Annotated in this window: 206 protein-coding genes, 2 tRNA genes and 1 pseudogene (1 of these 209 cut by a window edge); 114 read left to right on the plus strand and 95 right to left on the minus strand. The window is 60.3% G+C overall.

Annotated features, from left to right (window positions below; genetic code table 11):
* Nucleotides 1-1,326 (plus strand): chromosomal replication initiator protein DnaA, encoded by a 1,326-nt coding sequence (gene dnaA / locus GKIL_RS00010; protein WP_023171232.1) that lies wholly within the window; start codon nt 1-3, stop codon nt 1,324-1,326.
* On the opposite strand, the gene ygfZ is transcribed toward dnaA, so the two are convergent.
* Nucleotides 1,323-2,189 (minus strand): CAF17-like 4Fe-4S cluster assembly/insertion protein YgfZ, encoded by an 867-nt coding sequence (gene ygfZ, locus GKIL_RS00015; RefSeq protein WP_023171233.1) that lies wholly within the window; start codon nt 2,187-2,189, stop codon nt 1,323-1,325. The two genes, dnaA and ygfZ, sit on opposite strands and share 4 nt — an antisense overlap.
* 76 nt (nt 2,190-2,265) lie before the next feature.
* On the opposite strand from ygfZ, the gene murJ reads away from it, so the two are divergent.
* The 9 genes from murJ (at nt 2,266) to GKIL_RS00060 (ending at nt 11,558) form a co-directional block, all read left to right on the plus strand.
* Nucleotides 2,266-3,822, plus strand: a complete 1,557-nt coding sequence (murJ, locus tag GKIL_RS00020) for a murein biosynthesis integral membrane protein MurJ (RefSeq protein WP_023171234.1) — start codon at nt 2,266-2,268, stop codon at nt 3,820-3,822.
* Between the two features lie 78 nt (nt 3,823-3,900).
* Entirely contained in the window at nt 3,901-5,169 is a 1,269-nt protein-coding gene (locus GKIL_RS00025) for an AAA family ATPase (RefSeq protein WP_245595885.1), read from the plus strand.
* Complete coding sequence (locus tag GKIL_RS00030) at nt 5,162-5,779, plus strand: DUF4276 family protein (protein ID WP_023171236.1); 618 nt, start codon at nt 5,162-5,164, stop codon at nt 5,777-5,779. The genes GKIL_RS00025 and GKIL_RS00030 overlap by 8 nt, the downstream gene beginning before the upstream one ends.
* The gene (locus GKIL_RS00035; protein WP_023171237.1) at nt 5,779-7,704 is read left to right on the plus strand and encodes a S9 family peptidase; all 1,926 of its coding nucleotides are present in this window, start codon (nt 5,779-5,781) and stop codon (nt 7,702-7,704) included. Before GKIL_RS00030 ends, GKIL_RS00035 begins: the two co-directional genes overlap by 1 nt.
* Before the next feature lie 145 nt (nt 7,705-7,849).
* Complete coding sequence (locus GKIL_RS00040) at nt 7,850-8,137, plus strand: hypothetical protein (RefSeq protein WP_023171238.1); 288 nt, start codon at nt 7,850-7,852, stop codon at nt 8,135-8,137.
* Between the two features lie 125 nt (nt 8,138-8,262).
* Nucleotides 8,263-9,900: an ABC1 kinase family protein gene (locus tag GKIL_RS00045; protein ID WP_023171239.1), complete on the plus strand. Its 1,638-nt coding sequence runs from the start codon at nt 8,263-8,265 to the stop codon at nt 9,898-9,900.
* A 52-nt stretch (nt 9,901-9,952) separates the two neighbouring features.
* Complete coding sequence (gene grxC, locus GKIL_RS00050) at nt 9,953-10,216, plus strand: glutaredoxin 3 (protein ID WP_023171240.1); 264 nt, start codon at nt 9,953-9,955, stop codon at nt 10,214-10,216.
* The gene (gene gshB, locus GKIL_RS00055; RefSeq protein WP_023171241.1) at nt 10,213-11,187 is read left to right on the plus strand and encodes a glutathione synthase; all 975 of its coding nucleotides are present in this window, start codon (nt 10,213-10,215) and stop codon (nt 11,185-11,187) included. Before grxC ends, gshB begins: the two co-directional genes overlap by 4 nt.
* Before the next feature lie 59 nt (nt 11,188-11,246).
* Nucleotides 11,247-11,558, plus strand: a complete 312-nt coding sequence (locus GKIL_RS00060; RefSeq protein ID WP_023171242.1) for a DUF6679 family protein — start codon at nt 11,247-11,249, stop codon at nt 11,556-11,558.
* 9 nt (nt 11,559-11,567) lie between these two features.
* Here GKIL_RS00060 and GKIL_RS00065 read toward each other — a convergent pair whose 3' ends face one another.
* Complete coding sequence (locus GKIL_RS00065) at nt 11,568-12,686, minus strand: glutamate--cysteine ligase (protein WP_041243614.1); 1,119 nt, start codon at nt 12,684-12,686, stop codon at nt 11,568-11,570.
* Nucleotide 12,687: 1 nt separating this feature from the next.
* Complete coding sequence (locus GKIL_RS00070) at nt 12,688-13,578, minus strand: FAD-binding oxidoreductase (RefSeq protein ID WP_023171244.1); 891 nt, start codon at nt 13,576-13,578, stop codon at nt 12,688-12,690.
* A 354-nt stretch (nt 13,579-13,932) separates the two neighbouring features.
* Between GKIL_RS00070 and GKIL_RS00075 the strand changes: the two genes are divergently transcribed.
* The 8 genes from GKIL_RS00075 (at nt 13,933) to GKIL_RS00110 (ending at nt 21,004) form a co-directional block, all read left to right on the plus strand.
* Nucleotides 13,933-14,925 (plus strand): phosphoribulokinase, encoded by a 993-nt coding sequence (locus tag GKIL_RS00075; RefSeq protein ID WP_023171245.1) that lies wholly within the window; start codon nt 13,933-13,935, stop codon nt 14,923-14,925.
* A 73-nt stretch (nt 14,926-14,998) separates the two neighbouring features.
* The gene (tkt, locus tag GKIL_RS00080; RefSeq protein WP_023171246.1) at nt 14,999-17,011 is read left to right on the plus strand and encodes a transketolase; all 2,013 of its coding nucleotides are present in this window, start codon (nt 14,999-15,001) and stop codon (nt 17,009-17,011) included.
* Between the two features lie 131 nt (nt 17,012-17,142).
* Nucleotides 17,143-17,508, plus strand: coding sequence for a single-stranded DNA-binding protein (locus GKIL_RS00085; protein ID WP_023171247.1), 366 nt, complete (start codon nt 17,143-17,145; stop codon nt 17,506-17,508).
* Between the two features lie 4 nt (nt 17,509-17,512).
* A complete protein-coding gene (locus GKIL_RS00090; RefSeq protein WP_023171248.1) occupies nt 17,513-18,325 on the plus strand; it encodes a carbon-nitrogen hydrolase family protein in 813 nt (270 codons plus the stop codon).
* Nucleotides 18,326-18,488: 163 nt separating this feature from the next.
* Entirely contained in the window at nt 18,489-18,827 is a 339-nt protein-coding gene (locus GKIL_RS00095; RefSeq protein ID WP_144080274.1) for a hypothetical protein, read from the plus strand.
* 53 nt (nt 18,828-18,880) lie between these two features.
* Entirely contained in the window at nt 18,881-19,843 is a 963-nt protein-coding gene (locus GKIL_RS00100; protein ID WP_023171250.1) for a succinate dehydrogenase/fumarate reductase iron-sulfur subunit, read from the plus strand.
* Nucleotides 19,827-20,726, plus strand: coding sequence for a CoB--CoM heterodisulfide reductase iron-sulfur subunit B family protein (locus GKIL_RS00105; RefSeq protein ID WP_023171251.1), 900 nt, complete (start codon nt 19,827-19,829; stop codon nt 20,724-20,726). The genes GKIL_RS00100 and GKIL_RS00105 overlap by 17 nt, the downstream gene beginning before the upstream one ends.
* A 50-nt stretch (nt 20,727-20,776) precedes the next feature.
* The gene (locus GKIL_RS00110; protein ID WP_023171252.1) at nt 20,777-21,004 is read left to right on the plus strand and encodes a DUF3134 family protein; all 228 of its coding nucleotides are present in this window, start codon (nt 20,777-20,779) and stop codon (nt 21,002-21,004) included.
* 107 nt (nt 21,005-21,111) lie between these two features.
* Here GKIL_RS00110 and GKIL_RS00115 read toward each other — a convergent pair whose 3' ends face one another.
* From GKIL_RS00115 to GKIL_RS24345, 3 genes are all read right to left on the minus strand, one after another.
* Nucleotides 21,112-21,963 carry an alpha/beta fold hydrolase gene (locus GKIL_RS00115; RefSeq protein WP_023171253.1) on the minus strand — a complete coding sequence of 284 codons (852 nt, stop codon included), beginning with the start codon at nt 21,961-21,963 and terminating at the stop codon, nt 21,112-21,114.
* A 3-nt stretch (nt 21,964-21,966) separates the two neighbouring features.
* A complete protein-coding gene (locus GKIL_RS00120; protein WP_023171254.1) occupies nt 21,967-23,253 on the minus strand; it encodes a glucose-1-phosphate adenylyltransferase in 1,287 nt (428 codons plus the stop codon).
* Nucleotides 23,254-23,317: 64 nt separating this feature from the next.
* Nucleotides 23,318-23,497, minus strand: a complete 180-nt coding sequence (locus GKIL_RS24345) for a hypothetical protein (RefSeq protein WP_023171255.1) — start codon at nt 23,495-23,497, stop codon at nt 23,318-23,320.
* A 27-nt stretch (nt 23,498-23,524) separates the two neighbouring features.
* On the opposite strand from GKIL_RS24345, the gene GKIL_RS00125 reads away from it, so the two are divergent.
* A complete protein-coding gene (locus GKIL_RS00125; protein WP_023171257.1) occupies nt 23,525-24,256 on the plus strand; it encodes a tetratricopeptide repeat protein in 732 nt (243 codons plus the stop codon).
* 28 nt (nt 24,257-24,284) lie between these two features.
* The gene (locus GKIL_RS24350) at nt 24,285-24,737 is read left to right on the plus strand and encodes a hypothetical protein (protein ID WP_144080275.1); all 453 of its coding nucleotides are present in this window, start codon (nt 24,285-24,287) and stop codon (nt 24,735-24,737) included.
* Nucleotides 24,738-24,739: 2 nt separating this feature from the next.
* On the opposite strand, the gene aqpZ is transcribed toward GKIL_RS24350, so the two are convergent.
* A complete protein-coding gene (gene aqpZ, locus GKIL_RS00135; protein WP_023171258.1) occupies nt 24,740-25,486 on the minus strand; it encodes an aquaporin Z in 747 nt (248 codons plus the stop codon).
* Nucleotides 25,487-25,737: 251 nt separating this feature from the next.
* Nucleotides 25,738-27,996 carry an FdhF/YdeP family oxidoreductase gene (locus tag GKIL_RS00140; protein WP_023171259.1) on the minus strand — a complete coding sequence of 753 codons (2,259 nt, stop codon included), beginning with the start codon at nt 27,994-27,996 and terminating at the stop codon, nt 25,738-25,740.
* Nucleotides 27,997-28,122: 126 nt separating this feature from the next.
* On the opposite strand from GKIL_RS00140, the gene GKIL_RS00145 reads away from it, so the two are divergent.
* From GKIL_RS00145 to GKIL_RS00170, 6 genes are all read left to right on the plus strand, one after another.
* Nucleotides 28,123-28,422 (plus strand): DUF7734 family protein, encoded by a 300-nt coding sequence (locus GKIL_RS00145; RefSeq protein ID WP_023171260.1) that lies wholly within the window; start codon nt 28,123-28,125, stop codon nt 28,420-28,422.
* Nucleotides 28,419-29,396 (plus strand): 7,8-didemethyl-8-hydroxy-5-deazariboflavin synthase subunit CofG, encoded by a 978-nt coding sequence (cofG, locus tag GKIL_RS00150; RefSeq protein WP_023171261.1) that lies wholly within the window; start codon nt 28,419-28,421, stop codon nt 29,394-29,396. Before GKIL_RS00145 ends, cofG begins: the two co-directional genes overlap by 4 nt.
* Nucleotides 29,397-29,474: 78 nt before the next feature.
* On the plus strand, nt 29,475-29,849 hold the full coding sequence (locus GKIL_RS00155) for a hypothetical protein (protein WP_023171262.1): 375 nt from the start codon (nt 29,475-29,477) through the stop codon (nt 29,847-29,849).
* A gap of 53 nt (nt 29,850-29,902) precedes the next feature.
* On the plus strand, nt 29,903-31,903 hold the full coding sequence (locus tag GKIL_RS00160; protein ID WP_023171263.1) for a hydantoinase/oxoprolinase family protein: 2,001 nt from the start codon (nt 29,903-29,905) through the stop codon (nt 31,901-31,903).
* A complete protein-coding gene (locus tag GKIL_RS00165) occupies nt 31,869-33,080 on the plus strand; it encodes a S1C family serine protease (RefSeq protein ID WP_071824848.1) in 1,212 nt (403 codons plus the stop codon). The genes GKIL_RS00160 and GKIL_RS00165 overlap by 35 nt, the downstream gene beginning before the upstream one ends.
* On the plus strand, nt 33,081-34,946 hold the full coding sequence (locus tag GKIL_RS00170) for a DUF885 domain-containing protein (protein ID WP_023171265.1): 1,866 nt from the start codon (nt 33,081-33,083) through the stop codon (nt 34,944-34,946).
* Nucleotides 34,947-35,103: 157 nt separating this feature from the next.
* On the opposite strand, the gene GKIL_RS00175 is transcribed toward GKIL_RS00170, so the two are convergent.
* The gene (locus GKIL_RS00175) at nt 35,104-36,015 is read right to left on the minus strand and encodes a LysR family transcriptional regulator (protein ID WP_023171266.1); all 912 of its coding nucleotides are present in this window, start codon (nt 36,013-36,015) and stop codon (nt 35,104-35,106) included.
* A 165-nt stretch (nt 36,016-36,180) separates the two neighbouring features.
* On the opposite strand from GKIL_RS00175, the gene GKIL_RS00180 reads away from it, so the two are divergent.
* From GKIL_RS00180 to GKIL_RS25085, 3 genes are read left to right on the plus strand one after another with little or no spacing between them, the layout of a single operon-like run.
* Nucleotides 36,181-36,825 carry an NADPH-dependent F420 reductase gene (locus tag GKIL_RS00180; protein WP_023171267.1) on the plus strand — a complete coding sequence of 215 codons (645 nt, stop codon included), beginning with the start codon at nt 36,181-36,183 and terminating at the stop codon, nt 36,823-36,825.
* A gap of 25 nt (nt 36,826-36,850) precedes the next feature.
* Complete coding sequence (locus tag GKIL_RS00185) at nt 36,851-38,371, plus strand: aldehyde dehydrogenase family protein (RefSeq protein WP_023171268.1); 1,521 nt, start codon at nt 36,851-36,853, stop codon at nt 38,369-38,371.
* Between the two features lie 29 nt (nt 38,372-38,400).
* Complete coding sequence (locus GKIL_RS25085) at nt 38,401-38,553, plus strand: hypothetical protein (protein WP_023171269.1); 153 nt, start codon at nt 38,401-38,403, stop codon at nt 38,551-38,553.
* Between the two features lie 49 nt (nt 38,554-38,602).
* On the opposite strand, the gene GKIL_RS23160 is transcribed toward GKIL_RS25085, so the two are convergent.
* The 5 genes from GKIL_RS23160 to GKIL_RS00205 all read right to left on the minus strand — a co-directional run bounded on the left by GKIL_RS23160 (nt 38,603) and on the right by GKIL_RS00205 (nt 44,212).
* Nucleotides 38,603-39,862 (minus strand): aspartyl protease family protein, encoded by a 1,260-nt coding sequence (locus tag GKIL_RS23160; RefSeq protein WP_023171270.1) that lies wholly within the window; start codon nt 39,860-39,862, stop codon nt 38,603-38,605.
* Nucleotides 39,863-40,212: 350 nt separating this feature from the next.
* On the minus strand, nt 40,213-41,265 hold the full coding sequence (locus tag GKIL_RS00190) for an iron ABC transporter permease (RefSeq protein ID WP_023171273.1): 1,053 nt from the start codon (nt 41,263-41,265) through the stop codon (nt 40,213-40,215).
* A complete protein-coding gene (locus GKIL_RS00195) occupies nt 41,265-42,527 on the minus strand; it encodes an ABC transporter substrate-binding protein (RefSeq protein WP_187293863.1) in 1,263 nt (420 codons plus the stop codon). The genes GKIL_RS00190 and GKIL_RS00195 overlap by 1 nt, the downstream gene beginning before the upstream one ends.
* A gap of 60 nt (nt 42,528-42,587) precedes the next feature.
* On the minus strand, nt 42,588-42,905 hold the full coding sequence (locus GKIL_RS00200) for a hypothetical protein (RefSeq protein WP_144080277.1): 318 nt from the start codon (nt 42,903-42,905) through the stop codon (nt 42,588-42,590).
* Nucleotides 42,906-43,177: 272 nt separating this feature from the next.
* Nucleotides 43,178-44,212 (minus strand): zinc-dependent alcohol dehydrogenase, encoded by a 1,035-nt coding sequence (locus GKIL_RS00205; protein WP_023171276.1) that lies wholly within the window; start codon nt 44,210-44,212, stop codon nt 43,178-43,180.
* Nucleotides 44,213-44,618: 406 nt separating this feature from the next.
* On the opposite strand from GKIL_RS00205, the gene GKIL_RS00210 reads away from it, so the two are divergent.
* Nucleotides 44,619-45,653: a sulfate/molybdate ABC transporter ATP-binding protein gene (locus tag GKIL_RS00210; protein ID WP_023171277.1), complete on the plus strand. Its 1,035-nt coding sequence runs from the start codon at nt 44,619-44,621 to the stop codon at nt 45,651-45,653.
* 10 nt (nt 45,654-45,663) lie between these two features.
* On the opposite strand, the gene GKIL_RS00215 is transcribed toward GKIL_RS00210, so the two are convergent.
* Nucleotides 45,664-46,245 (minus strand): YflT domain-containing protein, encoded by a 582-nt coding sequence (locus GKIL_RS00215; protein ID WP_023171278.1) that lies wholly within the window; start codon nt 46,243-46,245, stop codon nt 45,664-45,666.
* A 265-nt stretch (nt 46,246-46,510) separates the two neighbouring features.
* Here GKIL_RS00215 and gcvP point away from each other — a divergent pair, with 265 nt between their 5' ends.
* A complete protein-coding gene (gene gcvP / locus GKIL_RS00220) occupies nt 46,511-49,477 on the plus strand; it encodes an aminomethyl-transferring glycine dehydrogenase (RefSeq protein WP_023171279.1) in 2,967 nt (988 codons plus the stop codon).
* A 214-nt stretch (nt 49,478-49,691) separates the two neighbouring features.
* Here gcvP and GKIL_RS00225 read toward each other — a convergent pair whose 3' ends face one another.
* From GKIL_RS00225 to GKIL_RS00250, 6 genes are all read right to left on the minus strand, one after another.
* A complete protein-coding gene (locus GKIL_RS00225; RefSeq protein ID WP_023171280.1) occupies nt 49,692-50,720 on the minus strand; it encodes an IS110 family RNA-guided transposase in 1,029 nt (342 codons plus the stop codon).
* Nucleotides 50,721-51,260: 540 nt separating this feature from the next.
* Nucleotides 51,261-52,814, minus strand: coding sequence for a hypothetical protein (locus GKIL_RS00230; RefSeq protein ID WP_023171281.1), 1,554 nt, complete (start codon nt 52,812-52,814; stop codon nt 51,261-51,263).
* Entirely contained in the window at nt 52,802-53,557 is a 756-nt protein-coding gene (locus tag GKIL_RS00235) for an ABC transporter ATP-binding protein (protein WP_023171282.1), read from the minus strand. Before GKIL_RS00235 ends, GKIL_RS00230 begins: the two co-directional genes overlap by 13 nt.
* Before the next feature lie 24 nt (nt 53,558-53,581).
* Entirely contained in the window at nt 53,582-54,931 is a 1,350-nt protein-coding gene (locus tag GKIL_RS00240; protein ID WP_023171283.1) for a phospholipase D-like domain-containing protein, read from the minus strand.
* A gap of 113 nt (nt 54,932-55,044) precedes the next feature.
* The gene (locus GKIL_RS00245; protein WP_023171284.1) at nt 55,045-55,686 is read right to left on the minus strand and encodes an urea amidolyase associated protein UAAP2; all 642 of its coding nucleotides are present in this window, start codon (nt 55,684-55,686) and stop codon (nt 55,045-55,047) included.
* Between the two features lie 14 nt (nt 55,687-55,700).
* Nucleotides 55,701-56,408: an urea amidolyase associated protein UAAP1 gene (locus GKIL_RS00250; RefSeq protein ID WP_023171285.1), complete on the minus strand. Its 708-nt coding sequence runs from the start codon at nt 56,406-56,408 to the stop codon at nt 55,701-55,703.
* 97 nt (nt 56,409-56,505) lie between these two features.
* Between GKIL_RS00250 and atzF the strand changes: the two genes are divergently transcribed.
* The 3 genes from atzF (at nt 56,506) to GKIL_RS00265 (ending at nt 59,673) form a co-directional block, all read left to right on the plus strand.
* Entirely contained in the window at nt 56,506-58,347 is a 1,842-nt protein-coding gene (gene atzF / locus GKIL_RS00255) for an allophanate hydrolase (RefSeq protein WP_023171286.1), read from the plus strand.
* A 51-nt stretch (nt 58,348-58,398) separates the two neighbouring features.
* The gene (locus GKIL_RS00260) at nt 58,399-58,959 is read left to right on the plus strand and encodes a Uma2 family endonuclease (protein WP_023171287.1); all 561 of its coding nucleotides are present in this window, start codon (nt 58,399-58,401) and stop codon (nt 58,957-58,959) included.
* 132 nt (nt 58,960-59,091) lie between these two features.
* The gene (locus GKIL_RS00265) at nt 59,092-59,673 is read left to right on the plus strand and encodes a DUF2087 domain-containing protein (protein WP_023171288.1); all 582 of its coding nucleotides are present in this window, start codon (nt 59,092-59,094) and stop codon (nt 59,671-59,673) included.
* Nucleotides 59,674-59,697: 24 nt separating this feature from the next.
* Here the strand turns inward: GKIL_RS00265 and GKIL_RS00270 are convergent, their stop codons facing one another.
* The 4 genes from GKIL_RS00270 to recO form a co-directional block, all read right to left on the minus strand.
* Nucleotides 59,698-61,914 carry an ATP-binding protein gene (locus GKIL_RS00270; protein ID WP_023171289.1) on the minus strand — a complete coding sequence of 739 codons (2,217 nt, stop codon included), beginning with the start codon at nt 61,912-61,914 and terminating at the stop codon, nt 59,698-59,700.
* A 90-nt stretch (nt 61,915-62,004) separates the two neighbouring features.
* Nucleotides 62,005-63,144, minus strand: a complete 1,140-nt coding sequence (locus tag GKIL_RS00275) for a glycosyltransferase family 4 protein (protein ID WP_023171290.1) — start codon at nt 63,142-63,144, stop codon at nt 62,005-62,007.
* A gap of 4 nt (nt 63,145-63,148) precedes the next feature.
* A complete protein-coding gene (locus tag GKIL_RS00280) occupies nt 63,149-64,399 on the minus strand; it encodes an MFS transporter (protein ID WP_023171291.1) in 1,251 nt (416 codons plus the stop codon).
* Between the two features lie 10 nt (nt 64,400-64,409).
* The gene (gene recO / locus GKIL_RS00285; protein ID WP_051382909.1) at nt 64,410-65,198 is read right to left on the minus strand and encodes a DNA repair protein RecO; all 789 of its coding nucleotides are present in this window, start codon (nt 65,196-65,198) and stop codon (nt 64,410-64,412) included.
* A gap of 166 nt (nt 65,199-65,364) precedes the next feature.
* On the opposite strand from recO, the gene rplC reads away from it, so the two are divergent.
* Genes rplC through GKIL_RS00300 form a run of 3 tightly spaced genes read left to right on the plus strand, consistent with a single transcriptional unit; the run spans nt 65,365 to nt 66,977 of the window.
* Nucleotides 65,365-66,003 (plus strand): 50S ribosomal protein L3, encoded by a 639-nt coding sequence (gene rplC / locus GKIL_RS00290; protein ID WP_023171293.1) that lies wholly within the window; start codon nt 65,365-65,367, stop codon nt 66,001-66,003.
* Nucleotides 66,004-66,033: 30 nt separating this feature from the next.
* Nucleotides 66,034-66,678, plus strand: coding sequence for a 50S ribosomal protein L4 (rplD, locus tag GKIL_RS00295; RefSeq protein ID WP_023171294.1), 645 nt, complete (start codon nt 66,034-66,036; stop codon nt 66,676-66,678).
* The gene (locus GKIL_RS00300; RefSeq protein WP_023171295.1) at nt 66,675-66,977 is read left to right on the plus strand and encodes a 50S ribosomal protein L23; all 303 of its coding nucleotides are present in this window, start codon (nt 66,675-66,677) and stop codon (nt 66,975-66,977) included. The genes rplD and GKIL_RS00300 overlap by 4 nt, the downstream gene beginning before the upstream one ends.
* Here the strand turns inward: GKIL_RS00300 and GKIL_RS00305 are convergent.
* The 7 genes from GKIL_RS00305 to GKIL_RS25800 form a co-directional block, all read right to left on the minus strand.
* The gene (locus GKIL_RS00305; RefSeq protein ID WP_023171296.1) at nt 66,974-67,693 is read right to left on the minus strand and encodes an ABC transporter ATP-binding protein; all 720 of its coding nucleotides are present in this window, start codon (nt 67,691-67,693) and stop codon (nt 66,974-66,976) included. The two genes, GKIL_RS00300 and GKIL_RS00305, sit on opposite strands and share 4 nt — an antisense overlap.
* 95 nt (nt 67,694-67,788) lie before the next feature.
* Nucleotides 67,789-69,444: a chaperonin GroEL gene (gene groL / locus GKIL_RS00310; RefSeq protein ID WP_023171298.1), complete on the minus strand. Its 1,656-nt coding sequence runs from the start codon at nt 69,442-69,444 to the stop codon at nt 67,789-67,791.
* Nucleotides 69,445-69,477: 33 nt separating this feature from the next.
* Nucleotides 69,478-69,789, minus strand: a complete 312-nt coding sequence (gene groES, locus GKIL_RS00315) for a co-chaperone GroES (RefSeq protein ID WP_023171299.1) — start codon at nt 69,787-69,789, stop codon at nt 69,478-69,480.
* 142 nt (nt 69,790-69,931) lie between these two features.
* Complete coding sequence (locus GKIL_RS24355; protein ID WP_023171300.1) at nt 69,932-70,099, minus strand: DUF2949 domain-containing protein; 168 nt, start codon at nt 70,097-70,099, stop codon at nt 69,932-69,934.
* Nucleotides 70,100-70,192: 93 nt separating this feature from the next.
* The gene (locus GKIL_RS00320; RefSeq protein ID WP_023171301.1) at nt 70,193-71,209 is read right to left on the minus strand and encodes a helix-turn-helix transcriptional regulator; all 1,017 of its coding nucleotides are present in this window, start codon (nt 71,207-71,209) and stop codon (nt 70,193-70,195) included.
* A gap of 105 nt (nt 71,210-71,314) precedes the next feature.
* Nucleotides 71,315-72,157, minus strand: a complete 843-nt coding sequence (locus GKIL_RS00325) for a transglutaminase domain-containing protein (protein ID WP_023171302.1) — start codon at nt 72,155-72,157, stop codon at nt 71,315-71,317.
* Between the two features lie 232 nt (nt 72,158-72,389).
* Nucleotides 72,390-72,464, minus strand: a complete 75-nt coding sequence (locus tag GKIL_RS25800) for a hypothetical protein (RefSeq protein ID WP_420841406.1) — start codon at nt 72,462-72,464, stop codon at nt 72,390-72,392.
* Nucleotides 72,465-73,155: 691 nt separating this feature from the next.
* On the opposite strand from GKIL_RS25800, the gene GKIL_RS24365 reads away from it, so the two are divergent.
* Genes GKIL_RS24365 through GKIL_RS24375 form a run of 3 tightly spaced genes read left to right on the plus strand, consistent with a single transcriptional unit; the run spans nt 73,156 to nt 76,876 of the window.
* Nucleotides 73,156-73,602: a hypothetical protein gene (locus GKIL_RS24365; RefSeq protein WP_144080279.1), complete on the plus strand. Its 447-nt coding sequence runs from the start codon at nt 73,156-73,158 to the stop codon at nt 73,600-73,602.
* Between the two features lie 12 nt (nt 73,603-73,614).
* Complete coding sequence (locus tag GKIL_RS24370) at nt 73,615-75,726, plus strand: PIN domain-containing protein (RefSeq protein WP_023171304.1); 2,112 nt, start codon at nt 73,615-73,617, stop codon at nt 75,724-75,726.
* A complete protein-coding gene (locus GKIL_RS24375) occupies nt 75,716-76,876 on the plus strand; it encodes a P-loop NTPase fold protein (protein WP_023171305.1) in 1,161 nt (386 codons plus the stop codon). The genes GKIL_RS24370 and GKIL_RS24375 overlap by 11 nt, the downstream gene beginning before the upstream one ends.
* A 19-nt stretch (nt 76,877-76,895) precedes the next feature.
* Here GKIL_RS24375 and ruvA read toward each other — a convergent pair whose 3' ends face one another.
* Nucleotides 76,896-77,516, minus strand: a complete 621-nt coding sequence (ruvA, locus tag GKIL_RS00330; protein ID WP_023171306.1) for a Holliday junction branch migration protein RuvA — start codon at nt 77,514-77,516, stop codon at nt 76,896-76,898.
* A gap of 18 nt (nt 77,517-77,534) precedes the next feature.
* The gene (locus tag GKIL_RS00335; RefSeq protein ID WP_023171307.1) at nt 77,535-78,071 is read right to left on the minus strand and encodes a CPBP family intramembrane glutamic endopeptidase; all 537 of its coding nucleotides are present in this window, start codon (nt 78,069-78,071) and stop codon (nt 77,535-77,537) included.
* 203 nt (nt 78,072-78,274) lie between these two features.
* Between GKIL_RS00335 and GKIL_RS00340 the strand changes: the two genes are divergently transcribed.
* The 6 genes from GKIL_RS00340 (at nt 78,275) to GKIL_RS24380 (ending at nt 80,330) form a co-directional block, all read left to right on the plus strand.
* Nucleotides 78,275-78,475, plus strand: coding sequence for a DUF2997 domain-containing protein (locus tag GKIL_RS00340; RefSeq protein ID WP_023171308.1), 201 nt, complete (start codon nt 78,275-78,277; stop codon nt 78,473-78,475).
* Nucleotides 78,476-78,502: 27 nt separating this feature from the next.
* The gene (locus GKIL_RS00345) at nt 78,503-78,889 is read left to right on the plus strand and encodes a DUF1257 domain-containing protein (RefSeq protein ID WP_023171309.1); all 387 of its coding nucleotides are present in this window, start codon (nt 78,503-78,505) and stop codon (nt 78,887-78,889) included.
* Nucleotides 78,889-79,335 carry a ferredoxin gene (locus GKIL_RS00350; RefSeq protein ID WP_023171310.1) on the plus strand — a complete coding sequence of 149 codons (447 nt, stop codon included), beginning with the start codon at nt 78,889-78,891 and terminating at the stop codon, nt 79,333-79,335. The genes GKIL_RS00345 and GKIL_RS00350 overlap by 1 nt, the downstream gene beginning before the upstream one ends.
* 92 nt (nt 79,336-79,427) lie before the next feature.
* Nucleotides 79,428-79,601: a hypothetical protein gene (locus GKIL_RS25095; RefSeq protein ID WP_023171311.1), complete on the plus strand. Its 174-nt coding sequence runs from the start codon at nt 79,428-79,430 to the stop codon at nt 79,599-79,601.
* Entirely contained in the window at nt 79,598-79,822 is a 225-nt protein-coding gene (locus tag GKIL_RS00355; RefSeq protein ID WP_041243617.1) for a hypothetical protein, read from the plus strand. The genes GKIL_RS25095 and GKIL_RS00355 overlap by 4 nt, the downstream gene beginning before the upstream one ends.
* Nucleotides 79,823-79,928: 106 nt before the next feature.
* Entirely contained in the window at nt 79,929-80,330 is a 402-nt protein-coding gene (locus tag GKIL_RS24380) for a hypothetical protein (RefSeq protein ID WP_144080280.1), read from the plus strand.
* 297 nt (nt 80,331-80,627) lie between these two features.
* Here GKIL_RS24380 and brnA read toward each other — a convergent pair whose 3' ends face one another.
* Both brnA and GKIL_RS00365 read right to left on the minus strand, forming a co-directional pair.
* On the minus strand, nt 80,628-80,867 hold the full coding sequence (gene brnA, locus GKIL_RS00360) for a type II toxin-antitoxin system BrnA family antitoxin (protein WP_023171313.1): 240 nt from the start codon (nt 80,865-80,867) through the stop codon (nt 80,628-80,630).
* Complete coding sequence (locus GKIL_RS00365; protein WP_023171314.1) at nt 80,854-81,117, minus strand: BrnT family toxin; 264 nt, start codon at nt 81,115-81,117, stop codon at nt 80,854-80,856. Before GKIL_RS00365 ends, brnA begins: the two co-directional genes overlap by 14 nt.
* A gap of 142 nt (nt 81,118-81,259) precedes the next feature.
* On the opposite strand from GKIL_RS00365, the gene GKIL_RS00370 reads away from it, so the two are divergent.
* Nucleotides 81,260-81,733, plus strand: coding sequence for a VOC family protein (locus GKIL_RS00370; protein WP_023171315.1), 474 nt, complete (start codon nt 81,260-81,262; stop codon nt 81,731-81,733).
* Between the two features lie 72 nt (nt 81,734-81,805).
* On the opposite strand, the gene GKIL_RS00375 is transcribed toward GKIL_RS00370, so the two are convergent.
* Nucleotides 81,806-82,498: a tetratricopeptide repeat protein gene (locus GKIL_RS00375; protein ID WP_023171317.1), complete on the minus strand. Its 693-nt coding sequence runs from the start codon at nt 82,496-82,498 to the stop codon at nt 81,806-81,808.
* A complete protein-coding gene (locus tag GKIL_RS00380) occupies nt 82,483-83,514 on the minus strand; it encodes an NAD(P)/FAD-dependent oxidoreductase (RefSeq protein WP_023171318.1) in 1,032 nt (343 codons plus the stop codon). Before GKIL_RS00380 ends, GKIL_RS00375 begins: the two co-directional genes overlap by 16 nt.
* Before the next feature lie 70 nt (nt 83,515-83,584).
* Between GKIL_RS00380 and GKIL_RS00385 the strand changes: the two genes are divergently transcribed.
* The gene (locus tag GKIL_RS00385) at nt 83,585-83,842 is read left to right on the plus strand and encodes a NifU family protein (protein WP_023171319.1); all 258 of its coding nucleotides are present in this window, start codon (nt 83,585-83,587) and stop codon (nt 83,840-83,842) included.
* 64 nt (nt 83,843-83,906) lie between these two features.
* Here the strand turns inward: GKIL_RS00385 and GKIL_RS00390 are convergent, their stop codons facing one another.
* Nucleotides 83,907-84,218, minus strand: coding sequence for a hypothetical protein (locus tag GKIL_RS00390; RefSeq protein ID WP_023171320.1), 312 nt, complete (start codon nt 84,216-84,218; stop codon nt 83,907-83,909).
* Between the two features lie 157 nt (nt 84,219-84,375).
* On the opposite strand from GKIL_RS00390, the gene GKIL_RS00395 reads away from it, so the two are divergent.
* The 3 genes from GKIL_RS00395 (at nt 84,376) to GKIL_RS00405 (ending at nt 87,618) form a co-directional block, all read left to right on the plus strand.
* Nucleotides 84,376-85,335: an aspartate carbamoyltransferase catalytic subunit gene (locus tag GKIL_RS00395; protein WP_041243618.1), complete on the plus strand. Its 960-nt coding sequence runs from the start codon at nt 84,376-84,378 to the stop codon at nt 85,333-85,335.
* A gap of 50 nt (nt 85,336-85,385) precedes the next feature.
* Nucleotides 85,386-86,909 carry a C-3',4' desaturase CrtD gene (gene crtD / locus GKIL_RS00400; protein ID WP_023171322.1) on the plus strand — a complete coding sequence of 508 codons (1,524 nt, stop codon included), beginning with the start codon at nt 85,386-85,388 and terminating at the stop codon, nt 86,907-86,909.
* Between the two features lie 316 nt (nt 86,910-87,225).
* On the plus strand, nt 87,226-87,618 hold the full coding sequence (locus GKIL_RS00405) for a photosystem II complex extrinsic protein U (protein ID WP_023171323.1): 393 nt from the start codon (nt 87,226-87,228) through the stop codon (nt 87,616-87,618).
* Nucleotides 87,619-87,715: 97 nt separating this feature from the next.
* Here the strand turns inward: GKIL_RS00405 and GKIL_RS00410 are convergent, their stop codons facing one another.
* Nucleotides 87,716-88,153 carry a hypothetical protein gene (locus GKIL_RS00410; RefSeq protein ID WP_023171325.1) on the minus strand — a complete coding sequence of 146 codons (438 nt, stop codon included), beginning with the start codon at nt 88,151-88,153 and terminating at the stop codon, nt 87,716-87,718.
* Between the two features lie 145 nt (nt 88,154-88,298).
* Here GKIL_RS00410 and GKIL_RS00415 point away from each other — a divergent pair, with 145 nt between their 5' ends.
* The 3 genes from GKIL_RS00415 to GKIL_RS22025 all read left to right on the plus strand — a co-directional run bounded on the left by GKIL_RS00415 (nt 88,299) and on the right by GKIL_RS22025 (nt 93,082).
* On the plus strand, nt 88,299-89,078 hold the full coding sequence (locus GKIL_RS00415) for an ABC transporter permease (protein WP_144080281.1): 780 nt from the start codon (nt 88,299-88,301) through the stop codon (nt 89,076-89,078).
* Nucleotides 89,079-89,621: 543 nt separating this feature from the next.
* Nucleotides 89,622-90,854 (plus strand): hypothetical protein, encoded by a 1,233-nt coding sequence (locus GKIL_RS00420; RefSeq protein WP_023171327.1) that lies wholly within the window; start codon nt 89,622-89,624, stop codon nt 90,852-90,854.
* A gap of 176 nt (nt 90,855-91,030) precedes the next feature.
* Complete coding sequence (locus GKIL_RS22025) at nt 91,031-93,082, plus strand: FG-GAP repeat domain-containing protein (protein WP_023171328.1); 2,052 nt, start codon at nt 91,031-91,033, stop codon at nt 93,080-93,082.
* Between the two features lie 12 nt (nt 93,083-93,094).
* Here GKIL_RS22025 and GKIL_RS00430 read toward each other — a convergent pair whose 3' ends face one another.
* Nucleotides 93,095-94,258: a hypothetical protein gene (locus GKIL_RS00430; RefSeq protein ID WP_023171330.1), complete on the minus strand. Its 1,164-nt coding sequence runs from the start codon at nt 94,256-94,258 to the stop codon at nt 93,095-93,097.
* Between the two features lie 189 nt (nt 94,259-94,447).
* On the opposite strand from GKIL_RS00430, the gene GKIL_RS00435 reads away from it, so the two are divergent.
* The 3 genes from GKIL_RS00435 to hslO are packed head-to-tail and all read left to right on the plus strand — an operon-like array spanning nt 94,448 to nt 97,708.
* A complete protein-coding gene (locus GKIL_RS00435; protein WP_023171331.1) occupies nt 94,448-96,214 on the plus strand; it encodes an ABC transporter ATP-binding protein in 1,767 nt (588 codons plus the stop codon).
* A gap of 58 nt (nt 96,215-96,272) precedes the next feature.
* On the plus strand, nt 96,273-96,743 hold the full coding sequence (locus tag GKIL_RS22030; protein ID WP_023171332.1) for a tetratricopeptide repeat protein: 471 nt from the start codon (nt 96,273-96,275) through the stop codon (nt 96,741-96,743).
* A gap of 44 nt (nt 96,744-96,787) precedes the next feature.
* Nucleotides 96,788-97,708 (plus strand): Hsp33 family molecular chaperone HslO, encoded by a 921-nt coding sequence (hslO, locus tag GKIL_RS00445; protein ID WP_023171333.1) that lies wholly within the window; start codon nt 96,788-96,790, stop codon nt 97,706-97,708.
* A gap of 192 nt (nt 97,709-97,900) precedes the next feature.
* On the opposite strand, the gene GKIL_RS24385 is transcribed toward hslO, so the two are convergent.
* From GKIL_RS24385 to GKIL_RS25100, 4 genes are all read right to left on the minus strand, one after another.
* On the minus strand, nt 97,901-98,125 hold the full coding sequence (locus GKIL_RS24385; RefSeq protein ID WP_144080282.1) for a hypothetical protein: 225 nt from the start codon (nt 98,123-98,125) through the stop codon (nt 97,901-97,903).
* A gap of 379 nt (nt 98,126-98,504) precedes the next feature.
* Nucleotides 98,505-99,341: an immunity 49 family protein gene (locus tag GKIL_RS00450; protein WP_023171335.1), complete on the minus strand. Its 837-nt coding sequence runs from the start codon at nt 99,339-99,341 to the stop codon at nt 98,505-98,507.
* 21 nt (nt 99,342-99,362) lie between these two features.
* Nucleotides 99,363-100,214, minus strand: coding sequence for an immunity 49 family protein (locus GKIL_RS23170; RefSeq protein ID WP_023171336.1), 852 nt, complete (start codon nt 100,212-100,214; stop codon nt 99,363-99,365).
* Between the two features lie 34 nt (nt 100,215-100,248).
* Nucleotides 100,249-101,052, minus strand: a complete 804-nt coding sequence (locus GKIL_RS25100) for a hypothetical protein (RefSeq protein ID WP_041243622.1) — start codon at nt 101,050-101,052, stop codon at nt 100,249-100,251.
* 305 nt (nt 101,053-101,357) lie between these two features.
* Between GKIL_RS25100 and GKIL_RS00465 the strand changes: the two genes are divergently transcribed.
* Genes GKIL_RS00465 through GKIL_RS00475 form a run of 3 tightly spaced genes read left to right on the plus strand, consistent with a single transcriptional unit; the run spans nt 101,358 to nt 104,560 of the window.
* Nucleotides 101,358-101,933: a recombinase family protein gene (locus GKIL_RS00465; RefSeq protein ID WP_023171338.1), complete on the plus strand. Its 576-nt coding sequence runs from the start codon at nt 101,358-101,360 to the stop codon at nt 101,931-101,933.
* Between the two features lie 13 nt (nt 101,934-101,946).
* The gene (locus GKIL_RS00470) at nt 101,947-103,599 is read left to right on the plus strand and encodes an IS481 family transposase (RefSeq protein ID WP_081705345.1); all 1,653 of its coding nucleotides are present in this window, start codon (nt 101,947-101,949) and stop codon (nt 103,597-103,599) included.
* The gene (locus GKIL_RS00475) at nt 103,589-104,560 is read left to right on the plus strand and encodes an ExeA family protein (protein WP_023171340.1); all 972 of its coding nucleotides are present in this window, start codon (nt 103,589-103,591) and stop codon (nt 104,558-104,560) included. The genes GKIL_RS00470 and GKIL_RS00475 overlap by 11 nt, the downstream gene beginning before the upstream one ends.
* Nucleotides 104,561-105,436: 876 nt before the next feature.
* Here GKIL_RS00475 and GKIL_RS24400 read toward each other — a convergent pair.
* The 6 genes from GKIL_RS24400 to GKIL_RS00505 form a co-directional block, all read right to left on the minus strand.
* The gene (locus tag GKIL_RS24400) at nt 105,437-105,922 is read right to left on the minus strand and encodes a hypothetical protein (protein WP_023171343.1); all 486 of its coding nucleotides are present in this window, start codon (nt 105,920-105,922) and stop codon (nt 105,437-105,439) included.
* Nucleotides 105,923-106,016: 94 nt separating this feature from the next.
* On the minus strand, nt 106,017-106,352 hold the full coding sequence (locus GKIL_RS24405) for a hypothetical protein (protein WP_144080283.1): 336 nt from the start codon (nt 106,350-106,352) through the stop codon (nt 106,017-106,019).
* 24 nt (nt 106,353-106,376) lie between these two features.
* Nucleotides 106,377-106,895, minus strand: coding sequence for a hypothetical protein (locus GKIL_RS00490; RefSeq protein ID WP_023171344.1), 519 nt, complete (start codon nt 106,893-106,895; stop codon nt 106,377-106,379).
* Nucleotides 106,896-106,945: 50 nt separating this feature from the next.
* Nucleotides 106,946-110,161, minus strand: a complete 3,216-nt coding sequence (locus GKIL_RS00495) for a hypothetical protein (RefSeq protein ID WP_023171345.1) — start codon at nt 110,159-110,161, stop codon at nt 106,946-106,948.
* Between the two features lie 188 nt (nt 110,162-110,349).
* Nucleotides 110,350-111,402 carry a hemerythrin domain-containing protein gene (locus tag GKIL_RS00500; protein ID WP_023171346.1) on the minus strand — a complete coding sequence of 351 codons (1,053 nt, stop codon included), beginning with the start codon at nt 111,400-111,402 and terminating at the stop codon, nt 110,350-110,352.
* A gap of 161 nt (nt 111,403-111,563) precedes the next feature.
* On the minus strand, nt 111,564-114,776 hold the full coding sequence (locus GKIL_RS00505; RefSeq protein WP_023171348.1) for an alkaline phosphatase family protein: 3,213 nt from the start codon (nt 114,774-114,776) through the stop codon (nt 111,564-111,566).
* 216 nt (nt 114,777-114,992) lie between these two features.
* On the opposite strand from GKIL_RS00505, the gene rpoB reads away from it, so the two are divergent.
* The gene (gene rpoB / locus GKIL_RS00510) at nt 114,993-118,289 is read left to right on the plus strand and encodes a DNA-directed RNA polymerase subunit beta (RefSeq protein WP_041243626.1); all 3,297 of its coding nucleotides are present in this window, start codon (nt 114,993-114,995) and stop codon (nt 118,287-118,289) included.
* A 127-nt stretch (nt 118,290-118,416) separates the two neighbouring features.
* Here rpoB and GKIL_RS00515 read toward each other — a convergent pair whose 3' ends face one another.
* Nucleotides 118,417-119,337 (minus strand): LysR family transcriptional regulator, encoded by a 921-nt coding sequence (locus tag GKIL_RS00515; RefSeq protein ID WP_023171350.1) that lies wholly within the window; start codon nt 119,335-119,337, stop codon nt 118,417-118,419.
* A 171-nt stretch (nt 119,338-119,508) separates the two neighbouring features.
* Here GKIL_RS00515 and GKIL_RS00520 point away from each other — a divergent pair, with 171 nt between their 5' ends.
* A complete protein-coding gene (locus tag GKIL_RS00520) occupies nt 119,509-120,216 on the plus strand; it encodes an SDR family NAD(P)-dependent oxidoreductase (RefSeq protein ID WP_223173796.1) in 708 nt (235 codons plus the stop codon).
* 199 nt (nt 120,217-120,415) lie between these two features.
* A complete protein-coding gene (locus GKIL_RS00525) occupies nt 120,416-121,630 on the plus strand; it encodes a cation:proton antiporter (protein ID WP_023171352.1) in 1,215 nt (404 codons plus the stop codon).
* Here GKIL_RS00525 and fabI read toward each other — a convergent pair.
* Genes fabI through rimM form a run of 3 tightly spaced genes read right to left on the minus strand, consistent with a single transcriptional unit; the run spans nt 121,627 to nt 123,246 of the window.
* Complete coding sequence (fabI, locus tag GKIL_RS00530; RefSeq protein WP_023171353.1) at nt 121,627-122,403, minus strand: enoyl-ACP reductase FabI; 777 nt, start codon at nt 122,401-122,403, stop codon at nt 121,627-121,629. The two genes, GKIL_RS00525 and fabI, sit on opposite strands and share 4 nt — an antisense overlap.
* On the minus strand, nt 122,400-122,651 hold the full coding sequence (locus GKIL_RS00535; protein WP_023171354.1) for a hypothetical protein: 252 nt from the start codon (nt 122,649-122,651) through the stop codon (nt 122,400-122,402). Before GKIL_RS00535 ends, fabI begins: the two co-directional genes overlap by 4 nt.
* Before the next feature lies 1 nt (nt 122,652).
* Nucleotides 122,653-123,246 carry a ribosome maturation factor RimM gene (gene rimM, locus GKIL_RS00540; protein ID WP_023171355.1) on the minus strand — a complete coding sequence of 198 codons (594 nt, stop codon included), beginning with the start codon at nt 123,244-123,246 and terminating at the stop codon, nt 122,653-122,655.
* Between the two features lie 340 nt (nt 123,247-123,586).
* Here rimM and GKIL_RS00545 point away from each other — a divergent pair, with 340 nt between their 5' ends.
* The 5 genes from GKIL_RS00545 (at nt 123,587) to GKIL_RS00565 (ending at nt 136,153) form a co-directional block, all read left to right on the plus strand.
* Nucleotides 123,587-125,551, plus strand: coding sequence for an Rne/Rng family ribonuclease (locus GKIL_RS00545; protein ID WP_023171356.1), 1,965 nt, complete (start codon nt 123,587-123,589; stop codon nt 125,549-125,551).
* Nucleotides 125,551-126,222, plus strand: coding sequence for a ribonuclease HII (locus tag GKIL_RS00550; protein WP_023171357.1), 672 nt, complete (start codon nt 125,551-125,553; stop codon nt 126,220-126,222). The genes GKIL_RS00545 and GKIL_RS00550 overlap by 1 nt, the downstream gene beginning before the upstream one ends.
* Before the next feature lie 143 nt (nt 126,223-126,365).
* On the plus strand, nt 126,366-130,970 hold the full coding sequence (gene gltB / locus GKIL_RS00555; RefSeq protein ID WP_023171358.1) for a glutamate synthase large subunit: 4,605 nt from the start codon (nt 126,366-126,368) through the stop codon (nt 130,968-130,970).
* Between the two features lie 73 nt (nt 130,971-131,043).
* Nucleotides 131,044-131,538: a hypothetical protein gene (locus GKIL_RS22035; protein ID WP_023171359.1), complete on the plus strand. Its 495-nt coding sequence runs from the start codon at nt 131,044-131,046 to the stop codon at nt 131,536-131,538.
* Between the two features lie 253 nt (nt 131,539-131,791).
* Complete coding sequence (locus GKIL_RS00565) at nt 131,792-136,153, plus strand: hypothetical protein (RefSeq protein ID WP_144080284.1); 4,362 nt, start codon at nt 131,792-131,794, stop codon at nt 136,151-136,153.
* A gap of 55 nt (nt 136,154-136,208) precedes the next feature.
* On the opposite strand, the gene GKIL_RS00570 is transcribed toward GKIL_RS00565, so the two are convergent.
* Both GKIL_RS00570 and GKIL_RS00575 read right to left on the minus strand, forming a co-directional pair.
* On the minus strand, nt 136,209-137,336 hold the full coding sequence (locus GKIL_RS00570; RefSeq protein ID WP_023171361.1) for a CO2 hydration protein: 1,128 nt from the start codon (nt 137,334-137,336) through the stop codon (nt 136,209-136,211).
* Between the two features lie 176 nt (nt 137,337-137,512).
* Complete coding sequence (locus tag GKIL_RS00575) at nt 137,513-138,172, minus strand: DedA family protein (RefSeq protein WP_023171363.1); 660 nt, start codon at nt 138,170-138,172, stop codon at nt 137,513-137,515.
* Nucleotides 138,173-138,386: 214 nt separating this feature from the next.
* Between GKIL_RS00575 and GKIL_RS00580 the strand changes: the two genes are divergently transcribed.
* The 3 genes from GKIL_RS00580 to GKIL_RS00590 all read left to right on the plus strand — a co-directional run bounded on the left by GKIL_RS00580 (nt 138,387) and on the right by GKIL_RS00590 (nt 139,981).
* On the plus strand, nt 138,387-138,824 hold the full coding sequence (locus GKIL_RS00580; RefSeq protein ID WP_023171364.1) for a MerR family transcriptional regulator: 438 nt from the start codon (nt 138,387-138,389) through the stop codon (nt 138,822-138,824).
* Nucleotides 138,821-139,621, plus strand: coding sequence for a bifunctional hydroxymethylpyrimidine kinase/phosphomethylpyrimidine kinase (thiD, locus tag GKIL_RS00585; protein WP_023171365.1), 801 nt, complete (start codon nt 138,821-138,823; stop codon nt 139,619-139,621). The genes GKIL_RS00580 and thiD overlap by 4 nt, the downstream gene beginning before the upstream one ends.
* Before the next feature lie 96 nt (nt 139,622-139,717).
* Nucleotides 139,718-139,981: a hypothetical protein gene (locus GKIL_RS00590; protein WP_245595887.1), complete on the plus strand. Its 264-nt coding sequence runs from the start codon at nt 139,718-139,720 to the stop codon at nt 139,979-139,981.
* Between the two features lie 74 nt (nt 139,982-140,055).
* Here the strand turns inward: GKIL_RS00590 and GKIL_RS00595 are convergent, their stop codons facing one another.
* The 4 genes from GKIL_RS00595 to GKIL_RS00610 form a co-directional block, all read right to left on the minus strand.
* Nucleotides 140,056-140,913: a hypothetical protein gene (locus GKIL_RS00595; RefSeq protein WP_023171368.1), complete on the minus strand. Its 858-nt coding sequence runs from the start codon at nt 140,911-140,913 to the stop codon at nt 140,056-140,058.
* A 52-nt stretch (nt 140,914-140,965) separates the two neighbouring features.
* Entirely contained in the window at nt 140,966-141,571 is a 606-nt protein-coding gene (locus tag GKIL_RS00600; RefSeq protein ID WP_041243630.1) for a DUF1517 domain-containing protein, read from the minus strand.
* A gap of 589 nt (nt 141,572-142,160) precedes the next feature.
* Nucleotides 142,161-142,583: a hypothetical protein gene (locus GKIL_RS22040; RefSeq protein ID WP_023171375.1), complete on the minus strand. Its 423-nt coding sequence runs from the start codon at nt 142,581-142,583 to the stop codon at nt 142,161-142,163.
* Between the two features lie 38 nt (nt 142,584-142,621).
* Nucleotides 142,622-142,975, minus strand: a complete 354-nt coding sequence (locus tag GKIL_RS00610; protein WP_023171377.1) for a GFA family protein — start codon at nt 142,973-142,975, stop codon at nt 142,622-142,624.
* Between the two features lie 162 nt (nt 142,976-143,137).
* On the opposite strand from GKIL_RS00610, the gene GKIL_RS00615 reads away from it, so the two are divergent.
* Genes GKIL_RS00615 through GKIL_RS00630 form a run of 4 tightly spaced genes read left to right on the plus strand, consistent with a single transcriptional unit; the run spans nt 143,138 to nt 149,336 of the window.
* Nucleotides 143,138-144,445 carry an FAD-binding oxidoreductase gene (locus GKIL_RS00615; protein WP_023171378.1) on the plus strand — a complete coding sequence of 436 codons (1,308 nt, stop codon included), beginning with the start codon at nt 143,138-143,140 and terminating at the stop codon, nt 144,443-144,445.
* Nucleotides 144,445-145,803 (plus strand): (Fe-S)-binding protein, encoded by a 1,359-nt coding sequence (locus tag GKIL_RS00620; RefSeq protein WP_023171379.1) that lies wholly within the window; start codon nt 144,445-144,447, stop codon nt 145,801-145,803. Before GKIL_RS00615 ends, GKIL_RS00620 begins: the two co-directional genes overlap by 1 nt.
* Nucleotides 145,803-148,019 (plus strand): phosphoketolase family protein, encoded by a 2,217-nt coding sequence (locus GKIL_RS00625; protein WP_023171380.1) that lies wholly within the window; start codon nt 145,803-145,805, stop codon nt 148,017-148,019. Before GKIL_RS00620 ends, GKIL_RS00625 begins: the two co-directional genes overlap by 1 nt.
* A gap of 3 nt (nt 148,020-148,022) precedes the next feature.
* Nucleotides 148,023-149,336 carry a four-carbon acid sugar kinase family protein gene (locus tag GKIL_RS00630; RefSeq protein WP_023171381.1) on the plus strand — a complete coding sequence of 438 codons (1,314 nt, stop codon included), beginning with the start codon at nt 148,023-148,025 and terminating at the stop codon, nt 149,334-149,336.
* Nucleotides 149,337-149,343: 7 nt separating this feature from the next.
* Here the strand turns inward: GKIL_RS00630 and GKIL_RS00635 are convergent, their stop codons facing one another.
* Complete coding sequence (locus GKIL_RS00635) at nt 149,344-149,979, minus strand: Uma2 family endonuclease (protein ID WP_023171382.1); 636 nt, start codon at nt 149,977-149,979, stop codon at nt 149,344-149,346.
* Nucleotides 149,980-150,310: 331 nt separating this feature from the next.
* Between GKIL_RS00635 and GKIL_RS22045 the strand changes: the two genes are divergently transcribed.
* Complete coding sequence (locus GKIL_RS22045; protein ID WP_023171384.1) at nt 150,311-152,515, plus strand: sensor histidine kinase; 2,205 nt, start codon at nt 150,311-150,313, stop codon at nt 152,513-152,515.
* Here GKIL_RS22045 and ilvC read toward each other — a convergent pair.
* Both ilvC and GKIL_RS25105 read right to left on the minus strand, forming a co-directional pair.
* Nucleotides 152,512-153,510: a ketol-acid reductoisomerase gene (ilvC, locus tag GKIL_RS00645; protein ID WP_023171385.1), complete on the minus strand. Its 999-nt coding sequence runs from the start codon at nt 153,508-153,510 to the stop codon at nt 152,512-152,514. The two genes, GKIL_RS22045 and ilvC, sit on opposite strands and share 4 nt — an antisense overlap.
* A 54-nt stretch (nt 153,511-153,564) precedes the next feature.
* Complete coding sequence (locus GKIL_RS25105; RefSeq protein WP_187293864.1) at nt 153,565-153,729, minus strand: hypothetical protein; 165 nt, start codon at nt 153,727-153,729, stop codon at nt 153,565-153,567.
* Between the two features lie 411 nt (nt 153,730-154,140).
* On the opposite strand from GKIL_RS25105, the gene GKIL_RS00650 reads away from it, so the two are divergent.
* The 6 genes from GKIL_RS00650 to GKIL_RS00675 all read left to right on the plus strand — a co-directional run bounded on the left by GKIL_RS00650 (nt 154,141) and on the right by GKIL_RS00675 (nt 158,214).
* The gene (locus GKIL_RS00650; protein WP_023171386.1) at nt 154,141-154,929 is read left to right on the plus strand and encodes a hypothetical protein; all 789 of its coding nucleotides are present in this window, start codon (nt 154,141-154,143) and stop codon (nt 154,927-154,929) included.
* 134 nt (nt 154,930-155,063) lie between these two features.
* The gene (locus GKIL_RS00655) at nt 155,064-155,723 is read left to right on the plus strand and encodes a CAP domain-containing protein (protein WP_023171387.1); all 660 of its coding nucleotides are present in this window, start codon (nt 155,064-155,066) and stop codon (nt 155,721-155,723) included.
* Nucleotides 155,724-155,725: 2 nt separating this feature from the next.
* Entirely contained in the window at nt 155,726-156,421 is a 696-nt protein-coding gene (locus tag GKIL_RS00660; protein WP_023171388.1) for a response regulator, read from the plus strand.
* A gap of 32 nt (nt 156,422-156,453) precedes the next feature.
* A complete protein-coding gene (locus tag GKIL_RS00665; RefSeq protein ID WP_023171389.1) occupies nt 156,454-156,756 on the plus strand; it encodes a hypothetical protein in 303 nt (100 codons plus the stop codon).
* 44 nt (nt 156,757-156,800) lie between these two features.
* Nucleotides 156,801-157,373: a hypothetical protein gene (locus GKIL_RS00670; RefSeq protein WP_023171390.1), complete on the plus strand. Its 573-nt coding sequence runs from the start codon at nt 156,801-156,803 to the stop codon at nt 157,371-157,373.
* A gap of 328 nt (nt 157,374-157,701) precedes the next feature.
* Nucleotides 157,702-158,214, plus strand: a complete 513-nt coding sequence (locus tag GKIL_RS00675; protein WP_023171391.1) for a helix-turn-helix domain-containing protein — start codon at nt 157,702-157,704, stop codon at nt 158,212-158,214.
* A 24-nt stretch (nt 158,215-158,238) separates the two neighbouring features.
* Here GKIL_RS00675 and GKIL_RS00680 read toward each other — a convergent pair whose 3' ends face one another.
* Nucleotides 158,239-158,778, minus strand: a complete 540-nt coding sequence (locus tag GKIL_RS00680) for a hypothetical protein (protein WP_144080285.1) — start codon at nt 158,776-158,778, stop codon at nt 158,239-158,241.
* A gap of 287 nt (nt 158,779-159,065) precedes the next feature.
* Between GKIL_RS00680 and GKIL_RS00685 the strand changes: the two genes are divergently transcribed.
* Nucleotides 159,066-159,137: transfer RNA gene (locus GKIL_RS00685), tRNA-Cys, on the plus strand.
* Between the two features lie 120 nt (nt 159,138-159,257).
* Entirely contained in the window at nt 159,258-159,791 is a 534-nt protein-coding gene (locus GKIL_RS00690) for a Uma2 family endonuclease (RefSeq protein WP_023171393.1), read from the plus strand.
* 50 nt (nt 159,792-159,841) lie between these two features.
* Here the strand turns inward: GKIL_RS00690 and GKIL_RS00695 are convergent, their stop codons facing one another.
* Complete coding sequence (locus GKIL_RS00695; protein WP_023171394.1) at nt 159,842-161,449, minus strand: FAD-dependent oxidoreductase; 1,608 nt, start codon at nt 161,447-161,449, stop codon at nt 159,842-159,844.
* A gap of 4 nt (nt 161,450-161,453) precedes the next feature.
* On the minus strand, nt 161,454-162,005 hold the full coding sequence (locus tag GKIL_RS00700; protein ID WP_051382562.1) for a CAP domain-containing protein: 552 nt from the start codon (nt 162,003-162,005) through the stop codon (nt 161,454-161,456).
* A 311-nt stretch (nt 162,006-162,316) separates the two neighbouring features.
* Between GKIL_RS00700 and GKIL_RS00705 the strand changes: the two genes are divergently transcribed.
* The 3 genes from GKIL_RS00705 (at nt 162,317) to GKIL_RS00715 (ending at nt 166,456) form a co-directional block, all read left to right on the plus strand.
* Complete coding sequence (locus GKIL_RS00705) at nt 162,317-163,708, plus strand: mercuric reductase (protein WP_023171396.1); 1,392 nt, start codon at nt 162,317-162,319, stop codon at nt 163,706-163,708.
* Nucleotides 163,709-163,970: 262 nt separating this feature from the next.
* Nucleotides 163,971-164,927: a XamI family restriction endonuclease gene (locus GKIL_RS00710; protein ID WP_023171397.1), complete on the plus strand. Its 957-nt coding sequence runs from the start codon at nt 163,971-163,973 to the stop codon at nt 164,925-164,927.
* Between the two features lie 2 nt (nt 164,928-164,929).
* Nucleotides 164,930-166,456 carry an Eco57I restriction-modification methylase domain-containing protein gene (locus GKIL_RS00715; protein ID WP_023171398.1) on the plus strand — a complete coding sequence of 509 codons (1,527 nt, stop codon included), beginning with the start codon at nt 164,930-164,932 and terminating at the stop codon, nt 166,454-166,456.
* A gap of 109 nt (nt 166,457-166,565) precedes the next feature.
* Here GKIL_RS00715 and GKIL_RS00720 read toward each other — a convergent pair whose 3' ends face one another.
* The 3 genes from GKIL_RS00720 to GKIL_RS00730 form a co-directional block, all read right to left on the minus strand.
* Entirely contained in the window at nt 166,566-167,012 is a 447-nt protein-coding gene (locus GKIL_RS00720) for a hypothetical protein (protein WP_023171399.1), read from the minus strand.
* A 48-nt stretch (nt 167,013-167,060) separates the two neighbouring features.
* Nucleotides 167,061-171,758, minus strand: coding sequence for a translocation/assembly module TamB domain-containing protein (locus GKIL_RS00725; protein WP_023171400.1), 4,698 nt, complete (start codon nt 171,756-171,758; stop codon nt 167,061-167,063).
* A 227-nt stretch (nt 171,759-171,985) separates the two neighbouring features.
* On the minus strand, nt 171,986-172,294 hold the full coding sequence (locus tag GKIL_RS00730) for a hypothetical protein (RefSeq protein ID WP_023171401.1): 309 nt from the start codon (nt 172,292-172,294) through the stop codon (nt 171,986-171,988).
* Between the two features lie 196 nt (nt 172,295-172,490).
* Here GKIL_RS00730 and GKIL_RS00735 point away from each other — a divergent pair, with 196 nt between their 5' ends.
* The 3 genes from GKIL_RS00735 (at nt 172,491) to polA (ending at nt 177,340) form a co-directional block, all read left to right on the plus strand.
* Nucleotides 172,491-173,813, plus strand: coding sequence for a sensor histidine kinase (locus GKIL_RS00735; protein WP_051382566.1), 1,323 nt, complete (start codon nt 172,491-172,493; stop codon nt 173,811-173,813).
* On the plus strand, nt 173,813-174,469 hold the full coding sequence (locus tag GKIL_RS00740) for a response regulator transcription factor (RefSeq protein WP_023171403.1): 657 nt from the start codon (nt 173,813-173,815) through the stop codon (nt 174,467-174,469). The genes GKIL_RS00735 and GKIL_RS00740 overlap by 1 nt, the downstream gene beginning before the upstream one ends.
* A 63-nt stretch (nt 174,470-174,532) precedes the next feature.
* Nucleotides 174,533-177,340 (plus strand): DNA polymerase I, encoded by a 2,808-nt coding sequence (gene polA, locus GKIL_RS00745; RefSeq protein WP_023171404.1) that lies wholly within the window; start codon nt 174,533-174,535, stop codon nt 177,338-177,340.
* A gap of 25 nt (nt 177,341-177,365) precedes the next feature.
* Here the strand turns inward: polA and GKIL_RS25805 are convergent.
* The 3 genes and pseudogenes from GKIL_RS25805 to GKIL_RS00760 form a co-directional block, all read right to left on the minus strand.
* Nucleotides 177,366-177,886, minus strand: a pseudogene (locus tag GKIL_RS25805) (PIN domain-containing protein).
* A gap of 69 nt (nt 177,887-177,955) precedes the next feature.
* Nucleotides 177,956-178,417: a helix-turn-helix domain-containing protein gene (locus GKIL_RS00755; protein ID WP_023171406.1), complete on the minus strand. Its 462-nt coding sequence runs from the start codon at nt 178,415-178,417 to the stop codon at nt 177,956-177,958.
* A 69-nt stretch (nt 178,418-178,486) separates the two neighbouring features.
* A complete protein-coding gene (locus GKIL_RS00760) occupies nt 178,487-178,804 on the minus strand; it encodes an SMR family transporter (RefSeq protein ID WP_023171407.1) in 318 nt (105 codons plus the stop codon).
* 130 nt (nt 178,805-178,934) lie between these two features.
* On the opposite strand from GKIL_RS00760, the gene GKIL_RS00765 reads away from it, so the two are divergent.
* Nucleotides 178,935-180,221: an NAD(P)/FAD-dependent oxidoreductase gene (locus GKIL_RS00765; protein WP_023171409.1), complete on the plus strand. Its 1,287-nt coding sequence runs from the start codon at nt 178,935-178,937 to the stop codon at nt 180,219-180,221.
* Nucleotide 180,222: 1 nt separating this feature from the next.
* Here the strand turns inward: GKIL_RS00765 and GKIL_RS00770 are convergent, their stop codons facing one another.
* Nucleotides 180,223-181,803, minus strand: coding sequence for a glucose-6-phosphate isomerase (locus GKIL_RS00770; RefSeq protein ID WP_023171410.1), 1,581 nt, complete (start codon nt 181,801-181,803; stop codon nt 180,223-180,225).
* 151 nt (nt 181,804-181,954) lie between these two features.
* Between GKIL_RS00770 and GKIL_RS00775 the strand changes: the two genes are divergently transcribed.
* Both GKIL_RS00775 and GKIL_RS00780 read left to right on the plus strand, forming a co-directional pair.
* On the plus strand, nt 181,955-183,010 hold the full coding sequence (locus tag GKIL_RS00775; protein WP_023171411.1) for a phosphotransacetylase family protein: 1,056 nt from the start codon (nt 181,955-181,957) through the stop codon (nt 183,008-183,010).
* 95 nt (nt 183,011-183,105) lie between these two features.
* Entirely contained in the window at nt 183,106-183,879 is a 774-nt protein-coding gene (locus GKIL_RS00780) for a Uma2 family endonuclease (protein WP_023171412.1), read from the plus strand.
* A 24-nt stretch (nt 183,880-183,903) separates the two neighbouring features.
* Here the strand turns inward: GKIL_RS00780 and GKIL_RS22050 are convergent, their stop codons facing one another.
* Complete coding sequence (locus GKIL_RS22050; RefSeq protein ID WP_051382567.1) at nt 183,904-186,339, minus strand: tetratricopeptide repeat protein; 2,436 nt, start codon at nt 186,337-186,339, stop codon at nt 183,904-183,906.
* Between the two features lie 245 nt (nt 186,340-186,584).
* Between GKIL_RS22050 and GKIL_RS00790 the strand changes: the two genes are divergently transcribed.
* The gene (locus tag GKIL_RS00790; RefSeq protein WP_023171417.1) at nt 186,585-187,052 is read left to right on the plus strand and encodes a Dps family protein; all 468 of its coding nucleotides are present in this window, start codon (nt 186,585-186,587) and stop codon (nt 187,050-187,052) included.
* 80 nt (nt 187,053-187,132) lie between these two features.
* Here GKIL_RS00790 and GKIL_RS00795 read toward each other — a convergent pair whose 3' ends face one another.
* The 13 genes from GKIL_RS00795 to GKIL_RS00855 form a co-directional block, all read right to left on the minus strand.
* On the minus strand, nt 187,133-187,690 hold the full coding sequence (locus tag GKIL_RS00795) for a hypothetical protein (protein ID WP_023171418.1): 558 nt from the start codon (nt 187,688-187,690) through the stop codon (nt 187,133-187,135).
* A gap of 37 nt (nt 187,691-187,727) precedes the next feature.
* The gene (locus tag GKIL_RS00800; RefSeq protein WP_023171419.1) at nt 187,728-188,375 is read right to left on the minus strand and encodes a hypothetical protein; all 648 of its coding nucleotides are present in this window, start codon (nt 188,373-188,375) and stop codon (nt 187,728-187,730) included.
* 151 nt (nt 188,376-188,526) lie between these two features.
* Nucleotides 188,527-189,249, minus strand: coding sequence for an ATP-binding cassette domain-containing protein (locus GKIL_RS00805; RefSeq protein WP_023171421.1), 723 nt, complete (start codon nt 189,247-189,249; stop codon nt 188,527-188,529).
* A gap of 10 nt (nt 189,250-189,259) precedes the next feature.
* The gene (devC, locus tag GKIL_RS00810; RefSeq protein WP_023171422.1) at nt 189,260-190,441 is read right to left on the minus strand and encodes an ABC transporter permease DevC; all 1,182 of its coding nucleotides are present in this window, start codon (nt 190,439-190,441) and stop codon (nt 189,260-189,262) included.
* Nucleotides 190,438-191,529 (minus strand): HlyD family efflux transporter periplasmic adaptor subunit, encoded by a 1,092-nt coding sequence (locus GKIL_RS00815; protein ID WP_187293865.1) that lies wholly within the window; start codon nt 191,527-191,529, stop codon nt 190,438-190,440. Before GKIL_RS00815 ends, devC begins: the two co-directional genes overlap by 4 nt.
* Before the next feature lie 13 nt (nt 191,530-191,542).
* Nucleotides 191,543-192,190, minus strand: a complete 648-nt coding sequence (locus tag GKIL_RS00820; RefSeq protein ID WP_023171425.1) for a TetR/AcrR family transcriptional regulator — start codon at nt 192,188-192,190, stop codon at nt 191,543-191,545.
* Between the two features lie 199 nt (nt 192,191-192,389).
* The gene (locus tag GKIL_RS00825; protein ID WP_023171426.1) at nt 192,390-192,821 is read right to left on the minus strand and encodes a helix-turn-helix domain-containing protein; all 432 of its coding nucleotides are present in this window, start codon (nt 192,819-192,821) and stop codon (nt 192,390-192,392) included.
* The gene (locus tag GKIL_RS00830) at nt 192,818-193,261 is read right to left on the minus strand and encodes a DUF6932 family protein (protein WP_041243634.1); all 444 of its coding nucleotides are present in this window, start codon (nt 193,259-193,261) and stop codon (nt 192,818-192,820) included. The genes GKIL_RS00825 and GKIL_RS00830 overlap by 4 nt, the downstream gene beginning before the upstream one ends.
* Nucleotides 193,262-193,366: 105 nt before the next feature.
* Nucleotides 193,367-195,814, minus strand: a complete 2,448-nt coding sequence (locus GKIL_RS00835) for a PDZ domain-containing protein (RefSeq protein WP_023171428.1) — start codon at nt 195,812-195,814, stop codon at nt 193,367-193,369.
* Nucleotides 195,815-196,053: 239 nt separating this feature from the next.
* Nucleotides 196,054-197,376 carry a class I SAM-dependent methyltransferase gene (locus GKIL_RS00840; RefSeq protein ID WP_023171429.1) on the minus strand — a complete coding sequence of 441 codons (1,323 nt, stop codon included), beginning with the start codon at nt 197,374-197,376 and terminating at the stop codon, nt 196,054-196,056.
* A complete protein-coding gene (locus GKIL_RS00845) occupies nt 197,373-198,668 on the minus strand; it encodes a class I SAM-dependent methyltransferase (protein ID WP_023171430.1) in 1,296 nt (431 codons plus the stop codon). The genes GKIL_RS00840 and GKIL_RS00845 overlap by 4 nt, the downstream gene beginning before the upstream one ends.
* Nucleotides 198,669-198,670: 2 nt before the next feature.
* Entirely contained in the window at nt 198,671-200,002 is a 1,332-nt protein-coding gene (locus GKIL_RS00850; protein WP_023171431.1) for a class I SAM-dependent methyltransferase, read from the minus strand.
* A 34-nt stretch (nt 200,003-200,036) separates the two neighbouring features.
* Nucleotides 200,037-201,410, minus strand: coding sequence for a class I SAM-dependent methyltransferase (locus GKIL_RS00855; protein ID WP_023171432.1), 1,374 nt, complete (start codon nt 201,408-201,410; stop codon nt 200,037-200,039).
* A 61-nt stretch (nt 201,411-201,471) separates the two neighbouring features.
* On the opposite strand from GKIL_RS00855, the gene GKIL_RS00860 reads away from it, so the two are divergent.
* Nucleotides 201,472-201,744 carry a hypothetical protein gene (locus GKIL_RS00860; RefSeq protein ID WP_023171433.1) on the plus strand — a complete coding sequence of 91 codons (273 nt, stop codon included), beginning with the start codon at nt 201,472-201,474 and terminating at the stop codon, nt 201,742-201,744.
* Nucleotides 201,745-201,865: 121 nt separating this feature from the next.
* On the opposite strand, the gene GKIL_RS00865 is transcribed toward GKIL_RS00860, so the two are convergent.
* Both GKIL_RS00865 and GKIL_RS00870 read right to left on the minus strand, forming a co-directional pair.
* Entirely contained in the window at nt 201,866-202,843 is a 978-nt protein-coding gene (locus GKIL_RS00865) for a 2-dehydropantoate 2-reductase (RefSeq protein WP_023171434.1), read from the minus strand.
* On the minus strand, nt 202,840-204,378 hold the full coding sequence (locus GKIL_RS00870) for an acyl--CoA ligase (protein WP_023171435.1): 1,539 nt from the start codon (nt 204,376-204,378) through the stop codon (nt 202,840-202,842). Before GKIL_RS00870 ends, GKIL_RS00865 begins: the two co-directional genes overlap by 4 nt.
* A gap of 175 nt (nt 204,379-204,553) precedes the next feature.
* On the opposite strand from GKIL_RS00870, the gene GKIL_RS00875 reads away from it, so the two are divergent.
* From GKIL_RS00875 to GKIL_RS00890, 4 genes are all read left to right on the plus strand, one after another.
* The gene (locus GKIL_RS00875) at nt 204,554-205,759 is read left to right on the plus strand and encodes a glycosyltransferase (RefSeq protein WP_023171436.1); all 1,206 of its coding nucleotides are present in this window, start codon (nt 204,554-204,556) and stop codon (nt 205,757-205,759) included.
* 10 nt (nt 205,760-205,769) lie between these two features.
* Nucleotides 205,770-207,767, plus strand: a complete 1,998-nt coding sequence (locus GKIL_RS00880) for an FkbM family methyltransferase (RefSeq protein ID WP_023171437.1) — start codon at nt 205,770-205,772, stop codon at nt 207,765-207,767.
* Between the two features lie 27 nt (nt 207,768-207,794).
* Nucleotides 207,795-208,106 (plus strand): hypothetical protein, encoded by a 312-nt coding sequence (locus GKIL_RS00885; RefSeq protein ID WP_023171438.1) that lies wholly within the window; start codon nt 207,795-207,797, stop codon nt 208,104-208,106.
* A gap of 70 nt (nt 208,107-208,176) precedes the next feature.
* Entirely contained in the window at nt 208,177-210,687 is a 2,511-nt protein-coding gene (locus GKIL_RS00890) for a M1 family metallopeptidase (RefSeq protein WP_023171439.1), read from the plus strand.
* A 1-nt stretch (nt 210,688) separates the two neighbouring features.
* Here GKIL_RS00890 and GKIL_RS00895 read toward each other — a convergent pair whose 3' ends face one another.
* Complete coding sequence (locus tag GKIL_RS00895; RefSeq protein ID WP_187293866.1) at nt 210,689-212,488, minus strand: ATP-binding protein; 1,800 nt, start codon at nt 212,486-212,488, stop codon at nt 210,689-210,691.
* On the opposite strand from GKIL_RS00895, the gene GKIL_RS25110 reads away from it, so the two are divergent.
* Complete coding sequence (locus tag GKIL_RS25110; RefSeq protein ID WP_187293867.1) at nt 212,459-212,806, plus strand: hypothetical protein; 348 nt, start codon at nt 212,459-212,461, stop codon at nt 212,804-212,806. The genes GKIL_RS00895 and GKIL_RS25110 overlap by 30 nt on opposite strands.
* Before the next feature lie 621 nt (nt 212,807-213,427).
* Here GKIL_RS25110 and GKIL_RS00900 read toward each other — a convergent pair.
* Both GKIL_RS00900 and GKIL_RS00905 read right to left on the minus strand, forming a co-directional pair.
* Nucleotides 213,428-213,607 (minus strand): hypothetical protein, encoded by a 180-nt coding sequence (locus tag GKIL_RS00900; RefSeq protein ID WP_023171441.1) that lies wholly within the window; start codon nt 213,605-213,607, stop codon nt 213,428-213,430.
* Nucleotides 213,608-214,086: 479 nt separating this feature from the next.
* Nucleotides 214,087-215,859 carry an Rqc2 family fibronectin-binding protein gene (locus tag GKIL_RS00905; protein WP_023171442.1) on the minus strand — a complete coding sequence of 591 codons (1,773 nt, stop codon included), beginning with the start codon at nt 215,857-215,859 and terminating at the stop codon, nt 214,087-214,089.
* A gap of 104 nt (nt 215,860-215,963) precedes the next feature.
* Between GKIL_RS00905 and gmk the strand changes: the two genes are divergently transcribed.
* From gmk to GKIL_RS00935, 6 genes are all read left to right on the plus strand, one after another.
* Nucleotides 215,964-216,578, plus strand: a complete 615-nt coding sequence (gene gmk / locus GKIL_RS00910; protein ID WP_051382910.1) for a guanylate kinase — start codon at nt 215,964-215,966, stop codon at nt 216,576-216,578.
* Nucleotides 216,559-216,780, plus strand: coding sequence for a DNA-directed RNA polymerase subunit omega (locus GKIL_RS00915; RefSeq protein WP_023171444.1), 222 nt, complete (start codon nt 216,559-216,561; stop codon nt 216,778-216,780). The genes gmk and GKIL_RS00915 overlap by 20 nt, the downstream gene beginning before the upstream one ends.
* The gene (locus GKIL_RS00920; RefSeq protein ID WP_023171446.1) at nt 216,781-217,692 is read left to right on the plus strand and encodes a histone deacetylase family protein; all 912 of its coding nucleotides are present in this window, start codon (nt 216,781-216,783) and stop codon (nt 217,690-217,692) included.
* A gap of 171 nt (nt 217,693-217,863) precedes the next feature.
* Nucleotides 217,864-218,199 carry a hypothetical protein gene (locus GKIL_RS00925; protein WP_144080287.1) on the plus strand — a complete coding sequence of 112 codons (336 nt, stop codon included), beginning with the start codon at nt 217,864-217,866 and terminating at the stop codon, nt 218,197-218,199.
* An 89-nt stretch (nt 218,200-218,288) separates the two neighbouring features.
* Entirely contained in the window at nt 218,289-220,271 is a 1,983-nt protein-coding gene (locus tag GKIL_RS00930) for a ribonuclease catalytic domain-containing protein (RefSeq protein ID WP_023171448.1), read from the plus strand.
* Between the two features lie 77 nt (nt 220,272-220,348).
* Nucleotides 220,349-221,221: a mechanosensitive ion channel family protein gene (locus GKIL_RS00935; RefSeq protein WP_023171449.1), complete on the plus strand. Its 873-nt coding sequence runs from the start codon at nt 220,349-220,351 to the stop codon at nt 221,219-221,221.
* Here GKIL_RS00935 and GKIL_RS00940 read toward each other — a convergent pair.
* On the minus strand, nt 221,218-221,817 hold the full coding sequence (locus GKIL_RS00940) for a phycobiliprotein lyase (RefSeq protein WP_023171450.1): 600 nt from the start codon (nt 221,815-221,817) through the stop codon (nt 221,218-221,220). The genes GKIL_RS00935 and GKIL_RS00940 overlap by 4 nt on opposite strands.
* A gap of 94 nt (nt 221,818-221,911) precedes the next feature.
* Here GKIL_RS00940 and GKIL_RS00945 point away from each other — a divergent pair, with 94 nt between their 5' ends.
* The 3 genes from GKIL_RS00945 to GKIL_RS00955 are packed head-to-tail and all read left to right on the plus strand — an operon-like array spanning nt 221,912 to nt 223,480.
* Complete coding sequence (locus GKIL_RS00945; protein WP_023171451.1) at nt 221,912-222,238, plus strand: hypothetical protein; 327 nt, start codon at nt 221,912-221,914, stop codon at nt 222,236-222,238.
* On the plus strand, nt 222,228-222,713 hold the full coding sequence (locus GKIL_RS00950; protein ID WP_023171452.1) for a PAAR domain-containing protein: 486 nt from the start codon (nt 222,228-222,230) through the stop codon (nt 222,711-222,713). Before GKIL_RS00945 ends, GKIL_RS00950 begins: the two co-directional genes overlap by 11 nt.
* 53 nt (nt 222,714-222,766) lie before the next feature.
* Nucleotides 222,767-223,480 (plus strand): Uma2 family endonuclease, encoded by a 714-nt coding sequence (locus tag GKIL_RS00955; protein WP_041243637.1) that lies wholly within the window; start codon nt 222,767-222,769, stop codon nt 223,478-223,480.
* 19 nt (nt 223,481-223,499) lie between these two features.
* Here the strand turns inward: GKIL_RS00955 and truB are convergent, their stop codons facing one another.
* A complete protein-coding gene (gene truB / locus GKIL_RS00960; protein WP_023171454.1) occupies nt 223,500-224,405 on the minus strand; it encodes a tRNA pseudouridine(55) synthase TruB in 906 nt (301 codons plus the stop codon).
* A gap of 185 nt (nt 224,406-224,590) precedes the next feature.
* On the opposite strand from truB, the gene psbO reads away from it, so the two are divergent.
* The 5 genes from psbO to GKIL_RS00985 all read left to right on the plus strand — a co-directional run.
* Nucleotides 224,591-225,364, plus strand: a complete 774-nt coding sequence (gene psbO, locus GKIL_RS00965; RefSeq protein WP_023171455.1) for a photosystem II manganese-stabilizing polypeptide — start codon at nt 224,591-224,593, stop codon at nt 225,362-225,364.
* Nucleotides 225,365-225,479: 115 nt separating this feature from the next.
* Nucleotides 225,480-226,469: a beta-ketoacyl-ACP synthase III gene (locus tag GKIL_RS00970; protein WP_023171456.1), complete on the plus strand. Its 990-nt coding sequence runs from the start codon at nt 225,480-225,482 to the stop codon at nt 226,467-226,469.
* Nucleotides 226,470-226,546: 77 nt separating this feature from the next.
* Complete coding sequence (locus GKIL_RS00975; protein WP_023171457.1) at nt 226,547-228,886, plus strand: HD family phosphohydrolase; 2,340 nt, start codon at nt 226,547-226,549, stop codon at nt 228,884-228,886.
* Between the two features lie 34 nt (nt 228,887-228,920).
* Nucleotides 228,921-228,994, plus strand: a tRNA-Pro gene (locus tag GKIL_RS00980).
* 289 nt (nt 228,995-229,283) lie between these two features.
* On the plus strand, nt 229,284-230,686 hold the 5' portion of the coding sequence (locus GKIL_RS00985; RefSeq protein ID WP_071824768.1) for an NHLP bacteriocin system secretion protein. Its footprint extends 115 nt past the window's final position; 1,403 of the gene's 1,518 nt are visible here — the first part of the coding sequence; the start codon lies at nt 229,284-229,286; the stop codon falls past the right edge of the window.

A 230,686-nucleotide genomic window follows, 5' to 3' on the forward strand; every position in this document is an offset into this window, starting at 1 on the left:
GTGGAAGCACTCTGGGATGGTATTCTAGGTCACCTTAAGGAACGGCTGACCCGACCGACCTTTGAAACATGGATCAAGCCTGCATCGGCGCAGCGCTTCGAGGAGGACCGGCTGGTCATTCGCACACCTAACCCCTTTGCCCGTAGCTGGTTGCAACAGCATTATGCCGGTGCGATTGCCCAGGCAGGTGAACAGGTGGTTGGCCGTCCGATCCATGTCGATTTTGTCGTCTCCGATCACGTCGAGGAGACGCCAAAACGAGTCCCAGAGCGCGAAAGCGCCCCGCCTGCTCCATCAAATAATGGTGCTTCACTCAACTCAAAGTACACGTTTTCTCGATTCGTCGTCGGTGCCAACAATCGCATGGCCCACGCGACGGCCCTGGCGGTGGCAGAGATGCCGGGATGCAACTATAACCCGCTCTTTTTGTGCGGTGGAGTCGGATTGGGTAAGACCCACCTGATGCAGGCAATTGGCCACTATAGATTAGAGAGCGATCCAAAGACGCGCATCGCCTACATCAGTACCGAAAGATTCACCAACGAATTGATCGAAGCGATCCGCCGAGATTCGATGCAAAATTTTCGTGAGCACTACCGGCGCGTCGATCTTTTGATGATCGATGACATTCAATTTATCGAGGGCAAAGAATACACCCAAGAAGAATTTTTCCATACCTTCAACGCCCTCTACGAGGCGGGAAAGCAAATTGTGATCGCCTCCGATCGGCCTCCCCAACTGATTCCCCACCTGCAGGAGCGTCTGTCGTCGCGCTTTTCGATGGGCCTGATTACCGACATCCAGCAGCCGGATCTCGAAACGCGCATGGCCATCCTCCAGAAGAAGGCCGAGTACGAAAACATGTTCGTTCCCCAGGAGGTGATTCATCACATTGCCTCCGCTTACACCTCCAACATTCGCGAACTCGAAGGGGCACTGATCCGGGCGGTCGCTTACGTCTCGATCTCAGGCTTGCCGATGACGGTCGAGACGATTAGCCCGATTCTTTCGCCGCCGCGCACCCGTGGCGAAATCACCGACGAGGCCATCCTCGATCTCGTCTGCAACGAGATGAAGGTGACGCTCGAAGATCTGCGCAGCGAGTCGCGCCGCCGCGACATCTCCCAGGCTCGCCAGATGTGCATGTATTTACTCAGAAAGTACACCGACTTGAGTCTGCCCAAGATAGGCCAGGCGCTGGGCGGCAAGGATCACACCACCGTGCTCTACGCCATAGACAAGATCGACCAGTCCCGCAGCCGCGACCCGGAGGTGCAGCGCCTGCTCAATGGGCTGTGCAATCGCCTCGAAGCGGACGCCCGCTAGCAAAAAGGCAACTCGACGACCTGCACCGCCCCCCCGTCTGTCTGGAGTGTCGTGCCGGGCGGAGCTTTCTGGCGGCGCACTCGGGCGATGGCAAGGGTTGCCTGGCGCGCCTCGCTGAAGGCGGCGCTGGTGACCACGCCCACGTAGTCGCCTTCTTGAGTGAGTTCGCTTCCGGGCACAATCGAATGCTCCGCCACCAGTCCGACCAGTTCAAGCGGTGCCTGGGTGACGAAGGTGGCCCGCGAGATCACTTCCTGGCCGGTGTAGCAGCCCTTGTCGTGGGCAAAGGCCCGGTCGATGCCCAGGTGCAGGGGGATGAGGTTGTCGTTGAGCTCTTTTCCCCAGGCGGGAATGCCCCGCTCGATGCGCCATAGTTCGTACTGCTCGTCCGTGAGGGGCGGCACCGGTAGCGCGATGGCACTGTCAGGCGGCAAGTGCAGGCGGTAGTCGCCGGGTGAGACGGTGCTGAGGCGAATCGGCACGCTCCCAAGTTCCAGTTCACGGTAGCGATCGGGCTGAGGCAGCGGTTCAAAGGCCGCAGCCCCTCCCACCAGTACCAGCACCTGGGTTTCGATCAGGTGGGTGCTCACATCCTCGCTGAAGACGTAGCGCTCAAGCCGCATCTGCAGCGTCTCAGCACAGTCACCTGGAGTTTCAAGCGTATAGCTGCCATCCGCCTCGGTGTAGATCCGAAACGGGGCGACGATCTTGCCCTGGCCGGTGAGCAGTGCGCCGGGGATCACCCCGTCCGGTGCAAGGGTCTTGAGGTTGCAGGTGAGCACGCGCTGCAGGTAGTCGGCGGCATCTTTGCCCCGGACTTTGAGCAGGCGACTGCCGTCCGCGTAGTAGCCCTGGAGTGGCATGGTCGGTGGTCCGTCACTTTCTCCAGGCTAACAGCAGCCCGGAAGCCTAAAATTATCTGGTTGTCCTGGGAAAATCGTGGCCGCCAATCGACGTTCACTGTTGGGGGTAGCCGGGCTGGTCGGCGCGGCAACGGTGCTCAGCAAATTCATCGCCCTCTTTCGCGAGCAGATCATCGCCGCCAGTTTTGGGGTCTCCGCCGGAGTGGACGCCTACGGTTATGCCTACAAGCTGCCGGGCTTTTTGCTCACGCTTTTAGGCGGGGTGAATGGCCCTTTTTACAGCGCCGTGGTGAGCGTCGTCTCCCGCCAGGAACGCTCCAAGATTGGACCGCTCATCGAGACGATCCAGACGGTTGTCGCCCTGGTGCTCGGGGTGGCGACCGCCGTCCTCTGGCTCGGGGCACCGCTTTTTATCGGTCTGGTCGCCAACGGTGCCCCGGCCCCTACCCAGCAGATGGCCGTCGAGCAGTTGCGGATCATGGCTCCGATGGCGCTTTTGGCCGGACTGATTGGCCTCGGTTTTGGCGTACTGACGGCGGCGGACCGCTACGCCCTCCCTTCTTTGAGCCCGATCCTCTCCAGCGGAGCGGTGATCGTCGCTATCGTCTTCTGGCACGATCAAGGACCGATCGTGCTCGCCTGGGGGGTGCTGGCCGGGGCGCTCCTGCAGTGGCTGGCGCAGATTCCCTTTCAGTGGAAGCTGGGCCTGGGCAGTCTCCGGCCCCGCTGGCAGTGGCAGAGCCCCGAGGTCAAGGAGGTGCTTGGCATCATGGGACCGGCCTCGGGCAGCTCGATTCTTTCTAATCTGAACGTCTACACCGACTTGTTCTTTGCCTCCCAACTGGTGACAGGCGTCGTCGCCGCCCTCAACTACGCCAATTTGCTGGTGCAGACGCCTCTGGGGATTCTCTCCAACATTCTGCTCATCCCGGCGCTGCCGCTCTTTAGTCGCCTGAGTGGCGAGTCGGATCGGCCCGAGTTGCGGCTGCGGGTGCGCCAGGCGGTTCTCTCGGTGCTCATCGTCGTTTTGCCCCTGAGCGCGCTGGCCGCAGTGCTCGCCCTGCCTCTGGTGACGGTGATCTACCAGCGCGGCCAGTTCGACCGCCACGGTTCAGAACTGGTGGCCCAGGTCTTCGCCGCCGCCGCTCTTGGGATGGCCTTTTATCTGGCCCGCGACCTGCTCATCCGCGTCTTCTACGCCCTGGGCGAAGCCCAGATTCCCCTGCGCATTAGCGTCGTCGGCATCGGGGCGAACCTGCTCCTTGACTGGCTGCTTATCCAGTTTTTTGGCCCGGCGGGGATCACCCTCGCCACTACGCTCGTGAGTGCCCTTGCCTGTGTGCTCCTCACCCTCGCCCTGCGTCAGCAGATGGGCGGGCTGGGTTGGAAGGGATTGGGCACCACCAGCTTGAACCTCACCCTCGGGGCACTGCTCACCGGGCTGGTGGCCTGGGGGGCTTATCACCTGCTTATCGGTGCCTGGAGCCCGCCGGGAACCATCAACGAACTTATTCGCCTCACCGCCGCCGGTGCTGCCGGAACACTGTTTCAAGCGCTCTGGCTGGGGCTGTGGCGCATTCCCGAAGTGATGGCTCTGCTCGGTCCCCTCACCCGCCGCCTGCGTCGCAGATAATCGAAGGACAGGTTTAATAAGACATGGGAACCGATGCTGAAAAGAGTAAAAATTGAGGGTTACAAATCACTCAGGAGCGTGGAGGTCAATCTCGAACCGCTCACGGTGCTTTTTGGACCGAACGCCGCTGGCAAGAGCAACTTTCTCGACGCGTTACAGCTTCTTTCGAGAATGGCAAATTACAAGACTCTCAAGCAGGCGTTTGATCCACCATATCGAGGCGCGCCGCTGGAATCTTTCACCTTTGGTCCTGCAGGCGTTCAGGGACTTCTCGAACAAGAATCCGCGACTTTCTCAATCGAAGTGGATGTAGAGCTTTCACCTGCAGTCGTTCAGAGTGTCAACGCTCAAATTCAAGAAATGAAGAAGAAGACATTAAACGGTTCTTCTTCCACTCCAAGCAAGGTGTCAGCTTCTATTCGCGAGAGAAATCTCCGCTATAGAATCCAGGTGGAAATCCTGCCTAAGTCAGGCATTCTGAGAGTGACGGATGAATACTTAGCTGCCTTAAATAGCAGAGGAGAACCAACGGGGAAAAGAAGCGCATTCTTGGAATATAGAGATAAGCGTCTTCACCTGCGCATGGAAGGGCAGTCGCATCCAACTTATTACGATCAACACTTAAACCACAGCCTGCTCTCTTTGCCGCTCTATCCACCACATTATCCTCATCTCATAGCCATGCAAAAAGAGCTTGTGAGCTGGCTCTTTTTCTACTTTGAGCCTAGAGAGCACATGCGAATGTCAAGTCAAGTCGAAGAGATGTTGCATATCGGTTTTATGGGTGAGAAACTAGCTCCGTATCTCCATACCTTAGAAGTATTTGACAAAGCAAGATTTAGAGTTATAGAAAAAGCTTTGCATGCGATCATTCCTTCAATTACTGCAATTAAAACTAGTTTAAATAACGTAGCAGAAGTTGAGCTAACGTTCGTAGAGGATGGGATACCAATTCCATCAAGACTCATGTCTGGAGGTACTCTGCGAATTCTCGGTCTCTTATGTGCAGGTAGTATAAAGGACACTCCTGCTTTACTCGGATTTGAGGAACCGGAAAACGGAATCCATCCCCGACGGATTCAACTGATTGCTCGATTGTTGGAAACGAGAGCGGCGACTGGAGATACACAACTGATTGTAACGACCCATTCACCGATATTGCCAGATCTTATTCCTGAGACGTCTCTCTTTGTCTGTACCAAGAAAGATGGACAAACTAGGATTACGCCTTTTCAGCGATTTTCTTTCGGCGCGATATGGAATAGTGAAGATAAGAAAAGAGCTTTGAATGATGAAGAAGCTTTAACAACTTCTGAACGAATCATGCGGGGCGACTTTGATGCCTAAAGTCAACCTCTTTACAGAGGACTTTGGTCACGAAGAATTTTTAAAAGCATTGTTGAAGCGCTTCATGTACGAGTTTTCAATCGAGGTTGAAATCGAATCCTACAGCGTTCGAGGCGGGCATGGAAAAGCTCTGACTGAGCTTGAGCAGTACATGCGAGATTTGCGGAAAGGGGTTGTTCCTTCGGCTGACCTTCTTGCTGTAGCCATTGATTCAAACTGTAGAGGGTATGCAGAACGAAAGCGCGAAGTCGAACGCATTTCAAGAGAATACAGCGATCGAGTCATTTGTGCCATTCCAGATCCACACATTGAAAGGTGGTTTTTATTAGATTCCGCTGCTTTCAAGCTGGCCCTGGGGCGAGGGTGCCAGGCACCCGATCACAAGTGCGACCGTGGACGGTACAAAAAATTACTCATCGAAGCGGTCAGGGAGGCAGGGGTAACACCGTTGCTGGGTGGTATTGAGCACGCCGATGACATTGTTGCTTTTATGGATCTGGAGCGCATGGAAGCCTCCGATGATTCCCTGGGAAAGCTTATAAGCGAGCTACGATCGATCTTTAGAAGTTTGCAGGAAGAGCATGGCGAACAACAGCAGGGTGGTTCTTGATGAGTTCTAAGCAAAGCCTGCCATTTGGCTCCTGGTCTTCGCCGATTACAGCTGAGCTTATCGCCTCGGCCACCGTTGGCCTGGGCAGCGTCCGCGCCGATGGCACTGACGTCTACTGGCTTGAGGCCCGGCCCACCGAGGGCGGGCGCAGCGTCCTGGTCCGGCTGGGAGCGGACGGGGCGATTACAGACATGACGCCGCCGCCTTTTAACGTCCGGACCCGCGTCCACGAGTACGGCGGTGGTGCTTACACCGTCCACGATCGCGTCGTTTACTTCGTCCACTTCGCCGATCAAAGAATTTACCGACTGGAACCTGGAGGTGAGCCGGTGGCGGTGAGTGCCGAAGGGCTGCGCTACGCCGATCTGCTCGTCGATGCGCACCGCCCGGTGCTGATCGCCGTACAGGAGGAGCACCGGGAGGCAGAAGTGATCAACTCCCTGGTCCAACTCGATCCGGCGGATGGAAAGGTGAAAGTTCTGGCTGCCGGTCAGGACTTCTACGCCTCGCCCACATTGAGCCCGGACGGCAGCAGGCTGGCCTGGTTGAGCTGGAACCACCCGGACATGCCCTGGGACAACACCGAGTTGTGGGTGGCGGATTTAGAAGCGGACGGAACACCAGGAAAACCGGTGCGGGTGGCGGGGGGGCAGGATGAGTCTATCTTTCAGCCGGAATGGTCCCCCGCCGGTGTGCTGCACTTTGTCTCGGATCGCAGCAACTGGTGGAATCTCTACGCCTGGCAGGAAGGCGAGATCCGGGCTCTCTATCCGCGCGCGGCGGAATTTGGCCTGCCCCAATGGGTATTTGGCCTCACGACCTACGCTTTTGTCTCCGCCACCCGCCTCCTTTGCACGTACCGGGAAGAGGGTCTAACTCATCTGGCGCTGCTCGATACCGAAAGTGGCAGCATGGGGCCCATCGAGCTGCCCTATTCAGAAATAAGCGGCCCGGTTATCGTCCCCGGCGGCGCAATCTTGACGGTGGCTTCTGCAAGGGAAGCGACGCGCATCCTGCGGCTGGATCTCGACAGTAGCGACCAGCAGGTGCTGCGCAGAGCCAGTGAGCTAGAAATCGACTCCGGCTATCTATCTGTTCCTGAATCGGTGAGCTTTCGGACAACGGGCGGTGCGGTCGCCCACGCTTTTTTCTACCCGCCTGCCAACCGTGACTTCGAGGGGCTGCCCGGTGAGCGGCCTCCCCTGCTGATCAAAAGCCACGGCGGCCCGACCGCTGCGACGACCAGCGCCCTCAACCTCAAGATCCAGTACTGGACCAGTCGCGGCTTCGCTGTGCTCGATGTCAACTACCGGGGCAGCACCGGCTATGGCCGCGCCTACCGGCAGGCGCTCAACGGCCTCTGGGGCATCGTCGATGTCGATGATTGCGCCCAGGGAGCCCTGGGGCTGGTCGAGCAGGGCCGAGCCGATCCCGAACGCCTCGCCATCGATGGCGGCAGCGCCGGTGGCTACACGACTCTGTGCGCCCTGACTTTTCGTACCGTTTTTCGGGCGGGAGCAAGCTACTACGGCGTCAGCGACCTGGCAAGTCTGGCGGCGGATACCCATAAATTTGAATCGCGCTACCTCGACAGGCTGGTGGGCCCCTACCCGGAGCGGGCCGATCTTTATCGGGAACGATCACCTCTCTATCACACCGAACTGCTCGCCTGTCCGGCCATTTTTTTGCAGGGGCTGGAGGACAAAGTCGTTCCTCCCGATCAGGCCGAGCGGATGGTCGAGGCGCTGCGCCGCCGGGAGCTTCCAGTCGCTTATCTTGCCTTTGACGGTGAACAGCACGGTTTTCGCCGGGCCGAAAATATTCGCCGCGCCCTTGAAGCGGAGTTTTACTTCTTTGCCCGCATCTTCGGATTTCAGCCAGCGGATGCGATCGAGCCTGTAACGATCGACAATTTACCGCCTTGAACTGTCCTGCTCTGCTTTCTGGCAGACTCTGGGGGATAACTATTTGTGGACCGGCATTTCCGTCGCTGGGTCGAGGTACAGCTTTTCTCGCAGTTCTACCATCAAGATAGCAAAGATGATTTGCTGTCGGATTCAGGATAAAGTCATGGTCAAATCGGAACGTTTTGGTCCCCTCGGTCAGTCGCGGCCCGACGACAACAGCGATCCGAACGAAAGCTACGCCAACTACAACTTTGAAGATCGCACGCTCTTAGAACAGACCGGCAACGTCGATCAAAAAGTTGTCTACAAGGAAGTCCACCCCAAGTACTTCCACTGGACACTGCCCAATGGCCGCAAGATTGCCCTGCACCACGTCCACGACAAGATGGCAATCAGCAATTTGATCCGGGCCGCCCGCTGCGACGAGAACGGCAACCGCATCTGGTGGTAGGAAGGCGACCACAGCCAGCAGAGGAAGTCTGTCCCTTCCTCTGCTGAGCTGCGATCTGCTCTAAGGCGGAGCAAAAGCGGGCTTTTTGCGCAGACAATAGACGTGTATGCCTGTGTGCGCCTGTTATGCTCGTCAACCTTACACCCGATTGGACCCGTCAGCGCGAAATTATCGGCATCCTCTCGCGCTACGGCTGGGGATACATGACGAATGCGCTCCAGCAAAGGCGCGATGAGAACGGCGAACAGCCGGGTCTGCCGCTGCCGGTGGTTCTCAAAGATATCTTGATCGAGTTGGGGCCGACTTTTATCAAAATGGGCCAGCTCCTCAGCACCCGCCCCGACCTGTTGCCACCGGAGTACATCGCTGAACTTTCTGCTCTCCAGGCCGATGTTCCGGCAGTGCCCTGGGAGCGCATCCAGCGGGTTCTGGCAGACGAGCTTCCAGTCCCTCTGCAGACGATTTTTCAAGAATTCAACCCGGTGCCGGTGGCGGCGGGCTCACTCGCTCAGACCTACCGGGCGCGGCTTGCGACGGGCGAGGTGGTGGCTGTCAAAGTCCAGCGGCCCGATATCGAGAGCACGGTCGAGAGCGATATCCGCATCCTCAAGGGTCTGGCGGACTGGATTGCAAAGCAGGCAAGCTGGGGCAAGTACTACGACGCCCAGGCTCTCGCTGAAGAGTTTGCCACCAGCCTGCGCGCCGAACTGGACTTTACCCGCGAGGGCAAAAACACCGACATCCTGCGCGCGAGCCTCAGGGGCAGTCCCTGGTTCGATCCTGAGCGGGTGGTGATTCCAGCAGTCTACTGGCAGTACACGACGCGCCGGGTGCTGGTACTGGGGTGGATCGAAGGCCAGCCGATTCTCAGCCAGCCGCTGCCGGCAGCCTCGCCGGAACTGGCGGATCTAGCGGTGCGGGCCTTCTTTCAGCAAATTTATGTCGATGGCTTCTTTCACGCCGACCCCCATCCGGGCAACCTGTTTCGCCTCGAAGATCCGCGCACCCAGAAGCTGGATGTCGCCCTGCTCGACTGCGGCATGACCGGCTCCCTCGACCCCCGCACCCAGCAGTTGCTCACCGAACAGTTGCTCGCCATCGTCCAGGAAGATCCCCAGCGCTTTGCCCAGCTCACCCTCGATCTGGGGCAGGTGGTCGATAACGTCAACTTCGCCCGTCTGCAGGGCGAGTTCGACCGCCTGCTGCGCCAGTACTACAACCGCTCGCTGGCAGAGATCAACTTTGGCGCGCTGCTCTACGACATGTTGCGGGTGCTGCGCGAGAACGGCATTCGCCTGCCGGGCAATATCGGCCTCTACGTCAAGGCGCTCGCCAACCTCGAAGGGGTGGCCCGCTCCCTCGACCCTGAATTTAACTTGATCGAGACCGTCAAGCCCCTGATCACCGAGCTTTTTCGCCGTCGCCTGCTGGGTACGGCTCCCCTGCAGGAGACCCTGCGCGCCGCCCTCGACCTGCGCGAGCTGTTGCTCAATTTTCCGCGCCGCGTCGATCTGTTGCTGCAGCGGATCACCGCCGAAACTTTTCAGTTGCGCGTACAGGTGAGCGGCTGGGAGCCGGTGCAGTTAAGCTTGCTGGAGGCGAGCCGCCGGATCACCAGTGGCCTGATTACCGCAGCCCTTATCCTGGCAGGGACGCTCGCCTTTGCCTTCGACAGCACGGGCCATCTTTTCTGGCTGGGCACCGTTCTTTTTGCCCTGGCCGCTTTTATTGGCTTTGGCCTGCTTTTTCGCCGCCGGGTCTGAAGCCCACTTCACGTTAGAATAGTCGTGGGGAAGTCGCCCAGTGGAGTTTTTGATGAAGCCAACGGTTGAAATTTATACCTGGAGATTCTGCCCGTATTGTGTGCGCGCCAAGGCGCTTCTCAAACAAAAGAATGTTGCCTTCACCGAATACAGCATCGACGGCGACGAGGAAGCCCGCGACCGGATGGCCGAGCGCGCCGCCGGACGGCGCAGTGTGCCGCAGATCTTCATCGAAGGCAGGCATATCGGCGGCTGCGACGACCTTTATGCCCTCGACCGGGCCGGGCAACTCGACCCGCTGCTGGTCGCTTCATGAACATTCTGTTCATCGTCGATCCGCTGAGCAGTCTGATTGCCGGTCACGACACCTCCGTCGCCCTGATGCAGGCCGCTGCCCGGCTTGGACACACCGTCTGGGCGGCTGAGCTGGCGGATCTGCAATTGCACCACCAGCGCGCCGCCGCCCGCGTACAGAGCCTGGTTCTGCACGCTGACCGCATCCCCTTCTACACCGTCGAAGATGTGCAGTTTCGCTTTCTAAGCGAGGCAGATGTGATCTGGATGCGCAAGGACCCGCCGGTGACGGCAAACTATCTCTGGGCCACCCAGATCCTCGATCTGGTCGATGCCGGGCGCAGCGATGGCCGCTCCACCTTTGTCCTCAATCGACCCAGCGGCCTGCGCGATCACAACGAAAAGCTCTACGCCCTGCATTTTCCCGATCTGGTCCCCGAAAGCCGTGTTCTGACCCAGCGCCAGGACATCCTCGATTTCGTCGATGTTCACACCCAGGCGGTGATCAAGCCCTTAGACGGCAAGGGCGGCGAGGGCATCTTTCTGCTCACCCGCGCCGATCGCAACCTCAACGCGATTATCGAGACGAGTACAGCTCGCGGTACGCGCCCGGCGATCGTCCAGCGCTACTTGAGCGAGTCGCGCCAGGGCGACAAGCGCATTCTGCTGCTGGCAGGCGAACCGATCGGTGCGATTTTGCGGGTGCCGCGCGAGGACGATCTCAGGGGCAATATGGCCGCCGGTGGCCGGGTGGTCAAAAGCACCCTCACCGAACGCGATCGCGAGATCTGCCAAATCGTCGGACCGCGCCTGGTGGCCGATGGCCACTACTTTGTCGGCATCGACGTGATCGGTCCTTATCTGACTGAGATCAACGTCACCAGCCCGACGGGGATTTGCGAAGTCGATCAGCTGGATGGTGTAGTGTTGGAAGATAAAGTGATCAACTGGCTGGTCGAATTCATAAGCCCCACCCTCGCGAGAAACCTTTAGTGTTCGGCATTCGCTGTGCATAAGCTCTTTTACAATTGTCGGCCTTAGGGAGGTCAGTTATGTTGCATCGCAAGATTTATCAGCTCTCCCGCGAGGGAACCGAAGTCTGGATGTATCTGCGCGATCAGGGCCGCTGGCTAGAAAGGGCGCGGATCATCGATATCGAAGGCGATCTGGTGACGGTCCGCTACGAGACCGAGGACGACGACGAGATCTGCTCCTGGGAAGAGATGGTCCGCCTTGAGAGCATCGGCTCGGTTACCCGCCGTCTCTCCTCGGTGCCCCGAGGCCGGATGAACGCGAGCGACCTGCTTATCTCCGACGACTGCCCCGAAGCGGAGCGCATCCAGGACCGCCACATTCCCGATTGAGACTGCCCTCTAGGTGGCAAGACCGGCTTCGAGGTCGGCCACCACTGCCGCCAGGGAGCCTGTCTGCTCAAAGACGCGGCGCTGGCGGGTCGCTCCGTTGCCTTCTTCGAGGATGGCGTTGATGCCCAAAAGATAGTTGGCGCAGTCGAGTTCGACAGCGATCGGTTGCAAGAAGGCGACGGTCTGCTCGATCAATTCGCGGGTGGGCACAGGCTTGAGGCTCAGCGGATCGATGAGTTCGCCGTCGATGCCCCAACGGCAGGCCCGCCACTTGTTCTCGCGGATGATGCCAGGGTGGAGCAGGCGGATCTCTTCGCCAGCGGCGAGCAGGCGCTGGAAGTAGACAGCCAGGCACTGCACCAGGGCGGTGAGGGCGAGTACTTCAGCCAGGGTGCGGGTGGCGTCGCAGATGCGCACCTCGAGGGTGCCAAAGTCGGAGTGGGGCCGAATATCCCACCAGATCTCGCGCTGGGTCTGGATCGAACCGCTCTCCAGCAGAACCTGCACCAGATTTTCGTAACCGGCCCAATCTTCAAAGCGAAACGGTAGACCGGCGGCGGAGAGGTTCTCGAAGACCTTGGTGCGGCAGCTGTCGAGGCCGGTGTCGTCGCCTTCCCAGTAGGGCGAGTTGCCGGAGAGGGCGAGCAGCAGGGGAGCGTACTGGGTAAGCTGGTTGATCACCTGGATCGCCGTGTCGCCGTCGGGCATCCCGACATGGACGTGCAGGCCGTAGATCTGCATCCGCCTCGCCGTCCAGACGTGCTTTTCGATCAAGGCCCGGTAACGATCGCTCTGGGTGTAGCGGCGGTTGCGCCAGAGGGCAAACGGGTGGGTACCGGCGGATAAAAAACTGATGCCGTGCTGCTGGGCGACGGTGCGCAGCAACAATAGCTGGGTGGTGAGATCCCGCTCGACCTGGGCGACATCCTTGCAGATGCCGGTGTTGATTTCGACGGTCGCCTGCACCAGTTCCGGTTTGACCACCAGGCCCACCTCGGGGTGAGCCTCGCAGAAGGCGACCAGATCCGGGCCGCGCGGGGCGAGATCGCCCGTCTCGGGGTCGATGAGTTGCAGTTCCATCTCGACTCCGAGGGTCGGATCTGGCGAGGGCTGAAAGGCGATCGTCACATCAGTAGGTTTCCACGTGCCAGAAGCCGTCGAGCTTGAGCTGCTTCTGGTATTCGGGCCAGCTCAGGTTATTGGCGGCGGCAATCGGGGTGAAGGCCGCATCGATGCCGTCTTCCATGCCGCGCAGACCGCAGATGTAGGTGTAGGTGTTGCCGTTTGTGATGAGCTTCCACAGTTCGTCTGAGTGTTCGGCGATGCGGTGCTGGACGTACATGCGACCGCCTTCCTTGTTTTTTTGCTCGCGGCTGATGGCGGTCGTGATCTGAAAGTCACCTTTGGCCGCAAAAGCGTTTAGCTCCTCCTGGTAGAGGTAGCTGTGAGAATTTTGCATGCCAAAAAATAGCCACACCTTGCCCTGCCAGGGAGTGTCCATCTCGTCGTAGATGTGGCGCAAAAAGGCACGGAAAGGCGCGATGCCGGTGCCGGTGGCAATCAAGATCAAGTTGGCGGTCGGATCTTCGGGCAACAAGAAGGTCTTGCCCGCCGGGCCGGTAATCTGCACATCGTCGCCGGGATTGAGGTCGCAGATAAAGTTGGAGGCGACGCCCCGGACGATTTCGCCGGTCTCAGGATGCTTGTAGACGACGCGCTTGACGCACAGCGAAACGGTCTGGCTGTCTTTGTTGTCGCCGATGCGGCTGGAGGCGATCGAGTAGAGCCTGAGCTTGTGGGGCTTGCCCTTTGCGTCGGTGCCCGGCGGTACGATGCCGATGCTCTGGCCTTCGACGTAGGTGAGGTTGCCTCCGGATAGATCGAGGACGACGTGGCGCACATCGTTGTCCGGGTCGTTCGGAGTCAGTTTCACGTTTTCCAGCGCCTTGCCCAAGTACGGGTTGTTGGGCCGGTAGATATTGACGGGAATTTCGACGGAACGTGTGGCGGCGTGGGCCATGATCTTCTTTCTCCTAGGTCGCGACAACAGCCTGCGGCAGACAATTATGCCCAGTGTAAAGCCTGATGGCCAAACCGTAGCACCCCGGTAGCTGCCCAGGGACGGAACATTCCCCCGGCTGCAGCGGGCGGCGATTTTTGGGCACGATTGAGTTTTACTAATAGGTATTTTTACCTTACTATGGATGACTAAGAAAGTAGTTATCGCCACACTCAAGAATGGCAACTCGCTTGCCCTGATTGCGGGGCTTTGTTACCATTGGGGGGCATTTTTTGCCCGCCCGATGGGCGTTTCAGCCCAGCTAGCAGGTGTGGCAGATAGCCTCTTTCAGGAAGGCAGTCCTAGGAGAACGGCATGGTCAGTAAGGCGGACAGGGTGGTCCTGATCGGCGTCGGTGGAGATTCGGGTTGCGGTAAATCGACTTTCCTCAGACGGCTCAAAGATTTATTCAGCAAAGAGCTTGTCACGGTCATCTGCCTCGATGACTACCACTCGCTCGATCGCAAGCAGCGCAAGGAGACGGGCATCACTGCCCTCGATCCGCGAGCCAACAACTTTGATCTGATGGCCGAGCAGGCGGCAGCCCTCAAGTCGGGCCAGTCGATCCAGAAGCCCATCTACAACCATGAGACGGGCAAGATCGATCCGCCAGAACGCATCGACCCGACGCCGATCGTCATCCTCGAAGGGCTGCATCCTTTTTATGACAAGCGGGTACGCGATCTGCTCGATTTTAAGGTCTACTTCGATCTGTCCGATCCGATCAAAATCCAGTGGAAGATCCAGCGCGACATGGCCGAGCGCGGCCACTCCTACGACGATGTGATCCGGGCGATTGAGTCGCGGCGGCCAGATTTTTCGGCTTACATCGACCCCCAAAAACAGCACGCCGACGTGGTGCTGCAGATTCTGCCCAGCGAGTTGCCCGAAAAAAAAGACGGCACCAAGAAGATCAAAGCGGCGATGGTGCAGGTAGAGGGCATTCCCAACTACGACCCGCCCTATCTGTTTGACCGGGCCATCTCCGATGTCTGCTGGAAGCCCAACTTCCCAAATTCCGATCCAGAGCTGACCTTCTGCTACGGGACGACCGACTATTTTGGCCGCCCAGCCTCGTATCTATCGATCGACGGTGAATTTGCCCCGGACGATTCACCGGAACTCGAGCAAAAACTGCGCAACACCAGCGAGACGCGCTTTGGTGAACTGGCCTCGCTCATCCTCAAGCACACCGACTATCCCGGCTCGCGCGACGGCACCGGTTTTTTCCAGGTGCTCATTGGTCTAAAGTTCCGCTCGATCTACGAAGCTCTCATCGCCCAGTCCCTGGCCGCTGCCAAGGTCTGATCTGAGCCATAACGCTCGAGCGCAAAAAATGGCACGATGCCTTTGAGTCCATACCTTAGCGACAGGAAACATCATGACGGGCACTCTGCTTGACAAGACCACCACGCAGCTGGACGAGTTGAGCGTCAACACCATTCGCTTCCTGGCTGTTGATGCGGTTCAAAAGGCCAACTCCGGCCACCCTGGCCTGCCGATGGGTGCCGCTCCGATGGCCTACATCATCTGGACAAAGTTTTTGCGCCACAACCCCCACAATCCCAAGTGGTTCAACCGCGATCGCTTCGTGCTCTCCGCCGGTCACGGTTCGATGCTGCTGTACGCGCTTTTGCACCTGACCGGCTACGATCTGGGCCTCGAGGATCTCAAGCACTTTCGCCAGCTCCACTCCAGGACGCCCGGCCACCCCGAGAACTTTCAGACCCCCGGCGTCGAGGTGACCACCGGTCCCCTGGGCCAGGGCCTCGGTAACGGCATCGGTCTTGCGATCGCCGAGGAGCATCTGGCCGCCCGCTACAACAAGCCCGGCCACCAGATCATCGACCACTACACCTACGCCATCGTCTCCGACGGCGACCTGATGGAGGGGGTCGCCTCGGAGGCGGCGTCGCTGGGCGGCCACCTGGGCCTGGGCAAGGTGATCTACCTCTACGACGACAACCACATCTCGATCGACGGTGAAACAGAATTATCCTTCACCGAGGACCGGATGAAGCGCTTCGAAGCCTACGGCTGGCACACCCAGCACGTCACCGACGGCAACGATCTTGTCGCCATCGAGGAGGCGGTCCACGCCGCCCGCGCCGTCACCGACCGGCCCTCGATCATCGCCGTGCGCACGATTATCGGCTACGGTTCGCCCAACAAGGCCAACAGCCACGACGTCCACGGTTCGCCCCTCGGTCCCGACGAGGTCAAAGCGACCAAGCTCAACCTCAAGTGGCCCCTCGAACCGGACTTTTATATCCCCGACGACGTGCTCGCCCACTTCCGCCAGGCGGTCGATAACGGGGCCAAAGCCGAAGCCGAGTGGCACGAGCGCTTCGCCGCCTACAAAGCGGAGTTTCCGGCGGAGGCCGCTGAGCTAGAAGGACTGATCTCTGGCACGCTTCCCGAGGGCTGGGAGCAGGCGTTGCCCACCTTCAGCCCCACAGACAAGCCCATCGCCACCCGCGCCGCCTCCGGCAAGGTACTGGGGGCGGTCACCGCCGTTCTGCCGGGGCTTATCGGCGGTTCGGCGGATCTGGCTCCTTCTAACAACACCTACGTCAAAGCCTTCAAAGACTTCCAGAAAGACACGCCCTATGGCCGCAACTTCCACTTCGGCGTGCGCGAGCACGGCATGGGGGCGGTGATGAACGGCATGGCCCTGCACGGCGGCCTCAAAGTCTACGGTGGTACTTTTTTAATTTTCATGGACTACATGAAGGGGGCCGTGCGCGTCGCTGCCCTCTCCCACTCGCCGGTGGTCTACGTCTATACCCACGACTCGATCGGCCTGGGCGAGGACGGCCCGACCCACCAGCCGGTCGAGCAGTTGATTACCCTGCGCGCCACCCCCAACCTCACGGTGATCCGTCCTGCCGACGGCACCGAGACAGCCGGTGCCTGGAAGATCGCGATCGAGAGCAAGAGCACGCCGGTGGCCCTCATCCTCACCCGCCAGAATCTGCCCATCCAGCCCACCAGCAGCATCGAAGGGGTGGCGAAGGGTGGCTATACGCTGGTGGAGGCCGAAAATCCTGATCTGATCTTGATCGGCACCGGCTCCGAGGTGTTCCTGGTCGTCGATGCCCAAAAGAAACTCGCCGAGCAGGGCGTCGCGGCCAAAGTCGTCTCGCTTCCCAGTTGGGAACTGTTCGAGCAGCAGCCCCAGGCATACAAGGACAGCGTCCTCAACCCAGGCGTCAAGCGCCTCGCGGTCGAAGCTGGATCCACCTTCGGCTGGCACAAGTACACGGGTCTCGACGGCGATGTGATCGGCATCGACACCTACGGTGCCTCTGCCCCGATCAAAGACGTGATGCCCGCCTTCGGCTTTACGGTCGAAAACGTCACCGCCCGCGCCCTCAAGCTCTTGGGCAAGTAGGACGCTTGCCCGCCGTTCTGACCGGGGGTGCGGCTGTGCCCCCGGTTTTTTGCTGGCCGGTGCCGCACAGTGTTGGCCGCTCGCAGAGCCGGTCTTGTTATGCTTTACTGGCAAGACAAAGGAGCGATGCGATGAGTTTGAACATGGTGACGCTGGTGGGCCGGGCGGGCCGGGATCCGGAGATTCGCTACTTTGAGTCGGGTACGGTAAAGTGCTCGCTCACCCTGGCAGTGAACCGCCTGCGCCGCAAGGGAGAAGAGGACAAGCCCGACTGGTTCGACCTTGAGATCTGGGGCAAGACCGCCGAGATCGCGGGCGAATACGTCAAAAAAGGTTCGCTCATCGGCGTCTCCGGTTCCCTGGCCTTCAGCCGCTGGACCGACAAGGTGACCAAAGAAGCCAAGGAGCGACCGGTGATCAAAGTCGATCGCCTCGAACTTCTCGGATCGCGCCGCGACGGCGGGGCCGACAGCTCACCCGACGAGGAGGACTTCTAGCACGATGGAAAGTTATTTTGCCGCCGCTGTGCAGATGACCAGCACCGCCGATCTCGAAGCCAACCTCGAGGTCGCCTACGAGTTTGTCGGGATTGCCGCCCGGCGCGGTGCCCGGCTGGTCACCCTGCCCGAGAACTTTGCCTTTTTGGGGCTCGAGGCGGAGAAGCTCGAACAGGCGGCGCGCATCGCCGAGCGGAGCGAAAAATTTTTGCACACCGCCGCCCGCGACTGGCAGGTGACGCTGCTGGGAGGCGGTTACCCGACGCCCGCCGAAGGCACCGCCAAGTGCTACAACACGGCCCTGCTCGTCGGACCGGACGGCAGCGAACTTGGGCGCTACCGCAAGTTACATCTTTTTGATGTCAATCTGCCCGATGGCAACACCTACCGCGAATCCGACTCGGTGGTGCCCGGTCACGAACTGGTGGTGGTGCGCACCCCCGCCCTGGGCAATATCGGCCTGTCGGTCTGCTACGATCTGCGCTTTCCCGAACTCTACCGGGCGCTCTCCGCCCAGGGCGCACAGGTATTGACAGTACCTTCTGCCTTTACCGCCTTTACCGGCAAGGACCACTGGCGCGTGCTCCTAAGAGCGCGGGCGATCGAAAACACCTGCTACGTGATTGCCGCCGCCCAGACCGGCGAGCACTACGCCCGCCGCCAGACCTACGGCCACGCCCTCATCATCGATCCGTGGGGCAACATGCTGGCCGATGCCGGCGACACCCCCGGCATGGCCATCGCTGAGATCGATCCGGGGCGGCTGGCCCAGGTCCGCCGCCAACTGCCCGTTCTGCAGCACCGGCAGCTCCCGTAGCCGTTGAGAATCTATCCGGTTGGATAACCACCTAACTGTGGTGGAGCGACCCAATCGAACGTATATAGTGGTGTATTAGCTTCCCCCCTATCCGGCAGTGCCTCACGAACTTCTGGCTTCTACCCATCGCGCACTGCCAGCCGGGATTCTCAGCTGCTGCTTTTTGATCACAGCCTGTGCCGGGCAGTCCCTCGCCCGCTTCGAGCAGGCGGTCTACCACTACGAGGTCTGCGCTCAGCAGGCCCGCAGCCTCATGCTCGCCGAGCACCTGCCAGAATCAAAGGCATTTTCGGAGTCGCGCTTTCTTGAAAGCCACTGCCGTCCTCAGATCCAGGTGATGCGCCAGACGCGCATCGAGGCGGAGCAGGCCGGTCATAGTCTGCAGTCCCTCGCAGAAGCTGTCCGCCGCGCCCGCTCTAAAGTCGCTCGCCTGCCATCTGGAGCACCCGTTTCTGCCTCCGAAACGTTACAAAGTGTTCGCTCTGAACCAAAGTCCCGATAGGGAGTATCCGGGGCAGTTATGGTAGTGTTGGAGGCTGTGTCTACCTCACCGCGATGGAAATCACTGTTCGCATTCGCCGCCAGTCGCAATCGGAGCCGCCGAGTTACAGCAGCTATCAGCTCGACGTCGATCCGGGCACGACGGTACTTGACGCCCTCAACCAGATCAAGTGGGAGCAGGACGGCAGCCTCGCTTTTCGCAAAAATTGCCGCAACGCCATCTGCGGCAGCTGTGCGATGCGCATCAATGGCCGGGCCGCCCTCGCCTGCGCCAGCCGCATTCGCGACACGGTCGATAAGCGCGGTGAGATTCTGGTGCAGCCGATGGGCAACATGCCGGTCATCAAAGACCTGGTGGTCGATATGGCGAGCTTCTGGCAGCACCTCGACCGGGTCGATCCCTACGTGAGCACCGCCGCCCGCCAGCTCTCCCAAAAAGAATTTCTCCAGACGCCCGAACAGCGCGCCATCGTCGAGCAGCCCAGCAACTGCATCCTCTGCGGTGCCTGCTACTCCGAGTGCAACTCCCGCGAGGTCAACGCCGATTTTGTCGGTCCCCACGCCCTGGCGAGGGCGTACCGGGTGCTGGCCGACAACCGCGACGACAAAGCCGGTGAAAGGCGAGCGCAGTACAACCAGCCAGACTTTGCCTGGGGCTGCACCCGCTGTTTTTATTGCAACGAGGTCTGCCCGATGGGTGTGCAGCCGCTGGAGCAGATTCAAAAAATTCGCCACGAACTCTTGATAGACAAAGCGACTGCCGAAAATACCGCGATGCGCCACCGGCGGGTCATGGTCCGCCAGATCAAGCAATCCGGCTGGCTCGATGAGACCCGCTTTGCCCTGCAGGTGATAGGCCGCGACCTCAAAGGGCTGGTGAGCCTGCTGCCCCTCGGTGCGCGCATGGTCTTCAAGGGCAAAATTCCCCTCAGGCACAAACCGATCGAAGCGTGCAGCGAGGTCGGTGCCCTCATAGGTGAAATCCAAACGATGCAAAGCGATGGTCGCAACTTCTAAACCCCTCAAGTACGCCTACTACCCCGGCTGTGTCGCCCGTGGCGCTTGCGGCGAACTCTACAGTTCCACCGCCTTGATTAGCGCCGCCCTCGGCATCGAGCTGGTCGAACTCAAAAATGCCTCCTGCTGCGGCGCAGGCACCCTCAAAGAAGATTCGCAGCTGTTGCAGGACGCGGTGAATGCCCGCAACATTGCGCTAGCAGAAGAAAAAGAACTGACGCTCCTCACCCAGTGCAGCACCTGCCAGGGCGTACTGGGGGCGGTCAACGAAAAGCTGCGCGCCGCCAAAAGCGGCTATCGCGACCAAATCAACGACCTGCTCGCCCAGGCCGGCCACCACTACGGCGGTTCGGTGGACGTGCGCCATCTGTTGTGGATCTTGATCGAAGATTTTGGCCTCGATCGGCTACGCGAACGGGTCAAGCGGTCCCTTGCGGGCCTGCGCTGCGCCAGCTTCTACGGCTGTTATCTGTTGCGCGCCCAGCTGAGCCAGCGCGTCGATGATCCCCACCATCCGCGCTCGCTCGAAGACCTCTTCGAGGCGGTCGGGGCGACGGCGGTCGATTATGGCGGGCGCACCAAGTGCTGCGGTTTTCCGCTCTCCAGCTACGACACGCGCACGTCCTTTGCGATGGCTGCCGCCCGCATCCAGGAGGCGATCGATGCGGGGGCCGATTGTCTGGTCACCCCCTGCCCGCTCTGCCACCTCAACCTCGACTCCCGCCAACCCGAAGTCGAACAGGCGGCAGGCCGCAAGTTCGGGATGCCGGTGCTGCACCTCTCGCAACTGGTCGGCCTCGCCCTCGGCCTTGCCCCGGACCAGCTCGGGATGCAGCATCACATCGTCTCTACCCGCAGCGTGATCGCCCGCTTGGGACTTTAGTCCGACTGCGTCTAGAATCGATGGAGCCTATTTGTGTCAGGGAAGTTTTCATGCGCCATCCCCAACTTCGCGAAGAACCCCGTCATCAAAAAGCGTCCGTGCTTCCCTCCACCCAGCGCGAGGGCATCCTCGACTGGCTGCAGCGCACCGGCAAGCTGCAATCCCGCACGCCGGTAGACGAGGAAGGTCTGGGCGAAGACGAAGATTTTGACGACCTGGTAGACGACGAGGAGACGGTCTACGAAGAAGAAGAGGCCACCCTCGACGACGAAGAATAAGCCTTAACAAAACGTTGAGCATTTGCCCCAGCCCTGCTTTTGAGCGTAATCTGAAAGCGCCCTCCCGGAGCAGTTACTCTTTCCTCAGAGCGCCTCGGGGGGGTTGCTCATCCGGTCGGCACCAAAAAATCGATCAATAGCGCATTGACCTGGCCCGGATCTTCCTGCTGGACCCAGTGGCTGCAGTCCCTCAGCAGCACTCGCTTTGGGCCGCTGACAAAAAAACGCTCAAGCTTCTCGCTGAGGCGGGTTTCAAGGGCAAAGTCGCGGCTGCCCCAGATTACGAGCGCTGGAGCAGCGAGTAACTGCTCGTAGGATGTTCCAGCCGGTTGCAACAGCTCGCGGTAATAGCGAAGCGCCGCGCTCAGGGCACCGGGCACGGCGAGTGCCTGCCGATAAACTTGAATATCTGCGTCGCTGAAGCTGCCGGGCCGCACCTCGGGATGACGAAAAAGCTGCTCCAACACTTCGTAGTCGTTGTGGGCGATGAGTTGCTCCGGCAACCAGGGCAGCTGAAAGAAAAAGATATAGAGACTTTTGAATAGTTGCAGGGGGTTGGAGCGCAGTTCCTCGACAAAGCGTACCGGGTGCGGCGCGTTGAGGACGACGAGCCGATCGAGGGCGTCCGGATAGCGGTAGGCAAATTCCCAGGCGATGAGCCCGCCCCAGTCATGGCCGACGACGTGGGCTTTGCTGTAACCAAAAGCGGCGATCAGCGCGCGGATGTCCGCTGAGAGGGTGGCAAGGTCGTAGCCCCCGGCGGGCTTGTCGCTCAGGTTGTAGCCGCGCAGATCGGGGGCGACGACCCAAAAGTGCTCCGCCAGCACCGGTATCTGGTAGCGCCAGGCGTACCAGAACTCCGGAAAACCGTGCAGCAGCAACACCAGCGGCGCACCGGGCAGTCCCTGCTGGACGCAGTGAAAGCGGATGCCGTTCGCCTCGACGTGCGTTTGCTCCATGGGCTAGATCACAGCGCCGTCTGGAATCTGCGAGTCCTTGGGCACGATCACGATGCCGTTGCGGATGTAATAGCCGCGCTCGGGGTAGTCCGCTTCCTGGGGCCGCTCCTTGTTGAGGATCTGCACATCGGTGCCGATGCGGGCGTTCTTGTCGATGATCGCCTTTTGAATGACGCTGCGCTCGCCGATGCCCACCGGCGGCAGACCACGGGTGAGGGCTTCGGAGCGCTGAGCATCCGATTCGTAATAGTCGGCCCCCATCACCAGCGAATCTTCGATGCGCACGCCCGCGTCGATGTAGGAGCGCAGGCCAAGAACAGAATGAAAGATCCGCGCCTGCCGGATAATGCAGCCCTCGGCGATGATCGACTGGGCCACCTCGCAGTCGGTGAGGTGGCTGGGGGGCAGATAGCGCGGTCGGGTGTAGACCGGGGCGGTGGGCGAATAAAAATCAAAGGAAGGAGCGTCGGAGGTAAGAGCGAGATTGGCGTCGTAGAAGGCTCCGATCGTTCCGATGTCCTCCCAGTAGTCGTCGAACAGGTACGCCTGAACGTTGTAATCCTGCAGGGCAGCGGGCAGAATTTCTTTGCCGAAATCGGTGTGGTGGGGCGCTTCGCGCAGCAATTTGAGCATGACATCGTGGCGGAAGACGTAGATGCCCATCGAGGCGATGTAGGGGCGACGCCGCGCCTCGACCTCAGACAGGCCGAGGGCCGTCGTATCGACGCGCATCCGCTCCAGTTCTGCGCCCTTTGGTTTTTCGGTAAATTGAATCACCCGGCCTGCCGGGTCGATCTTGACCAGGCCAAAGTCGCTGGCGCGCTCGTGATCGCAGGGCAACACGGCGATGGTGACGTCGGCGCTGGTCTCGCGGTGGCGCTGGACGAACAGGCTGTAATCCATCCGGTAGAGGTGATCGCCTGAAAGAATCAGATACTCGCTGGCTCTGGAAGACTCCAGCAACCAGAGGTACTGGCGCACCGCGTCGGCGGTGCCCTGAAACCAGTCGGGACTCTCGTCGGTCTGCTGGGCCGCCAGGATCTCACAAAAACCGTCGCTGAAACTCGAAAACTGGTAGGTACGGGCGATATGGCGGTTGAGGGAGGCGGAGTTGAACTGGGTAAGAATATAGATCTTCTGGATATTCGAGTTGATGCAGTTGCTGACTGGAATATCGATGAGTCGGTACTTGCCGCCGATGGGCACCGCCGGTTTGGCCCGTCTTTTGGTGAGTGGATAGAGCCGTGTGCCCCGGCCCCCTCCCAAGATCACCGCGATCACCTGATTCATAACCACCTCCCTGCCGCATCACCTCCTACAGTAAACCGCAGGAAGGGTCTTCTTCCTAACAAACTTATCCGCGTCCCCCGCCAAGGACGAGCCAGAGGGCCAGAGCCGCCGCCGGAGCGAGAATGACTGCTGCCAGCGGCAGCGGCAGCGGTTGCCGGATCGCAAGGGGCAGGACATACTTGACCAGAATGGAGAGGAAGGCCGCAAGCACGAACATTCCCCCGACCAGACGCCACTCCTGCACCCGTACCTCCCGTTTTCTAGCAAGATTATGGCAAGCAAAAATCGCAAATTTCTTTTATTTGGTATAGCCTTCTTTGGCGCGGTCGGCTTTGTCGGCCCTCTGCTCTTTACCCTGTTCTCGATCTTTACGGGTGTGGAGAAGGCACCGGCACCGCGCACCCCGACCGCCGAGAACCAGGCGGACCCGGCCCGCACCCGCCAGGAAATCGCAGGCTACGAAAAAATTCTGCAGCGCGAACCCAATAACGTGACCGCCCTCAGCAGCCTCGCCACACTCTACCTGCAGCAATTTCAATTTGACAGGGCGATCCCCCTCGTCGCACGGCTGGCGGACCAGCAGCCGGACAATCCGCGCATCCGCCTGCAACTGGCTGAACTGTATCAAGTAAGCGGCAAACCCGCCCAGGCCCAGGCCCAGTACCTCAAGGCGATCCCGGTCTACGAAAAACTCGCCTCCCAGCAGCCGGACAACCTCTCCGAGCGGCTGCAGCTGGCCCAGATCTACCAACTGGCGGGGCAACCCGACAAAGCCGAAAAAGCTTACGACCAGGTGCTCGCCAAAGACAAAAAGCGCTTCGAGGCGCTGATCGGCAAGGGTGATCTGCGCCTCAAGGCCGGCAACAAGACCGCTGCCCAGGCACTTTACAGTCAGGCCGAACAGGCAGCCCCCGCCGAAGAAAAGCCCCGCGTCCAGGAATACGTCAAAAGTCGGCTCAACCCGCCCAAACCGCCGGTTGCGCCAAAACCGCAGCCAAAATAAGGCTTCTGACCTATTTGTGGAGAAACTCGTGACGATGAAGCGGCGATTTTCTCGACGGGAGTGTTGGGGGATTACTCCAAAAATTTACTTTGCAGGCTTTCTTTATGTGGGCAGACGGGCAGAGGGTAAGCCGGTGTCAGTACCTCAAGACGCAAGAGTACCTGTAGCAGGTTCACTGCTGCCGGGAGAAAAATCCGCATCAGGTTCGGTGCAGAGGGAATCAAAACGGCTGACATTCCTGGCGTCTCAGAAGCACCTTTTTATCGAGTTACAGAATCGAGGTGGGGTTCAGTACTACCGTTGCGTCCTGCCCGCAAGCCGGGAATTGTCCGCTTTTTTATCGAAGCGCCGACAAAAAAGCAATCTGCAAGACTACCAGAACTACCAACACGAATTGTTCCCCATCTTGGCGAGAATTGTCGAGCGTAGCCCGGTCGCCAGAAGACGCGAAATCGCGGAGATGTTGCGGGCTGTGCAGTGAGATCAAGGTTCGGTGCGGAGCTGGGCGGAAGCAGGCGTGCCCTCCGTTTCTAAATCAGGCTCAACAAAAAAGGCGTGGTGGAAAAATCCTGCCAGGGCCGCTCCAACGATCGGAGCAAGCCAGAACAGCCACAATTCAGCCAGCGCCCAACCGCCTACAAACAGAGCCGGGCCAGTACTGCGGGCCGGATTGACCGAAGTGTTGGTGACAGGAATGCTGATCAGGTGAATCAACGTCAGGCTCAAACCGATGGCGATCGGAGCAAATCCCTTGGGCGCACGACGGTCAGTCGAACCCAGGATGATCAGCAAAAACATGAAGGTCATCACCACTTCACAGACAAGGCAGGCGAGCAGCGAATAACCGCCCGGCGAATGGACGCCGTAGCCGTTGGAGGCGAAACCACCACTCAGGCTGAAACCGGGCTTGCCGCTCGCGATCAAGTAGAGGACACTGGCTCCGGCAATCCCACCTGCTACCTGGGCAGCGATGTATGGCAGCAATTCGTTGGCTGGAAAGCGCCTGGCCGCCCAAAGACCGATCGAAACCGCTGGATTGATATGACAGCCGGAGATGTGGCCAATCGCAAAAGCCATCGTCAAAAGCGTCAGGCCAAAGGCCAGCGCCACCCCGACAAAGCCTATCCCCAGATTTGGAAAGGCAGCAGCCAGAACGGCAGCACCACAACCTCCAAGGACCAACCAGAAAGTGCCGACAAACTCAGCTACAGAACGTTTTACAAGCGACATATGACATCCCGCTATGAATAGTTCGGCAGTAGCATCCTAGTCCTGGATAGAAAAACCGATCGATTGTGTACAACAAATTTTTACGTAACAGGATGGTGATCACAAGCTTTAACCTGCCGGAAGTTGGCTGGGCAAATGCAAGCCAGGCCAACTTTATATGCGACTGCACAAATCGCAACGGGTTGCTGTCAAGAGGCAATTTCCCCGCAGAGCTGTCATTTTCTGGCTTCTAGCGGCCTGTCGAACGGTCCTCAGCCACTGGCGACGACGAGGATCGGGTTGCGCTTGAAGGCCGGGATGCCGCAGCGCTCGTCGATCGGTGGCTGGATGATGGCGTTGATTTCGGGATAGAACATCAGGGCGACGCCGCGCTTGGGGGAGCCAAAAATCACTTCTACCTGTTCCTTGCAGCCGATCTTACCGATCACCGTCACCCGCTCGTGCTCGGCAAAACCGGCGGCTTGCGCATCGTCGGGATTGAGCAGAATGCAGTTGCGGTGCGGCATTCCCCGGTAGCTGTCGCCCTCTTTGTAGACGACGGTGTTGTGCTGCGAATAGGAGCGCACACTCACCAGCACCAGGGGGATCGCACGGTGGGACGGCTCGATGCCAAAATCGCCGATCTGGGGTGGGCGCAGTTCGGGCAGGGGCGGGACGAACATTTTGGCCCGCCCGGTCGGTGTGGCAAAGACCGGCTCGTGAAAGATGCGCCCGGCGATCGTAAATTCTTCGCGGGTCTGGTCGATCGTCGCCATCTTCTCAAAGCCGGGGATCGTCTGGGCGATCAGTTGGCGGACATAGGCCGTATCCTGCAAGCGCCGCCAATCCACCGGCACTTCGCCCAGCAGGTGATGGGCGACCTGGGTGAGAAATTCGACCTCCGAGATCAAGTCTGCCCCAGGAAGATGGGTGCGGCCTGTCTCGTTGAGGCGTACAAAGTTGTTGCCCGACTCGACCGTGGTGCGGTGGGGATTCTCGTCGCGGGTAAAGACCGGAATAATAATCGTCTGCTTGCTTGCCAGGCCGTGGAAGTGGCCCTGGTTGGGCTTGGTGGAGATATAAAAGATCGTCTCGATCTGGCCCAGGGCGCGGCTGGCCTGGCCCTGGTCGGGGTTGGCCCCCCAGAGGTTGCCTCCCAGGCAGAGCAGGGCGTCGATCTGGCCTGCAGCCGCCGCCTCGATGAGCCGCCGGGTGTCGTGGCCGGGAACGCGGCTGAGGGGGCGTCCCAGGAGCTTTTCGAGGGCGAGGCGGATCTCTTCTTTGAGGCGGACGCTCACGCCCATCGAGCCAAAGCCCTGGACGTTGGAATGGCCACGGATCGGCATCGTACCGGCTCCTGGTTTACCGGCGTTGCCGGTGAGCAGGGCAAGGTTGGCGATCGCAAAAATGTTATCGACGCCGTTGGCCTGCTGAGTGGCCCCCATCGCCCAGGCAAAGACGACGCGCTCGGATCGGGCGATCATCTGGGCGGCCTGCTCGATGAGAACGCGCTCGATGCCGCAGGTGGACTCAATCTGCTGCCAGCTCGTGGCCTGGGCGTGTTCGATCACCGCCTGGGAGTTCTCAGTATGCGCCCCCAAAAAGCGACGATCGATCTTGTTCTGCTCGATAAGCGATTTGGCCATACCGACGAAGAGGGCGACATCGCTGCCGGGGTCCGGCTGCAGGTAGAGCGAGGAGATTTCAGAACCGAACAGCAAAGACGGCACGAAGGCGGGGGAGGCAAAATTCATCAGCCCCACCTCGATGACCGGGTTGACGACGATCACCCGGCCCCCCCGCTCGCGCAACTTGATAAGCTCGTTCATCAACCGGGGATGGTTGGCCGGGGCGTTGGAGCCGATGAGCACGACGCAGTCGGACTGTTTGAGGTCTTCGAGGCTGACCATCGAGGTGCCGGAGCCGAAGACCTGCTTGAGGCCGTAGGTGCTGGGCGAGTGGCACAGATCCGAGCAGTCGGCCAGGTTGTTCGAGCCCAGGGCACGCATCATCAGTTGCAAGATGTAGGCGGCTTCGTTGGAGGAGCGGCCCGACGAATAGGAGGCGACCCGCTCGGGCGGACGGGCAAAGGCTTTTTGGGCAATCGCATAAATTTCTGGCCAGCCGATGCGCTCGTAGTGCGAACTGCCGGCCCGCAGGATCACCGGATAACTCAGGCGGCCCAACCGCTCCGCCTCCCGAGAACTGAGAGCCTGCAACTGGGCAAGGGACTGGCGGGCAAAAAAATCAGCCGCCACCGGCCCCTGCAGATCCCCCACGATCGATTCGACACCCTTTGCGCAGCGCTGCAGGGGTTCGTTCAGTTCGTTGCGAAAGCCGCCTTTCTGGCCGCCGGTACCCCAGGCGCAGGACTTGCAGGCGCTTTTGTGGTTGAGCTTCTGCCAGAGGAGTGTGCGGTAGGCGAGGGTCTTTTCGGCCCAGTAGAGCACCACCGGCAGACCGCCGCCGCGCGAAACTTTGAAGACGGGCGAACCGGCCTTCGCGGAATAGGGCTTGAGGATTCTGGCCATTGCGCGTTCTTTTTGGGTGGGTCACTCCAACGATAGATCCGCCTGTCCGGTGTAGCAGTCACTATTTCGGCAGAGCTGGCCCATCGTCCTAGACTGGACAGAAGATTCGCTGCCGATAGAGGGAACATGGGTCTGGCAGAAGCGCTCGAAACCTATACGCGCAGGCGACCGGAGGAGGTGCTGCTGGTGCGGGTGCGCATCGACGGCTCCGAGGAGGAGGCACTGGTCTTTCGCGGCGAAACCAGCTATCTTACCCGGCCCACCCCCGCTGACCCGGCGCTGCCGGTAATTCCTGCCGACGCGGAGCTGCTGAGCGTCGATCGCCAGCGCGCTCCCTATTCGCCCGTCAATCCCCAGATCATTGCCTCTGGGCTGGGACGCGCAGAACTGACGCAGTTGCTGGCGGAGGCAGGCATTTCTCTGTGAGCAGCGAAGCGCGCACGATCACCTATAGCCCTTCGTTTACGGTCGTGCCGACCCACGAGTGCTTCAACCGCTGCGGCTACTGCAATTTTCGGGCCGAAGCGGGCTCGGACTGGCTCACACCAGAAGCCGCCAGGCAACTGCTCGAACCGCTACGGCGGACGGGGGTGTGCGAAATTCTGGTCCTGAGCGGCGAAGTCCATCCCCGCGACAGGCGGCGGGGGGACTGGTTTTCGATGATCGAGAGCCTCTGTGCTGTGGCCCTGGAACTGGGGTTCTTGCCCCATACCAACTGCGGCATCTTGAGCTTTGCTGAGATGCGTGCCCTCCAGCAGGTGAACTGCTCGATGGGCCTGATGCTCGAAATCGAAAGCGACCGGCTTTTAGAGAGCGTCCACCGCCATGCCCCGAGCAAAATCCCGGCGCTGCGGGTCGAACAGCTTGCCTGGGCGGGTGAACTGGGCATTCCCTTCACCACCGGGCTGCTGCTGGGCATCGGTGAAACCTGGGCAGAGCGCGAGGCCACACTCCAGACGATCGCCAGGCTGCAGGAGCGCTACGGCCACATTCAAGAAGTGATCCTCCAGCCCCACCGCCCCGGCGGTGCTCAGCACTGGTCCGGCGAGGCGCTAGGTGAGGCAGAATTGCTTGAAACCGTCCGACTGGCCCGCAGCATTCTCCCGGCAGAGATTACTCTTCAGATCCCACCGAATCTGGTCGTGGACCTGCTCCCGTTTCTCGAAGCGGGCGTGCGGGATCTTGGTGGGATTGGCCCGGTCGATGTCGTCAACCCCGACTACGCCCATCCTCTCGTCGCCAGGTTGCGCGGAAACCTGCAAGAAGCAGGCTGGAAGCTGAAGGAACGCCTGCCCGTCTATCCCCACCTTTACGGGCGTGTACCGACGGCGCTACGCCAAACTCTACGGACACATCTACAAAGTTTTCTAGATTCACCGATTTTAAGAAAAAAGAAGTAAATGATCGCTTTTTTACGAGAACTTTACAAAAGAGCGGTATGTTCCTGGTAACTTGTTAAGCAAGGGTTGAGAGTAGACATGCCACTATTCGTCCAGATCAAAAACACAATCCAGCGCGGCTGTGCCGGCTTGCTGGTTCTCTGTCTCGGCATCACTGCCCAGTCTGCGGCAATGTCGGACACGCGAGCTGAAAAATTGCTTTCTCTAGCTGAGCACCACACTTCCGTAGCGCAATATACTAGCGGGCTCGATCGCGTCGCAGCGCGTTGCCAGGAGCCGCGCCTTGAGGTGGCCCGGCTGACGCTGCAGGCTGTGCAGAGGGCGAGGACTGCCGGTGTTCTGGTAGATGCGCGCCAGATGTTGGGACAGCTCGCTGGCGAGCTGACGAATTACAACAATCCCCAGAGCTGTGCAGCCGGTTACGAGCTGGTGCTCTATTCCCTCGAGGGCTGATCGGAGTATTCGAGCGGCCCATGCCATGATGGCTCTTGAGCACAGGAGCGCGCGTGGGTTCGATTCGCCTGGGTGTGGACGTGGGTGGCACCTTCACCGACCTGGTGCTGATCGCGGGTGGGCGCGTGATCACCGCCAAGGTGCCGACGAGCGCCGAGCAGTCCGAAGGAGTGATCGAGGCGTTCGAGCGCACGGGGATCGATCCTGCTGAGGTCCAGGTTTTTGCCCACGGGATGACGGTGGCGACCAACGCCCTCTTAGAAGGCAAGGGAGCGCCGACAGCTTTTATTACCACCGAAGGTTTTCGAGATGTGCTCACGATCGCTCGTCAGAATCGGCCCCATCTCTACGACCTCACCCGGCAGCGGCCCCGGCCCCTGGTGGCGCGCGAGCACTGCCTGACGGTGCGCGAGCGGATGGGACCGGCGGGGGTGATCGAACCGCTCGATCCTGTAAGCCTCCAGCAGGTGATTGCCACTCTAGATCCGCTTGTGGCAGCAGGCCAGATCCGGGCAATCGCTGTCGGGCTGCTATTTGCCTTTCGCTACCCGGCGCACGAGCAGGCGGTGGCCAGAGCGCTGCGGAAGGCTTTTCCAGAGATTCACCTGTCGCTTTCAACTGAGGTGGCACCTGAATTTCGCGAGTACGAGCGCTTCAGCACGGCGGTGGTCGATGCGTATTTAAGCCCGGCCCTGCACTTTTATCTGAGGCGGCTGGCGACGCGCTGCCAGGAGCGGCGGTTGCCCGTTCCCCAGATCATGCAATCGAGCGGCGGGGTGACGACGATTGGCGAGGTGCGCGCAGCGGCGGCTCTGCTTTCAGGACCGGCGGGCGGGGTGCGCGGAGCGGCTTTCGTGGCTGCCCAGTCGGGCTACCCGGACGTACTTGCCTTCGACATGGGCGGCACGAGCACCGATGTCTCGCTTATCTTAGACAGCACTCCCCAGACCAGTGCGGCGGCGGTGGTGGCGGGTTACCCGGTGCGCCTGCCCCAGATCGATATTCATACGGTGAGTGCCGGGGGCGGCTCGATCGCCTGGGCCGACAGCGGCGGTGCCCTCCAGGTCGGCCCCCACTCCGCCGGTTCGATTCCTGGCCCGGCAGCTTACGGGCGAGGGGGGAACGAGCCGACGGTGAGCGACGCGAACGTGCTTTTGGGCTATCTGGCCGACGGGGCGCTTTTAGGCGGGGCACTCACGATCGACCGGCAGAGAGCACTGGTTGTCATCAAAGATCTGGCCACCCGGTTGGGCCTCAGCGACGAGCGCGCCGCCGTGGGCATCCGGGAAGTTGCCAATGCCCACATGGTTACCGCTTTGCGGGTGATGTCGATCGAACGCGGCATCGATCCGCGTCGGCTCGCTCTGCTCGCCTTCGGCGGCGCTGGTCCGATGCACGGCTGCGATCTGGCCCAGGCTCTGGGGATTACGCGGGTGCTGGTGCCGGAGGCAGGGGGCGTGCTCTCCGCCCTGGGGCTTGCCGTCTCGCCCCTCCGGCGCGATTTTTCTCTGGCGGTGCTGCAGTCGCTCGGCGGGTTGGGCGATAGCTGGCGCTCTTTTTTTGAGACGCTTGAAAAGCAGGCACCGCCTGCCCTTGCCGAGCGGCAATACTTCGCGGATCTGCGCTATCGGGGGCAGTCCTTCGAGTTGACAGTGCCGCTCTCGCTTCAAGAAGAACTGGCAGCCCTGGTAGAACGCTTTCACGCCGTCCACGCCCGGCGCTACGGCTGGGCCGACCCGCAGCAGCCGATCGAGTGGGTGCAGGCCAGGCTGATAGCCACCGAAGCACTGGCCCTGCCCGAACTTCGCGCTCCAGAAGCCGACAGTGGGGCGCAGCGAGGCTTGCGCACAGCCTGGTTCGGCGGTGCCTGGCAGAGCGTCCCCGTCTTCGATCGCACCCGGATGGGAGCCGGGAGCACGATCGCAGGACCGGCTCTCATCGAGATGCCCGAGGCGACCGTCGTCGTCCAGCCAGGGTGGGCAGGGGCAATCGACCGATGCGGTACCCTGGTACTAGAGTTTGTCAACAAAAGTGAAGACCTTCAAGCCGACTGAAGTTCTCGTCATCGCGCTTCTTGCCGCAGTGGGTGGAGCTGCCGGCAGTTACTTTGCCGTCAACCGGGTCGCTGCTCCTCCCGCACCTGCCACTGCACCCGTCCCTTCTTCTACTCCAGCCCCGGCTCCGGAGGCACCTGCCCCAGCGCCGCTACCGGCGAGCCTCGGCTCCGAAGAAAAGGACAACATCGCCGTCTACGAGCGCGTCAGTCCGGCAGTGGTCAACATCACGACCACGGTGATCAACTACGACTACTTCAGCCGCCCGATTCCCGAACAGGGCACCGGTTCCGGCAGCATCCTCGATCCTCAGGGCCACGTCCTCACCAACTACCACGTCGTTCGTTCCGCCAAAAGCCAACTCGAAGTTACCCTGGCGAGCGGCAAGCACTACAAGGCCCGGCTGGTGGGCGCGGATCCGGACAACGATCTGGCGGTGATCCAGATTCAAAACCCGCCCGCCAACCTGACGACGATCGCCCTGGGCGAATCGAGCAGCCTCAAGGTGGGCCGCAAGGTGCTCGCCATCGGCAATCCCTTTGGCCTCGACCGCACCCTCACCACCGGTGTGATCAGCGCTCTGGGCCGCGATCTGCAGTCCGAGCGGGCCGGGCGCACCCTCCGGGGACTCATCCAGACCGACGCCGCCATCAACCCCGGCAACTCCGGTGGGCCTCTACTTGACGGCACCGGTCGGCTCATCGGCGTCAACACAGCGATCTTCAGCACCAGCGGCTCAAGCGCCGGTATCGGCTTTGCCGTTCCGGTCGATACAGTCCGCCAGGTCTTGCCGGAACTGCTCATCCGTGGCGGTGTGCGGCGCGCTTCCCTGGGTGTGCAGCTGTTCTCGCTCACCCCGCCGGTGGCCGAAGCGCTCAACCTGCCGGTCAATCAAGGGGCTCTGGTGGCCGGTGTCGCTCCCGGTGGGCCGGCGGCCCGCGCCGGACTGCAGGCCGGCAATCAAGAAGCGGTGATCGGCAACTACCGCTTACCGATCGGCGGGGACATCATCGTTGCGGTGGGCGACACCCGCATCAGCGACGCTCAAGAACTGATCGCGCTTATCCAGAAACATAAGCCCGGCGAACGGCTCAACCTGTCGGTCATCCGTGGCGGACGCCAGATCCAGGTGCCCGTCACCCTGGGTGAGGCGAGCGAACAACTCGAAGAGGAATAGATGCTGGATTTTTCCTCGATTCGGCTGCGGCGGCGCACCCTGCTCGCTACTGCTGGTCTTGTTCTCGGCGCTGCTGACCGGCTATGGGCTGCCCAAACCAACCAGCGCGCCAGCGAGGCTCAAGCACTGACCGACCGTATCCTCACCGAAAGCCTCGCCGCCGACCCGGTGACAGCCACCGGTGTTGGCGAGCACCGCTACGACGGGCAGTGGCCCGATCTGAGCGCTGCTGGCCTCCAGCGCGAGCAGCGACGGGTCGCCCGCGCCATCGAACAACTGCGGGTGTTCGATCGCACCGGCCTCGATGCTGGTAGCCGGGTAGACCTCGATACCCTCTCAAATCAGCTCGAACTGGAGCGCTTCGTAACCGAAGCCGAAGCGCCAGAGCGACGCAGCCCGCTTTTTTATACTGGCCTGATCGGTTCGGGCATAGACGACCTGCTCAGCCGCCCCTTCGCTGCCACCAAGGTGCGCGCTACCAGCGTCGCCGAGCGCCTCGAAGCGCTCCCGGCCTTTATCGATCAGGCGCGGGTCAACCTGCGCCAGGGTCCGATCCTCCATCCCCACGCCCAGGTGGCTCTGCAGCAGGCCGACGGTTTGCTGACCCTGGTGCAGAGCGACATTCTGGGCCGCCTGCCGGACGCACCACCGGCCCTTGCCCGGCGGATTGCCGCCGCTACGCCCGCCGCCCTTGCCGCCATCGAAAAATTTCGCTCACTTCTTAAAGACGAATGGCTACCGAAAGCGAACGGCGACTGGCGCTTGGGCCGCGCCAACTTCGATCGCAAATTGCAACTCACCCTGGAGAGCGAGCTGACAGCCAGTGAAGTCTACGACCTGGCGACCCGCGAGCACGAGCGGGTGCGCTCGCGCATGGCCGAGTTGGCGCGGGAACTCTACGCGCCCCTTTTTGGGACAGCAAAAGTACCCGCCTCCGACGATCAGGTAGTCCGGCAGGTACTCGCGGAACTCGCCAGCGACTGCGTTGCCGCCGACGAATTGCGCAGTGCCTGCGAGAGCAAGCTTGCCCAGATTGCCACTTTCGTAGAGGCGCGCCGCCTGGTTCCTCAAGATCAAAGCGCGGTCCTGCAAGTGATCTGGACCCCGCCCCAAAAGCGCGGTGTGGCGCTGGCGGGCCTCGATTCTCCGCCGCCCCTCGACAGCGACAAGCCGGGGCTACCCAGCTTTTATCTTGTGCAGCCGGTCCCCGACAACTGGCCTGCCGAGCGCCGCGCCTCACTGTTGCGCGAGTACAACAACTTCATGCTCGAGATCCTCTCGATCCACGAAGCGATCCCCGGCCACTTCGTCCAGGGCTACTACGCCAGGCGAGTGCCTTCAAAAGTGCGCAAAGTCTACGCCAACGGTCCTTTCGTCGAGGGCTGGGCCGTCTACAGCGAGCACCTGATGACCGAAGCGGGCTACAGCGGGGCCGAGCCAGGCAAAAGCAAACCAGCGGGTCTTTCCGATGCCCTCTGGCAGCTCAAGCAAGACCCGCAGTTGCGCGCCAAGGCGATTGCCCTGCAGGGCCAGAAATTTTACCTGCGCTCCGTCACCAACGCCATCCTCGACCATGCCATCCATGCCGGTGAGATGGACGAAGCGGCAGCCGTGGCACTGATGGTGGGCCGCTCCTACCAGCAGGAAGGGGAGGCGCGGGCCAAGTGGGTGCGCGCCCAGATCAGCTCCACCCAACTCAGCACCTACTTCGTCGGTTACCAGTCCTGGCTCAGGCTCAGGCAACAGGCGGAAGCAAGAGCAAAAAAGCAGGGCCAACCCTTCGATCTGGCCACTTTCCACGCCGCTGCTCTGAGCCACGGCGCACCGCCGGTCGGACGATTGCCTGAACTGTTGGGCTGGACCTAGATCCTCAGAATCATTAGACCTCTTGCATGAATGTCCGGGACGGGTCACAAGTAGTGGGGCCGCTACTTCTTTTTTGTCCTGCTGAAGCACCGATCCTCCGTGCGAACCTGATCTGCCGCTCCTTTCCAGGCCAGAATCAAACATGGAGCCGATAACGCTAGTGGCAGTCGGCGGCATGAGCTCTCCAGAGGGCCAGCAGTTGCGTGAAGGCCAGTGTGGGCGGTTCGCCCGAGCGCCGGAGGAAACCGGATTCGACCTGCGGAGTGGCCCGGCTCAGTTCGCGGTAGGTGACGCCCTGGACCTGCCGCTCGCGGGCGCAGGCGGGAACGAGAGTGACACCGGTTCCGGAGGCGACCAGATTCAAGCAGAAATTCAAGTCACTCGTCTCGTGCTGCACCTTTGGACGGAAGCCTGCCTGGTGGCACAGCTCGTAGATGATGTCGAAGCAAGCGGGCGCGAGGGAACGGGGAAAGAGGATAAAAGCATCATCTGTCAGGGCTTCGAGGGCAATTCTGCGGCGGCGGGCGAGGGGGTGGCTGGTGGGCAGGGCGCAAAGAAAAGTCTCCTCCAGCACCTTCTCGTAGACGAGGCCCGGAGCGTCCACCGGCGGATGCAAAAAACCGGCCTCGATCCGCCCCCGGCGTACCGCCTCGTGCTGTTCTGGTGCGGTGAGCTGGTGGCTGATGAGCTTGATCTGCGGATAGTCCTGGGCAAATTGTTTCGCGACTGCCAGCAGGCCGTGGAAGGTGGCACAGGGCTCGAAGCCGATCGTGAGCACGTCGATCTGTTGTTGAGCGGCGTTGCGGGTTATCTCGATAGTGCGCTCGTGCTGTTCGAGGGTCAGCCGCGCCTGCTCGAGAAATATTTGCCCGACGGGCGTGAGTTGCACCTGCCGCTGGGAACGACGAAATAACGTTGCTCCTAACTGCTGCTCCAGTAGCTGAATCTGGCGGCTGAGGGATGGCTGGGCTATCTGCAACCGGACTGCAGCCTGACCAAAGTGCAATTCCTCAGCCAGAGTCACGAAGTAGCGCAACTGGCGAAACTCGATCTCAGGCCGGTTTTCCATCGGTGCAGCGGGACGATTTTTTCCAAGTTACGACGAACCGGCACAGCGGAGCGATACGTTTTGAGGCAGGATTGATAGCTAAAAACTATCAACCCCGCTGCCCCGCTATTGGACAGGTGCAGGCTACTGCTGGTAATTTTGGCTTCGCAAGCAGGAGTGAGCGGCATGAAGATTGGCATCGTCGGTGCCGGTAGCGTCGGCAGTGGGCTGGGCAAACTCTGGGCGGCGGGCGGCCACCAGATTCTCTACAGCTACTCGCGCGATCCGCACAAGCTCGAAAGTTTGGCGCAGCAGAGCGGCCCGAACGCCAGGGCAGGCACGCCCAGGGAGGCGGTCGGCTTTGGTGATCTAGTCGTGCTCACCGTTCCCTGGACGGCGGTGAGCGACGCCCTGCAGCAGATGGGCAGCGTCGAAGGCAAGTTGCTCCTGAGCACCGTCAACGCCCTCAAGCCGGACTTCAGCGGCCTCGACATCGGTACGACCACCTCCGCCGGGGAGTGGATCGCCCAGCGTACACCGGGAGCGATCTTCGTCGAGGCGCTGCCGCTCAACGCCGAAATTCTGCACGCCCCCTCGCGGCAATTTGGCGATATCACGCCGTCCGTCTTCTACTGCGGCGACGATGCTCAGGCCAAGGCGGTCGTGGCCGGGTTGCTTTCTGAAGCCGGGATGGAGGCGGTGGATGCCGGAGCGCTCAGCCGCGCCCGCTTGATCGAGCCTGCCGGTTTGCTGGTCGCCCAGGTGGGTTACGGCCTCGGCCTCGGGCCGAACGTCGCCATCAAGTTGCTGCGGCGCGAAGCCCCGTCCTGATTTTTCGTTCGTCTGAGGAAAACCGATGAAAATCTGTGAAAACACGCCCGCCGGGAGCCTCCCGGTTGGGGAAGCTGCTGTGCGCCCGGACTTTGCCATCGACCGGACTGATCTCTACATCGCTGGCGAATGGCGGCCCTCCCACAGCGGCAAGACCTTTGCGGTCATCGATCCGAGCAGCGAGGCGGAGATCGCCGAAATTGCCGAGGGTACGACAGAAGATGTCGAAGCGGCAGTGCAGGCAGCTTTCCAAGCCTTCGAGTCCGGTCCCTGGAGTGAGCTGAGCGGCCACGAGCGCGGCGAGATCCTCTGGCGGGTGGGCGATCTGTTTCACAGGTACGGCGAGGAGTTGGCGTTCTTGCAGGCAAAGGAGATGGGACGACTCTTTCGCGACTCGATGAGCGTCGATATTCCCCACCTGGCCAACATGTTCCACTACTACGCCGGTTGGGCGAGCAAGATCGAGGGGGCAGTCAAACAAACGACGAAGGGTCTCCATACCTACACCCGGCGCGAACCGCTGGGTGTCGTGGCGGCGATCACCCCCTTCAACTTTCCTTTGATCTTGAGCATCAGCAAATTTGCTCCGGCCCTGGCGGCAGGAAACGTGATCGTCCACAAGCCCGCCTCGGCCACGCCCCTCTCCGCCCTCAAAGTCGCCCAGCTGATGGAAGAGGCGGGTGTACCGGCAGGAGTGTTCAACGTCGTGCCCGGCCCCGGTGGCACCGTCGGTCATGCCCTCTCTACCCATCCCCTTGTTGAAAAAGTCGCAATCACCGGCTCCACCGCGAGTGGCATCCGGGTGATTCAAGACTCCGCTTCGACCCTGAAGCACCTGACGATGGAACTGGGGGGCAAGTCGGCGAACATCATCTTTGCCGACGCCGACCTCGAGCGGGCCGTGCAGACCGCCTACGACGGCATGTTCTACAACAAGGGCGAAATTTGCTACGCCGGTAGCCGGATGCTGGTGGAGCGCAGCGTCTACGAGGAAGTGGTGGAGCGGGTCCGCCAGCGTGCCCTCGCAACCCGTCCGGGCGATCCTCTCGATCCGGCGAGCGACATGGGGCCGATCGCCAACCGCGACGAGTACACAAAAGTCCTGCGCTATCTGGAGACGGGTAAGAGCGAAGGGGCCCGATTGGTAGCTGGAGGTGGTGCCTGCGACATCGGCACCGGCAGGGGCTTCTTCGTCGAGCCCACGGTTTTTGCCGATACGACCAGTGAGATGACGATCGTGTGCGAGGAGACCTTCGGGCCAATTCTCTCGATGATGCCCTTCGAGAATTTCGACGAAGCGATCGCCCTGGCAAACGGCAACCAGTACGGCCTCGCCTCCGGTGTCCACACCCGCGACATCAAAAAAGCGCACCGGGCCGCCGCGAAACTCAAAGCCGGTACCGTCTGGGTCAATACCTACGGCCACTTTGACCCGTCGGGCCCCTTCGGCGGCTACAAGATGTCGGGCTATGGCCGCGAGCAGGGCTGGGAGGCGCTGGAATTCTACTTGCAGACCAAGACGGTCTGGGTGGACCTCGAAGAGTAACGTTCCACTCACCGGACTGCAAAACAGCTATGAACATCGTCCATCTCAGGAGCCTGCGCGAATACATCGACGCCCTCGCGGGCATCGGCAAACTGCCCAAACACAGTTCGTTCACCGGCAGCTACCCCCTCGAACTGCAGCAGCGAGTATTGGCTAACTGGCCGAATTACAGATTCTGCTAGCTGTTCACTTACCTTTTGCAAGATTCAAAGTGGCTCTAACAGCTCAAGGCTATAGTGCATCTTCAAACTTAAACAAGATGTTGAGATATTTATCTTTTCTTCGTACAGTAAGACGCACCTTATTGTCTGGAAGTTGTTGAAGCTTGCTAACAACCTCAACACTATTGAGTTTTTTGAATGGCTTGCCATCGATCGCAACTATTCGATCACCTGTTCTCAAGCCAGAACGCTCAGCCAGGCCATTTCTGGTAACAGAACTTACTTTGCCATCTGTTAGATCGACATACATACCAAGAACGACGTAGTGAGATACTTGATCAAAACGGGCACTCTTTTGCAAAGCTACTTGCTGACGCTTGAAATCAAAGGTCACATTAAATCGAGAAAGAATGTCATTTCCGATCACGCCAGATGCGCTGTTTGCATCAGTTGACTTCTCATTTTCAGAGACTAATTCTATCAAAGGCTTTTTAATCTCGAATTGGCCAATCTTGAGCACCTGCGCTCGCGCTCGTTCAGTGTACAACACTCCTCCAAGACTTGATTTGGAAGAGGGTATCTTGCGCGAATAAAGTTTATATAGGCCATTTTTTTCGACAAATGGTCTATATAAAATTAGTGAGCTTGAAGAGCCAGTATCAACGTCGAGTTGAGCAGGAATACCATCAATCTCACCCTCAACAATAGGCATCCCTGTTGGGCCTTGAGTAAACGGAATGACAGCCACATCGCACCCGGAGAGCGACCTATCAAAATCGCTAAAAGTGGCACTTAGGTTTACATAATCTAGTTGAACAAGAAAATCTTGAAAAAAACTTACTCCAAGGATGCCGTCAATTTTTGACAAAAATGAAGAGCGCGACATAGCGGATGCTGGAAGAATGCGCAAAACAACATTCCTCAGCTTTAGATTGCCGATCTCAAGCTCATTCGCGATTGATTCTCCGGAGATCTGAGTAGGTAGACTACCATCAGTTTCGACTGAAAAAGGATTGGCTAGTATGCGAAGCGGTAGGTGAAGCTTCTGCACGACATTCTCGGAAACAGAGTTGAATGTAGCGCCCGTATCAAGGACAAAGTTGAACGGCTCCTGTCCATTTATTTTTGTACTAAATGCAGCCAAGCCAGCAGGAGAAGAATGAAAGGGAACAGTTATAGTACGCTCATTCTTAACTTGCTCAGCGTTAGAAACTCTGCATTCCGCAACTGAAGCACGCTCTGCTGCAAATACGAAAGTTGCTAAAAACGATAAGACGAGAACCGTTGCAAGAATTTTAGGTATGAAGACAAGATCGAGTCTATTTCTCACAATTATTCTGTCCAGTCAGAGCGCTGCCTCAAGAGTTATCAACCTCTGCAGCATCGGGCTGCTATATGCCATCATCGCCAGTTGAATATTCCTACTCATTGTTGAAATCGGCAGCAGCATACGGCTCATCGTCACCGCCGTCACCAGGGAAATATTCCTGCCCGTCTTCGGAGAGATACTCTTCATCCATGACACACCTGCTGAAAGGGTTGCTATCTGAGCAATGTAGACCGGCAAGCCAGAAGGGTCAAGAACTATTCGGGGGAAATCTATAAAAACTGCACCTGTTTCAGGTGCGGTTGGCGTGGGGTGCGAAAGGTTCTCCAGGCGCGACTTATCGCTGAGAATCGTCAATCCAGGGGCGAGCGGTTTCGGGTGCGCAGGATAACGGCGACGACGACCGGTGCGCCGATGAGGGCAGTGACGGTGTTGAGCGGGAGCACCCCCTGCCCCCCTCCGGCGAGCTGGCAGACTAGATCGGCGATTAGGGCGAGCAGTGCGCCCATGAGGATCGAGGCGGGCAAGAGCAGGCGGTGATCGGCGGTGCGCAGAATACCCCGACACAGGTGGGGCACGGCGATGTCGAGAAAGGCGACCGGCCCGCAGAAGGCGGTGACGCCACCGGCCAGCAGGGCAGTGGCGGCGATGATCCCAAGGCGCAGCCTTGCTGCTCTGAGGCCAAGGGCCTGGGCCTGCGCTTCGCCTAAGAGCAACAGGTTCAAAGGCCGGGCGAGGGGCACCAGGGCAACAAGCCCGAGGCCAACCACCGGGACGAGCACCGACAGTTGGGCCGGGCTCACGCCACCGAAACTCCCGGCGCTCCAGACGAGGTACGTCTGCACCTGCTCGGGAGCGGCCCGGTAGACAAGCAGGTTGACCAGGGCACCGGTGACGTAGCCGCTCATCAATCCCAGGAGCAAGAGTGTGGCGACCCCGCGCAGCCGCCGCGCCACCACCAGCAGTACAACCAGTACGGCAGCACCGCCCAGGCTCGCCGCTGCTACCGACCCGAGTTCCGCGAGGCGCGTGAGTCCGGCGAACCAGCCGCCCGTGCCGCTTCCGAGGACGACCAAGGCAACGCCCAGGCTGGCACCGCTGCTGATGCCCAGAGCAAAAGGACCGGCGAGGGGATTGGCAAAAAGCGCCTGCAGCGCCAGGCCACTCGCCGCCAGAGCCGCCCCCGCCAGCGTCGCGGCCATTGCCCGTGGCAGTCGAAATTCGAGCACGATCGTCGCCCAGGTCGCTTTTTGGGGCACGCCGCCTGTAAGGATCATGAGCACGTCCTGCAGAGGGATAGCCACCGTTCCCAAAGCAAGATCAAGAAGGATAGCGATAAGCACCAGGAGGCCGAGGGCAGGAAAAGCCCAGAGGGCAATTGCAGGAAGCCTCCACGGTTTTTTCATCACTTCAGGGGCCGGTAATAGACCAGCTCGTAGCCCGGCAGCCGCTCCGGATGAAAGATGCGGATGAGGTCAGAGAGAATCAAATCGGGATTGACGATCCCGCCCTGCCAGTAGTCGTTGCCGCCAGCTGGATTGAGGCGCAGGTTGTCGTTGTAGACGCGCCGCTGCCGCACAGCCCGCAACCGGTTATAGCGGGAATCTTCGGCAATCACATCCTGGATGCTCCGCCAGTTGAGGCTGCCACCCAGCCAGAATTCGGCGTCGGCAGCCCGCTCGTAGACCGCTTCAAAACTCAGGGGAACGCCGCCGGTCTCGGGATTGGTGGCCCAGAGATAATCTGCCCCGGCATCGGCAAGAAAGCGAGCCAGATAGCTTTTGCCGCCGGGAACGTACCAGCTGTCCTTCATCGCAAAACCAGCGAAGACGGTCGGGCGGTGGGTGATTCCGCGCACGAGGCGGGCGCGCTCGCTGTAGCGCTGCACGATACCGTCGAAGAGGCGGTTGGCGAGGGCTTCCTTGTTAAAAAAAAGAGCCAGAAACTTGAGCCATTCGCTGCGGCCCAGGGGCGTATTCTCGCGGTACTCGGCGTTGAGGACGACTTTGAGGCCCGAGGCCGTCAGCCGGGGAAAGTCGTCGGTATCGGGGGAGATGGCAAAGGCAGTGACCAGTTGGGGCTGCAATTCTAGAAGCCGCTCGACATCGATCGCCGCTTCTTTGCCGACGGTGGCAATGCGTCCGCTGCGGAGGCGCTGCTGAATCGCCTCGCTGTGGATAAGTTCGGGATCGGCGACGGCTACCAGAGTGTCGAGCAATCCGAGCTTTTCGAGAAGTGGCAGGTGGGTGGTGGAGAGAACGGCGACGGAGGAAACCGGCACCTGGATTACCCGAGCCCTCGGGAAGCCGGCAGGTACCGGTGTACCGCACTGCACCAGAACGTAGCGCAGCGGCTCTACAGCGCCCCGCCAGGGATCGCGGACGGTGACGATCTTGTAGTGCCTGTGGTACTCGACGCTGAAGGCGCGGGCAAAGCGGGGGGCACTCTTGTCAGAAAAATAATCCACCCGCCCGTCGAAGCGGCTGACACAACCCGCAGCAGATCCCGGCACCGTCGCGCGCAACCAGAAGGCGATGACCAGAACCAGAACAGAAGCAACCCAACTTGCGACAGCAGTAGATTTCAAGCGGACAACCGGCGTCTGGACCGCTACCAACTTAGCTGCTCGCCCATCGACCAGGCAGAACGCCCTGCGACCGCTGGGCAATTGCAGGTACTTTTTAGAATGGCAGCCCGTCAGCCCACAACAGCGATCGCAGGCGCGGTACTACTGCGGGCACTCCCCCGGCTTCGATCTGTCACCGTTGTACACTTCTTTGTAGCTGACACTGAAATTGAACGCCCGGTTCTGGTCGTCCGGGTTGGTATTGGTATTGAGCCAGGGCCGCTGCTGGCTGGTGAGATCGGACGAATAGGTGCGCACCTCGGTACTGGTGGTTGTCGAGCCACCGGCGTAGGAACGGCAAACCGCATCCTTCGCCTCTGCCTGGGGAAGAACAGCACTTTTGCGCCATTTCTGCCACGGCAGCGATTCCCAGGGTTGCTGTGTCTGAGCAGAAGGGTTGCCGGACGGGGTGGCACGCAAAGGAGCGGGCAGCAGGCAAAATAGACAACCAGCCGCAAGCAGGACAGCCTCACAGCGTTTGCGGCGACTATATTGAAGTATATATCTTAACTCGACCCGAATAAGGCTGCCGACTGGGCGCTCCTGCCCACGGACGTTGCCGAGGAATTCTTTGTCCATAATGCACCTGCAGAAAGGGTTACTCCTGTACTGCGCAGGCTAGACCCGCGCCTCCGGGAGCGTCAAGAACTATTTAGGGGAAATCTGCGGCTGGGTTGAGTCCGGTGTGCTCCTCAGTCGCCGGGCAGGATCGCCACTTTGACAGCGGTGCGGTCGCGCATCCGCTCCAGAGCCGTGTTTAATTTTGCCAGCGGCAGCCGGTCGCTGATGAGCAGCTCGAAGGGCAACTGCCGCGAAGCAAGCAATGCCAGCGCCTCGCGCAGGTGGCGCGGTGTGTTGTGAAAGACGCCCTTGAGCGTCAGCTCGTTGTAGTGCAGGTTCTCGGTGTCCACCGCGATCGAGGTACCGCGTGGACAACCGCCAAAAAGTAAGACCGTCGCCCCAGGGCGGGCGGCGGCGATCGCCATCTGCCAGGCAGCAGGCGAGCCGGTTGCCTCGATGACCACGTCCGCTCCCCGACCATCGTTGGCCAGTTTGCGTAAAGAGACAACCGGATCGGGGCTTTCGCGATAATTGAGAACCGCGCCTGCCCCCAACTGCCTGCCCAGAGCCAGACGGCTCGTCTGGCCCCCCGAGAGGATGACCGTTGCCCCGCGCAGGGCACAGACGGCCACCAGCATCAGACCGATCGCCCCGTCGCCCATCACGACCACCTGATCGCCAGGGACCACCCCGGCCTCCTCGACGCCGTGCAGCACGCAGGCGAGCGGCTCGCTCATCGCCGCCAGCTCCAGCGGCAATCCATCGGGCACAGCGAGTAGATTGTGGCGGACGATCGCTGCCGGCAAACAGACGATCTCAGCGAAGGTGCCGTTGTGAAAGAGCAGATTTTCACACAGGCTGTAGCGCTCGCGCCGACAATAAAAGCACTCGAAGCAGGGGGCAGAGTTGTTGGCTACCACCCGCTCGCCTGGCTGCCAGCTGCTCACCCCTTCGCCCACCGCCAGGATCGTCCCAGCAAATTCGTGGCCAAAAGGGGTGGGCGGCGTCAGCATCCGGGCATGGCCGCCCCGCAACCAGACTTTGAGATCGGTGCCGCAGGTTGGGGCGACCGCCACCTGCACCAGTACCTCCCCCGCCGCCGCTATCGGCGTCGATACTTCCTCCAGACGCACGTCCTGTTGACCGTAGAGCAGCGCTGCTCGCATCACCAAAGAACCCTTTTTGTGAACTGGACTACGCAAGTTGACTATATGTCAAATTTGGCCGTTATTAGATTTAAGTGCGTTATCTTGCACGAATTTTTGCTTTCTGACAGCTCAATTCCATCGTCAACCTTTCGTGATTATTCTAACGGAATCGTTCTATACTCAGGGAAAGCTACGCCTGCCTAGCTATCTTGAAGCATTCTCGTATCTAACGCTGCATTTTTAATCAAATATTCGGGCTATTCAATCAGCAGATCACAGATATGATGTAGGGCATGTCAGTTTCTAAGCGGTGCTGATGGCGCGCTGGATCTGATTATGCCTGCTCTTTTGCATCCACCGAGAGTTTAAGTAGGGTCTGTAGGGCTGAATACATCCACTCTCCCCCCGTATATAGGAGTTAGATATGGGAATCAGTGTTCGTGGGGTCACCAAGCAGTTTGGTTCGTTCGTTGCGCTCGACAATGTTTCGCTCGATGTAAATTCCGGCTCCCTCGTCGCTCTGCTCGGTCCTTCCGGCTCGGGCAAGACCACTCTGCTCAGGGTGATCGCCGGACTCGAAGAGCCCGACACCGGCACAGTCTACTTCGATGAGACCGACACGACGCGCGTGCCGATCCGTCAGCGCAACGTAGGCTTTGTCTTCCAGCACTACGCGCTTTTTAAGCACATGACGATCCGCGAAAATATCGGCTTTGGTCTTTCGATCCGCAAGCGGCCCAAAGCTGAGATAAACGAGCGCGTCAACGAACTGCTCAAGCTCATCCAGCTTGAAGGATTGGCTGGCCGCTATCCGGCGCAACTGTCGGGCGGTCAACGCCAGCGCGTAGCCCTCGCCCGTGCTCTGGCAGCCGAGCCACAGGTGCTGTTGCTGGACGAGCCCTTTGGAGCCCTCGACGCCAAAGTCCGCAAGGAACTGCGCGACTGGCTGCGGCGGTTGCACGACCAGATGCATGTCACCTCGATCTTCGTCACCCACGACCAGGAGGAGGCGATGGAGGTGGCCGATCAGATCGTCGTCGTCAACAAGGGCCGCATCGAGCAAGTGGGTTCTGCCCAGGAGATCTACAACACCCCGGCCACCCCTTTTGTGATGAGCTTCGTCGGTCCGGTCAACGTCCTCAAGCCCAACAACCCGCTGGTCAAACACCTGCCGCCTCAGCACACCAGCGAAAAGGGCGAAGTTTTCATTCGCCCCCACGACGTGGTTATCTTGCCGCACCAGGAGTCAGACTCGCTGCCTGCCGAAGTCAACCGGATCACCCATCTGGGATGGGATATCGTAATCGACCTCAGCCTCGATTCTGAGAATGCTGTGGCCGTGCATCTGACGCGCGAGGACTTCCGGCAACTCGAAGGCCAGCTCGGTGAACTGGAAGTGGGCCAGCAGGTCAACATCCGCCCCCGCGAGGCGCGCGCCTTTGCCCAGAGCGTAATCTAGGCCACGGGTATCAGAGGTTCTGCACCTCGTCCGGATTCAGTCCTACCGGCCCCCGCGAAGGCGGCGTCGAACCGGAAGTTGAGACGGTGGTATCGCGGTCGCGAACGACGGTGTTCGTCGAGGTAAGTGGACCCAGGTCAGCGCCGTTGCGCTGCAGGATTTCGCCGGCGCGATCGGCGTTCAAGGCCGCATCGACGACCAGCAGGATCCGGTTTGCCTCGTAGCCCTGCTCGTAGTAGCGGGCCTGTTCTTCTGTAAAGCCCAACCGCACCAGCGTCGAGTAGACGATGTTGGCGACTCCCCGACCGCGCGGCAGCAGCCGGGCCACCCCCTCGACGAAACTGCCCTCGAACTTGCCCATTGCGGTCTGCTTGTTGAGCGGTTCTGCTTCTGTCTCTTTGACCAGGTCGTCCTGCTCGTGGCGATCGAGCACCGCCACCATGATCTGCTCGTCGCTGAAACCTGCTCTTGTGAGTTCTTCGATCGCCCGGCGGGTCGAATCTTCGTCGGCAAAAAGCCCGGCGATCGTGCTGCCCACCGCGAGGCCCTGGTTATCCGAAATCGGGTAAGGACCATTACCAGTCACGTTCATAAGCATCCTCTCAAATGATCTCGCCCCGCCAGATCGTTCCACTCGCCGGTCAGGGCTACAGTGCCAGTCTCGCAACCTCGAGCGCTCCAGTCACCATTCGCAGGTAGAACTGTCTTCTCTCTCTGCGGTCGGATTTGTAGACGACAGTTCCTGCTAAGTAGGGTCCGGGGGAGCGTCTACCGGCTACAGGGCAAATGCGGTTAAGCTTGAAGGATGACCGATAGGGCTGTCACCGCCTGCAGCCTTCGTTTAGCGAGTGCCTTCTATGCCAGAACCTACCATCGACCGTGAGTTGGACCTGCTGACCGCCTGGAACAGTGCTACCGACTCACCGGTCGCCGCACGCGCCGATAGTAAAAGTATCTTTGATTATACAGACAGCTTTGCAGCTCGCCACATCGGACCGGACCAGGGGGACGTGGAGGCCATGCTGGCTGCGCTGGGTTGCCGGTCGCTCGATGAACTGATCGACCGGGCGGTGCCCGCCGACATTCGCCTCTCATCGCCGTTGCGGCTACCGGCGGGCAAAAGCGAGTACGAGGTGTTGGAGTGGTTGCGGGCGATTGCCGCTCAAAATCAGATCTATCGCTCGTTCATCGGCATGGGCTACGCCGATTGCATCACCCCGGCGGTGATCCAGCGCAACGTCCTCGAAAATCCCGGCTGGTACACCCAGTACACGCCCTACCAGGCGGAGATCGCCCAGGGGCGGCTTGAGGCGCTGCTCAATTTTCAGACGATGGTGATCGATCTCACCGCTCTTGAGATTGCCAACGCCTCGCTGCTCGATGAGGCCACCGCCGCCGCCGAGGCGATGACGATGAGTTTTGGCCTCAAGGCAAAGGGCGGCAGCAGGTGCTTTTTTGTCTCCCGCGAGTGCCATCCCCAGACGATCGCCGTCGTCCGCACCCGCGCCCTGCCGCTGGAGATCGAGGTCGTCGTGGGCGATCATCGCGAGTTTGACTTTGCAGCCCAGCCCTGCTTCGGAGCCCTGTTGCAGTACCCGGCAAGCGACGGAGCGCTCTACGACTACCGCCCCTTCGTCGAGGCGGCCCACCGGGCGGGAGCCCTGGTCACTGTCGCCGCCGACCTGCTCAGCCTCACCCTGCTCACCCCGCCCGGCGAGTGGGGAGCCGACATCGCCGTGGGCAATACCCAGCGCTTTGGGGTGCCCTTAGGCTACGGCGGTCCCCACGCCGCTTACTTTGCCACCCGCGACCGCTTCAAGCGCCAGCTCCCAGGCCGGATTGTCGGGGTCTCGACAGATAGCCACGGCCAGCCCGCCCTGCGCCTGGCCCTTCAGACCCGCGAGCAGCACATCCGCCGCGACAAGGCGACCAGCAACATCTGCACCGCCCAGGTACTGCTGGCGGTGATCGCCGGTTTCTACGCCGTCTACCACGGTCCGGAGGGCTTGCGCCGGATCGCAGGCCGCATTCATCGCCTGACGGGCATTCTGGCCCGTGGCCTGGAGCGCCTGGGCTACCGGCTGGGTTCGCAGGCGTACTTCGACACCCTGCGCGTCGAACTCGACGATGCAGCGAGCCTGCGGCAGCTCATCGAGCGGGCGGAGGCGCGCAAAATTAACCTGCGCCCGATTGAATCTACGGCTCTGGGCATCTCCCTCGATGAAACCACGGCTCTTGCCGATCTCGAAGCGCTCTTCGAGATCTTTGCCCTCGACCGGCCACTGCCTTTTGGACTCGAAGATCTAAGTGCCCACCAGGCCATCCTGCCCGCCGCATTCGTGCGCCAGAGTGACTTTCTTACGCACCCGGTCTTCCAGCGCTACCACTCCGAGACCGAGCTGTTGCGCTACATGCACCGGCTGGAGAGCCGGGATCTCGCCCTCAACACGTCGATGATCCCCCTCGGCTCCTGCACGATGAAGCTCAACGCCACCGCCGAGATGCTACCTGTGACCTGGCCGGAATTTGGCAAACTCCATCCCTTTGCGCCCCTCTCCCAGGCGCGGGGCTACCAGATTCTCTTCGAGCAACTGGAGGCTGCTCTGGCTGAAATCACCGGTTTTGCTGCAATCTCGCTGCAGCCCAACGCCGGTTCCCAGGGCGAATACACCGGCTTGCTCGTCATTTGCGCCTATCACCGGAGCCGGGGAGAAGCCCACCGCGACATCTGTCTGATTCCTCAGTCGGCCCACGGCACCAATCCCGCCTCGGCGGTGATGGCGGGCCTCAAGGTGGTGCCGGTTGCCTGCGACGAAGAAGGCAACATCGATCTAGCCGACCTGCGCGCCAAAGTCCAGGCCCACGGCGAGCGGCTGGCGGCGTTGATGGTCACCTATCCTTCGACCCACGGTGTCTTCGAGTCGTCCATCGTCTCGATCTGTGAGATCGTCCACGGGAGCGGCGGCCAAGTCTACATGGACGGTGCCAACCTCAACGCTCAGGTGGGCCTGTGCCGTCCCGGCGACTACGGCGCGGATGTCTGTCACCTCAACTTGCACAAGACCTTCTGCATTCCCCACGGCGGCGGCGGCCCCGGCATGGGACCGATCGGCGTCGCCTCTCACCTGGTGCCGTTCTTGCCTGGCCATCCGGTGATCGAGCAGGTGGGTGGTCCCTCCGGCATCGGTGCTGTCGCCGCTGCGCCCTGGGGCAGCGCCAGCATTCTTACGATTTCCTGGGTCTACATCGCCCTGATGGGGGGCAGCGGACTTACCGAAGCGACGCGAGTCGCGATCCTCAACGCCAACTACATCGCCCACCGCCTCGCTCCCTACTACCCGGTGCTCTACCGGGGCGAAAGCGGTCTGGTGGCCCACGAGTGCATCCTCGATCTGCGCAAGCTCAAGACGAGCGCCACCATCGAAGTCGAAGATGTTGCCAAGCGCCTCATGGACTATGGCTTCCACGCACCGACCGTCTCCTGGCCGGTGGCAGGCACGATCATGATCGAGCCTACCGAGAGCGAATCGAAAGCCGAACTCGACCGCTTCTGCGACGCTCTGATTGCGATCCGCCACGAGATCGCTGCCATCGAAGACCGTCAAGCCGATCGAGCCGACAACCTGCTCAAGAACGCTCCCCACACTGCCCTCTGCCTGCTCGCCGCCGAATGGCCCCACAGCTACAGCCGCATCGAGGCCGCCTATCCTGCTCCCTGGACCCGCGAGCACAAGTTCTGGCCAGTGGTGGGCCGCATCGACAACGCCGCCGGGGACCGCAACCTGGTCTGCTCCTGCCTGCCGATGGATGCCTACGGCGAGTGAGTCACTGTCTAAACAACAAACTGAGTAGACAAAGCTCAGCAAGCATGAGGTTTTGGGCTGGTTGTTCTTTTGCTTTTTTGAGTACTTCTAAAACGGTCCCCACCCCTCCACACCCCCCCTGCCCCCCCCTCTCCTCCCCTGCCCCGCCGGGCAGAGGAGAAGAGATACGGTATTGAGAGTCAAGCAGCCTCCTCCTTTCTTCTCTTCCTCCGCCCTACTGCAAGCAAACCAACCTGCCGTGCTCTGCATCGAAAGGCGTGTCTGTTTTCACAACCGCCCAGGCAATGTGTAAGAGTTTGCGAGCCGCAGCGCAAAGCGCTACCTTTGCCGGTTTACCGGCTGCTCGTAGCCGCTGGTAAAAGCTTTTAATCTGCTGATTGCAGCGGATCGCACTCAAGCTCGCCATATACAGCGCCGTGCGTAAGCGGGCATTGCCTGCATGGCCGATGCGCTCTGGTCTATGAAGGCTGGTGCCGCTACGGTGGGAGCGGGGAGCGAGACCCGCGTAGGCCACCGCCGCTTCCACCGTTGCACAGCAGCCGAAGTTGAGGGTACTCACCAACACCCACCCAGCGGTGACAGACCCAATGCCTTTGATAGTGCGCAGCTTGGTTGCAGCTTGATGCCAAAGCGAGTCTTGGGCGAGCAGCGCTTCTAGCTGAGCTTCCATCTGCGCAATCTGCTCATCGAAGGTGTGGCTCAACTGCTCCAGACTCGCTTGTACCGCCGCCACCACCAACGGAAATTGCCGCAGAGCGTGCAACTGGTTGTGCAGTTGTTGGCGTTGCTGCAGCAAGGCATCGCGATGCTGCAGGCGCTGTTGGAGTTGGTAATAAATCTCAGGCGGCGGCTGCCAAAGACCAGGTTGCAGGGCGGCAGCGAGTTGGGCAAGCGTCTGGGCATCAAGCGCATCGCTTTTGGAACGCTTGAGCAGTGCCCTGGCAAAGTAATGAGACTGAGCGGGGTTGACCACACTGACGGCAAAACCTTTGAGCGCCAGAAATGTGGCCAGTCGCATCCAGTAGGAGCCTGTGGCTTCGATGACCACTAACACCTCAGCGGCGGTGGGACAGACGGCGAGTAAGCGTTCGGCCAATTGGCAGTGTCCTTCGGGGGTTTGGGGCAGTGTGATGGCAGCGGTAGGCTTTGCGTGGGTGAGCAGCCAGGCGGCAGTGACAGTGAGTGCCGCCACATCAATACCGACAAATAGCTGATAGTCGTTTTGTGAACCGTCTCGCTGCATGAGTGTCTCCAGTTGAAGCTTCAGAGGAGGTAGGCAAGTTCCGCAGGACGGCAAAAGTCTAGCCTCGTGATACGTGGTCAGTGCCACTCGATACGGTTCAGCTTTGCCGGTCCTTGATAGCGGGGGACAATCTCTTCCACGCGGTCAAAGCCGCAAGGGGGGGCACAGTCCTCACCGCTACCTTGGAACCAATAGCAATATACGAGGGGGGGTTCACTGTAACTGGGCTGCAGGTGGGATGGGTGAGGTCCTACCAAATCGTGATAGTGATGCGCGGTTCGCACATTCGAGGGTGCAGGCGAGGCAGGAGTTTGGTCGAGAATCGAAACCGCGCAAGTATTGGCCAACTTGGTATGACTTCTCGTGCATAGCGAAGGCGTCAAAGTCGGGGGGGAGGGTGAGGGGGACACGGGTGCCCCCCTCACGCGGGGCGGGGGGTTTGGGGGGAGGGCGCGAAGGGCCCCTCCCCCCGATGGTTTTGTTTCCTCAAAGCAGCTCAACCCAGAGAACCCCTCCCCCGACGGCTTTTGTCTTTTATTTCTAAAAACCCAGAGAACTCCCCAACTGCCGACTGCGCCAGTAGCCCACCGCAATGACGAACCCGAGTCCAACCAGAGCAGCGAGGCTTTCGAGGCCAAAACCGAGGGCGGCTCGAAAACCAAGAAAGCCCCAGCCCAGCCAGCAGAACCCTTCCAGCAAACTCAAGACGATATCGCCGCGCCGCTGCCGCTGTTGAAAAAGCTCCGCCAGCGGAACGGGCCGCGAGTTCCAGAGTCTGAGGACAGCAGCACTCACGGTGGCCGCCCCAAAGATGGCGAGGGCAAAAAACCACGGCTCCCCCCGAACAACCAGCAGCAAAAAGAGCGGCAAAAAGAGCAGCCAGACGGGGATCAAGGCCGCCAGCAGTTTAAGGCGGCGCAGGGAAGCGGACGAATTGGGGGAGGATTTGAGCAAGTCAGGAGCCTGCTCGCCCGCCACACAGATACTGGTGAGGGTGGCCGCCAGTGCGCCCCCTGCTACTGCGCCAATCGTCGCCACCAGGCCCGTGTAGCCAAAAAGCAACCGACGGTTGTCCTGCAACAGCAGCACGACCGCCGGGATCACAAACAGCACCTGCAAAAAGGTGCGGGAGAGCAGATAGGGATTGCGCCGGATAATCCGCCATTCTTTGAGCAAAACCACCCAGCTAAGGCCGGAGCGAAAGCGCAGCACCGAGGGCCGTTTGCGCGGCTTCTGGCTCACCAGGGCCGTCTGCTGGGTACCGCTTACGAAGGTGCGGTGCAGCGCCCCGACGGTGAACCAGGCCAGGCTCGCGCTCACTACCAGCGTCAACAGCACCGAGAGCGGATCGAAGAAGATCGCCCTGGCTGGAAACCACAGCCAGCTGTCACTGCCCAGGGGTGCCCCGCGCGCAAAAAGAAACTGAAAGCGAATCAGGACGGCAGCCAGACTGGCGTCGGTGCCCCTGAGCAAATTGGGCAACTGCGAGAGTAAAAAGAGTGTGCCCGAGAGAATGGCCGTCAACACCTGGACCAGGCTGCGGGCCCGCGCCGCTCCCAACAGGCGCACCAGCCAGAGGGTCAACAGCATCGCCAGACTCGCCGTCCCAAGCGACAGCCCGACTGCCGCCGGAAAAAGCCCCAGCAGGCGGGGAACGCCAATAATCACAGCGAGTCCACCGAGGGGCACGACCACCAGGCAGCAGCCCAAAAACCCCTCAAAAGCCACACTTAAAAGCCGGGAGGCAAAGATCACCTTGCTGTCGATGGGGGAGCTGATGAGCAGATCGAGATCGCCCCGGTCAAAAAGAGCGACGATGCTCTGCTCCACCGCCTGATAAAAGGTGTAAAAAAAACCGACAAACCAGATGGCGACGGCAATCCAGATCGCTGCTTCAGGAAGGGTACTCGCTTCGAGGGTCTGGCGGATGCTTGCAAGAATATTCCACAAAAAAACCACCAGTGCCAGCGCTGCCACGACCAGCACCACCAGCCAGATTCGGGTGGAGCGCTCAGCGCTCAGTTCGCGCCACCAGAGGCGCAGTTCATGGCGCAACAGCCAGGGCAGCGTGCCGACCTGCATTACGGTTCCCATTCGCCCGCGTCCTGATTCTGGGTAAGATCCAGAAAAATCGATTCGAGCGTGCCGCCCGCTTCTCCTGCCTGGACCCGCAGCTCGTCGAGAGTGCCCTCGGCCACCAATTTTCCGCGATCGATGATCCCGATGCGCTGGGCCAGGCGCTCGGCAATTTCCATGATGTGGGTGGTGAGGATCACAGTATTGCCCTGCCGGACGTACTGCACCAGCATGTCCTTGACCAGCCGGGCCGCCGCCGCATCCAGACCGGTGAGCGGTTCATCGAGGATGATGAGCCGGGGCTGGTGGATGAACGCTCCGGCCAGAGCCAGCTTCTGCTTCATCCCCCGCGAAAAAGTTTCGCTCAGCTGGGCGCGCACTTCCCATAGTTGCAACTGCTTGAGCAATTCTGTTGCCCTGCCCTCGGCCTCACCGGCAGACATCCCCCAGAGTCCGGCGACAAATTCGAGATACTCGATCGGGCTGAGCTTGCCATAGAGCAGCGGGTCGTCGGGCAGGTAGGCGAGCAGCCGCCTGGCCTCTGTACCGGCGCGGATGGTGCTGTGCCCGAGGATAAGCGCGTCGCCGCTGTCGGGCTGCAACAGACCCGCGACCATCCGGAGGGTCGTCGTCTTCCCGGCACCGTTCGGCCCGAGCAGGGCGTAGAACGAACCCTGGGCAATGGTCAGATTCAGCCCATCGACGGCCTGACGGGCACCGTAGCGCTTGCTGAGAAAGACCAGTTCCAGGGCCGCTGTCATGTCTTTTTCACCGTCGCATTCACTTTACCTTACAACCCCACTGCGGCAGCCCGCCGGGGCGCGGCTCAGGGTACGGGCGTAGAGCCGTCTGAACTCCCGCTCGAAGTGGGCCGCCACCAGAGCGCTATCGACGATGAGAAAGCTCTCGTCGTTGCGCGCATCGGCTGCTGCCGACCAGTTGTGGGAGCCGGTAAGCACTATCTGGCCATCGATGACGGCGAACTTGTGGTGGAGCTTGTCGCCTCGGGGAATGAGGGCGACGCCCACGGCGTTTGCTTCTGAGCACCGGCCCGCCCGCCAGAAACTTTGTCCCAGACTGTAGCTTCGATCGGCGAAACCCGGATCGAGGGTGCCGCGCACCCGGACGCCCCGAGCGATGGCCCGGTGCAGAGCCTGAGCAATTTCAGGTGAGCTGAAGACGAAGAGGGCAAAATCGACCGTTCGCCGCGCCCGGTCGATGGCGCGCACGATCTGGGCGTTGATGCCGGTGGTGCTGTCGTCGGGGCCGAACTGCACGCCCACCGCCCCAGCGCCCACCTCGACTGTCCGGAGGGGCCGTACCGGCTTGGCGCGGCCAAAGCGGCTATCTGCCGCCCCACCCGGACCGTCTCCCCACATCAGGGCAAATTCTTCGGCAAACAGAGCGGCGACGGCGGGGCTGGCAATCACCAGCAGATGGTTGACGTTGCCCAGGGTGGCCGGGTCGTCCGCATCGCCGTGGGTGTCGCTCGCTGTAAAGTTGGTCGAACCTGTCACCACGCGCTCGCCATCGATGACGACGAACTTGTGGTGCATGATGCCGCTACCCCGCGTGCCTCCGGCGGTGTCGTCGATCCTGGCGATACCGGCGTTGTTCAAGATCGTGAGCGGGTCGCGCCGCTGCAGCTCGCCGTAATCGATCCGCTTATCGCCGTTTTGATCGACCGAGTGGTACCAGCGGCTGTAGGCGGCCCGGTCGGTGGCTTTGAGCTGAGTCGAAAAGGCGACGGCAGCAAAGTCGCGGTTGTAGGTGTGCTCGAAGATGACGCGCACCGTCACGCCTCGGGCCGCACAGTCGGCCAGAGCCAGGGCAATACCCGGTAAATCCAGTTCGTGGATGGCCAGATCGACGCTGCTTCTGGCCTGACGCAACTGGGCGACAATCTGGGCTTCGAGGTCGTCGCCGTAGCGCTCCAGGCCGCGATAGTCGGTATAGCGGTGGCTGTGGGCCTGGTTAAAGTAGACCCGGATGAGCGGGTGCTGGGGCAGGGCGGCTTCTAGAGGTGCTTCTAAGCCCGGCGGCACCAGCGGTACCACCGGCTGCCAGCGCCACCAGAGCGCGGCGAGCACCGCTATTGCAAAGCACCAGTAAAAAGCTTTTGGGGCGAGCGGCACAGGCTGAATTCCGGTTGCGAGCCGCCCCCAGTATCACCAGCCTGTCATTCTCGCCTCCAGGCAACGCTGGGGGCACCGGGCCCACTCGCTGCCGCACGTCCGGTAAGACCCAGCTAACTGTCCGTCCAGACAATCAGGCGAATCGGGGTGGGGTTGTAGCCGTTGCAGGGGTTGTTCATCTGCGGACAGTTAGAGATCACCACCAGCACGTCCGTCTCGGCGATGAGATCGACCGTACTGCCGGGATCGGAGATGCCGTCTACGATCTCAAGGCTGCCCTCGGGCGTGACCGGCACGTTCATAAAAAAGTTGATGTTGCTCACCAGGTCGCGCTTGCCCAGGCCGTACCAGCCCAGGGCGGTCAGAAAATTTTCGACGCAGGCGTGCTGCCATTTTTTGTCGAGGCCGAAGCGCACGGAGTTGCTCTCACAGCTGCAGGCACCGCCGGAGGTGTCGTGGCGGCCAACGCTGTCGGCGACGATCCTCATCAGCACATTGCCGTCGCTGGAGTAGAGCTTGCTGCCGGTGGTCAAAAAGATGTTGTTCTGGGCGCGGATCGTATCGGGGGCGCTGTAGCGCTCGGCGTAGTCGTGGGCGTTGTAGACCAGAAAATCGACCGCCTGGTTGCCCCCCAGATCGACGATCCTGAGGGTCTGGCCTTTCTCGACGACGTGCGCCCAGGGCTTTCGGGCCGGGAGAACCTCGTCGTAGACGATCCGGCCCGGATCGATACCTGTAAGAGCAGTAGCCACCATCGTCTGAACCTCCTCTAACCCACAAAAAGTGCGTCCGTATTCTCAAAGCCGCGCCTAGCTTCCGCTGAGCCGGTCCGGCACAGGTCCTCCGGGCCGGGCGGGGGTGAATCCCAGACAGTGACGCGGATCGCCCCTGGCCCGTAGCTGGAACTCGGATCGAGGGGATGGGGGCAGTTGGCCAGCACAGCGAGCACGTTCATCTCGGCGCGCAGATCGATAAAGGCCCCCGCTCTGGAGGCACCTTCTTTCCAGCTCAAACCGCCGTCCGCCTCGACGACGACGTGGGCAAACAGGTTGAAATTAGGAGCGATGTCCTTTTTACCGAGGTCGCGCTTGGCGAGGGCCAGCAAAAAATTGTCGCGGGCGTTCGGGTAGTCCCCTTCGCCGTACTTTGCCCGGTTGGTGGCCCGGTTGCTGCACCCGCCCAGGGTGTCGTGGTAACGGGCAGTGTCTTCGGTGATCGAAAAGAGCACCCGGCCCATGTCCGAGTAGAGGACGGACCCTTTGCTCATGAAGATCCGAAACTGGATCTTGGTGGTGTCGGCGGCGTTGTAGCGCTCGATCGGGTTGTCGGCGTTGTAGGCGAGCAGGGCCACGCCCCGCGAGCCCTCTAGATCTGTCACCCGCAGGGTCGTCCCCCGCCGGATCACCCGCGACCAGTAAGCGCCTCCCGGTACCACCTCTTCCCAGATCACCCGCACTGGCTCTGTATGCTCGGACATGCTGTGCTCCCAACTGCTGCCATCAAGGATAGGTAAGCCCTCCTGGGGGGAATTGATGTAGCAATAGCTACATCCTGCCCATCCCCAGGCGCGCAAGATGGGCGGGCACAGCAGGAAGTATACCGTGCCCATCGATCGCCCCTTCAGCCTGGATCTGCAGTCTCTTGGCAAGCTTTACCGGACAGGAACGGTGCGACCGGAGGCAGTGATCGATCGAGTCTACAGGCAGATCGAGGGCTACGCCGACCCGGCTTTGTGGATCACGCTTTTGCCCCACGAGCAGGTGCGCGCGAGCGCGCAGGCACTGGCCCAGAGCGATCCGGCCACTTTGCCTCTCTACGGCGTTCCCTTTGCGATCAAGGACAACCTGGACCTGGCCGGGGTGCCCACCACCGCCGGTTGCCCAGAATTTGCTTACCTGCCGGAGCGATCGGCTACCGTCGTCGAGCGGCTGTGCGCCGCCGGAGCGATCCCGGTGGGCAAGGTGAACCTCGATCAGTTCGCGACCGGCCTGGTGGGGGTGCGATCACCCTACGGCGTCTGCCGCAATCCCTTCGACGAGCGCTACATCGCTGGGGGTTCCAGCGCCGGCTCGGCGGTGGCGGTGGCAGCCGGGATGGTGAGCTTTGCCCTGGGCAGCGACACGGCGGGTTCCGGGCGGGTACCGGCAGCATTTAATAACCTCGTTGGCCTCAAACCCAGCCGGGGGCTCGTGAGTACGCGCGGCCTGGTTCCGGCGGTGCGCAGCCTCGATTGCGTCTCGATCTTTGCGCTCACCTGCGCCGATGCGGCGACGATCCTGCAGGTAGGGGCGGCCTACGATCCCGCCGATCCGTTCTCGCGCCGCCCCCAGGTGCGCCCGGTGCCGCCCATCGCCGGTCTGCGGGTCGGGGTTCCCGAGCCGGAGGCGCTGCAATTTTTTGGCGACACCCAGGCCGAGCAACTTTACCGGCAGAACCTCACGCGTCTGGAAGCGCTCGGTTGCCGGATCGTCGGTATTCATTTTCAAGACTTTGCCGAGGCGGCCCACCTGCTCTACGGCGGGCCGTGGGTGGCGGAGCGGCTGGCGGCAGTGGGGGGTTTTATCGCCCGTCACCCCGAGGCGGTCCATCCGGTGGTGCGCGAGATCATCGCCGGTGCCGCCCGCTACGACGCCGTTTCTGCCTACCGGGCGACTTATGCTCTCGCCGAATTGCGCCGCCGGGTCGAAGCGCAGTGGCAGGCGATGGACGTTCTGGTTCTCCCCACCACCGGCACGATCTACACGATCGCCGAAGTCGAGGCGGAGCCTGTCGCCCTCAACAGCAACCTGGGCTTTTACACCAACTTCGCCAACCTGCTCGATCTGTGCGCCGTATCGGTGCCGGGCGGCTTCAACGACCGGGGTCTGCCCACGGGGGTGAGCCTGTTTGCTCCCGCTTTTTCTGAAACGCTGCTCTGCCGCCTGGGTGCCGCTCTGCACGCCGCGTTGCCCGCTGCCACCCTGGGGGCGACGGGTATAGCGCTGCCGCCAGGGCCGGAGCCTTTTGCGGACGCCCTGCCAGCCGCAGGCGATCACGTCTCGATCGCCGTGGTCGGCGCACACCTGAGCGGCCAGCCCCTCAACTACCAGCTCACCGAGTTGGGCGGCAAGCTTGTGCGCGCCTGCCGCACCGCTCCCTGCTACCGGCTCTACGCGCTTACCAAAGAAAAAATACCGAAGCCCGGCCTCCTCCGCCAGGAGGAAGGCGACGGCTTTGCGATTGCCCTCGAAGTCTGGCAGTTGCCCGTCGCCGGGTTTGGCCGCTTCGTCGCCAATATTCCGCCCCCCCTTGGGATCGGCACCCTGATGCTCGAAGACGGCGAGTTGGTCAAAGGTTTTTTATGCGAAGCCTGGGCAGTCAGAGGCGAGCCGGATATCTCCCACCTGGGCGGCTGGCTTGCGTACCTTAAAAGCTGAGCCAGCCTCGATTTCTGCCAGAATTTAACAAACGTCCCTGGAGTTCAGCCAGTGGCCACGCTGTCTACAAGGCTTTTTACGCGCCAGGAATACCACCGAATCCTCGCAGCCGGGATACTCGGTCCGGACGAAAACATCGAACTGCTGGAAGGACAGATCCTCTCTATGCCTCCTCAGGGACCATTACACGCCGCCGTGGTGCGGCGGCTCCTGCAGGCGCTTTTGGCCCTGGGCTACCCGCTCGGACAGCTCATCAGCGAACAGCCGATTGCCCTGGAGGACAACAGTGAACCGGTTCCAGATGTGTTTCTGGTCGAACCGGATCCGGCTGGATTGGACTACGAGGATGGTCATCCGACAGCGGAGCGAGTGTTACTTGTCGCAGAAGTCTCCGCTTCGACCCTGAATCTGGATCTTTCTACAAAAGCGCGTGCCTACGCCAGGGCTGGTATCCCTGTTTATTGGGTGATCGATGTCGAGGCTGCCCGGCTCTTTGAGCACACCCAGCCGACTGCCGGGGTGTACCAGAGCGTCGTCCTCCACGACCGCGCTGCTACCGTTAGTCTGCCCAACGGTGCCGGACTCGAAGTGGGTCAGCTCTTTCGACGTTAAGCAAACCTGAGTTCGAGGGGGCGATTCTTTTTAAACCACTGGTGCCTGTAGGACTGGGCCTGACACGGCTGCCCTTGACCATTGCCAGGTATTTAGATAAACTTCTAATTAGATATTTATCTAATTAGAGAGATGGAGCGCACGGAGTTTCAGGTATTGCTCGATTTTTTCAAGGCTCTGGCGAACGAGAGCCGCCTGAAGATGGCGGGGTTGTTGTCCACTCGGGAGCACAGTGTCGAAGAACTGGCGGTTCTGCTGCGCTTGAAGGAGCCGACCGTCTCGCACCACCTGGCCGTCCTCAAGGGGGCGCGGCTCGTGCAGATGCGCGCCGAGGGCAACACCCACTGGTATCGCCTCGATCCCGAGGTGCTGCAGACGATGAGTCAGGTGTACTTGAGCCCCACTCGCGTGAGTGAACTGGCTCCGCAGGTGATGGAGGATGCCTGGGAGTGCAAGATTCTCACCAACTTCTTCGACGGTCAGCGACTCAAAGAAATTCCCGCCAGCCGCAAAAAGCGCTGGGTCATCCTCAAGTGGCTGGCGCAGCGCTTCGAGCCGGATGTCGCCTACGCGGAGGCCCAGGTCAACGAAACGCTCAAACGCCACCACCCCGACTGCGCCACCCTGCGCCGCGAACTGATCGGTTATCGGATGATGGAGCGCGAGCAGGGCATCTACCGATTGCTGCCCGAGGAGCAGTGGCAGCCGGCTTGACCCTGGGCTGCCGACGGCTCGTTTTTATTTCCAGCGCTGGAGGACAGAGCGCAGGCTTTCGAGACGAATTGGCTTGCACAGGTAGTCGTCCATACCGGCGGCAAAGCAGCTGTCGTGGTCTGCAGGCTGGCTGCTGGTGGTCATGGCGATGATCCGGGGCGCAGCAGGGAGGTCCCACTCGCGCCGGATCTGGCGGGCAGTTTCAAGCCCGTCCAGTTCAGGCATCTGCACGTCCATCAGCACGATGTCGTAGTGCTGTTCGCGCAGGGCAGTGAGCACCTGGCGGCCATCGCCGACGGCGTCGGCTTGATAACCCAGCCGCTTTAATAGTTGCAGGGCGACCCGGCGGCTGGTTGGGCTGTCTTCGGCAAGCAGAATCCGGGGAATAGGGGACCGCTGGTGAGATGGCTCCGTCGCCTGCAGCGGCAATAGAGGCAGGGTAAAGCTAAAGGTCGAACCGACCCCCGGTTCGCTCTCCACCCAGATCTGGCCACCCATCAGTGCGACGAGGCGCTTGCAGATGGCAAGGCCGAGGCCGGAGCCGCCGGAGCGCCCTGGGGAGGTGTCGAGCTGGCTGAAGGCGACGAAGAGCTGGTCGATTTGCTGGGCGGGGATACCGATGCCGCTGTCGCAGCAGCGAAAGAGCAGTTCAGCTTTCTGGAGGCTGACCGTCAGACAGACTTTGCCTGCAAACGTAAATTTGATCGCGTTGCCCAGCAAGTTGATCAGCACCTGCTGCACGCGCACGGCGTCGCCGGGGATGATCTCAGGTACGGCTTCGTCGATCTGACAGGTGAGCTGGAGGGATTTTTCCTGGGCTTTGGGCATGAGCAGATCGCGCACGCGCCCAATGCAGGTGCGCAGGTTGAAGGGGCTGGACTGCAGTTCCAGCCGTCCGGATTCGATCTTTGAAAAATCGAGGATGTCGCCGATGATCGCAAGCAACGTCTCACCGCTGCTGTGGATGGTTTCGAGGGTCTCGCGCTGCTCGGCGTCGAGGCGGCTGTCGAAGAGCATCAGGCTGGTAAGGCCGATGATGCCGCCCAGGGGGGTGCGCAGTTCGTGGCTCACCATCGTCAGAAACTGCGACTTGGCCTGATTGGCCGCCTCCGCCGCTTCCTTGGCCGCCTCCAGTTGCCTTTGAAAGCGCTTGCGCTCGCTGATGTCGCGCACCAGAGCAAGAAAACCGAAGCTCTGCCCCGGCACCAGCCGCACCTCGAACTGGTGGGTCGTGCCGTCGGGCAGGTCGATCTCGTGCTCGAACCACTGGGGCCGACCGGTACTGTCGGCAGCGCCCATCGCCTCACTCAGCGCCCGGAGTAAATCCGGCGGCAGCACGTCCTGTGCTTTTTTGCCCACGAGGTTCGCGGGCAAAAAGGCCATTGCCTTGAGGCAATCGGCCTTGTACTCGACGAAGGTGCCGTCTCGATCGAGCTGAAACATCAAATCGGGGATCGCTTCGAGAATGGCGCGATTTTTGGCTTCGCTCTTGCGCAGGGCTTCCTCGGTGGATTTGCGGCTGGAGATGTCTTCAAAGATGAACGAGAAGAGGGAGCGGCCATCGCCCGCCGGCAGGGGAAAGACCGTCCCCGACAGCCAGCGGCCCTGATCGCCCAGCGTCTCAAATTGCAGCGGCTGACCGAGGCGGCCACTCTCGCTGTAGCGCTCAAAAGATTCGCGGATGCTGGCAGGAGGGATGCCAAAGTGGCTGGCCCGCCGCTGCTGCAACTGTTGGGCGCTCGTACCAAGATAGGCGGCGGTCGCAGCGTTGCCGCTCAGCATCAAAATGTCGTCTTCGAGCAGTTCGACGATGCCCATCATCAGGGGGGCGCTTTCATAAAAGTTGCGCAAGATCGCTTCTTGTTCGAGCGGTTCCTCCGGCAGTGCGCCGCAGAGGCTGGCCGGGGTGATCACTCCCTGGGGCTGGCCGTTCTCATCGATCACCGCCAGACAGGCTGTTTTGCTCTGCTTGAGCTGCCAGTGCAACCCGGCAAGATCCGGCAGTTGGGCGGCACGCAGCACAGGACACGCCTGGGCACGAACAGCCCGATCGCGATCAAAGTCGCCCCCCGCCACCAGATCCAGCAGATCGCGGCTATTGAAAAGTTCGACGGTCCTGCCTGGCTGCCAGATAAGCGCCTGTTCGCAGCCTGTGGCCCGCATCCGCTCGATCACTTCGCCGAGGGGCGTCTCAGGCGGCACAACCGGCACGGGCAAAATCGGATCGAAGGAATGGACCATCTGAAAGAGCGGTAGGGCACTGGAGGAAAACGTGCTTCCAGCATAGATATCGGCTGCACCAGCGCAAGGTGAAGCTCCGATGAAGTCTTGCTACAGCCAGGCTGGGGCGCGCTTGAGCACCTCGGAATAGAGGCGCTCGAGGGCCCGGATATTGGCGCTGAGGGTATAGCGCTCGATCACCCGCGCCCGCGCTTTTTGACCGAGCAGGGCGGTAAATTCTGGCTGCTCGCTGAGCACCGGCAGCAGCGTCCGCAGCTCGGAGCGCACCCGCAGGGGATTGACCAGAATGCCCGCACCGCCTGAGAGCACCTCGCCGTCGGCACCGACGTCGGTGGCGACGCAGGCGGTGCCGCAGGCCATCGCTTCTAAAAGCGAGATCGAAAGTCCCTCGACCAGCGAAGGCAGGACAAAAACATCCGCCCCCCGCAGAATCTCGATGCGGCGCTGTTCGGAGGCGACGAAGCCCAGCCAGCGCACCCCCTCCTCCAGGCCATAAAAGCCCTGGAGGTTGCTTTTGAGCGGCCCGTCGCCGATGATCGCAAGCCGGGCTCCGAGTAGCGCCATGCCCGCCTGTTTCCAGGCTTTGAGCAGTTGTTCGACGTTCTTTTCGATCGTGAGCCGCCCCATATAGACGAACAGCCGCTTGGCGCGCAGGTCGGCTTTGATCCGCGAGTAGCTGGGGCTGTAGCGGCTGGTATCGACGCCGTTGGGGATGACGGCGATCCGTCTTTCTGGCACACCGAGGCGGATGAGCAAATCTTTTTGGGCCTGCGAGAAGATGATCACCCGGTCGTAGTTGGCCAGGGTCGAGGCGTACCACTGGTACATCAGGTACTGGGTGTTGGCAGCAAAGTTGCGGCGGCGGCGGTCGAAGGCGGGATGAAAAGTCGCCACCAGCGGCAGTCCCAGCTCTTCGCAAATTTCTGGCAGGGCAAAATCGAGGGTAGACAGTGACAGGCTGGCGTGGACGAGATCGGGCTTCAGTTCGCGCAGCGATTCGACGAGCACCTTGCGCGCTCTGAGCGAGGGAATCGTGTAGACCTGAGACTTGTACAAACAGGGCAGGGGTACCTCGTCCTGCTCGATGCGGGCAGGAAGACCTTCTTCTTCGGGGACGAAGTGCAGAAAACTGACCCGGTGTCCCAACTCCATCAGGCCGTTGGTGACTTCGCGACTGTAGGTGACATTTCCGCAAAAAGGGGTCTTTTTGCCCAACCAGGCTATATGCATCGCCTTATGTCGAGGGGGTTCTGGAGAGCCTTTGCGTGAGCAACCCTGCTAATAGAACCACCAGTCCTAAAGCAAGAATAACAGGACGCAGCCCGAACAGAGCGGTTGCACGCTCGACCAGGACCAGGGGCAGGCTCTGGGCGATGTTGGTGGCGTTGTTCTGCAGACCAAAGACCTTGCCGCGCATGTGCTCGGGCGTCTGCTCCTGGATGAGCGTGTTCATCGGTGCTGCGATGCAGCCTGCCCCAATCCCCAGGATCATGACCAGAAAGAGCACCAGATAGGCGCTGGTGGCCCAAAAAAGGGCGATGAGCACCAGCCCCATCACCACCGCTCCGATAAGCGCCAGCGAGCGGCGCGAGATCCCCTGGGCGAATTTGCCGATGGCGAGCGTGCCCAGCCCGATGCCGACGCCCGCCGCCGAGAGCAGATAGCCGAACTGCTCGGCCTTAAGACCGATCGCAGGGGCAAGACCGATGGCAAGCAAGTAGAGGGCGGTGAGAATGCTGTAGAAGACGATGAGCTGAATGAAGGCAAAGCGCACGTCCGCGTCCTGCTTGAGGTAGTCGAAGCCTTCGCGCAGGTCTTTCCAGAGGTTGGAGCGCCTTTGCGCAGCGCCCGTCTGGAGCTTTTCGCGGTTGCCCATAAAGCCGATGAGCAGCGCGGCGAGCAGATAAAATCCGCCCAGAACCCAGTGGCCGTTACTTGCACCCCCAAAAAGGCTCAAAAGCGGCTCACCGATGGCGTAGCCGATCACGATCGAACCGGTGACGGTGAGGGTAAAAAGCGAGTTGGCCGAGAGCAGGTTCGGCTTTTCGACGATGATCGGGATTGTCGAAGTTTCTGCAGGCGCAAAAAACTGGGTCAACGTCGAGACAGCAAAAGTGACGGCCAGCAGCACCGTATACTCGCTCGGCAATAGCGGTACCGCCAGCACGAACAGGCCGCGCAGCAGGTTGGAGACGGTGAGGACCGTCTTTTTAAGCCAGCGGTCCACGTAGACGCCCGCCAGCGAACCAAACAAAATGGCCGGCAAAGAGTTGGTGATGATGATGCCCGAGGACATCGAGTTGATCGCATCGGCTGGAAAGTGCGCCGAGATAAGCGCGATCATATAGATAAGAAAAATCTTGTCCGCCAGCTGCGAGAACCACTGGCCACTCCAGAGAAACAAAAAATTCCGATTTCGCAGAACCTGGCGAAAACCGGTGGCGGTGGTCGTTCGTGGCGGTGGTTGCTCAGTCGTAGGTGTCATCCCAAACGCATCAGTTGATTATAGGGGGGCTACCCGCCGCCGGGGCGCTCGCCTCGAAGCACAGCTCCAGCAGTTCAGCGGAGCGCACAGGCCGCTCGAAGTGAAATTCGATGTAGCGGCGCAGCAGGCGCTCGATACCGACCCAGAGCGCGTCCCATTCGAGGCTGGTAGCGGTGAGGTCCACTGAGGCGAGCAGTTGCAGGGCCGCGACCTGCGGCAATTCGAGGCGGTAGCCCACCCGCTCCTGGGGCAGGCATTCGAGGGCCACCAGTCCGCCTCCCTCGACGCTGAAACCCGCCGCCTCGGCGTGGATGGGGCGGTGGCTCACCGTGCAGAAGTGGACCTCCGGGGCGACGCCCCCCACCGCGAGTAACTGAAACAAACCGTGGACCAGTCGGGCTGCCACCTGGCGGCTCGGAGCACCCGCAAGCCGTCCCAGGTGCAGCATCAACAGATCGAACAATTCTTCCTGGGGCTGGTTCTCGGTCGCCGACTGCAGCACGCCCTCCGCCAGATACTGGGCGGCAGTGAGGCGGCCTAGCTCCTGCCTGAGGCCACCGAAGGCGGTGATGCTCTCTGCCTGGGTGAGCTGATCGAGGCTGCGGCCCCGGTACAGTTGCAGGTCGTTGACGACGAACTGCTCGGTGCGGCCACCGATGCGGGCATTCGCCTTGCGCGCTCCCTTCGCTACCGCTCGGACCAGGCCGTTTTCGCGGGTGAGGATGGTAAGAAGCCAGTCGCTCTCCCCCAGAGGCATCCGCCGCAGATTGATCCCGGTTGCCCGGTACGTCTTTGACAAAGTGTCGTTACCCACTGCTGACTTTCTCTACTGTACTGCCCTCCCGAACGATCGACGGTAGACCCTGGACAGTGCTTCAACTGTCCTGGTATGATGAGAGCTTGTGATTGACCAACCGGGCTTCAAGACCCGGTGGCAATATTTTCTGCTCTGGTGGAGAAAAGCGATGTCACTGGGCATCCTGGGCCGCAAGCTCGGCATGACACAAATTTTTGACGAAGAGGGGCGGGCGATCCCGGTAACGGTGGTCGAGGCGGGGCCGTGCCCGGTTACCCAGCTCAAGTCCGAGGCGACCGACGGGTACACCGCCGTGCAGGTGGGCTTCGGTACGGTGCGCGAAAAGGTACTGACCAAACCCGAGGTCGGGCACTGCAAAAAAGCGGGCCTCGAACAGCCGGTGCGCCACCTGCGCGAATTTGCCGTCGAGGACACTTCCAGCTACAGCCTGGGCCAACTCATCGGTGTCGATATCTTCGAGGCGGGCCAACTGGTCGATGTCGTAGGCACCAGCATCGGCAAGGGCTTCGCCGGTGGTCAAAAGCGCCACCACTTCGGTCGTGGCCCGATGGCCCACGGCTCCAAAAACCACCGCGCCCCCGGCTCGATCGGTGCCGGTACGACGCCGGGCCGCGTCTTTCCCGGCAAAAAGATGCCTGGCCGGATGGGCAACGAGCGGGTGACAGTGCGCCGCCTCACGGTGGTCCGCGTCATCGCCGAGCGCAACTTGCTGCTCATCAAGGGTGGCCTGCCCGGCGTCGAGGGAGGGCTGCTCATCATCTCACCCGCCAAGCGCGTCGGGCGCTAGACCCAGGAACTTCGTGCGAGCACTACCAAGATGGCTACCTGTTCGATAAAAGATTGGCAGGGCAATGCGACCGGCGAGGTCGAACTCGATCTGCCCGTTGCCTCCGAGGCGACCGCCTCCCACATCGTCTATCTGGCCTTCAAGCGGCAGATGACCAACTCCCGCCAGGGCACCGCCTCCACCCTTACCCGTGGCGAAGTGCGCGGAGGCGGCAAAAAGCCCTGGAAGCAAAAAGGCACTGGCCGCGCCCGCGCCGGTTCGATCCGCTCTCCGCTGTGGCGCAAGGGCGGCGTCATCTTTGGTCCCAAGCCCCGCGACTTTGAGATCAAGATGAATCGCAAGGAGCGGCGGCTCGCCCTGCGCACCGCCTTACAGAGCCGCATCGACGATCTGATCGTCGTAGACGAATTTGAATCGCAGCTCAGCAAGCCCAGAACTCGCGAACTGGTGCAGGCTTTTGAGCGCTGGGGCATCGATACGGCCAACCAGTCGATCCTCCTCATCCTGGCTGAGCAGCAGACCAACACCTACCTCTCGGCGCGCAACCTGCCCAACGTCAAGGTGATCACCGCCCAGAATCTCAACGTGCGCGACCTGCTTGCCACCGACTGGATCGTCGCCACCGGTTCTGCCATCGACTTTATCAAGCAGACATTCGGAGCAGCGGCATCATGAGCAACGGCACCAAGCGCGCCCTGGCGGATATCGTCCGTCGGCCTTTGATTACCGAGAAGGGCACCCGCCTGCTCGAAGCGAACAAGTATCTCTTCGAGGTGAGCCCTGGCTCCAATAAGATCCAGATCGCCCAGGCGATCGAAGAATTGTTCAGCGTCAAGGTGATCAAGGTCAATACCTTCAACCCGCCCGCCCGCCGTCGCCGGGTCGGCCAGTTCGTCGGCAAGCGCCCCCACTACAAGCGGGCGATCGTCACCCTGCAGGAGGGCGACTCGATCACCCTCTTCCCCGAAGTCTAGCGGGCCAGCGACTCGCCCAGATAGCTCTGGCGCACCGCCTCACTGGCGAGGAGTTCCTGGGCGCTGCCTTCCAGTACGATCTGGCCGTTTTCGAGCACGTAGCCGCGATCGGCCAGGTGGAGCGCCTGCAGGGCGTTCTGCTCGACTAAGAGCACCATCACGCCCTGGGAGCGGATGCGCTCGATGATCTGAAAGATATTTTGAACAATCAAGGGAGCGAGGCCCATGCTCGGCTCGTCGAGGACGAGAATGCGCGGCCTGCTCAAAAGCGCCCGACCGATGGCGAGCATCTGTTGCTCGCCGCCTGAGAGGGTACCGGCGCGCTGGCTGCTGCGCTCTTTGAGAATCGGAAACAGCTCAAAAACCTGCTGCAGGTCGGCCTGGATCGCATCGCCGCGCGTGTAAGCGCCCATCTCAAGGTTTTCTACGACCGTCAGGCGCGAGAAGATGCGCCGCCCCTCCGGAACGTGGACGAGCCCGGCTCTGACGACCAGATCTGCCGCCAGTGTGTCGAGCCGTTTGCCATCGAGGAGCACCTCACCCGCCACGGGCCGGATCAAGCTTGAGATCGTGCGCAGCAGGGTCGATTTGCCGGCCCCGTTGGGCCCAATCACCGTCACCAGCTCCCCCGGCTGGACTGTCAGGTTGATGGTGTGCAGCACCTCCACCTGGCCGTAGCCCGCCCTCAGATTGCGCACCTCAAGACCAATACCCACGCCTGTCCTGTTCCTCTTTTTCTTATTTACGCACACCCCTAAAGGCAAAGCCTGCGCCACGGACGGGCACAGGCTTTGCAGGAAGCGGCGGCGGGCTACATCATGCCGCCCATGCCGCCCATACCACCCATGCCGCCCATACCGCCCATGTCGGGGGCAGCCGCCTTCTTCTTCTCGGGCTTATCGACGATCAGCACCTCGGTGGTGAGCACCATCGCCGCGATCGAGGCGGCGTTCTGCAGCGCCGAGCGCGCCACCTTCGCCGGATCGACCACGCCCGCTTCGAGCATATCGACGAACTCGCCTTTGAGGGCGTCGTAGCCGATATTTGTGCCCTGCTCGCGTACCTTCTGGGCGATCACCGAGCCTTCTAAACCGGCGTTGTCGGCGATCTGACGCAGGGGCGCTTCGAGGGCGCGGGCGATGAGATCCGCGCCGGTCTTCTCGTCGTCGTTCAATCCCGCCTTGATCTGGGGGATCTTCTTGGTGAGATGCAGCAGCGTGGTGCCGCCGCCGGGCACGATCCCTTCTTCGACCGCCGCCTTGGTGGCGTTGAGGGCGTCCTCGATGCGCAGCTTGCGCTCCTTGAGTTCGGTCTCAGTCGCCGCCCCCACTTTGATGACGGCGACACCGCCTGCGAGCTTGGCAAGCCGCTCCTGGAGCTTCTCGCGGTCGTAGTCGGAGTCGGACTCATCGATCTGCTTGCGGATCTGGGCGACGCGCTTTTCGACGGCTGCCTTGTTCTCGGTACCGGCGACGATCGTCGTCTTGTCCTTGGTGATCGTCACCTTGCGCGCCTTGCCGAGCGAGTCGATCGTGACGTTTTCGAGCTTGAGGCCGACTTCTTCTGAGATCACATCGCCGCTGGTGAGCACAGCGATATCCTGCAGCATCGCCTTGCGCCTGTCGCCGAAACCGGGAGCCTTGACGGCAACCGCATTGAGGACGCCGCGCAGCTTGTTGACCACCAGCGTCGCCAGCGCCTCGCCCTCGACATCCTCGGCGATGATGAGCAGTGGCCGACCGGCCCGAGCCACTTTTTCGAGCACCGGAATCAGATCTTGAATGATCGAGATCTTTTTGTCGGTGAGCAGAATAAACGGCTCCTCCAGTTCGCTGATCATCCGCTCAGCGTCGGTGGCAAAGTAGGGCGAAACGTAGCCTTTGTCGAACTGCATCCCCTCGACCACCTCCAGTTCGGTGCTGAGGGACTTGGATTCCTCGACGGTGATCACGCCTTCTTTGCCGACTTTTTCCATCGCCTCGGAGACCATCTTGCCGATCTCCTCGTCGTTGCCGGCAGAAATCGTCGCCACCTCGGCGATCGTCTTGTTGTCTTCGACCGGTTTGGCGATGGCGGCAATCTCATCGACCAGTTTGGCCACGGTCTTCTCGATGCCGCGCTTGAGGCTGATCGGGTTGGCACCGGCGGCGACGTTTTTAAGACCCTCGCGGATCAGCGCCTGGGCCAGCACCGTCGCGGTGGTGGTGCCGTCACCGGCGACGTCGTTGGTCTTGGAGGCGACCTCACGAATGAGCTGCGCACCGGTGTTTTCGAGCGGATCTTCCAGTTCGATCTCTTTTGCGATCGTCACACCGTCGTTGACGATCTGGGGTGCGCCGAATTTCTTTTCGAGCACGACGTTGCGCCCCTTGGGTCCAAGGGTGACGCGCACCGCGTCGGCCAGGGCATCGACGCCCCGCTCGAGCGCCCGACGCGCATTCTCGTCAAATACAATCGACTTTGCCATTGCACTCTCTCCCAAAGGTTGAATTGGCTGGTCCTACTGCGCGACAGCCAGAATGTCTTTTTCTGCCAGCAGGATGTACTCCTCGCCAGCCACCTTGATCTCTGTACCGGCGTACTTGGCGTAGAGCACCCGATCGCCCACCTGCACCTCAAGCGCCAGCCGCTCGCCCTTGTCGGTGAGCCGCCCCGCTCCAACGGCAGTCACCTCACCAAGCTGGGGCTTCTCCTTGGCGGTGTCAGGAAGCAAGATGCCCCCTGCCGTCCGCTCCTCCTGCGCCAGCACCTTTACCAGCACCCGGTCGCCGAGGGGCTTGAGGGAAGATGCCGCCACGGTGATAGTTGCCATAGCTCTCTCTCCTTGGAAATCGAAATTCCATTTATCAAATTAGCACTCTCGGACTTCAAGTGCTAACCCCCTTTGCTGTCACAGGGGGGACGGCTCCCACCTCCATCCAGTGTGGGCGCAGGTCCAGCTAGTGAGAGATTGCTTAAAATCCTTCGCGTTCGAGCAATTCAGCGAGTTGGTAGATGCTGATAAAGCCCAGCCGCCAGAGAATCAGCCGCACGTCGCCCTGCTCGCGTTGCTGGATGCGCTTGGCGAGGTTCCACTCCTTGGGAGTCACAAAGGGGACGAGGCTGGTAGGCATAGTGAGCATTTTGCGGACGGCAACCGGCAAGAGAAACTACCGATAGATAGAGAAGGCGATTGGCCCCTCACCGTCTAAAGCGCGATTGGGTCCGCAAATGGGTCAGCTGCCGACAGAAGATTTTTTGGCCACTTCTTGTCCCAGTCCGTAGCGGGCTGCCAGTTGCCTCAGATCACTTTGGATCTGTTCTACCAGTGCTCGCGGTTCTTCGACCGTTGCCTCGGAACCGAAACTGAGCACCCAGCGCTTGATCTCGTTAAGATCAGCCACCTTGAGTTGCAGGCGCAGCGAGCCATCTGGCAGCAGCGAGATCTGCTGGCTCGGATGGAGCAGGCGGCCCTGCAGGGTGGCGATAGCTTTGGGCGAGAAGAGAATGCTCACCGGTGTCGTGAGTGTACCGGCCTGCTCTTCGGCGATCTGAGCGATGAGCGGTGCCGGGTCAAAGGCCGGGTCGCGCTCGAAGCGTTCACCCCGCGCCCGGATCGAGCGGATGCGATCGGCGCGCAGCACCTCGAATTTTTTGCTGCCCAGGTCGTAGCCGATCAGATAGGGCGTATGGCCGCGCCAGATATAGAGCAGGTAGGGGTTGACGAGCCGACTCACCGGCGGCTCGCCGGGCGGCGCGTAATCGACGAACGCCTGGAGGCCGGATTCAAAAGTCTCGTACAGCTGCGTCCAGACCTCGTAGCTGAAGCTGGCGATGCGGCTGGTGGCCTCGACGTGGAGATAATCGCGCAGCGTCTCCAGGTCTATCCAGCGGCGGCTGGGCAACTGATGGACCAGCTGATCGATGGCGGCACGGACCTCGGCGGTGTGGAGCGTCCCTTCCGATTCGGCGAGGATGCGGTTGCCCGCCAGCAGCACGAACAGTTCACCCAGGGTAAAAGGCAGAGGCGGCAACTTCCAGCCCGGCTCCTTGTAGATGTAGCCCCGGACCCGATCGACCACCAGCGGTGCGCCGTAGCTGTCGCGCAGCTTTAACAGGGCGCGCTGGATCGCGGGCGGACTCGCCGCGAGGGCGCGGGCCAGTTGCATGGTGCTGCGCGCCTGCCCGAGACGGATGAGCCGGTCGATGCGCAGGAGCCGGTCGAGATCTTCGAGTGAAAGGTCGTCTGCCATAGCGCGAGTAAGCGTTCTGCAAGCATCGTAGCGCCGCAGGCACTCCCGCCATACCTGGCCAAAAGGCGAAGATTCGCTGCGAGCTGAAGATCGCTCGGGCTACTTCTAATCGATGCGCGCCGGGACCGGTTGCCCGTCGCCCACAAAGTCTGCCGGAGTCGGGGCTGCCACCTGCTGGCACCAGACGCTCATCTGCTCCGGCTGCACCGCCCCGAAGAGGTTGGCAAAGGACGTATCCGCCGCATCCCGGCCCGTGGCGATGCGTACCAGCCCTTCTCTGGGCACCTTGCGCGTCGCGTCGAACAGGTACCACTGTCCGTCCAGGTACGCCTCGAAGTAGGCATGGAAGTCGGGCGGGTCGAGCTTGAGGGCGTAGCCTGCCACAAAGCGGGCCGGAATTCCGGCGGCCCGGCAAAGAGCGATGCCCAGGTGGGCAAAGTCGCGGCAGACACCTACCCGTTCACTGACCGTATCGGCGGCGGAGGTGTGGGCGTCGCTGGTGCCGTAGCAGTATTCGACGTTGTCGTGAACCCAGTCGCAGATGGCTTCCACGCGGGCGTAGCCGGGCTCTGTCGCTGCAGTAATATGGCCTGCCAGACGCACCAGCCGGTCCGATTGGCAGTAGCGGCTGGGAAAAACAAAGGGAATAATCGGCGGCGGCAACTCCGATGGTTCGCACTGGCGGGGCAACGACTGGGCGTCGTAGACGAAGGGCGTGAGCACAACCGAGGCGCGGTAGCTGATGCGCAGCAGCCCCTCAGGAGCCAGAAGGCGCACCGTGCGGTTGCCGAAGCTGTCTACGAACGCCTCTTGATTGAGAGGGGGATCGCTCTGGAAACTTTCTTCGATCACCCGCTGGCCGTCGCCGTCGTGGGGCCGGATCGTAAGAAGCAGGGTGGCAGGTTGGGCGCACCGATAATTCAGGGTGCAGCCGACATCGAGTTGCATGGCGATAGTACAACAGATCTTTTGCCTTCCCAATCTCTCGCCTTGCCCTGCGCCTCAGCATCCGCAGAAGGAGAGATTTTGTAGCTGATTCTAAAAGCAGGCAATGAATCATATACCGAGCTTTGCCTGAATTTTCAGGGTTCACTCTGCACTGACCGGAGATATTCCTGGCTGCCTGTCACAGATGAATATTCGGCTCAGGAGGATTGAGAAGCGTCTCGACAAAAGTGTGCTAGTCCTGATTGCTCAACTGTAGAAAGCTGTGCCCCTGAACAGTCTTACCAGCAGCTTGCAGGGCAATGCCCAGAACAAAATCGCCTACACTCCGCCCCCCCGCCCGGCAAGCTGAGCGGCCTCTGTGAGCAGAACCTTACCCTCACTGCTCAAACGCACCTCCAGCCGTTCCGTTTTCTCGTGTCCTGGGACCATTCATCTGTTTTCGTCAGACGATTATCCCGACCAGCATGGCATGTGGAGCATTCTTCCGTACATAGCTACGCTAACCTTGCTTAAAAACCAGCTATCACGTTTCGGAGCCAGACTTCGGTTTGCTGCTCCCCGGACAGGGTAGAGGCAATGGTGTCGATCGCCCGGACGGTGTCGTTCGGCGCAAAATCCAGAGCGAGCAGACTTACCCTGACCCCGACGTAGATACCAAATCAAAGGCAAGGACACAGGTGCTGCCTTAGATAATGACCTATACTATTTCGGTCAGAGCGCTGGTTTCGAGGAGAGCCAATCCCATGTACGACCTTTTACGTACGACCTGGACGTAGTTCCCTATCTCTGTACCTCTGCCTTCAATTTAGGAGTACCCCACCTCTCAGGCTTCTAAGGGAAGTACCAAATATATTTAACGCTCGAAGAGATCGGTCAGTGTAGTTGCTCCAAAGAGGAATGGCTTGCGGACTGGCTGAAATTCTTACTTATCAGTTGACTTGCTATTTAAAGCCTCCGCTCATGTTTGCTACAATTTAGAACCTTATCTGAGAGACAAGATGAGTAATATACGTGGGTTTGCAAAGATCTCTATCTGGCACCCTAGCTCACTTCAGCAGAATTTTATAGATACAGGAAGCAACACTCTAGTGGATACTTCCTCGTTTTATGAATGTATCTATTCCTTAGAATTGCCCCAAAGTACTCTCAACTCAATCACTTGCAATAAACGATCCGATGCTTTGAGAGATGCACTAAATATTCAGCTTTCAGACGATCTAACAAGCAACAAGACAGTACAAGACTTTGACAGGCTTATAAAACTCGTTGACGATATCCTTGGAGAGAATGTCTCTAGCTGGATTAGTACAGAGCAAGAGGAAAAATTGAAAAATGGGGATGCAATTACTTTGCGTCAACATCAGCTTCTATCCCTTCGACATCATTTGCAGTGGATATATGACACATTTTGTCATCTGCCAGGTATTGCTATTTCAATTCGATAGAGGTAAGCAAAAATGACTTTTTCGCTTCTCACAAAGCAAGCCGTTGCTAATTTTATCAGTAGAATTATTACCAAAAGTAGCTCATTTAGAATTTATGTCGGAGAAGATATTTGTTTTGGAGACAATGTATGGGTAGAGATTGGAAAAGTACAATTCTTCTATGTAAAACACGAATTTAACAACTTGAATGCCGTTAATTACGGCGGCTTTGAGTGGTCAGTACCTTCAACTGAAGAGCTGTCTGCTAATATCACCAATGCATTAAACGGAGTAGGTAAAATTAGTGAGAAAGAAAGGAAAGCAATAGAAAAATACTTTGGTCAGGGGTTGCAAGACGTAGTTCGGAGAACCTTACTGCTACTACCAACGTTTGACATTGGTGCTATGGCGAAAATGCCTCTTCTTAAACCTACAACTATTGTTCCTGACACCACAGCAGTACATCAAGGAGCATTGGACTTTGTTGCAAAATTTTTGATGCCTTATGCTAGGGTAAAAATTCCAGCCATCGTCTACATGGAGATTTTGAACAATGTGGACAATTTCTTCTCTAAATTAAGGAACAAGGAAGATAGCAGAGGTAGGTCTTCCTATCGATCTCAGGCTCTGAATCAACATATTCTTAGTCAAGGTGGTCAAGGCACGCTGCTGCGTCTTGAATCAAATTCTAATGTCGAATTAGAACGAGGAGATTTGGGAGCTGATCCTTTACGCGGGATAGTTGCTCCTAGTAACGATCAAGAAGATAAAGCATTGGGATTAACCGGCATTGTCAAAAGTTTTGGGGATCGGCTAATAGTTGAAACTGCACGTCGATTTCAGCTTCAGGTTCGCCCTAGTCATCCTCTTGTTCTATTAACAAGTGATCAAGGTATGGCTCGAATGGCAATATCTGAAGGAATTGAAGTTTTTTACTTTCAAGCTCGCTCAACTTCAGGTTTTAGTGGAAAAACATTGACAGGAGTTCTTCATCACCCCTTCAATGGTGGACTATATTTTGTACCATTTACAGATGTACTTTGGGAACTTGCGATCACCTTCGGTTGCCTACGCCTATCTAATGAAGATGGTGATTCTGTTGAGCTAAGAGCCATAGGCGCATCAGGAACCATTGATTGGCAACCGTACTATACTCAGCGAGACTTGCTTTTTGGAAGGTTCGGTGAATCTAGTTTGGGTAAGTCTTCAGATTTAGAGGATTCCTCAGAGATAACACATATAGAAACCATCTCTCCCATTACTAAGACTGGTGTACAATTTACCAATAAAGAAGATAATACGTCCGCAGAACATACACAGACTAATATTGACAAAACATTGCAGAATCTTACTGGTTCATACTCATTCTCGCCTAGTAAAATGCTCATTTTAATGAGAGAACTTATAGAGCACGGTAGTGTTGCTAATAATGAAATTATCGAATTGCTTGACATCAAAACGCGAGATCAAGCAACGCGATACAAAAACTTTCTTCTTAGTGGTAATTTGATAACCACTGATGGCAAAAGCTTATTTTGTACTTTAAGCTTGCAAGAACTATGGAATTGTGTGACTACACAAAATATACTCTGTGTAAGGAACTGTCTTATTGACGTTCCATCATTTAGTACATTTGTTAATCATCTTAATGAGAGGCGGGTACTGCAAACTATCCCAAACGACTGGCCTGTCTCATCTTCAGCATTGAGGACATACCTAATGCTTGGAGATATTGCGGGCTGTTCCCTTTCCATACCTAATATAGGTGTCGTTGCAACTGATTCAGTTTTCAATACAAGCGATTTCGCAAACCGAGCAATAAAGGTTTATCAAAGCATAAGTAGTCAGGTCGAGTCTACGTGGATTTTGTCTGGTAGATGGCTAGAGGAGCTGGCTCGTGATTGTGCTTTGCATCCCGTGTTTTCAAGGGAGAATCTACTGAAAGCTATAGACAAAAATTTGCTCAGCGTGTATGCTGAAGGATCAACACCAGATACTCGGTTTGAGAAGCACCATATGTGGGCGTTACAGGTAGTAGATGGACGTCCTCAAATCGAAAAAATATTTCTTTATCGCGGTGACTTTCTGTTACCAGGAACAGCGGCTGTAAGAATAAGGATTGAAGGAGTTAACCATGCCACTTGAGCATCTATTTGCTGATGAGGTCCCAGATGCTCGTCCGTATGATCATCGAAGAACTCTGTATGAAAAGTTTGGTATCGTCTCAAATCCGTTTCCAAGTGCTAATCAAACTAGTGGTCATCCTCACTTATCAACACCCGCTGACAAGCAAATTGACTCTGAAGTTATAGCATTTTATTCTGATCGCAGATCTCACGTCATTGCTGTTACTGCGACTCAGGGAATCGGAAAAACAAATCTTCTAAATGCTTATGAGACTGCTCTTCGCGAGAAGCTTGCTCCTAAAGGATTTTTTGTGATCAGGTACATTGCAGACCCAGAGCCATCTTTTGACCCACTCATTAGATCAATATTTGAAAACCTTGGTGAAGAGCATTTAGCAAGAACTGTAACAGAATTACGCAAAAAAATCCAACTTGATTCCAAGAGGCAAGATGTTATAGAGCAAGTGAAAGTTCCAGAAGTAAAGATCATGGTGAGATCTTTAATTGGAGCTGATACTGATGATAAACTTCAAAGGCGTTGCTCACTTGCTTATCAATGGCTTATAGGGCTTCCTGTTAGGAAAGCGCATCGTGATGAGATAAGCGTTCAATTTCGGCTTGATACAGTCGAATCTAGAACTCGTGCTCTACAAGACATTGTTTACTTCAGCGCAGCTGTAGGCACTCTTGAGGGTATCTTTCTATTGTTAGATGAGCTAGAAAAGCAGGGTTCTACATTATCCATTATGAATACAGTAAGATATCTTTCAGCTTTGCGTGCTTTGATAGATGCATTGCCAAGATACTTGTTCCTGATGCTAGCTCTTACTCCTGATGCGTTGGAGCGTTATAAAGAGCAAGTGCCAGCTTTAAGGGGTCGCTTGATAAATGAGGTTTCACTTCCTGCACTGACGACAGAAGAACAAGCTATTGACCTATGGAGATTTTATTTGAATTCGGCCGAAATAGAAGCGAAAAGTCTAGCTGATGACAATCAATGGCGAAGGATTCCAAGTGCAGATTTTATTGTAAGCAAGCTTGATGCGCAGCGCCTCTTTGGCGACCTTCTTCGTCGTGGTTCAGTTCGAGGAGCAAATAGTGTTCGTCAGAGAGAATATCTTCATGCATTACATGAGAGTGCTCGCAGGTCTATTGAGTTAGCTGTTTAATAGTTGAGAACGTTTAGAGCTATCTTTCCTCTGAGAGCCAGCTGATTGCGCTTCTAAGCCAGACTTCGGTCTGTTGTTCTTCGGCCAGGGCCGGGGCGATGGCGTCGAGGGCTTTTACGGTTTCATTTGGAGCGAAGCCCAGAGCGAGCAGGGCCATCTCCACCTCGGCGTAGATGCGGGTGTCAGCTTTTGCCCCGACGGCGGCGATGCCCGCCTCCTCGCGCCACTTAGAAAGGCGGGTGCGCAGTTCGAGGGCGAGGCGTTGGGCGGTCTTGGCACCGATGCCGGGGGCGAGGGCGAGGGCACGGGTGTTGCCCTGGAGGATGGCCTGGACCAGTTCGGTGGGAGCAAGGGTTTCGAGGAGCGCCAGGCCCATGCGTGGCCCGATGCCGCTCACCGAGATGAGCTGATCAAAGAGTTCGCGCTCGCTCGCTTCTAAAAAGCCAAATAGCTGCATCGCGTCCTCGCGGACGATGAAGGCCGTAAAAAGCTTCACCTCCTCGCCGATGCGCGGCAGTTGCCGGACGGTGCGGGCATGAATCCAGACGCGGTAGCCGACGCCGCCCACCTCCAGCGTCGCCCAACTCTGGCCGCTGCGTGGACCGACTTCGACAAGCTGGCCGCGCAAAAAGCTAATCACAACTACCTCCGCCCTTTTTCATGTCTGGCGCACGAGCTTGGGCCAGAGCAGGCACGACAGCCAGTTGATCAAAATATGAGCGACGACAGGCACCAGCAGATTGCCCGTAACGAGCATCGCCCCCCCGAGTAGAAGGCCGATGAGCGTCGCCCAGAGCGCGTAGGGCCAGTGACGCCAGTCCCAGATATGGAGCAGACCAAAAAGCACGCTGCTGGCAACAAGCCCGATCGCCGGCAGGGCCACCCCCCGAAAGAGCAATTCCTCGCTCAAGCCGGGCAGCAGTCCGAGCCAGAGGTAATCGAGGCGGCTTAGAGGAGCGAGCACCATTTCCATATATTGAATGGCGCTCTCGCGGTAGGCGGGCCACAGCTGGTAGACCAGCAGGCTGAGGAGACTGATCGCCACTCCCACGCCGACGCCCTGCAACAGGGCTGTCCAGCTGAAGGCAATGGCCAGGTCGATCTGCGCCAGTGTCCGCCAGATCTGAGCCACCAGCAACAGCACGAGGGCGGTGAGGGCCAGAACGAGCAGAACCTGAGAGCGCGAAAGGATCATCGTGAGCAAATACACAAGCCGATCGAGACGATCTTAATCCCTCCAATGCCTGCTTTTTGGTAGAACGCGTGGGCCTGTAGCTTCCTCCCTCTGTCGCTTGACGGCGAATAATTCTTAGGAGACCATGACTACTAACTCGTCTTGTTCTTTACAAGCTAGATCGCCTCTGCTGTCTGTCCTGTCTGCTGGTTTTGTTGCACACCATGGAACAAATCGAATTCATCATCCATCCTGATGGCCGCGTCGAGGAGCGCGTCGAGGGGGTCACAGGCAATAGCTGCTCGGAGCTGACCCGCTCGATCGAGCAGGCGCTGGGCCACACCTGTCATACGCAGCTCACCGCCGAGTACTACCAGCAGGCGCAGGTGTCTCAGTCATTGTGGAATACTTTTGAACCTCACTGAATCTCGAAGAGCCGCAGGAGCCTACCCATGTCCCATTTTTCCCAAATCAAGACGCGCATCCGCGATCTGGATGCCTTGCAAAAGGCCCTGGCCGATCTTGATATTGTCTGTGAGCGCGGCAATGTCACGGTACGCGGCTATCGCGGCCAGACGCGCCCGGCTCATCTGGTGATCCGCCAGGAAAACGGACACGATGTCGGATTTGTCTGGAACGGCCAGGAATACGAGCTTGTCACCGACGTGCAGTTCTGGCAGCAGCGCTGGACGCTGGAACGCTTTTTGGGCAAGGTTTCCCAGCGCTATGCCCTGCACACGGTTCTAGCCGAGTCGGCTCCCAAGGGCTTTAACGTCGTTACCCAGGAAAATCGTGAGGACGGCACGCTGCGGCTGGTGCTCCAGCGCTGGAACGGCTGATGAGCGCGGAAGAACCGGCAGCGATCCGCTCGGGCTACGAGCCAGAACTGGGCGGTGTGCTGCGCTCGGGCCAGGCGCGCTCCGGTTACGAGCCGGAACTGGGCGGGATGTTGCGCCAGAAGGCGGTCTACGTCGATGAGATAACCTGCATTGGCTGCGGTCACTGCGCCTACGTGGCGCGGGGCACCTTTTATCTAGAGTCCGAGTATGGCCGCTCGCGGGTGATCAATCAAGACGGCGACGACGAAGACCGCATTCAGGAGGCGATCGACTGCTGCCCGGTCGATTGCATCCACTGGGTCGGTTATACCGAGCTACCGGCGCTCGAAGAAGCGCGGCGCTTCCAGCAGATTCCGGATATTGGCCTGCCGCCCACCGCCCACAAGCTTAGACCCCGACGACCGGTCAGCCGCAAGCCGAGGGTCCAAAAAGCCGAGGGACGCTAGCCCGTCTGCTGCCTTGCAGGCTTGAACTTGCACAGCAATTCTACCCCTGGCTGCCGCTATCCTGGCCACCAAGCGGGTTAATTCTCACTCACATGGCCGGCCTGTTCGCCTTGAGTGACCTGCTGTTGCTGATCGCCATTTCTCTGCCCGAATCTGCCAGCGATGCTGTGCGAAAATTGAGGCAAACCGCCGTTCTCAGCTCTGAGCAGGTAGACACCGCTCTGCTCAGCATCGAGCAAGTCAAACGCACCTGGAGATTGCCATGAGCGAAAAGACAACTGACACTCAGCCCTGGAGGCCAGATGAGCAGGCTCGTCAACAGCTAAGCGAACAGCTACGGGCGGCTAGCGCGGGCTTGCGCCAGAGCAGCGCAGCCATCCAGCAACTGATCGATGAGCTGGAGCGCTGCCGGGCGGACAGCCCTCTTGGTCGCTACCATGCCCGCCGCCAGCGTGAAGCGCAAGCAAAACAAGCTGAGACGGCATGAGCGGCACCGCCGGCTCAGTGCATCTAGCAGGGGAGCACGGTTGATTAGCACAATGCAGACAGGATCTAAGGAGGTTTTGTGCAACGCAAGAGACAGGGGGGATGGTGTGCCTTTTGAAGCTGTAGCGACTGAGCTAAAGTTTTTTAATGAGGCTCAAGCGAGTAAACCCTATTCCAGCCGAGTTCACATCACTGAGAATGAGATTCAAAGATGGAGTGTCCTGAGCGCTCAGTCACGTACAGTTATGTTTGACCAAATAGCTACCTATCTGGCGCGCAGCTTCCATAACTCTAAACTGAGCTTTGAATCTTGCAACGCAATCATGAATGATATTTACGGCGTGATAATCTCGGCGGGTGAAAGTCCTCCAGCCCTATTTTTAGAGATTTACCTCGCATTTGACGAAGGGGAGCACTACCACAACGACAGGCGCGATGAAGATCCTGCTTTAGTATATACAAGATCAAGAATTGCTCAGATTCTTGAGGGTTTGTCATCGTCACCGTAGATCTTGAACTGATCTTTTCAGTATCGAATCAAAAGGGAGACGTTAAATGTCTTTCCAAGGATGCGATAGGTCGAGTTACTGCCGATGGTTGAGCAAAGATTACAAGCAGTGCCAGAGAGTAGTGAGTCGATGACCAACTTGGCGAATATTTGCCTGGTCCTACAAAGATTGACCGTTACCCAGCCTGCCTCCGAAACCTCTTGACAACTTTACGAATCAGTTCTGAAACAGTGGGGGTAAAGTTCTACAGCCTCACCGAGCATGCTGAAGGTCAGCAGGCAGACCCTCTATCGAGCGCTACGGGCCGACTAGACCCCTGCTCTTCAAGCCCTCTGCGATCCAAAGCTTGATAAGAGACTGGCGCGTAACACCCAAGCGGTTTGCTTCTCTATCAAGAGACTTCACCATCCAATCGGGAAAATCTACATTGACCCGTTTTGTGCGGAGTCCTGGACGGCTCGCTTTACTGATATCAAGCATGGCCGTCATGTCCTGATCAGTATCATCAAAATGCTGGTCAAAATCAGATGCTTTCATAAAGTTCTATCTCCTCAATTCTTGAACGTCTCACCGAGATCAAGCGGATGCGGTCATCGCGGTAGGTGATTACGGCTGACCAGTGTTTGTTACCGATTAAGCCAATGATCATATTACGGGGCTCGTCTATCGTTTTTGCTGGAATCTCAAGATAGGCGGAATCTTCCCAGATGGCTTGTGCCTCATCGAAGGAAATCCCATGCTTGATCTTGTTTGCCGCGCTTTTGGCATCGTCGAATTCAAACTCCATGAACCCAGGTTGGCCTTAATGGTATAGAAATGCAACAAAAATTATACTGCTAGTGTAGCTTTTGCCTGTGTCATTGAAAAGTCCAAAAATGACAGAACAGGAACGCCAGGCTGAGCGCTAACTGACTACAGGAGCAGAGAGCATGATCAAACATTTTGACCACGTTACCGTCGTAGTACAAGATGTCCGGGCGGCCCAGCAGTTTTTCGGCCTGCTGGGGTTCGAGGAAGACAAGTCTGTCGTGATCGCGGGCCCAAAGTTCTCGGCCTATATGGGAGTAGACGGCATTGAGGCCGAACACGTCACGCTCGTCCTCGCCGATGTCTCACCGCGAACAGAAGTGCAATTACTGAAGTACCACCATCCGCATTTTCTCCCCGACCCGGCGATCAGCAATCTTACCAAACTGGGGTTCAACCACGTCTGCTTTGCCGTGGACGATCTGGAGGCTGAGGTGGCAAGGCTTGAAGCGAGGGGCGTCCAACTTCGCAACGAGATTATGGACTTTCATGGGCGAAAACTGGTCTTTCTTTGGGGACCGGAGGGCATCACTGTGGAGCTGGCGCAATGGGTCGAAGCCGCACGTAGCGCCGAAGCAGGCACTGCAGCTAGCTGATTTGGAACTGGAAAACTGGACACCGGGCCAGGTTATGTGCCTGCTGCGGTGGAGATGACTTTTATATCACTCTCAAGGCACCTCGACCCCGAGAGCTGCAAGGCGGCGGCGGCCTTCGGCGCGCAGTTGGGCTGTCGGGGCGGAAACATAAAATTCGCGCCAGAGCTGAATTGCCCGCTCGCGGTCATTGCTTGCGTTATAAAAAGCGGCGGCGTTGTCGCGCATGACGGCGGGTGCGCCCGGTTCGCGGGCGGCCCGCTCGAAGTAGGCGGCGGCCTGCCGGTAGTGGCCCAGGTGCCGAAAGGCGACCGAACCCGCCAGCCGCCAGAGATACCAGCTACCGGGCATCCCGAGAGCGTCTGCTCGACCAGGGTTGCGCTTTGCTGCCGCCGTCAAAATAGCGATCGCCTCTTTGGGAGCGCCCATCTGCTCGGCGACGGCGTAGTTGGCCTGAGTAGCGGCAAAGATAAACGCCGGGTCGAGGGCTGTGATCGCCTGAATGTACTCGGCACTGAGACCATAGCCGCTTTTTTTGCGCGCCGCGACATCGCCGAAATACTGGACGTACTGCAGCCAGAGCCAGTCGGCGAGCAGGTTGCGCCAGCCAAAAGCCCGAGAATGGAGCACGAACGGAGCCGGTAGCCGGGTGGGCTGATTGATTCCAGCGACGCGATCGGATGTCGGTGTCAGGCTGGGCCGCTGCAACCAGAGGACAGCCAGACCAAAGCTACAGGCGACCAGCAGCAGCCCTAGCGATCGAGGCATTGCAGGAGCGCCCGACCGGCGGCCTCGCCAGAAACAAAAGCGCCCTCTACCCGCGCCCCCGCGCACCAGCAGCCGGCCATCAGCAGTGGAGCGGGGGTATGAATGGCCAGAAAGTTCTCTTTGAGCGGGTTGTCGGGCATTGCGTAGCGCCAGCGGTGCAGCTGTACCCACTCTGGCTGGGCCAGATCGAGGGGCGTGTAGGGGGCAAGCCGCTTCGCACAGTGGTGCAAGATCTCGCCGGTCGTTAGCTCAGAGTCCGCCTCAAGAAATTGATGACTGAATTCGGGCTGAGCGTGGAGAACAAGGGTGAGAGAGACCGGATGCAGGCGCTTGGAAGAATCCACCGCGCTCCAGGCAAGAATCGGATCGTCCTCCCAGCGCAGGGCAACCGGCAATTTATCCGGCGGCACCGGGCCGTAACCGGCGATGAGCGCCAGACAGGGCTGAAAATCGACGGTGCTGGCCGGGGCAAAGGCAGGATCGTCGGCAAAGTCATCGGCGATGACGAGGCTCTGCGCCGGCGGAGCGGTGAGGAGCACAGCGCGCGCCTCCTCGCACGCGCCGTTCTCGGTGTGGACCTGCCAGTGGCCGCTATCGGTGGGGGCGATCGACTGCACCCGGTGCTCGAGGAGGACTTGCAGATCCTGCGCTAGATGTTTGGCGAGGGTACTCATCCCCGCCGGGCAGACGTAGCGCGGCGAGCGGTGCTCAGCACTGGCGGCTTCGAGGCTGCCGTCCGCCTTTAGAGTCGGTACGCTCTCGATCCAGACTGCTACTTCCTTTTGGGCGATGAGGGGGGCGAGAAAGGCGCGAAAAGTGTCGCTGCGGCAGGTAAAGTACTGGGCACCGTGATCGACGGACACCGTTCCGTAGGGCGTCTCGACCCGGCGGGTCGCGAGGCGGCCACCGACTCCCCGCGACTTTTCGAGTAACTTAACTTTTAGACCGGCTCGCCTGAGAATACGGGCAGCAGCCAGTCCAGTAATCCCTGCCCCGACGACGATCACATCTTCCATCTCCCCAGCCTACCCCCCGAAAGCCGCTGCCAGTGGCACTAAGATGAGAAGGGGAAACAGGAGAGATGGCATGAAAGACACTTTTGAGGACGAAGCTCTCGAACTCAACCGCGAGAACGTTGAACTGGTGCTCGACGAGATGCGCCCTTATCTGATGTCCGACGGGGGCAACGTCGAGCTGGTCGAAATCGAAGGGCCGATCGTCAAACTGCGCCTGCAGGGTGCCTGCGGCTCCTGTCCCAGTTCGACCTACACGCTCAAGTTGGGCATCGAGCGCCGCATGAGAGAACTGATTCCTGGCGTCGCCGAAGTCGAGCAGGTTCTTTGATCAGCGCAATCTACGCACTAAAAAGGCTCCCGTAACTGGGAGCCTTTTTGTCAAAGCCGGGGCATTAGCGGCCACAGGCGGCGTTGTTTTGGAGATGCTGTACACCGGCACCCGCTGCCGCTCCGACGACAGCACCGGTAAAGCCGCCGAGCAACAGACCGCCCACACCGCCGTAGGCAGCACCCTTGGTCACGCTGTCCTGCTTGGCTTCGCCCCGACAGGTATAACTTCTTTCGCCGCGCGACTCGGCTCGATTGGAGCTGACGCGGGCGCGCTCGGTGTGTCTTTCTTTGGCCTGACCGGGCTGGGCAAGCATCCAAGCATTCAGACCGAAGCCCATCGCCAGAGCTGTGATTACTGCAATCGTTTTGCGCATATCGGGAACCTCATCGCACAATCCCATCATAAAGAATTCTTGAATTTTGTACCTGTGTCCCACGGCATAGGCACGAGGAGCCAGTGGCTGCACCGTGCTGGCCCAGGAGCAGGCGGCGTATACTGAGCAGGCCGATTTTTGCGTCCGTCGTCTACTCATGGTCTGGACCCGCCGCCACATTCTCAGTCTGAGCGATTTCAGCTTCGTTGAATACGCCCTGGTTCTCCAGACGGCGGGTAGCTTCCAGCAGGTGCTCGCCCGGCCCAACCGCAAGGTGCCCACCCTGCAGGGGCGGATCATCGTCAATCTGTTCTTCGAGCCTTCGACGCGCACGCGCTCAAGCTTCGAGCTGGCGGCGAAGGCACTCTCGGCGGATGTCGTCAACTTCAGCCCGTCTACTTCTTCCCTCACCAAGGGCGAGACGATCTTTGACACCACCCGCACCTACCTGGCGATGGGCATGGATATCGTCGTCGTCCGCCACAGCCTGAGCGGCGTTCCGCAGAGCATCGCCCAGGATCTCGAACAGCTGGGCAGTCCCGTAAGTGTGATCAACGCCGGCGACGGCCAGCACGAACATCCGACCCAGGGGTTGCTGGATCTGTTTACCCTCTGTGCCCTGCTCGATCCGCACGATCCACGCCCCGAACTGCTCGCAGGCAAAAAAATTGCGATCGTCGGTGACATTCTCCACTCGCGGGTGGCGCGATCGAACCTGTGGAGCCTTGTCACCTGTGGCGCTGATGTCCACCTCGCCGGTCCCCCGACCCTGTTGCCGGCTGAATTTGCCCAGTTCGGCGTCACCCTGCACCACCGGCTTGAACCAGCCCTCGCGGGTGCTGACTTTGTGATGACCCTGAGGTTACAAAAAGAACGGATGGGGGACTATCTGCTGCCGAGCCTGCGCGAGTACCACAGGCTCTACGGCATCACCCGCGAAAAACTTGCCCACTGCCGGCCTGAGGTGCGCGTGCTCCATCCCGGCCCGGTCAATCGGGGCGTCGAACTCAGTTCCGACCTGCTCGACGATCCACGATTGAGCCTCGTCTCCCAGCAGGTGGCAAGCGGTGTCGCCGTGCGGATGGCCCTGCTCTATCTATTGGGCGGTGGCCGATAATCGCCGCCTCTTGCCGAACACCCCGCCACCGACAAAACTGGACGTATGCGATGCCAGAAAAGATGATGGACCGTCCCTCGCGCGACTGCCAGGTGGTGGTGATTGGAGCCGGGATCGGCGGACTGACGGCGGGCGCACTGCTCGCAGCCCGTGGCTTCGACGTGCTGGTACTGGAGCAGGCGTTCGTGCCGGGCGGCTGCGCCTCGACATTCAAGCGGCGCGGCTTTACCTTCGATGTCGGCGCGACCCAGGTGGCGGGACTGGAACCGGGTGGCGTCCACGAGCGGGTCTTCCGCGAACTGAATATCGAACCGCCGACGGCCACACCCTGCGATCCGGCCTGCGCGGTCTATCTGCCAGACGAAACAGAAGCGATCAATGTCTGGCGCGATCCGGTGCGCTGGCGGGCAGAGCGCTCCCAACACTTTGCGGGCAGCGAGCGCTTCTGGGCCAAGCTCGACCAGCTGTTTGAGCTGAGCTGGGACTTTAATCAGCGCGAACCCCTGCTCCCGCCGGTCAACCCCAGCGACTACCTGGCCCTCGCAGGCAAGCTCCGGCCCCGGACGTTGCTGACGGCCCCCTACGCCCTGCGCACGGTGGCGGATGTGCTCAAGGACTATCGCCTCACAGGCGACCGGCGGCTGCGCCGCTTTCTTGATATGCAGCTCAAGCTCTACTCCACCGCCGAGGCGGACCAGACCGCTGTGCTCTACGGCGCAGTCTCCCTGGGCCTCTCCTGCGAGCCCCACGGTCTATTTCATCTCGAAGGCAGTATGCAGGTTTTGAGCGAGCGGCTGGTGGAGGGGCTGCGCAAGTACAAAGGACGGCTGCTTACCGGCCAGAAGGTGCAGGCGATCCGCACCCAGCAGGGCAAGGCTGCCGGGGTGGTTGTCTTTGACCGCCGCCGCGAGCGGGAGTGGGAACTGCGGGCCGCTCAGATCGTGGCGAACGTGCCGGTCTGGAGTCTGCCGGATCTGCTCGGGACGGTGCTGCCGGTGCGCTATCGCGAGCAGATCGACAAGCTGCCGGAAGCGCCGGGAGCCTTCGTGCTCTATCTCGGAGTGCGGGAAGAAGCGATCCCATCCGGTTGCCCGCCCCACCTGCAGTTTCTCTACGACCTCGACGGACCGGTGGCGGAGAACAATTCGCTCTTCGTCTCGGTCAGCCGTCCCGGCGACGGTCGCGCCCCCGAGGGCCACAGCACGATCATCGCCTCCAGTTTCACCAATGCCAGAGCCTGGATCGATGCTCCCGACTACGAAGCGATGAAGGCGGCGTACACCGAGACGGCGATCGACAGACTGGCGAGCTACTTTCCGGACCTGCGCGAGCAGATCGTCCACGCCGAAGCGGCCACCCCGCGCACCTTCCAGTTCTATGCCGGTCGGCCCTACGGCTACGTCGGCGGCATCGGGCAGCGGCCCAACCACTTCGGCCCCTTCTCGCTCTCCAACCGCACCCCAATCGCCAACCTCTGGCTGGTGGGAGACAGCACCTACCCCGGCGAAGGAACGGCAGGGGTCAGCTATTCGGCCCTCAACTGCGTCCGCTTGCTCGAAAAGCACGCCCGCTGAAGGGCGCGAGCAGGAAGGCGATTTTTTGATCGCACACTTTTTATAGATAGAAGTGCTGACACTCCATCGGCCCCGCCGCCGCGCCTGCGCGTCTGAAATAGCCCGGCAATAGTCATCACTTACCTGTGCGTCTTCTGCACATGTCCATTCAATCTAATGCAAAGTTGGTTCTTCTACATTGGCGCTGGTATTGATCAGCATAGATGGCCCGAGTTTTAGAGTTTCTACATTTCAATTCCATCTATATCAAGGAGGACACTAAAGTCATTTGCGAGAGATACTGCGATTGGAAACCAGTTTGGAAGGAGAAAGTCTAATGCAGCATCATGCCCGCAAGATGAGCGCCCTCGCTGTCAGTGGAGCGATTCTTCTGGGAGTGTGCACAGCGGTTCTCGCCCAGACTACGACCAGTGAACCGAGTACGACCACCACTACCCAGACGCCGGGTGCGCGGACGGCACCGAGCACGACCACGCCAGGCACAAGCCCGGCTCCAGCGGCCAGAACCTTGAACCTCAACGCCGTCACCGTCGCCCAACTGGTCCGCGCCGGTCTCGATCAGCCCTCGGCACAGCTCATCGTTCAGAACCAACCCTACAGCAAGCCAGAGGATGTCCTCGAGGTCAAAGGGCTCTCGGATCGAACGAAGGCGGCTCTCAAAGCAAACATGGATATTTTGAGAGCTGAACCAGCACCTTCTGCAAAATAGCGCCTGTTTCTATCTTGAATAACTGTCGAAAACAACCGATGTGCGTCGTGGGATCTGAATAACTTTTCAGATCCCACGACGCACTTGATCGATCCTGTCAGGGCTGGGTAGTAGTCGAGCCTACTCCCGAAGCTGGCGTGCCCACCTGATTTGTACTTGGAGTAAGTGTATTACTTGGGGTCAGTGTGGTCGTCCCCGTGGTCGGAGCGGCAGTGACCGAAGGCTGAACGCCAGAGTAGGTGCCCGTGGCATAGCCGCCGGAAGCTGGATTCAAGTTGCCGCCCTGGCCGGAGTACACGCCGCCGGAGACGGGGCTGCTGCTGCTGGGCAAATTGGGACCCGCGTAGACCGGTGGGGAAGCGGGCAGGTTGCTGCTCGGATTGAGTATGCGCGGGGTAGTCGTTGTGCCCGTGGTGATTCCGGTGGTGGTGCCGCCGGTAGTGGTCGTAATCTGGGCACCTGCCGGTAGGAGCAGGCCGCTGCTCAACCATCCACCAGCGATCACCGCCGTCAATAGCATCAGTGAGCGAGTCATCGAGCGCCTCCTTGTCAGTTCTTTTATAGTAACAATATCTCGGTTTCTCACATCCTTCCCGTGGGTGAGATTGGCAGCAGCGAGACGATCGTTTCGCGCCTGTGGCGGGGCATCTTAGTAGAAAAACGACTGGGGGCGAGAAGGGGTGAGCACGGTTCGGGTTATGGCGGTGGCGGTCAATGTCTTCCGCGAGTCGGTGCGTGACCGCGTGCTCTATTTGATTGTCCTGTTTGCAGTGCTGCTGCTATTGGGAGCGCGGCTGCTGCCGGATCTCAGCGCCGGGGCAGAGTTCAAGCTCATCCTCGATCTGGGTCTGGGGGTGATTCACCTGTTCGGTCTGGTGGTGGCTATCTTTCTGGGAACCAGCCTGCTCTACAAAGAAATCGAAAAGCGCACGATCTACCTGCTCATCGCCAAGCCCCTCGATCCGGCAGAATTTATCCTCGGCAAGCACCTCGGCCTGGCGGCGGTGCTCGCAGTGCTCATCGCCTTGATGAGCCTCTGCTTTGCTGCCGTGCTCGCGATAGGCCGTGTACCGGCGGGCGGCCTCGCCGCTGCCCTGGGCCTCTCCGTCGCCTTTGGCTATCTCGAACTGCTCGTGATCGTCGCGGCGGCGCTCTTTTTTGGCAGCTTTACCAGCCCCGTACTCGCCTCGATCTTCACGATCTCGCTGTATCTGGTGGGCCACTTTACAGCGGACCTGCTCAACCTGGGCCGATTGTCCAAAAACGCCTTCAGCGCCCAACTCACCCAGTTTCTCTACCTGATACTGCCGAATCTCGAGCGGCTGAACCTGCGCAACGGTGCTGTCTACGGCCAACTGCCCCCTCCTGGTGAACTGGCGCTCTCGGGGCTTTACGCCCTTTTGTATACCGGCCTGCTCTTGAGCCTCGCAGTGCTCATCTTTGCCCGGCGCGAGTTCTAAAAACGTATTTGCCCCAGGAAACAGCTTCTGCCGTTCGTGGAATTTTCATTTACAAAACAACAACTAAAGTATTCGGTGCGCAAATTAACCGGTAATCCGTGAAATGTGCTTCAACCCAGGCTTATTTGCAATGAAGGCGATACTTGCAACCGTCAAATGGTATTTTATTATACACTTTTAACGCAAATAAAATAGCTAAATATCAGTAATTTTTTAACCTATTTGATATAGATTTTTCTTAAAACGGTACGCTATAGATTCAAACAAAGAAATGCTACTAATTCCTGTTCATTCACTCTGGCGGTGGGCATGAAATTCATCAGTCTCTGACGAGTACAATCCTTGCCTGGACTGTATTTTAGCGTCAAGTGCAGGTTGTACAGGTGGATTTTTCCCTGACTCTGGCTTTGTTGAAAAGAAACGACGAAGTGAAAAAATAGCGATATTCCGTGTGAACAGTCAACTTTTTATTGACAGATTCTTAGATACGCTGGTAGGCTGTCTTCAGCGTTCCTTCCTGATTTTCTAGCAGTACTCTTCCCCATGAAAACATCATTTTCCTGGGCGCTATTGTTGCGCTCACAACGCTATTGGGCCGCCGGTCTGGTTGTTGTGATCGGTGTTGCTGCCGGCAGCGTCGGAGTTGCTGCCCGAGCCGATGTGCTCCAGGACATCCTTACCTCCGATCCGGCGGTCGATATGGTCGATGAAGAATTCGATCAGACCAACGACCAGTTTGCCTGGGTCGAATCGACCTCCAGGGGGAAGGGCCCCCTCTGGTTGGGCAAAGTCGATCCGAAGACGGGCGAGTTTGTACCGCCGACGGGCAAGGCGCTTCAGGTCGATACCGACGCCCTCACGCTGCCAAAAGTTTTCAACGGAGCCGAATGGGCCTTCGCCAACAACGACAGCCTCGGCAATGCGATCGTCTACACCAAATCGACCGACAAGGACAAGGCGCTGGGTGTCGCCACCTTCGACGGCAATGTCTGGACCCCTTCGGTGCTTGCCAACAGCACCGGCAGCCAGGGACCGATTGGCAGCAGGGACAACAACGATACAGCGCCGCGCATTTTTTACTTCAATACCGATCCTCTCACCAAACAAAAGGTCGCCAAGTGGCGCGAAATTTATAACCCAGCCACCGAGGCGGTTGTCCCAAATGTCGATCCGCCCGGTGGACGCTGGGTGGAGGGCCTGCGCGCCGTCATCTATCCGACCCAACTCAGCCGCAAAGAAAAACAGATCTTTATCTACTACGTCGATACCGGTGTCTCTGAACAGGTCACCTTCGACGCCGGTGAGAAGATTACGCCCTTTATGTGGAAGGCACCGGAATTTGGCGACGACTACCTCGTCATGACGGTCATCGACAACGTCAGTGTCGGTATCTATCGCAAGCTCAACGGCAGCTGGCAGCAGATCAACAACCTGCTGATTCCCTCGACGAGCAAGCCCTACGTCAGCTCCTCCGAGCCCTTCACTTACAACGGCAAATCCTACCTGTTTGGCCTTTCCCAAGACGATCCCAATCCAAAAAGCCTCAGTGCTCTGTCGGATGTCTGGGTAGCTGCCATCGATCCGGCGAACCCTTACTACGCCAAAGTCAGCGACTCCACCGATCAAAAGCGCCGGGATCCTGAGGTTTATATCACCTGCCAGGGTCCTTATATCTACTTCCAGCGTCCCAATCCCTCTGACAGCAGCAAGTCGTCGATCTACCGGGTACCGGCCAGTCTGGGCATCCCCCGCGAGCCGCCGCCGCGCTGCAACTGACACGGAGATTCAGGTACCAGCAGCGCTCTTTGTCTGAAAAGTCCTTTTGAGCAAGTGCTCCAACGCCCTCAGCCAACCCCGGCATTCTTCCAGTGCAGGGGCTTAACGCTGAGCATCATCCAGCACACCTTCGGTTGTTTGCTTCCTTCCACAACCTGCAACAAAAAGGGTGGTCTATGCTCTCCTTCCGATGTCTTTTTGGTAGCCATCGCCGTCCATCTCTACGCCTGCCGCTGGCAGTCGCTCTCGCAGCGAGCGGGCTGCTGGCAGCCTTACCGGCCTGTGCCCAGACCGCCGCCAACACGATCGTCTCCGATCCACGGGTGCAGCTATTCGACCTCGAATTTGATCAACCGTCGGCGCGATTTGCGTACAGCAGCTCCACCGATGGCAGTGTCTGGCTGGGCTACGTCAATCCGACCACGGGCGATCTTTTACCGTCTTCTGGCCAGGGAACGCTCATTGGAACGCAGGCAGAAAGTCCGGTCGAAGCCTGCAACGGGCCGGAATGGGCCTACAGCAATCAAGGGCCGCAGATCGTCTACAACAAAGTCCTCAACGGCTATGCGAATCTGGCCCGCACCCTTAAAATGGGCGATCTTTGGAACGACGAGGCGCTGGTAAACGGGTTAAATGGTGTCGGTCCAGTAGGAAGTAAGGACCGCAACGATCCGAGGCCGCGCATCTCTTATGCTGGAGCGGGTTTTTGTGGACCGCCCGCCACCAAGAGCATAGATGCGGGCGGCGGCATCTACTGGCGCGAGATCGCCGATCCTTCTACAGTGCATCAAATTCCCCTCGCCAACGCCCAGGGGGTGCGCTGGGTGCCCGGCGCGACAGTCGGCCAGCGCTCGCTCGCTGTCTCTGCCGCTGTGGTGGGTCCAGATGGCAAGAAGTACCGTCAGGCTTTTCGCTACTGGATCGATACGGGAGTCGCTGAGCAACTCACCTCGGATCTAAGCGATCACAACAGCGTCTTTTTCTGGAATGCCCCTGAATATAACAACGAACTGCTCTTTTTTACCCTGATCAACGATCAGGCCGCCGCCGTATACCGCCAGATCAACGGTGTCTGGACCAACATCTACACCATCAAGTCGCCCGATCCGAGCAAACCCTACATCGAGTCTCCGGAGCCTTTTACCCACAACGGCAAGTCCTATGCCTTTTATGTGGTCAAAGACAACTCAGATTCGACCAACAAAGATGCTCCCTCCGAGATCTACGTGGCGAACATCGATCCATCCGCTCCCCTCAACCGCAAAGTCAGTAGCGATCCACCGGGCGATCCGCTGAGCGGCAAAAAAGTCCGCAAAGATCCCGAAGTGTTTGTTACCAAACTGGGACCGGTGATCTTTTACGCCGCTGCCTCCGGGCTGGATCTTAACGGCGACGGTCAACCCGATCAAAATGCGGTGATCTGGAAGGCGGACACCGGCCTCGGCCCACCCCAGCCCAACGACTTTAACGGCGACGGCAAATCCGATATTCTCTGGCGCAACGCAAATACGGGAGCAAATCGGATCTGGTTGATGAACGGTGCCACGCGCCTCTCGACTGCCAGCCTGCCGACGATCGCCGCGAGCACTTACTTGCTGGTCGGCGGGAGCGCTGATTTTACTGGCGATGGCCGGGCCGATATCTTCTGGCACAACCCGGTGAACGGCACCAATATTCTCTGGAAAATGAGCGGTACGGCGGTGGTGCAGACGATCAATCTCTACACCAGCCCCGATCTGGTATGGGAGGCCGCCGCCACGGGCGACTTTAACAGCGACGGCGCAACGGACATTCTCTGGCGACGCAGGGACACCGGTGAACTTTCGGTCTGGCTGATGGACAACACGACTTTTGTTTCTGCCGTGCATCTGCCCGCCAATCCTGGTCTTGACTGGAAAGTGGGTGGTACTGGCGATTTTAACAACGATAGCCAGACCGATATTGTGCTCCGCAATTCTAAGACCGGTGCCAACCAGATCTGGTTGATGAACGGCACGAACCGTACCGGCACCGTGGCCCTGCCGACGGTGGGCGATCCCAACTGGGCGATGCGCGGGATCGCCGATTACGACAACGACGGCAACCTCGACATTCTCTGGCGCTACCAGGGGACGGGTACCCTCCAGGGTGCCGTGCAGTACTGGAAGATGAACGGCGTCAATTACACTGCCTCCGTCAGTCTGCCGACCGACGCTGACCTCAATTGGACGATCATTGGGCCGCGCTGAACTGCCAACCGCTCACTGCGCCGGACCAAGTCCAGTATCCGCTCGATAAATGGGGGTGCTATCGTCAGTGTTAATAACCTGGAAATAGATAGATGGTCCCTGAGCAGTGACGAACACTTCCGGATCTTTGCGCACCCGCTCAGTATTGTCGCTTACCCGACGATAAAAGGGGTTGACAGCATCGATGCCAGCTAGCCAGATTTCGGAAGGAACCGTGCGACTGGCAGCGTTAGAGGAGGTGGACGTCACCATGTAGATGTAGGACTTGCCGTTGTGAACAAAGTACTGGGGTGAGGAGATAAAAGGACCAGCAGAAGGCGGCTTGATATCGAGAACTTTTGACCATATGCCCGTGAACTTGCGGTAGATGCTGATAGTTTTATCGTCTGCCTGGACAAAGCAAACATACTGGCTGTACTCCGGGGCATTCCAGCAGTAAACAGCCGCTTTTTTGCTCGAAATGGCTGCGACCGTGTCGATCGTTTTTTGGTCGGTGTCATAAACAATTGCTGAGGCGGAGCGATCGGCGCTCTCGGTCAGGCTGATCGAGCGCTTGCCCATCACCCACACATCCCCCGCCGGACCGGAACCCGGAATAGTTTCTTCGGTCGAAGCATCGTTGATCTCGCGCCACTGGCTCACCTGAGAGCCGTCTGAGAGTTTGGTGGTGTAGGACATGCGGGGTTTTGGATCGCCCGGATCGAGGCTGCCGATTGGGGCAGAGCGGCCACTGCTGTTGGGCAAAAGTTCGCCGCTCCAGAGGCCACCTACCTGTTGAGCCAGGGCAATGGCCGGTCGTCTGTTGGCGTCGTACTTGCTGTAGACGATCTGGGAACCACTGCTGGTGAGCACCCATTCTGGTCCATTCAAAATACCGCGACCCACCGGCACGGCTCCAGGATCGACACTGATTCCTTTGGCTGAGGAGGGCACAAAAGCGCCGGTAACTGGATCAACGCCGCTCACCCAGAGGGTGCCGGATTTATCTGTCCAGGTAAATTGAGCAGTGGCCTGATCAAACTCGGGATCGACAACCTGAGCATCAGGATCCGATACGAGAATATCCTGTTGAGATTGAGCGCCCGCAGGCAAGCGATATGAAGTAAAAAGTGCCGCAGATGAGAGCACGACAGCAGCAAATCCCAGGCGAGCAAAGCGATAGTTCAGGAAGGCCATTTGCCTGTTACCTTAGAAGAATAAGGCTATATTACTACAGCTTTTATAACTTGCGACTTGCAAGACTAACTGCTCCTGACATTCTGCAGGCACCGGCGGGTGGATTTACCCTGGTCGTCTTTGCCCACTGCGGACGGCAGAAGATGACGGTTCGCTCATAATTAATAAGGAGCCTTACTGGAAGTGCGGATGGCAGAATCGAACGGGCCGGGGCTGGGGCAACGCCGAAACTGGGAGCTGATCAGGCGCGTCTCCCCTTTCGCCCGCAGGCAGTTGCGGCTTTTTGTGCTGGCGCTGGTGCTATTGCCGCCGCTGGCGGCAGCCAACGCCGTCGGGCCAATTCTTATCCAGCGGGCGATCGATGGCCCAGCCCACACAGGCGATCTGAGCGGGCTGCAGTGGATCGCTCTGCTGTACGGCGTCACGGTATTTGTCCGGCTCGGCCTGCAGGCGTGGCAGGGATACCTGCTGCAGCAGGCGGGCCAGCGGATGACGGCTGAGATTCGATCGGAGCTATTTGCCCACGTCACGCGCCTCTCGATCAGCTACTTCAACCGCACGCCGGTGGGCAAGCTGATCACCCGCCTTACCAGCGATGTCGAGGCGCTGGGGGAGGTCTTTTCCACAGGCGGCGTCGGCATCCTGAGCGATACGGTCTCGATTGTGATCGTGGCCGCCTTTATGTTCAGCCTGCGCTGGGATCTGGCGCTATTGGTGACGCTGCTGCTGTTTCCGATTACAGCGCTCGCCATCTGGTTTCAAAAGATCTACCGCGACGCCAACCTGCGCGTGCGCGAGATGCTCTCTACCCTCAATGCCCAGCTGCAGGAAAATCTGGTGGGCGTGAGCGTCGTGCAGATGTTCCGCCGCGAGGAGCGCAACAGCGAGCAATTCGACGAGGCCAACCGCGAGTACATCCGGGCGGTGGACGAGACGATCCTCTACGACTCGGCCCTCTCAGCGGCGATGGAGTGGATCTCACTGGTGGCGATTGCCGGGGTGCTCTGGTACGGCGGCGGCCAGGTGCTGCAGAACGCCCTCACCTTCGGTACCCTGGTGGCCTTTATCCAGTACGCCCAGCGGCTGTTCGACCCGATTCGCCAGTTGGGCGAGCGCTTTACCTCGATTCAATCCGGCTTTACGTCGCTGGAGCGAATCACGGGCATCCTCGATGAACCGATCGAAATCAAGGACCCCGTGGTTCCTGAGAGCCTGCCGACCGATGGCTCCGGCGAAGTCGTCTTTCAAAACGTCTGGTTCGCCTACAAGCCGGGCGAGTACGTGCTCAAAAATGTCAGCTTCACGATTCGCCCCGGCCAGACTGTCGCCCTCGTCGGTCCCACCGGCTCCGGCAAGAGTACGATCATTCGCCTGCTGTGTCGGCTCTACGAACCTACCCAGGGCCGGATCTTGATCGACGGCGTCGATATCAGCCAGATCACCCAGGAGGAGTTGCGCCGCCGCATCGGTGTCATCTTGCAGGAAGGGTTTCTTTTTTCTGGCGACATCCGCTCCAACATTGCCCTGGGCGAGACTTACAGCGACGGGCAGATCGTGCAGGCGGCCCGCTCGATGAACGTCGATCGCTTTATCGAGGAGTTGCCGGAGGGTTATAAAACCGAAGTGCGCGAGCGCGGCAACAACCTCTCCGGCGGCCAGAAGCAGCTACTGGCCTTTGCCCGCGCCGCCGTGCGCGATCCAAAGATTTTAATTCTCGACGAGGCCACCGCCTCGCTGGATGTGGGCACCGAAGCGCTCGTCCAACAGGCACTGGATCGGCTACTTAAAAAGCGGACCTGCATTCTCATCGCCCACCGGCTTTCGACCATCCGCAACGTCGAGCGCATCCTGGTGCTGCGCAGAGGAGAGCTGATCGAAGACGGCAGCCACGAGCAACTGATGGCGATCCACGGCCTCTACGAGAGCCTCTACAAGCTGCAGGCACTCACTGCCTGATAGCTGCGACAGCTTTGCAACTGGCCGGATAGTCTGGAGGTAGTAAAAAATCGCTGCGATGCGCCCATTTTCGTTGCCTGTGATTTTGCTGACCCTTGCGCTCCTGGTCGTCCCCGCCGGGGCGATGCCTGCCCGGCCCCTGCTTGTCGCCCAGTCTGTGTCCCTCGGGGCGGGCGATTATATCCAGCGCGGCATCGATCGCGCCAGCCACAACGACGTGCGCGGCATGAACGAAAACTTTGACAAGGCGCTGCAGCTTGCTCCCAACTCCTATCAGGTCTACGTGCAGCGCGGTTATGCCCGCGCCATGCTCAAAGACTACAAGGGGGCGGTGGCGGACCAGACCGCAGCGCTCCGGCTCAAGCCGGATGTGGCCGAAGCCTACGCCAACCGGGGCACCTCCCGCTACCGGCTGGGGGAGCGCGAGCAGGCCCGCGCCGACTGGCGCAAGGCCGCTCAGATCTTCCGGCAGAAGGGAGCGGACGAGCAGGCCGAGCAACTTGAGGCGGTGCTGCGGCAGTACAAATAATTGCACAATAGTAAAGAGTGTGTAACTTTCCGTAAAGGGTTTTCATGGCGGATCAACTGGTACGGGCGACGGCGGCGGACGGACGGATCCGGGCTGTGGGGGTGCTGACGACGCGCCTGACGGCGGAAGCGCGCGAGCGCCACAAACTTTCTTACGTTGCGACGGCGGCCCTCGGGCGGACGATGGCGGCGGGGCTGCTGCTCGCTTCCAACCTCAAGCAAGGGACGGCGCGGGTGAATCTGCGGGTGCAGGGCGACGGCCCTCTAGGCGGCATCCTGGTCGATGCCGGAGCGGACGGCACCGTGCGCGGCTACGTCAAACACCCTGAAGTCGAATTGCCCCCTTCGCCGAAGGGCAAGCTCGACGTCGGTCGGGCAGTCGGGGCGAACGGCTTTCTCTACGTGGTGAAAGACCTCGGCTACGGCTATCCGTTTTCGGGCACGACCGAACTGGTGAGCGGCGAAATCGGCGACGACATTACCCACTATCTGGTCACCTCCGAGCAGATCCCTTCGGCTTTGCTTTTGGGTGTTTTCGTCGGAGCGGAGGGCGTCGAGGCGGCGGGTGGATTGCTGTTGCAGGTGATGCCCGGCCCGGCGGGCGAGGAGGACGAGCAACTCGCTTCTACCCTCGAAGCGAGGCTCGCCAAGATCGAAGGCTTTACACCCCTGGTGCGCCAGGGCAAGCGCCTGCCGCAGATCTTTTCTGAATTGCTCGAAGATCTGCAGCCGCAGATTTTCGCGGATGTGCAATTGGTGCGCTTCCACTGCCAGTGCTCCAGCGAGCGGGTGCTGCGGGCACTTAAGCTGATGGGCGAGGCTGAATTGCTCGACATGATCGAAAAGGACGGCGGCGCGGAGGCGACCTGCCATTTTTGCAATCAGGTCTATCAGGTAGGAGCAAACGAACTGGAAGATCTGGTCGAACAACTGCGCAGCGAACGGGAGGCGTCTGCCCAGGAGTAGTCAGTCCTTAGTCCCTTGCCTGGACAATGCCCGCTTGCCTTCAGCTCCGGCAGGTCCAGGGGCTCAGTATTAACGTCAGTTCGGGATAAGGAAAGGCGGTCCAATAGGCTGAAATTACTACAAACCACACCCAGGAGGGTCTGTCACCCCGTCAAATATTCTCCATATCTGGATTGGCTCAGCAAATCATTGCTATGGTGCTTGACCACGTTCACCAGATCTGGTGACGAGTTCTTCTAAAAGATCTGCTGCAACTTGTGCAGGTATCCCTGAAATTGGGATTTCTTTATTGTTTTCTGTTTTATCAAGTCTGCTAAGCAATAGCATCGCCGCAAATGCAATAGAACGCAAATTATGACCGGGCAGTGGAGAGCGATAGCGGTATGGAATCACGAGCTTGGGCTCGCGTCGCAACATGTTGCTAATTCTTTTCTCATCCCACTCAAGATTATCTCTCAAGAAATCCGAAAGCTATGCTTCCCGTTTTCCTTGCTTAAATGCTTCGGTTAAACGTTGACTTTCTTCCCTCATAAACTGGGCCTTATGGTATTCATGGTCAACTAACTGATGCCTTTTTTAGCACCTTATGATTTCTCGGAACTGGTCACGGAGTAGAGTTCAAATCAAACTGTTTCACCTCGACACCGCCCATTTTTGATCTCACTGTTGCAACCTGAGTCGATGTTGTAGATGTACGTGTTGTCTCAAAGGGTGCCTGTACTTTCACACGGCTCGTCTCCGGTTCTGACAAATGCTCCAATAGTCTCACTTGCCCTTATGACTCGCATCTCTTTAGCTAACCACTAAACTTGGCAGTTATCGCCGACATCGGCAGATAGGGCGACTCGACCTTCACCTGCTCGCCCGCCTTGAAAAAGATCGTCGCCAGCCCAAGCCCGAACACCGACAACCAGCCGCGCGGGTTCTCCCGACGACCCGCCGCGCCCCAGTAGTCCTTGTGAATCTCTAAATGCCGCAACAATGCCGCGTTAAAACCAGCACTGTCCCGTGCCAGCAAAGCTGCCAACAGATGCACTTCACTTCTTCTAAGACGCAGAGCATCCTGGTTCGATTCGGCTGCTGTCTGCTCTACTGCCTGCAAGGCCAATTGCCCTCTTCTAGATTGCATCGGCTGACGTAAAGCAAAACTGCGCAGAGCTTTGACACTCAAGAGCGCATACTGGGGACTGGCTGTACTCGATTGCTCTAGTATCTCCTCTGGATAATCGAGCAACGTCTCCATCTGCATGTCCCGCCGCGCCACTACCGCCAGACAAAACGCCTCGATCCAGTTGCGGGCGTTGGTGAGAGTGGTTGGTCCGGTTGTCGGTAGCCGTGTTTCGTTGTTGGAGACGTACACAAAGAGCTTGACGGCTCCTGCGGGTTGCTTGGCGAGGCGCAAGATGTCAGTCATGGCCATTGCCGCCGTGTCCAGGGCGTAGAACAGTTCTTGAGCATCGGGTTTGAGCAGAGCAAGACAGCCGGCGATAGCAAGAGAAGCGCTGTAGATGCTCTCAAGAGTGTTCTGTTTGTCAGCTTCGAGTGCTTGCCTGGCAGCCTGCAGCCGCTGCTGAGACTGTTCTAGCAGGGCCGGAAGGTTGTCTAGTTTAGCAGCATGATGAGGAACAAGCATGAGAATAGAGGCGAATGAAGTTCAGACAGAGACAGCACACTTACCGCGTACAAGCGACAGCGGCAGATAGTCAGACTCGACCGTGACGCTCATGCCTTGCTCATAAGCAAGACCAGCAAGAGCAAGGTAGTTATAGGCCAGGAAAGCTGTCGCGTTCAGTCGCCCATCGTCATCCGTTGTCCAGAACTTGTAATGGTATTCCAACGCTTTTGTCAGGGCTTTGTCGAAGCCTTGCTGGTCTTTGGAGATGAGGTTGTAGAGCACATCTATTTGAGAGACACCAATCAAGTACAGATAGTCTTCATCAAAACACTGAATCTTGTCTGGTTTGGCCGTTTTGATAGCAGCAGTAAGATGTTGAGCAGCATCTTTGCTTTTGCCTTGCCAGTAGCTTTGCAAAGCACAAATGTAGCTGTAAAAGAACTCGTCCACTTGGGTACTGGATTGGCGAAGAACAGACAGAGGGATGCGGCAGAGAGTATCGAGAGCATCCAGGTTACGGCAGATGACAGCGAGATAGAAGCCTAAACACCAAGTACCCCCGTCCGTGTAAGAGTTAGGTCCAGTAGTAGGCAATGTTACTGGTGGTCCATCACCAAGAGTAACGGTCAGTTCAGTCTCAGCAGTAGTAGCTAGTACGAACAAAGCAACTGCCGCTTGCACACCAAGGCGGAGTGCAGCACAAATCTCAGGTGATTCTGGTTCGAGTACGGCTGTGTAACCGGCGTATGCTTGTGCTGAGAACAACAGTGTCTCAAGTGCATTAGGATTCTGTTTAGAACTTACAAGCATAGATTCCATGAGTCGCTTGGTTCTTAATGCTTGTTTGCGAACAAACTCAATGTTCAAATCATTGCGAGCTATTACCGCCATATATTCAGCCTCACAGAGTAGCTACAGCCTGGTTTCATTTCTGCAGATTGAACTCGCTTATCTTAGCATTTCTTGCTGTCGATGTTCCGTTCTTGGCGTCAATAGGTACTTGCACCTTCAAATATTGCACATCCCCTGACTTACTTGCGTTCAATAACTCTTCTCCAATATCCTCACCTTTGAAGTACATGTTCTTTGCAACATCTTCAAAATATCTGGAGCTACCTTGCTCCGCACGACCAGTGCTTGTCTTCCGGCTTCCCAGGGTGCTCGTTCCACCTTTCGACTCGATGACTACGAACTTGTCCTTGCCGTCCTCGCCCTTTACCTTCCACACCTGATCAAAGTCGCCCGACTGCGATTTTTCTCCCAGACCCTGCTTGCTGGGATCAGGATACACGACTTCGGCATTTTCGCCATACGTCTTCTGCATGTACTCGCTCGATGCCTCTTCTGCGACTTTGCGGCTGCGCTCGTTAACCTGATAGCCTGCTTTGGCAGCCTCGTTCTGTTTTTGATTGGCCAACTCTTCGTTGCCTGCTGCTTCGGCTTCTTTCTGTTCTTTGATCGCCTGATCTCTTCTGTCTATCCATTCATCTCTTTCTTCTGCCAGACCGGTGTAACGCTCTGACTCTTCTAAGTTGAAGGGAACGTCCTTGCTGCCTTCTTTGTAGCTGGCAGGAAAGTCTACTTGATCACTTCTCGGTTCCAGTTTGCCTTTGACGACATCGTACTGGGGCAGGTTCTCCGGCTCTCCAGCATAGCCAGGGTTGCGGTCAAGGCGCAGGTTGCCGCCTTCCTCCATCACCCAGCGGTAGCTGTAGCGGCTTGCAATCATCGGAGGCCGGACCTGCAATAACGGCTTCCTCGGGCCAGGATTAAATGCAACTGGGGAGCGATCCCGGCCAGAATTAATTGCAACTGGGCCTGCAATCATCTGCCCTCGGCCTGCAATCGTCCATCCGGACCAGGATTATCTGCAACTGGAAGGCAAGTAAAGGAGGGTTTTCTTGACCATCGTTTCTGCTGAACGCCAAGAACGGCAGACAGGCATTTGGGCAGTCAACAAATTCGGTTAAAGAATCTACGGCAGTTTATGCTGATGAGCAACGGCATCCTTAACCATTCATTGGAGAGCTGCCCATGCTCATTGGCTACGCGCGCGTTTCCACCGACGACCAGGATCTGAATCTGCAGCGCGATGCTCTCAGGCAGGCTGGGTGCAAAAGAATCTACGAGGACCAAGCCAGTGGAGCACAGGCGGCCAGGCCGGGGCTAGAAAGAGTTCTGGAGGTTATCCGCGCTGGCGACGCATTAGTGGTTTGGCGGCTCGACAGGTTAGGCCGTTCGCTCAAAGATCTTATCGCCCTGGTGGAACTGCTGGAGGGACGCGGTGTCGGTCTGGTGAGTCTGCACGAATCCATCTCAACTGCTTCGAGTAGCGGCAAGCTTGTCTTCCACCTGTTCGCTGCCCTGGCCGAGTTCGAGCGCAACCTTATCCGCGAACGTACCCAAGCTGGGCTGAGCGCTGCACGCGCACGCGGCAGGAAAGGCGGTAGGCCGAAGGCCCTCGATCCAGCCAAGCGCCGATTGGCTGTGAAGTTGTACGACGAGCGACAGCTCACCATCGTCGAGATCTGCCGCATGTTGGGGATTTCCAAACCTACGCTCTACAGTTACCTGGCAGAAGGCCAGACCGCCACTGCCGGGGGCGGTTGAGGTGGCGCGCAAGATACCGGCTGAGGCTTTGGTGCAACTGCGGTCGCGCTTGGCCATCCTGCCGGAGCGTTCTGGTGAGCGCAAGGTACTCCTGGAGCAGAGCGCTGGGCTTTTTGGGGTGTCGGTCGCAACTGTCTACCGTGCCCTCAGAGAACAACAACGCCCGAAGAGTGTCCACCGTGCCGATCGCGGCAGTCCCCGCCTGCTGCCGCGTCCGGAATTGGAGCGCTACTGCGAAGTGATCGCTGCGATGAAGCTGCGCACCCTCAATCAAAAGGGGCGGCACGTCTCGACGGCGCGGGCCATCGCGTTGCTCGAAGAGTATGGCATGGACACGCCGAGTGGCTTCGTACAACTGCCTAAAGGGTTGCTCGCCAAAAGCACTGTCAACCACTATCTCGATGCCTGGGGCTATGACCTCGAACGTCTGACGCGCCAACCGCCTGCCGTTCGCTTTCAAGCCGAGCACAGCAACGAGTGCTGGCACTTCGACCTCAGTCCTTCAGATCTGAAGCACCTGCACAAGCCCCCCGCCTGGGTCGAGCCGGGACGGGGCAACCCGACGCTCATGTTGTTCAGCGTGGTCGATGACAGGTCTGGCGTTTGCTTTCAGGAGTACCGCTGTGTGTACGGCGAGGACGTGGAGGCGGCGCTGCGCTTTTTGTTTGGTGCGATGTCGCCCAAAGAGGCGACGGGCGTGGACTTCGGGGGCATCCCCGCGATGCTGTACGCCGACAATGGTCCGATTGCCAGAAGCCGGGTGTTCCAGAACGTGCTGGAATGTCTGGGCATCAAACTGCTCACCCACATGAGCGCCGGTTCCGACGGCACCCGAGTCACAGCCCGAGCCAAGGGCAAAGTCGAGCGGCCATTCCGCACGGTCAAGGAAGCGCACGAGACGCTGTATCACTTCCACCAACCGCAAAGCGAAGCCGAAGCCAACTTGTGGCTACAGCGATACTTGATGCATTACAACGATCGCCCGCACCGCAGCGAACCGCATTCGCGGCTGGAGGATTGGCAGCGGCACCTGCCGAGCCAGGGCATCCGGCAGATGTGCTCATGGGAACGCTTCTGCACTTTTGCACGCGAACCGGAACGACGCAAAGTCGGGGCCGACGCCCGTGTCACGGTCGAGGGGGTGGCCTACCAGGTGGAACCGGACCTGGCAGGCGAGACGGTGGTGCTGTGGTGGGGGCTGTTCGACAACGAACTGTACGTCGAGAAGGACGAGCAGCGGTACGGCCCTTACCTGCCGGTGGATGGACCCATCCCCCTGCACCGCTACCGCAAGTTCAAGAAGACGCGCACCCAGGAGCGCTCCGAGCGCATCGCGACACTCGCCACTCGTCTTGGGCTACCCCGCGCTGCCTTGGAGGGACACGCGGAGTTGGCGTACCTGGTCGAGGAGGCTCCAGCTCCCCAAGCGGTGCGGGCACTTCCCTTCCGCGATCTCGACCCTTACCAGGAATTCAACTACCCGTCTGCGTTGATGGCCAAGCGGGCGATTGCCCAGGCGCTCGGTTGCCCACTGGCCAAGCTGAGCGAGGAGGAGCGGGCTTTCATTGATGCAGTGCTGGGTGAGACGCTGAGCAAAAAGGAAGTGCTCGAACGGGTACGCCGCCATCTTGCCCACGACCCACCCGGAGAAGCACATGCTGACTGAAGTGATGGAGCATTACCGCCTGGTGCGCGATTTTCGCAAAGCCAGTTACTTCGAGACCGACCGCCAGAAGCAATTGTTCAAGGACATCCGCGCATCGATCCTCTCCGGACGGATGGTAGCGCTTACCGGCATCGTCGGTTGCGGCAAGACGGTCACTCTGCGCAAGCTGCAGGAGGTGCTCGAAAAAGAAGGGCGCATCATCGTCTCCAAATCGTTGTCGGTGGAAAAGGACCGGGCGACACTGGCGACCTTGATAGCAGCCCTGTTCTTCGACCTTTCGCCTGACAAGGACGTGAAGATTCCCGGCCAGGGTGAGAAGCGCGAGCGGGAACTGCGCGACCTCATCAAAAAAAGCAAGAAGCCGGTGGCGCTCTTTGTGGACGAGGCCCACGACTTGCACGCCAAGACCCTGACCGGTCTTAAACGACTCATCGAGGTGGTCGAGGACGGCGGCGGAGTGCTCTCGCCCGTGGTGGCCGGTCATCCGAAGCTCAAGAACGACCTCAGGCGACCAACGATGGAGGAGATAGGTTACCGGGCAGTGGTCTTCAGTTTGGACGACTTGATCGGTTCACCAAAGGATTACCTGCACTGGCTGTTGGAGCAGTGCCTGTCCGAGGGTACCCAGGCGAGTGAGGCCATCGAAGATGAGGCATTGAACCTGTTGGCCAACCGGCTGAAGACGCCGCTGCAGCTCCAGCAGCACTTGAGTTTGGCCTTTGAAACGGGTTTCGAGGTGGGCACCAGGCCCGTGACGGCGGAAGTGGTCGAGTCGATCCTCTCCAAGCAGATTGACGACTTGGAGCCGCGACTGACCCGGCACGGGTACGACGTGCGCAGCCTGGCGGAGCAGTTCAATGCCCGACCGGTGGAGATCCGTTTGCTGTTTCGGGGGCAGCTCGATGCCACCCGCGCACGGGATTTGCAGGAGCAGATGCTTGCGGCGGGCCTGCCGCTATGAGAGCCTTTTTGTGTTGCAGATAATCCTGGCCCGGATGGACGATTGCAGGCCGAGGGCAGATGATTGCAGGCCCAGTTGCAATTAATTCTGGCCGGGATCGCTCCCCAGTTGCATTTAATCCTGGCCCGAGGAAGCCGTTATTGCAGGTCCGGCCTCCGATGATTGCAAGCCGCTACAGGTAATGTACTCCAGCAACAAGTCAATCGCCTGCGGCTGGGGCATCTGCAATAACTCGTCACGGCTGGGCAGGGGTGGTAACGCACTCATACCGAAAGCGTACAGTCTGTTATCGCTCCGTCAAGACCAGCACGTGAATGCTTACTCAGCGTCGGCATCGGTGTCGGTTCGTTCGTCCTCGCTTAGAGATTGTCCCTCTTCCTCATCAGGGACTGGGTTCTCATTGTCTTCCGAGGGCACTTGTTCTTCATCGGCAATAGTTTCTTCGCGCTCGGCGACGGTCTGCTCCTCGTTCCTCCGCAAGAGCACGGGCAGCAAGTAGCTGCAACTCGCCGAAAGTAAAGGGGCGGGCGACGACACAAGCCGAACGGCGATCCAATAGTGCTTCAAGATAGGGCAGGAGTCGCCGGTCTGCGGCTGGCTTCTCGATGAGCACGGTAAGGGCCGTGCCTACCCGGTTATCGTCGTTACTCTGCAAAGCCTCGATCAAACTTTGCAGAGCGTTATCTGCCAGCATAGATATTCTCCATATCTGGATTGACTCAGCAAATTATCGCTATGATACTCGACCACGTTCACCAGATCTGGTAACGAGTTCTTCCAAAAGATCTGCTGCAACTTGTGCAGGTATCCCTGAAATTAGGATTTCTTTATTGTTTTCTGTTTTATCAAGTCTACTTATGTGAGTCTATCAATGGTTCACTGCGTCTGCTGGTCTCTTGCCTTACGAAACTCTTGCTCAGCCCTGAGCATTTCGATGAAGGTTTTAGGCTGAATGACGATGTCTTCGAGTGGCAGTTTGCCCATTTTCTGCAGTTGAGCAAAGCTTAGGAGTAATCCTTCTATACCGCCTGGTGCGTCTATGTCGTACTCGTCTTCGAGACGGTTCAGTGCATTGGTAGAAATGGGTTTTGCTACTTGTTCGAGCACCACAGTTTCATTGCTGCCTTGAGTACCACGTTCAGATGCCAGGGCACGGGCAGCAAGCCAACGTACCTCGCCGACGATGGGTGGTAGAGAGGTAATACAGGGACTTCTATCCTGTAATAGTTTTTCGATAAGTGGAATGAGTCTCGGATCACCAGTTGCTTCACTGGTGAGTGAGCGCAGAGTAATAGCTCTTTGAGCCGCCTCGTTACTGCTCAGACGTTCTTCAAAGCGCTTTACCCAGTCTTCGGCCAGCATATACCCTACAAAATTTATTTGGGGAAACTTTCTTAAAATAAGACCTAGCTATACATTACTACTCGTTTTTCCTGCTCAAGTGGCGAATATTAATTCAAAAAGCCATAAATGGCCCAAAAAATAATCCTCCTTCCTTCACTATCTTAAGAACCTCATCCTGTGAAGGTAGATCATCAATAAACTCAGGCCAAGATTTTTTGATATACTTGTCCCACTGCGCTGGATCAACTTCCCTGATTTTATGCACTAAGTCCTCAAATATATAGCCTTTTCCAGCCATTTCTAACACACATTGTCGCAAAGCAGATTCATAATCTGGAGCACTTGAATAACAATTTACGAAGGCATGGTTTGTACCAGGCGGAAGTTCAGAATCTGCCTCACCCCGCACTCTGACCGTAAGCTCATATAGACTATTATTTTGACTCATTCTCGAATCTTCCTATTTAACTTACTAAAGCTCCTCGAAATGATCTGCACCCGTAGCTTCAAGCAACTTGAAGAAGGCGTCTAGAGCAACAGGATACCCTTCTACGAGCAGTCTTACAACGTACTCATGAGTTCCAGTGCTGTCTAGACTCCAGTAGTACCACTCTCGTTCACCAGACTCGAACCAACAGATCCAGTTTGATAGAGACCACCGCTGCTTATTAGACGCTAGTTCTAGCTTCTCTGCGTAGCTCATACTATCCAGCATCTGTAAGTAGGCAAGCTTCTCCTCCTCCGTTTTTTCAGGTTCAAAAGCCGCAGTAAACCAGTCTGGCAAGATATTGTGCCAGTCGTCATCGCTCGGCCAATCTTTATCTAATGCTTTCTCGTCAATCAAGGACAGGATTTCTTTGAATCTCAAAATGACCGTTTCACACGAATCGGAGCAAGTTACCTTATATGTTAGGAGTCCTGCCATCGAGCCAGGAGCAATAGCTGTCTGTTGATTTCGCAGGCGCTCTAATTCCTGGACTATTTCCTGCATTTTTCACCTTCAAATCAAGACATCAATGTTTGTGGGACGTTGCTCCATCCTCATTCACTTCTAATTTTACCCGTGCCTTGAATTATAACCTCTCTGAGTGTTTTTATCTGTTCTTCAGTCAGACCAAATTGATCTGAAGCTTTCGTTGGGTCGGCAATTTCCGGCCTGTTTGGAAATTGCTTCTTCTCGCTTTGAGGAACAGCAATCCTTCTCATCTCTTCTAGAAACGGTTCAGGCACATCAAAAGATTTCACTTGGGTATCCGGAAATTGTTTTGAACGTTGCTGAAGGAACTCCTCTGCTCGCGCTTCGTCTCCAAAGTTCAAAAAGAGTGCACGTTCCGGCCCTTTACCCTTCTTGCTTCTTACAACAGGAATGTCTACACCTCCGTTTTTATCGATAAGAACACGTTGGTTGCCTTCACCCTCTACTCTATAAACTGTTACATTCCTGTCTTCGGCTGCAGTCTGATTGTCTTCATCTTCAGGCAAAGATTCGCTTGCGTCATCGTTGCTGTTGTCGTTGCTGGGTTCTTCTTCCTCTGGGTTGTTCTGCCCCTCCTCGTTACCCTCCTCGTTGCCGGAACCTTCCTCCTCGTTGCGGTTGCGCGGCGGCTCATCCCCATCGCCGTTGCCGTTGCCATCGCCGTTGCTGCCACCCTCGGTCTCCGGGCTCGCCGCTGTCTCGCTCTCTTCTGAGCGCCGGCGCTCGTTCGACTGGCCTGAAGCAGGCTCTTCGATGGGCGTCGGAGCAGCATCAGGCTTCGACGAGCGTTCGGCACCAACCGCTACCGGCTCGCGCTCCACCACCGACGGCTCGAAGGGAGTCTGACCGCTCTCGGGCAACTGGGGCACCTCGACGGTGGGCAGCGGCACTTCCCCCTGGGCATTGCGCAAGGGCGAACCCTCCGGCAACTCGGGCGCAGGGGGCACCTCACCCGCTGGCACCTCGACACGGGCACGGCCCAGACGATTCAGACTCGCCTCGATGCCCACACCGGTCGCTGTGTTGAGCACGATGTTGCTCGGGTCAAACGCCTCCAGACCACTGTTGCCGACTGCCGAGAGCTTCTGCTCCAGACTCAGGTTCGGGTCGAAGGCCACACCGGCAGCGGTGTTGAGCATACCGCCCACCGCGTTTTGATAGGTGCCTTCGACCACCTGATGACCGATGAACTTGCTCGCGCCCTGAGCAATCGCACTCTCGGCAATTTCTCTACCCAGTACCTGCTCGGTCGCTCCGAGAATGCCCTTACTGGCCGCTCCCCCGACTGCTCCCACTCCAGGAATTGGAATGGCTGAAAGCGCACCGGTCTGCAAACCGCTGAGCGCATCGTTGCCCATCTGCTCAAGGCTGTACTGGTGACCGGAGGCGGTTTCATCGGCGGCGTTGATGGCAACATTGGCCGCCGCTCCTGTCCCAGCCGCAGCGAGCATCGCCACTCCTGCTCCCGCTCCGGCTCCACCGGTGGCGACGGTGACACCGACGGCGGCAACGGTGACAAGCCCCATCTTCAGCATCTCTCCCCCGGCGTTGAAGTCCTGGGAGAATTTCTGCACGCTGCCATTGACATCGTTGATGGTCTGAGCCATCAGCCCCGGCGGCGGGGGCGGTGGTGTCTGCTCGCCGGAGGGATTTTGTTGAGCGGCAGCAGCGGCGGCCTGCTGTTGTGGGTCGCCGTAGAGTTCCGAGTTCAACCGCTGGATGGCGGTGTTGTCGCCGTTTTTGATGGCGGTTTCCAGTTCGTTGAACTTGCTGTCGAGCTGGTCGAGCTTTTGTTTGGTCTGGGCTTCGACGGCGGAGGAGGAGTCCTCCTGCATAAGCTTGTGGTCTTCGTCCTTATCGCCGTTGCCGGTCAGAAAGTTCCAGGCATCTCCGGCCACGTCGGCGACGGTGTTGACGGTATTTTCAAGAACGGCTTTGCCTGTGTCGGCGGCGCGGTCGAGAACGGTGCCGTCCTCGTTGACGATTTTGTTGAACTGGGCATCGACCTGCTGTCGGTAGTTGGCGAGTTCAGCGCGGGCCTGGCTGAGTTGCTGGAGTTGTTGCTGCTGGAGCTGTTCGGCAGTCAGGGGTTGTGCGGCATTTGGTGGAGCCTGTGGGTTGGTATTGGTGCCGCTCTGAGCGTTGGTGTCGGCTGCGCTCGGGTTGGCATTGGGCTGGGAGCCGTCATCAGCGTTAACGTCTGTCTGAGGGTTGTTGTTGTCTGGATTGTCCGGGTCCGCATTTGCCTGCGCTGCGCCGTCCGGGTCCGGGTTCGCCTGAGCTTCCTCATCTGAGTCAGAGTTGCCAAAGAGGTTGGTGAACGTCTCGCCCAAATCGCCAAAGGTACCCGCAAGGAAGTTTTCCGCCTGCTCTGGCAGAGCTGCAGGATTGCTCACTGCGCCCAGTGCGGCTTCACCAAAATCGCTCAGCCCCTCCCAGATGTTACTCAGCCCTTCACCGAGAGCGCCCAGGGCTGAGCCAGAATCGTCCGGCTGGGCATTCGCACTCGGCTCGCTTTGCTGCTTTGAATCGGCCCCGCCCAGAGCGAGCAGGTCCGATACGGCCTCTGTGGCAGAGGTGAACAATTCGGAGAGGGGATTGTCATCTTCATCAGCTGCTGGGTTTTCATCAGTTGAAAGAGGAGTCTGTTGGTCGTCCGTTACATCAAGAGCATAGCTGGGCACGTCTTCAGAACCCGGCAGTCCATCGGCTGAATCGTCGAAGGGCAACGACTCGGCGTCTGGATTATCAATAGCCAGCGGCTCACCATCGCGAGCAAAAAGGGCATCTGAGGCGAAAGCCTCGCCATCCGACTGGTCATCGGTGTCGGTTATATCCAGTGGCAGAGTGTCCGGGTCATCCAGGGCGGTGGGAGCTGGTGCGTCGTCTATTCCTGGCAAATAGTCGAAGTCGGCGTCTGTCGCCTCGCTGCCACCGTCGAAGGCACTCGGGTCTACTGCAGTGTCGTCAAAGAAGAGCGGGTCGGCTTCTGCTGTGTCGGCGGGGTCAAAATCCACATCGGCAGTCGCGTCGGCTCCATCGCTGCCTGCAAAGTTGTACTCATCGTCTTCGGCTCTCCAGTCCGTGCTGTCATCTGCTGCCCAGGCCGTATCGTCGGTGTCAAAGTCAGCTTCGGCGACAGCGCTGGCAGTGTCATCAGCGGCTGGTGCATCGCTGGGGATGTCTGCTTCGAGTTCAGAAGCAGGGGATTGCTCCTCGGGGGAGGCGGCTTCGTCCTCCTCGGTATCGTCGCTTGGGGAGTAGTCTTCCTCGTCAGGCATAGCACCACACTGGGAGGTTCGGTCCACAGTCAGGCCAGCCAGAAAAGAATGCCATACACTCCGCAGGCAGTCCACTGGCCGGATCGGACCGTCAAAATCTTAGGGAAGAAGCTTAAGTTTTGTAAGCAGGACGATAAAAAAAGGAGGCGAGAGATCGCCTCCTTTTTGTTTCTACTCAACGCGCACCGTTAGCGGGTACTGGGTGCCTGCTGCTGGGATACATCCTGGAATCGGCTCTTGGCCATCTGGAACTGCTTGCCCATCTCGCGCAATTGCTCGTCGCTGAAGTGCTGGCGCAGCTTGGCAAATAGCTCCGCTTCTTCGAAGTTGACGTGGCTTTGCACCTTGTCCTGCAGTTGGGCGATGCGTGCCTTAAAATCGCCCCCGATGCCGTTGCGGCGCACTTCCTCAAGCATGGCCTCCAATTCTGCCTGGTCCTGGTAGGCGTACTCAGCCTTGCTCAAGCTGTCGTCGAAGCGCTTGAGATCGGCGTACCAGGTCTGCTCCTCGGCATGGGCGTGGGCGCTCAGATCGCCGTAGAGCTGGTTAAAAAATTCCAGCTGCTTGTCCGGGTCGTTGGTGTCCTGGATCTGGGCAAAGAGGGTGCTGACTTTCTGGTGATCCATGTGGACGTAGTCGGTCACCTTCATGTCGGGACCACCTTCGCCCCGGCTCGTCACCGAACCAAAGACGCCGGTGAGGGCGGCAAGCGAATCCTGGACGCGGGCCCACAGTCCCTGGTCGGGATCCTGGCCGGTGAGTTCGCGGGTACCCAGAATTTCGAGGATGCCCTTGAGCTGCTCCTGGTGGGAGCGGTTCTCGAAGTTGACCGTGTTGAGCGGTGCAATCGCCGCGTCGATGTCAGCACCCACCACCTGAGCCGCCTTGTGCAGCGTGATGCCTGCCATCGCTGCTGCGTGCTTGAGCAGTTCGAGCTGGCTGAACTTGTCGTAGGCGCTCAGTTTGTCGCCTTGAATCGACTCTTCGAGCTTGTTGCCCATCTCATAGACGAGGGGCCGGGCTTCGCCTTTGACGCCATACTGGATAATCGCGTTGTCGATCACGGTGAGATTCTTGCGATCGTCGCGGATAAAGTCGCTGAGGCGCTTGCGGATCTCAGCGTCGTTGCTCTGGGTAAGCAACTGTTCCTCGATTTTGATGATCTGCTCCTGGGTCGCCTTGATGTCGGCGAGCCTGACAGCGATCGCCTGACGTTTTTCGTCGGCAATGATCGGTACCATGATGCCTCTCCTGTTGGTCGGACTCTCTTCTGTCGATCTTCGCGAGCAAGGCTGCCACTGCTATCCCCCCCAGGGCGGAAAGCGGCGAAGCGCATCGCAGAGTCGAACGAAAAAGCCGGGTACGCCCAGAGCCTACCCGGTCCTGTCCTGCAAACTGGGGGTTAATCGTCGTCGTCTACTTTTGGCGCGGCAACGACCGCCTCTGCCTGGGCGTAGAGCCGCGCCTGGGCAGCGAGGTAAGCCGCTTCGCTGAGGCGGTTTTCTTTTGCGGCTCTGGCGTGCAGGTCGTCCGCTGCCATCGACAGGCGGGTGAGGCGACCGAGCCTGCGGCTGTCGCGGTCAGGAGCGCTGGTATCGAGCTTATCGACCAGCTTCCAGATCCGCTCGCCCTCGGCGGTCGGCTGGTATTTGACACTGTCGTTAAAGGCGATCTGGCTCGCGGTAATGCCGTTGTAGGTGGACTGGAACAGATCGCGCAGGTCGGTGGCGAACAGGTCGCCCAGGTTGTTGGGCGGCAGCCCCAGAAGCAACTCCTCGGTCTTGACGATCGAGGCGGTGACGTAGTGCTGCTTGCCCAGGTAGCCGGGTCTGGCGTAGGGGCTTACCACCAGCAGGGGCGTGCGGTGCTGGTGGATGTGATCGAGGGACGATTGGGCGTCGTCGAAGGTCATAAAAATAGCGCTACCGGTGCCGGTGGCGGCGTTGTAGTAGACGGGGCTATTCATGATGTGCTGGACGACCTGGCCGAGGGCCACATCGCCGTCGCCAATCTGCTGCAGGCCGGAGCTGCCGACAGCGGTGGCGTTCGGTGCCTGGACACTGCCGGTGTGGTCGTTGGGCAGGTAGATATAGAGGTACTGGGGCAGGGTACCGGCGCTCACCATCCGGTCGAAGTCGGCGATGAACTCTTTGGCCCGGCGCTGGTCGGAGATGTTGAAGTTGTAGCCGGGGTAGTTCGCGTCCAGGTGCGCTTCGCCGCTCGTATTCTTCTCTCCCAGCACCGCGAGGATGGGCAGGTTGAGAAAGTAAGACTGCCCCAGGCCGCTGGTGGTCGAGGTGACATCGCCCAGGTTGACGACAGGCTGGGTGATCGTGAAGTTGTCCGCCTGCAGTTGCGGGTAGCCCACCTGGCCGCTGGGCGGGTCGTTGAGGGTGGTGGGCGTGCTGGTGCCGGTGTCGGTGCCCTCGATGCGGATCATCGCTCCGTAATCTTTGAAGCTCACACCGTTGCGGGCGGCGTTGTTGAAGATGTAGCCGCTCGCCGGATAGTCCTCCGGCTCGAAGTTTTTGTTGACCAGCAGGCCACGGCCCGTCTTGACCAGCAGCGTCTTTTGGGTGTAGTCGGTCGAAGTGCCGGAGGCAGCGAACTGGTGACCGGCGTCGGACTCTTCGGAGTCGGAGTAGTAGTTGACGGCGGCGGCAAAAGTCTGGGCGAGCGCCTGGGTGTTGAGGCTCACCCCGGTGTACTGGCCGTTGGTGAAGGTCGAACCGTCGGCGTTGTTGTAGGTGAGGCTCGAATAGGGACCAAAGTGGACGCTCAGGTTGCCGAGCATCGAGTCGAAGGTCTTGTTTTCTTGCAGAATGCGGATGACGTGGGTGATTTTGGCAGAAGGCTTGCCCCCTGCCGGCACGATGCTCGTATCGGCGGGCGCGTGGATGCCGTAGTTGTAGCCCAGCACCGCCGTGTTATCGAGGGTCAGGCCACTGAGGCTGACTTTCTGGATCGTGCCAAAGATAAAGTTGCTGTCGCTAAAAGATTGAACCCCGGTGGCCGTCGGGTTGGTCGTAAAGTCGGTGAGCGGATTGATGTCCTCGCCGATGCCCTTGGCATTGACGATGTAGAGCGTCTGGTCGTCCGGGCTGAGGGCGAGGGCGGTCGGGTACCAGCCCGTCGCAATCCGCCCCAGCAGCTTTGGCCGGGCGGGGCGGGTCGTGTCGAGGACAGCGACCGAGTTGAGCCCGGCCTCGGCCACGTAGAGCCGCGTGCCGTCGCTGGAGGCGACCAGGGCGTTCGGATAGGAGCCTGTGACTTTATGGCCGTCCGAGGTTTTTACCCTGATGGGCGAGAGGTCAAAGTCGGGCAGCACCTTGTTGGTATTGAGCAGAATGCGGGCCAGGCTGTCGCTGTTGGCCTTGGCGACGTAGAGTACCTCGATCTTGCCCTTGCGGACGATCGCCGTCGCCGAGGGATGGGTGTCGCCTACCTGATAGAGATCGTCGAGGGGCTTGCCCAGGTAAAACGACTGCGCCAGGCTGGCGTTCGCACCGTCTCCCCCTGGAGCCGAAACAAAGGAGAGCGAGGAGGTCTTCGGATTGCTCCCCGATGTGTCGGTGAGCGGCACAAAGTAGCCGGCGGGCTGGTTCTGAGCGGTCGCGCCGATGCTTGTAAGCTGGCCGTTGCCGTCGTAGGCAGGACTGGCAAACTTGTACTCGGTAACGCCCCAGTTGCTCACCAGGATCTTGCTGCCGTCCTTGCTCACCGAGACACCGTACGGAAAGTAGCCCACAGCAATCTGTTTGACGACGGCGAAGCTGGTCGTGTCGATTACCGCGAGGCTGTTGTCGCCGTTGCAGGCGACATAAAGATAGCGCCCGTCCGGCGAGAGGGCAGAACCAGCCGGGAAGGTGGTCTGGGCCCCGGTGGTGCGGCTGAAGCCCGAGGGAGCCGGTGGCAGGTTGCCGTTGGCGTCCTTGGTGTTGAGCACGGGGTTGGGGACGTAGTTGCTCACGTAGCCCGCCGTGCTGGGCAAAGTCGGTGCGATCGCAACGCTGGCGGGGGTAGCCGCCGCAATCTGACCGTCGGTACTGATGCTATAAAGATAAATCTTGTTGTCGCCGCCGCCGGAGGCCCAGACGGTGTAGGGGCCGCTGCCGGTAATCTGCAGGCCGATAAAGCCCTTGGGCGTGCTGGTCGAAGCGTTCTCGAAGATGCTTGAGATCACCTGCAGCGTCGCTGTGTCGATTACCGAAAGCGAGTAGCCGCCCTTGTTGCTCGGGCTCTGGAGCGAGGCGAGGCCGACGTCGCGCTCGTCGTTGTTGGTGGTGATCAAGTACCTGCCGTCCGGGGTGAGCACTGCCCCAAGCGGATTCATGCCCACCTGGAGGCTGGTGCCGGCGGGTTTGACGATCCGGCCATTGGGGATGACGCCGTGAAAGTAGTTGCCGTCGTTGAACTTGTTTGGCCCTGCAAATAGCTCTGCCCCCGCGTAGGTGCCCGTCTCGGAGGTGCCGAAGACGGGGCTTGTGACCTGAGCCCAATTTGAAGAGGTGACGGCTGTAAGCGCCGGGGTGGGCTTTGCCTGGACCGACGGTTGGCTGCCCAGCGCCAGAGCGGCGAACACAGCCAGGGTAAAAGCAAAATCTTTGCGTTGCATACGCTGCCTCGGACAGTAAGCACGGATCACAGCTCACCATAGAGGGCGCAGGTGACAAATTCGGCGCTGCCAGATTAAGAGAAGGTTAACTGCCGGAGTTGACAGTGGCCGCTCCGGCCTGCTTTGCGATATGATAAAGAACCTGTCGGGCGCCAACGGCGTCCCTGCTGTCCTGTGCCCGATTGGCGCTATGCCTACGCCCTGTTTGAGGTACGCATGAGCAATTCTTTGACGACGCCGAATTATTTGCTTCCTGATCTCGTCGAGATTCAGCGCGCGAGCTTTCGCTGGTTTCTCGAAGAGGGACTGATCGAGGAGCTGCTGAGTTTTTCGCCGATTACCGATTACACGGGCAAAATGGAGCTGCACTTTTTGCAGGACTACAAGCTCAAGGAGCCCAAGTACTCGGTGGAGGAGGCCAAGCGGCGCGACTCGACCTATTCGGTTCAGATGTATGTATCGACCCGCCTGGTCAACAAAGAAACCGGTGAAATCAAAGAGCAGCAGGTCTTCATCGGCGAGTTGCCCTTGATGACCGACCGGGGCACGTTCATCATCAACGGTGCCGAGCGGGTGATCGTCAACCAGATCGTCCGCTCCCCCGGCGTCTACTACAAGCAAGAACTCGACACCAACGGTCGCAAGACTTTCAATGCCTCGCTCATCCCCAACCGGGGAGCCTGGCTCAAGTTCGAGACCGACGCCAACGACCTTGTCTGGGTGCGCATCGACAAGACCCGCAAGCTCTCGGCGGTGGTGCTCCTCAAAGCCTTGGGGCTCTCCGACAACGAGATTCTCGATTCTTTTCGTCACCCCGAGTACTTCCAAAAGACGATCGAAAAAGAAGGCAACTACACCGAAGAAGAGGCGCTGCTGGAGCTGTACCGCAAGCTAAGGCCCGGTGAGCCGCCCACAGTTTCCGGCGGCCAGCAGTTGCTCGAATCGCGCTTCTTTGATCCCAAGCGCTACGACCTGGGCCGGGTGGGCCGCTACAAGCTCAACAAAAAGCTGCGGCTCAACATTCCTGAGACGACCCGCATCCTGACGCCCCAGGACATCCTCGCTTCGATCGACTATCTCATCAACCTCGAATTTGATATTGGCTCCCCCGACGACATCGATCACCTCGGTAACCGCCGGGTGCGCTCGGTGGGCGAGCTATTGCAAAATCAGGTGCGCGTCGGCCTCAACCGCCTTGAGCGGATCATCCGCGAGCGGATGACCGTGAGCGAGGCCGAGACCCTCACTCCTGCTTCGCTGGTCAACCCCAAACCGCTGGTGGCGGCGATCAAAGAGTTCTTCGGCTCCTCGCAGCTGTCGCAGTTTATGGACCAGACCAACCCGCTGGCCGAACTCACCCACAAGCGGCGGCTTTCGGCCCTCGGTCCCGGCGGCCTCACCCGCGAGCGCGCCGGCTTTGCAGTCCGCGACATTCACCCCTCGCACTATGGCCGCATCTGCCCGATCGAGACGCCCGAAGGTCCGAACGCGGGACTGATTGGCTCTCTGGCTACCCACGCCCGCGTCAACACCTACGGCTTTATCGAGACGCCCTACCGGGTGGTCAAAGATGGCCGGATGACCGGTGAAATCAAGTACCTGACCGCCGACGAGGAGGACGAATTTCGGGTGGCGGCGGGCGATGTCGCCGTTGACGAAGAGGGCAACATCCTCGCCAACCCGGTGACGATCCGCTACCGCCAGGAATTTGGTCTGGCCGCTCCCGGCGAGGTCGATTACGTCGCGGTCTCGCCGATTCAGATCGTCTCGGTCGCCACCTCGCTCATTCCTTTTCTGGAGCACGACGACGCCAACCGCGCCCTGATGGGTGCCAACATGCAGCGCCAGGCGGTGCCGTTGCTCAGGCCCGAGCGGCCCCTGGTGGGCACCGGCCTCGAAGGCCAGGCCGCCCGCGACTCGGGCATGGTGATCGTTTCGAGCATCGACGGGGTAATTACCTACGTCTCCGGCGAGCAGATCCGGGTGCGCGGCGAAGACGGCTACGAGGCGGCCTATCCGCTCCAGAAGTACCAGCGCTCCAACCAGGACACCTGCCTCAGCCAGCGGCCCATCGTCAACGTCGGCGATCACGTCCGCACCGGTCAGATCCTGGCGGACGGCTCGGCCACCGAAGGGGGCGAGCTGGCTTTGGGTCAAAACATCCTCGTCGCCTTCATGCCCTGGGAGGGCTACAACTACGAGGACGCCATCCTCGTCTCCGAGCGCCTCGTCTACGACGATGTCTTCACCTCGATCCACGTCGAAAAATTCGAGATCGAAGCGCGCCAGACCAAGCTCGGTCCCGAGGAGATCACCCGCGAAATTCCAAACGTCGGCGAGGACTCGCTGCGCAACCTCGACGAGCGCGGCATCGTCCGCATCGGTGCCTGGATGGAGGCGGGGGACATTCTGGTGGGCAAAGTCACCCCCAAGGGCGAATCGGACCAGCCGCCGGAAGAGAAGCTCCTGCGCGCCATCTTCGGTGAAAAGGCCCGCGACGTGCGCGACAACTCCCTGCGCGTGCCCAACGGCGAAAAGGGCCGGGTGGTCGATGTGCGCGTCTTTACCCGCGAGCAGGGCGACGAGTTGCCGCCCGGTGCCAACATGGTCGTGCGCGTCTATCTCGCTCAAAAGCGCAAGGTGCAGGTGGGCGACAAGGTGGCCGGTCGCCACGGCAACAAGGGGATCATCTCCAAGATCCTCCCCAAAGAAGACATGCCCTACCTGCCCGACGGTCGCCCGGTCGATATCGTCCTCAATCCGCTCGGTGTGCCTTCGCGCATGAACGTCGGCCAGGTCTTCGAGACCTTGCTCGGCTGGGCCGGTGCCTGCCTCAACGTGCGCTTCAAGGTAACGCCGTTTGATGAAATGTACATCAAAGAAGCCTCCCGCGCTCTGGTCAACGACAAGTTGATGGAGGCGCGCGAGGTGACGGGCGACGATTGGGTCTACACCGACACCGGCAAGCACATCGGCAAGATCCAGGTCTTCGATGGCCGCACCGGCGAGCCATTTGACCGGCCTGTGACCGTGGGCCAGATCTACATGATGAAACTGGTCCACCTCGTAGACGACAAGATCCACGCCCGCTCCACCGGTCCCTACTCCCTCGTCACCCAGCAGCCCCTGGGCGGCAAGGCCCAGCAGGGCGGTCAGCGCTTCGGCGAGATGGAAGTCTGGGCGCTCGAAGCCTTCGGAGCGGCCTACACCCTCCAGGAGTTGCTCACCGTCAAGTCCGACGACATGACTGGCCGCAACGAAGCGCTCAACGCGATCGTCAAGGGCAAGGCCATTCCCCGGCCCGGCATCCCCGAGTCCTTCAAGGTGCTCGTGCGCGAGTTGCAGTCGCTGGGCCTCGACGTGTCGGTCCACAAGATCGAAACCCAGCACGACGGCTCTTCCCGCGACGTCGAGGTGGATCTGATGGCGGATGTCGGCGGACGGCGCACCCCGAGCCGGCCCACCTACGAAAACATCGGCGGTCCCCGCGAACTGGAGCTATCTGAGGACTGATATTCCTCAACAGTTCATCCTCTGCCTCTGCGCCCCCGGCTACACGTAGCCGGGGGCGCAGCATTGATAGCGCCACCCAATAGTCTCAGATCGTCGGCGCGGTCATGGAGTGTCTTACGGCAAAGATTCAGTCGAGAATGTGTTGTTTGCGCAACCCATCGACAAGTTCGTCTAGAAATGTCAAAAATGCTCCGACCCTGGCAGGTAGAAACTTTTTTTGGGGATAGAGGACCGAGATGGGGACACTGGGGGGAGCAAACTGTTCGAGCACGGGGATGAGTGTGCCACTGGCAATGGCCGGCCATACAAGAAAGTTATACATCTGGATAAGCCCGCCGCCTGCCACTGCAGCCGCCAGCAAAGCCTGGGGGTCGTCGAAGCTCAGCCGCCCCGGTACAGGAAGGGTGAATACCTCCGTTGAACCCTCTTTGCTGAATTGCCATTCGCGCGGTCTGCCTATCTGGGGAAGCACGAAATTGAGACAGTGACAATCTTCCAGCTCCGCAGGGCTGTGCGGAATTCTGGTGCGGGCGAGATAGGCCGGCGCGGCACAGGTGATCAGTCGCGCGCGCGCGAGGGGACGCATCTGCAGGCTGCTGTCGGGGCTGCGACCGATGCGCACGATGGCATCGACGCCCTGTTCGATCAAGTTGACTTGACGCTCGTCAAAACCTACCTCCAGTTGCAATTGTGGGTAACGCTCGATGAACCGGGGCAGGGCTGGGGAGATGTGCATTCGACCAAAGGCTGCTGGGAAGTTGAGTTTTAACGTACCTGTCGGTGCCAGGTGGGCCTGACTGAGGACCGTTTCCGCTTCTTCCAACTCCCCTAAAATCTGTCGGCAACGCTCGAAAAACACAAGTCCTTCTTCTGTCAAGGCAATGCTGCGGGTGGTGCGGTTGAGCAGGCGCACTCCCAGGCGCTCTTCTAACTGCCGCACGGCGCGGGAGATCGACGAGGGGGAGGTTCCTGCCAGCCGTGCCGCTGCAGTGAAATTTCCCTGCTGGGCTGCTCGGACAAACAAAAGCAGGCTGGTAAGGCGATCCATTGGCGAAACTTTCTATTATTGCTGTTTCTGCAATAGTACTGTGCAGAAAGACTACTTTTTTGCACAGAAAGAAACGCTTAAGTTGAAATTGTTCGGCGGAGCGTACACTTGCCGGACCCAAACAGACATTTTGGGAGCAAAACAGTGAAGATCGCTGGTGCAGTTTCTCTTGTGACAGGAGCGAATGGAGGACTCGGTCAGGCTTACATCGAAGCGTTGCTGGCAGCGGGAGCGGCCAAGGTCTACGCTGCCGCTCGCAGGCCAGATTCTGTAGTGGTTAGCGCGCCAGGTCGGGTGGTTCCGATTGCCCTCGACGTTACCGACGAGCGCTCCGTGGCAGCCGCTGCTGCTGTGGCCACGGATGTCACCCTGGTGATCAACAACGCTGGGGTTGCTCTCAATTACGGCGGTTTTGTGACCGCTGGCAACACTGCTGCAGCCCGTCAGGAGATGGAGGTCAATTACTTCGGTACTTGGTGGGTATCGCGGGCTTTTGCGCCAGTGCTCAAGGCCAACAGTGGCGGTGCGTTTGCGAACGTTCTGTCGATCCTGGCTCTGGTTACTGCTCCTATCATCGGAACCTACTCGGCCTCCAAGGCTGCTGCTCTGGCCCTGACGCGCAGCCTGCGTGCAGAACTTGCTGCCCAGGGAACACAAGTGATTGCCGTGCTGCCCGGTACCATCGACACACCGATGAGCAAGGACTACCCGGACCCGAAGGTTTCTGTGGCGGAGGTGGCTGCCCTGACACTGCGTGCTATCGAAGAAGGCATCTCTGAGGTGTATCCGGGTGAGCAGGCGAGCCGACTGGCGGAACAGTTGCTGAGCGATCCCAAAGCGGTCGAAAAACAAATGTCGTCGCTGTTGCCCACTGCTTGAAGCACGGTGGGCCAACGAGTTTTTACTCGCCTGGGTCTTCTGGATCGCTGCTCAGTAAAAGGGTGGCAGGGCGTTGCGTCTATGCTCGAAGAGGCATACTCAAAAGAGTGCCTGTGAACCGAGAAGCCCGCCCCCAAAAGAAGGTTGGGGCCAGGCCGATCAAGGCTGGGAGTATCTCACCTGACGGAGCATCGCATTCATGTTTGTTCTTGCTGCTTCGACACCGGGAGTGTTGCCGCCAGGACTGTTGAGCCTGGGACAGCTCCTTGCCAGTTTGCTTGTTATCTATATCGCAAGCAAGTTGGGCGGGGAGCTGGCGCTGCGCCTCAAGCAGCCCGCCGTGCTGGGAGAGCTGGTGGCAGGGCTTGCCGTCGGTGTCTCGGGCCTCAAGCTCATCGATCCGGCCCAGCCGGTGCTGCTTTTACTCGCCCAGGTGGGCGTCACCCTGCTGCTGTTTGAAATCGGCCTCGAATCGGAATTGCGTGGGCTACTCAAGCTCGGTGTTCAGGCGACGGCCACGGCCCTCGTCGGCATGGTCGTCCCCTTCGTTCTGGGCTACGGGGTGATGAAGGCCACCGGGGCAGCGGAACTGGTCGCCGTCTTTGTCGGTGCCTCCTCGACGGCGACCAGCATCGGCATCAGTGCCAGGGTGCTCTCAGAACTCGGTTACCTGCGGCGAACCGAGGGCCAGATCATCCTCGGGGCGGCGGTGCTCGACGACATCCTCGGGGTGGTCATCCTCTCGGTGGTGGCGAGTATCGCCGCAGGGGGCAGCCTCGAATGGACGGGGGTGGCCCGGATCGTCGTCTCCTCGCTACTGTTCCTGGTGGGGGCGATCGTGATCGGCAACCGGTTTATGCCCTTTTTTCTGGCGATTGTCCGCCGTTTGCGCACGCGGGGCGAACTTCTGACCGCCTCCCTCGTCTTTGCCTTTGCCCTCGCCTGGCTGGCCGAGCAACTGGGTTCCGCCGCCATCATCGGTGCCTTTGCCGCCGGGCTGGTGCTCTGTGAAACCGACAAGCGTCACGACCTGGAGGCCCAACTGCGGCCTGTGACCGACTTTTTTTTGCCGATCTTTTTTATTACGGTCGGAGCCGGAGTGAATCTGGCGCTGCTTGCTGACCGACAGGCGCTGCTTCTGGCTCTCGCCCTGAGTGCCCTCGCGGTCGTAGGCAAACTTGTCTGCGGCTGGGCCGCCATCGGCGTCAAAGCCGACAAACTGGTGATCGGGGCGGGCATGGTGCCCAGGGGCGAAGTGGGCCTCGTCTTCGCGAGCGTCGGCCTCGCCACTGGCGTGCTCAGTGGGGCCAACCACACCGCCGTCGTGATCATGGTGATTCTCACCACCTTTTTCGGGCCGCTCCTTTTAGGAGCGCTGCTGCGCCGCCAGAAACGCTCCGACCTCGCCGCTTAACCCCCCATGATGCTGAAGCCGCAATCGACGTAGATCGTCTGGCCGGTGATGGCGCTGGCCAGATCGCTGGCAAGAAATAGCGCTGTGTTGGCCACTTCTTCTTGGGTGACGGCCCGCTTGATCGCCGAGGCTGCCTCGGTCTTGTGGATGGCCTCGTGAATGTTGCCCAGCCCGGAGGCGGCCAGGGTGCGGATGGGACCGGCGGAGACGGCGTTCACCCGCACGTTTTGTTTGCCCAATTCGGCGGCCAGATAGCGGGTATTGGCTTCGAGGGCCGCTTTTGCCGGTCCCATGACGCCGTAGCCTTCCATCACCCGCGTCGAGCCGATGTAGGTGAGCGTCAGAATGCTGCCGCCGTCGGGCATCAGGGAAACAGCCCGGTTGGCCAGGGCGATGAGTGAAAAGGCGCTCACCTCCATCGCCAGGCTGTAGCCGTCGCGGCGAATCTGGGTGAACGGCCCCTGCAGGTCTTCTTTGTTGCCGAAGGCCAGGCAGTGGACCAGGATATCGAGGCGGCCCCACTTGCTCGCAATCGTCTCGAAGAGGTGGGCTATCTGCGCGTCGTCGCGCACGTCGCAGGGGGCAAAGATGGCCGGGGCGAGCGGGGCGGTGAGTTCGCGCACCTTCGCCTCGAAGCGCCCCTTCTCGTCGGGCAGGTAATTGACCGCCAGTTCCGCACCGGCGCTGTGAAATGCCTGGGCGATCGCCCAGGCGATCGAGCGGTTGTTGGCGATGCCCAGGACGAGCGCTTTTTTGCCTGCGAGGGTAATCAAGGGGATTCTCCTTTGGTGTCGCGCCGCAGGTGCGGCTCCAGAAAATAGCGGCGCGGGTACTGATCGCCTAAGTCTACTTCGAGGGTCGCCCACTTCAGCCCCTCGGCAGGCTCGAAGCGGGCGGTGACGATGCCGCGCCGGTCCTTGAGGGCACTGCCGTGAAAGCGGGGATTGAGTGAGACGACCCGGACGCGGTCGCCGACAGCGAGGGGCACAGGCGTGTAGAGACGATCTATTCGATCCGGCATCTTAACCTTCCGGCTGCTCCCCTTCCAAGTCCGGTCGATCGCGTTCGGCATTTTCCGGATCGAGCAGGCCCGCGATCGGCACGACGACGATCCGGCCCGCCTCCAGATCGACTTCGGGCACCAGCGCTTCGACAAAGGGCACCAGCACCCGCCTGCCATCGACCAGCCGCAGCGCCAACAGATCGTTGCCGGCCCGCAGAATGTCCTCGACTTTGCCGATTGGCTGGGGGTCATCCTTGCGATAGACAACAGCGTTCATCAAGTCCGGCAGCCAGAATTCACCCGCCGCCAGGGTGGGCCGCTCGGCCTCCGCCACCGCCAGCGTCGCTCCGACCAGCGCCTCCGCCGCGCTGCGATCGGCAACCCCGGCGAAGCGGCAGACAAAGAGCCCTTTGCCCGCTAACGGACGGCCTGAGAGCAACTCCAGAGTGCGGGCAGGCGCACCGGGCGGTTGGAGCTGGCGGGGACCGGACCGGGTCAGCCGCTCGCCAAAGTCGGTGAGCGGCTGGACGCGCACCTCGCCGCGCAGGCCCTGAGCGGCGACGATCCTGCCAATCGGCAGCCAGTTTTGGACTGGGGGTGGGTCTGGAGACATGAGCGACCATTTGAACAGAAAAAATCAGCCTGGGAATCTTTTGGCGCGGCCCTTACGGTTTGCCCATCTTGACGATATAATCGCGGTGGTCGAATGCTAGCCAGGGAGATCATATCCGGCTTGCTGATGGTATTCTGCTGAATATCTTTTGCGCTTCGACTGCATTCTGCACAATCCACTGCCGCCACAGCGTCTTCCGGAGCGCAATGCGTTGCTGCGTCTGCTCTGAATGGCGGTGCGCGTTGCTGTAAGGCCACCAGCGGTCCACGGGAAGACCCGATTGCCTGCTGCCTGTAAGGTAAGGTCGCGGAGGGTTCCCGTCATCTATACAAGGAGTCCTATGCCCAAGCAAATCATTATCGCGGAACAGTACCGCCTCGCGGCTGTTTTTGCCGAAGATCAAATTCAGGAATTGATCGTCGCCTCCGGCAACCATCAAGTTGGCGATATCTACCTGGGCATTGTCGAGAACGTCCTGCCCAGCATCGATGCTGCCTTCGTCAACATCGGCAACCCGGAGCGCAACGGTTTTATTCACGTCACCGACCTCGGTCAGATTCGTCTGCGGCGCTCCTCCGCCTCGATCAGTGAACTGGTCACTCCCCAGCAGAAGGTGCTGGTGCAGGTGATGAAGGAGCCGACCGGCAACAAAGGCCCCCGCCTCACCGGCAACGTCAGCCTGCCGGGACGCTTTCTGGTGCTGATGCCCTTCGGACGCGGCGTCAACCTCTCGCGGCGCATCCGCGACGACGACGAGCGCAACCGCCTCCGGGCGCTGGCGGTGCTCATCAAACCGGCAGGAATGGGTCTGCTGGTGCGCACCGAGGCCGCCGGGACCGACGAGCAGGGCATCCTCGAAGATCTTGAGAACCTGCTCAAGCAGTGGGAAAAAATCCAGAAGCAGACCACCGAGACGCGGGCACCGGCGCTATTAAACCGCGACGAAGATTTTATCCAGCGCGTGCTGCGCGACGCCTACAGCGCCCAGGTCAACCGCATCGTCGTCGATTCGCACACCGGCGTCAAGCGCGTCAAACAGCACCTGCTCACCTGGAACGGGGGGCGGATGCCCCAGGGCGTCTACATCGAGCACCACCGCGAGTCGGTGCCGATTCTCGATTATTTTCGGGTCAACGCCGCCATCCGCGAAGCGCTCCGTCCCCGCGTCGATCTGCCCTCGGGGGGGTACGTGATTATCGAGCCGACCGAGGCGCTCACGGTCATCGATGTCAACTCGGGTTCTTTTACCCGCTCGGCCACCTCGCGGGAGACGGTGCTGTGGACCAACTGCGAAGCGGCCACCGAGATTGCCCGCCAGCTCAGGCTGCGCAACATCGCCGGCATCATCGTCATCGACTTTATCGACATGGACGCCCGGCGCGACCAATTGCAGGTGCTCGAGCACTTCTCCAAGGCGCTCAAAGCCGACAAGTCGCGCCCGCAGATCGCCCAGCTCACCGAACTGGGCCTCGTCGAAATCACCCGCAAGCGCCAGGGCCAGAGCATCTACGAAATTTTTGGCAAGCCCTGCCCGACCTGCGAAGGACTGGGCATCCTCACCCACCTGCCGGGGATGCGCCACGATCAAGTCTCAGGCGGCGATCCGTATCCGACGTTTGCCCCGCCCAGCGAGGAGTTCGACGGTTTTGAGGGCGAAGAATTCAGCGCTCCTCCCGCCTCCGAGTACGAGGAAGAAGAAGGGGGCGACCTCGATCTCACCTCGCACCCGGTCTTTCGCAACGAGCGCCGTCGTCCGATCCTCGATCGCAGGCCGGCAGCGCCGAGCGGAGCGGGCAACGGGGCTCCGTCGCCGGGCGGCGGTGGACGCAACCGCCGACGGCGTGGGCGCAGCGGCAATGGCCGGGGCGATGACTTTCGAGGGGCAGGGGAGGCAAATGAGTCCGCCTCCCCGGTTTCAACCGGCGCAATCGAAACCACCCCCTCCTCCAGTAGCTCCTACCCCCCTGTCCTCGAAGCCGAGGAGAGCAGCCAGAGCGAGCCTGCGATCGAATCTCCCGCCGGTCGCGAGAGCCACGAGGAGTTGCCTCCGGAGATGCCCATCGACCACGTGCCGCCCGCCGAGCAGGAGGTGCTCGCCTACATGGGCCTGCCCGCCGAGTTGCTGCGCGGACCCGCCCTTACCTCGGGCAACACTTCGATCCTCTCGGTGCGGCCTCCGAGCGCCGAAAAAGACGACGACGAGGGCGAGGCGAACGACCCGCGCCGCCGCCGTCGCCGCCGCCCGACGCGGGGCAAAGCGGAGACGGCGAGCGGACCGGTGACGACCGCTACGCCCGAAGAATAATGCCCCCGCTCGGCAGGCCGACCCTGGCGCTGGAGGCTCCCCTCTGGCAGCAGGGGGTTGCCCGGCTCGCCGGCATCGACGAGGTGGGGCGCGGGGCACTGGCCGGTTGTGTGGTGGCAGCAGCGGTGATCCTGCCGCCGGATCTGGAGGCCGCTGCCCTGGCTGGGGTGAGCGATTCCAAGTTGCTCAGCCGCCCCCAGCGCGAGCGGCTTGTAGAGCGCATCGAACGGGTGGCGGTGGCGATTGCCGTCGGCAGCGCCTCGGTCATCGAGATCGACCGGCTCAACATTCGCCGGGCAACTGCCCTCGCCATGGAGCGGGCGATTGAGCGCCTCGGAGGAGCAGAACACCTGCTGGTGGACGGCCTGCCGGTAAGGGATCTGGGTCGTGCCCAGACGGCGGTGGTCAAAGGTGACCGCACCAGCCTCACGATCGCCGCCGCCTCGATTGTGGCGAAGGTGACCCGCGATCGCTGGATGCACCGGCTGGACCGGCGCTTTCCAGGCTATGGCTGGCAGGCCAACGTCGGTTACGGCACCGCCGCCCACCTGCAGGCGCTGGCAGAACTGGGGGTGACTCCCTTCCATCGGCGCAGCTTTGCGCCGGTGCGACTGGCCCTCGATTCAAGCAGTCAAAAACAAAACCGAAACTCTGGTCGGCTATTCGATTGAATAGTGGTCCAAAGGTGCATAAAATGTAATTCCTCCAGATTCACCGGATTTGTTCGTAACTGTTCACGCTGTTACATGCCGGGCTGGTTTTCCTGTCTCCCAGTGAGCCTGGGTTCATCCGATTAATAAATCGAGCGCAGAAGATGACCTATCCCTATCAGTTTGAAGACGAGTACAGCCGCGAGCGCGACGCCTGCGGCGTTGGTTTTCTGGCCGACAGCCGGGGCCGGGCCAGTCATGATCTGATCGCTCGGGCGCTGGTGGCCCTCGGTTGTCTTGAGCACCGGGGAGGTTGCGGCGCGGATCAAGACACCGGGGACGGGGCGGGCCTGCTGTGCGCGATTCCCTGGGCGATTCTCGCAGACTGGTGCGAGCAGTCGGGCATCGCTGTGCCGGCTCCTGAACAGCGGGCGGTGGGAATGCTCTTTTTGCCCCAGGCGGGCGAGGCGCTCGAAAGCTGCCGGACGATTGCCGAGGCGGCATTCGAGCGCGAAGGCTTTGTCGTGGTCGGCTGGCGGCCTGTGCCGATCGAGCCGGGCTGTCTTGGGCCGCAGGCGGCGCGCACCCGGCCTGCGATCTTTCAGGTGATTTTAGAGAGCACGCTTCCCGGCGACGGCGACGAACTGGAGCGGCGGCTCTACCTGGCCCGCAAGGCGATCCGCTCGACGATCGACCGCACCCAGCCCTGGGAGGTGGCGCGCACGTTCCACTTCGCCTCGCTTTCAAGCCGCACGATCGTCTACAAGGGCATGGTGCGCTCGGAGGTGCTCAGCCGCTTTTATAGCGATCTTACCGACGTGCGCTTCGAGAGCGCCTTTGCCATCTACCACCGCCGCTTCTCGACCAATACGTTTCCGCGCTGGCCCCTGGCCCAACCGCTCAGGCTGCTGGGCCACAACGGCGAAATCAACACGGTCCTGGGCAACCGCAACTGGCTTGCCGCCCGCGAACCGGAATTGCACAGCACCCTCTGGGGCGAGCGCATCGAGCAACTCAAGCCGGTCCTCGAACTGGAAGGCTCCGATTCTGCCTCCCTCGACAACGCCTTTGAACTATTGGTGCGCTCGGGCCGCGACCCGCTGCACAGCATGATGATGCTCGTACCCGAGGCGTTTCGCAACCAGCCCGCCCTGGCGGATCATCCCGAGGTGATAGGCTTCTACGAGTACCACGGCTCGCTACAGGAAGCCTGGGACGGCCCGGCCCTGGTCGTCTTCAGCGACGGAATCCAGGTCGGTGCCGCCCTTGATCGCAATGGCCTGCGGCCCGCCCGCTACGCGATCACAGACGACGGCTTGGTGATCGTCTCTTCGGAGGCGGGGGTGAGCGATCTGCCCCTGGAGCGGATCGTCGAGAAGGGCCGCCTCGGACCGGGGCAGATGATCGCCGTCGATCTGGCGACGGGCGAGATTCTCAAAAACTGGCACATCAAAAAGCAGGTGAGCGCCCGCCAGCCCTACGGCGAGTGGGTGGCCCAGCACCGGCGGACCCTTGCCCAGAGCGTCCATCCGGGCACGCCCGAGCAGTCGGCCCATACCCTGCTGGTGCGCCAGCGGGCCACCGGCTACACCCTCGAAGATGTCGAGCGGATCATCGTGCCGATGGCCCAGGGAGCAAAAGAACCCCTGATGTCGATGGGCGACGACACACCGCTTGCGGTGCTCTCCCAAAAAGAACGGCTGCTCTACGACTACTTCAAGCAGCGCTTTGCCCAGGTGACCAACCCGGCCATCGACCCGATCCGCGAGGGACTGGTGATGTCGCTCGGGATGTACCTCGGGCCACGGGGAAGCTGGCTTGAAGAAAAACCTGAATTTGCCCGGTTGATTCGGCTGGCAAGCCCGATTTTGGGCGAAAGCCAGCTCGCTGAGCTGCGCTCGCTGTCAGCTCCCTTTCAAGCGGTCGATCTGGAGCTGTTGTTCGATATCGAGGCGGGGCCGGAGGCGCTCGAAGTGCGTCTGGGGGCGCTGTGCGCCGAGGCCGAAGCCGCCGTGCGCGCCGGGGCGAGCGTGCTGGTGCTTACAGACCGCAGCCTCGGGGCTGGGCGGGCGCTGTTGCCGCCGTTGCTCGCCGTCGGTGCCATCCACCACCACCTGATCCGGGTGGGCCTCCGCCTGCGCGCCTCGATCGTCGTCGAGACCGCCCAGTGCTGGAGCACCCACCACTTCGCCTGCCTGTTCGGCTATGGGGCGAGTGCGGTCTGTCCTTACCTCGCCTACGAGACGATCCGCCAGTGGTGGGCCGCGCCTGCCACCCGCGAGCTGGTGCGCAACGGCAAGATCGAAGACCTGAGCGCTGTGCAGCTGCAGCAGAACTATATCCAGGCCGTCGAGGCGGGGCTCCTCAAGATTCTCTCGAAGATGGGCATCTCGCTTTTGAGTAGCTACGCCGGGGCCCAGATCTTCGAGGCGATTGGCATCGGCGAGGCGGTGATCGAGCGGGCCTTTACCGGTACGACCTCCCGCGTCGGTGGCCTCAACTTTAGCGAGATCGCCCACGAAGTCCTGCAGTTTCACATTGCCGCCTACCCCGAAGCGTCGGCCCAGAAACTCGCCAACTACGGCTTTATCACCTACCGGCCAGGGGGCGAGTTTCATATCAACAATCCCAAAATGGTCAAGGCGCTGCACGCTGCGATCAAGCTGCCCCAGAGTGCCGGCGATGAGCGCGAACGGCTCTATAGCGACTACGTCGAGCAGGTGCGCTCCCGTCCGCCTGCGGCCCTGCGCGATCTCTTAGATTTTCGGAGCGGGCGGGCGGCGATTTCGATCGACGAAGTCGAACCGATCGAAAACATCCTGCGCCGCTTCTGTACCGGCGGCATGTCCCTCGGTGCCCTGGGCCGCGAGGCCCACGAAGTCCTGGCCATCGCCATGAACCGCATCGGCGGCAAGTCCAACTCCGGCGAGGGGGGCGAGGATCCGGTGCGCTTCAAAGCCCTCGAAGACGTACAGTCCAACGGCACTTCCCCTTCTTTGCCGGGGATTTTCGGACTGCGCAACGGCGATCGGGCCAGTTCCGCCATCAAGCAGGTGGCCAGTGGCCGCTTCGGCGTCACCCCCGAGTACCTGGTGAGCGCCCAGCAGCTTGAGATCAAGATCGCCCAGGGGGCCAAGCCTGGCGAAGGGGGCCAACTACCCGGCCACAAAGTCGATCGCTACATCGCCGGGTTGCGCCGCTCCAAGCCCGGTGTGCCTCTTATTTCGCCGCCGCCCCACCACGACATCTACTCGATCGAAGATCTGGCCCAGTTGATCTTCGATCTGCACCAGATCAACCCCACCGCCCAGGTCTCAGTCAAGCTGGTGGCCGAGGTCGGCATCGGCACGATCGCCGCCGGTGTGGCCAAGGCCAACGCCGATGTGATCCAGATCTCAGGCCACGAGGGCGGTACGGGTGCTTCTCCCCTCAGCTCGATCAAACACGCCGGTGTGCCCTGGGAACTGGGTCTGGCCGAAGTCCACCAGGTGCTGCTCACCAACCAGCTGCGCGATCGGGTGGTCCTCAGGGTCGATGGCGGCATCCGCACCGGCTACGAGGTGGTGCAGGCGGCGATGCTCGGAGCCGAAGAGTACGGCTTCGGCTCGATCGCGATGATCGCCGAAGGCTGCATCATGGCCCGCGTCTGCCATCTCAACACCTGCCCCAAGGGCGTCGCCACCCAGAACCCCGAGTTGCGCCGCCGCTTCGACGGCCTGCCCGAGCACGTCGTCAACTTCTTCGTCTTCGTCGCCGAGGAGGTGCGCTCGCTCCTCGCTGCCCTTGGTTTTCGCACCCTGGAGGAGGTGATTGGCCGGGGCGATCTGCTGGTGCAGCGGCAGCTACCCTTAGCCAAGACCGGCAGGCTCGATCTCACCCGTCTGCTCGCCGTCCAGCCCGACGCCGCGCGGGACTGGCTCCACCACAGCGAGTGCGCCCACGACAACGGCCCGGTGCTCGACGATCTGATCTTGAGCGACGCCGAAGTCCAAAAAGCGATCAAAGAGCATGGCCAGTTGCACAGGGTTCTACCGATCCTCAACACCGACCGCAGCGTCGGAGGCCGCATCAGCGGCACGATCGCCAGGTTGCACGGCGACACCGGCTTTGGCGGTGAACTGGTCCTCAGCTTCAACGGCTCGGCGGGCCAGAGCTTCGGAGCCTTCAACCTGCAGGGGATGACCCTGGTCTTGATCGGCGAAGCGAACGACTACGTCGGCAAGGGGATGAACGGCGGCGAGATCCACATCCGTCCCTTCGCCGGTGCGCCCTACAAGGCTCACCAAAACGTGATCATCGGCAACACCTGCCTCTACGGGGCGACCGGTGGAGCCTTGTTTGCCAGCGGCCAGGCGGGCGAGCGCTTCGCTGTGCGCAATTCGCTCGCTACCGCCGTCATCGAGGGCTGCGGCGATCACGGCTGCGAGTACATGACCGGCGGCACGGTGGTGGTGCTCGGGCCGGTGGGCCGCAACTTTGGGGCGGGCATGACCGGCGGCATCGCCTACGTGCTCGACGAAAACGAAAACTTCCGGCCCCTGGTCAACCTCGACAACGACAAGGTGGTGCAGCGGGTGCCGCGCGGCGCGGGCGAAGCCCAGTTGCTCGGCCTCATCCAGGCGCACTACCGCAAGACCGACAGCGACCTTGCCTGCCGGATTCTCGAAGATTGGGAAAGCTATCTGCCTCGCTTCTGGCAGGTGGTGCCGCCCTCTGAAAAGGATTCTCCTCTCGCCCGCAGCGAGTCGGTCCTCACCCCTGCCGAATAACAGGGAGAACTGGCCCCGCCCCTCGCATTTCGTGGTAGGAAGTAGAAGCCCAATCGTCGGCGAGGGAGGTTTTGTGGAGACCGGCCTTTACATCGTTCGGCAGGCTGCAGACCAGCTCATCATCGATCAAAAACAACTGGGTCCGCCGATCCTTTCGCGCATCGTCTGGGCGATCGCCTGTGTCATCCTGCCTCTATTTGTTCTGTACTCCGGCTTGCGTCGGGGAAATATCGGTGCCTTTCTAATCGCTGCCTTCGTCTTTGTCGCTTTCAGCGCGATTGTCTGGTTTCTTTTTCCCCAACAAAGCTGGACGTTTGACAGGCGCGCGAACCGATTCACCTATGTGCGCGGACTGGGGCCGATCCCGTTTAGCTCGTCTTTCCCATTAAATGAAATTGAACGATACGAAATCAAGCGCTCCAACAGCGAAGGCTCCGAGTACTACGCGCCCTCGATCAAGCTGCGCAGCGGCAGGCAGTTCACTCTGGGAGCAGGTTCCAATGAACCGGGCGAACGGGACGCAGAACAAATCGGTGTTCTCGTTCGGCCTTTTTTGAAAGGTCAGTAGTCGCCTGCCATACCGACTTCGATATTCCTGCCTCAATAAACTTCTTCTACCTTTACACCGGCAATCCTCCATCCATAGAAGGGGCGAGGCGACGCTGCTATCTGAGTGCTCCAGGCTCCCTACACAGCGCAGTCGTTCCCAAAGCTGATTGATTATTCCTGTCCAATTCGAGCACCCGCTCCCACGCAGCGCAGTTTATTTTGGTCCAGCGTAAACGCAGGCTACCCATTTGACGACGGAGAGAAAGACAATCATGAGTGGTCAACCAGGACAACCAACAGGCTCGCCGACCGCACCGCCCACCAATACGCCAACTCCCTCGCCCACAGCGACGAATACTCCTGCACCTTCACCGACAGCGACGAATACTCCTGCTCCACAGCCGACGAGCACGCCTGCTACAAATCCTGGCAACCCACCTGCGAATCCCGCACATCAAGGCGGTGGGCATCAGACAACCTTCGGCGAGTGGGAATCGACGGCCAAGGATGTTGCGACAGCCGGTAAGGCGGCGGCAGTCGGGATGGACTCCTGGATCAAGACCGACGCAGCCGTGCTGGAGGCAAACAAGCAGGATTTTTATTCTCCTGGCCGTACCACTCCCAACACCGACCGGGTGACAAAAGAAAATTTCGATACGCCGAACGCCGCCGGTAGTCCTACGGTCAAGAACATGACCAACCGCATCAAAGGCGGAGCGGCTGCTCTCGATGGCGTCCAGCAGATCTTCAAAGGCGTCGATGATCTTGAGAGCGGCAAATATGTCAAAGCTGGTCAGGATGGGGCAAATCTGGCAAGCGACATCGCCAATCTCGGTGGATATAACCCCCTGACGGGTTCGGAGACCAAATCCTGGACTGGAACGGCTGGTCTGTTTAGAGCCGCTGGTGGTGGTATCGGACTTTTCAACGACATTACCGATCAAAAATCACCAGAAGCCAAAAGAGATCTAAGCATTGCCGCCGACGGTCTCGACATTGCTGCCGGTACCACCAAGGCGCTTGAGAAATTCGGAGCCAGTCCACTGTTGGGCGGGGCTGCAAGCGATCTATTTGGTGGCTTAGCTGGCATTGCTTCCAACACCGCCAAACTCTTCGATCCCAACGCCACCACCCAGGACAAGGGAGCAGCCGTTTTCGGCGATGTCGTCTCCCTTGGCCAGACCGCCGAGGGCATCAAGCGCGGCACGGCTTTTATCGGCAAACCGACGACACCACCCGGCGGCACGAGCGCCCCTGGAACTACTCCCAGCACTCCAGGCGGCACCAGCACCAGTGTCCAATCCGGCGCGAACACGAGCGTTCAATCTGGTGCCAACACCAGCGTTCAGTCTGGATCGAACACAACAATTCAATCCGGCACTGATCCCAATGCCTCTGTTCCGGATCCGAACGCCTCAGCTCCAGATCCCAATGCTTCTGCAAATCCGGATCCGAATGCTTCTGCAAATCCTGACCCGGACGCTTCGGCCAATCCCGATCCAGACGCTTCTGCCAATCAAGCAACGGCGGAAGAAGAAGCGCAACAAATTGCCGAGGAAGAGACACAACCTCTGAATGAGCAGGAAGCGCAACAAATCGCTGAAGAGGAGACACAACCTCTGACAGAAGAAGAAGCCCAACAGTTAGCTGAAGAAGAAACGCAACCTCTAACAGAAGAGCAGGCGCAACAAATTGCTGAAGAGGAGACTCAGCCTCTAACAGAAGAAGAAGCCCAACAGTTAGCTGAAGAAGAAGCTCAGCAAATTGCCGAGGAAGAAGGTCAAACAATTACCGGCGAGGAAGAGACTCAACCTCTCACCGAAGAGCAGGCGCAACAAATTGCAGAGGAAGAAACGCAACCTTTAACCGAAGAACAGGCGCAGCAGATTGCCGAAGAGGAAACCCAGCCTTTAACCGAAGAACAGGCGCAGCAGATTGTAGAGGAAGAGCCGCAACCGCTGACGGAAGAACAGCCCCAACAAATTGCCAGCGAAGAAACCCAGCCGATCACCAGTGAGGAGCCCCAGACTGTTCCAGAAGGGGAAGTCGAGCCAATCACCGCTGAAGCCGAGGTGCCGCCTACTGAACCGTCTCCGGTAGCAGAAGAACCGCCGGTAAACGAGTTCGTGCCATCCGAGGCAGCCGCTCCTGAGACGGTCGTTCCCGAGGCAGTTGCGCCAGAAGTGGCAGAGAGTACCGAGGAGGCCGCGTCCATTATCGATTCGGCGATTCCGGGTACTGAGACGGCGAGTTCCGAAACGGCTGAGACGGTTGCTTCTAGTACTGCAAGGACAGTCGCACCAGAGCTGGCAGAAACTGCTGCCGTTGACGCTGTTGCACCGGGACTGGCAGAGGCCGCTGCCGTTGACACCGTTGCGCCAGGTCTGGTCGAAGCTGCTGCTCCTGGCGTTGTGGATGCAGTGGCACCAGGTCTGGTCGAAGCTGCCGCGCCCGGTCTGGTGGAAGCCGCTGCTCCTGGCCTGGCTGAAGCAGTTGTGCCGGGTCTGGTCGAAGCAGCGATTCCGGAAGCGGTCGAAGCTGGAGGTGTGCTGGCCGCTGAGGGTGGACTGTTAGCAGCGGAAGGGGCGAGCGGCCCGCCCGGCTGGGTAGCGGCTGCCGCCACAGCCGCTTACATGGGCGCTGACGCTCTTTCCGGTGGCAAGGTAAGTGAGGCGATCGGCGATACTGCCGTCGGTATCGGCAAGGGCGCGGTCGATGTCGGCTCAGCAGCAGTCGAGGCCGGTAAGGATGTTGCAGGCGGTGTCCACGATGCCGCCGTCGATGGTGTCCACGACGCTGCCAAGGGCGGAACTGAGATCTGGAGCGGCATCCAGAACGCGGACCTGGGCCAGATCGGCGAGGGTCTGGGCGATCTCGGTTCGGGTGCTCTCAAGGTGGGCGAAGACATCACAGGCGCGCTGGGAGATGCGGGCGACGCTCTACTCTCCGGCGGTGAACAGGCGCTGAGTGACATCGGCGATGGCCTGGGCAAAGCTGGCGAGGCGCTCAGCGAAGGCTGGCAGAACGCCGAGGAAAATGTCGGCAAGGCAGCGGATTGGGTCGGTGACACAGCCAACTTTGTCATCGAACACCCCGAGGAAGCTTTTGACAATACGGTCAACGCCCTGGGCGATGCCGGTGAAGCCGTTGCTGACTTTGCCGGTGATGCCTGGAATGCGACGACCGATTTCGTCGGCAACGCCATCGAGCACCCCGAGGAGACCCTCCAGAATGCTGAGCAGGCGGTAGAAGGTGCTGTCGATACGGTCGGTGACTTTGCCGGCAATGCCGTCGATGCAGTCGGTGATTTTGCCGGGAACGCCCTGAATTCAGCCGGGGACTTCTTTGGTGGTCTGTTCAACGATGCGAAGGAGGCTGCCAGCGATTTCGCGAGCGACATCGGCGACGCGGCCAGTCAGGGAGCGGCTGAGGCCAATCAGCAAAACAACGCCTCCAGCGACGACTCAGGCGGCGGTTCCTTCCTGGATGGCGTCGGCGGCTTCTTGGGCGGCATCGGCGACGGTGTTTCCTCGCTCTTTGGCGGCGATGACAGTAGCTCCGACGATCAGCAACAACAGCCGACGACAGACGATGGGCAGAGCGACGGTGACGGTGGCTTCTTCAGCGACATCGGCAACAGCATCTCCTCGCTGTTCGGTGGTGACGATGAGAACGCTTCGACCGACCCACAACCGACGGACGGCGACACGGCGCTCGGTATCGAAGGTGCGGCTGAATTCCAGGACAACGGCGACACCACAGCCGACGCTGACGCCGATGGCAGTGACACAAGCGGCATCGGTGACTTTTTTAGCAACGTCGGCGATGACGCTTCATCGCTATTTAACGGGGATGACAGCAGCGGCGAAGGGGATGCCGACGGTGGCATCGCCGATGCCGCTCAGGCAATTGGTGATTTTGCCGGCGATATGCTGGGCGATGTCTCGTCGCTCTTTGGTGGCGATGAGAGTACCGACGGCGATGGCCAGGACGATGCCGCTGCCGGCGTCGATCCTGAGAACTACACCGAGATGCAGGCCGCCGGTCTGATGTCGGATTCGGAGTGGGCCGATGCGATGCTCGACGACGCCCGCGAGGCGATGGGCATGGATCCATCGGACGCCGACAGTGGGGCGGGAGCCGACAATTATCCCGCAGACGACGACAGCAACATCGGTGATCCGGGCACTATCGCCGAGATGGGCGACATGGACGGCGAGACGGGCTTCCTCGCCGACGATGCCGGAGCGGGCGAAGATTCCGGGTACCTTCCTGGGGATGATGCTGGTTCTGAGCTGGATGACGAATCGCTTGGCGACGGTGGAGCGAGTGCTTTCACCGACGACTTTGATGGCGATGGCGGCATCTACGCTGACTCTGCCATTGCGGACGATGCCACAGTTGACGACGATTCGGTTTCGGGCTTTACGAGCAGCGACGACGATTCGAGTGTCTACGACGACTCGGCTGTTGCCGATAATTCCGCCGTATACGACGACTCGGCTGTTGCGGATGATTCTGCCCCGTCTGGGGACTACAGCAGCGATGAAGCGCCTGTGGAGGAGTCTGAGCCTGAGCCTGAACCAGAGCCCGAACCCCAGGAGGACGAGGGCGCTGACAGCTACGAAGAGTAGCTGAAACGTTCCTTCTAAACTGAGTAGCCCGGTAGTCAACCCTATCGGGCTGCTCTTATGGCTCGATTTCGGCGAGTTTGGTCGGGACGATGCGCTGCGCCCAGGTGTCGAAGTAGGCCCGGCGCAATTCGGCGGATTCTGGGCCACCGGCAGAAAGGGGTGCCAGAGCCAGAACGGCGGCGTTGGTGACGCAGAACATCGACTTTTGAAAAGTCTTGTTCATGTCGATGTTGATCGCCTCCCGGCTGCGGGTATCCTCCCGGTAGTGCCGCCTGAGAAAGTCCGGCAAGAAGCGGTGGAGATCCTGCATCAAAAGCATCGGCGTGACACCGGCAGCACCCACCCTGAGCGGATCGGCGTAGAGCACACCGTAGCTGAATGCGTCGCGCTCCGCCGGAATCTGGGCGGCGTCGGAGGTATAGGAGACGGTGCCCCGGAAAGGTATAGCCCGAAAAAAGACGATCTCGACGTAGGGAACGGCAGCTTCACTCACCCAGCGCAGCTCCGCCTCAGCCGGGATTAGCTCGTAGGTTTTACCGTCGATCGGCACTGAATAGGTGAGGGGCTGATCAGCCGCCTTGCCCAGACCGTTGGCGATGTGGGTGACGACATCGGGGATCGACTGAATCTGGCCCTGGTCGTAGCGCTCGGCAAGCGAGAGAAATATCGAACTCATCACCCGCCAGAACTGGCCGAGGATGTGGTAATAGCACAACTTGCGCACCTGCTCTGGCAGAGTAATCGGAAACACTTTGTGCAGCGCCAGGGCAGCCGGGTTGTTGTGGAACTTTGCTCGAATTGCCCGCTCGGCCCGCCCGCCAAATTCTGGCCCCTGGAGGTAATCGTTGAGCTTCTGGTTGCCGTGCCAGTAGAGGGTGCGGGCACAGTACTCGGCGTACTCATAATTCAGGCGGTGGTGCAGACTGTGATCGACCAGCTTCTTGAAGGTCACTTTGCCGTTGAAGTACTTAAAAGGCGAGAGCGAAACCAGAAACTGGTGCTCGGCTATATATATCAAATTGCGCGAGTAGCCATCGAGGACGATGCCGTAGCTACCGAGGATACCGACGACTTCGAGCAGATTGTCGTCGCTATGGGATAGCAGTCCTCCTGCTTCCAGGCGCTGGCTCAGCAGCTGCTTGAGCGCCGCCAGGGAGAGGTTGGCAAAAGAGAGATTTTCCACGGGTAATCATAAGTGAGGACAGGGGCACGCACTGCGCGAAGCAGATGTACCGGGAAGGCATATGTTATGGGTGTGGTTCTATAAAAAGATTGGGCTGACTCTATAAGATCTAGTCGCCCCACCTCGATCCTGTCCAGTTGTTGTCAGATCCAGAGGCAGCAGCGTCGGGGCGGGTCTTATTTGGAGGCAGTCGTCTGTTCGGTCTTGGCTCTGGCAGCGGCGCGCTTCTCGGAGCGCTCGTCCATAAAGTGGCGGACGGTGCCAAAAAGCACGATCGCCACCACCAGCAGGATGAGCCCCCAGATACCGAGCTTTTCGACGTATTCGAGCACGACATTGCCGAAGAGATAGGCGGCGGTGCCGATCGCCGAAGCCCAGGCAATCGCCCCCAGGCTGTTGAAGAGGACGAACTTGGGCCAGGGCATCCGGGTCATCCCGGCGAGGGGGCCGGCGAGGATGCGCAGCAGCACGATGAAGCGACCGACAAACACCGCCCAGGCACTGTTTTTTAAGAACGCTGCCTCGGCGCGGTCAAATTTTTCTTGGGTGAGGCCAAAGCGGCGACCGAACCTGAGCACCAGATCGCGGCCAAAGCGCCGACCGATAAAGTAACCCATGTTGTCGCCCAGCACCGCGCCGCCGATGGCTGAGAGCAGCACCAGCGGAAAGGAGAGCGAACCACTCGCAGCAAACACCCCCGCCAGGATGAGCGTCGTCTCGCCCGGCAGGGGAATACCTGCGTTTTCTAAGAAGATGATTCCTGCGATCAGCAGATAGCTCAGCGGGCCGCTCGTCTCTAAAAACTGCTGAATGAACTGCGCCAGGTGCTCGCTCATCGTGTCTATCGGTTGGAAAAGAAGTCTGCCGTCGTTCGTCGCACTTCCCTCATCTTACATGGGGCAGGCGCGCTCAACGTAGAATTTCTCCTTCTAGACTCAAGACAATTAAGCCGACAGGTTGTGCGATTGGCGATGGCACTGTTTGTTGCGCTAGTTGTTTGCGAAAAACTTATACTGGACGGGGAGCGGTAGAGTTAAGAAGCGACGAAAGATGAGTTCGATGGACATTCGCAAGAAGGGTTACCGCATCGGGGAGTTGGCGCACCTGGCAAAGGTCAATCCACGCACGATCGACTTTTACACCCGCGAGGGGCTGCTCGACCCACTCGATCGCGACGATGCCCACCAGCACCGTTACTACTCGACAGCCGCCCTCGATCGGCTGTTGCTCATCAAGCATCTGCGGGGGCGGCACATGAGCCTGGCGGAGATCCGCGAGCACCTCAAAGGTATGCAGCAGCCCGAGCAGCGCGAGGTGATCCAGACGCTGCAATCGCTCTGCCAGCAGATCGATAGCCTCCACGATCAGCTCGAGGACGTGATGCCGATTGCGGCGCGCTCGGACCGCGAGTTGCTGATGGGTATGACCGTCGAAGCGATGCAGAAGGTGGCTACCCTGACGGCGGTGCTCACGACGCTTTTGACGTGAGCATCCCCCGCGCCCTCACGATCGCCGGTTCCGATTCAGGTGGTGGGGCGGGCATCCAGGCGGACCTGCGCACCTTCGCCTTCCACTGCGTTCACGGCATGTCGGCCCTCACCTGCGTCACCGCCCAGAACACCCTGGGAGTGCAGGGAGTGGTGCCCCTCGAAGCCGATTTCGTCGCCCTGCAGATCGAATCGGTACTGGGCGATATCGGCGTCGATAGCGTCAAGACCGGGATGCTCTTTGACGCGCCGATCATCCGCCGGGTAGCTCAACTGGCAGCCCAGTTGCCGCTGCCAAATCTGGTGGTCGATCCGGTGATGGTCTCGCGCACCGGTGCCCGGCTACTGGCCGATGAGGCAGTAGCTGCCCTGCGCGACAGCCTTTTGCCCCTCGCTACCATCGTCACGCCCAACCTGCACGAGGCGCGGATCCTGAGCGGTCTCACCATCGAGACGATCGAGGATATGGCCGCTGCTGCCCAGCGCATTGCAGCCCTCGGAGCGCGCTATGTTCTTGTCAAAGGCGGAGCCCTAGGAGTGGGACGCGGCAGCGATGTCTTTTATGACGGCAAACAGACAGTTGTGCTGGCGACGGAGACCGTCGATACACCCCACACCCACGGCACCGGCTGCACCCTCGCCGCTGCCATCGCAGCCCAGCTTGCCCTGGGGGAGCCTTTGCCCACTGCCGTCCGTCTGGCAAAAAATTACGTCACCCGCGCCCTGCACCACAGCCTCGCCATCGGCGGCGGCCAGGGTCCGGTGGGCCATTTCTGGCCTCTCATCGGGGCGAAATAGGATAATCAAAGCATCGCCACCGGAGCCCGCCGAATCGAAGAGCGCTTGAACAGAGCCGAGTTGCGACTCGATTAACACGGGGAGTTGATCGCGGAGTTGCGCGCTTCGCAACTTGCCACAGCTCAGGCCGTGCAGGTGACAAACCAGAATCTCGATCGGCTGACCAGTATCAGCGGTCGGTTCATCACCGTTGTCTCCGATGCAATCGCCGAATTTCGGGCGACGACGAACTGGCTCGATCGAGCGATCGAAGAACTGCGTGTCTCAAACGAAGAGTCACGCGCTTCCAATCGTCGCCAGGAAGCAATCAACGACTACCTCCTGCGCCAGGAGCGACGCGACAACGACGACGAAAGCTGAACAGCAACGCGATCAAAAAAAGCCGCGCCCGGAGAGAGACGCGGCCTGCCCACGCAGTTATCGAAAAGTGATCGCTAGCGCCTGCGGCCAAAGCTCCGCGAGCGGCTACTGCCAAAGCCACTACCGCTGGAGGAGCGGGAGCGGTTGTAGCTCGAACCGCTCGACGGATCGGAGGAGCGCAGCGTGCTGCCGCCGAAGCCCGAACCGCTCGAGCGCGTGCTATTCGAGCCCACCGGCTGACGGGTGCTCGAAGAACCGAAGCCGCTGGTAGAGCGGAAGCTGCGGCTATTGCGCTCGGCTGCCGGCAGGGAGCCCGTGCGCTGCTGGTAGCTCGTCACCGCCTGGTTGTAGGTGCTGCCGAAGCCGCCATAACCCACCAGCCCGCCGGGACTGTAGACCGGCGGCACGTAGTAGCGGGGGGCAAAAAGGGCATTGCCGATCGCCGCTCCTGCCAGTGAGGCGGCGAAGGGCGTCCAGAAGCTCGATTCCTGGCGGACGACCACCGTCTGCTGCTCGCCGGTCTGGGGATTGGTCTGAGTCTGGGCAACGTTGCGGACGTACTCGATCTTGGCATCGGGGGTCAGATAAAGGGCCGGGTTGCCGCCTTCGACCTTGAGATAGCTTTTTTTGCCAGCCTTTACGTCGTCGTCGGTGAGCCGGGCGAGGGGCAGTTGGGCGGTGCGCAGGCTGGAGGGACTGCCGGGCGGCGTATTGAGAAGCAGCAAAGTGTACTCGCCGTTGGCGTCGTTGTAAGAAGCTTGCTGGAGGGGATACTGACCGTCAGGCAGGCGGGATTGCTCGCTGCGCTCAGCTGCGCTCTGGCGGTTGCCCGCCTCGCGGGAAGTGCTGTCGCTGCAGGCGACGGTGGTCACAGTAAGAGTGACAGCCATCAGGACGGCCAGGCTCTTGCGGAGAGAAAATCGCGTTTGCATCGGTTCTTTGGTGCGGATGAAGTGAAAGGAAAGTAGAACAGGCCAGCCGCCTTTAGATCGGCACCAGCTCTGGAAAGTTGACCAGGAGCTGATCGGGGGTGAGTTCGTCGCCCAGTTGGGCGGGCGAAAAATGAACCTGGATCGCCCGCAGCCTGTTGCCGTAGTGCAGGTTGATGAGCGCCTGCAGACCTTTTGAGAGCGCCTCGGCGCTGGTGAGGTCGGTCTCAAGCTCGGCAGACTCGCCCTCGTAGGCGACAGTGATCATCACCACCAGATTGCGGGTCGCCTTGAGGGTCAGGGGCTGGTCGGCTCCAGGCGGGCCAGTCTGCAGATCCGGTCCACTTAGATAGCGGCGGGCCGAGTCGGTGAACATGGCATTAAAAGCGTCGCTCGCCTGGCCCTCGTCCCAGAGCACATCGCCCTCGTTGGCCGCCGAGCGCCAGTAGCTGTCGTACTGCAGCAGCGCCTGGACAACATTCACCAGGCTGTTGCCCAGTACTTCGATGTCGCCATCGGAGGCGACGACCCGGCGGCCTTCCTGATTGAGGACGCCCAAAAGCGGGGCCACATCTTCACCGGCCAGATGGATGAACAGGCGGCAGACCACGAAGCGGGTCCGGCCAGCCATACGGTTGAGTCGATCGCGCCAGGAGGTCACGGTCCAACCAGAAAACCTACACCTTCATGTTAGTTAATAGACAGTGCAGCGGCAATGCCCCAGAGGCAGCAATCAGGACAACCGGGGTGAACAAGAGTAAGTGGCACAGTTTCTGTTCGGGCTATGTTACCTCGGCTCACAGCTGAGCCACTTCACACCCGCTGCACTGATCTCAAGGACTGTGTGGCTCTGAATAGGCTCCCAGGGTCTGACCGAGGTATCACACTCGACGATTACATACTGCCTACCGCAGGTTCGCCAACTGGTGCAAGGGGCACGATTAGGCGGTTCGTTCCACGGCAAACAGGAGCGGCGTTGTAACTCTGCGAGAGCCTCATCGAAGGAAGCAAATCTTCCTGCTTGCGTCTCGGCGTGATTGTCATCTTCGATGATGAACATAGCAATTGGAGCCAGTTGTAAACTGGCTGGCATCTATGAACAGCATACGGTCTTTGGGAAACTTCTCACTGAATCGGAACTTCATTTATGGAACGAGGAGCCTGTGCATTACGGATTATCGACGTCTGAGAGACCGTCTGTGAAGACATTCTTAAGCGAGAGTCAAATCAGAACTCTGAGCTATTCTCCCTTAATCCTCGTCTTCTACCCAGAGACAACCCGCTTTCGAGTTTCCAAGAACGAGAATGCCGGTGTCGAAGGTCGCGCTGGTCGCTGGATTCCAGCCGTTACTTGAACTGTCTATGTCGTAATCGCCATTGGTGAAATACTGTACATGTTCTTTGTCAAAATGATTCAGGAAATTTTCTGCCAGTGCCTGGGCTCTGGCCTCTGACATGATTTTTGCATCGTAGGCCAGATCGCGGTGGAGGATGCGCTTCGCCACGGCCAGTGCCTGGGCTCTATTGATGAGTCGATAGATGTCAGGTGTGGAAATCAATCCGAATCTGGCAGCCAATTCACCGACAGTGATGGCGTCCGATTCCAGGATGCCGCAGTGGACCACTCCGCAGTCACGGGCGGAACTGATCTGATCGCAGATGCTGCTTTTCACCGTTCAGCCACCGCTTTCTCGTTGTTGCTCAAAGACAGTCAGTCGATATATCGTTCGGTGTTTGCACCATCGAGGTGCCGGACGCGGGCCTGCGCCACAATTTCAGGTGCCATGAGCCGGGCATTGATGCCCATCCGGTTGCGCCCCGGATCGACCGGTGCCCAGTGGGAGACACAGCCACAGGTGCGGCAGCGATGGAACGCGATGGACCGGTCGTCCCACATATAGATGTCGGTAAGCGCTCCTGCCTGAAGGCGCACCTGATCCGGTGTGTAGTAGGCCCAGAGCACACCGTAGCGGCGACAGATCGAGCAGTTGCATTCGGTGATCTCGGTGGGGGGAGAGTCGATCTCCAGGCGGAGGGAGCCGCAATGACAGGCAGCCACGATCATCGCTCGTCCTTTCACACAGTCTTGCCGGAAACTCTATTGTCCGATTTTTACCGGCAGACAGGGCAATCCCGAATATCCGGTAGGGTGCTGCCCACCGTAAAATGAGCGGTGTTACCCGGCGACCAGTTGTGGCCCACTGCTGTCGCCAGGAAGGAAAATACGATGATCCGCACTGCTTCCTCCATCTCCAACGAACTGCGCTCGTTTCTCGAAGCGGAGCAGGTCGTGGTCTTTGAGGATCTCGGTGCGCTGTGGCAACAGAAGTTGAGGTGCGCGGTAGAAGAGCCGGGTGCGATTGGCTGCGTCGTCTATCCGGCCAGCGAGGCAGAACTGGCGGAGGTGGTGGCCTGTGCGGCCCGCAACCGCTGGCGGATGTTGCCTGCAGGCCACAGCAGCAAGCTTGGTTGGGCCCATCCGGCCTCGGAGCTGGATCTGGTGGTGAGCACGGCGCGGCTGAATGGGTTGATCGAGCATTCGAGCGGCGATCTGACGGCGACGGCCCAGGCGGGGATTGCTTTTGGGCAACTGCAGACCGAACTGGCGCGAGCAGGACAGTTTCTGCCCCTCGATCCGGCCTACGGCGAGGAGGCTACCCTGGGAGGGATCCTGGCCACTGCCGATGCCGGGGCGCTGCGCCACCGCTACGGCAGTCTCAGGGATCTGTGCCTGGGGGTCCGCTTCGTGCGCGCCGACGGGCAGGTGGCAAAGGCGGGGGGGCGCGTGGTCAAGAATGTCGCCGGTTACGACCTGATGAAACTGCTGGGCGGCTCCTTCGGCACGCTGGGGATCGTAAGTGAAATTACCGTGCGCCTCTATCCATTGCCCCAGGCGACAGGTACGGTGATCCTCGCTGGAACGCCAGATTGGCTGCAGCAGAGAGCCCAGAACCTCCTCGCCTCGCACCTGACGCCCATCGCCGTCGAATTTCTCTCGCCGCGCTGGGCAAGGCGACTGGAAGTGTCAAAAGAAGCGGCTCTGCTGGTGCGCTTCGGCGGCTCGACTGCCGGGGTGGCCGAGCAGATGGGGCAACTGGTGGGCGGTACTGTTTATCAGCCCGATGCGCCGCTCTGGGAGCGCCTGCAGGCGTTGCCCTGGGAGGATTTTAGCCGGGTTGTCTGTAAAGTTGGTGTGCTTGCGGCCCAGGTGAGTACGGCAATCGCAGGCTTCGAGGCGATTGGCGAGGAGCGGGGGCTTGCGGTGTCCAGCCGGTTTGCGGCGGGGAGTGGCCACGGCTTTTTGCGCTTCGAGCCGGCTGCAGTCGAGTCTCTGGTAGAGGCGATCAGGGCGGCGCGGGCGCTCTGCCAGGAGCATCGCGGTTTTTTGACGATTCTTGAAGCTGAGAGTACATTGAAGCGCCAGTGCGATACCTGGGGTTTTACAGGTAGTGCGCTGCCCTTGATGGGCCGGATCAAGCGCCAGTTCGATCCAGAGGGCTTGCTCAGCCCGCACCGCTTCGTTGGAGGTCTTTGATGGACGCGCCAGCACCCGTGCCACCGGCAGCCAGTCCCTTCGACAGCGATCACCCGCCCGATCCGAAGCTGATCGACGAGTGCGTTCACTGCGGTTTCTGCCTCGCCAACTGCCCGAGTTACCGGGTGATCGGCAAAGAAATGGATTCGCCCCGAGGCCGGATCTACCTGATGGACGGGCTGAACGAAGGGCAGATCCCGCTTTCGGAGGCGACGGTCAGCCACTTCGACTCGTGCCTGGGCTGCCTCGCCTGTGTGACCACCTGCCCATCCGGCGTCAAGTACGACCGGCTGATCGCCGCCACCCGGCCCCAGATCGAAAGGCACTATCCGCGCCGGGCAGGCGATCGCCTCTTTCGCGCCTTGATCTTTAATCTGTTGCCGTATCCGAACCGGCTGCGGCCCCTGCTGGTGCCGCTGCTCGCTTACCAAAAATCGGGCCTCCGGCGGCTGGTGCGCCGGACGAAGCTACTGGATAAATTCTCCCCCCAGCTTGCGAGCATGGAGGCGATCCTGCCCGACATTCCGGCAGATGCTCTGCGCAGCAGTCTTCCCGCCCATCTGGCCGCCCAGGGCAAACAGCGCTACCGGGTGGGCATGATCACAGGCTGCGTCCAGCGGCTTTTTTTCGATCGCGTCAACCAGGCGACGGCGCGGGTATTGAGCGCCAACGGCTGTGAAGTAATTATCCCTGCCGAGCAAGGCTGCTGCGCTGCGCTACCCGAGCACCAGGGCCAGCGCTCCCAGGCCCAGACGATGGCCCGCGCCCTGATCGACAGTTTCGAGAAAACCGGGGTCGATTACATCGTCGTCAATGCCGCCGGTTGCGGGCATACCCTCAAGGAGTACGGCCACATCCTGGCGGACGATCCCCAATATCGCGAGCGGGCAAAGGCGTTCGCAGCAAAAGTGCGGGACGTGCAGGAATTTTTAGAAGCGGTGGGCCTCACTGCTATCCTGCAACCGCTGGCGGATGTGCCCCTGCCGGTCGTCTACCAGGACGCCTGTCACCTGCTGCACGGCCAGCGCATCAGCCTTCAGCCGCGCCGGTTGCTGCAGCGCATTCCTGGCCTGCAGTTGCGCGAGCCGGTCGATGCCGCCCTCTGCTGCGGCAGCGCCGGAGTCTACAACCTTCTGCAACCGGAGGTGGCCGAAGAGTTGGGCCGCCAGAAAGTCGCCAATCTGCTCGCTACCGGGGCGCGGCTGATCGCTTCGCCCAATCCCGGTTGTACGCTGCAGATCAACAAGTACCTGCAACTGCAGGGCCAGTCCATTTCTGTCTGGCACCCGATGGAGCTGTTGGATTTTGCAATCCGTGGGGTGCGTCTACCTCTGCCCGCATCGACTGGAGACACCTGATGACCGTATCTGTTGAAGCTGCCGTATCGAGCCTGCCCACTTTTTTGGAGGGCATCCAGTACTTTGGCGAGCCCCTGCCCCACTTCGAGAGCCTGGGCCAGAGCCCGGCAATTGCAGCCGGTAGCCGAGCTATCGCCGATCCCACCGACCCGGCAGCGGTCTACCAGACGCTGCTTGCCGCCGACGCCCTGCGCTATCTGACGCTGCAGGTGACGGCGAGCAAGGCGAGCGGCCATCCCGGCGGCTTCGCTTCGAGCGTCGAAGCCTACGCTTCGCTGGTGATGCTGGGCCACAAGAACATCCCGACCGAAGTCGGCCACCACGCGCCGGGATTTTATAGCGCCATGTTCCTCGATCGCTCGCTGGAGGCGATGGGCATCTTGACGGTCGAACAGTTGCGCGAGCGCTTCCGCGAGCAGCACGGTCTTCTGGGTCATCTGTCGGGCTTTATTCCGGGCATCCTCGCCCCGGCGGGCCCTCTGGGCCAGGGGCAGCACTTTGCGATGGCCGCCGCCCTGCTCCATCCGGGCACGCTCTTTCCGGTGACGATCGGCGACGGTGGCCTGGGCGAACCCTACGTGCTGAGCAGCATCGGCCACTTTCACACCGCCTTTCCTGCGGTGACGAACTTTTTGCCGGTGCTGGTCTGGAACGGCTTCAGCCAGGAGCACCACTCGATGGTCTCGACTTTCACCAACGAGCAGATGATCCGCTACTGGCAGGCGAACGGCTTCGACCAGGTGATCCTCATCGACGCCAAAGATTTTGATGCCGCCGGTCAGAGCGGTGCCTACGCCGACAGTACCCGCTTCCGCTTCGATCAGCGCCTCGCTTTTACTGCTGCTGTGCTGGCGGCGGCGGATCGAGCGGCAAAAGCAGCCCTGGGGGGCGAATTGACCGTGCTCATCCTCAAGCAGCTCAAGGGAGCGGGGGTCCATGCGCGGGGAGCCAAGTCCCACAACCTCTACGCCCAGCACACCCTCGAAAATCCCGAGATCGTCTCGGCCCTGCAGGAGCGGGCGCTGCCGGTCGCCGCCTGGCAGACGGTGCGCACCAACTTCGAGCGGGCCGGGGGTGGCCCGGCAGCGCGGGTGGCCGTCACCGAATCGGTGCTGCCGCTTGCCAATCTGGGCACCCTGCCGGTAGAAGACCATGCTCTGGGCAGCAAAGTGGTGGCGACGACGGCGATCGGAGCCCTGGTCGCCCACGCTGGAGCCGCCGATCGCCGCTACCTGGTGAGCAACGCCGACGGCAACGAAGCTTCCGGCATCGCCAACATCAATAGCGCCCTCAAGATCATCCATCCCACCCCGGACCCGCTCTACAACCAGGCTCCCGATGGTCAGGTCTACGAACCGCTTTCAGAAGATGCCTGCGCCGGTCTGGCGGCGGCCCTGGCTTTGATGGGCAGCCGCAGCCTCTGGTGCTCCTACGAGTCCTTTGCCATCAACGGCTTACCCATCTGGCAGACGGTCACCCAGGCGATGGCCGAACTGCGCCGCCCGACGCCCTCGACTCTGGCGCTCTTTACTGCCGGGGCACTGGAGCAGGGCCGCAACGGCTGGACCCACCAGCGCCCCGAAATCGAGAACTACTACGCCGCCTTGATGCGCAACGGCAACGTGTTTGTGCTCTTCCCGACCGATGCCAACGTCGCCCAGGCCGCCTACGAGTGGGCGCTCACCACCCGCAACAAGGGCATCGCGATTATCGCAAGCAAGTCGCCCCTGCCGGTGCGCACCACCCTTGCCCAGGCCCGTCAGGCTCTGGCGGACGGTGCGATTGCCCTTGCAGGCGACGAGAATCCAACCGTCGTCTTTGCTGTCGCCGGGGATATGGCCCTGGTGCCCGTCTTCGAGGCGGCCCAGCAACTGGCAGAGCTGGACATCCGCTCGCGCATCGTCTCGGTGGTCAATCCCCGCCGCCTCTACAGGCCGACGGACGTGGCCTGGGAAAGTTGCTCCGAGCCGGACGGCGAGTTTCTCGACGACGCTAACTTCGAGCGCCTCTTCGGCGGTGAAGTGCTCATCGCCGTCACCGGCGGGGCGAGCGGCGTGCTCGAACCTGTGCTGCTGCGTACCCGCGCCCCCCGGCGGGAAGTCTTTGCCTGGAAGCGGGGCGAGACGACCGCCAGTCCGGCCCAGCTTTTTGCCTTCAATGGCCTGAGCGCTGCTGCCCTGGTCGAGCGGGCCCGGACGCTCATCGAGGAAAGCTAGCCAATGCCCACGAAGATAATCGTCCTCGACGACGATCCGACCGGTTCTCAGACGGTCCATAGCTGTCTGCTGCTTTTGCGCTGGGATGTCGAGACCCTGCGCATCGGTCTGGCCGACGCTTCGCCCATCGTGTTTATTCTCACCAATACTCGAGCCCTCGCTCCCGAGGCGGCGGCAGGTACCCTCCGCGAAGTTTGCGACAACCTCAAAGTCGCCCTGGCGGAGCAAAGTCTCACCGACTACCTGATTGTGAGCCGCTCCGATTCGACCCTGCGCGGCCACTATCCGCTTGAGACCGACATTGTCGCCGAGCGGCTCGGTCCCTTCGACGCTCACTTTCTGGTACCGGCCTTCTTCGAGGGCGGACGCACCACCCGCGACAGCGTGCATTACCTGAACGATGTCCCCGTCCACCGGACCGAATTTGCCCGCGACTCGGTCTTTGGCTACGAGCACTCCTACCTGCCGGACTACGTAGCCGAGAAGACCGGTGGGCGCACCCCGGCGATGGCGGTCGAGCGCATTGTGCTCGCCGATATTCGGGGGGATGGGCTTTTAGACCGGCTTGTTGCCCTCAAGGACAACCGGACCGTCGTCGTGGACGGCGAAAAGCAGTCCGACTTCGATCGCTTTGCGGCGGCCATCCTCAACGCTGCCCACCGGGGCAAGCGCTTCTTGTTTCGCAGCGCTGCGAGCATCCTCACTTCCCTCGCTGCCCTGCCCCCCCAGCCGGTGCCCGCCGAGGCGATGGCATCCTGCGTCCGGGAGGGCCGTCCGGGAGCGGTGATCGTGGGTTCCCACGTCCGCAAGAGCACCGAGCAATTAGAAAAGCTGCTCCAGGAGCCGGGTGTGGCCGGGGTGCCGGTTGCCGTCGAGCAACTTTTGCACGCCGACACTGCAGGCGAAAAACTGTGTGCTGAGGCGAGTGCTGCCGCCGCTGTCGCCCACTTAGAAGGCAAGACCCCGGTTATCTACACCAGCCGCACCGAACTCACCTTTGCCGATGCCCAGGCGCGGCTGCACTTCGGCGAAGCGGTTTCAAAACTGTTGATGGCGATCGAGCGCCGCCTGCCCGAGTCGATCGGTTTTCTCATCAGCAAAGGCGGCATCACTTCCAACGACACTTTGAGCGAGGGGCTGAACCTGCGCACCGCCCGCTTATTGGGCCAGATTCTGGCGGGGGTCTCCGTGGTTCTCACCCCCGCCGATCATCCGCGCTTCCCCGAATTGCCCGTGGTTCTTTTTCCGGGCAACGTCGGTGACGCCGACGCCCTGGCCACGGTCTATCGCCGTTTGAGCAACCCACCGGCGCTCTGAAATCTCTTCAGCGGCTGTGCTCGACGATGTACTGCATCGCCGCCGCATCGCCCGCCGCCTGGCCCTGCCGGAGCGCTTCACCCAGTAGTGCTGAATCTAAACCTGTCAGGATGCGGGAACTGGCAATAGGCTGCAATCCGCTATTGCCTTCTACTGGACCAAACACAAAGACCTGCACCGCCTGGGTGTCCACCACCCAGTACTCGCCCACGCCAATCTCCGCGTACAGATCCCGCTTGCTCGTCAGATCGTCCTCTAATGTCGTCGCTGCCACTTCGATCACAAGGGCCGGGGGCAGAACCGTTTCGAGGTCGATCGGGCGATTGGAGCGGGCCGGTAAATTGACCGTCTCACCGACGTAATAGGCCAGATCCGGCTGGGCTTCGAGCTGTCCGGTTTTCTGGAAAGTTGCGTTTACCAGAGTGCGAAAGCGCACCCCGCGACTGAAGAACCAGGCCGTGACGATGTGATCGATCAGGCCATTGTCTTCGGCATGGGCGCGACCAACAGGAGACATTTCCGCTCGCATCCAGCCGCGACGATAGTACAGTTTTGAGCGCTCGAAGGCTGCTGTTTCCCCCAACTTCGCGAAGGACTGCCAGTCAACCCGCTCCCAGGGTGGAGCGCTGATAGAGGGTGTCATGCTGGGCACCGCCTGCGCTTTGTACGACTCACTCCAGAATAGTTCACCTTCCCCTGCAAGGGAGAGGCCATCTACTACTTTAGATAGATCTTTCTTGAAAGTTTTTTACAAAACTAAAGCCAGAAGTTGAGCGATCGTTATAATTCATGCCTGACGGGGGGAAGCAGTATGAAAACTAGCGATGCCAGGGGCTACTTTGTCGGCAGCTTCTCTGCTTGTGGGACTATCTATATTGGTACTATCCCGGCTGCTCTGCGGAAGCTTCTGGTCATTAGAGTAGCGATGGGCTTCAGGATCTGGCCTGTTAGGAATACTGCTGCCGCTATCGCTTATGAATTTACCTGATAAATCTGCTTCGGGCTCCCGCGTAGGAGTCGGAAACGTTCAGCTCAAAGATGTGCTTATCACCGACCAGCTCGCGCAGCGGCCTTCGCGCTTACCGGACTGGCAGGCAGAGAACCGTGCCCTCAAAGCCCTCGCTGCCCAACTGGCAGCAGCACCCGAGCGGATATTGCATTCTCTGGTGGAGTGGGGCTTCAAACTGTGCGGGCCGGGCACCGTCGGTGTGAGTCTGCTCGAAGAACAGACAGACGGCAATTTGATTTTTCGCTGGGTCGCGGTAGCAGGCGAACTGGCATCCTTGGAGGGCCGCAGCACGCCTGGCCGGTTCAGCCCCTGCGGCATCACATTAGAGCGCGGAACACCGCAGCTTTTCGCCTATCCTGGGCGCTATTTTAGCCGCCTGCAGGTGCCGGGCCATCCCATCGTCGAAGGGCTGGTGGTGCCCCTGGGCGGAGCGGGCCGTAGACTCGGAACGATCTGGATTGCCTCCCATCAAGAAAGCCATCGGTTCGACAACGAAGATGTGCGCTTGATGACGAGCCTGGCGGACTTTGCTGCAGCGGCCCTCCTGCAGAGCGAAAATCGGCGCGACGCCGAGCAGGCGGCTCTGCTCCGGAGCGGACAGTTCTACCGGAGCATTCTCGAAAGTTCGCCGGACTGCATCGAGGTGCTCGACTCAAGAGGAACGATTGTCTATATCAATGAGAACAGTGTCCGGATGATGGAACTGGCTACTCCCGGTCAGATTATCGGCACCAACTGGCTCTCGCTCTGGCGGGCAAAAGACGGCGATCTGGCCCGGCGGGCACTGGCTGTGGCCCGTACCGGTGGGGTGGGTCGCTTCAGTAGCTATCGTTCGGGTGCCAGGGGCACCGTCCGATGGTGGGAGGTAGTGGTGACGCTGATTCCGGCGGCGGCTGAGCAGCCTGTACGGTTGCTTTGCACCCTGCGCGACGCTTCCGTTCATCGGCGCTACGAGGATGCAATCGTCGCCCTCAACCGCAACCTCTACCACCGGCTCAACGAGCTGCAGACTCTTTTTGAGGTTCTGCCTGCGGGGTTGGCGGTCAGCGAAGATCCAGGCTGCCAGCCGATCCGGATCAACCTGGCCCTCGCCTCGATGCTGCAACTGCCGCAAGAAGCCGATCTGGTCTTCAACGAGCAGCCGTCACCGCCCTATCAGCTGTACCTGGAGAACGGCGAAGCGGTCAACCTGCAGACGATTCTGCGGCAGGCGGTGGACAGGGAGACTCTGAGTGATTTTAAGGTGGAGGTGCGCTGCGACAACGGTACCTGCCTGCACCTGTTGGGCAACGCGGCTGTCCTCACCGACGAAGTTGGCTGCAAGCGCGGCGCATTATTGACCCTGCTGGATATCACCCAGCTCACCCAGGTGCTGGCAGAGCGCCAGCGGCTGCTGGGACAGGCGCGGGCAGCCCAGGTGGTGGCTGAGATGGCCCAGGCGGAGGCCGAGATCGCCCAGGGTGAGGCGGAGACGGCCAACCAGATAAAAGAGGACTTTCTGGCTGTACTCAGCCACGAGTTGCGCACCCCACTCAATCCGATCGTCGGTTGGACGCAGTTGCTCAGGCGGGGCACGCTCAGCTCCGAACAGCAGGTCCTTGCCCTGGAGACGATCGAGCGCAACGCCAAATTGCAGAACGAACTGATAAGCAGTTTGCTCGACGCCTCGCGCATCGAACGGGACAAGTTCGAGTACAAGTTCCAGCCGCTCGATCCGGCGGTGACGGTACGCACGGCGATAGCAGCGGTGGCGGTTCTGGCAGAACAGGCAAAAGTAGAGCTGGTTGTCTCGATCGCCGAGGTGCTGCCGGCGATCAAAGCGGATCCGACGCGGCTGACCCAGGTGGTCTGGAATTTGCTCACCAACGCGATCAAGTTCACTCCCAGTGGAGGGCAGGTGGAGATACAACTCGAAGCGAGCGCTCAGCTCGTCCGCCTCGTCGTCCGCGACAACGGCATCGGTATCGCCGCCGCTTTTTTGCCCCACATCTTCGAGCGATTTCGTCAGGCCGATACCAGTCGGACACGGCGCTCCGGAGGACTGGGGCTGGGACTATTTATCGTGCGGCGCATCGTGGAGGCCCACGGCGGGCAGGTGCGAGCCGAGAGCAAAGGGGAGGGAAGGGGTTCTACTTTTACTGTCGAACTGCCGCTTTACCAGGAAAATTAGTTGCGCAGCCAGGACATCATCTTGCGCAATTCACCTCCCACTTCTTCGATCGGATGCTCCGCTTCGCGGCGGCGCATCGCCTTGAAGCTGGCGTAGTTGGCCTGGCTTTCGAGCACAAATTGCTTTGCAAAGTCGCCGTTTTGAATCTCGGAGAGAATCTTGCGCATCTCGGCTTTGGTGCGCTCATCGACGATGCGCGGCCCACGGGTGTAATCGCCGTATTCTGCCGTATTGGAGATCGAGTCGCGCATTTTGGCGAGCCCCCCCTCGACGATCAGATCGACGATGAGCTTGACCTCGTGCAGGCACTCGAAGTAGGCCAGTTCCGGCTGGTAGCCCGCCTCCACCAGCGTCTCGAAACCTGCCTTGATAAGGGCAGTGAGTCCGCCGCAGAGCACGCTCTGCTCGCCAAAAAGATCGGTCTCGGTCTCCTCGCGGAAGCTCGTCTCAAGAATGCCCGCCCGCGTGCCGCCGATGCCGCGCGCGTAGGCGAGGGCCGTGCGCCGGGCGTTGCCGCTCGCATCTTGATCGACGGCAAAAAGACAGGGCACCCCCTTGCCCTCGCTGTACTGGCGGCGGACGAGGTGGCCCGGCCCCTTGGGGGCGACCATGATCACATCCACGTCCTTGCCGGGCACGATCTGCGAAAAATGAATGTTAAAGCCGTGGGCAAAGGCGAGGGTCTTGCCCTCCCCGAGCTGCGGCAGCAGGTCGCGCTGGTAGACGCTGCGCTGCACCTCATCCGGCAGCAAGATCATGATGAAGTCCGCCTTAGCTGCCGCCTCGGCCACCGGAAACACTGCCAGACCCTCGTTTTCGGCCTTTGCCCAGGAGCGCGACCCTTCGTAGAGGCCGACGATCACATCGAGGCCCGAATCTTTGAGGTTGAGGGCGTGGGCGTGGCCCTGGGAACCGTAGCCGACGATGGCGATCGTCTTGTTGGCAAGCACCGACAGATCGGCGTCCTCGTCGTAGTACATGCGCGCCCTGGTCATAATTGCTGTCCCCAAATTCCAATTCTGTGGATTAACAGCTTACCAGATGCGTTTTTATTCGGCGGGCGGCCTGCGGGCGTTGTCGAAGTTGCTGGTGTTGCCCAGGCTACCCAGGCGCAGATTGTCGGAGTCGGAGAGGCAATGGGAAATTTCGGGCACGACGATGCCCGCAGCTTCAAGGAGACCGGTGCCGGTATGCAGCGCGTAGCGGTGGGCCAAACAACCGGCAGGAGGTGAACATGGCAGACCAGCACCAATTGTTACCTGGACAACGCTTTTTGTCCTATACTGGATATCCAGAAGGATAGCCTCTCTGCAGTGTTCTACTATCTCCTTCGGGATATTTCTTTAGAAAGCTAGAAAGCATCCAGTTCCATAATATTTGTCTGCTCTAATAACGGAAGATTGGCTGACGGTTCAGAAAGTAAAAGTCGCGAATGCCCGACAAATTAGAAACCCAACCGGCCTGAATTCTTGTTAGAACAAAAACTCCGCTAAAACACTGTTCAAAAAGCTATCCTCGGTAGCATTTCTTGTTCTGAAAATGAACAAGAAATGAATAATTTTTGGGCTGCACCCAGGTCTAGGTCGCGATAGAATCTGGTTGTAGGGGATTTCAAGGTAACAGCAATGGAGTCGATTCTTCTGGAGCTTCTTGGTGAGGGCGGTGGCAGCATTTCTGTCGCAACCCTGCAGGGTGTTCTCACAAAGGAGTACGTGCAACAGGTCTTCCAGCAGGTTTTAGTCGCTCAAGGCCAGTGGGCCGAAGACTGGATTTTGAATGTAACCATAGATTCTCCAGAGAGCGACTGGTCCCTGAAGCAACAACCCTTCGTATTCGTCCAGATTCAGCTAGTAAATAACCGTAACCTGCTCAGCAAAAGAGTGGGTGCAGGTGAGACTGCCCACGACGATCGCGGCCTCTACGGCTGGCACGCGGCGGTGAGCCGCCGGGTATCGCAACTGATGGAAGCGGCTCCCGTTCTGGCGGCCACTCCCGTTCCAGCCGAAGCGAGCGGTGCGCGCAACTACTATCTTGTCAACTTCTACGCAAGAGATCCGGTCGCGGGCCGGGCGAGCAGCCATGTCTGCCAGGTAGAACTCGATCAAAATAGTGGCTGGACGCAGATCGAGGGCTTCAACAACAAGTTGCCCTACTGTCGCCACGAGCACTTCCTGACGATCGGCTCGCTGAATCTGCCTTACCGGGATGCCTGGGAGGCGTGCAAAGCCGGCTGGGACACCGTGTTGCTCACGGCGCAGCATCTGGTGAACCTGCTCAACTACTTGCAGGCAGAAGGCTGGCTCTGCCCGGTCGGCCACCCGGCTCTGGCGATCGTCTTTAGAACCGGTATCGAGATTGCCCTCGCCGACCTCGAAGAGGCGATCGAGCCTTACCGCCTGCACGCGGTCGCCTGAGACAAATTTTGAGCGGGGCGCTCGCCCCGACGGTCGAGCATCCACCCACCTGTTCCATCTATAAAATCCGGTAGAGCCTGAGCGCTGCTGCCTGATTTTGCAACACACCTTCGCGTCTTTAGAGGTTTCAAGCAATGTCGGTTTCTCTCAAGCACCGCACGGGGATGCGGCTGGTATTTTGTTGCCTGTTTGTCTCGCTTCTCGCTCCCGCCCAAAAACTTATGGCCCAGACCGTATCGGGATGCGGGGACACTTCCCAAGAAGCGCTCAAGGCTTTTAACTACCTCAACGAAATTCGCCAGCAACCGCAGGTCTACGGCGAGCGCATCGGTCTGAGCCTCGGCAAAGTGCGTCGGCTTGCGGCGCTGCACTGGAATCCCCGGCTGTCGGAAATTGCCCAGAAGCGGGCAGAGAACATGGCGCGGCGCAACTACTTCGCCCACGTCGATCCCGATGGTGTCGGTCCCAATCGCTTTGTCATCGGTGCCGGTTACCATCTGCCCAGCTATTATCCGAGCGATTCTGAGGCCAACACGGTCGAATCGCTGGCTGCCGGAGCGCCGACGGGCAACGAAGCGATCGACGATCTGATGATCGACAAGGGTGAGATGCCACCCTCGCACCGCATTCACCTGCTCGCCCTCGCCTCGCCCTTCGATCGACACACCGAGGTCGGTATCGGTGTCGCCTGCTCGGCTGCCAGCGACTACCAGTATTACTACGAAGTTCTGACGGCACCGCCGGAAGCGATTGCCACCCGCCGCACAGCCCGGATACGGACAGTCAAGGAGTAACGATGAACAGCTCTCCTGCTCCAATTTGCGTACTGCTGGTCGAAGATCATCCGCTGGTGCGCTGGGCTCTGGCGAGCCTGCTGGCTCAGCACAACCGTTTTCTGGTCGTCGGCCAGACCGATAACGGCGAGCAAGCCGTGTTGCTGGCGGCGAAACTCAAGCCCGACCTCGTGCTGATGGATATCGACCTGAGGGGAATCGACGGCATCACCGCCACCTCGCGCATCAAACAGTTCTGGCCGGCCATCCGGGTACTGGCGCTCACGGCCTTTGCCGAAGAAAGCCATGTCGTTGCCATGCTCGCTGCCGGTGCCGACGGCTACTGCACCAAGTGGATCGAGGGCCGCCAGCTCATCTCGGCGATGGAGGTGCTCCACAGAGGGGGAGTCTACCTCGACGCAGAAGTGGCCGGGAAGCTGGCGTCGCTGGTAAAACCCGCCGGTGAGTCTCCTGCTGCTGCAGCCGCACCTTCTCTGCCACCGCTGCCCAAATTGACGGCGGCTGAGCAAAAAATCTTGAGGCTGCTCGCCACCGGCCACTCCAACAAGGACATCGCGGACAAACTCCGCCTGCCCCACGGCACAGTCAAGTTTCACGTGCGCAGCATCCTCACGAAACTGGGAGCCGACAATCGCACGACGGCAGCCGTCCGGGCTCTGCAGGAAGGACTGACCGAGAATTTGCCCTTGAGCGACTGACACCACCTTCTTTGATACGAGGCAGGACAACGATGGAAAGCGTACTTCTCAAACTTCTTCGCAGTGGCGGCGGCAGCGCCGTCACTCCCGCTGTCGAGATGGGCAGCCTGAGCGCCGAGGACGTGCAGCAAATGTTTCGGCGGCTGCTCGTCGAGCAGGATCTCAACCCGGAAAACTGGTCACTGCAGATTGAGGTGTGCCTGCCGGAGGACGATTGGCCGCTGCAGGAACTCGCCTACATCGTCTGCCGGGTGCGCTGTTATGCGCCGCGCCGCCGTCTCTCGCAATTTGGCCTGCTGCGGTGGCTCCTGCAGCGGCAGAGCAAAGCCGCCTGAAGCCGGCACCGAAACCCTTGTTTATATAACGGACGGAAGACCCCATGTCATTTTCAGCCAGAGATCTGGCCGCCAGTTCCTCCAGAAGCCCCAGCTTTGCCCTGCGGCCCCTGCAGCGCATCGCCTCTGCGGCCCGCTACGATCCGAAGCTGGCCTGCCTCGATCTCATCGAGAGCCGGGGCAGCTGTACCCTTGATCAGCTCGTCAAAGTGCTGCAGTTGCCCAGAAAGCACGTCTTCGATCATCTGAGTTACCTGTTGGCAAGCAGCTATCTTGCCCGCACCAGTGCTGGAGTGTATTATCTCGTGCCCCAAAATGATGCCCAGGGCGTGCTCAATTGCCTGCGTGGGCGCAGGGCGACACTGCTTGAAATCGCCCTGGAGTGCAACTTTGAACGCAGCGACAGGCTCGGTCCCGATCTCGATGCTGCCAAAGCAGTGCTCGACTGGCTGATCTTCTTAAATAAAGTTCAGCTCAAGGAGGGTGAATTTTTTCTGGTCTTTCAGGATGGGGATGGACCGGCAGGCAGCGAGAACGACCTGCTGTCTTCCCAACCTTTCTATCTTGAAGAAGAGGCGGAGGCTGAAGCTAAGGCGGATACGCCTTACCGGCAATAACCAGAGATAAGCGGCAGCACATCCCGGTTGGCGGTGGTCTGCAGTTGGTCTATCCAACCTTCATATCAGCTTTAAGTTCGAGTCTAGGGAATCCTTTATCTTGGTCTATAGATACCAGCGCCGTTCTACCCCCCAAAGCGAGTAGATGGTTCTGCAAGCAGAGCTTTCCAGGCTTGTTTCAGAAGCACCCTACCGTGAGTGGGAGATAGCGGCACCAATCGTTCTGCGTCTGCGCGAGCCTCCCTCCTCGCATCGATCGTCGTCAATCTTGCCCATGGCCTTTCCACCATGTGGAATTCGTCTTACTTTTTACCGAGAGGAGAGCAGAATGCCGAGGCGGATTACCATTACTCCGCATTTGAGTATCGAGGAACTAGAAAAGCGCTATCGGCGCGCTTCCGATGCCGTTGTCCGCGCCCAGTTTCAGATTCTCTGGCTGTTGAGCCAGGGCAGATCGACCCGGCAGGTGGCCGAGGTGACAGGCTACTCAGCACCCTGGATCCGGATGATCGTTCGCCGCTACAACCGCTCCGGCCCTGCTGCGATTACCGATGGCCGGCGCACCAATCCCGGAGCACAACCGCTACTGCCAGAACAGTTGCAGAGCGAGTTGTACCGGGCGCTTCAGGCCGATCCGCCCGATGGGGGCAAGTGGAACAGCCGCAAGGTGGCCGAATGGATGAGCAAGCAACTGAACCGCTCCGTCGCCGTGCAGCGGGGCTGGGAGTACCTGCGTGCTCTCGAAAGCGATGCGCCCCCGTTCCAGATGCCCCACCCGCGCATTCAGTCGCTGGCGGCCCGATTCCGCAAACAGATCGAAGACGACAATCCCACCGATTGAGACGCGCTGCAGGAGTGCCGCCAATTACCGGCTGGCGCTCTTGCGCTCCCGCAGAATCTTGCGGGTGGTCCAGGGCGAACCGTCCGCCTTGTAACAGGTTTCGAGTTTGCAGCGCGTCAGCAGCGCACCGTCCGCTGTAAAGGTGTAAGCGTTCTCAAAGTTGATGCGCACCTCGACCATCGTCAGCCGACCGCTCGGATAAGCGTAGTAGGAACCGCGAATCGGATAGTCGCCTCGGTCTTCGGGGGAGCCTGAGAGGATGACTTTGCTGACGAGCCGTCCTTGCTGGTTGTACTGGTAACCTTCGGAACTATTTTCATCCCGGACGTAGTAGCTGCCGTCGGCGAGCACCGTGAGAATGCGGGTGCCGACTTTGTTCTCGCCCTGGGCGATGGCCAGTTTGTTTTCTTTGAGATACGGATCCAGCAGCGGCCAGCTACCGGTATCGACGCTTTGATCCGCTTCGTCGAGGGCGAGGGCGCGCAGGTCTTCGAGCGTATAGCGCTTTTCGGTGCGCAGCACAAACGCCTGTTGACCATACGCGCCCGGAATAGAGAGAAACACGACTGTCAGAAGCAAGAGCGCGGGCACCGTGGCCCGACAGCACCGTGCGCGAAGAGCAGACAACCGTGCCCAATCCGGCGGAGCGATAAAAAATCCAGACAGACCGGCAACAAGCCGGATCCACAGTGACGAAGGCATGGTCAACACTCTTCAAATAACCCCTGCTTGTAGATTAAAGACACCTGACCGTCCCGTCCGTGAAGATCCGATAAAGAACTGCTCTTCGTCTATAAACTGCGGAGTCGCCGCCCCGTAGGCTATGATATGAAGCCGGACTGAGCGTCCAGGGCGGCATAGCCAAGTGGTAAGGCAAGGGTCTGCAAAACCCTCATCCGGCAGTTCAAATCTGCCTGCCGCCTCTTCATCCAGACCAGCTTCGCAACTGGAATTGAACGTTGCCTGCGCTACTTTGGAGGGAACGAACGGTTTTTACCTGTGCTCTCCCACCCCGGCCTCCTTACTTTTCTGCCAAGGAGTACCTGCAGATTGAGGCGCAAAGCCCGATCAAGCACGAGTACATCGACGGTCGGCTCTACGCGATGGTCGGGGTGAGTGAAGCGCACAACCTCATCGCCGGCAACCTTATTACCCTTTTGCGCAATCATCTACGCGGTTCGGGTTGCCGCGTTTTCTTCTCCGGTATGAAAGTGCGCATCGAGGCGCGCAATCGGTTCTACTATCCGGATGTGCTGGTCACCTGGGACGAGCGGGACAGAGACAGGGACACACTGCACTTCAAGCGCTTTCCGAAATTGATCGTCGAAATCCTCTCCGACTCCACCGAGGCGTTCGACCGGGGAGACAAGTTCGAGGACTACCAGAGCCTCGAAAGCCTGCGCGAGTACGTCCTGGTCAGCTCCAAGAGGCCACTGGTGCAGTGCTTCCGGCGAACCGACGCGAGACTGTGGGTGCTGCAGTCTTACACGGGCGAGCAGGAAAGCTTCGAGCTGCTGAGCCTTGATTTATTAGCCCCACTCGCTGCCCTGTACGAAGATGTATCTTTATTGGGTTAAATGCAGGCAAGTGGCCCGGTTCCATTGCCGTCCACGGGAAAGGGTGAATCTCACCCGCTCGTCCCGCGTGGTTGGGTAGCGCTTCTGAAGTAATCGAGCACATTCAGCTCGCCCCGACGAATTCGCTCCACCGGCGGCAGGCGGTCAAGGCGGGCCAGCTCTTCGATCGCTGCCATCTCGGTGTCCCGCTGGCTCGCTGCTACGGCCACCACCCGGTTCTCGCGGACGAAAAAAGCCATAAACTGGCGCTTCTCAGGCTCGCCATCAAAAAGAATGTCATCCCATTCACTGGCGTGGCCGACGTAGCGCAACGGGAACTCGAACTGCAGGGTCCAGAAAACCGGCGCGGCTTTGAAGCGCTCCGCCCGGCCCAGCATGTTGCGGGCGGCGGTGTGGCCCTGCTGAGCAGCGATCCGCCAGTGCTCGATGCGCAGTGTTCCGCCCTTGCCGTCCGGGTAGCGGGCGATGTCCCCGGCGGCGTAGAGTCCGTCGGCGGCTAACAGATAATCGTCCACGAGCACACTCTTGTCCTTCTCGTGGAGCGTTACGCCGGAGAGAAGGTCCGTGGCCGGTGCGACACCGACGCCGACGATTACCATTTCTGCCGGCAAGCGTTCGCCGTGCTCGAGCACGACCGCTTCAACAGCGCTCTCTCCTTCAAGGCGGGCCACCTTCGCTCCGAGGCGAAAGGCGACGCCCTGCTCGGCGTGGACCTGCTGAAAGACGCGGCCAATCCGCTCGCCCAAAATCGGCTCGAAGGGCACCTGCTCCGGTGAGACGACGGTGATGTTTGCTCCCCGCTGGCGCAGCGCTGAGGCCGTCTCCATACCGATGAAGCTGGAGCCGACGACGACCACCTGCATGTCCGCTTTCACCATCGCCAGGATCTGCTGGCTGTCTTTGAAGCTGCGCAGGGTGAAGACTCCACCCAGATCTGCTCCTGGTGCCGAAAGCTGGCGCGGTTTGCCGCCGGTGGCCACCAGTAGCGCGTCGTAGATAAGGGAGGTGCCGTCCTCGAAGTGCAGCGTTTTTGTCTGGGCGTCTACCTGGCTCACTGCCTTACCGAAGTGCAACTCGATGTCGTGCTCGCGGTAAAAATCCGGCGAGCGCAATGGCATCTGTTCGGCTTCGACTTTGCCCATCAGATAATCTTTGCTGAGCCAGGTGCGATCGTAGGGCACCGCCTGCTCTTTGCCCACAAAGACAATCCGGCCTTTGAAACCTTCCTGCCGCAGCATCTCCACCGCCGCCGCTCCCGCTGCTCCGGTACCGAGGACGACGAAGGTGCGGGCATCCGCTTCCCGATCCTGCTTGGCCATCGGCGGAGTACACTGGCCCGTCGCCCCCTCCGGCACGCTTACGATCACCGCATCCCCCTCACTGCGCGTCTGGTAATGCTCCAGCGAGTCGAGGCCCGGCGGTTCCAATTGGCGGCCCGTCGCCAGGGCAAAGCAGGCGTTGTGCCAGGGACAGACGATGTGTCCTTCTGACACTACCCCCTCCGCCAGGGGAGCGCCGTAGTGGGTGCAGTAGGCACCGAGGGCGTGGACGGTGCCGTTTACCTGGACCAGCAATACGTCGGTATCGCCCACCTTGATCTGCTTTGGCTGCCGCTCACTTAATTCGCTGCGGGAAATGGACACTTCGATGCTGGCCACGATGCTAGAACCCCTTGAGAAACACCTGTGTAAAGTAGACCGTCCGGCCCCGCTGCCAGATACCGACGCCCGTCTCCTCGAAGACGGGCCTGAGGATGTTCTCGCGGTGGCCGGGACTTTTCATCCAACCGGCGACCGCGAGGGGAGCCGGGCGGGGCGAACCACCGATAAGGGCCAGATTCTCGCCCACGACCAGATAAAAGACCCCGGCGGAGCGCACCCGGTCCGCCACGCTCTTACCGTTCGAGTCGTAGTGGCTGAAGAATTTTTGCTCCGCCATCAGGCGGCTGTAGCGGCGCGCCACCTGGGCAAGCTTCGGATTCTCCCTGAGAGGCTGCAGTTTGTTGCGCACCCGAATCGCGTTGATATCCTGCAGCACCTGGCTTTCCATGCGGCCCAGGGCAGGCGATTGGGGAGTATCGCCGTTCACGGTTGGAGCAGGCTGCTGCTTCGCTGCTGTCTTGTCCACCAGCGAGGAAAAGCGCGACTGGAGCACCCCCGTATCGCCGCAGCCCACCAGCAGTGACGTGAGGCCGGCGAGGAGTGCCGGGGCCATAGTCGTCTTCAACTGCCCACTCAGCATGGTTCATGTAGCCCAGAAACCTCTCCATCGTAGAAACGGAGAAATCTCATCGCCTTCTGCCGCCGGTCAGAGTTGGTGTAGCCCCACCCATCGCCCGAGTATGTCTGCCCTTAACCACCCACTCCAGAGCGGAATGGTAGTGTGTACCTTGCAGAAGGTACCCCGATCCGCTGAAAGCACTTGCGTTTGGATTGTGTACCGCCTGCAAAGTCCACCAGTAGAAAGAAAACTGTACTTATCCCAGCAAGGTCGCCGGATAGTTTCTCACTGATGGAGAGCAGAACATGAACATCGAGCATTACGACGCCATTATTATCGGCGGCGGCAAGGCGGGTAAAACCCTTGCACCGGTGCTGGTAAAAGCTGGGCGAAAGACGGCACTGGTCGAACGGAGTCTGCAGATGATCGGCGGAGGCTGCATCAACATCGCCTGCATTCCGACAAAGACGATGGTGGCGAGCGCCGAAGTAGCCCACACAGCTCAAAACAGTGCCGTCTACGGTGTCAACGCCGGTGTGCCTGTGGTCGATTTAGACGCAGTTATTCGACGCAAGCGAGCGGTCGTCCAGGCTCTGCGCGAAGTGAATCTGCACAATCTCGAAAATGCTCTGGGCCACGAGTTGATTATCGGCCTGGGACGCTTCGTTGGACCCAAAACGGTCGAAGTCCAGACCGATGAGGGGACGAGGCGACTACTCTCGGCGGACGAGATTTTTATCAATACTGGCACCCGCCCCCTGATTCCTCCGTTGCCCGGCCTCAAAGAAGCCGGGTTTTTAACGAGCGAATCGATCATGGAACTGGAAGGAGCGGTACCGGAGCACCTGATTGTTCTGGGGAGCGGCTATATCGGCCTGGAATTTGCCCAGATGTTCCGCCGCTACGGCTCACGGGTCACTGTCGTCGGTCAAAGCGCCCAGATCCTCACCCAGCAGGATCCAGACATCGCCAACGCCGTGCAAAAGCTACTGGAGCAAGAAGGGATTGGGTTTGTGCTGGAAGCAAAAGCCTTGAGAGTCGATCGCTCCGGTAGCACGACCGTGCTCCAGTTGCATGTCGCCGATGGGAAGTTGAACCTCGAAGGAAGCCACCTGCTCGTCGCCGTCGGTCGCGCCCCGACCACGGACATCTTGAATCTTGCTGCTACCGGGGTGACGGTGGACGGGCGCGGATTTATCCCGGTCAATGACCGGCTGGAGACGAACGTCGCTGGAATCTGGGCATTGGGCGACATCAACGGCGGCCCGCAGTATACCCACATTGCCCTCGACGATTATCGGATCGTGAGGGCAAACCTGCTGGAGGGAGGCAACCGCAGCCGAAACGACCGCCTGGTGCCTTCTGCTCTATTTATCGACCCGGAACTGGCGCACGTAGGTCTTACCGAAACCGAAGCCCGGCACCAGGGACTCGATATCCGGATAGCCAAGGTAGACGCAGCGGCTGTTCCCCGCGCCAGAACCCTGGGCCGGACCGAGGGACTTTTGAAAGCGATTGTAGATGCTCAGACCGGTCATATTCTCGGCTGTACGCTTCTCTGCCAGGCAGCGGGCGAAGTGATTTCAACGGTGCAGATGGCGATGACCGCCCGGCTGCCCTACACGGTTCTGCGCGACGGCGTGCTCACCCATCCGACGATGGCCGAGGGGTTGAACGTCCTTTTCTCGAAACTATAAGTGGTTTCAACTGGAGCCAGGGGTCTTCAAAAAGCTCTGCTGTGGATTGGGGGCATTTTCCCAGAGTGCTCAAAGTGAGAAAACCAGTACAGCACCAGCAGGTGTTATGGATGGTCATTACTGAAACCAGCAGTATGGCCTTGCCACGCTGTGCATTGAAACTTACGCTGTTGAGAGCCAAGGTGGCAGGGCAACTTTATGAATCGTATAAACTTCGGCCTACTGGCTGCGATTCCAACCAAAAACACAGATCTCGTAGGACATGCCCGTTAACCTCGATAAGCCTCAGCACTGGAAAACGGACATCTCCGCCTCCGTGGATATGTACAACGCCTGGTTTATGCGTTTCGCCCCTGAAGCTTTCCGTAGAACTCGAATTCAGACCACCCAGGATGTTGAAGCCGCTTTGGCTACCACTGAGAACCTGACGGATATCAAGCCGTCCACCATCCGCAATAGCCCCGCCATTTTGCCGACCTTGCGCATGTCCACCTGCCCGCCGCTGGCTGTGGACAGACTTATCGGTCTGGCCAGGGTCTCCCCTGGCTTGGTCAAGACTATGGAGCAGGGGAAACGGCTGCCACCTCAAATGAACGTTGCTCAAGCAGACACTGAGCTGGCGAGAGTTGCTGATGTTATTGAGCGTCTGGCAGACCCTGATATTTTTGTGTGGATTGGCCGACCTGCGCCGGCAACGACGCAAGAAATCCATCGCGCTGCGATCATCGTCGCCGATCGGCTGTGCGGCGCTGTCACTAATCCAATCATTCGTAACGCCCAGGAGGCGCGGCAACTCGCCGCTATCAAGGCTTGGTTGGAGGCCAGGGGCTATACACCTGCCCCCAATGGCATTCGCTTCAACACTATGCAGCCGGGGACGTTCAGTTTTCGCATGAACGTTCCTGTCACACAGTCTGGTCGTGTGCAAAGTATAAACATTCCTATCGATGCGGTAATTATGCCACGGACAGCCGCGCCGGGTTCGCTGCCGATTTTCTTCGAGGCCAAATCGGCTGGCGACTTTACTAACACCAACAAGCGCCGCAAGGAAGAGGCTGTCAAGATGGCCCAGCTCCGCACCACCCACGGGCTCGGGGTGCAGTTCAATCTTTTCCTGTGCGGCTACTTCGATAGCGGTTATCTCGGCTATGAGGCAGCCGAAGGCATTGACTGGGTATGGGAGCATCGGATCGACGATTTGGCTTTGTTCGGACTCTAAACATGGGACATAGCTTTGCCGCTCTCGAAGAACAGCGGTTACTCCTGCAAGCCAGTCTAGATGGCCTGAAAACTCAGGCCGCACGGAACAAGTTGGGCCAATTTGCTACTCCGTCCGCGCTTGCGCAGGAGATTATGCGCTGCGCTGCAGCGCTCATGCCTGCTGGTGCGCCTGTGCGCTTTCTCGACCCGGCCATCGGTACAGGGGCATTCTATGCGGCGTTGCGCACTGTGTTTCCAGAAAACCAGGTGCACGAAGCAGTCGGCTTTGAGGTGGATACCCACTACGGCCAACCAGCACGGCAGTTGTGGCAAGAAACCGGTCTTGACCTAACGCTGGCGGATTTCACCCGGCAGCCGGCATCACCCCGCTTTAATCTAGTCATCTGCAACCCGCCTTACGTCCGACATCATCACCTGAACAATGATGACAAAGCACGGCTGCAGCTCAGCACCATCCGGGCCTGCGGCACTAAAATGAGCGGCTTGGCGGGCCTCTATTGTCATTTCCTGGGGCTGTCGCACGCCTGGATGGCGGAAGGTGGTCTCGCCGGCTGGCTCATCCCCAGCGAATTCATGGATGTAAATTACGGTCAAGCGGTCAAGCGATACCTGCTGGAGCAGATGACGCTGCTGCATATTCATCGCTTTGACCCGAGCGATGTGCAATTTGCCGACGCGTTGGTTTCCTCGGCACTGGTCTGGTTCCGCAAAACGCTGCCCTCGCCCGACCATGCTGTCACTTTTAGCTTTGGTGGCAGTTTGAGTGCGCCAAAGCTGATACGTGTGGTGCCGGCAAGTGCTCTGGCCCGTGAAGCAAAATGGACACGGTTTCCGGCGACGGATATTCGCAATAACGACTCGCTGCCGACCATCGCGGACTTGTTCAAAATCAGGCGCGGTCTCGCAACCGGTAACAATAATTACTTTATTCTCTCGAACGAAGAAATCAGGGCACGCGCGCTACCGCTGGAATGCTTCCGCCCTATTCTGCCGAGCCCCCGCTATCTCACCACAGATATCGTCGAGGCTGATGCGATGGGTCTGCCTGTCCTTGAGCACCGTCTTTTTCTGCTGGACGTGCGCTTGAGCGAAGCTGAGATCGAGTGCCGCTATCCACGCCTCCTGGCTTATCTCGAAGAGGGCAAGGCCCAGGGCCTGCACGAGGGCTACTTGTGCAGCCATCGCTCCCCCTGGTACAGTCAGGAAAATCGGCCCCCAGCCCCGATAGTTTGCACCTATATGGGTCGGGGCGACGCCAAGAGCGGACGATCTTTCCGTTTCATCCTCAATCTGTCGCAAGCGACCGTAGCGAACGTCTATCTCGCCATGTATCCAAGGCCGCCGCTCGCCCAAGCGCTAAAGCGCGAGCCAGCCTTAATCCGGCGTCTGTGGCAGGTGTTGAACCAGATTACGCCTGAGCAGCTTTTGAGCGAAGGACGCGTTTATGGTGGCGGCCTGCACAAACTAGAGCCGAAGGAGTTGGCGAAAGTGCCAGCTTGTGCCCTGCTCTCCTTGATCTCGAACTGACGTTCAATTTAATTCTGGATGGTCAGGTGCATCATCTCCATTGCTGATTCGCAGCACAGGTGCCTCTGAAGAAATTCACGAGCAACCCTCGACCCGTTCCGAGCAGCATTCAGACTTTGGGCTGTGTCGCCAGCTTTTGAGCGTGACTGAGCAGGGCACCGACTAAGGCAACCGGCACGGTGAGCGTCACCCTCGCAATCAGGTACCAGGAGGGCAGCGAGCCGTGGTAGGCACCCACCAGGCCCAGGAACATCAGCTCTGAGAACAAACCCACCAGCAACGCGTGTCTGAACGGTGCTTCTCTGGCTAGTTGGGCGCTCAAGAAGGCGGAGGCACCTGTCATCGTCAGGGCGGCGACAAGATTGGCGGTCGAGAAGGCGGACCACCAGGGCAGGGAAAAATCCGTCAGGTTCCAAAGGGCGATCGCACTCCAGACCCGCAGCACCCAGTAGTTGAGCAGGGCGACCAGAAAGGCCCCAGAGCCAATCGCGACGGCACTGAGTTTGAACCTGGCAGCAGGAGCGGGGGTCGTTGCAGGTCGGCGCAGCAGATGCATGGCTACGGGTGGTAAGAGTTGTTGAAATTCTAGCCTGGGCACAGGTCTCTAAAAGCGCGATTCGTACTCCACCGAGAGGCTCTGGCTGTCCTGCAGACCGTTGGTCGCCCCGGTCGTGGTCGTGGCCCGGATGACTACCTGATCGCTCAGGCGATAGCGCACGCCGTAGATGGTCGGCTGCAGGTTGTCGCTGACGCTGCGCCGCGCCGAAATCGAGATCGCAGGACCGAGGTCTTTGACCGCTTCGACCGACAGACCCACGCTCGAACTCTGGGGACCAGCCACCGCCGTGCCGCCCAGATCGAAGTTGAGGGCGTCGAGGCCAAAGGCGGAGGCCAGATCTTGAGAGATCGGGTTAAGAAGCGAGCCGCCTAAAAGCTGCGCCGCACTGGAGACGAGGGAACCGCTGCCGCCGTTGAAGCCACCGATCAGAGCAAGCAGTTCCTCCTTGGAGCGCGGTGGACTGCTCGTAAGGTCAATCTGCGGTTCGGAGGCAGGACCGGTAATTTCAGCGCGCACATCGACGCGATCGACCGTGCCCAGGGCGGTCTGACTATTGGCCAGAGTCGGAAAGCGCAACTGCTGCGAGTCGAGGGAGGCAAGCCCCGTCTGCTGAAAATCGGAGACGCTCGCTTCGGCGCGCAGGTCGAGCACCGGGTCGAGGCTGTTGTTGAAAGTGAGGGTGTTGGACCGGGTCGAATCGAGGCGGAAGCGGGCCGGGCCGATGGCAAGGCTGCCCTGGGCGACCTCGATCGCACCGGTGGCGCGCAACCGCCGCAGCGGACCGTTGATGCTCAATTTGCCGTCGAGGCGGGCATCGAGGTTGCTGAGGGCGATCCGAAATTGGGGACCGATCTGCACCTGCAGATCGCGAAAGGCGACCGGCAGATTGTTCTGGGAGGCAGGTCCAGCTACCAGTCCAGAATCACCTCCCCCTGCCAGGGCAACGATATCCTGCAGCGTAAAGAGTAGCTGTCCGGGGTTGATGACGACCGCACCACCGATGAGGGGGCGCACGATCGCCCGGCCAACGGTGATCTTTGCGTCGATGCCGCCCCGGTAGAGCCTGGGTAGATCGATCGTGCCGGTGGCGGTGAGGACAAGCGCGCTTTGATCGTTGCCTGGCCTGAGGGGAATACTACCGCTCCCGGCGATCGGGGCTCCGGCCAGATTGCCTGTGAGCTGATCGAGGAGCAGGCGCTCGCGGTCAAAGCGGGCGGCGAGCCGATCGACCACCAGCTTGCTCTTGAGCTGGCGAATTTCGATGCTGGTGGCGCGCAGATCGACCACTCCATCGATGACGGGTTCATCGAGCGTGCCCGCAACTTTGATCGCGACCTGGCCCTGGGCGGGCTGGAACACCAGCTGATCGCTCACGATATTGAGCAGCGGCAGGTTCTTGCCGTCGAAATTCACGCTCAAATCGAGATCATTGTTGGCCGGATTGAGGGGCGGGATCGGCGCGCTGCCCGAGATCTGCGCACCCTCACCGCCCACACCGACAGCCGTCGTATCAAGGACGGCCCGACCATCGCGCACCGCCAGTTGGGTCTTGATCGGATCGATGGAGCGGCCATTGACTGCGAGCTTCTGGACGCTCAGCCGGGCTGTGGCGACGGGATCCTGCAAGCTGCCGCCTACCTCGGCGTCGGTATCGAGATCGCCGCTCAGGCGCGTTCCAGCCGGTAGGGCCGCCTCCGCCAGCTCCAGCGGAAACTTGCGCACGCTCAGGCGCGCCTGCAGCGGTCCAGCCAGGGCCAGGCGGCCTTCGAGGCTGGCGCTGCGCTCCCGGTAGCGCGCCGTCGCCTCGCTCAATTGGAGCACCTGATCTTGATAGGTGCCCGCCGCCCGGACCTGTTCGAGCTGCCAGGGCCGCCAGTTCCAGTCCCGGCCCGTCAGATCGAAGCGAGCGTTCGGTGCGGCCCGGCTACCGCCGATGTGGCCCACAAAGTCGAAGCTGCCTCGCAGCTGCCGGAAATTGTCGGGGATGGGTGAGCGCGACTCGGTGCTGAGCCGCTCGATCGTGCTCGTCGCCGCCACATCGTAGACGGCGAGGATCGCCCTGAGCGGTGTGGGTGGGTCTTTGCCAATGTCGATGACGCCCAGATCGGCGGCCCGGCCCCTGGCGCTGCGGTCCCTGGTGGCGATGAGGCCGCTCAGCGAATAGAGATCGAGAAGCCGCACCAGATGTTCGAGGCGGCCCGATTCGGCCTGCAGATCGATGTCGATCGGTGCGTTCGCCCCCAGACCCGCCCGGCCCGCCAGGCTGTAGCGCGCATCGTCGATCGTAAGCGCAGTCGGAGCGATCGCGATCTGGTTGTTGCTCAGTTGCAATCGGGTCCGCACGTCTCCTAGATCGAGGCTGTTGATCTTGCCATTGGCCAGATGAGCATCGATGCTGCCCTGCAGTTGCCCGCGAGCGTCCTGGGAGAGGACCACCTGAGCATCCGCTCGGCCCCCAAGGCTGCGCACCGGTCCAAGCGGCCCAATCCCCAGATCGTCGAGCACCAGATCAGCGATCCGGGCCTTGAGGCGGGTGAGCCCGCGCCGGTAGTCGTAGAAGCCGTTGTCGGCCACGACCGTCGCCTGGGCGACGCGGACGTTGAGCGCCACCAGTTCTACCCCCCGATCTTGCAGGCGGGCCTGGGCCGTCAATCGCTGCGAGCCACCGGCCAGGCTGGTGCGGATGTCCCGGCCCTGCCAGCTGAGGGGCCCGTCGAGGGCGGCAATCTGGTAGCGGCCCACCTGGGCATCCCGCAGCCGTAGCGCCAGCTGCAGATCGGGCGATTGCAGGTTGCCCCGAAACCGGCCCTGGCCCGAGAGCCGTCCGGCAACATCCAGCCCGAGGGGCAGCCGCGCCAGATCCAGCCGGTCAAGAACGATGTCGAGGTCGGCCCGCGCCAGCAATCGCTCCGGGGGCGCTTTGAGATCCGGCACGAGGGTGCCGCGCACCAGAAGCCCGTCCGAGGCGAAGCGATCGAGGGTGAGGATCTCGTCGCGGTAGCGAAAGGCAGCGTCGATCGCCGGCAGGGTACGACCGGCCAGGACAGGCCGATCCACCTGGGCGGTGCCCTCGACCTGCAGGCTCTCGGGTATCCCGGCCAGCTCGCCCCGTACCGTCGCCTGGCCGCGCACCGTGCCACCGAGGCTCGGACTGGCCAGGTTGAGGGGCACGTCCCGCAGAGTGGCAAAAAGCAGCAGCGGTCGCCTGCCCCCCAGCCCGGTCTGGCCCGTCAGTTCAATCTGGCCGGTGCGCGCTATCTGCACGTTGGCCCGATCGAGGACGAGTGTTTGAGCGGTGAGGGTCGCTGTACCGGTAGTTGCGAGGGGCCTGCCTGCAAAGGCACCGCCTTGTTGGACAAAGTCTACGGTCGTCTTGAGCGCCGTCGGGGGGCCGGTGACCTGTGCCACAAAGTCGAGCGTGCCCGCCCGCGCGCCCGTCGGCAGATTGGTGCCGTAGCGCGCCGCCAGCGCTTCGATATCGAGGCCGCTGCCGGTCGCCTGGACGGCAACTTGCCGGCCCGCTTCTGCGAGGGTAGCCCGGCCACTCACCGCCCCACCGGCCAACAGCGCTGTAAAGGGCACCGTGAGCTGACGACGCTCGTAGCGCAGGCGGGCATCGAGGCGATCGACGCGCAGTTTGTCCACGGTGAGGGCCGTCGTCTGCTGCACCGTGCCGGTCGCCACCAGGTTGTCCGGCTTGGCCAAAGGGATCGCCGCCTGCAGTACCGCGACTACGCCGCCCTGCAACTTCACCGGCGGGTTGATGAGTGCAGTCGAGAGCTTTTCTAAGGTACCGGCAACGTTCAAATTTAAGTCAAGCTGGCCCGGCAGCGTCAACAGCCCCGTGCCGCGCACGCTCGCCCCGGCCAGCCTGCCGTCGATGCGCTGGACAGCAAGTCGAGGAAAAGTGAGTTCGCTCGTAATGTCGAGGTTGGTCGCCGGGGCGCGCACCCCCGCCAGGGCGAGCTGACCGCCCACCACCCGGAGGGGGCCAGTGATGCTGAGGCGCTTCGCCTGATCCAACTGCAGCCGGAGTGCCCCTTCGACGGTGCCCCGCTGCACCGAGAGGCTGCCCAGGTTGAGGACCGTCGCCAGAAGCGGCGCGCTCAGGTTGCGCAGGCGCGCATCGATCTGGGTTGCAAGACTGTCGAGGGTCGTCTCACCCGCAGCCTGCGCTTCGCCCGCTCCTACCGGTGCCCGGAGCGTGTAGTGGGCACGGGCGGCATCGAGGCTGGCCTGGGCAGCGACGCCCTCGATCCGCAGCGCTCTGCCCGCCAGCACCCGATCGTCGTAGGTAAAGATGGCGTTGCTCACATCGAGCCCGCTCACCAGCCGGTTGATCCCGCCGGTGCTGCCACCCGCCGTATTTTCGATGACCGGCAGGTTGAGGCGGCCCTCCCGGTCGCGCCGCAGATAAAAAGTCGGGCGCTGCAGGTTCAGATGGGCCTGGGGACCGCCGCCGGTGAGCAGGCTGAGCAGGTTAAAGCTCAGCGCCACCTCCGGGGCGTCCACCAGCGGCGGGCCGCTCGGCGAATTGATCACAACCGGGCCAACCGTCACCTGCCAGGGCAGGATGATCCGCAACTTGCCCAGGGTCACCCGCGTGTTGAGCGTGCGCGAGAGCTGACTTTCAAGCTGGGCGATCACCGTCGGAGCGAACGCGCTGGTCGCCACCAGGGCGACGACGACGAGCAGGGCAAGGGCCACCCCGATAGAGAACCACAGACGCCGGGAGCGAATCATCGGCCCGACCGGCAATTGGCTCCACTCTTTTCCAGACCACTGGATTTGGGTTGCATCGAGAGATACCGTTCTGGTTGCGATCGGACCTGCCCTGGTGGGACCACTGCAGTTCACAGGAGCAGACTTACATTACCAACACCGGTAGCACGTTTCCTCCCCCTCCAGGCGGAGGCCCAGGACTTCTTGCGACTTAGAAGTGCATCTCCCCTATTTTGGTGAACTGGCCTCTACTGTGCCTGGTCGAAGCGCTCGGCGCGCCGCTGCTTGAGTTGCTCGCGCTGCTCGGCGGTGAGCACCCCATCGATCTGCTTGCGGGTATCCTGGCCCATCTGTCGGAGTTGCTGCAACAGCGGTTTGCTGCGATCGTGGCTGCTTTTGATAATCTGCTGAATCTGGCTTTGCTGGTCGCTGGTGAGATTCAGTTCTTCGAGCGGTCCACCGTCGGGAGGCGGCAAAAAGAAATCCGGCTGGCTCAGTGCAGGCTGGGCGACGAGCAGAGGCAGGGCCGCAAGGGCAAGGAGCGTGGAACTTTTCATGGCCACTCCGATGTCTACAGGTTCATCCTAAAAAAAGGACTGCGCCCCGCCGCCGGGCGCGAGTCCGGAATGCTGCCTCGACTGGTGGCCAGTTTTTGCCCCAGACGTTCCGCCAGCCTGCGGGCACCGATGCTCGACGACCGCCGGTGTCCGGCTGGACGATCGATCTTCTACACTGAACAACAAATTCTTACCCATGAGCGCCATGCCTGCCTTCCGGGTACCGGGTGCGCTGTTTGAAAAGCGCGAGCCCTTCACTTTTTTGCTGTATCTGGAGTGGATCTTGCTGGCAGTCGCCCTGCTCACCGAGATCTGGCCGGGGCCGGAGTTGCACTTTGGGCGTCCCTTTCCCTTCGTGCGGGTGGCGGTGGTGCTGGTCTTTGCCCTGCTGGGGCTGCGCCTGCCCACCCGCAGTCTGACAGCGAAGCTTTTTTACATGGCCGTCTCCTTTGCGCTGATCATCGCCGCGATGGTCTCGGTGGGTTCGCCCTTCAACATGGCCCCATTCCTGCTGTTGCTTCTGGTGATCCGCAGCTGTCTTATCTTTCCTTTGAGCGGTCGGCTCACCGTCGCCGGGCTGGTGTTCGTCACGTTCGTCTTCTTTTCTTTCTGGCGGGTGCAGGCTTTGCCGGGTGAGCGCCCGTGGCGGGTGCATCGTCACTTTCACCGCGAAGCGCTGCCGCCGGGAGCAGACCGTCCGCCGCCGCGCAACCTGTTTTTGCCGCCGGACGAAGATTATCAGCTTTTTATTCTCCGGCTCACCCTCAACTCGGCCCTGCTTTTTGGCGCGGGCCTCGCCTTCGTGCTGCTGCTTATCAACGCGATGCTCAACGAGTACGCCAACCGCCAGAAGCTGGCCCTCGCCAACCAGCGGCTGCGCCTGTATGCCCAGCGCATCGAGGATCAGGCCACCCTGCAGGAGCGCAACCGGATCGCCCGCGACATCCACGACTCGCTGGGCCACTCGCTCACTGCCCTCAACATGCAGATGGAGATGGCCCTCGCCTTGATCCCCTCCGCTCCCCAAAAAGCGGAAGGCTATCTGATCGATGCCAAGCACCTCGGCACCCAGGCACTGCAGTCGGTGCGCCAGTCGGTCTCAGCCCTGCGCAGCGATCCGCTCCTGGGGATGGCGCTACCGGAAGCGCTGGAGCAACTGACGCAGACTTTCGTTCAGAGCACCCGCCTGGAGGTGGAGCGCACGATCGATCTGGCCGGACCGCTGCCGCCGGAGATCGCCGTCGCCGTCTACCGGATCGCGCAGGAGGGGTTGACGAACATCTCCCGCCATGCCGCCGCGACAAAGGTCGAACTGGAAGTGCGCCAGTTGCCGGGTATGCTCCACCTGCGCTTAGAAGACGACGGCCAGGGCTTTGATCCGGCCCAAAACGCTACCGGCTTTGGGCTGGAAGGAATGCGCGAGCGCGCCGCCGCCCTCGCTGCCGGCCTGGTGATCGACAGCGCGCCTGCAAAAGGCTGCCGCATCTACGCTGACTTTCCCCTGCCGGAGGTGCTCTGATGATTCGCGTCCTGGTCGTGGACGATCAGAACATCGTGCGCCAGGGGTTGCGATCGCTTCTGGAGATGATGAGCGACTTTGAGGTGGTGGGTGACGCCGAAAATGGCCAGCAGGCGTTGAATGTGCTGGCCCAGCTTGCCCAGGCGGACCGCCTGCCGGATGTGGCGCTGATGGATGTGCGGATGCCGGTGGTCGATGGCGTGGCTGCCACCCGCGCGATTGCCCAGCAGTATCCGAGCGTCAAAGTCCTGGTGCTCACCACCTTCGACGACAGCGAATACGTCGCCCAGGCCCTGCGGGCCGGGGCTTTAGGCTACCTGCTCAAGGACACGCCGATGGCGGAGTTGGCCGAGTCCATCCGGATGGTCCACAAGGGCTACAACCCCCTCGGGCCGGGCATTCTTCAGAAGATGATCGCCCAGTTACCGGCGAATGCCGCCGCCAAACCCCCCGCTGCCCTCGCTGCCCTCACCCCCCGCGAGCGCGAGGTGCTGCAACTGGTTGCGCGGGGAGCGAGCAACGCCGAGATCGCCAGAGAACTCTACATCTCCGAAGGAACTGTCAAGTTTCACATCACCAAGATCCTCAGCCAGCTCGGCGTGCGTGACCGCACCCAGGCGGCGATCGTCGCCCATTCTTTTGCCGACTGGCTCTAGCGCTCCAGGGGGCCGACCGCCGGTTCGGTGTGCGACACTGGAGTAGACAGTTGTTCTCAAGTCATGCCAGATTCAAGCTCGAACGTCCTGGTGCTGGTGGATGGCCACTCCCTCGCCTACCGGGCGTACTTCGCCTACGTGCGCGGCGGTGAGACGGGACTGCGCACGACCACCGGCACACCGACCAGCGTCAGCTACGGATTTTTGAAGCTGTTGCTCGACGCGCTCGAACATTACAAACCGGCGATGGTCGCCATCGCCTTCGACACGCGGATGCCGACTTTTCGCCACGAGGTCGATGCCGGGTACAAGGCGGGCCGGGCGGAGACCCCAGGCGAATTTATCGACGATCTGGCAAATTTGCGGGCGATCCTGGAGGCGATGGAGTTGCCGCAGTTTGAACTGGCAGGCTACGAAGCCGACGACATCATCGGCACCCTCGCCCTGCAGGGAGCGGCCCAGGGCTACGACGTCAAGATCTTGAGCGGCGATCAAGATCTCTTTCAGCTCATCACCCCCGACGGCGAAGGGGGCGGCTCGATTCGGGTACTGCACAACAATACCCGCACCGGCAGCGAAGAATTTGGACCGGCCCAGGTCAAAGAAAAGCTCGGGATCACCCCCCGGCAGGTGGTCGATTACAAGGCGCTCTGCGGCGACAGCTCCGACCGCATCCCCGGCGTCAAAGGGATCGGGGCCAAGACCGCCGTCAAGTTGCTCGAAGAGTACGGTTCTCTGGAGCAGCTCATCGCCTCGCTCGATAGCGTTCCCGGTGCCCTGGGTAAAAAACTCAAAGACGGCATCGAAGATGCCCGCCACTCGTACTGGATGGCGACGATCGAGACGAAGGTGCCGATTGTCATCGATTTTGACGCCCTGCGCCTCAAAGGTTTCGACGAGGAGCGGGTCTCGCCACTACTGGAACAGTTAGAATTTCGCTCGTTCCTGCGCCAGTTGCAGCGGCTGCAGCGCCTGTTCGGCGGTGAGGTGGCTCCGGCTCAACCGCAAAATCCGGGTGACGCCCTCGAAGGGATCGCCCAGGCGAGCGAGGACGATCTGTGGTTCGACTTTGCCCCGAGCGCTCCCTTCGAGCTGGTAGTTCATACTGTCCAGACCCCTGAGCAGTGGCAGCAGTTTCTGGACGAGCTGCTTACCCAGAGGGGGGTGGTGGCCTGGGACACCGAAACCACCAGCCTCGATCCACGCCACGCCCGGCTCGTCGGCATCGGCTGCGCCTGGGAAGCGGAGGTGGCCTACTACCTGCCCCTGGGCCACCAGCAGGGCACCAACCTCGCTGTAGACGCGGTGGTGGCAGCCCTCAAACCTTACTGGGAGGATCCGTCGCGGCCCAAGGCGCTGCAAAATGCCAAGTACGACTGGCTGGTCCTGCGCAACTACGGCGTAGCGCTTACAGGCATCACCTTCGACCCGATGCTCGCAAGTTACGTCCTCGATCCGGACGCCAAGCACAACCTGCCCGCGATGGCCCAATCCCATCTGCAGTTGACGATGGGCACCTACCAGATGCTCGTTCCCAAGGGCCAGACGATCGACGCAGTAGCGATCGAGGCGGTGAGCCGCTACTGCGGCGAGGATGTGGCCGTCACCCTGCGCCTGGTGCCGGTGCTACAAGAAAAACTCAATCACGACCCCCGCCTGGCCGGCATCTTCGAGACGATCGAGGTGCCCCTTGAGCCGGTCCTGGCGCGCATGGAAGCCCAGGGCATCCGCATCGACAGCGATTATCTAGCGGAGCTGGCGCAGGAACTGGACCACGACCTCGAAGGGCTCGAACAGCAGGCATACAACCTGGCGGGCGAAAAGTTCAACCTCGGCTCCCCCAAGCAATTGAGCGAGCTGTTGTTCGGTAAACTCCAGCTTTCGATTAAAAAAAGCCGCAAGACGGCGACGGGTTACTCCACCGACGCGGCAGTGCTCGAAAAGCTGCGCGACGACCACCCGATCGTCGAGGCGATTCTCAACTACCGCACCCTCGCCAAGCTCAAATCCACCTACGTCGATGCCCTGCCCCAGCTGGTCGATCCGGCTACAGGCCGGGTCCACACCGACTTCAACCAGGCAGTGACCACTACGGGCCGCCTCTCCAGCTCCAACCCCAACTTACAAAATATTCCCGTGCGCACCTCCTTTTCGCGGCGCATCCGCCGGGCATTCATTCCTGAACCCGGCTGGCTACTGGCGGCGGCGGATTACTCACAGATCGAGCTGCGCATCCTTGCCCACCTCACGCAAGAACAGGTGCTCATCGAAGCTTTTGGAGCCGAGGACGACGTTCACGCCCTCACCGCCCGCCTGCTCTTCAACAAAGCGACCGTCAGCTCCGAGGAGCGCCGCCTCGCCAAGGTGATCAACTACGGCGTCGTCTACGGTATGGGAGCCCGCCGCTTTGCCCGCGAGACCGGCGTCGGCACCGCCGAAGCAGAAGACTTTATCCGCGCCTTCTACCGGCGCTACCCGGCCATCTTTGCCTACATGGAGCAGACCCGCCGGGCAGTGCTCGACCAGGGCTACGTCGAAACCCTCTTAGGCCGCCGCCGCTACTTCCACGGCCTGGGCCAACTGGGCCAGCGCGACCGCGAAACGGCCCTGCGCGCTGCGATCAACGCTCCCATCCAGGGCACCGCCGCCGATATCGTCAAACTCGCCATGGTCCAGGTAGACCAGCAACTGCAGAACCGCCGCACCCGACTGTTGTTGCAGGTCCACGACGAACTCGTTTTCGAGATGCCCCCCGAGGAGCGCGAGACAGTGGAACCGCTCATCCGCAGCAGCATGGAATCGGCCCTCACCCTTTCGGTGCCGCTTAAAGTCGAGTTGAACGTCGGTCAGAACTGGCTGGAAGCGAAGTAACTGACCATCCTGGGAGGAGCAATTTCTAAAGCTGGTCGTATACCTGGCGCAACATGCCCATAGCCTTTGGCAAACCGCACTGGTACAAGGTGTCCATCAGCTGGTCACGAGTCAGGGGTGGATTTCTTAGGGAAGTAAGTTGCTCGTTAAATGCTTGCTGGACTGCAATCGGGTCCAGGTCCAACAGGTAGCAGAGGAAATCGTCCGGGTGCTCGGCTTCAATACCGTGGGGTGTGAGGCTCTCCTCCGGGAAGTCTTTCAAATTAAAAGTGACGATCACATCAGCGTTGCAGCGAATGGCAGCGGCCAGCACATGCCTGTCGTCGGGGTCCGGCAGCTGGAGACCTGGAATTAACCCCTCATAATCTACTACTGTTCACGGGAGAGGTCTGGTCGCTTTCTCAGGACTGCCCTGATCCATTCCGCATGAATATCTTCACTCCAGTGTGCCCGAAATAGACCTGTCAGAGCCAGATGCATAAGAAAGTCTCTGAGCGGTGCTGGATAGAGTACGCAGGAGTCGAACAGGGCAGTGAAGGAAGACATCTTTAAAACATCAAAATTTCGCTCGCCATTGTATAGGAACAATTATGTCTCTACTGGCAATGGGTGCCCTCAATAACCCATATTGAGTTCTTGTGCCTGAGCGGCCAGAGTATCCAGTACCTGTTTGCGCCTAGAATCGATGCTTTTTTTATAGTCGAGCACGTCCTGGAAGCGCACCCGGCGGCGGGTACCGACTTTGCGGTATGGAATCTCGCCTGCCTCCAACAAACCGACTAGAAACGGTCGGGAGACATTCAGAAAATCAGCCGCCTGCTGGGTTGTCATCTCAGAGTGAAGGGGAACGAGGGTGACAGCGTTGCCTCGTGACATCTGATCAAGAATTTCAGCTAAAAGAGCCACGGCTTGCCGAGGTAATTCGATCGAGGAGCCGATTGGACTTTGATCTCCCTCTGCCTGCTGAACCTGCAGCACATAGCGTTGAACCTGCCCACGGCTGAGCAACTTGGTCAGGATACGGCTGCCGGTGCGCGCTAAAGTTTCCTGCTCCTGGTCGGGTGTGCTGGTGTACATAGCTGCACCTGCAAATTCTGAGGTCTTTATTATACGAAGTAAACGAAATGAGCGAAATAACCGATTCTCTTACCCTTCGACGAGCTTGAGGCCGATAATCGCCGCGAGCAGCAACCCCAGCAGGGCGAGCCGAGCAGGTGAAGCGCTCTCGCCCAGAAACACGATGCCCACCACGGCGACGCCAAAAGCACCGATACCCACCCAGACGGCGTAGGCGGTGCCCACCGGCAGGGTCTTCAAGGCAGCTGAGAGCATAAAGAAGCTGGTCACAGCCGAAGCGATGGCGAGCAGACTCGGGACAAGCTGGGTCCAACCGCCGGTGTACTTGAGGCCCACTGCCCAACCTATCTCCAACAGACCCGCACCGACGAGCAGCAACCAGGCCATAGCAATCTCCTTGATAAGGATGCCCCCCTGCCACGGTACGCCATCACCTCACCTGATGCCGTATCAGAGGATGATTGGCGTTAGGCTGGATTCAAAAAGATTCGTCCGAAGTCCGGACCGGGAGAGGGCGGTGAACGTACCAGTTCCAACGACGGTGATCGTGGGCGGTGGCTTTACGGGGTTGTTTACGGCCCTGTACCTGAGCCAGCAGCGCTACGCCGGGCGGATTGTGCTCATCAATCCGGCAGATCACTTTGTCTTTCGGCCTTTGCTCTATGAACTTCTGACCGGTCAGATGAATAGCGAGCAAGTCTGGCCCAGTTTCGAGACGCTGCTTGCCGGGAGCACTGTCAAGTTTGTTCAAGACAGTGCCGAGTACGTCGATCTGGCCGATCACCGCGTCGAACTGACTTCGGGAGAATCGTACCGGTACGACTATCTGGTGCTCGCCCCCGGCACCTTGATTGACTTTTATCATATTCCTGGGGCGGCGGAGAATGCACTGCCCTTTCGCAGCGGCCAGGACGCGCTGAAGTTGCAGCAGCAGCTGCATACCTGTCTGGAGCGGGCAAGCCAGTGTACCGACAGCGAGGAGCGGCGAAAGCTCTTGACCGTGGCCATCGTCGGGGCGGGCGACAGCGGCGTAGAATTGGCGGCGACTTTGGGAGACTGGCTGGCGGAGCGATACACGGCTTTGGGCGGCAACCGCAAGGAGATCCGGATCGTGCTGTTGCACCGCAATCGCGAGATTCTTTCGGAGCGGACCACCCCCCGGCTGCAGAAGACGGCCCGCGTCGCGCTGGCGAGCCGGGCGGTACCGGTGGAGCTGCTGACAGCCACGGTGGTCAACAAAGTCGAGCCGGAGCGGGTCGAATACCGCCGCGACGCTCAGACGGTCTGCCTGCCGGCGGCGACGATTATCTGGACGGCAGGCACGGCCATCCCCTCGGTCATCAAAAACCTCGCCATCCCCGACGAGAATCGCGACCCCTGCGGTCGGCCCTACATCACGCCCACCCAGCACCTGATCGCTTATCCGGAAGTCTTTGCTGGGGGCGATTGCGTGACGCTGCGCAAGCCCAAACCGGCCACAGCCCAGGTGGCGTACCTGCAGGCAAAGGCGATTGCCCAGAATCTGATCGCCGCTTCTGCCGGAGAAGGACCGAAGGCGGCTTCGCTCGCTCTACGGGGAACCTTGATGAAGCTGGGGCTGCGCGAAGCGGCAGCTGAAATCTACGACCAGTACGAGGTCAAAGGCCGCCTCGGCCATACCATTCGCCAGCTTACGTATCTGGAGTTGCTGCCGGTGCCCATCCACAACCTCAAGAACACTGCCGAGTGGATGAGCGACGAGATCTTTCAGGGGGCAAAAAACACCGCTGAGCCGGGCGCTGCTCAAAAAAGCGGCGGGGCGTGATTCAACCCACCGAGACCAGCAGGCTGTCCGGACGGGAGCGATCGCCGGCAAGCGCGACACCGCGCCGATTGGCCTCCAGGTGGCGGACGATCTTGTAGATCGCCTCGATCTGCTCGGGCGTACCCGCTTTTTGGGCGAGGGTCGCCAGCGGCATCGGCTGGGCAGAGGACTGGAGCACCTGGAGGATGCGCTTTTGCAATTCAAGAATCGAGGCGGCAGCTTTTTTGCCGGCCTCGACGCCCGGCTGGTCGTAGGCGTTGATGTTGACGAGGGAACCGTAAAAACCCACTGCCCGCTCGTAGAGGGCGATGATTGCCCCGACGCTGCGCGGATCGACGCGGGAAATGGTGAGGGTAATCGAGTCGCGCCGGTTCTCGTAGAGTGCCTGCCGGGTGCCCTGCAACAGGCCCGAGAGATAATCGCCGCTGGTGACCCCCGGCTCCAGCTCGATCGACGGTCCCTGGCGGTCTTCGAGCACTTCGATAAAGGTGAGAAAAAAGTTGGGCACCCCCTCGCGCAGCTGCTGAACGTAGGCGTGCTGGTCGGTGGAACCTTTGTTGCCGTAGACGGCGATGCCCTGGCGCACCAGTTGGCCGTCGCGGTCTTTTTCTTTGCCGAGCGACTCCATCACCAGTTGCTGGAGGTAGCGGCTGAATAAAAGCAGGCTGTCCTTGTAGGGAAGCACCACCATGTCCTTGCTGCCCCGGCCATCGCTGCCGTAGTACCAGCTCATAGCAAGCAGCGCCGCAGGGTTGCCTCTGATCGAGGCGAGGCGGGTCGCCTCGTCCATCTGGCGCGCTCCGGCGAGCATCGCCCGAATATCGATGCCCTGGAGCGCCGCCGGCAACAGGCCCACGGCTGAGAGTTCCGAGGTGCGTCCGCCCACCCAGTCGAACATCGCAAAGCGCTCCAGCCAGTTTTGGGAGCGAGCGAGGCTGTCCAGGCGGCTATTGGGCATGGTGATGGCGAGAGCGTGGCGGCCAAAGTCGAGCCCCTGGACCTGGTAGGCGTGCTGGACTTCGACCATGCCGTTGTGGGCCTCAGGCGTGCCCCCCGATTTGCTCGTCACCAGTACCAGCGTGCGGCCCAGGCGGTCCTTGAGCCCGTCGAGCACCCGGTCGATGCCCGCCGGATCGGTGTTGTCGATAAAGTGAATGCCAAGGGGCGGCTTCTGGGGGGCGAGGGCCCCGGCGACGAACTGGGGACCGAGGGCGGAGCCGCCGATGCCGATCGACAGAATGTCGGTGAATTTGGGAGCGAGCGGTGGGTGCAGGGCACCGCTGTGGATTTTTTGAACGAACGCCTCGATCTGCTCGATACCGGCGACGATCGCCCGCTGCAACTCGGCTGTCGGTGCCAGCTCCGGGGCGCGCAGCCAGTAGTGGCCGACCATGCGGTTCTCGTCGGGGTTGGCAATCGCTCCTTTCTCAAGGGCGTCCATCTCCTGGAAGGCCCGCACAAAACGCGGCTCCAGGCTGGCGAGCAGACTTGCCTCAAAGCGCATCCGACTCACATCGAGGTACAGCCCCAATGCGGCGTGGTAGTAAAGCCAGTCCTGGTAGCGCTGCCAGAGTTCGTTCATAAATGGGTAAGAGTTCAGCGAAAGTCCGACTTCGCCGCCGGGCCGGGCCGATTTTACCAAAAACCGGCGCGCCGGGGGGGCCAGTGGCGTTTATCAGCCACCTCCCCTAGACTCGATGCAATCCCGACAACTGCTCCTACCTCGATCGCCCATGAATTTGCTCATCGGTTCCACCACTGCCTGCAGCGGCAAATCCGCCGTCACCCTCGGCCTCGGTCTGCACTTAGAAGCGGATGGGCTGCAGGTGAGCTACGCCAAACCTTTAGGAAACCATGCTCTGGATGTCGGTGGCCGGCTCCTGGACGAGGACTGCGCGACGATGGGCAAGTACCTGCGCACCGGAATGCCGGTGGGTGCGCCGCTGGTCTTTCTCGATCGCGCCAGCGTGCGCCGCCGCCTGAGCGGCGAGGACAACGACGATTATCTGGTTCGCCTGCGCGACTACGCACCCGCAACCGGGCAGTTGCACCTGATCGAGGGAGCGGGCACACCCCAGGAGGGGGCGATGTTTGGCCTGACGCTGCAGGTGCTGGCCGAGCAACTGCCTGCCCGCGTGCTATTGGTCTGCCGCTATCAAGAAGACCTGGTGATCGACCAGCTTCTGATTCTGCGCTCGCAGTTGGGCAATCGTCTGCTGGGCGTCGTGCTCAACGACGTACCTGCCGATCAGATCGAAGATCTCACCGCTGTGCTGGTGCCGTTTCTTGAGCGCCAGGGCATCGCTGTACTCGCCACCCTTCCGGCGGATACGGCCCTGCAGAGTGTGAGTGTGGCGGAGCTGGCATCGGCCCTGGACGCGGATGTGCTCTGCTGCCGCGACCAGCTCGATTTGATGGTCGAATCGGTCCACATCGGGGCGATGAGCGTCAACGCCGCCATCAAATATTTCCGCACCGCCGCCAATAAAGCCGTGATCACCGGCGGCGACCGCACCGACATTCAACTGGCTGCCCTCGAAACTTCCACGACCTGCTTGATTCTCACCGGCCACCTCGCTGCCGCCCAGCCCGTCCTCGCCCGCGCCGAGCAGCTGGAGGTGCCCGTGCTCTCGGTCCACCACGATACCCTCGGCACTACCGAGATCGTCGATCGCCTCTTTGGTCAGGTGCGCTTTCGCGAAGCGGTCAAAGTTCAGCGCATCCAGCAATTGCTTGCCCAGCACTTCGATTTCGAGCGCCTGCGGGCGTTGCTGGGGTTGAACAGTTAACACCCGTCGGCGTCTGGCCCCTGGGCGGCCTGTGAAAATCTGGTCCGGATCGTCCGGTCGGTGGACAATAGGACCATCTGCCTTTGATAGTGACGATGACTACTCTTGTTGCAACGACCCCGGTCACCTATCCGAGCGGAGACGGACGACCCTTGGCGGAAACTTTCTTGCACGTCTACGCCATCCTCACCACCCTGGAAGTGTTGCGTCAGTACCTCGAAGGCAGCCAGGCAACAGTTCTTGCCAACCAGTTTCTCTACTATGCTCCAGGCGTGCGCACTTCCCGCGTCGCTCCGGATGTGATGGTCATCTTCGGTGTTGCGCCCGGTCCACGGGATAGCTACAAGACCTGGGAAGAAGGACAGGTACCGGCTATTATCTTCGAGATCACTTCTGAAAGTACCCGCAGCAAGGACCAGGACGACAAGCTAAGGCTGTACGAGTTTCTGGGGGTGCAGGAGTACTGGCTGTTCGATCCTAAAGGTGAATGGATCCAGGACAAGCTCAGGGGCTACCGGCTACAAGTAATCGAACAAGGGGATGGGCCGGTCAATCACTACCAGCTTATCGAGGAGAACATCAGCGAGCGGTTGCAGTTACGGCTGCAGGTCGAAGGGGAGTTGATCGGCTTCTATCGGCTGGACAACAGCCAGAAGCTATTGATCCCGTCCGAGTTGGCGGCTGAACTGCGGGCAACGGCGGCACAGCTGGAGCAGTCCGAGCAGCGGGCGCAAGCGGCTGAACAACGAGCGCAAGCGGCTGAAGCAGTAGTTCAGCAAGAACAACAGGCAAGACAACAAGCCGAGCAGCGGGCGGCGGAACTGGCAGAACGCTTGCGCGAGTTGGGCATCGATCCGGATACACCTTGAAACCAGGGACGTTCGCAGTGCTGATTAGTGAGCTTTTTCCTGCACTGCCTGCTGAAAGAACGCTTCGAGTGCCCGCACGCAGTCTTGATCGTCGAAGAGCCGCCAGCAGTTTTCTTTGACGCGGGCGGAAACCTGTTTGCGCCAATCGGGGTCGTTACCGAGCCGGGCCGCAATCGTCAGATAGGTCTGCTCACAGGTGGCCACTGTCTCGGCAATCGCCAGTAGTTGGAGCATGGCACCGGCATGGCGGCTGCGCATAAAGGCACCCGGCCAGGTGACGACCGGCAATCCGGCAGCGAGAGCCTCGAAGGTCGTATTGCCGCCGGACCAGCCGATCGAATCTAAGAAGATGTCTGCCAGTAGATGCAACTGCAGATAATCGTCGTGCCCCAGGCGAGGCAGCAGGACACAATAATCGCTCACCTCCAGCCCTGCGTCGCAAAAAGCTCCGCCCAGGCGCTGCCAAAATTGCGCGCTCAAGTTTGCCTCCGGCAGCGAGAGGAAGACGAACTGCGCCTGTGGTACCTGGCGGGCGATAGCAGGCCAGAGCCAGTCGTGCTGCGGCAAATATTTAAACAGTGACTGGCAGCAAAGATAGATGACCGCCTCGGATCGCAGTCCGTAGCGGCAGCGATCCCTCGTGAGAGCAGGAAAAACTGGCCTGGGGTAGCAAAGCCCGAGTTTGGGCAGGCGAACAAGCCGCTCGCTGTAGTGCGCCTGGGCCGGTTCCGGCTCCATCAGATCGCTGGAAAGGTAGTAATCGACGGTAGGCAGGCCGGAGGTGACCGGGTGGCCCCAGGCGGTGCATTGCACCGGAGCGAGGCGCAATGCCGCCAGCTGCATCGTTCTCGCGTCCATGCCCAGATCCGGAAAGACCAGCACCTGGAGCCCATCTGCGAGAACCTGACGGCCCACAGCCTCCAGGCCGCGCGGCAGGTGAAAAAAATGGTCCGCCTGCACCCGGAACTGGTCTGTGATCGCGTCTATCTCCAGACCCGTGTGATAGCAGTAGATTTCAAACTGGGAACGGTCGTGGTGCCGGAGCCAGCCAAGCGCCCAGCGCGCACCGTTGTGATCGCACAGATGGTTTGAGAGATAACCCACGCGAATTTTGCTGTTGCCCCGATGAACAACCGGGAGGGGCTGGACCCAGTGCGGATAACTGGCAGACAGGATGCGGTGAAGAAGCTGGCCGTACTGCCCGTGCAACCGGGTGACATCGAGACCCTGGTAGGGCAGACGAAACAGGGTGAGCGAGCCCGTCGCCGCCAGGGCCTGCTGTTTTTGTTCGTCCGTATCGAGGACGGTCTGTGCGATGAGCTTCTCCAGGTGTTCGCCGAAGCGTGAGTGCCACTCAGCAATCCGTTCTGTGTCCTGGTAGAGCACCGGCAGGGCTAACTGCTGCCGCCAGCGGGCGACGAGATTACCCGGCTCCACTGCCAGGGCCTGACGATAACAGGCGAGCGCTTCCTCAATCTGCCCCTTCGCCTCCAGTAAAGCTCCGAGGTTGTTGAGCACGATGGCAGCCTGGGGCGGGTGAACAAGTGCCCGGCGATAGGCAGCAATCGCCTCCTCAAACCTGTTCTGCTCCTGCAGGAGCACTCCCAGATTGTTGTGGGCTTCCCAACGATTGGGGTCCAGGGCAATGGCCCGCTCCAGTTGAGCGGCTGCTTCTACGAATTTGCCCTGCTGTTGGAGAACCTGTCCGAGGTTGTTGTGGGCAGCGGCAAAGTCTTTTTTGAGGGCGACGGCGTTGCCCAGGGCAGTGGCGGCCTCCGCCCAGCGGCCCAGTTGCCGGAAGACGACGCCCAGGTTGTAGTGCAACTCGGCGATGTCCGGGCGCAGCGCTAGCGCCTGTCGGTAGCAAGAAATCGCTTCCTGCGGGCGACCAAGGGCTTCGAGCACACCTGCCTGGGCGTTGTGAGCCTCGACCAGATTGGGAGAGAAAGCTGTACTGCGCCCATAGCTTTCCAGCGCCGCTTCCAGCTTGCCCTGTCTTTTGAGCACCGTGGCCAGGCGGTAGTGCAGCAGCCCTGAACGCGGATCGAGAGTAAGGGCACGGCGGTAAGCATTTGCCGCTTCTTCAGAGCGATCGGTCTGTTCGCAGAGGAGCCCGAGGTGGTAGAGCGCTTCGCCGTTGTCTGGCTGGAGGGAGACGACTCGCTTAAAAAGGTGCCGCGCCTGCTCCAACTGGCCTGTCTGGGCAGCGATGCCCCCCAGACCCAGCAGCGCTTCGGGCTGATTGGGCTGCAACTGCAAGATCTGGCGAAACAACCCTTCCGCCTGTTGCCGGTGCCCAGCCCGGTAGCAGTACACCGCCTGATCGAGAAGTTGTTTGATGCCTGGCCTGGGGGGCTGCCTGTTTGCGGCTGCGTCGAATCCCTTGCCCTTTTTCATGCCGTCTCCGCGACCGTGGCTCCCAAATCGTAACCGCTCGATCCGCAGGGAAGGCCAGCCCATCGAACCTTTCTGAAGGCAGATGCCTGTGAGTGGCGCTGGCCCCTACGTTGAGGACGCCGTTACCCAGGATCTCGATGAAATTTCCGGCCCTTATTCTGGTGATTGTTGTCCTCGCTACCGGTTCCGCCGCCTGGGCGCAGGAGAGCGGGCGGGCCACCGGTTCCCCCCAGAGCAACCAGATTCTTCCCTAGGGCCGTCAGGTCGTTCAGAGTTATCCTCTGCCGCCCCAACGGCGGGATGTGGCGGTGAGCGAACTGCAGGGTGAGCTGAGCGAACTGGTCGATCTGACCTTGCAGACCAAGCAGGCCCACTGGAATGTGTCCGGACCCCTCTATCTGCCCCTGCACGAGCAATTTGAAGAGCAGGTCAAAGAATATCGCGAGTTCTCCGACCGGGTGGCAGAGCGCATCCTCAGCCTGGGCGCATCGGCGGATGGCAGGCCCCAGACGGTCGTGCGCACCTCGCCTCTGGGCGAATACCCGGCAGGCTACGTGAGCGACGAGCAGGCGATCCGCATCGAGGTCGATCGCTTGAGCAAGATCACCAAAAACACCCTGGCCCGGATCGAGCGGCTGGCAGAGCCGGACCCGGTGGGCCAGAACCTGCTGCAAGAAATCGAGTACACCCTTGAGAAGCACCTCTGGCAGATGCGTATCCACTTCGCCCGGCCAGGTGGCACCGGCGACGGTTTGCCCTACACCTCTACGAAGTAAACCTTGCCGGACGATCAGGCGATCTGCACCCGCCGGATCGCTGTGGGGGATTTTTGGTTATCGGCGATGGAGCTGTCCTCTCAAGGCTTGCCTGCGGGAGCAGTGGGCAGCTTGAAGGTGACCGAGCGGGTAAAACCGCCCTCGGCGTACTCGATCGCGAAGGTGCCATCGGTAGGAGCCACTGCGCCCAGATCGAGCGTGTCCCCAGCCGCATCCCGGTTGCACTGGCCCTGGCCCTGGGCACAGGCGCTCGGGGTAAAGGCGACGTGGGTGACCGGGTGATCGTACCAGCTATAAAAGGGCGGAAAGGGAGTCAGCAGGCGCGTGATCTCGCTCTGGAGGCAGCGACTGTGGATCAGGTGATAGAGATTGCCCTGTTTCTCGACGCGCACCCACTCGGAGGAACCCGGCAGCGCGTGCAGCATGATCTTGAATTGCTGTTGGGCCGGAACCTCAGCTGCAGGAGCAGAAGCCGACAATTGCTGTCTGCCCCCATTGCAGCGCGAGTTGAGTGGAAAATCGCGGCATAGCCCTTCTGGGTCGGCACTGGCTTGAAGCGGGACAATGGCTGCCATCAGGGCAAAGCCGGACGCTGCGACGGCGGACAGTAGGAGCGCACGAAACGGAGTATCGGACATGTTCTTCTCCTGAGCGAATGGGATAAAACGCAGCTATTTACCACAAGGAGCGGACCTTGGAGACAACTTCTTCTGCCCTTCCTGCACCCAGATAGTGGGCCTGAACCTCTCCTTTTGCATCGATAACGAAGATATGAACGTTGCTCTTGAGCCGCTGTTGTTGGCGCTGCAGCCGCTCGCGATCGAAGCGCGACTTGTGGCCTTCATCTTCTTGAAAGGCGCTAAATTCAGCCAGGGGGCTGCTCCGCCAGATCTTGAAGGAGAGCCCTTCATCCCAGTCAGGAATGAGCAGAGGCGATTGGGGCGCAGCGGTTTCAGAAGAACGATTTTCTTTCTGAAATTCTTTGAGTGCAATCTCTTCATCTTCGCGCATAATCTCTTTGATTTTGCCCGCGATCATGCCGTGGGCAATGGCAGGTGCATCCTTGAGATCGAAGACGACGACGTACAGGTAGCGCGGGTCGCCTCCGAGTTTTGCGCGGACCTGCCGTCCCGTTGCGGTGGCGGTTTCGACGTTTGCTTTGTCGGTTACAACAAGGACACTCACTTTGTTGCGAAAGCGCTCTATTGAGATGGGTTTGCCATCGAGATCTAGATATTGGACAAGTGACTGGAGGACGTTTGCCCCAGCTGGAGCAGCCAGAGCGATCAGCGATAGAGTTGCAAGCATGAGGCATCGGCGCATGGTTATCTATCCTCGTAAAATGATCGACATCAGCACAATCTAAAATGCGAGCGGGCGTTCCTCCTGTATGCGTGTTTCTGGTCAATCAAAAACTTCCCGCCTGCAATTGCTGCCGGAGGCCGATGGGCGGGAATCACTGGTTGCGGGGCTTTCAGGTTTTTGGGACAGTAGAACTGAGAATCCTGCCGTCCTCCATTTCGATGATCCGGTCGGCGATATCGAGGATGCGGTTGTCGTGGGTGACCATCAAGATTGTGCTGCCCTGGCGTCTGGTCAGATCCTGCAGCAGATCGACTACCTGGCGTCCGGTGGTCCTGTCGAGGGCCGACGTCGGCTCGTCGGCGAGAATGAGCGGCGGGCAGGCCACCAGGGCGCGGGCGATGGCGACGCGCTGCTTCTGGCCGACCGACAGTCTGGCTGGATAAGACCGCCCGTAATCGGCCAGACCCACATCGCGCAGGATCGCCGTAATCTGGTCTTCGGCCTCCTGCAATCGATCGATGCCGTGTACCTCCAGTCCCATGCGGACGTTGCCGCAGGCGGTGAGGCTCGCGTGCAGATTGTGGGCCTGGTAGATAAAGCCGATCCGGCGGCGCAGGGCGATGCGCGTCGCCTGGCTGGCACCTGCCAGCTCGACACCGAGGGTCTGAACGCTCCCTGCCTGCACGCTGCGCAGGGCTCCGACCAGGGTCAAGATCGTGGTCTTGCCGCAGCCGGATGGACCCATCAAAATCACCAGCTCCCCCCAACCTACTTCCAGATCGAGGTCGAATAGAACCTGCCTGGCGGCAGCACCGGAGCCCATCCGGTGGCTCAAACCGCGCACCTGGATGGCGCGGGGGACGGTAACGGGGGTAAAGGGTACTTCTGGCATGGCAGCAACCTCAAAAGATATCCGCCGGATCGGCGGCGCTCAAGCGTCGAGTGGCGATGGCACCGGAGGCGGCGCACATGCCAAAACTCAGGGCAAACACCAGTGCGATCCGGGCGGCATCCATCGCGATCGGCAGGTGGGTGACGAGCCGGGTGATTTCATAAAAGCCAAGGGTAATGGCAAATCCTGGTACAAAGCCCAGGACGGCGAGGAGCAGCGCCTCCTCGAAGACGACGCTCAGTAAGAAGCCGTCCGTGTAACCCATCGCCTTGAAGGTGGCGTACTCAGCGAGGTGATCGTTCACGTCGGCAAAAAGAATCTGATAGACGATCACAAAGCCGATGAATAGACCGACCGTTACCCCGAAGGTAAAGACAAAGCCGATCGGGGTCTCCTTTGCCAGGTAGTCCTGGATAAACCGGATCCAGGCTGCCTTCGTGATCACCTGCGTATCCTGAGGGGGAAGCACCAGGTGCAGGGTAGCGGCTATCTGCTCCGGATCGGTGCCGAGGTTGACCTTCAGCAGGGCGGCGGTAATCGCACTCAGGCTGCGGCGCGGCGCAACGTGCAAAAAAGTCTGGTCGCTCATCACCAGAGTGCCGTCGTTCTCAAAGGATGCCCCCACCGAGAACAGTCCTGCAAAAGTGATTTCCCGTCCGAGGATCTCCGTGCGCACCCGCTCGCCGCGCCTCATAGCAGCGAGGGTGGCAGCAAAATCGCCGCGCGTGCGCTGGTCGAACAACGCCGTATCGATTAATTTCAGCGTCGGCAACTGGGCGTTGATCTGCGGGTCGTTAAAGGCGTGGGCGTTCGGATCGACGGCGAAGACCATCGCACTTATCAGCTTATGGGTCGCAGGATTGCGGTAGCTCAGGGTGCCGAACTGAAAGGTGATGCCGCTTTTAATGCCCTTGACGCCTAGAGCCTGGTAGAGCCGCCGCCTGGGGATGGTGCCGAGATTAGCCAGGCCGCGCGCCTCGGGGCTCATCAGCACCACGTCGGCGTCGAGCAGTCGGATCGGAATGACGCTCGATTCAAAGAGCGCCCCCAGAAACCCGAGTTGCATAAAGATCAAGATATTCGCGAAGGCGACACCTGCTACGGCGACGATGAGCCGCCGCCGGTTGTGCAGGAGCTGGTACCATCCCAGGGGTGTGCGGGTCCATAACCGGGCAACGAGCTGCGGGATCATGGCAGGAACTCCGCCCGCACCTGGAGGTTGGTATAGTCGGCAAGAGCGCGGCTGGCCGCTAAATCGAACCGGATGCGCACCTCGACGACGCGCGCATCGGTGTCGGTTGCCGGGTCGTTGTTGATGACACTCTGGCGTCTGACGTAGCTGCCGATGCGCTCGATTGTGCCCAGCACCGGCACCTTGAGACTCTCGCCGGTGATCTTTACTCGCTGGCCGGGTTTGAGGCGAGCGACATCGCTCTGATAGACCTCGACGACGGCCCGCATCCTGGTCGTCCCGCCCATATCGAGCAGGCCCTCCTGGCCAATCCGCTCGCCCTGGTGCGCGTGGACGGCAAGAATTTTTCCGGCGATCGGAGCGCGGATTGTCGCTTGATCGAGGTTCGCCCGTGCCACTGCAAGGTCGGCTCTGGCGGCGTTGAGCTGCTGCTCGCTTAGAGCAACATCGATCTGGCTATTGCCTGTCGGTGCAGCAGCGTGGGCTTCCATGCGTTTGAGCGCCGCCTGCGCCTGGGCAAACGAGGCTTCAGCCGAAAGATAATCCCTGCGCTTCGATTCGACGCTGGCCGCTGTAACCGCGCCCTGGGCAAAAAGTGCCTCCTGCCGGCTGTAGTCGGTGGAGGCAAGGTCCACCTGCGCCCTGGCGCGCGCAAGATCCGCCTCGCGCGCAGCAAGGGTCGAGGCAATCTCAAAGCGCTGCTGCGATAGGGCCAATTGTTTCAGCCGCACCTGGATAGCGGCAGCGGCGAATTGCGCCTTCAGCCTGTCTTCAGTATCGAGAACCGCCAGACGCTCACCCGCTTCAACCGTATCGCCCTCCTCGACGGTGAGCAATTTGAGGCGCGCCGAGTCCGTCTGGAGGGGCGCGGCAACGTGGATGACGCGGCTTTCAGGTTCGACAAAACCCAGGGCCACAACCAGGGTGGATCGAGCAGCGGCTCTGGCTTTGCTCTCGGCTTCATGGGCGCGCATCACCTCGGTGCGCTGCTTGAAACCCAGTCCCACCGCCCCCAGGGCAGCCAACGCGCTGAAGGCTGCAACCCAGAAAAAGCGGCTCGCTCCCGGCCTGGGTTGGGTGGTTGACACAGTACCCTCGTGCCTAAGCATCGCGAGTGTCCCCGCGTGCTCCCAACAGGGCCACCACCGACTGCGCCCAGACGGCCAGGTAGCGCTCCACCTCGTGGGGATCCTCGCTGTACTGCCCCATCGTCCGGTTCCAGAGCATCAACTGCATCAGACCCCCGACGGCAAACCGCGCCACGTAGTCCGGGTCGGCGCAGGAAAATTCCCCCGCGTCGAGCCCGCGCTGAATCAAGCGCCGCAGCAAAGCCTGGGCCGTATCGGCCACCCGTTCTTTGAAGTAACGGGCAAGCTCCGGAAAGTTACCTGCCTCGCGAAAGATGAGCAGTGCCAGGTTGTCCATCTTCGGCTGGGCCGCCGCCTGCGGAAAAATTCTGGCAATCACAAAAAAGGCATCGGCAAAGGGAGGCTCAAGGTTATCGATGAGCCCCGTGACCAGGGCAAGGGGCGGCGTCTGGGTCGCCTCGATCACCGCCCGAAAGAGCGCTTCCTTGCTGTCGAAGTAAAGAAAGATCGTCCCCTTGGTCACACCGGCCACCTCAGCGATGTCGTCGAGCCGCGCCGCCGCATAGCCACGACTTTCAAAGACCACCCGCGCCGCCTCGATGATTTCGGCGGGGCGAGCGTCCTTGCGGCGACGGCGGCTGGGCCTGGCGTTCAAGTTCACGCTAATAACTTACCAGTAAGTTATTAAAAGTGCAAGACCTGGATTCAGAAAGTTGGTCACTGGCCTGGGCTTGACCGGGAGGTCCCTCCGCTAGCCGACTAGATAAGCTTCAGCGGCTGATATCGGGCGGACGGGCAAATAGACGCTGGAGGGTGCGCACGTCGCGCTGAAGTGCGTCCAAAAAAATAGTCTCCGCCTTTCAAGCGATGGCCAGGTGAATAGCAGCGTCTACTTCTAGAGCACGGGCTACTGCCATCAACTCTCCCAGTGAAGCGTTCTGATATTCCGATCGCTCATTTGTGAGTACCTGTGCTTCCGACCATCCGAGCTTGCCTGCCAGTTGCTCGTGGGTCCAACCGGCTACGATCCGCGCCTTGATCAAAGCGATGCCAAGCTCTTCCAGAGAAGCGATCTGCAAGGAAAACACCTGGCTGGAGCGCAGGTGGTCGTACTCGTCGAGTTGCTCCTGCAACTGCTGGATTTGGCTCTCGAGCGCGCCTTTTCGTGACTCGAAGAGTTTCTCCGATAGAAGGGTAGTATCAGGGACTCTGCCTTGTAACTCCGTCAATTCTTTTTGGAAGCGCTTGAGCCACTCTCCAGTAAGCTGATACTGCTGGTCGTCGATGATCATGACTCTTTGACCTGTAAATCGATAGCAACAATCCCTTTTGCTTCTCCTGTAGCTTTGTCGGCCTGAAAAAAGTCAAACATTGTTTCTGAACGTCCAGCATCCTGGAGACGAAAGAAGAACAGCTCTCCGCCAAAGCGCAGCTTCTGTAATTGAGAGCGATTTTCGTTGCGCAGCAGCAATGGATCTAGTACTTCCAGATTAACGCCATCCAATTCCCAGCAGGCATCGAAGTCAGCGGGCATCTGCTTGTTGCTCACGAAGCTGCCGTCGATGTAGACGGTTGGACAACCCGCCGCCCTCAGCAGTTCCATCGCCTCCTGCAACCCAGCAGCCAGTTGTCTGCGTCGCGTGTTGCTGGCAAAGCGTGCCAGAAATTCTGACCATGAGCAGTAGTGGATGCCCGGCGGGAGATTGCCTCTTTTATCGAAAGGTGGAAGCACTGCCTGCCTTGCCTTACTTGAGTGGTCCTAGAGAAATTGGGTTCTGCTCCAAACAATAGCGGGCACTGGCAGCGAAGGATGGCCTGCGGCAACGGCGGGCACGCTTCAGCGGCTGACATCGGGTGGTCGAGAAAATAGACGCTGGAGGGTGCGCACGTCGCGCCCTGAAGGAACCGTTGCGCCGCTCACCTCGGGGAACATGATGTCTTCGCTGTTGTCGCTGTGGCCCCAGAGGCCCAGGACGTGGCCGAACTCGTGGACGGCGACCGCCTCGACGAAGCGCGTCCGCTCCGGTAGACGCAGATCGAGCATCGGCTCGAGGTTCAAGCGGATGAGCAGGGCAGGCATCCGATCGCCCAGGGTCTGCATTTCGGCGCGGCCTGCATCTTCGGCTTTCTTGACGGCGTTGAAGGTCACTTCGATATCGGCCTGGTCAGGATTTTCGACCCTGACAAATTCCACCAGACCATCGGAAGCGCGCTGCCAGCGCTGGGCTCCCTGCCAGGCGGCATCGGCGAGGGCCACTTCAGGGGCGGCGGCGATGTAGACGCCGATGGGCATTCGCGAAAGGCGCATCACCCGGTTTTTCTCTAGAACTGCCGACAGATAGTCGTCGGTCACTGCCGCCGCCGGTTGCTCTGAATACAGGAGCCCACGCTCGCCCACCCAGTCCTTTACCGCCAGACCGTAGCGGGCGGCGGCGTTGCGGTAATAGCTCAGTTGCTCGGCGGTGGGGTGGGCGGTTTCGGTGAACTGGGCGTAGGCGCAGGCGAGCAGGGCGGGGGTGTCCGCGAGCTGGGATCGAAGTTGCATCGACCGCTCCAGCCAGGTGATCGCCTGATCCGGTTGGTCAATGGCCAGTTGCTCGCGCCCCAACTGTCCGTAGGCCAGGCCCAGTGCCTCGCGCCCCTGCCGGGAGGGCTGGGCTGTGAGGGAAGCGGCCCAGAGATCCGCCGCCCTTTGCCATTGTTTTTCGCCTGCTGCTGCTACGCCCTGATTAAAAAGGCGCACGGCCAGAGCCGGGTTGGTTGTCGTGGGCACAACTGGCGGGGGGGGCAGCGGCAAGGAGGCCACTGGGGTGGCGGATGGAACCACAGGCAGGCGGGCATTCTGCTCCAGCCGCACACCGATCACCTGATGGGCAAAGAGCATCGGCTGACGGATCGCAGCGATGCGATAGCCCGATTCTTCGAGAACCTCGCGATTCGGCAGCACCTCGGAGCGGGCAACGACCGGCACCCCGGCCAGGTTGTCTATCTGCAGGCGGTAGCTGGTGGCCGAGGCGGGAACGAGCTGGCCGCTCACCGCCGCTCCAGCCTCAATAAGCGGCACACCGTTGCTGTCGCGCAACGCGTAGAGCACCTGGCCCTTTACCGGTTCGCTTGCACTGCCGGAAAGAACTTTGTCGCCGTCGATATCGACGAGCACCGGCAGGTCAGTCCCGGCTTTGATCTCAACAGCCAGCTCCGCCGGGTCGGTCGGGCGGGCCGCACCCGTTCCACTCACCGCCTGCCAGGAGCGCCTGCGCTCGGGCGCTTCGACCTGGACGCTCAATCGGGCGACCTGCAACTGCCCGGCCAGTTGGGCAGTGCGTTGCTGTAGCGTCGCTTCGTCTGCAAAAGGACCGATAGTCAGGGCAACGCCGTCCGGGCGCGTCTGAGCAGCAAGCACGTTGCCCCAGCCAAAAGCCTGCTCCGCCAGGCTCAGCGTCGAGCGGGGCAGGGGGGTGAGGCGGTTCACCGCCACCGGGAGGGGCAAAGCTACCTCCGGCGGCAGGGGAACGAGCGAATCGGAGAGGATGAGCGGCACGCTCAGCATCTGCTTGCCGCGCTGGATGCGCAAATCGACGCGATCGCCAGGTTCGTGCCGGGCGAGGAGTGGCCTTAGATCGGTGGTGTCGTTCACGGATTGCTGGTCGATCGCCACGAGCCGATCGCCTGTGCGCAGTCCGGAGGTACGGGCCTGCTCGGTGAACCAGCCGTAAATCTTCAAGCCGGGTTCGTTGGTTTCGCGGGAGACGCCGAAGGACAGACCCAGAGCGGTGACGGTTTTCCTGGTCGTGCTGGTGGGAAGCGACGAGAGCACCTGGGAGGTTTCGATTTGTTCGATCTGTTCTTGAATTTGCCGCCCGAGCGCACTGTCGCGGGAGCGCCGGGCCAGTTGAGCGGCCTGACGCAGGTCGCTTAGCGCCCCTTCGCGGTCAGCGAGGGTCAGGCGCAGACTTGCCCGGTTGTAGTAACCCACCGGGTCGGTCGGGCTGCGGCGAATGTACTCCGAAAAATCGAGTAAAGCCCCCGGCTGATCGGTGAGTTTCACTCGGGCCAGGGCGCGGTTGTAATAGAAGCGCGCCTCGTCCGGCAGCAACTTCAGGAGCTGGGTATAGGAGTCGGCAGATCCCTGGTAGTCCTGACGGTTGTACTGGGTCGTCGCCTGGCTAACAAGGCGCGTTACCTGCTGGTAGAGGGCGGGCGGCAATGCGCGCGGCGGGGCTGCCTGAACGGGTAGCGCGACAAAAAACAGAGCGAGGGACACAGCCCAACGTGCGCGGATCACCGGGATTCCCTCCTGGAAACTTTAGAATCTGGTTCCGGGTAGCAAAGAGAGGCCAACGGATTTTGATGCGTCGTCTCTCGCCGGCGGCACTGCCTGAACACACAGGTGGCGACCATCTCCGAAAGGCCCTACTCCATCTCAAAGCCAGTATCTCTAAATAGTTGCTGCGTTACCGGTATATGTAGAAGTGTCCAAATCAATCCGGCTGCGCCGGGCATCGCCCCCAGCGGGGAAGGGTGTTAGAGCCCGGCTTCCACCATCAAGTAGGCGAGCGCTTCCATCGCCGTGACAAAGCGGCGCAGGCCGGAGCGGGCCTCGTGCTCGAAGACCGGTTTTCTTACCGTTGTCCGCCGTACTGCAAGGCGCACCCACTGTCTTTGAAAGTTGGCGTAGGGCTGGGGACCGTTCCAGAGGGGCAGCAGCGCTTCTTCCATGCCATCTATTGCGATCGGTTCGCCGTAGGGAACGCGCATGTGCTGGTTGATATTGAACGGTTCGCCGCTCTCCAGGCAGTAGAGCAAAAATTCTTTGAGGCGCGGGGTGGCGAGCTGCGGGTGCAGGTGCAGGGTCGAAGCTGTAAGTTGGGCGTCGCTCCAGCGGGTGAGTGGAACGAAGGGCTGGGCCTCGCCCCGGTGGCCGCACCAGAAATCGAGCAGGCGGTGGGAACTGTTGATGAGCTCGGTGAGCTGCAGTCGTTCTTCGAGGCTCATCCTGTCGTAGCGCTCCACGAGCAGTTGGGGCAGTTCGCCCTCCTTGAACAGGCGGCGCGGATCCCAGGTGGGCCAGAGCAACATATTGACCAGTTCCAGGTTGCTCTGCGCCAGCATTCGGAACATGTCAGGAACGGTAAAGCCCTTGTCGCCCCGGAGCAGATAGTTCATCCGGTACCATTCGGTGTTGTCGTGCAGGCTCGAAAAAGGTGTCCAGGCGAGTTTTTTAAGCTGTGCGCCGTCGATCATCTTTTCCATCGTCTCGCGGGAGAGGGCAACTTCTTCTTCTTCGCTGCGGCTGCCGTCGAGGCCCAGGATCGTAAACATCTTTTGGGCATGCAACAGCGGTGCGCGGACGATCTCGCTGTGGAGGTTGGCCCGCACGATCCCGTCGGGGGCGAGCACGGCGGTAAGGGAGGCAAGGCCCGCCACCGGGTCCGGCAGGATGTAAATGACCTCGTCGCAGTTGATGTAGTCGAACTTTTCACCCAATTGCGCCAGTTCTTCGACGCCGATCACATGAAACTGGGCATCGGGAAAACCGTGGTGGGCGAGCCGCTCGCGGGCCACTTCCACCGAGCGGGGCGAAAGGTCGATGCCGGTTATTTGCGCCCCCGGATTGGCCTCCGCCAGGGCCAGGGTCGAAAAGCCACTGCCGCAGCCGACATCGAGGATGCGCTTGCCCGCCGTCTCGATGCGTCGCCGGTTGCGCAGGTAGTAAGGCGTCTGCAGGTTGTGCAGATAGAGCATACTCGTATCTTCCCGGTGCGAGTGGTGCAGCGGGATATTCGGGTAGGGCGTCGTGTCGTACTGGCGCAGCAGTTGCTGGAGGTAGTCGGCTTCAAGGCTCATAGGGCACTTGTGGAGATGGGTTCAAAGAGGAGATAAAGCAGTCGCTCGGCAGCGCTCAGGTACTGCCGGGCCACCTCGGGAGCAGCAGTTGCCTCGGGGTGGCCGTGGGTGCGGGCAAAGCCTGCCCAGTGCTGCTCGAACTGGGCAATCGAAAGTGGACCATCCCACAGAGGCAGCAGCGCTCCCGCCATCGCAGGTGTGGGCAGCGCTTCACCGTAGGGATAGTGGATGTGGTGCTGCAGCTCGAAGGGCTGCTCTGCCGGGGCTGAGACGAGGGCAGTGCGCAACTTTTCGCTGCGCAGGGACGGGTGCAGGTGAATGCGACCGTTCTCCCAGACGGGAGACCCGGACCAGTCGGCTTCTATTCTCGGATGGCCGCACCAGAAGTCGATGAGGCGGTGGGGGCTATGGATGAGTTCGTAGAGGTGCAGCCGCTCCTCAAGGGACCTCTCCGCCAGTCCTCGCGCAAACAAGGGCGGAAGCTCATCTGGATCTTGAAATAGAACCGTCACATCCCAGGCGGGCCAGAGAGTCATGCTGATAAATGCAAGACCCGCCCCCTCCACCAGCCGGAAGGTCTGGGGGATGGTAAAGCCCCTGTCGCCCTGCAGCAGATAGTTCATCTGGTACCACTCCAGATCCTCGTGCAGGTGGATGCAGGGAATCCAGGTGTCGAGCTTGAGGTGGGTGCTGTTGTTGAGGGCGTCCATCGTCTCACGGGCCTGGGCCATCTCCTCTAGCCCCGGCGTCGGGCTGACAAGCCCCATGATCTGAAACAACTTCTGGGCGCGAAAGACGGCGGCGCGGGCAAAAGCACTGTGCAGGTTGGTGCGGATCAATCCATCGGGGGCGAGGACAGAACCCAGGGCGGCGAGGGCTGCCGCCGGGTCCGGTAAGAGATAGAGCACTTCGTCGCAGTTGATGAAGTCGAACGTTTCTCCCAGTTCCCCCGCCCGCTCGATGGGCAGGGCGTGGAAATTGGCGTCAGAAAAACCGTGGTGGGCGAGCCGCTCGCGGGCCACCTCCACCGAGCGGGGCGAAAGGTCGATGCCGGTTATCCGCGCCCCCGGATTGGCCTGGGCGAGGGCGAGGGTGGTGTAGCCGCTGCCGCAACCAGCATCGAGGATGCGCAGCTGCCGGGCCGGGGGCAACCGGCGGTGGCGGCGGTAAAAGCCGGTACTGAAACTGTGCAGCCAGAGAGAATTGAGGTCGTGGCCCTGGCCCAGGGCGACGCTCGGGTAGGGGTTGCAGTCGTACTGGCGCAACAGCGCTTCGAGCGGTGCTCCGTCCACGCTCAACTCCCGCGCCCAACAAGGGTATAGGCGAACATCTCGGTCTGCAGAATAAACATCTTCAGATCCTGGCACATCGACTCGAAGGCCAGATCGATGCCGTCAGCGGCAGCGAGGGCCAGAGTCTGGGTGGTCCAGGCGTCAAGAAAAGGGCCAAGGAGCTGAGGACCATCCCAGAGCGGCAACAGACCGCGAGCGATCTTGTTCATCATCACAAAGTCGGCACCGCCCGGCTCGTGCAAAAAGGCGTTGAGATGAAATTCGCCGTTCGTCTCGATGCTGGCCAGCAGCTGGGCCTTGAGCGCCCCGGTGGTCAGTTGCGGATGCAGCCGCACGCTGCAGCGATCGAGTTCCGCATCGCTCCAGTGCCGGAAGGGAGCGTGCAGTTGCCCTTCGCCAGGGTGGCCGCACCAGAAATCGAGCAGGCGGTGCTTGCCCTGGATCAGTTCGTACAGGTGCAGCCGCTGCGGTAAGGGCAGTGCCCGGTAGATGCGCTCGAACTCGCTTGGCACACTCTCCGGATCTTGAAACAGATCCAATAATTCCCACTGCGGCCACTGCACCATGCCGATAAATTCCAGTTCCGTCCGCTCCAGTAGCTCGAACATCTCCGGCACCGTAAAGCCCTTGTCGCCCTCCAATAGATAGTTCATCTCGATCCACTCGCTGCGCTCCTTCTGGTCGGACTGGCCGTTCCAGCAGACGTGCTTGAGATAGACGCTGTCTTTGAGGTTGTTCATTACCTGGCGCACCAGATCCGCCTGGGCTTCTTCCTGCAGATCTCCTGCGGTGTTCATCAGCCGAAAGGCGCGCTGGGCGCGGTAGAGCGGTTCGCGCTGGTAGCGGTTGTGGAGGTTGGTGCGCAGAATGCCGCCGGGGGCGAGCACCGCCTTCAAAGCCCTGAGCGCCGCTTCCGGGTCCGGTAGCAGGTAGAGCACTTCGTCGCAGTTGATGTAGTCGAATGTCTCTCCCAGCTCTCCCACCCGCTCGACCGGCAGGGCAAAAAATTCTGTCTGCCCGTAGCCGTGGCGGACGAGCCGCTGGCGAGCAATCTGCAGCGACATATCCGACAGGTCAATGCCCACGATGCGGGCATCCGGGTTGGCCTGGGCCAGCGCCAGGGTCTTGAAACCGCTGCCACAACCGGCATCAAGTAGACGAAGGGGCCGGGTAGGGGGCAGGGCGCGGTTGCGCAGGTAGTAGGGCGTCAAAAAATTGTGGATATAAAGGACGTCGGCGTTTTCGCTGAGCGTCTCGTCGATCGGGTTGGCCGGATAGGGCACCCGGTCGTAGTACTTGCGGAGGCTTTGCTCGGTACCGGAATTGCTCTCCATGACACATCGGGCCTCGCTCGGATCGTCGCAGGTTCTAGGGAGTTTGCTGGTGGACCAGCAGGTAGGCAAAGTTTTCGGTGAGGGCGATAAATCGCAGCAGCTCGAAGGCGAGCCGCTCCGGGTCCGCTCCTGGATTCGCCGTGCAGATAAGCGCCACCCAGCGATCGACAAGTTCGCTGAGGGGCAGCGGCCCATCCCAGAGGGGCAAAAGCCCCCGCGCAATCGCACTGTCAAGCACGATCTCGCCGTCGCAGGGTCCGCGCAGACCGCGATTGAGGTCAAAGGGCAGATTGGAGGCAATCGCTTCCTCCAGCTCCTGCCGCCTTTGGGCAGTGCCGATCTGCGGATGCAGGCTGACCTGTGCTTTTTCTCGCTGGACGGCATTCAACTGCTCGATGGGCAACCAGGGCAAGGTTTCACCCGACCGCCCACACCAGAAGTCGATGAGCCGCTCGCCGCCTTGAAATAGCTCCACCAGCTGCAACTGTTCTTTGATGCTCAGACTGCGCAGCAACTGCTCGATATCCCCATCCAGACTTGCCGGATCCGCAAAGAGCCGGGCCAGCTCCCAGGCCGGGGCGTTCACCATCGCGATCCCTTCGAGGCCCGCCTGCTCGATCAGGGCAAAGGTTTCGGCAATCGTAAAACCCCTGTCCCCTTCCAGTAGATAATTCACCGCCACCCACTCCGGCGAGCGCTGCGCTTCGGGCGTGGGCAGCCAGATGCGCTCTTTGAGGTGAACGTTCTCCCGCAGGGCGGCCATCACCCGGTAGACCAGATCCACCCGTTTCTCAGCGGCGATCCCGCCCCGCTCAGCCACCAGCGAGAATGCCTCCTGGGCGCGGAAGACCATCGCCCGCTGGTGCCGGTCGTGGAGATTCACCCGCAGGATGCCGCCGGGAGCGAGCACTGCCGCCAGCACCTCCAGCGCCGCTTGCGGATCCGGCAGCAGGTAGAGCACTTCGTCGCAGTTGATGGAGTCGAATTGCTGTCCCAACTGCCGCAGATCTTCGATACCCAGGACGTGAAATTCTGCGTCTGGAAACCCCTGGTGGGCGAGGCGGCCCCTCGCCACCTCCACCGATCTCGCCGAAGGATCGATGCCGACGATGTGCGCCCCCGGATTGGCCTGGGCGAGAGCCAGGGTCTTGAAGCCACTGCCGCAGCCCGCATCCAGGATCCATCGGCCCGCCGTCTCGATGCGCCGCCGATTGCGCAGGTAGTAGGGCGTCACCAGATTGTGTTGATAGAGCACCTCCAGATTGCCCCGGTGTGAAATCGCGTAGGGCATGTTGCCGTAGGGCACCCGGTCGAAGTAGCTGTCACTCTCCTGCACGATCCGCGCCTGAAACCACCCGAGAGATCTCGCCCATCCTACCTTGAGCCACCTGCGGGAAGGCTGGGCCATCAAACCTCCCGCAACAGCGCTTCAAAATCTGGGCATCGCCTCTGCAGGTACACTTGGAAGAATGCAGGAAAGTTGGTTCGACCGTATCTTTCGGGACAACGCAGGCAACATCGTCGTCGCTCAGCCACCAAATCCCCCGCTCATCGCCTGGGGAATTGCGACCTTGCTGCAGTTCATCTTCACGACGGGCCAGCTCCACAGCCTTCTAGATCTCATTGCCTTTGGCTCCCTGTTCACCTGGGCCTGGCTGGAATTATTTGATGGAGTCAATTATTTTCGCAGAGCCCTTGGCCTTATCGTGCTGATTGTGTCGCTCTGGGTCAGACTGCAGTAGCGCTCGACATTTCAAGATCAGGCATATGAATTTCCTGGCAGAGCTGCGGTGGGGCTTGAGACGAACGGACGTTTTTTTAGATATGGCCAGCATCGGTGGAGGCTGGTAGTCTATCTGTCCCCTAGCCCAGGCAACCAGCAAGGCGGGCGCGCTGGCGCACCAGGCCGAGTACGGTGTCGATCGCAGGCGTGGGAACATCTACGAGGCGGCCCAATTCCTGAACAGCACCCACCAGGGCGTCGATCTCTAAGGTGCGGCCCGCTTCGAGATCCTGGAGCATCGAGGTCTTGTGGGGACCGACGGCAGCCGCTCCGGCGATGCGCTTGTCGAGGTCGATAGCAAAGGTGACCCCGAGGCGCTCGGCGATCGCCTGCGCTTCGCCCATCATCCGGCGGACCACCGGCTGGGTGTCGGGGGAGGTGGCAATTTCTTCGAGGGTGGCACCGGTGAGGGCGCTGATCGGATTAAAGGAGAGGTTGCCCCAGAGCTTTACCCAGATCTCGTTGCGAATCTCGGTGCGCACCGGCGCTTTGAAACCGGCCTTACCCAGGGCCGTGCTCAAGGTGAGACAGCGCTCGGAGCGGCTGCCATCCGGCTCGCCCAACAAGAAGCGATCGCCGTACTCGTGGGCGATCACACCGGGAGCGATCACCGTGCAGGCCGGGTAGACGACGCAGCCGATCGCCCGCTCGGGGCCAATCGTCTCCCAGATGCAGCCATCGGGATCGACGCTCGCCACCCGCTTATCCTGCCAGGGACCAGACAACTTGTAAAAGTACCACCAGGGCACGCCGTTCATCGCGTTGACCACGGCAGTCCCCTCTCCCAGTAAAGGCCGCATCTGGGAGACAATCGGCGGCAGGGAATGGGCCTTGAGGGTGACAATCACAAAGTCCTGTACTCCCACTGCCTCTGGATCGTCGGTGCAGTGCGGATGGGCAACAAAAGTTTCACCGCCGCTGTGCAGGGTGACGCCATTTTTGCGCATCGCCTCCAGGTGAGGACCGCGAGCGATGAGCGTCACCTCCTCGCCCGCTTTGGCGAGCCGCACCCCGAGCAAGCCGCCGATTGCCCCAGCACCGTAGATGCAGATTTTCATGTCATTCCTAACTTTTGAGCGAGTCCGATGCGCTGGAGTTTGCCGGTGGGGCCGGTGGGAATCTGTTCGACAAAGACCACCCGGCGCGGCACCTTAAAGTCAGCCAGCCGCCCGGCGGCGTAGGCGCGAATCGCCTGCTCGTCGGCGCTGTAGCCGGGCTTGAGCACGATCGCCGCTGCCACCTCCTCGCCCAGTTTGGCGTGGGGCAGGGCGAAGGTGAGGGCGAGGGCGACCGCCGGATGATCGAGCAACACCTCGTCCACCTCGCGCGGCGACACCTTCTCGCCGCCCCGGTTGATGATCTCCTTGAGGCGGCCTGTGATCCGCAGGTAGCCACTGGTATCGAGCGTGCCCTGATCGCCGGTGCGGAACCAGCCGTTCGTAAAGGCGGCGGCGTTGGCAGCCGGGTTATTGAGGTAGCCCGCCATCACGTTTGGCCCCCGAATCGCTACCTCCCCCACCTCGCCCGCCGGCAGAGGCCCGCCATCGTCGCCTAAGACGGTGACCTCGGGACCGGCGGCGATACCGACGCTGCCGGGTTTGCGTTCTTCAGGGGGCAGGGGGTTGCTCGTCATCTGGTGGGCGGCTTCGGTCATGCTGTACGCCTCGATCACCGGAGCCTCGAAGGTGGCCTCCAGTTGGGCGATCACCTGGGGCGGCAGCGAGGCCGAACTGGAACGAATAAACCGCAGCGAGGTGCTTTCGACGATCTCGCGGTTGCGCTCGGCGCGATCGAGGATCGCTTGATGCATCGTCGGTACTGCCGTGTACCAGGAGGGACGGGCTTCTGCCAGCCAGCCAAAGAACTTGAGGGCGCTGAAGCCGGGTGGGCAAAAGACACTGCCCCCGGCGGCAAGCGGTGCGAGCAAACCCGCCACCAATCCGTGGATATGAAAGAGGGGCATGACATTCAAACAGCGATCCGCACCGCTCAACTGCAGCGTGCCGACGATGTGGCGGGCGGAGGCGCACAGGTTGTCGTGGGTCAGGGGCACAATCTTGGGCCTGGAGGTCGTCCCGGAGGTATGCAACAGCAGAGCCACATCGGACGCCTGGGCGCGACTGGCCGCTACTGGATCTTTGCCTTCGCCCCGCAACAAGAAAGCGCCTGCCGCTCCTCCCGGTTCCTCCACCAGCTCGATCACCGCGATCCCCTGCTCGCGGGCCACCGTGACGGCGGGCGAAGCCGAACCGGCAGGGGCGATCAAAGCGCGGATCTGCAGATCTCTTAGATAAAAGTCAAATTCTTCGGCCCGGTAAGCCGGGTTGAGGGGAGCTGCCACCGCTGCCGCCGCTGCCGCTAAAAAGGCCACTGCCAGAGAAGGACCGTTGGGCAGGACCAGCGCCACCCGGTCGCCGCGACCAATCCCCAGGGCTCCCAAGGCACGAACGGCAGCATCCAGATGATCGTTTAGAGCGCGGTAGCTAAGCGAGTCCTGGGCCGGAGCGGCGAGGGCGATCGCTTCTAACTCTCCCAGCGCGAGCAAATCGAGAATGTTCACAGGTGTCGGACCATCCTGGGCTCCAGGTTGCATTCTGGCACGTTCTGCCCACTGCCTGCGGGGGAGCCGGAGAGGGGGAGCACCCAAGCCGTTCTAGTATGGTGAGAAGCGGTGCGTACCGCTTTTTGCAGGATTAACTTCCTGGTGTAGTAGTGGTATTGTGTGCGACAGGGCAGATATCAATGGGGCGAGGAGAGGGCATGGATCGATGAAAGTCTGCATCGTTACGCCGTTTTGCCTTTCTAACAGCCACGGAACCGGCGTTCAATTGCTCAGACTCTTCGCTGACGACGACTACTCTCATCTCTACTGGTCCTCCGCCTCCGGTTTCAGCGAGTGCGACAATTCGCTTCTGCTCGAAGAACAGTTCAACTGGTGGAAATTTTCGCGCGGCAAAGGCCGACTCGAACAACTGATGGGCCTGATGGGCCTCAGTTCTGTCTGGCGGCACAACGAGTTGATTAGCGATTCGTACCGAAATTTACTTGCCGAGCAGTACCGCCCCGACCTCGCCTACGTCGTCGTCATCGACGAGACGAGCGCCCAGAAGGCAGTTTCGCTGCTGGAGGTACTCGGGTGTCCCTACATCGTCCACATCATGGATCTGATGCATCCGGGCGGCCTGCAGCCGCAGATGAGCGGCTTTCGCCGGTTGTTCGCCGGGGCGAGCGGCGTGTTTGCTTTGAGCGAGAATATCCGCCAGGAAGTGCTCAAATTTCCGGCACCGGCCTGCCGCGTCTTTCCGATCGTCCGCAGCATCGGCAGGGCGGTCCAACTTCCGCCAGGGCCTGACGCGCCCCTGCGCATCGTCATGGTCGGATCCCTGTACTACCAGGCGGGGCTACAGTGCCTGGCGCAGGCGTGGGACAGCCTGATCGAGCGCTATCCGCGCCTTGAGCTGGTCTATGCCGGTCCCCAGTCGCAGATTCACAACTATCTACCGGCCAGACTCAAAAAGATCCTCGATTATCGGGGTTATCTGCGCAACGAAGAGGTCGAGGCCATTTTGCTCGATTGCCACCTGGCGTACCTGCCCGGCCCCTGCCTGCCCACCCATAAAGACAAATACAGCAAATATTCGATTCCTTCCCGCCTCACCGACTACCTGATGGCCGGTCTGCCGATCGTCGCCTACCTCGCCTCCGGATCGGCCACCGAGCAATTTTTGACGCCGCTGATGCCCCTGGCGGTGCGTCGGACGATGACTCCTGGGGCGCTCGCCCAGGCGGTGCAGGAGTTTGTCGAGCGCCCCGAGCGCTGGCAGGCGGCGAGCCGGGCCGCCCACACCTTTGCCTGTGAGCAGTGCTCGGTGGAGGGCGTGCGCGAGACGCTGATGAACGAACTGCAGCGGGCAGCGGGGATCGCCGATAGTAGAAAGCGGGTTTCTGCCCATACCCCGACTCCCGATCTTTGAGAAAACACCGATGCAAACCCCCGACCCCCTCAGCATCTTCGTCGAACTCAAAGGCGAGACTGCCGAGGCGCGCGCCCGCGTCCAGGAGTTGCTCGGCAGCCAGATGGTACTCCCCGAAGATCCGCTTCCTGAGCAGTTGCGCGCCCTGATCACCCGCGATCTGCGCGTGCTCGAAGGAGCAAGTGTCGTGATCACGGGCAACGAGGTCAACGAGCGCCACGGCACCGGTGTGCTGGTGCGCCGCATCTTCGCAGGCTGCCCGAATATTCTCTCGGTGCGCTCGCGCGACGACTACGATGGTGCCCACGACTTCGGGGCGGTGAGCGTGCTGGTCAACCACCGCGACAGCCGGCGCTATCAGATTTTCTTCAATCTCATCCAGGCGCTGCGCGGCAGCACAATCTCGCGCATCGTCTGCATCCCGTACTACGCAAGCGACGTGCTGACGGCAATTGCCCTTAAAGATCTCTTTGGGGTGCCCCTCTGCACCTACATCATGGACGATCACAACCTCTACTCCGACGGCATCCCGGATGGGCTGATGGAGGAGATGCTGCACAAGTCGGCTCTGCGCCTTGCGATCTCAGCTCCGATGCGCGACGCTTACGAGCGCAAGTACGGCCTCAAGTTCTGGCTGTTGCCGCCCATCGTCCAGGATGAACTGATTTGCTCCCGGCCACTGCCTCCCACCGAAGCGGTGCTGCGCTCGAAGCGGGGCATTTTAATCGGCAACGTCTGGGGCGAGAAGTGGCTTGAAAGGCTGCGCCGCACGGTCAAAAATTCGGGACTGACGCTGGACTGGTACGCCAGCCTGCCCCCGTGGCGCGCTCTGAGCGCAGCGGATCTGGAGCGCGATGGGCTGAGGCTGCAGGGGTTTTTGCCGGAGCCGGTGCTGGCGGAGCGGCTGCAAAATTATCCTTTTGCCGTATTGCCCTCCGGTACCCTCGATGCGAGCGACGACAAGCAGGCAATTGCCCGGCTGAGCCTGCCGACGCGGGTGCTTTTTTTGATGGCCGCCGCCGGCTTGCCAATCCTGGTCCTGGGCAGCGCCAGAACGGCAGCAGCCAGTTTTATCGAGCGCTTTGGCATCGGGGTCGTCACCGACTACGATGGGGCGAGCTTCCGGCGGGCCGCCGAGCAGTTGAGCGATCCGGCGACCCAGCAGCAGATACGCGCCAGGGCCGCCGCCGCCGCCCCGGCTTTTGCTGCCGGGGGGGTGGGCGAGTGGCTGTGGCGCTCGCTGGAGATGGGCGAACCCTGCGATGGGCGCTTCGAGGAGCTGATGCCCCGGCAGGCGGCGGATCTGGTGCCCTACATCGAGCCGCCGATCCCGGCTGTCCACAGCGACTATCGGGCGGACTATCGGACCCTCAGGCGACTGGGCCGCTACTTTACCCCCGATTTTGTCGTCGATGTCGGCGCTTCTTCCGGTGTCTGGTCCCACGTCGCTGCGCTAGTTTTTCCAAAGGCGCGCTTTGTTCTGGTCGAACCGCTGCACGACGCCCACGCTCAGGCGGACAACTTTGCCCACCGCCGCCAGCATCCAGAATTCGAGTGGGTACAGGCTGCCGTCTCCAACCAGACCGGCACCGTCACCCTCCAGGCATCCGGCGACCTGTACGGCAGCTCGCTGCTGCCGATTGCCGACGCTCGCTCGTACCAGCCCATCAAAGCCGAGGCGATCACCCTCGACGCTCTGGCCCGCCAGAAAAATCTCACCGGTCGGGGTCTGCTCAAGATCGACGTGCAGTGCGCCGAGCACCTGGTGCTCGAAGGAGCCGGCAAGATGCTCCAGCAGGTGGGGGCTCTACTTATCGAACTGTCCCTTGAACCGGCTGCTCCCGGCGCAAAATCTTTAAGCCAGATGGTGCAGCTCATCGAGCAGTTGGGGTTTACCTACTACGACGATGTGGGCCACTGGCGCTCTCCCGTCGATGGTGCGCTGCAGCAAAAGGATATTCTTTTTGTCAGAAAGTCGTTTTTAACCCCGACGACGGCGACGAACTGAACCTTTGACACTTCGAGGAGTTGACCCTTGCTCACGGCCCTCATCGGCAGAATCAAGAGACTGAAAGACACGTTGCTGGCCTATCTGGAGTTGAGCAACCAGAACAACCTCTCGCTGCTGAAGTCGAGTGCTTACATCATCGAAGTGCTGCAACTGCAGAACCGCGTCTTTCTCGACCAGCGCTCCCAGATGCTCGAACAGTTGAGCAGCCTCCAAAGTGGCGTCGAGCGGCTGCAGGTGCAGATCGAGCAGTTGCAGAAGCAACAGGACGAACTCCTTACCCGCTTGAACGAGCCAGTAGATGGCCATCCGCCGGGGGCGGGCCACTTCAAGTCCTGAGCCGGATACCTTGATCCCGGCTGGGGGGCGGTAGTCGGCTACGATGTGATCGCCTGTAGCGGAGCTGGTGATGGTGTCCTATCGCGAGTTTGCCCTTGCTGGTGCGAAGCCCCAGTACAATCCCGATCGACCCGGCAACGTCGAACACATTGCCCTCGATCTGGTGGTCGATCTAGAGGGCAAATCCCTCGCCGGTACCTGCCGGGTGCAGATGACTCTGGTCGCAGATTGGACCCGCAGCCTCAGCCTCGATGCTGTCGAGATGCAGATCGATCGGGTGCAGGTAGATGGCGCGCCCGCCAATTTTTTTCACGACGGCTCGGTTTTAACCGTACAGCTCGTCGAACCGGTTGCAGCCGGTAAGCCGCTGGAATTGGCGATCACCTACCGGGTCGCCCAGCCGCGCCGGGGCATCTACTTTGTCGGGCCAACTGCGGACTATCCGGACAAGCCTGTGCAGGTCTGGACCCAGGGCGAGGACGAGGATTCGCGCTTCTGGTTTCCCTGCTTCGACTATCCGGGACAGCTTGCCACCTCCGAAATCCGAGTACAGGTGCCGGGCCGCTACCGGAGCGTCTCCAACGGCCTGCTCGTCAGCAGCGAGGAGCACGGCCCCAGCAGAATCGATCACTGGCGGCAGGAGCAGGTGCATCCGTGCTATCTCATCAGCCTGGTGGTGGCCCAGCTGAGCGAAATTCAAGATCGCTGGCAAGACGTTCCGGTACCGGTCTACGTTGCCCCCGGTCGCGAGGCAGAAGCAAAGCGCACCTTCGCCAGAACCGCCGAGATGGTCGGTTACTTCTCGAAACTTTTTGGGGTGCGCTATCCGTTTGCCAAGTACGCACAAACCTGCGCGGTCGATTTTATCTTTGGCGGCATGGAAAATACCAGCGCCACCACCCAGACCGACCGCTGCCTGCTCGATGAACAGGCGGCCAGAGAAATTCGCTGGCCCGAGGATCTGATCTCCCACGAGTTAATCCACCAGTGGTTCGGCGATCTGGTTGTCATCCATCACTGGTCCCACGCCTGGCTCAAGGAGGGGGCGGCTACCTACTTCGAATCGCTCTGGCGCGAGCACGCCCACGGGAGCGAGGATGCCATTTATTTTCGCTACCAGACAGCCCAGGCATACTTTGAAGAAGATAGCAGCCGCTACCGGCGGCCCATCGTCACCAACGTCTACAAGGAGGCGATCGAGCTGTATGACCGCCACCTCTACGAGAAGGGGGCGATGGTCTACCACATGCTGCGCCACTATCTGGGGGAGGCGGGCTTCTTTCGGGCCATCCAGCGCTTTTTGGCTGACAACGCCCACCGCACCGTCGAGACGATCGATCTGTTGCGCGCCATCGAGCGGGCCACCGGGCGCAACCTGCTGCCGCTATTCGAGCAGTACGTCTTCAAGGGCGGCCATCCCCAGTTCAAGGTGGCCTACGAGTGGGACAGCGAAGCCTCGATGGCAAAGATTACCGTCGAGCAGACCCAGGCGGTGGACGAGCGGACGGCGCTCTTCGATCTGGTGGTCCAGTTGGGTTTTGGCTTTGCCGATGGGGCGGCTATCCGCCTGCTGCCGGTGCGCCTTCAGCAAAAACAGCAGACGATCTGCTTTGTCTTTGCCCAGCCGCCGCAGGTCTTCAGCTTCGATCCGGGCAACCACCTGCTTAAAACTGTCGAACTGGAGGTGCCGGTGGAGATGCTCAAGCACCAGCTGCTGCACGACCCGGATCTGATGGGCCGCATCTTTGCGGCCCAGACCCTGGCAAACAAGGCCACCCCCGAGATTGTCGCTGTTCTGGCGGGTGTCCTGGGGGATGAGGCCGCTTTTTGGGGACTGCGCGCCGAGGTGGCCCTTGCCCTGGGTAAGAGCAAAAAAGACTACGCCTACGCCGCCTTGCGCGGGGCAGCCGGCACCAAAAAAATTGAGGTGCGCGCCGCTATCTTGCGGGCGCTGGCGGAGGATCGCACTGACGAGACTTTTGCGCTGCTGCGCGCGTGGGTTTTCGATCCGAGCTACAGCGTCAGCGTCGAGGCTGCGAAGGCAATCGGCAAAGCCAGACACAGCGAGTCGCGGGCACTACTCATCGATGTACTGGAGCAGCGCGACTCCTGGAATGAGATCGTGCGCGGGGCGGCCCTTGCCGGGCTCGCCGAACTCAAGGACGACCCCGAGGCGGTCCAGGCGATTTTAGATCGCACCCGCTCCGGCATCGTCCAGCCGCTGCGGCTGGCGGCAATCCGCGCCCTCGGGACCGCAGGCGAAGGCGGTGAGAACCAGTCCATCCTCGACGCCCTCACCCGCATCGCCCAGCAAAGCGAGTTCTCGGTCCGCCGGGCGGTGATCGCTGCTTTGAGCGCCCTCAAGTCCCCAAAGGCCCTGCCGCTGCTGGAGCAGATCGCAGGCGAAGACGCCGATGGCCGGATCCGGCGCGCCGCCCTCGAAGCGATCGAACAGATCCGCTCCGAACTGGGTCAAGACAAAGAGTTAAAAAAGCTGCGCGAGGCTGTCGAGAGCCTGCAGCAAGAAAACCGTTCCCTCAAAAGCCGACTGGACATCGTCGAGAGCCGCCCAAAAGCGTAGCTCACTCGTCGTCAAAGTCTTCGACAAATCCCATCGGCAGACAGACGCTGATCGAAGTGCCCTGAAAAGGAACCGTGTCCATAATCAGCCTGCCACCGATCGAGCGCGCCCGCTCGGCGATACTGGCAAGACCCAGGCCGTTGCCGGATTTGCCCTCGCGGCTGCCGCTCAGTTCGAGTCCTTTGCCGTTGTCCATCACCTGCAAGACGATCTGTTGCGGCTCGAAGCTGAGTTTGACGGTGATCTTGGTGCCGCCCGAGTGCTTGACCGCGTTGGTGATCGCCTCGTAGGCGATGAGCGCCAGTTGCTTTTTGATCTGATCGTTTAGATGGGGCAGCTCGCCATTCTGGACAAAACTCGATTGAATGCGCGAATTGGTACACAGCCGCTCAAGGCAACCTTCGATGCACCGGGGCAGATCTTCGTAGTTGAGGCTGGTCGATAGCGTCCACAGCGACTGCTGCATCGTGCGCACCCCGTCAGCTGCCGTCTGGCGGGCGAGCGCTGCGATCTGTTTGAGGGCTTTTGGATCGAGCTGGGGCTGATCGAGGCTCTTGCACAGCGCTTCACACTGATAATGCAGCCCGGCAAAGAGATTGCCGAGGTTGTCGTGAATATCGGCGGCGATCCGATTTCTTTCGGCCAGCACCGCTGCATGGTGGCTTTCTTTTTCGGCTCGCTTCTGCTCGCTGAGATCGCTCAGGCTGATGATCGTCGCCACCCGCTTGTCCTGACTCGACGAGAGTTTTGCTGCCACGGGTAGCTGGGTACCATCGCGGCGCGTCAGCCAGGCTTCTTTTAGATGAGACGCTTCGCGCAACTGGATCGCATATTTCAGATCCGATTGGGCCTTGGCATCGCCGGAAGCAAGCAGCGACAGCACCGAGGAGAGGCAGTTGTGAGCGATCAGTTCCTGCCGGTCGCGCTCGAGCATCTCAAGGGCGGCAGAATTGACGAAAGTACAGATACCACGGCTATCAAAGCCGATGATGCCGTTACCAGCATTTTCAAGTGTCAGATCCTTTGAGCGCTGGAGGCTGACCATGCGGCCCTCAAGTAAGAGCACCAGCGCGATAGTAAGACCGCCAATTCCCACCAGGGCGAGCAAGCCAAACAGGCTCACTCGCACAATGCCGGCTTTATTGTCATCGATGAGCCGCTCGAATCTGGCATAGGTCATACCGACTTCGAGCGCGCCAGTGGGCCGTGGATGGGGAAGCAGCCCGAGATTGTGATCATAAATAGGATTGGCACTGAATAGATAATCGCGATCCCCCTGCTTCACCCGCCCATAAAATGTGCCGGAATGCAAGACAGTCTGGTCGTACACCTCATCACTCAGTCGGCCACCCAGGGAGCGCACACCATTGTCGTTACTAAGAGTCGTGCTTATTCTCTGGCCGCTCCTGGTATAAATCGACATAATCCTGCCGCCGGAGAGAAAAGAAGCTTTATCGACGATCCTCGGATCTGAGTTCAGCAAAAAGCCGCCCATCAGCCAGTAGGAACCTGTCCGCTCGACGGTGACAGATGCCAGCCCCTGCAACTGCTGCTTGTCTTCTGGACGGGCACGATAAAAACCTGCCTGCTCGGCCAGGCCGAGAGTGTACAAGTCTTGCCCATCGAGTAACTCGAAACCGGAGAGGGTCTTGCCGTACTTTCTGCTGTCACGAACGATCGAGGCAAGCAATTTTTTACCCACCTGGACGCTGGACAACCGGTAGGTAGAAGCACTGCCCGGTGCCGGCGGCTGATTGGTGGGCAACCACCATTGGCCGCCCGTGCCATCGTCCTGTGGCATGACGAACGGCTCCTTGACCTTGCTGCTTTGCCGGTCGAGTATCCGGCTTTGACCGGCAACGATCCGGCCCTCCGAATCAAGAAGAACCAGAAAATTAAAATGCAAGGGCCATTTCGTATGTTCGAGCAACTCTCCTCTGGTGGCTGCCTCTGCGGCCAGATGGAGAATCTGCTTGCCTTCTTCCTGTTTTTCAAAAAGAGACTGTTCAGATTGAATCAAATTAGTCAGAAAAATATAGCTCTCGATATTATTGGTTATTGTTCGCATCTGTCGCTGGTTCCAGTCGGTCGCCAGCCAGCCAAGGGCAGAGGTGCATAACAACAGCAGAATGGTCAGTTTTGTAAAAGAGCGAGAATATTTATTTGACCACAAATTGTCTTTTAAGACGGATTTAAGACCAGATAGGCGTAAATCGACCTGCATTCGCTCCTCTCCTTCATCCTTTCGTAGGTTATAAGACATGCACGGATGCTCAGCCCAAGAACAACCAGTAAGGATAGAGCCCGACCATCCCTGATCCTTGGCGTTGCTTTTGTCCGATTTACAAACTACTGGCTGCAGAGCGCTCTGGACATGAACAGCCGTTCACAAAACGAGAGGTTCGCACGGGACACTCAGCACAACAGAATGTGTAAATCTGCTAACTTGCTGGCAGTCCCCCTCTAGCAGAGAGTATAGCGCAAAAGCAATGCTATCGGCTTTAGCTGGCGGTCGTTGACATTAAAATCTCTCAGAAACAATCGTTCCTGAGAGATGGTCGCTGTACTAAAAGTTCGTCCGATAATCCAACCGGCCTACATCGCCCTCCCATAGAGACAGGCCAGCAGGTCCTGCTGCCTTCCCTTCGTAAGCTGTAGCCATAGGTAATCAGCTACCGAAAAATTTCAATGTTGATCCCAGGGGATTCGCGGATGTCTTGTGCTCCCGGATAACTGTCGTTCAAGCCCGCTGGGGACCCGGATCGATAGCTTTGATGAAGTTGGGCTGAACAGGACCGCTACTGGCGGCTGCCAGGTGCTCAAGCAGGAGGTTCTGCGGCGGTGCTGCCTCGGCACAGGTCAACAACATCGCAGTTAACAGAACTACACCCACCAGTTTTGCATCGTTGCGCTCAATCATTGTCTACTCCTGTGCAGGGCGGAAACGTTGTGTTGCCCCATATGCAAATTTTAGACTTGCGGACAAATTTTGTAAATAGTTTCTAGAGGATTGTTTTTGAGCATAATTTCCTAGCTACTGCCCTAGACATAAGCAAAGAAAGGCTTTCAAGTTTTTGCGGCTAAAGAAAATAAATGCCGATTCTTGAAAAAGATGTTTTATAAACGGAAAATAATAGTAGCTATAAATTATGATAATTTCTCAGAGATAAAAATTAGCTTTGCCGCTACAAGTACACAAGTCCAAAGCCGACGTTGTCGCTCCGGCGGGGCTTCACCGGGGGTAGTAGTGGTGGTTGTATGCCCTCCAAAAAACGTGGTGAGTTCCTCTGGAAGGGGGAGAAAATCGGAGTGTCCGGCCCGTGCAGCCACCGGTCAGGCGCACGAAGTACAGAAAAGAATACAGAGGATGTCCAGCCTTCTACTACTTTCGGCTCAAAATTAGTAGTTTTTTTGTGACGGCGGATGCCGTAGTGCATCTACTTCCGGCTCTGGAGCTTGGGGAGGAAGCTGGTCGGGAGCTGCCCAGATGACCTTTTCGTCGCGGAAGGTGACCAGACCAGGACGAGCGCCCCTGAGCTTACGCACGTGGCGGCGCTCGGTATAGATCACAGGGACGTGGGCGCTGTGGCGGGCGCGGCTATAGTAGGCGGCGAGGTTGGCTGCCAGTTGCACCGCTTCAGCTTCGGCGCGCTCGCCCGCCGGTACCTTGAGTACGACGTGGGAGCCGGGAATTTCCTGGGCATGAAACCAGAGGTCCGTCGGAGCGGCCACCTCAAAAGTCAGTTGCTCGTTCTGGCGGTTGTTGCGGCCTACCAGCACGACGGAGCCATTGGCGAGGGCGAACTGCTCGAAGGGTACTGGACCTGCGGTAGCGGCGGGCTTTTCTTTGGCGTCGAGATATTCCTGCTGTACCAGTTCGGTCTCGACTTCCAGCAGCGCACCGAGATCGCTGTGTTCGCTCAACAGCTCGACGGTAGCTGCTACCTGCTCAAGGTAAGCGATCTCCTCGCGGGTCTGGGCCAGTAGTGGTTCGACGCTCTGGCGGGTCCGCTTCGCCTTGCGGTGGCGGCGGTAGTAAGCCTGGGCGTTGCCCACCAGATCTTTTGTCGGGTCGAGGTCGATCCGCACCGGACAGCCCGTCTCGAAGTCCGCTAGCTGGATGTGCCTGGCACCGGGCACAGTCTGGTTGAGGTGGGCCATCAACAGGTCCGCCACCTGTTTGTAGCGCTCGACCTCCCCCGCCTGGACAATCATCTGCTCCTGTTTGTGCTCTCGCTTCACGGCCCGTGCCAGGGCCACCTTGAGCGCCTGCTTGAGCCTTGAGCGCTTCGCATTCAGCAAGCCGGCCTGCAGCTGCTCGGTGTAGTAGTGCTCCAGCAGCAGATGCAGAGAAGGGACCGCTTCGCTGAGATTCCAGCCGAGCACGGTGTAGCCGCTGCCGCTCCAGCCAGGCTGGTAGCGGTTCTCTTCAAGGCAGGTGAGCCACTGCTGCCACAGTTGCCAGATCGCCTGCCAGTCCGCTTCGCTCAGCTCGTCGGTCCGAATCTGCGTGCCCAGCTTCGCCTGGGTTAATAGCTGGGAGGCGAGCACCTGGCTGACGCTGCGGTAGGTCTGCACCAACAATGGCCCCACCGGCTTCGGCACAATTTCCAGCCGCGAGCGCCACTGCAAAAAGCTCTCAGAGCGGCTCGGGGCAGGGCCGGTGAGGGGCGGCGGTGGCCTGTAAATCTCACCCAGTTGCACAGGCCGCACCCGCGACTGGCTAGTAGAAACCGAATGGGCGACAGCGAGGATCTGGCCCTGCTGGTCGCACAGGACGATATTGCTGTACTTGCCCATCACCTCGACATAAAGCTGCACCTGCGGCGGCTCCTCCGGGCGGCGGGCAAACCCCAACTGCACCACCCGTTCCCAGGCGGGTTGCTCGCACCTGACCAGCACCTGTCCCACCAGATGCTGGTGCAGAGTAGAGGCAAAGGCAAAGCGGGTTGTACGCGAGCGGGCCGCTTCGCCGCCGGAATTGACAAAGTGCAGCCGGGCCGCCTGGGGATGGCAGCTTGCTAAAAGCCAGCGCTGGCCGCCCAGAGTCTTGAGTAACAACCGGATTGTCTGGTAATCGTCCTGGCGAATCTGCTCGATGCGCGCCGGCAGCCAGTTGTCTTTCAGTTCGACAACCGCTGCGCTCAACGTCGTAAAATCTACCGCCTGCATCGCTCAGCCTCCCCCTCGCCTTGCTTGTAGCCGGCTGAGGCACAGGATACGATAAAAATGAAGAAAAGTTGCGGCTCGCCGTGCCATCCTTTGACCTCTCCCAAGTGCATCCGGCGACATCTTCTCCTCCCTTAAAACCACCAGCCGCTGGCCGGCTGGTGGTCCTCAGCGGCCCGAGCGGCGTCGGCAAGGGCACGATTCTGGCTCTAGTGCGCCGGCGGCATCCAGAACTCTACCTGTCCGTATCGGCCACCACCCGTGCTCCCCGCACCGGCGAGGTGGATGGCCGGGACTATTACTTTTTAACCCAGGCGGCCTTTGAGCAGCTCATCGCAGAGAACGCCCTGCTGGAGTGGGCCTGCTACGTCGGCAACTACTACGGTACACCGGCGGCTCCGGTGCTCGCAGCGCTGGCGGCTGGCCGGTCGGTGGTGCTCGAAATCGAAGTGCAGGGGGCGCTGCAGGTCAAAAACAACTACCCGGCGGCTATGCTGGTATTCGTTCTGCCGCCCTCGCTCGCGGTGCTCGCAGCGCGGCTACGCGCTCGCGGCACCGATGCGCCGGAGCTTATCGAGCGCCGTCTCGAACGGGCCGCCGAGGAGCTGGCCCTTGTTGGGCACTTCGACTACCGTGTGCTCAACGACGACCTCGAGCGCGCCGTCGAGCAGGTAGAACGTCTGTTGTTTGAGGAACCGCTCCATGACCCAACCGGCTGTTGAAACTGCGGACTTGATGCGCCGCGTCGAGCAACTGGTCGATGCCGCCGCCAACCGCTACCGGATCACCGTTCAGGTGGCCAACCGCGCCAAGCGCCGCCGCTACGAAGATCTAAGCGACGACGACGGCAACTTCAAGCCGGTGCTCCGGGCCATCTTCGAGATGTCCGACGAACTCAACGAGCCTGAAATCATCGGCGACTGAGTGGATTTGCCCCTTGTCTACAGCCCCCGCTACGAGGCAGCGCTGCCGGTGGGCCACCGCTTTCCGATGGGCAAATTCGGCCACCTGTACCGCTATTTGCTCACCAGCGGCATTGCCCGACCAGAACAGTTCTGGCTGCCGGAGCGCGCCGGCTGGGAATGGCTCACCCTGGTCCACGCGCCGTCCTACGTCGCCGATTTTTGTGCCGGCAGGCTGAGCGAGCGCGAATTTCGGCGCATCGGCCTGCCCTGGAGCCCGGCCATCGTCGAGCGCACCTGCACCGCCGTCGGGGGAACGGTGCTGAGCGCCCGGCTCGCCATCAGCCACGGCCTCGCCTGCAACATTGCCGGAGGCACCCACCACGCCTTTGCTGATTTTGGCTCCGGCTTCTGCATCTTCAACGATCTGGCGGTGGCAGCGAGAGTGCTGCTCGCCGAGGGGCGGGTGAGCCGGGTGTTGATCGTCGATCTCGATGTCCATCAAGGCGACGGCACCGCCCGGATCTTTGCCCAGGAGCCGGCTGTCTTCACCTTCTCGATGCACTGCGAACAGAATTTCCCAGCCCGCAAGCAACAGAGCGATCTAGATGTGTCCTTGCCGATTGGTACGGGCGATGCCGTCTACTTGCGGACGCTGCGGGAGTACCTGCCGGACCTGCTCGATCGAGTCCGCCCCGATCTGGTGCTCTACGACGCCGGGGTGGACCCCCATCGCCGCGACCGGCTGGGCAAACTCGATCTGAGCGACGAGGGGCTCTACGAGCGGGATCTGGAGGTGATCGGCAGTTGCCTGCGCCGCCGGGTGGCGGTGGCTGGGGTGATCGGTGGCGGCTACGACGACGATCTCCAGGCACTGGTGCAGCGCCATTCTCTGCTGCACCGCGCCGCCAGTGCCCTCTACCGGACCCTTTGACGATCCTTTGTAAAGCTGTATAGCGAGTTGCGTGCCGTTGCGGCGGGATTTGCTATAACCGACCCATGCTTCCCCTGTGCATCCTTCGGCTGTTGCCCTGTTCTTAGCAGTCAGTCATTCTTCTTTTTTGCGATGCACCAGATCCACTTTCCTGCACGGTTTGATGCCGGAGTGCCCGACGAGCGTTCTGCCCACCGGCACCGCGATCTCTGGCAGCTTCAGCACCGCGTTCAGTCCGCTCCCGTCCTCGGAGCAGTAGCCTCGATGCGGGAGGGTTTCGCTACGCCTTTTAAGTTGCTGAGGCGGTCCGAAGGAGGACCACAGCTATGTTATCGAGGCTGGCACATCTCGGCGCGCTGGCTGATCAAAGGTTACGTCGCGGATCTTAAAGATCCGGAGGGCAAAGCGGTTGGTGAGCCGCTCCTGTGCTTTGCGACTCCCGAGCTGGCGCTGGTTCACGCCCAAAAATATGTGGACTGGCTCATTGCCAGAACGACCAGACGTTAACTGTCCCCATTGCTGCAAATTGCGTCGATCGCTTCCGGGGAAAGTGGGCCGCCGGATACAGTAGTTCAGTACGACTCGCAGTTCGGTTTGTGGACAAAGGTACCCTGGTTGAATTTCGTCTGCACGGCAACCGCCACCTGGGGGTGGTCAGCGGCCCGGACGGTAAAAAGAACTTCAACCTGCAGACGCCGAATGGCCACATCCAGACCGTTCATCCCCGCCAGATTACCTACACGGTTGCGGGCGGGCCCTACCGCAACAGCGAACTACCGGCCTTCGAGGCCCAGGCCGAAGCCCTGCTCGCCCAGGCCGATCTCGAACTGGCCTGGGAGTTGTTCCGCGAGACCCACGCGCTGGTGACGCCCGCAGAACTGGCGCAGTTGCTTTTTAGTAGTGAAGGCCCGGTGGCCGGCTACGCCGCCTTTCGCCTGCTGGCCGACGACAAGCTCTACTTCAAACAAAAAGGCGAGGGCTACGAGCCGCGTTCGCCTCTCCAGGTCGAGGAGTTGCGCCACCAGCAGGCGATCGAGCAGCGCCGGGCTTTTGAGCAGGCCCAGTTTCTTGAGCGCATCCAGGCTGCCCTGAGCGGTGCAATCGTCAGCTGGCAAAAAAGCGACCAGCAGCGCCTCGACGCCCTCGAGCGCTACGGGCTCTGGGGCGAGGAAGCGTCCGATCGCTCGCTCGCCCAGGATGTGCTGCAGCAGTTGGGCCGGGCCACCCGTCCGGAGGAAGCGACGGCGCTTTTGATTGCCCTGGGGATCTGGTCGGCCCACGAAAATCTCGCCCTGCGCCGCTCGAATATTCCGGTCCACTTCAGCGAGGCGGTGCTCGACTATGCCCGGCGGGTGCTTACCAAAGCACCGCCTGACCGGGACGAGCGCCGCGATTTTGGCAGGCTTGCCGTCTATACGATCGACGACGAATCTACCCGCGAGATCGACGATGGCCTCAGCCTCGAACCCCTCGAAGGGGGGCGCGAAAAAGTCTGGATTCACATCGCGGATCCGAGCCGCTGGGTTTTTCTGGGCGACCCCCTCGATCTCGAAGCGAGAAGGCGGGCGACCAGCGTCTACCTGCCCACCGGTGCCATCCCGATGTTCCCCCCGCTGCTCGCGACAGGACCGATGAGTCTGTTGCCCGGCCAGATCAACTGTGCGCTGAGCTTCGGTGCTGTCATCGCTCCGGATGGAGCCCTCGAAAGCTTCGAGGTGACTCCCGCGCTGGTGCGCACGGTCTATCCGGTCAGCTACGACGAGGCCGACCCTTTGATCGCCAGCGGCGAGGAGCCAGTACTCGCCCGCCTGCACGAAATTGCCCTGCTGCGGCGCAACTATCGCCACGGCCACGGTGCGATCACCATCGAGCTGCCCGAAGCCCAAGTCAAAGTCAAAGGCGAACAGGTCAACCTCGAGATTTTGGGCGACTCCGCTGCCCGCGTGCTGGTCTCCGAGATGATGATTCTGGTCGGTGAGCTGACCGCCCGGCTGGCCCTCGATGCCGGTATCGCTGTACCCTTTCGGACCCAGGGGGCTCCCGACCTGCCGGGAGCCGACGAGTTGATGCGCCTGCCCGCCGGTCCGGTGCGCGAATTTGCGATCTGCCGCTGTATGCAGCGATCGGAGGTGAGCGTCTACGCTGCCCGCCACGGCGGGTTGGGGCTCGATGCCTACGTGCAGGCCACCTCGCCCATCCGCCGCTACTCCGACTTGCTGGTCCACTACCAGATCAAGGCCCACCTGCGCGGCGAGACGCCTCCCCTCAGCCTCGAAAGCCTCAAGGACCTGCTCGCGATGATCGACAGCGCCGGTTACGAAGTCACCCAGATCGAACGGCTCAGCGACCGCTACTGGACCTACGAGTACCTGCGCCACCGCCGCCAACAGTTGCAGCCGGGCCTGGTGCTCGACTACATGGGCGGCGATCCGCAGCGCGCCCTGGTACTGCTCGAAAATGTTGCCCTCCGGCTGCCGGTGCGCTTCGATCGGCCCGTCTCGCGGGGCGAAATGGTCGATTTGCAGATCACCCACGTCGATCCGCGCCAGGATCTGCTGGTGCTTAAAGAGGCGCGCTGACAGGCTCTACCGCTCGCGGGGGAAGTCCAGGCGGCGGACGCTTGTTAGCCTGAGACGGGAGAGAGCGATCGAGGAGCATGACGACGGCCTTCAGTTCTGTGAGCGAATTTTTTACCCGGCCCCTGTTTGCTGTCAATGGAACGGCTGTTTCGTTCACCTCGATCCTGGTATTTGTCCTGCTAACCTGGCTGTCGTTTTTTGTCGCCCGCCAGGGGCGAAAGCTGGTGCAGCGGCTGGTCAACGGCAGGCTGGAGGCGACCCTCGCCAACATCCTCGATCAGCTCGCCAACGTCGCGATTATCGTCGCCGGGCTCTACATCGCCCTGCGCTTTGTGGGCATCGACATCGGCGGCCTGGTGGTGCTGGCGAGTGCGCTGGGCGTCGGGATCGGCTTTGGCCTGCAGAACATTGCCTCCAACTTGATTTCGGGCATGATCATCCTGCTGGAGCGGCCTATCTCCGTGGGCGATCGGGTGACGGTGGGCGAGACGGTGGGCGATGTCACCCGCATCGGCCTGCGCTCCACCGAGGTCGTCACCCCCGACAACATCATGATCATCGTGCCCAACAGCGAATTTATCAGCAACCGCGTCACCAACTGGACTCGGGGCCGTCCCCAGACCCGGATTCACCTGCCGGTGGGCGTCGCCTACGGTAGCGACCTCGAAAAAACCAGACACATCCTGCTCGACATCGCCCGCGCCCAAAAAGGGGTGCTCCCAGAACCTGCTCCAGAAGTCTGGCTGGTGAATTTCGGCGACTCGTCGATCAACCTCGAATTGCTCGTCTGGGTCGAAGCGCCCAACTTGATCCCACGACTGCGCTCCGAACTCAACTTTGCCGTCGAGGCGGCCCTGCGCGCCCACGCGATCTCGATTCCTTTTCCCCAGCGCGACGTGCGGGTCGTCTTCGATGGCCAGTCAAACGGCAGCGAGCGGCTGGGCGTCTAATCGGTTGTCTGGCTCTGGCTGCGTTCGCCCTTAGAAGCTGCCGCCTCCGCCCGGCGCACCTCCGAGCAAAAAGTCGTCACCCGCGTGCCGTCCGGATAGCGGACGATCGCTGTGCGCAGGCGCAGGTTGGGGCTGGCAAACCAGAGCCGTTCCTCCGACTCGCCCTGGTTGCTCGTAGTGCTCAAAGTAAGCACATCGTCGTCGCCGACGCGATAGCGCGCAGGCAGCGGCTCGGTAGCGGGCTTATCCTGCAAGATGCTGCCCTGAGCTGGATCTTGAGCGTCCGGCACGACGACCAGGATCGTCCTGCCGGTGTGGGTTTTGCTGTCGCGGTCGATCGTGCCCTTCCACTCCACCAGCACCGCCCCGGCAACCCCGGCAGCTTCAAAGCGGTACAGACGGCAGATCTCGGCCACCCGGCCATCTTCTGGTGCCAGAGGGGTGATCTCCAGTTCGGAGCGTCCGCCCTCGAATCGCCGCCCGGCAGGGTGGTGGCTGTTGCGCTGCGAGAACCAGCGGCCCGCACTGGCGCGAAAAAAGTCCATCACATCCTTGGGCATCGGTTCTCCGTCCTGGCGGTTGACGACGTTTCTCATTATATCGGGGGCAACGAAGGGCCCGGCGGTTGCGCATAAAACCCGTTGCCGGCTCCTACAGCAGTAACACCGGCTGTAAACAAGGAGCAATACGATGCATCTCCTCCGGTTGCTATGGTTTCTCCTGCGGAACCTGCATTTTGAGAACAAGAACGACGAAGCGCACCTGTGGCTGCGCGGCCTGCACCTGGCTCTAGACGCTCAGGGGAACGTCCGGCTGTGGTCCGAACGGGATCTGCGCCTCAATGCCCGCTTCGTGATGACCCAGTGTACGTCCGACTTTGAGCCCGCCCAACCGGAGGCGCAGGCCGCTCCTCCGGTGGCGGGCACGATCGAACCGCTCTACCGGGCGCTGGTCCGTTGCCTCGAAGCGGAGGCGTCGAAAGCTCCTGTCGCCGGAGGCTGTGGCCATGACCGGTAGACCCGCCGCCCGGCTGACGGACATGACCGCCCACGGGGGGCCGCTTGCTCCGGGTCCCGGCAGCCCCAACATCTTGATCGGGGGACTGCCAGCCTGGCGGGGGATCGGTGCCGCCCAGGTGGCTGCCCTGCTCGATACCTTTCAGCAGGGTGTCAAGGACATCGGCAAGGCGACGGCGAAGGCAACCGCCGCTGCCGGAACGCCTGCGGGTCCGGCGGCGCAACTGCACCTGGAGGAGACGATCAAAGACTCGGCCCTCAAAGTTGCCAGGCTCATCGCGAGCTTTACCGCCGACATCCACGCCTGCGCCACGCCCTACGTCGTCATCCCCCACGGCACAGGAGTGGTCATCGACGGCAGCCAGACGGTCTTTCACAACAACCTGCCCGCCTGCCGCCTGGGCGACACGATCCAGGAAACCCTCTCCGTCAACAAGATCGTCATGGGCTGCTTCACCGTCCTCATCGGCGGCTAAGACCTGGACAAATGTCTCGCGGGCTTCTAGGATAATGGTCGAAGCGCGGGCTGTTGCTGATGCTTCTAAACGATTCGATCACCTATCCTGAGTCCGACGGTCGGCCCATGGCGGACAACACCGAGCAATTTCGCTGGATTGTCTACCTCAAAGAAAATCTCGAATGGCTCTTTGCCGCCGATCCGGCTGTGTTCGTTGCCGGAGATCTGCTCTGGTACCCGATCGAGGGCAAAGACAAACTCTGTCAGGCTCCCGACGTCCTCGTGGCCTTCGGACGAGCGAAGGGCCGCCGGGGCAGCTACCGGCAATGGCTCGAAGGCAATATTCCTCCCCAGGTTGTCATTGAAGTTATCTCCCCCGGCAACACGATCCCCGAGATGACCCGCAAGTTTCAGTTTTACGAGCGCTACGGCGTCGAAGAATACTACCTCTACGACCCGGATCGCGGCAGCCTCGATGGTTTTATCCGGCAGGACGAAGGTCTGGTCCCGCTCGAAACGGTCGAAGGCTGGGTGAGCCCGCGCCTCGGTATTCACTTCCTGCTCACCGGTGGAGGCGAATTGCAGATCTTGCGTCCGGACGGTCAGCCCTTCGAGAGCTTTCAGGTGCTGGCCGAGCGCGCCGAGCAAGAACGACAGCGGGCCGAGCAAGAACGGCAGCGCGCCGAGCAAGAACGACAGCGGGCCGAGCAAGAACGGCAGCGGGCGGAGAGGCTGGCAGAACGCCTGCGGCAGTTGGGCATCGATCCAGACAGCCCAGGCGAGTAGTGCTCAAAGCCTGTCTACTCTAACGGGGCGGCCCAAAGACGACCTCGGGCCGCAAAAGTCCCTCCTGGCGGCAGGCGACTCCGAGAAATTGCCCCGTCGCCGCCTGCACCTGGACGGCTGCCTCCGGCCCTGGTGCTGCGATCTTCTGGCCCAACTGCCAGCGGGCAGCTTCCTCCGGCGGCAGGCGCACGATCTCCAGATGATCGAGGGCTGCCGCTGCCTCGATCATCGGCAATCTACCGGCGCTAAACTGCGGCTCTACCTGATCGAGTGGAAGGCTCTGCTCGATCCAAAAGCGCCCACTGCGGATACGGATCAGGTGAGCGAGGGCAGCCCCGCAGCCGAGGGCCGCCCCCAGATCGCGGGCGATCGAACGAATATAGGTACCGGCGGAGCAGAGCACTTCGACGGTGAGTTCCGCCCGTTCGCCCGGCTGCCAGCCCAGAATCTTGAGTTCATCGATCTCGACGGTGCGCGGCGCAATCGCCTCGATCGCCGCTCCCCGCCGGGCCAGATCGTAAAGGTGAACCCCCTGCTGGCGAATGGCGCTGTAGCGCGGCGGCACCTGCTGGATCGTTCCTTCAAAGCGCGCCAGTTGCGAGCGTACCTCGTCGAAGGCAATCGCTCCGGCACTCGCCTCGGTGAGGATGCGGCCCTCCAGATCGTCGGTGTCGGTGGTGAGCCCCAGGCGAATCGTCGCCCGGTAGCCCTTGCGATCGGCCAGAAAGCGCAACAGCCGCGTCGCCCGTCCCACCGCTACCGGCAGTACCCCGGTGGCCGCCGGATCGAGGGTGCCGCCGTGGCCGATGCGCGGCTCGCCCAGGATCCGGCGCAACCTGGCGATACAATCGTGCGAGGTCCAGCCCGCCGGTTTGTCGAGGTTCAAAAACCCCTCCAGACCACTGCTTTTTGATCGCCTGCCCATCGGCCTCCCCTGCTCAAACCGCTTCTTTATTACATCCCGGCCCGCCCAGGCACTGCCAAACAATTTGGTTGCTCAACGGGGATCAGTGCTTTAGAATATGAGAGCCATTGCAACCATTTGCAATATTTAGCAAACTTTCAACGCACTGCACGCCCTTGGACCGTACCAGCGGGGAGGATTATTGGATGAGGCACTCAGTACTACTGTTGGGGTTGGCCGCTCTCGGCATCGTCTCGCTGGCGGGATGCTCCTCGGATCGCACGCCCGGTGCCACGGCGACCCAGTTTGGCAACACCATCCAGTGTAAAAAGCCCGAAGGAAACCGGGCACCGCTCGAACTGAAGGCCGGCGAGGTGCGCCGGTCCTACGATCTGTGCTTCCAGCCCGAGAAGGCCGCCTACGAGGGCCGTCCGATCAAAATTATCTGGGGCCAGACCGCACCCCTCGGGCCGGTGATTGCCGATTTGAGCAAGGATGCCTCCGGCAAGCCGACCCTGCAGGTCACCGGTGGCCGCAACACTTTTCAGATGACAACCCAGGCACCGGGCACCGAGCGGATCGCCTTTAATTTCAGCACCAGCGGCCTTGACGCCACCTCAGGGGCAGCCCGCGACGTGGTCGATACTTCCACCGACTTCAAAGGGGATCTGGTCGTACCGCCCCTGCGCGGCCTCGGGTACACCGACGCGCGGGGCCGGGGCACCGACGCGGGCTACGAAAGTTCTCAAGGGAGCTACGCCACCGGCGGCGAGCAGTTCGAGAAGGGCACCGAGGAGTCCCGCGCCCGCAAAGTCGGCAAGGGCGAGATGACCCTGAGTATCGAGAGCATCAACTCCGAGACAGGCGAAATTGCCGGTACCTTCAAGAGCACCCAGGACTCGGGTCTGGCGATCGTGCCGGGCGAGCTGGAGGTGGAGGGCCGCTTTATCGGCACCTTCAAGCCCAAGAAGACCAGTTAGGGCAAGCAATAAAACCTTGCTTAAACGAGCCCGGCCCGGTCGGGCTCTCTTCTTTTTTGCCGAATCCAGCCGCCACTAATCGTATGATCGAAAAGATGTTGGACGGAGAAGACGCTTGCCTGGAGTACAGATAACAGGTGTGGGCGGGGCTGTGCCTGCCCAGGTCCTCACCAACGATCACCTCAGCCGACTGGTGGAGACCTCGGATGAGTGGATCAACACCCGCACCGGCATTCGCGAGCGCCGCCTCCTTGCCCCTGGCCAGTCCCTCGTCCAGCTCGCCGTCCAGGCTGCCAGTGAAGCGCTCGCCCAGGCCGGGCGCTCTGCCCTCGACGTCGAACTGCTGATTCTCGCCACCTCCACACCCGAAGATCTCTTTGGTTCTGCCGCCCAACTGCAGAGCGAACTGGGGGCAGTGCGCGCCGCCGCCTTCGATCTGAGCGCCGCCTGCTCGGGTTTTGTCTTTGCCCTGGCCACTGCCAGCCAGTTCGTCCGGGCCGGTACCTACCGCACCGTGCTCGTCGTGGCAGCGGACGCCCTCTCTCGCTTTACCGACTGGAGCGACCGGGGTAGCTGCATTCTGTTTGGCGACGGTGCGGGGGCGGCACTCATCGAGGCGGGGGAGGCTGAAGGCATCCTCGGTTTTGAATTGCGCTCCGACGGGGCGCGCTCCCGGCATCTGACCATCGACTGCGCCCAGGAACCGGTCGAGCTGGTGGACGGCCTGCGGGCGACGCGCTCGCGCTACACATCCATTACAATGAATGGCCGGGAGGTCTACCGCTTCGCCGTCGAGGCGCTGCCGGATCTGATCGAAAAGACCCTCACCCAGAGCGCTGTCAGTGCCCAGAGCGTCAGAGGCTACTTTCTGCACCAGGCCAACCAGCGCATCCTCGATGCTGTCGCCAACCGCCTGCACGTTCCCTCCACGCGGATGGCCAGCAACCTCGAACGCTACGGCAACACTTCGAGCGCCTCGGTGCCGTTGATTCTGGCTGAATGGGCCGGCGACGGGCGACTGCAGACAGGAGATATGGTAGTAATGGTAGGCTTCGGTGCCGGTTTGAGTTGGGGAGTGTTGCTCGCACGTTGGGGACGGCTGTAGACACCACAACAGCTGCAAAAGGCAGAGCACGATGGCCAGAAGAAGCAATTGCAAAAAGCAGGCGGCAGTGACCGGCGATGAGTAGTTCGCTTCCGGTTGCTGCGTCGTCCCGGCGCGCTGCGGGCAAACGGCCAGCTTTGCTGCAGCCGCTGCTCGATGCGCCCGTCTGGTTTGTGCTGGCTATTGTGCTTTTGACGAGTTTGCTGGGCCTGCGCTTTTATAGAGAGCCGCAGCTGGCGATCGGCAAGCGCATCGGCTACACGCTGCTCGCTCCTAAGACGATGGATGTCGAGGACCGCCTGGAGACCGAGAAGGCCAGACTCGATGCGCGCCGCAATGCCGTACAGATTTACTCGCTCGATCCCCAGATCGAGGCCCAGGTCCACGACAGCCTCGACGACCTGTTGACCGAGGGCGACCAGATCTTTGCCACCGCCGGTAGCCTGCCCTACATCGACACCGGTATTCTCGCGAGCGAAGCCCAGCGCTACCTGCGGGCGATGCCCCAGGCCACCTGGCTGCAGATCAAGCAGCTTATCGGCAGCCCTACCCCCCCGGCTCAGCTCAGCGGCCTGACGCCCATCGAGCGCCAGATCTTTGGAAATTTGAACAAAAACCGCGCTGGCAACAGCGACGGTTTTGCTGCCCTCATCGAGCGCATCGAGCGGGCCCGGCTCGCCTACGGCCAGGCAATTGCCCGCCTGCGCACCGCTCCGCTGGTCTACCAGGACCGCCTGCTCGACCTCAGCCCCGATCAATGGAAGCAGGTTACCCAGCAGGTACAACTGGTGACCCGCCGCCTGCTTGCGATGGGTGTCATCCCCGGCCTGCCGCAGCCCTTGCGCGAGTCGGGAGTGATGGCTCAATTGCCCACCAGCTTCAACGTCCTGCAGCGCCGACTGGCTACCGATCTGGTGCTCTCGGTGCTCACGCCCAACTTAAAAGTGGACAGGCTCGAATCGTTCCAGCAGGCCGAGCGCACCGCCGAAAACGTCCCGACCGTGCGCCTCCACATCCAAAAAGGCCAGGTGCTGCTCAAAAAAGGCGAGATGATCACCCCGCGCTGGTTCGATATTCTCGATCGGCTCCAGCTTACCCAGCGCGGCGTGAACTGGCTGGAACTGCTGCTGCTGGTGGCGATCGAGGCGGTCGCCTTTGCGGCCTTTTTAATCATCGACAGGCGGCTGGGCAAAGCCTGCCTCTGCCGCAGGGACTACCTGCTCACCCTGGTGATCGCTCTATTTACCTCGGGCATCGGGGTCATCATCGGCGACAGCTGGGGCTGGGGCGGTTTTTTGCCCTTCATTGCCGCCGGTCTGTGGCTGGGCAACTTCTACGGTTCAAAGCGGGGCAGCCTCGCGCTGCTGGCGCTGGCGGTGCCCTTCTGGTATGGCTTGAAGATTCCTTTTACGATCTTTTTGCCCGTCTTTATCGGTGGGCTGGTGGCCGCTCTGCTGGTTGGTCGTCTGCGCTCGCGCGAGGAGATGGCTTTTTTGGGCGTCTTCGCCGCCGCCGTGCAGGGAGCGGTCTACGCCCTGCTCACGGTTGTATTTAGCAATGGCTTCGAGTGGGGAGAACTCTTCGTTCACACCCTTGAGATGGCAGGCGGCGGTCTTGTCTGCAGCATCGTCGCCCTGGGGGCGAGCCCCTACCTGGAGCGGCTATTCGATGTGATCACCTCCGTTCGCCTCTCGGAGCTGGCCAATCCCAACCGGCCTCTTCTAAAGCGCCTCGCCACCGAAGCTCCCGGCACCTTCCAGCACACCCTGTTCGTCGCCAACCTGGCGGAGGCTGCCGCCCAATGCCTGGGAGACAACGCCGATCTGGTCCGGGCCGGTACGCTCTACCACGACATCGGCAAGATGGTCCGCCCCCGCTACTTCATCGAAAACCAGATGGGGCTGCCGAACCCCCACCTGCAGCTCGACGATCCCTGGCGCTCGGCGGCGATCATCCGCGATCACGTCACCGACGGCCTGAAGCTGGCCCGCCGCTACGGCCTGCCCCAGGTCATTCAAAACTTTATCCCCGAGCACCAGGGCACCATCCAGATCGCTTACTTCCATCACCAGGCTTGTGAACTGGTCGGCTCCGACAACATTCGCGAAGAAGATTTCCGCTACCCCGGCCCGATTCCCCAGAGCCGGGAGACGGGCCTGGTCATGCTCGCCGACGCCTGCGAGGCGGCCCTGCGCTCATTAAAGGATGTCACCGAGGGTGAAGCGGTCGCGATGGTCCAGCGCATCCTGGCGGCCCGCTGGCGCGAGGGCCAGCTCAAAGATTCTGGCCTCAAAGAAGAAGAACTGCCCCAGATCGCCCGCATCTTTGTCAAAGTCTGGAAAGAACAGAACCACCAGCGCATCCGCTATCCGTCCGCCAGCCCCAAGACCCCCGAGTACCAGGTCGCCCGGCGCTAGCTGAGGAGGGCTGTGATAGTCTGGTTAAGCGCAACGGGATGTAGCGCAGTTTGGTAGCGCGCTTCGTTCGGGACGAAGAGGTCGCAGGTTCGAATCCTGTCATCCCGATAGCAACCGTAACAGCTCAAGCCTGCTTCTATAGCGACTTTTGAGGTATTCCACCTTGCCAGGATGTCGCTCTTTGGGCCGGGACTTTGGCTCCGGAGGCAGAGATTTTGAAGGTATTTCGGGGTATCTTTGGGAGCAATTGGGTCCGGTTTGGGTCCGGTTCACCAAATTTGGGTCCGGAGGTTGTATGTCCACAAACCGATTATATACACATCACCGTCGATAATACGTTGTAGGATTTTTCTAGCGTAATTTGACCGGAAGCAGTTTCTGGCGAAAGGGCTAAGATATGGAATCACCTGATACAGCAAGCAAGGGTCAGATAGCCGCACAACCGGATACACAGAATCCAGAATCCACCGTAGGACCTCAGGATAAGCGCAAATTTGATCAGTCTGGAGAAACGTATTCGCCTGAAACAGGGCTGCAAGAGCCAAACACAATTGAAAAGAACCGGGAAATTAGACTCCGGTTAGTCCCAGTTGGCGTGTTATTAATTGCCTTTGCGCTTTGGGGAGTGTTCGGCAAAATCCCCAATCGGGCTGAAGGACGGGCAGCAATTTTGATTCCTCGCTCCAGTGTTGCAATCCAACCGCGTGAAGGGGGTCGGGTATTGGCGTTGAATATTCGACCGGGTGATGCGGTTAAGAAAGGACAGGTATTGGCAACAATGGAGTTTCCTGAACTGGAAACCGAATTACAGGACAAGCGCGATCGCCTCACAGACCTCAAAGCCCAGAATCGTCAAATTGGCTCGGTTCAAACAAATCGCAGTCAACTTAATTCAAGCGCTGTAGAACAGAAGAGTCAGGCAAACTTGTATCAGGTTGAATCGCTGCGCGTGCAACTGGCAAGCAATCAGAGCCAGCGAGAAGCGTATCTCGACCACCTCAAGTACCTGCGTGACTTTAAAACGTCCACAAGCGAGAGATTGTCCGCATACGACAATCTGGCAAAAGAGGGTGCGGTTCCTCGGATCGGCTTCCAGTCTTATTTCTTTCAATTCAGTCAGCAGGAAGTTGCCAATTCGGTGAATCAGACACAAGTGGAGCTCGCTCGCCTCAAAGGAGAGGATGAGAGTTTGAGGGCACAGATGCAAACTCTGCGGGCAGCGAATCGGGCATTGGCGACCGAGAAGCGCGGCGTAGACCTTCAAGATACTATTAGTGATGTTGTTCGGTATAACGCGATTGCCGACCAGCAACGAGACATCAACACCTTACAAGCTAGAATTCGTGCCAGTAGCCGGGTTGTCAGTCTTTACAATGGCAAAGTGGAGGAAATTTCGGTCAATCCAGGGGAAGTATTGCTTCCCAGTGGTCGCATTGGCAGGTTGGCAGTCGAAAACGCCAACGCCAAAGTGAATGTAGTGGCGCTGTTCAAAGTAGGCGATGCCAAGCAATTAACAACCGGAATGGCAGTAGAAGTGATTCCAGATCTGTACGATCGCGAACGGTATGGCGGCATCGTTGCAAAGGTCGTCCAAGTGGCTCAAAATCCAGTCACTGCATATGAATTATCCAGTTTGGTAGGCAGCCAGGATCTTGCAGAGAAGCTGTTATTAGGACGAGATAAGGACGATCGCGATAAGCCCCAGCCCATCAACGCGAGTGTTACGAAGGTCATCCTGGAACTCCAAACTGACCCTCATGTTCCCAGTGGTTTTAAGTGGACTGAAGGCAAAGGAGCACC

The organism is Gloeobacter kilaueensis JS1 (assembly GCF_000484535.1).
In the GTDB taxonomy this organism is placed as follows: domain Bacteria; phylum Cyanobacteriota; class Cyanobacteriia; order Gloeobacterales; family Gloeobacteraceae; genus Gloeobacter; species Gloeobacter kilaueensis.

Coding starts and splice junctions, on each gene's coding strand:
- GKIL_RS00860 (WP_023171433.1), top strand. CDS start 201,472: ATGCAGGAAAGTTGGTTCGACCGTATCTTTCGGGACAACGCAGGCAAC.
- GKIL_RS00365 (WP_023171314.1), bottom strand. CDS start 81,117: ATGGAGTTTGAATTCGACGATGCCAAAAGCGCGGCAAACAAGATCAAG.
- GKIL_RS00535 (WP_023171354.1), bottom strand. CDS start 122,651: ATGCCGGATCGAATAGATCGTCTCTACACGCCTGTGCCCCTCGCTGTC.
- GKIL_RS00140 (WP_023171259.1), bottom strand. CDS start 27,996: ATGGCCAGAATCCTCAAGCCCTATTCCGCGAAGGCCGGTTCGCCCGTC.
- GKIL_RS00105 (WP_023171251.1), top strand. CDS start 19,827: ATGGTCGCAACTTCTAAACCCCTCAAGTACGCCTACTACCCCGGCTGT.
- GKIL_RS00205 (WP_023171276.1), bottom strand. CDS start 44,212: ATGCGAGCAGCGCTGCTCTACGGTCAACAGGACGTGCGTCTGGAGGAA.
- GKIL_RS00675 (WP_023171391.1), top strand. CDS start 157,702: ATGCCGAGGCGGATTACCATTACTCCGCATTTGAGTATCGAGGAACTA.
- GKIL_RS00495 (WP_023171345.1), bottom strand. CDS start 110,161: ATGCCTGACGAGGAAGACTACTCCCCAAGCGACGATACCGAGGAGGAC.
- GKIL_RS00235 (WP_023171282.1), bottom strand. CDS start 53,557: ATGACAGCGGCCCTGGAACTGGTCTTTCTCAGCAAGCGCTACGGTGCC.
- GKIL_RS00350 (WP_023171310.1), top strand. CDS start 78,889: ATGAGCGCGGAAGAACCGGCAGCGATCCGCTCGGGCTACGAGCCAGAA.
- grxC (WP_023171240.1), top strand. CDS start 9,953: ATGAAGCCAACGGTTGAAATTTATACCTGGAGATTCTGCCCGTATTGT.
- GKIL_RS00250 (WP_023171285.1), bottom strand. CDS start 56,408: ATGTCCGAGCATACAGAGCCAGTGCGGGTGATCTGGGAAGAGGTGGTA.
- GKIL_RS00210 (WP_023171277.1), top strand. CDS start 44,619: ATGGGAATCAGTGTTCGTGGGGTCACCAAGCAGTTTGGTTCGTTCGTT.
- GKIL_RS00215 (WP_023171278.1), bottom strand. CDS start 46,245: ATGAACGTGACTGGTAATGGTCCTTACCCGATTTCGGATAACCAGGGC.
- GKIL_RS00900 (WP_023171441.1), bottom strand. CDS start 213,607: ATGATTGAGCGCAACGATGCAAAACTGGTGGGTGTAGTTCTGTTAACT.
- GKIL_RS00230 (WP_023171281.1), bottom strand. CDS start 52,814: ATGGGAACCGTAATGCAGGTCGGCACGCTGCCCTGGCTGTTGCGCCAT.
- GKIL_RS00610 (WP_023171377.1), bottom strand. CDS start 142,975: ATGATCGTGGCTGCCTGTCATTGCGGCTCCCTCCGCCTGGAGATCGAC.
- GKIL_RS00780 (WP_023171412.1), top strand. CDS start 183,106: ATGACTACTCTTGTTGCAACGACCCCGGTCACCTATCCGAGCGGAGAC.
- GKIL_RS00935 (WP_023171449.1), top strand. CDS start 220,349: ATGACGACGGCCTTCAGTTCTGTGAGCGAATTTTTTACCCGGCCCCTG.
- GKIL_RS00035 (WP_023171237.1), top strand. CDS start 5,779: ATGAGTTCTAAGCAAAGCCTGCCATTTGGCTCCTGGTCTTCGCCGATT.
- GKIL_RS00625 (WP_023171380.1), top strand. CDS start 145,803: ATGACCGTATCTGTTGAAGCTGCCGTATCGAGCCTGCCCACTTTTTTG.
- GKIL_RS00655 (WP_023171387.1), top strand. CDS start 155,064: ATGTCGGTTTCTCTCAAGCACCGCACGGGGATGCGGCTGGTATTTTGT.
- ilvC (WP_023171385.1), bottom strand. CDS start 153,510: ATGACCAGGGCGCGCATGTACTACGACGAGGACGCCGATCTGTCGGTG.
- GKIL_RS22045 (WP_023171384.1), top strand. CDS start 150,311: ATGAATTTACCTGATAAATCTGCTTCGGGCTCCCGCGTAGGAGTCGGA.
- GKIL_RS00475 (WP_023171340.1), top strand. CDS start 103,589: ATGCTGACTGAAGTGATGGAGCATTACCGCCTGGTGCGCGATTTTCGC.
- GKIL_RS00620 (WP_023171379.1), top strand. CDS start 144,445: ATGGACGCGCCAGCACCCGTGCCACCGGCAGCCAGTCCCTTCGACAGC.
- GKIL_RS22050 (WP_051382567.1), bottom strand. CDS start 186,339: ATGGGCTGGCCTTCCCTGCGGATCGAGCGGTTACGATTTGGGAGCCAC.
- GKIL_RS00175 (WP_023171266.1), bottom strand. CDS start 36,015: ATGGAAAACCGGCCTGAGATCGAGTTTCGCCAGTTGCGCTACTTCGTG.
- GKIL_RS00435 (WP_023171331.1), top strand. CDS start 94,448: ATGGCAGAATCGAACGGGCCGGGGCTGGGGCAACGCCGAAACTGGGAG.
- GKIL_RS00840 (WP_023171429.1), bottom strand. CDS start 197,376: ATGAGCCTTGAAGCCGACTACCTCCAGCAACTGCTGCGCCAGTACGAC.
- GKIL_RS22030 (WP_023171332.1), top strand. CDS start 96,273: ATGCGCCCATTTTCGTTGCCTGTGATTTTGCTGACCCTTGCGCTCCTG.
- GKIL_RS00515 (WP_023171350.1), bottom strand. CDS start 119,337: ATGGATCGCCTTACCAGCCTGCTTTTGTTTGTCCGAGCAGCCCAGCAG.
- gshB (WP_023171241.1), top strand. CDS start 10,213: ATGAACATTCTGTTCATCGTCGATCCGCTGAGCAGTCTGATTGCCGGT.
- tkt (WP_023171246.1), top strand. CDS start 14,999: ATGACGGGCACTCTGCTTGACAAGACCACCACGCAGCTGGACGAGTTG.
- GKIL_RS00650 (WP_023171386.1), top strand. CDS start 154,141: ATGGAGTCGATTCTTCTGGAGCTTCTTGGTGAGGGCGGTGGCAGCATT.
- GKIL_RS00950 (WP_023171452.1), top strand. CDS start 222,228: ATGACCGGTAGACCCGCCGCCCGGCTGACGGACATGACCGCCCACGGG.
- GKIL_RS24370 (WP_023171304.1), top strand. CDS start 73,615: ATGACTTTTTCGCTTCTCACAAAGCAAGCCGTTGCTAATTTTATCAGT.
- aqpZ (WP_023171258.1), bottom strand. CDS start 25,486: ATGTCGCTTGTAAAACGTTCTGTAGCTGAGTTTGTCGGCACTTTCTGG.
- GKIL_RS00855 (WP_023171432.1), bottom strand. CDS start 201,410: ATGGCCCAGCCTTCCCGCAGGTGGCTCAAGGTAGGATGGGCGAGATCT.
- GKIL_RS00875 (WP_023171436.1), top strand. CDS start 204,554: ATGAAAGTCTGCATCGTTACGCCGTTTTGCCTTTCTAACAGCCACGGA.
- GKIL_RS00405 (WP_023171323.1), top strand. CDS start 87,226: ATGCAGCATCATGCCCGCAAGATGAGCGCCCTCGCTGTCAGTGGAGCG.
- GKIL_RS00245 (WP_023171284.1), bottom strand. CDS start 55,686: ATGGTGGCTACTGCTCTTACAGGTATCGATCCGGGCCGGATCGTCTAC.
- GKIL_RS00870 (WP_023171435.1), bottom strand. CDS start 204,378: ATGCAACCTGGAGCCCAGGATGGTCCGACACCTGTGAACATTCTCGAT.
- hslO (WP_023171333.1), top strand. CDS start 96,788: ATGGCGGATCAACTGGTACGGGCGACGGCGGCGGACGGACGGATCCGG.
- GKIL_RS00630 (WP_023171381.1), top strand. CDS start 148,023: ATGCCCACGAAGATAATCGTCCTCGACGACGATCCGACCGGTTCTCAG.
- gcvP (WP_023171279.1), top strand. CDS start 46,511: ATGCCAGAACCTACCATCGACCGTGAGTTGGACCTGCTGACCGCCTGG.
- GKIL_RS24355 (WP_023171300.1), bottom strand. CDS start 70,099: ATGCTCACTATGCCTACCAGCCTCGTCCCCTTTGTGACTCCCAAGGAG.
- GKIL_RS00085 (WP_023171247.1), top strand. CDS start 17,143: ATGAGTTTGAACATGGTGACGCTGGTGGGCCGGGCGGGCCGGGATCCG.
- GKIL_RS00225 (WP_023171280.1), bottom strand. CDS start 50,720: ATGCAGCGAGACGGTTCACAAAACGACTATCAGCTATTTGTCGGTATT.
- GKIL_RS00665 (WP_023171389.1), top strand. CDS start 156,454: ATGGAAAGCGTACTTCTCAAACTTCTTCGCAGTGGCGGCGGCAGCGCC.
- GKIL_RS00450 (WP_023171335.1), bottom strand. CDS start 99,341: ATGCTTGTTCCTCATCATGCTGCTAAACTAGACAACCTTCCGGCCCTG.
- brnA (WP_023171313.1), bottom strand. CDS start 80,867: ATGAAAGCATCTGATTTTGACCAGCATTTTGATGATACTGATCAGGAC.
- GKIL_RS24365 (WP_144080279.1), top strand. CDS start 73,156: ATGAGTAATATACGTGGGTTTGCAAAGATCTCTATCTGGCACCCTAGC.
- GKIL_RS00380 (WP_023171318.1), bottom strand. CDS start 83,514: ATGGAAGATGTGATCGTCGTCGGGGCAGGGATTACTGGACTGGCTGCT.
- GKIL_RS00120 (WP_023171254.1), bottom strand. CDS start 23,253: ATGAATCAGGTGATCGCGGTGATCTTGGGAGGGGGCCGGGGCACACGG.
- GKIL_RS00100 (WP_023171250.1), top strand. CDS start 18,881: ATGGAAATCACTGTTCGCATTCGCCGCCAGTCGCAATCGGAGCCGCCG.
- GKIL_RS00375 (WP_023171317.1), bottom strand. CDS start 82,498: ATGCCTCGATCGCTAGGGCTGCTGCTGGTCGCCTGTAGCTTTGGTCTG.
- GKIL_RS25100 (WP_041243622.1), bottom strand. CDS start 101,052: ATGATTGCAAGCCGCTACAGCTACCGCTGGGTGATGGAGGAAGGCGGC.
- GKIL_RS00720 (WP_023171399.1), bottom strand. CDS start 167,012: ATGCATCTGCTGCGCCGACCTGCAACGACCCCCGCTCCTGCTGCCAGG.
- atzF (WP_023171286.1), top strand. CDS start 56,506: ATGGGCGGGCACAGCAGGAAGTATACCGTGCCCATCGATCGCCCCTTC.
- GKIL_RS00335 (WP_023171307.1), bottom strand. CDS start 78,071: ATGATCCTTTCGCGCTCTCAGGTTCTGCTCGTTCTGGCCCTCACCGCC.
- GKIL_RS00390 (WP_023171320.1), bottom strand. CDS start 84,218: ATGCGCAAAACGATTGCAGTAATCACAGCTCTGGCGATGGGCTTCGGT.
- GKIL_RS00505 (WP_023171348.1), bottom strand. CDS start 114,776: ATGCAACGCAAAGATTTTGCTTTTACCCTGGCTGTGTTCGCCGCTCTG.
- GKIL_RS00880 (WP_023171437.1), top strand. CDS start 205,770: ATGCAAACCCCCGACCCCCTCAGCATCTTCGTCGAACTCAAAGGCGAG.
- GKIL_RS00430 (WP_023171330.1), bottom strand. CDS start 94,258: ATGGCCTTCCTGAACTATCGCTTTGCTCGCCTGGGATTTGCTGCTGTC.
- GKIL_RS00325 (WP_023171302.1), bottom strand. CDS start 72,157: ATGCAACTCGATGTCGGCTGCACCCTGAATTATCGGTGCGCCCAACCT.
- GKIL_RS24385 (WP_144080282.1), bottom strand. CDS start 98,125: ATGTTGCGACGCGAGCCCAAGCTCGTGATTCCATACCGCTATCGCTCT.
- GKIL_RS00185 (WP_023171268.1), top strand. CDS start 36,851: ATGAAAATCTGTGAAAACACGCCCGCCGGGAGCCTCCCGGTTGGGGAA.
- GKIL_RS00865 (WP_023171434.1), bottom strand. CDS start 202,843: ATGAAAATCTGCATCTACGGTGCTGGGGCAATCGGCGGCTTGCTCGGG.
- truB (WP_023171454.1), bottom strand. CDS start 224,405: ATGGGCAGGCGATCAAAAAGCAGTGGTCTGGAGGGGTTTTTGAACCTC.
- GKIL_RS00340 (WP_023171308.1), top strand. CDS start 78,275: ATGGAACAAATCGAATTCATCATCCATCCTGATGGCCGCGTCGAGGAG.
- GKIL_RS00190 (WP_023171273.1), bottom strand. CDS start 41,265: ATGAAAAAACCGTGGAGGCTTCCTGCAATTGCCCTCTGGGCTTTTCCT.
- GKIL_RS24400 (WP_023171343.1), bottom strand. CDS start 105,922: ATGCTGGCCGAAGACTGGGTAAAGCGCTTTGAAGAACGTCTGAGCAGT.
- GKIL_RS00265 (WP_023171288.1), top strand. CDS start 59,092: ATGGAGCGCACGGAGTTTCAGGTATTGCTCGATTTTTTCAAGGCTCTG.
- GKIL_RS00060 (WP_023171242.1), top strand. CDS start 11,247: ATGTTGCATCGCAAGATTTATCAGCTCTCCCGCGAGGGAACCGAAGTC.
- GKIL_RS00345 (WP_023171309.1), top strand. CDS start 78,503: ATGTCCCATTTTTCCCAAATCAAGACGCGCATCCGCGATCTGGATGCC.
- GKIL_RS00410 (WP_023171325.1), bottom strand. CDS start 88,153: ATGACTCGCTCACTGATGCTATTGACGGCGGTGATCGCTGGTGGATGG.
- GKIL_RS23170 (WP_023171336.1), bottom strand. CDS start 100,214: ATGGCGGTAATAGCTCGCAATGATTTGAACATTGAGTTTGTTCGCAAA.
- GKIL_RS00395 (WP_041243618.1), top strand. CDS start 84,376: ATGGTCTGGACCCGCCGCCACATTCTCAGTCTGAGCGATTTCAGCTTC.
- ygfZ (WP_023171233.1), bottom strand. CDS start 2,189: ATGCCACTCCAGGGCTACTACGCGGACGGCAGTCGCCTGCTCAAAGTC.
- GKIL_RS00915 (WP_023171444.1), top strand. CDS start 216,559: ATGACCCAACCGGCTGTTGAAACTGCGGACTTGATGCGCCGCGTCGAG.
- GKIL_RS00045 (WP_023171239.1), top strand. CDS start 8,263: ATGCTCGTCAACCTTACACCCGATTGGACCCGTCAGCGCGAAATTATC.
- rplC (WP_023171293.1), top strand. CDS start 65,365: ATGTCACTGGGCATCCTGGGCCGCAAGCTCGGCATGACACAAATTTTT.
- GKIL_RS00795 (WP_023171418.1), bottom strand. CDS start 187,690: ATGTCCGATACTCCGTTTCGTGCGCTCCTACTGTCCGCCGTCGCAGCG.
- GKIL_RS00320 (WP_023171301.1), bottom strand. CDS start 71,209: ATGGCAGACGACCTTTCACTCGAAGATCTCGACCGGCTCCTGCGCATC.
- GKIL_RS00180 (WP_023171267.1), top strand. CDS start 36,181: ATGAAGATTGGCATCGTCGGTGCCGGTAGCGTCGGCAGTGGGCTGGGC.
- GKIL_RS00890 (WP_023171439.1), top strand. CDS start 208,177: ATGGTGTCCTATCGCGAGTTTGCCCTTGCTGGTGCGAAGCCCCAGTAC.
- GKIL_RS00525 (WP_023171352.1), top strand. CDS start 120,416: ATGTTTGTTCTTGCTGCTTCGACACCGGGAGTGTTGCCGCCAGGACTG.
- GKIL_RS25085 (WP_023171269.1), top strand. CDS start 38,401: ATGAACATCGTCCATCTCAGGAGCCTGCGCGAATACATCGACGCCCTC.
- psbO (WP_023171455.1), top strand. CDS start 224,591: ATGAGGCACTCAGTACTACTGTTGGGGTTGGCCGCTCTCGGCATCGTC.
- GKIL_RS00070 (WP_023171244.1), bottom strand. CDS start 13,578: ATGGCCCACGCCGCCACACGTTCCGTCGAAATTCCCGTCAATATCTAC.
- GKIL_RS00715 (WP_023171398.1), top strand. CDS start 164,930: ATGGGACATAGCTTTGCCGCTCTCGAAGAACAGCGGTTACTCCTGCAA.
- GKIL_RS00775 (WP_023171411.1), top strand. CDS start 181,955: ATGAATTTGCTCATCGGTTCCACCACTGCCTGCAGCGGCAAATCCGCC.
- GKIL_RS00635 (WP_023171382.1), bottom strand. CDS start 149,979: ATGACACCCTCTATCAGCGCTCCACCCTGGGAGCGGGTTGACTGGCAG.
- GKIL_RS00115 (WP_023171253.1), bottom strand. CDS start 21,963: ATGGAGCAAACGCACGTCGAGGCGAACGGCATCCGCTTTCACTGCGTC.
- groL (WP_023171298.1), bottom strand. CDS start 69,444: ATGGCAAAGTCGATTGTATTTGACGAGAATGCGCGTCGGGCGCTCGAG.
- GKIL_RS00385 (WP_023171319.1), top strand. CDS start 83,585: ATGAAAGACACTTTTGAGGACGAAGCTCTCGAACTCAACCGCGAGAAC.
- devC (WP_023171422.1), bottom strand. CDS start 190,441: ATGATCCCGCAGCTCGTTGCCCGGTTATGGACCCGCACACCCCTGGGA.
- GKIL_RS00705 (WP_023171396.1), top strand. CDS start 162,317: ATGAACATCGAGCATTACGACGCCATTATTATCGGCGGCGGCAAGGCG.
- GKIL_RS00550 (WP_023171357.1), top strand. CDS start 125,551: ATGCCCCCGCTCGGCAGGCCGACCCTGGCGCTGGAGGCTCCCCTCTGG.
- GKIL_RS00710 (WP_023171397.1), top strand. CDS start 163,971: ATGCCCGTTAACCTCGATAAGCCTCAGCACTGGAAAACGGACATCTCC.
- GKIL_RS00040 (WP_023171238.1), top strand. CDS start 7,850: ATGGTCAAATCGGAACGTTTTGGTCCCCTCGGTCAGTCGCGGCCCGAC.
- GKIL_RS00420 (WP_023171327.1), top strand. CDS start 89,622: ATGAAAACATCATTTTCCTGGGCGCTATTGTTGCGCTCACAACGCTAT.
- GKIL_RS00740 (WP_023171403.1), top strand. CDS start 173,813: ATGATTCGCGTCCTGGTCGTGGACGATCAGAACATCGTGCGCCAGGGG.
- GKIL_RS00090 (WP_023171248.1), top strand. CDS start 17,513: ATGGAAAGTTATTTTGCCGCCGCTGTGCAGATGACCAGCACCGCCGAT.
- GKIL_RS00370 (WP_023171315.1), top strand. CDS start 81,260: ATGATCAAACATTTTGACCACGTTACCGTCGTAGTACAAGATGTCCGG.
- GKIL_RS00755 (WP_023171406.1), bottom strand. CDS start 178,417: ATGTACACCAGCACACCCGACCAGGAGCAGGAAACTTTAGCGCGCACC.
- GKIL_RS00615 (WP_023171378.1), top strand. CDS start 143,138: ATGATCCGCACTGCTTCCTCCATCTCCAACGAACTGCGCTCGTTTCTC.
- GKIL_RS00075 (WP_023171245.1), top strand. CDS start 13,933: ATGGTCAGTAAGGCGGACAGGGTGGTCCTGATCGGCGTCGGTGGAGAT.
- GKIL_RS00940 (WP_023171450.1), bottom strand. CDS start 221,817: ATGAGAAACGTCGTCAACCGCCAGGACGGAGAACCGATGCCCAAGGAT.
- groES (WP_023171299.1), bottom strand. CDS start 69,789: ATGGCAACTATCACCGTGGCGGCATCTTCCCTCAAGCCCCTCGGCGAC.
- GKIL_RS00660 (WP_023171388.1), top strand. CDS start 155,726: ATGAACAGCTCTCCTGCTCCAATTTGCGTACTGCTGGTCGAAGATCAT.
- GKIL_RS00700 (WP_051382562.1), bottom strand. CDS start 162,005: ATGGCCCCGGCACTCCTCGCCGGCCTCACGTCACTGCTGGTGGGCTGC.
- GKIL_RS00170 (WP_023171265.1), top strand. CDS start 33,081: ATGCTGGATTTTTCCTCGATTCGGCTGCGGCGGCGCACCCTGCTCGCT.
- gltB (WP_023171358.1), top strand. CDS start 126,366: ATGACCTATCCCTATCAGTTTGAAGACGAGTACAGCCGCGAGCGCGAC.
- rpoB (WP_041243626.1), top strand. CDS start 114,993: ATGAGCAATTCTTTGACGACGCCGAATTATTTGCTTCCTGATCTCGTC.
- GKIL_RS00355 (WP_041243617.1), top strand. CDS start 79,598: ATGAGCGAAAAGACAACTGACACTCAGCCCTGGAGGCCAGATGAGCAG.
- GKIL_RS00110 (WP_023171252.1), top strand. CDS start 20,777: ATGCGCCATCCCCAACTTCGCGAAGAACCCCGTCATCAAAAAGCGTCC.
- GKIL_RS00280 (WP_023171291.1), bottom strand. CDS start 64,399: ATGACACCTACGACTGAGCAACCACCGCCACGAACGACCACCGCCACC.
- GKIL_RS00575 (WP_023171363.1), bottom strand. CDS start 138,172: ATGAGCGAGCACCTGGCGCAGTTCATTCAGCAGTTTTTAGAGACGAGC.
- GKIL_RS00030 (WP_023171236.1), top strand. CDS start 5,162: ATGCCTAAAGTCAACCTCTTTACAGAGGACTTTGGTCACGAAGAATTT.
- GKIL_RS00300 (WP_023171295.1), top strand. CDS start 66,675: ATGAGCAACGGCACCAAGCGCGCCCTGGCGGATATCGTCCGTCGGCCT.
- GKIL_RS00975 (WP_023171457.1), top strand. CDS start 226,547: ATGAGTAGTTCGCTTCCGGTTGCTGCGTCGTCCCGGCGCGCTGCGGGC.
- GKIL_RS24375 (WP_023171305.1), top strand. CDS start 75,716: ATGCCACTTGAGCATCTATTTGCTGATGAGGTCCCAGATGCTCGTCCG.
- GKIL_RS00145 (WP_023171260.1), top strand. CDS start 28,123: ATGGGTCTGGCAGAAGCGCTCGAAACCTATACGCGCAGGCGACCGGAG.
- GKIL_RS00465 (WP_023171338.1), top strand. CDS start 101,358: ATGCTCATTGGCTACGCGCGCGTTTCCACCGACGACCAGGATCTGAAT.
- GKIL_RS00565 (WP_144080284.1), top strand. CDS start 131,792: ATGAGTGGTCAACCAGGACAACCAACAGGCTCGCCGACCGCACCGCCC.
- GKIL_RS00735 (WP_051382566.1), top strand. CDS start 172,491: ATGAGCGCCATGCCTGCCTTCCGGGTACCGGGTGCGCTGTTTGAAAAG.
- GKIL_RS22025 (WP_023171328.1), top strand. CDS start 91,031: ATGCTCTCCTTCCGATGTCTTTTTGGTAGCCATCGCCGTCCATCTCTA.
- GKIL_RS00545 (WP_023171356.1), top strand. CDS start 123,587: ATGCCCAAGCAAATCATTATCGCGGAACAGTACCGCCTCGCGGCTGTT.
- GKIL_RS00670 (WP_023171390.1), top strand. CDS start 156,801: ATGTCATTTTCAGCCAGAGATCTGGCCGCCAGTTCCTCCAGAAGCCCC.
- GKIL_RS00155 (WP_023171262.1), top strand. CDS start 29,475: ATGCCACTATTCGTCCAGATCAAAAACACAATCCAGCGCGGCTGTGCC.
- GKIL_RS00275 (WP_023171290.1), bottom strand. CDS start 63,144: ATGCATATAGCCTGGTTGGGCAAAAAGACCCCTTTTTGCGGAAATGTC.
- GKIL_RS00850 (WP_023171431.1), bottom strand. CDS start 200,002: ATGGAGAGCAATTCCGGTACCGAGCAAAGCCTCCGCAAGTACTACGAC.
- GKIL_RS00500 (WP_023171346.1), bottom strand. CDS start 111,402: ATGGTACCGATCATTGCCGACGAAAAACGTCAGGCGATCGCTGTCAGG.
- GKIL_RS24405 (WP_144080283.1), bottom strand. CDS start 106,352: ATGAGTCAAAATAATAGTCTATATGAGCTTACGGTCAGAGTGCGGGGT.
- GKIL_RS00945 (WP_023171451.1), top strand. CDS start 221,912: ATGCATCTCCTCCGGTTGCTATGGTTTCTCCTGCGGAACCTGCATTTT.
- GKIL_RS00905 (WP_023171442.1), bottom strand. CDS start 215,859: ATGCAGGCGGTAGATTTTACGACGTTGAGCGCAGCGGTTGTCGAACTG.
- GKIL_RS00805 (WP_023171421.1), bottom strand. CDS start 189,249: ATGCCAGAAGTACCCTTTACCCCCGTTACCGTCCCCCGCGCCATCCAG.
- polA (WP_023171404.1), top strand. CDS start 174,533: ATGCCAGATTCAAGCTCGAACGTCCTGGTGCTGGTGGATGGCCACTCC.
- GKIL_RS00490 (WP_023171344.1), bottom strand. CDS start 106,895: ATGCAGGAAATAGTCCAGGAATTAGAGCGCCTGCGAAATCAACAGACA.
- GKIL_RS00770 (WP_023171410.1), bottom strand. CDS start 181,803: ATGAACGAACTCTGGCAGCGCTACCAGGACTGGCTTTACTACCACGCC.
- GKIL_RS00125 (WP_023171257.1), top strand. CDS start 23,525: ATGGCAAGCAAAAATCGCAAATTTCTTTTATTTGGTATAGCCTTCTTT.
- GKIL_RS00725 (WP_023171400.1), bottom strand. CDS start 171,758: ATGATTCGCTCCCGGCGTCTGTGGTTCTCTATCGGGGTGGCCCTTGCC.
- rimM (WP_023171355.1), bottom strand. CDS start 123,246: ATGTCTCCAGACCCACCCCCAGTCCAAAACTGGCTGCCGATTGGCAGG.
- GKIL_RS00895 (WP_187293866.1), bottom strand. CDS start 212,488: ATGCCACAGGACGATGGCACGGGCGGCCAATGGTGGTTGCCCACCAAT.
- GKIL_RS00595 (WP_023171368.1), bottom strand. CDS start 140,913: ATGCAAACGCGATTTTCTCTCCGCAAGAGCCTGGCCGTCCTGATGGCT.
- GKIL_RS25095 (WP_023171311.1), top strand. CDS start 79,428: ATGGCCGGCCTGTTCGCCTTGAGTGACCTGCTGTTGCTGATCGCCATT.
- GKIL_RS00760 (WP_023171407.1), bottom strand. CDS start 178,804: ATGGCCTGGTTGCTGCTCGTCGGTGCGGGTCTGTTGGAGATAGGTTGG.
- GKIL_RS00730 (WP_023171401.1), bottom strand. CDS start 172,294: ATGAAAAGTTCCACGCTCCTTGCCCTTGCGGCCCTGCCTCTGCTCGTC.
- GKIL_RS00825 (WP_023171426.1), bottom strand. CDS start 192,821: ATGATCATCGACGACCAGCAGTATCAGCTTACTGGAGAGTGGCTCAAG.
- crtD (WP_023171322.1), top strand. CDS start 85,386: ATGCCAGAAAAGATGATGGACCGTCCCTCGCGCGACTGCCAGGTGGTG.
- GKIL_RS00800 (WP_023171419.1), bottom strand. CDS start 188,375: ATGCGCCGATGCCTCATGCTTGCAACTCTATCGCTGATCGCTCTGGCT.
- GKIL_RS00580 (WP_023171364.1), top strand. CDS start 138,387: ATGAGTTCGATGGACATTCGCAAGAAGGGTTACCGCATCGGGGAGTTG.
- GKIL_RS00270 (WP_023171289.1), bottom strand. CDS start 61,914: ATGGTCCATTCCTTCGATCCGATTTTGCCCGTGCCGGTTGTGCCGCCT.
- rplD (WP_023171294.1), top strand. CDS start 66,034: ATGGCTACCTGTTCGATAAAAGATTGGCAGGGCAATGCGACCGGCGAG.